The organism is Pseudomonas sp. MEJ108, from assembly GCF_030208985.1.
GTDB classification, from domain to species: Bacteria; Pseudomonadota; Gammaproteobacteria; order Pseudomonadales; family Pseudomonadaceae; genus Aquipseudomonas; species Aquipseudomonas fragariae.
The window spans coordinates 1-228,812 of record NZ_JARVSW010000013.1 but is presented as its reverse complement, the minus strand read 5'-3'; the positions used below and the strand labels follow the sequence as shown (position 1 = coordinate 228,812).

The window sequence follows — 228,812 nt, the reverse complement described above, 5'->3', positions numbered from 1 at the left end:
ATGTCACCCAGGCGAGTGCCGGGTTTGACGATTTCGATGGCCTTGTACAGGCACTCCTGAGTCACCTTCGACAGGCGCTCGGCCCATACCGGAACGGTGCCGACATGGAACATCCTGCTGGTGTCGCCATGGTAGCCGTCCTTGATGACGGTAACGTCGATGTTCAGCGAGTCACCGTCCTTCAGCTTCTTGTCGCTCGGGATACCGTGGCAGACCACCTGGTTGATCGAGGTGCAGATCGATTTGGGAAAGCCCTTGTAGTTCAGCGGGGCCGGGATCGCCTTCTGTTCGTTGACAATATAGTCATGGCAAAGGCGGTCCAGCTCTTCGGTGGTCACACCGGGCTTGACGTGCGGCGCTATCATTTCCAGAACATCGGCGGCCAGGCGACCGGCGATGCGCATCTTCTCGATGTCTTCCGGGGTTTTGAGGGTGATGGTCATACGAATTCTCTCGGCGTGGCAGGCACGCGGTGGGTGCGCAAAGGCGCAATTCTATCAGACCACCGGTGCCGGGTAATCATCGCTTCCTTCTATAGGCCGTCCATGCAACTGCAAAGTCACCGCAAAACAAGCACTTGATGGGAGTTCCGTTCTCTTCCCTTTTATGATATAAAATGCGCCGCTTTCCAAGGTCCGTCCTTGAAGCACAAACCCACACACGTGTCGACACGATGACCTGGGTGCCCTTGGCAGATGCCATTGGTTGGTCATTGGGATACGTGGAGGCCTAACCCGACTTATCAAGGAACTATTTATGTCCCAAGTCAATATGCGCGATATGCTGAAGGCTGGTTGCCACTTCGGCCACCAGACCCGTTACTGGAATCCGAAAATGGGTAAATACATTTTCGGCGCGCGTAACAAGATTCACATCATCAACCTTGAAAAAACCCTGCCTATGTTCAACGAAGCGCTGACTTTCGTTGAGCGCCTGGCTTCGGGCAAAAACAAGATTCTGTTCGTCGGCACCAAGCGTTCCGCTGGCAAGATAGTTGCTGAAGAAGCAGCACGTTGCGGTTCGCCGTACGTCGACCATCGCTGGTTGGGCGGCATGCTGACCAACTTCAAGACCATCCGTCAGTCGATCAAGCGTCTGCGCGAGCTGGAAGTACAGGCTGAAGACGGTACTTTCGCCAAGCTGACCAAGAAAGAAGCCCTGATGCGTACCCGTGATCTGGAAAAACTGGATCGCAGCCTGGGTGGTATCAAGGACATGGGCGGTCTGCCGGACGCTCTGTTCGTTATCGACGTTGATCACGAGCGCATCGCGATCACCGAAGCCAACAAGCTGGGCATCCCGGTTATCGGCGTCGTCGATACCAACAGCAGCCCGGAAGGCGTTGACTACATCATCCCTGGCAACGATGACGCAATCCGCGCCATCCAGCTGTACATGGGTTCGATGGCTGATGCTGTTATCCGTGGTCGTAACAATGTTGCTGGCGGCACCGACGTCTTTGTCGAAGAAGCTCCAGCTGCAGCTGCTGTAGAAGGCTGAGTACAAACGCCTGGCGTTTACTCAGTACGCGAAAAGGGGGCTTAGCCCCCTTTTTGCCACCTAGGAAATGATTTGTCGGTCTGTAGCCATGACCTTGCTGTCATGTGTTGCTGCCACCCTGATTTTTCAAGAATTGCACGCCCGGCCTGTCGGGTGGAATGGTTGAAGACCTATCCAAGAGGATTTTGAAATGGCAGAGATTACTGCAGCGTTGGTCAAAGAACTGCGCGAGCGTACCGGCGAAGGCATGATGGATTGCAAAAAGGCCTTGACCAAGGCTGGCGGCGACATCGAAAAAGCAATCGACGACATGCGTGCTTCCGGCGCCATCAAGGCCGCCAAGAAAGCAGGCAACGTGGCTGCTGAAGGCGCTATCGCCATCAAGGGCGACGGCAAGGCTGCTGTCATCATCGAAGTCAACTCGCAGACCGACTTCCTGGCCCTGCAGGACGACTTCAAGGCTTTCGTTGCTGCAAGCGTCGAAAAAGCCTTCGCTGACAAGCTGACTGATGTCGCTCCGTTGATCGAAGCTCAGGAAGCTGCACGTCTGGTACTGGTCGGCAAGGTTGGCGAAAACGTCAACATCCGTCGCTTGAAGCGTATCGAAGGTGACGTCGTAGGTACTTACCTGCACGGCAACAAGATCGGCGTGGTTGTTACCCTTAAGGGTGGCGACGTCGAACTGGCCAAGGATATCGCCATGCACGTCGCGGCAAGCAACCCCGAGTTCCTGTTCCCTTCGGAAGTTTCTGCCGAAGCGATCGAGCGCGAGAAGAATGTCTTCCTGCAACTGAACGAAGACAAGATCAAAGGCAAGCCAGCTGAAATCGTTGAAAAAATGGTTGGCGGTCGTATCACCAAGTTCCTGGCAGAAGCCAGTCTGGTCGAGCAAGCCTTCGTCAAGAACCCGGAAGTCAAGGTCGGTGATCTGGCCAAGAAAGCCGGCGCTGAAATCGTTTCCTTCACCTACTTCAAAGTAGGCGACGGCATCGAGAAGCCAGTTGATAACTTCGCTGACGAAGTGGCTGCTCAACTGGCTGCCGCCAAGCAGTAAGACGGTTTTTCTACTGTCGCCCCAAAGAGGCTGCCCGCTCACGCGTGCGGCCTCTTTGTCGAAAGGGAAAAGGAAATTTTCCTTGGAGATTGTGCTCACAAGGCTGCATTCTCCCGACGCGCGCAAAGCGTCAAGCTAAAGTAAGCGCAGGCTTGAAATAGCCCGCACAGATTTTTTTCAGAAAACGCCGCAGGAGAGATTCGCAATGGCTCAGCAGGGCAGTGGTTATCAGGCTCGCTATAAACGCATTCTACTCAAGCTTAGCGGTGAGGCCCTCATGGGCTCGGAAGAGTTCGGCATCGACCCGAAGGTGCTGGATCGCATGGCGCTGGAAGTCGGCCAGCTGGTCGGTATCGGCGTTCAGGTCGGTCTGGTGATTGGCGGCGGCAACCTGTTCCGTGGCGCGGCCTTGAGTGCTGCGGGCATGGATCGGGTGACAGGCGATCACATGGGCATGCTGGCCACTGTGATGAACGCCCTGGCAATGCGCGATGCGCTGGAGCGCGCTAATATCACTGCCATCGTGATGTCGGCCATTTCCATGGTGGGTGTGACCGATCATTATGATCGCCGTAAGGCCATGCGCCATCTCAGCGCCAAGGAAGTGGTGATTTTTGCCGCCGGCACCGGTAATCCGTTCTTTACCACCGACTCGGCTGCCTGCCTGCGCGCGATCGAGATCGACGCCGATGTAGTGCTCAAGGCCACCAAGGTGGATGGTGTGTACACCGCAGATCCGTTCAAGGACCCGAATGCCGAGAAGTTCGATCATCTGACCTACGATGAAGTGCTGGATCGCAAGCTGGGTGTGATGGATCTGACCGCAATCTGCCTGTGTCGCGATCACAAGATGCCATTGCGCGTCTTCAACATGAACAAGCCGGGTGCCCTTCTGAATATCGTCCATGGTGGCGCTGAAGGGACCCTGATCGAGGAAGCACAATAATGATCAACGAAATCAAGAAAGATGCTCAGACCCGTATGCAGAAGAGTCTGGAGTCGCTGACCCATGCCTTCACCCGTATCCGTACCGGCAAGGCGCATCCGAGCATCCTGGGTGGTGTGATGGTTCCTTACTACGGCGCCGATACCCCGCTGAGCCAGGTGGCCAACGTGACCGTCAAGGACTCGCGTACCCTTCAGGTCGTGGCGTTCGAGCGCAACATGCTCGCTGCTGTCGACAAGGCCATCCAGAGCTCCGGTCTGGGCTTCAATCCGACCAACCTGGGTGAGTTGCTGCTGATCTCCATGCCGGCGCTGACCGAAGAAACCCGTAAGGGCTTCACCAAGCAGGCGCGCGATGCTGCAGAAGATGCCCGTGTGGCCGTCCGTAACATCCGCCGTGACGCCTTGAGCCAGTTGAAAGACCTGGTCAAGGAGAAGGAAATCAGCGAAGACGAAGAGCGTCGTGCGGCTGACGACGTACAGAAGCTGACTGACAAGTTCGTGGCGGAAATCGAAGTTGCGGTCAAGCAGAAAGAAGCCGATCTGATGGCTGTTTAAGGTTTCGGACGCTTTCATGGAAAAGATAAAACCGGCCGTGCCGTCTTCGGTGCCGCGCCATGTTGCGATTATCATGGATGGTAATAATCGCTGGGCCAAGAAGCGCCTGCTGCCAGGCGTTGCAGGCCATAAGGCCGGCGTCGATGCCGTGCGGGCCGTTATCGAGGTCTGCGCCGAAGCGCGGGTCGAAGTGCTGACACTGTTCGCGTTCTCCAGTGAAAACTGGCAGCGCCCGGCCGAAGAGGTGGGTGCGTTGATGGAGCTGTTTTTTACGGCGCTGCGCCGTGAAACCAAGCGCCTGAACGAAAACGAGATCAGCCTGCGAATTATCGGCGACCGCTCACGCTTTCATCCTGAGCTTCAGGCTGCCATGCGCGAGGCGGAAGTGCGCACCTCCGGCAACAGCCGTTTCGTGCTGCAGATCGCTGCCAACTACGGTGGGCAGTGGGACATCGCGCAGGCTGCCCAGCGGCTGGCGCGTGAGGTTCAGGCCGGGCACTTGCAGCCGGAGGACATTACTCCTCAGTTGTTGCAGACCTGCCTGGCCACCGGCGACCTGCCGTTGCCGGATCTGTGCATCCGCACCGGCGGCGAACACCGCATCAGCAATTTTCTGCTTTGGCAGCTGGCCTACGCCGAGCTGTACTTCTCCGACCTGTTCTGGCCGGACTTCAAACACGATGCCATGCGCGCCGCGCTGGCAGATTTCGCTTCTCGCCAACGTCGCTTCGGTAAAACCAGCGAACAGGTAGAAGCTGGAGCCCGGGCTTAATGCTGAAACAACGGATCATCACGGCACTCATTCTGTTGCCGATCGCCTTGTGCGGGTTTTTCCTGCTGACCGGCATGTACTTCGCCCTGTTCATCGGGGTCGTCGTCGTTCTGGGTGCCTGGGAATGGGCGCGGCTCGCAGGTTTTGCCGCGCAGTCGATGCGTATCGGCTATGCGGCTGTGGTCGCTGTTCTGCTTTTCCTCATGTACCTGCTGCCAGGGCTGGAGCCCTGGGTGCTGGTTGCTGCCGTCATCTGGTGGGGTGTGGCGACCTTTCTGGTCCTTACCTATCCGGACTCCAGCAGTCACTGGGCAAGTGCAGCGTGCAAGCTGGTCATCGGCCTTCTGATTCTGCTGCCTGCATGGCAGGGTCTGGTCCTGATCAAGCAGTGGCCACTGGGTAACTGGTTGATTCTGTCGGTGATGGTGCTGGTCTGGGCCGCCGACATCGGCGCTTATTTTTCCGGCAAGGCTTTTGGCAAGCGCAAGCTGGCGCCCAAGGTGAGCCCTGGCAAGAGCTGGGAGGGCGTATACGGCGGTCTGGTGGTCAGTCTGGGCATCACCGCAGCAGTAGGTTTTTCCCGCGACTGGACGGTTGCGCAGTTCATCGCGGCGCTCTTTGGTGCGGCGGTGATCGTATTCATCTCGGTGATTGGCGACCTGACCGAAAGCATGTTCAAGCGCCAGTCCGGGGTCAAGGACAGCAGCAATCTGCTGCCTGGACACGGCGGGGTACTGGACCGCATCGACAGCCTGACGGCGGCCATTCCGGTATTTGCCGTTCTGCTCTGGGCCGCTGACTGGGGTGTCATGTGAGTGGTCCGCAACAAATCACCATTCTGGGCGCAACCGGTTCCATAGGGCTGAGCACTCTGGATGTGGTCGCCCGTCATCCAGCGCTTTATCAAGTGTTCGCGCTCACCGGTTACAGTCGTCTGGATGAATTGCTGGCCTTGTGCATCAGGCACACACCGCAGTACGCCGTAGTGCCGGATCAGGTGGTCGCTCGCAAGCTGCAGGATGACCTGGCAGCGGCCGGGCTCGATACCCGGGTGCTGGTCGGCGAGGGCGGTCTGTGCGAAGTGGCCGCAGACCCTCGGGTCGATGCAGTCATGGCCGCCATTGTCGGGGCTGCCGGCTTGCGCCCGACGCTGGCTGCGGTAGAGGCAGGCAAGAAGGTATTGCTGGCCAACAAGGAAGCGCTGGTCATGTCCGGCGCCCTGTTCATGCAGGCTGTTCGGCAAAATGGCGCTGTGCTGTTGCCGATCGACAGCGAGCACAATGCGATCTTCCAGTGCCTGCCCGGCGATTTCGCTCGCGGGCTGGGTGCCGTTGGCGTCCGGCGGATCATGTTGACTGCCTCGGGCGGGCCGTTTCGCGAAACGCCGCTGGAGCAGTTGCAGAATGTCACGCCTGAGCAGGCCTGTGCCCATCCGGTCTGGTCGATGGGGCGCAAGATCTCCGTCGATTCGGCAACCATGATGAACAAGGGGCTTGAGCTGATCGAAGCCTGCTGGCTGTTCGATGCGCGGCCGGATCAGGTCGAGGTGGTCATTCACCCGCAAAGCGTGATTCACTCGCTGGTCGATTATGTCGATGGCTCGGTGCTGGCTCAATTGGGCAATCCCGACATGCGTACGCCCATCGCCAATGCATTGGCATGGCCTGCGCGTGTAGACTCTGGCGTTGCGCCACTCGACCTGTTTCGTATCGGCCAGCTTGATTTTCAGGCGCCGGACGAGGAGCGATTCCCCTGTCTGCGGCTGGCCCGACAGGCGGCAGAGGCTGGAGGCAGTGCACCTGCCATGCTCAACGCGGCCAATGAAGTGGCCGTCGCGGCATTCCTCGATGGGCGTATCCGCTACCTGGAAATCGCCGGTATTATCGAAGAGGTTCTGGATCATGAGCCTGTCACCGCGGTCGAAGGGCTCGAAGCGGTGTTCGCCGCCGATGCAAAGGCGCGTTTGCTGGCGGGCCAATGGCTTGAAAGACACGGGCGATAGTGATCTGACAACCCGTCAGGATGTGAGTGAAAGGGTTGATGTGGCGCGTCAACGGCGGGCCTGGAGGCCTGCAATGATTAACACACTGGCCGACCAGTCGGTACCCGGAGAAGGCTGATGAGCGCTTTATACATGATTCTCGGCACCCTGATTGCTCTGGGTGTGCTGGTGACCTTCCACGAATTCGGCCACTTCTGGGTGGCGCGCCGCTGTGGCGTCAAGGTGCTGCGTTTCTCGGTAGGCTTCGGCACGCCTCTGCTGCGCTGGCATGATCGGCAGGGCACCGAGTACGTCGTCGCTGCCATTCCTCTGGGCGGCTATGTGAAGATGCTCGACGAGCGCGAAGGCAATGTTCCGCCCGAACTCGCTGACCAGTCGTTCAACCGCAAGACAGTAGGGCAGCGCATCGCGATCGTGATTGCCGGCCCGACTGCCAATTTCATCCTGGCTATCGCATTTTTCTGGGTGCTGGCGATGATGGGCAGCGAGCAGGTGCGCCCCGTTATCGGCGCAGTCGAGTCCGGAAGCATCGCCCAGCAGGCTGGCCTGACGGCCGGACAGGAAATCGTCGCTGTCGATGGCGAGCCTACTTCGGGTTGGGCCGGGGTCAATCTGCAACTGGTCCGCCGTCTGGGTGAAAGCGGTACCATCGCGTTGAAAGTCAGGGACCAGGGTTCTACGGTCGACACGTCTCGTCAGTTGGTACTGAGTGACTGGCTGAGAGGCGCAGAAGAGCCTGATCCGATCAAGTCGCTGGGTATTCGCCCTTGGCGTCCGGCGCTGTTGCCGGTGCTGGCGGAAATCGATCCGAAAGGTCCGGCGCAGAGCGCAGGGCTCAAAACGGGTGATCGTCTCGTTGCGATGGACGGTCAGCCGCTCGATGAGTGGCAACAGGTTGTCGATCGGGTGCGCGAGCGTCCCGAAGCGAAGATTTCGCTGCGCATCGAGCGCGACGGGGTGCAAATGGACGTGCCGGTGACCCTCGCGGCCAAGGGCGAGGGCAAGGCTGCCGCGGGTTACCTGGGGGCTGGTGTGAAAGCTGTCGATTGGCCACCGGAAATGCTGCGCGAGGTCAGCTACGGGCCTTTCGCGGCGATGGCCGAGGGTGTGAAGCGCACCTGGAACATGAGTGTGCTGACCCTGGACTCGCTGAAGAAAATGTTGTTCGGCGAGCTCTCGGTAAAAAACTTGAGTGGACCGATAACCATTGCTAAAGTGGCGGGCGCTTCGGCCCAGTCGGGCATCGGAGATTTTCTGAACTTCCTCGCTTATCTGAGTATTAGCTTGGGTGTTCTGAATCTGCTGCCCATTCCCGTCCTGGACGGGGGGCATTTGCTGTTTTATCTGATCGAGTGGGCGCGTGGTCGTCCCCTTTCGGAAAAGGTTCAAGGTTGGGGGGCGCAGATCGGTATCAGTCTGGTAGTGGGCGTAATGTTGCTCGCGCTGGTCAACGATCTGGGCCGACTGTAAAGCGTTGCCGAGTTGCGAATCTGCCGCATTTTGCGGCAGTTTGTTTATTGCCAGTTGGAATAAGAAAGGACTTCATGAAACGTCTGCTGCTAACTGCGGTTCTTTCCGCACTGATGATCGCTGAAGTTCACGCCGAGTCCTTCACCATCTCCGATATCCGTGTCAACGGCCTGCAGCGGGTTTCCGCCGGCAGTGTCTTTGGCGCACTGCCGCTGAACGTAGGCGAGCAGGCGGACGATGGTCGTTTGGTCGATGCTACCCGTTCGCTGTTTAAAACCGGTTTCTTTCAAGATATCCAGCTGGGTCGCGACGGCAACGTGCTCGTCATCAACGTCGTCGAGCGCCCTTCGGTTGCGAGTATCGAAATCGAGGGTAACAAGGCCATTTCCACCGAGGACCTGATGAAGGGGCTGAAACAGTCCGGTCTGGCCGAAGGTGAGATTTTCCAGCGTGCCACCCTCGAAGGCGTGCGTAACGAGCTGCAACGTCAATACGTTGCCCAGGGCCGTTACTCTGCCGAGGTTGACGCCGAGGTTGTTCCTCAGCCGCGCAACCGCGTAGGCCTGAAGATCAACATCAATGAAGGCACCGTAGCCTCCATTCAGCACATCAACGTGGTGGGTAACAAGGTCTTCTCCGACGAAGACCTGACCGACCTGTTCGAGCTCAAGACCAGCAACTGGCTGTCGTTCTTCAAGAATGACGACAAGTACGCCCGTGAAAAGCTGTCGGGTGACCTTGAGCGCCTGCGTTCGTACTACCTCGATCGCGGCTATATCAACATGGATATCGCCTCGACCCAGGTGTCGATCACGCCCGACAAGAAGAACGTGTACATCACCGTCAACATCAATGAAGGCGAGAAGTACAGCGTCAAGTCGGTCAAGCTCAGCGGTGACCTGAAGGTCCCTGAAGATCAGGTCAAATCCCTGTTGCTGGTGCAGCCGGGCCAGGTGTTCTCGCGCAAGGTCATGACCACGACGTCCGAACTGATCACCCGCCGTCTGGGTAACGAAGGCTATACCTTCGCCAACGTCAACGGCGTGCCGACACCGAACAACGAAGACCACACGGTCGATATCACCTTCGTCGTCGACCCGGGCAAGCGTGCCTACGTCAACCGTATCAACTACCGCGGCAACACCAAGTCGGAAGACGAAGTGCTGCGTCGCGAAATGCGCCAGATGGAAGGCGGCTGGGCATCGACCTACCTGATCGACCAGTCGAAAACCCGTCTGGACCGTCTTGGCTTCTTCAAGGAAGTCAACGTCGAAACGCCACCTGTTCCTGGCACCGACGATCAGGTCGATGTGAACTACGCCGTTGAAGAGCAGGCGTCCGGTTCGATCACCGCCAGTGTCGGCTTTGCGCAAAGTGCCGGTCTGATCCTTGGTGGTTCGATCAGCCAGAACAACTTCCTGGGTACCGGTAACAAGGTCAGCATCGGCCTGACCCGCAGCGAATACCAGAGCCGTTACAACTTCAGCTACGTCGATCCGTACTACACGCCGGACGGTGTCAGCCTGGGTTACAGCGCGTTCTACCGCACCACCAACTACGATGACCTTGACGTTGATGTTGCAAGCTATGCGGTTGACAGCCTGGGTGCCGGTATCAACCTTGGCTACCCGATCAGCGAGACCTCGCGCCTGACCTACGGTCTGACCGTGCAGCAGGACGAGATCAAGACCGGCAAGTACACCGTTGACGAGATTTTCGACTTCGTCGAGAAGGAAGGCGACAAGTACCTGAACTTCAAGGGCTCGGTTGGCTGGTCTGAATCGACTCTGAACAAGGGTGTTCTGGCGACCCGTGGTCACTCGCAAAGCCTGGTGTTCGAATCCACCTTGCCGGGTAGCGACCTGTCGTTCTTCAAGCTGGATTACCGTGCCCAGTACTTCCACCCGATCACTGATAACTACACTCTGCGCCTGCACACCGAGCTGGGTTATGGCGACGGCTATGGTTCGACCTCGGGTCTGCCGTTCTACGAGAACTACTACGCCGGTGGCTTCAACTCGGTACGTGGCTTCAAGGACAGCACCCTTGGTCCGCGCAGTACGCCAAGTAATGGCTCCAAGCCGGGCACATTGGCGGACCCGGATCAGGATCCACTGCCGTTCGGCGGTAACGCTCTGGTTCAGGGTGGCGTAGAAGTCATGTTCCCGCTGCCATTCGTCAAGGATCAGCGCTCCTTGCGGACGTCTGTTTTCTGGGACGTGGGTAATGTCTTCGATACCAAGTGCGACTCGACCAGAACAAGCGCGTCAGGCAAGAAAGTCGAATGCAACGACATCGACCTTTCCGGCATGGCCAGCTCGGTGGGTATCGGCGTCACCTGGATCACTGCGCTCGGTCCTTTGAGCTTTGCTCTGGCGATGCCGATCAAGAAGCCGGATGACGAAGCAGAAACTCAGGTCTTCCAATTCTCCCTGGGTCAGACCTTCTAAGCGTCTGGTCTTTGATAACGCAACGAATTTTGTAGGAGTTGTATTGTGCGTAAGTTGACTCAACTGGTAATGCTGGCCACCGTACTGGTCGCCAGCCCTGCATTTGCCGACATGAAAATTGCGGTACTGAACTATCAGATGGCCCTGCTGGAATCGGACGCTGCCAAGCGTTACGCAGTGGACGCCGAGAAGAAGTTCGGCCCGCAACTGACCAAGCTGAAAAGCCTGGAAAGCAGCGCCAAGGGTATTCAGGATCGTCTGGTCAGCGGTGGCGACAAGATGGCTCAGCCTGAGCGCGAGCGTCTGGAGCTTGAGTTCAAGCAAAAGGCCCGTGATTTCCAGTTCCAGTCCAAGGAACTGAACGAAGCCAAGGCCGTTGCTGACCGCGAAATGCTCAAGCAGTTGAAGCCGAAGCTGGATCAGGCTGTAGAAGAAGTCATCAAGAAAGGTGGTTTCGACCTGGTCTTCGAGCGCGGTGCGGTGATCGACGTCAAGCCACAGTATGACGTGACTCGCCAGGTCATCGAGCGCATGAACCAGCTGAAGTAACCATGAGCATAACCATCAAGCTCGGCCAGTTGGCCGAGTTCCTTGGTGCCACGTTACGTGGCGACAAGGATATCGAAATCACCGGGCTGGCCACTTTGCAAGAGGCCGGCCCTGGTCAAGTCAGTTTCCTGGCAAATCCCAAGTACCGTAAATTGCTGGTCGATACCCAGGCCACTGCCGTGCTGCTCAAACCTGCAGACGCCGACGGTTACGCCGGTAATGCGCTGGTGGTTCCTGATACTTATCTGGCCTACGCACGCATTTCGCATTTTTTCGATCCCAAGCCTAAAAGTAGCGCAGGCGTTCATCCGACGGCAGTGATTGCCGCAGATGCACTGATTGATCCTGCTGCCAGCATTGGCGCTTTTGCTGTGATCGAGAGCGGTGTGCGCATTGCAGCAGGTGTCACCATCGGTGCTCACTGCTTCATCGGCGCTCGCTGCGAGATCGGTGAAGGCGGCTGGCTGGCCCCGCGGGTAACGCTTTACCACGATGTGCGCATTGGCAAGCGCGTGGTCATCCAGTCGGGTGCTGTGCTGGGTGGCGAAGGCTTTGGCTTTGCCCAGGATAAAGGTATCTACCACAAGGTTGCACAGATCGGTGGCGTCACCCTCGGTGATGACGTCGAGGTTGGCGTCAATACGGCGATCGATCGCGGTGCACTGGCTGACACGCGCATCGGCAATGGCGTGAAACTGGATAACCAGATTCAGATTGCTCACAACGTTCAGATTGGCGACCACACGGCGATGGCTGCGTGTGTCGGCATTTCCGGAAGCACCAAAATCGGCAAGCATTGCATGCTGGCTGGAGGTGTCGGTCTGGTGGGGCATATCGAGATTTGCGATGGCGTTTTCATCACCGGCATGACGATGGTGACGCATTCCATCACCGAGCCGGGTTCGTACTCGTCCGGTACGGCCATGCAGCCGGCCGCCGAGTGGCGCAAGAGTGCAGCTCGTCTGCGCAAGATCGATGATATGGCGCGACGTCTGCAAAAGCTTGAAAAGGCCATAGAGACGGTGACCTGCGCTGATAATCGCTCATCTGATGGCTGATACCTTTTTAATATCAAGCGTGCTCAGTCGATAAACTGCCTCCTTGATGTAGAGGGGTGCTGCGCAGTCGCGACGCACTCCTAATCTTTACTACAGGCTTCCCCTCGAAATGATGGACATCAAAGAAATTCGCGAATACCTGCCTCATCGTTACCCGTTCCTGCTGGTGGATCGCGTGACCGAGCTGGATATCGAGAACAAGAACATTCGCGCCTACAAGAATGTCAGCGTCAATGAGCCTTTTTTCAACGGTCACTTCCCTGAGCATCCCATCATGCCGGGCGTGCTGATCATCGAAGCGATGGCGCAGGCTGCAGGTATCCTCGCGTTCAAGATGCTCGACTCCAAGCCGTCGGACGGCACGCTCTATTATTTCGTCGGTTCGGACAAACTGCGTTTTCGTCAGCCGGTTCTGCCGGGCGACCAACTGGTTCTCGAGGCGAAATTCCTGAGCAGCAAACGTCAGATCTGGAAGTTCGAATGCAAGGCTACCGTTGATGGCAAGGCAGTCTGCTCTGCCGAAATCATCTGTGCGGAACGCAAACTATGAGTTTGATTGACCCTCGCGCAATCATCGATCCGACGGCCGTTCTGGCCGACAATGTTGAGGTCGGCCCCTGGTCGATCATCGGACCCGGTGTGGAAATTGGCGAGGGTACAGTCGTCGGTCCTCACGTTGTCCTCAAGGGGCCAACCAGAATCGGCAAGCACAACCGCATCTACCAGTTTTCATCGGTGGGTGAGGACACGCCTGATCTGAAATACAAGGGCGAGGAAACCCGTCTTGTCATTGGTGATCACAACGTGATCCGCGAAGGCGTGACCATTCACCGCGGGACCGTCCAGGACCGTGCCGAAACCACGCTGGGCGATCACAACCTGATCATGGCCTATGCCCATATCGGGCATGACAGCGTGATCGGCAACCACGTGATTCTGGTCAACAATACTGCCCTGGCAGGCCACGTTCACGTGGATGACTGGGCGATCCTGTCCGGCTTTACCCTGGTCCATCAGTTCTGCCACATCGGTGCGCACAGCTTCTCCGGCATGGGCACTGCGATCGGCAAGGATGTACCTGCGTTCGTCACAGTCTTTGGCAACCCGGCCGAGGCGCGCAGCATGAACTTCGAGGGCATGCGCCGTCGGGGTTTCTCCGAAGAAGCCATTCATGCGCTGCGCAGAGCCTACAAGACGGTTTATCGTCAGGGTCTGACCATCGGCCAGGCGCTGGCCGATCTGGCAGAGCCTGCGGCGCAGTTTCCTGAAGTGGCCGTATTTCTTCAGTCCATTCAGACGTCGACCCGCGGCATCATTCGCTAACCATGACCAGTCCACTCTGTATCGCTCTGGTCGCGGGTGAAGCATCCGGCGATATCCTCGGATCCGGTCTGATGCGTGCCCTCAAGGTGCGCCATCCCGACATCCGCTTCATTGGTGTCGGCGGTCCGTTGATGGAAGCCGAAGGCATGCAGTCCTCCTTCCCGATGGAGCGCCTGTCGGTGATGGGGCTGGTTGAAGTGCTCGGGCGACTGCGCGAGCTGCTGGCCCGGCGCAAGCTGTTGGTCCAGACCCTGATCAATGAAAAGCCGGACGTCTTCATCGGCATTGACGCGCCTGACTTCACGCTCAATATCGAACTTCAGCTACGTCGCGCCGGGATCAAGACTGTGCACTACGTCAGCCCGTCGGTCTGGGCCTGGCGTCAGAAGCGTGTGCTGAAGATTCGTGAAGGCTGTGACCTGATGCTGACCCTGTTGCCATTCGAAGCGCGTTTCTACGAAGAGCAGGGCGTACCGGTGCGTTTTGTCGGTCATCCGCTGGCAGACACAATTCCTCTGGAGTCCGATCGTGCAGGTGCTCGCGCAGGCCTGGGATTGGCGCAGGAGACGCCGGTTGTCGCGCTGATGCCGGGCAGCCGGGGCGGTGAAGTGGGGCGTCTGGGCGGGTTGTTTTTCGACACGGCCGAGCGGCTGCTTGCCCGGCGCCCAGAGCTGCGCTTCGTACTGCCCTGCGCCAGCCCGCAGCGACGGGCTCAGGTGGAGCAATTGCTGCAGGGGCGTGATCTGCCCGTCACGCTGCTCGACGGCCAGTCGCATGTTGCTCTGGCCGCGTGCGATGCGGTACTGATCGCCTCCGGCACCGCGACCCTGGAGGCGCTGCTTTACAAGCGCCCCATGGTAGTTGCCTATCGCCTGGCGCCGCTGACCTTCTGGATACTCAAGCGAATGGTCAAAAGCCCTTACGTGTCGCTGCCGAACCTGCTGGCCCAGCGTCTGCTGGTGCCTGAGCTGCTGCAGGACGACGCTACGCCAGAAGCCCTGGCGCGTACGCTGCTGCCATTGATCGACGACGGTCGCGAGCAGACCGCCGGTTTTGATGCCATTCACCGGATCCTGCGCCGCGATGCGTCCAATCAGGCCGCCGATGCGGTATTGAGCCTGCTCGGACGGTCGCCTTCACTGTGAGGTCGCCCATGATGCAAACAGGTCTGGATTTTACCCTCGTCGAGGACCTGGTGGCGGGTGTTGATGAAGTGGGTCGCGGCCCGCTGTGCGGTGCCGTGGTAACCGCCGCCGTCATTCTCGACCCGACCAGGCCCATTCTCGGTCTCAATGATTCGAAGAAACTGACCGAAGCCAGGCGCGAAAAGCTCTACGTCGAAATTCAGGAGAAAGCCCTGTGCTGGTTCATCGCCAGGGCTGAAGTCGAAGAGATCGACCAGCTGAATATCCTCCACGCCACGATGCTGGCCATGCAGCGCGCCGTCGAAGGGTTGAGTATCACGCCCAGACTGGCGCTTATCGACGGCAACCGCTGCCCGCAGTTGTCGGTGCCCTCGGCGCCGGTGGTAAAGGGTGACTCCAAGGTACCTGCCATCGCTGCCGCCTCGATTCTTGCCAAGGTGAGTCGGGATCGGGAAATGGCAGCGTTCGAACTCATCTATCCGGGTTATGGCATCGGTGGGCACAAGGGTTATCCTACCCCGGTGCATCTGGAAGCACTGGCCCGGCTCGGGCCGACGCCCATTCATCGGCGTTCCTTCGCTCCGGTGCGTGCAGCCCATGAAGCGCGCGCAACGATAATGATGGGTGGCTCGATTTCGCCTTCAGTCGGGTTGCTGCAGGACTGACGTTTCACTCCGGGCCAGCTACAATCCTGCCCTTCGTTTTTTGTATTTTCGCGTTTTATAGGATCACCATGCCGGCTTCTTTCGTTCATCTACGCCTGCACACCGAATATTCGCTGGTTGACGGTCTGGTCCGGGTCAAACCGTTGATCAAGGCGCTGACCGGCATGAACATGCCCGCCGTGGCGGTGACCGACCAGAACAACATGTGCTCGCTGGTCAAGTTCTACAAGGCCGCCCAGGGCTCCGGCATCAAGCCGATCTGCGGTGTCGACCTGTGGCTGGCGGGCAGGGACGAAGATGCCGCGCTCAGCCGCATCAGCCTGCTGGCCATGAATGCCCAGGGCTACCGCAACCTGACCGAGTTGATTTCCCGAGGCTTTATCGAAGGCCAGCGCAACGGTCAGATCGTCATTCAGCGTCAGTGGGTCGCGCAGGCCAGTGAAGGCGTGATTGCGCTTTCTGCGGCCAAGGAAGGCGAGATCGGCATGGCCTTGCTCGGCGGCAATCCGGGGGAGGCCGACGAACTGCTGCGCGAGTGGCTGGAAGTCTTTCCTGACCGCTTCTATATCGAAGTGCAGCGCACCAACCGCGCCAATGACGAAGAACATCTGCACGCTGCGGTGGCCCTGGCCGAGCGTCACGGTGCACCGCTGGTGGCGACCAACGATGTGCGCTTCATCAAACAGGCCGATTTCGAAGCTCACGAAACCCGCGTATGCATCGGTGAAGGGCGTGCGCTGGACGACCCGCGTCGCTCGCACAACTATAGCGATCAGCAATACCTGAAAAGCCCGGAAGAAATGGCCGAGCTGTTCAGCGATCTGCCGGAAGCGCTGGAAAACACCGTCGAGATTGCCAAGCGCTGCAACATCGACGTCAAGCTGGGCACGCACTTCCTGCCCAACTTCCCGATTCCCGATGGCATGACCATCGATGAGTATTTCCGCAAGGTCTCCTTCGACGGCCTCGAAGAGCGTCTTGCAGTCCTGTTGCCCAAGGACACGACCGAAGATTACGAAGCCAAGCGTCAGGTGTATGTCGACCGGCTGAATTTCGAGCTGGATATCATTATCCAGATGGGCTTTCCCGGTTACTTCCTGATCGTGATGGACTTCATCCAGTGGGCCAAGAGCAACGGCGTACCGGTGGGGCCGGGTCGTGGTTCGGGTGCCGGATCGCTGGTTGCCTATGTACAGAAGATCACCGACCTCGACCCGCTGGAATACGACCTGCTGTTCGAACGCTTCCTGAACCCGGAGCGGGTTTCCATGCCTGACTTCGACGTCGACTTCTGCATGGATGGTCGTGACCGGGTGATCGAATATGTGGCCGAGAAGTACGGTCGCAACGCGGTCAGCCAGATCATCACCTTCGGTTCCATGGCCGCCAAGGCGGTGGTGCGTGACGTGGCGCGGGTGCAGGGCAAGTCTTACGGGCTGGCTGATCGTCTGTCGAAGATGATCCCGTTCGAGGTCGGCATGACCCTCGAAAAAGCCTACGAGCAGGAAGAGATTCTTCGCGATTTCCTCAAGGTCGATGAGGAAGCTGCGGAAATCTGGGAGATGGCGCTCAAGCTCGAAGGCATTGTGCGTAACGTCGGCAAGCACGCCGGCGGTGTGGTTATTGCCCCGACCAAGCTGACCGACTTCTCGCCGATCTATTGCGACGAGGCCGGTGACGGTCTGGTGACCCAGTTCGACAAGGACGATGTCGAGGCTGCGGGGCTGGTGAAGTTCGACTTCCTCGGTCTGCGTACCCTGACCATCATCGACTGGGCACTCAAGACCATCAACCGCGACCGCGCCAAGGTCAACGAAGAACCGCTGGACATCGCGTTCATTCCGCTCGATGACATGCCGACCTATCAGTTGCTGCAGCGCGCCGAGACCACGGCGGTGTTCCAGCTCGAGTCGCGCGGCATGAAAGAGCTGATCAAAAAGCTCAAGCCCGACTGTCTGGAAGACCTGATCGCACTGGTGGCACTGTTCCGTCCCGGCCCGTTGCAATCGGGCATGGTCGACGACTTCATCAACCGTAAACACGGTCGCGCCGAGCTGTCCTATCCGCACGTCGATTACCAGTACGAAGGCCTCAAGCCGGTACTGGCACCGACCTACGGCATCATCCTGTATCAGGAACAGGTGATGCAGATCGCCCAGGTCATGGCCGGTTACACCCTTGGCGGTGCGGACATGCTGCGTCGTGCCATGGGTAAGAAAAAGCCCGAGGAAATGGCCAAGCAGCGCGGTGGTTTCATCGATGGCTGCAAGACCAATAACATCGACCCGGACCTGGCCGGTAACATCTTCGACCTGGTGGAAAAGTTCGCCGGTTACGGTTTCAACAAGTCCCACTCCGCGGCCTACGGGCTGGTGTCGTACCAGACTGCCTGGCTGAAGACTCACTACCCGGCGCCGTTCATGGCGGCGGTATTGTCGGCGGATATGCACAACACCGACAAGGTCGTGACCTTGATCGAAGAAGTGCGCACGATGAAGTTGCGCCTCGATGCGCCGGACGTGAACACCTCGGAGTTCAAGTTCACGGTAAGCGACGATGGCCGCATTCTTTATGGCCTTGGTGCGATCAAGGGGGTAGGCGAGGGGCCGGTCGAGGCGATTACCGACGCGCGCCAGAACGGGCCGTTCAAGGACCTGTTCGACTTCTGCGCCCGCGTCGACCTCAAGCGGGTCAACAAGCGAACCCTGGATGGGCTGATTCGCAGCGGTGCGCTGGATCGCCTCGGGCCGTACTTCGAACTGGAGCCCAAGGCCTATCAGGCCAATATCGACCGTAACCGTTCGGTGCTGCTTGCCGCACTGGAAGAAGCCATTCAGGCAGCAGAGCAGACGGCGCGCAGTCGCGACAGTGGTCACTCGGACCTGTTCGGCGGCCTGTTCGTCGAAGCGGATGCCGATGTCTACGCCAACCATCGCAAGACCCGCGAGCTGAGCCTCAAGGATCGTCTGCGTGGCGAGAAGGAAACCCTGGGGCTGTACCTGACCGGGCATCCGATCGATGAATATGAAGGCGAGATCCGCCGGTTCGCCCGGCAACGGATCATCGATCTCAAGCCGGCAAGAGACACTCAGACGGTGGCAGGTCTGATCATTGCCCTGCGCGTCATGAAGAACAAGAAGGGCGACAAGATGGGGTTCATTACCCTGGACGATCGCTCGGCGCGCATCGAGGCGTCGCTGTTTGCCGAAGCGTTCCATTCGGCTCAGTCACTGTTGCAGACCGATGCTATGGTGGTGGTCGAGGGCGAAGTCAGTAATGATGACTTCTCCGGCGGGCTGCGCCTGCGCGCCAAGCGTGTCATGAGTATCGAGGATGCCCGCACCAATCTGGCCGAGAGCCTGCGTGTGACGGTGCGTGCCGAAGCGCTCAAGGGCGACCGGCTGCGCTGGCTGGGCGATCTGTGCAAGCGCCATCGCGGTGCCTGTCCGATCACGGTGGACTACACGGGGCAGGACGCCCGTGCATTGCTGCAATTGGGAGAAGCATGGCGGATTGATCCTGCGGACAGCTTGATTCAAGCTCTGCGTGACCAGTTCGGACGTGAGAACGTCTTTCTCCAGTATCGTTGAACGCCGCAGGCTCGACTTGCGCTCAACCCTGAATTTTAATTTCGACCTGAACGCGCCGGTTCCGAACAGGAACGGCGCAGACGGATCAACCGGCCGGCCTCTTGGCCGTCGACCCAAGACGGATGCCTATGAACCCGAATTTTCTTGATTTCGAACAGCCTATCGCTGACTTGCAGGCCAAAATCGAAGAACTGCGCTTGGTGGGTAACGACAACTCGCTGAACATCGGCGACGAGATCTCCCGGCTGCAAGACAAGAGCAAGACGCTCACCGAAAGCATCTTCGGCAACCTGACCAGCTGGCAGATCGCGCGCATGGCGCGCCATCCGCGTCGTCCCTACACGCTGGACTACATCGAAAACATCTTTACCGAGTTCGATGAGCTGCACGGTGATCGTCATTTCTCCGATGATGCGGCGATCGTCGGCGGTATTGCCCGTCTGGACAACCAGCCAGTCATGGTCATCGGTCATCAGAAAGGTCGTGAAGTGCGCGAGAAGGTTCGTCGCAACTTCGGCATGCCGCGCCCCGAAGGCTATCGCAAGGCCTGCCGTCTGATGGAGATGGCCGAGCGCTTCAAGATGCCGATCCTGACCTTTATCGACACACCGGGCGCCTATCCGGGTATCGACGCGGAGGAGCGCAACCAGAGCGAGGCCATTGCCTGGAACCTGCGCGTGATGGCCCGTCTCAAGACGCCGATCATCGCTACCGTCATCGGTGAAGGCGGTTCCGGTGGTGCGCTGGCAATTGGTGTCTGTGACCAGTTGAACATGCTGCAGTATTCGACCTACGCGGTGATCTCTCCGGAAGGCTGCGCGTCGATTCTGTGGAAGACCGCCGAGAAGGCCCCGGATGCTGCCGAAGCCATGGGCATCACCGCTGATCGCCTGAAAGGCCTGGGTATCGTCGACAAGGTCATCGCCGAACCACTGGGTGGCGCGCATCGTGACCCGGTAGCCGCCGCTGCCTTGATTCGTGAAGAGCTGAGCAGTCAGCTGGCGATGCTCAAGGAGTTCGATAATGACGAGCTGCTGGCCCGCCGTTATGACCGCTTGATGAGCTACGGTCTGTAAGCTGCGTCGCCCCGATTGTTTCCACGTCTTGCGGACTTCTGCCCGAAGGGCGTGGGAGCGGACCTGTTCGCGAAAGGGCGGGTTCGAGCACTGAAGCCGTTAGTGTGCGAACCCGTCAGGCCGGTGAAAACACCCATGACCACCCCCTCACGCACCGGTCATGATCTTTCTGTCAGGCTTCTTCAAGTCCTGGCCCCTTGGCGCAATGCGCCTGTCTGGCATGTCGGTTTCTCCGGCGGCCTCGACTCAACCGTGCTTTTGCATCTTCTGGCTGAACTTGCCAGTCGCGAAACCCTGCCTGCGCTTAACGCCATCCATGTGCACCATGGCCTGCAGCCCGCTGCCGATGCCTGGCCAGAGCATTGTCAGCAGGTCTGCAGGACGCTCGGGGTGGCATTCGAGTCGGTTCGTGTTCAGGTCGAGCCGGGTGCAAGTATCGAGCAGGCGGCCCGGCAGGCGCGATACAGCGCGTTCAGCGAGCGGCTGGGTGAGGGCGAGGTGCTGCTGACGGGGCAGCATCGCGATGATCAGGCCGAGACCCTGTTGTTCCGTCTGCTGCGCGGCGCAGGCGTACGCGGTCTGGCTGCCATGCCCGATCAGCGGGTTCTGGGGCGTGGGCGTCTGGTGAGGCCGCTCCTGGATATGTCGCGAATGCAGTTGGAGGATTGCGCGCATCGGCACGGGCTGAACTGGATCGAAGATCCCAGCAATGACGATCAGCAGTTCTCGCGCAATTTTCTGCGCAGTCAGGTACTGCCGTTGCTGACCTCCCGATGGCCACAGGCAGCGGCCAGTCTGGCGCGAACCGCACGTCACCTTGGCGAAGCGCAGCAATTGCTGGACGAGCTTGCGCTGCAGGATATTGCCCATGCCCAGGCTGCAACGTCGTTCGCTTGGCTTAGCCTGCCGGTATTGAGTCTTGGGCCGATTGCCGCATTGTCAGCAGCCCGGCAGCGCAATGCACTGCGTCACTGGCTTGCGCCGCTGACGCGCCTGCCGGACACCGATCACTGGGCCGGCTGGGAGGCGTTGCGCGATGCAGCGCAGGACGCGGGCCCGCTGTGGCGGCTCGCCGATGGAACCCTGCACAGGGCGCAGGGCTGCCTCTGGTGGGTGCCCGCTGGCTGGGAGCCGCTCGGTCATCAGGCAATGGACTGGTCGGACCCTTGCGCGGCGCTGCACCTGCCCGGCAATGGCCGCGTGGTTCTGCAAGGCGAGGCGCCGTCGGGGTGTCTGCAAGTCCGCTATCGGCAGGGCGGTGAAGTGTTACGCCTGGACGGGCGTGGCAGCCGTGATCTCAAGCGCCTGCTCAACGAGCAGTCAGTACCGGCCTTTCTGCGCGGCAGATTGCCGCTGCTGTACCTCGATAACGTGCTGCTGGCGGTCGCCAACCTGCCAGGGCTGGACGGTTCGCCCAATGAAAACTGGCGTTTGCGCTGGGTTGCGCCGACCGGCGACCAAAGTTTGAGCTGAAAGGCCCTTTCAGGTAGACTACGCTCCCTTCTTGATACAGCTTCTGTCGGCTCTTTTGAAACGACATGAGTTGCCGGTTACCAACCAGTATTTACTGGGTAATTCTTAAAATGTAGCGCACACCACACGGGCTTCGGCCGGTCGGTTTCAACGCAGCAGTTTCGGGAGTGCACCGTGAATTTTGTCGGTAATCGGGGGCTTCGGCCTTCCTTCGCTATCCCCGGCGGCTCTGACCGCTTTAACGCAGACTTCTAGGGTTTTTCATGACGCGCTACATCTTCGTCACGGGCGGTGTTGTTTCTTCATTGGGGAAAGGCATTGCCTCGGCTTCATTGGCGGCCATCCTGGAGGCGCGGGGACTCAAGGTCACCATGCTCAAACTGGATCCCTACATCAACGTGGACCCAGGCACCATGAGCCCGTTCCAGCACGGTGAGGTGTTCGTCACTCACGACGGCGCCGAGACCGACCTGGACCTTGGTCACTATGAGCGGTTCATCCGCACCACCATGACCCAGAACAACAACTTCACCACCGGCCGTGTGTACGAGCACGTCCTGCGCAAAGAGCGCCGTGGTGATTACCTGGGCGCGACCATTCAGGTCATCCCGCACATCACCGATGAAATCAAGCGCCGCATCATCAAGGGTGCAGGCGATGCCGACGTGGCGCTGGTCGAGATCGGCGGCACGGTGGGTGACATCGAGTCCCAGCCGTTCCTTGAAGCCATCCGCCAGTTGCGTTTCGAAGTCGGCGCGCGCCGCGCGATGCTCATGCACCTGACGCTGGTGCCGTACATCGCCACTGCCGGCGAGACCAAGACCAAGCCGACCCAGCATTCGGTCAAGGAATTGCGCTCCATCGGCCTGCAGCCTGATGTGCTGGTCTGCCGTTCCGATCACCCGATCGACGTTTCCTCGCGTCGCAAGATCGCTCAGTTCACCAACGTCGAAGAGCGTGCAGTCATCGCCCTCGAAGACGCGGACACCATCTACAAGATCCCGGGCATTCTGCATTCGCAAGGCCTGGACGATTTTGTGGTCGAGCGCTTCGGCCTGCAATGTGGCGGTGCCGACCTGTCCGAGTGGGACAAGGTTGTCGACGCCAAGCTCAACCCGGAACACGAAGTGACCATCGCGATGGTCGGCAAGTACATGGAACTGCTCGACGCCTACAAGTCGTTGATCGAAGCCATGAGCCACGCCGGTATTACCAATCGCACCAAGGTCAACCTGCGCTACATCGATTCTGAAGACATTGAAAACCAGGGCACCGGCCTGCTGGAAGGCGTGGATGCAATCCTGGTTCCGGGTGGCTTCGGTCTGCGCGGCGTGGAAGGCAAGATCACGGCCGTTCAGTTCGCCCGTGAGAACAAGGTTCCGTACCTGGGCATCTGCCTGGGCATGCAGGTCGCAGTCATCGAGTTCGCCCGTAACGTGCTGGGCTGGAAAGACGCCAACTCCACCGAGTTCGACCGCACCAGCGCACACGCTGTGGTGGGGCTGATCACCGAATGGGAAGACGCCACCGGCGCGGTCGAAACCCGTACCGAAAGCTCCGATCTGGGCGGCACCATGCGTCTGGGTGCGCAAGAGTGCCAGCTTGAAGCCGGTTCGCTGGTTCACGATTGCTACACCAAGGACGTGATTGTCGAACGTCATCGTCATCGTTACGAAGTGAACAACAACCTGTTACCGCAACTGATCGAGGCCGGCCTGAAGATTTCCGGTCGCTCCGGCGACGGCGCGCTGGTTGAAGTGGTCGAAGCACCGGATCATCCATGGTTCGTCGCTTGCCAGTTCCACCCGGAATTCACCTCCACGCCCCGTGACGGTCATCCGCTGTTCAGCGGTTTCGTCAAGGCGGCACTGGCTCAACATCAGAAAAATTCCTGACAGGGACTGCAGACATGGCTCAGAAAATCATCCGCGTAGGTTCGATCGAGGTCGCCAACGACAAGCCAATGGTGCTGTTCGGCGGCATGAACGTACTCGAATCCCGGGATATGGCCATGCAGGTCTGTGAAGAATACGTAAAGGTGACCGAAAAGCTCGGTATCCCTTACGTGTTCAAGGCCAGCTTCGACAAGGCCAACCGCTCTTCGGTGAACTCCTACCGTGGGCCGGGCCTTGAAGAAGGCATGCGTATTTTCGAAGAGATCAAGCGCACCTTCAACGTGCCGCTGATCACCGATGTTCACGAGCCTCATCAGGCTGCCGTGGTGGCGGAAGTCTGCGACGTCATTCAGCTGCCGGCTTTCCTGTCGCGGCAGACCGATCTGGTTGTGGCGATGGCGAAAACCGGCGCGATCATCAACATCAAGAAAGCCCAGTTCCTTGCGCCTCAGGAAATGAAACATATCCTGACCAAGTGCGAAGAGGCCGGTAACGATCAGTTGATTCTCTGTGAGCGGGGTTCCAGCTTCGGTTACAACAACCTGGTCGTGGATATGCTTGGCTTCGGCATCATGAAACAGTTCGAGTACCCGATCCTGTTCGACGTGACCCACGCCCTGCAGATGCCGGGCGGTCGTTCCGATTCTGCCGGCGGCCGCCGCGCTCAGGTGCTGGACCTGGCCAAGGCCGGTATCAGTCAGAATCTGGCCGGTCTGTTCCTTGAAGCCCATCCGGACCCTGACAACGCCAAGTGCGACGGGCCATGTGCCCTGCGTCTGGACAAACTGGAGCCGTTCCTGGCCCAGCTCAAGTCACTGGATGAACTTGTCAAAAGTTTTCCGATCGTAGAGACCGCTTGAGCAGGGTTCTCCGGTAAAGTGCCGTTCCCCGTCATTCGTGACGGGGTTGTCACATTCAGGGCTGCCGGTTTTTGCGCCTGACTGTGAACATCGTTTTCCCGCTGCGTCGTTTTCGTCAATCCTGGAGTGTTTACAACAATGGCAAAAATCGTTGACATCAAAGGTCGTGAAGTTCTTGACTCCCGTGGCAACCCAACCGTTGAAGCAGATGTGCTCCTCGATAACGGCATCATCGGCAGCGCCTGCGCGCCGTCTGGCGCTTCAACCGGCTCGCGCGAAGCGCTGGAGCTGCGTGATGGCGACAAGAGCCGTTACATGGGCAAGGGCGTTCTGAAGGCTGTTGCCAATATCAATGGTCCGATCCGCGACCTGCTGCTGGGCAAGGATCCGGTTGACCAGAAGGCGCTGGATCACGCGATGATCGAGCTGGACGGCACCGAAAACAAGGCAAGCCTGGGCGCGAACGCCATCCTCGCGGTCTCCCTGGCGGCTGCCAAGGCAGCGGCACAGGATCAGGATCTGCCGCTGTACGCGCACATCGCCAACCTCAATGGCACACCGGGCGTGTATTCCATGCCGGTGCCGATGATGAACATCATCAACGGTGGCGAGCATGCCGATAACAACATCGACATCCAGGAATTCATGATCCAGCCTGTCGGCGCCAAGTCCTTCGCTGAAGGCCTGCGCTGGGGCACCGAGATTTTCCATCACCTCAAGGCGGTTCTCAAGGCGCGTGGCCTGAACACCGCAGTGGGCGACGAAGGTGGCTTCGCGCCTAACCTGGCATCCAACAAGGAAGCGCTCGACGCCATCGCCGAGGCGGTCGCCAATGCGGGTTACACGCTGGGCACTGACGTGACTCTGGCGCTGGACTGCGCAGCGAGCGAGTTCTACAAGAACGGCAAGTACAAACTGAGCGAAGAGGGCGAGTACAGCTCTGCCGAGTTTGCCGAATACCTTGCCGAGCTGACTCGCAAGCACCCGATCATTTCCATCGAAGACGGTCTGGACGAGTCCGACTGGGATGGCTGGAAAATTCTCACCGACAAGATCGGCGAGAAAACCCAGCTGGTAGGTGACGACCTGTTCGTGACCAACACCAAGATCCTCAAGGAAGGCATCGACAAGAAGATCGCCAACTCGATCCTGATCAAGTTCAACCAGATCGGCACGCTGACCGAAACCCTGGAAGCCATTCAGATGGCCAAGGCTGCCGGTTATACTGCGATCATCTCTCACCGTTCCGGCGAGACCGAAGATTCGACCATTGCCGACCTGGCGGTGGGCACCTCTGCCGGTCAGATCAAAACCGGTTCGCTGTGCCGCTCCGATCGCGTGTCCAAGTACAACCAATTGCTGCGCATCGAGGAGCAATTGGGCTCCAAGGCTGTGTATCGTGGTCGTGCCGAGTTTCGCGGCTGAGCCATAGATGGTAAAAAGACGCAGAGTGCTGCACGGATTCGGGTTCCCTGACTCGCCTGTGCAGCTCCGATGCTGACGCTCCGCGGTAATCTGGAGTGATTGAGCCTGGCTTATGTCAGGCTCAATGCCCTCAGTCGTTTGTTGTTCACGTTGGCTCTGCTGTCTTTTTTACTGGGTACCTGATATTTCAATGCGCAGTCCTAACTGGTTGTTCCTCGTCCTGCTCCTGTTGCTGGCTGGCTTGCAGTACCGCCTTTGGGTCGGTAACGGAAGCCTTGCGCAAGTGGCCAGCCTGACTCAGCAGATTGCCGACCAGCACGCTGAAAATCAGGTGCTGCTGGAGCGCAACCGCGTGCTTGATGCCGAGGTCATGGAATTGAAAAAAGGTCTGGAAACCGTCGAAGAGCGTGCCCGACATGAATTGGGCATGGTCAAGGATGGCGAAACCCTTTACCAGCTCGCGCAATAATCAAGTTGGTGCGATGAAAGACTTTCTTCCTGCCTTCTGGGCAGTGATACCTGCAGCGGGCATTGGTGCTCGCATGGCAGCCGACCGTCCCAAGCAATACCTGTCACTGGGCGGCCTGACAATTCTGGAACACAGCCTGCTTTGTTTTCTCGATCACCCCCGTCTCAAGGGGTTGGTGATCAGTCTGGCTGTGGACGACCCTTACTGGGCGGCATTGCCCTGCGCGCATGACACTCGCATCCAGCGCGTGGACGGCGGCAGCGAGCGCTCAGGCTCGGTGCTCAACGCGCTTCTGCACCTGCATGCTCAGGGCGCCAGCGACAATGACTGGGTGCTGGTTCATGACGCTGCGCGTCCGAATCTGGCGCGCAGTGATCTGGATAATCTGCTCGGCGAGCTGGCCGATGATCCTGTCGGCGGCCTGCTGGCCGTGCCGGCCCGCGATACGCTCAAGCGTGCCGACAGCAGCGGTCGCGTGCTTGAGACTGTGGATCGCAGCCTGGTCTGGCAAGCGTTCACGCCGCAGATGTTTCGTCTTGGGGCCCTGCATCGCGCCCTGGCGGACAGCCTGGTCTCCAACGTCAGCATCACCGATGAGGCATCGGCCATCGAGTGGGCAGGGCAGTCGCCCCGCCTGATCGAGGGGCGCTCGGATAACATCAAGGTCACTCGCCCCGAGGACCTGGAATGGCTACGTCAGCGCCGCAGCGAGTTCGGGCGCTAGGTTTTCGCTATTGGCGATATTCATCCCGCATCGCCAACCCTTCCTTAAGATAATCCACCAGCTTGCGCACCTTGGGTGACAGGTGCCTTTGCTGCGGATACAGCGCCCACACGGCGGTGTTGGGCGGTTGATGTGCCTCCAGCAACGACACCAGCGTGCCGTCGTTGAGGTGTTTCTGCACGTAGTAATCCGGCAACTGGCATAAGCCGACCCCGTGCAGCGCGGCATCCAGCACGGCCTGGCCGCTGTTACAGCGCCAGTTGCCTTGCACACGTTGGGAAAATTCACGCCCGTTCTGCTGAAGCTGCCAGGTGTCGCTGCCACCGATCAGGCAATTGTGGCGATTCAGTTCCGAAAGGCTGTGCGGCCGGCCGTAACGCTGGATGTAGGACGGCGAAGCGCACAGGTACATCTGCCGTGGCGCGAGGCGGGTTGCGACCAGACGCGAATCCTGCAGCCGACCCAGACGAATCGCCAGGTCCATGCCTTCATGAACCAGATCCAGCGTGTCGTTGCTCAGCTCGATATCGACCCGCAGGTGTGGGTACACATCCATGAAACGCGTGACCAGCGGCGTGATGAAGCGCTCCCCGTACGCCACGGCGCAGGTCATGCGCAACAACCCCTTCGGTTCGCTGGCCAAATCGCCCACGGCGCGCAGTGCTTCTTCACGGCCGTCCTGCAGGCGCTGGCAGTGATGCAGAAAGGTCTGCCCGGCTTCGGTGAGTGCGACCTTGCGTGTACTGCGGTAGAGCAGACGGGTCTGCAGGCGTTCTTCAAGACGCACGATCTGACGGCTGACGTGCGACGAGGAGACCCCGAGCCGCTGAGCCGCCGCCGTGAACTGCCCGCATTCCGCGACAGCAACGAACTCATCCAGACCTTCCCAACGATTGGTGTACATCGATTATCCCTGTACAGCATTAATGTTTTGCTTTTAGCCGCATTACTCGTCAATTGGCACTGTACTACACTGCAATCCTTGTTTTTACCCGTCGGAGAAGATTGATGATCAAGTCGCGCGCTGCTGTCGCTTTTGAAGCCAAAAAGCCATTGGAGATCGTTGAAGTCGATGTGGCCATGCCCAAGGCGGGAGAAGTGCTGCTCAGAGTAGTAGCCTCCGGCGTTTGCCACACCGATGCCTACACATTGTCCGGGGCTGACCCTGAAGGGATTTTTCCGTCGATCCTCGGCCACGAAGGTGGTGCGATTGTCGAAGCGGTGGGTGAGGGCGTGACCTCGGTGGTGGTCGGCGACCACGTGATTCCGCTGTACACCCCGGAATGCCGTCAGTGCAAGTTCTGCCGCTCGGGCAAGACCAACCTGTGCCAGGCGATTCGTGCCACGCAGGGTAAAGGCCTGATGCCGGATGGCACCACGCGCTTTTCCTACAAGGGCGAGCCGATTTTCCATTACATGGGCACCTCGACCTTCTCCGAATACACCGTACTGCCGGAAATCTCGGTGGCCAAAATCGACAAGCAGGCACCGCTGGAAAAAGTCTGCCTGCTGGGATGTGGCGTCACCACCGGTATCGGTGCGGTGCTCAACACCGCCAAGGTCAAGCCTGGTGATACCGTGGCCATCTTCGGTCTGGGCGGTATTGGCCTCTCGGCATTGATCGGTGCGGTCAAAGCCAAGGCGGCTCGAATCATCGCCATCGACATCAACCCGGCCAAGTTCGAGATCGCCAAACAGCTGGGCGCGACTGATTGCGTCAATCCGAAGGATTTCGACCGTCCGATCCAGGAAGTCATCGTCGACATGACCGATGGCGGCGTCGACTTCTCGTTTGAGTGCATCGGTAATGTGCAACTGATGCGTGCAGCGCTGGAATCCTGCCACAAGGGCTGGGGCGAGTCGGTCATCATCGGCGTGGCCGGTGCCGGTCAGGAAATCGCTACCCGTCCGTTCCAGCTGGTGACCGGGCGCGTCTGGCGCGGTTCGGCATTTGGCGGCGTGCGTGGCCGTACCGAATTGCCGAGCTATGTGGACATGGCGCAGACCGGAGAAATCCCGCTCGATACGTTCATCACCCACACCATGGGCCTGGAGGACATCAACAAGGCGTTCGACCTGATGCATGAAGGCAAAAGCATCCGCACCGTCATTCATTTTTAAGGAGCAGCGGCAAGCTGTCAGCTCCAAGCGGCAAGCACGAAGGTCTCTTACATGCTTGTAACTTGCGGCTTGTAGCTTGCAGCTGGAGGACATCACATGCCTTTGGAAAATATTTCCTGTCAAAAGAGTTTCGGCGGCTGGCACAAGCGCTACAAGCACCACTCCCAGGTGCTGGGCTGCGACATGGTGTTTGCCGTCTATCTGCCACCGCAGGCGGAGCAGGGCGGCAAGCTGCCGGTGTTGTACTGGCTGTCCGGCCTGACCTGTACGGATGAAAATTTCATGCAGAAAGCCGCCGCCCATCGACTGGCGGCCGAGTTGGGCATCATCATCGTGGCGCCTGATACCAGTCCGCGTGGTGCCGACGTGGCAGATGACCCTGACGGCGCCTGGGACTTCGGTCAAGGCGCGGGCTTCTACCTCAACGCTACCGAGCAGCCTTATGCACGGCATTACCAAATGCATGATTACGTGGTCAAGGAGCTGCCGGCGCTGATCGAGGGGCATTTTCCGGCGTCACAGGTGCGCAGTATCAGCGGGCACTCGATGGGCGGTCACGGGGCGCTGGTCTGCGCATTGCGTAATCCGGGTCGCTATCGGTCGGTGTCGGCGTTCTCGCCGATCAGTAATCCGATCGATTGCCCATGGGGGCAAAAGGCATTCTCGCGTTATCTGGGCGAAGACCGTTCCCGCTGGCGCGAATGGGATGCCAGCGTGTTGATTGCGCAGGCGTCCGAAAAGCTGCCGACGCTGGTCGATCAGGGCGATCGTGACGATTTTCTGGTCAATCAGCTCAAGCCTGAGGCGCTGGTTCAGGCGGCCAAGGCTGCGGACTATCCGCTGACCCTGCGCATGCAGCCAGGCTACGACCACAGCTATTTCTTCATCGCCAGCTTCATTGAGGACCATCTCAGGCATCACGCTGCAGCCTTGAACAGCTAACGCGCGCCAAAGCAGGTAGAATCACGCCCTGACTTTTTTCAGGGCGTTTTTTTATGCGTATTGGCCATGGCTATGATGTGCACCGTTTCGCTGAAGGCGACTTCATTACCTTGGGCGGCGTGCGGATTGCACACGGGTTCGGCCTGCTGGCCCATTCCGATGGCGATGTCCTGCTGCATGCCTTGAGCGACGCGCTTCTGGGCGCCGCAGCGCTGGGCGATATCGGCAAGCATTTTCCCGACACCGATCCGCAGTTCAAGGGCGCCGACAGCCGCGTGCTGCTGCGTCATGTCCTCACGCTGATCCATGGCAAAGGCTGGAAGGTCGGTAATGTCGACGCCACCATCGTCGCTCAGGCACCAAAAATGGCACCGCATATCGATGCCATGCGGGCATTGATCGCTGAAGATCTTCAGGTTGAGCCGGACCAGGTCAACGTCAAGGCCACAACGACCGAAAAGCTTGGCTTTACCGGGCGTGAAGAAGGCATCGCGGTGCATGCCGTTGCGTTGTTGCTGCGCGCATGAACGAACTTGAACTGCTGGGCCCGCGAGCTTACGGCGAGGCGCTGGGGCGTGCAGTCCTCAAGGCGACTGCCGAAGACTTTCAGGTCGACGAAGTGCTGGACATTCCGCTTTCCGGGGATGGCGAGCACTTGTGGCTATGGGTCGAGAAGCGCGGTCTGAACACGGAAGAGGCGGCACGTCGGCTGGCCAGGGCTGCGGGCGTTCAGCTGCGCACAGTCAGCTACGCCGGGCTCAAGGATCGCCAGGCACTGACCCGCCAGTGGTTCAGCATTCAACTGCCGGGCAAGGCCGATCCTGACCTGTCCGCGGCGCAGGACGACACGCTGCAGATTCTCAAGAGCGGCCGCCACAAACGCAAACTGCAGCGCGGCGCCCATGCGGCCAATGGCTTCACACTGCGTCTGACCCAGCTGGATGCAGACAAGGACGCCTTGAATCAGCGTCTTGAAACCATCGCCCGGCAGGGCATCCCCAATTATTTCGGCGCGCAGCGTTTCGGTTATCAGGGCGGAAATCTTGGCGAGGCACGCGATTACGCCGCCCGCAAGGCGCTGCCTGAGCAACGCGCGGTGCGTTCGCGACTGTTGTCCACGGCGCGCAGTTACCTGTTCAATCGGGTGTTGGCCGCCCGGGTTGCCGATGGCAGCTGGCAGAAGGCTCAGGTCGGTGATTTGCTCGCGTTCACCGACAGCCGCAGCTTTTTTCCGGCCGGGGTGGATGAATGCAGCGATCCTCGTCTGGCGATCCTCGACCTGCACCCCACCGGACCACAGTGGGGTGAAGGCCCTTCGCCAGCTGGCGGTGCGACGGCAGCGCTGGAAAATACCGTTGCCGATGACGAATCTGTGTTGCGTGACTGGCTGGTCAGAGCGGGCATGGAGCACGAACGTCGCATCCTGCGACTGCCCATTGGGCGGCTGACGTGGCATTATCCCGAGTCTGACATTCTGCAACTGGAATTCGTCCTTCCGCCCGGATGCTTTGCTACCGTTTTGGTCCGCGAACTCATCGATCTGGTGCCGGTTGGGCAGACGGACAGCTCATGCGTATTCTGATATCAAATGATGACGGGGTGAATGCGCCCGGTCTTGTCGCGCTCCATGCGGCGTTGGCGGACTACGCCGACTGCGTGGTGATTGCGCCTGATCAGGACAAAAGTGGTGCCAGCAGTTCTCTGACACTCGACCGGCCCCTGCATCCGCACACCCTGGAAAATGGCTTCATCAGTGTCAACGGTACGCCCACCGACTGCGTGCATCTGGGCATTCACGGGCTACTGGAGCGTCAACCGGACATGGTGGTTTCAGGCATCAACCTGGGGGCCAATCTGGGCGACGATGTACTGTATTCCGGAACGGTCGCTGCAGCCCTGGAAGGGCGTTTTCTGCAGCGCCCGTCGTTTGCCTTTTCGTTTCTGTCACGTCAGCCGGATAATCTGGCGACGGCGGCGCATTACGCGCGTTTGCTGGTCGAGGCCCATGAGCAACTCGACCTGCCACCCCGCACGGTATTGAACGTGAATATTCCCAACCTGCCGCTCGAGCATATCCGCGGCATTCAATTGACCCGATTGGGGCATCGTGCCCGCGCTGCAGCACCGATCAGGGTCGTCGACCCGCGTGGCCGTGCAGGCTACTGGATCGCGGCTGCCGGCGATGTCGAGGACGGCGGTGCCGGGACCGACTTTCATGCGGTCGTACAAGGCTACGTATCGATCACGCCGTTGCAACTGGATAGAACCTGTCAGGACGGATTCAGCAGCCTGAACACCTGGCTGGAGGGACTTCGTTGATGTCACGCGAGCAGGATGACTTATTGCGTCGAGGGATCGGAATGACGTCGCAGCGTACCCGCGAGCGTCTGATTCAACGCCTCTGTGAAGAGGGCATTTCCAATCAGCGGGTACTGGACGTCATTCGCAAGACGCCCCGGCATCTGTTTGTCGATGAAGCGCTGGCGCATCGCGCCTACGAAGACACCGCATTGCCCATCGGCCACAACCAGACGATATCCCAGCCCTACATGGTCGCGCGGATGAGCGAGCTGCTGCTGGCAGCAGGGCCGCTGGACAAGGTCATGGAGATCGGTACAGGGTCCGGCTATCAGACCGCTGTGCTCGCCCAGCTGGTAGAGCGAGTGTTTTCGGTCGAGCGCATCAAGGGGCTGCAGGATCGCGCCAAGGAGCGTCTGGTCGAGCTCAATCTGCGCAACGTGGTTTTTCGCTGGGGTGACGGCTGGGAGGGCTGGCCAGCCCTGGCGCCGTATAACGGCATCATCGTCACGGCGGTGGCAACCGATGTACCGCAGGCATTGCTCGATCAACTGGCTCCGGGAGGCCGTCTGGTCATCCCTGTTGGCTCTGGGGAGGTTCAGCAGTTGATGCTGATCATTCGTGAAGAAAACGGTTTTTCCCGGCATGTGCTGGGGGCTGTGCGCTTCGTACCCTTGCTCAACGGGCCCATCGCTTGAAGATTGTCTGCGGTAAACAATGAATTCTGGCGTCAGTCATCGGTCTACAGCGCGCGGCCCGGAATCTTGAATGGCCTGATGGCATCATTTCCACGCAGCTGATTGATACTTAACAGCGTTTTTCAGCGGCTTATCACTGGCTGCCCGTTGCTATTACGACACAATAGGCATCTTTTTTGAATTCAGTCACCAGTAAAGGGAGTGGCGGGTGAGTCTCACAGTCATTCAGCAGCTCAGGTCTTCAAGAAGTTATCAGCGTCTGGTGATTGGCATTGCTCTCAGTGTCCTTTTGGTCGGCTGCTCCAGCTCGCCTTCAGGCGGCGTTCGCGTGGTCGATCGCAACGGCAATGCAGTCGCCCAGCGCCCGACGGTGACCACCGGCCAATATGTGGTCAGGCGCGGTGACACACTTTTTTCCATTGCATTTCGTTACGGCTGGGACTGGAAGGCGCTGGCTGCCCGTAACCAGATCCCGGAGCCGTTTACCATCAAGCCCGGTCAGACAATTCGCTTTGACGGACGCTCCTCTTCAACGCCGAACGTGGTTTCAACGTCCGGCGCGGGGCGTCCGGTGACGTCTACATCGACCAGTACCGGCAGTTCCGGATCCGTCAAAACCACGGTCATGTCCAAACCCGTTGCGGTTGTACCTGTGGTTATACCTCCGTCGGCGACCACCGGGACAGGCCCGGCCGGCAAGTCTCCGACGGGTTGGACCTGGCCTTCGAGTGGCATTTTGATAGGAAAATTTTCCTCAAACGGCAGTTTGAATAAAGGAATTGATATCGCTGGTGATTTGGGACAGCCTGTTTTGGCAGCGTCTGATGGTTCAGTTGTTTACGCCGGAAGTGGATTACGGGGCTACGGCGAATTGATCATCATCAAACACAGCGATACCTACGTCAGTGCCTACGGTCATAACCGCAGGCTTTTGGTACGGGAAGGACAACAGGTCAAGGCAGGGCAGACGATTGCCGAAATGGGGTCAACAGGAACTGACCGGGTGAAACTGCATTTTGAGATTCGCCGCCAAGGGAAACCTGTAGATCCGTTAGGATTCTTGCCACGTCGTTGATAGTTGTCAGCCTGTTCCTGGCGTAGTAGGAACAGGCTCAAGCGTTGCCATGGAACCAGGCGATGCTGGAGCTTGAGGTCGAACTCACCAAAGGACTAAAACAATGGCTCTTGGCAACGAAGCGCCGGAGTTTGACATCGATGATGAAGTGCTCCTTATGGAAGCCGGCATTGTCCTGAAGGAAGCGTCAAACGAGAAGCAGCCAGCCGCTGTCTCGGGACGTACCAAGGTCAAGCATTCAACATCGCTCAAACAACACAAGTACATTGACTACACGCGGGCGCTCGATGCTACCCAGCTGTACCTCAATGAGATCGGTTTTTCTCCTCTATTGTCCCCGGAAGAAGAAGTTCATTTTGCGCGTCTGTCGCAAAGTGGAGATCCGGCCGGGCGCAAACGCATGATTGAAAGCAATCTGCGGCTGGTAGTGAAAATTGCCAGACGCTATGTCAATCGTGGGCTTTCATTGCTTGATCTGATCGAGGAGGGCAACCTGGGGTTGATCCGGGCGGTTGAGAAGTTCGACCCAGAGCGCGGCTTTCGTTTTTCGACCTACGCCACCTGGTGGATTCGTCAGACCATTGAACGCGCGATCATGAATCAGACGCGGACCATCCGGCTGCCGATTCATGTGGTCAAGGAGCTGAACGTTTATCTGCGTGCGGCCAGAGAGCTGACCCAGAAGCTGGATCACGAGCCCTCTCCTGAAGAGATCGCCAACCTGCTGGAAAAACCGGTAGGCGAGGTCAAGCGCATGCTGGGCCTGAACGAGCGTGTTTCGTCGGTGGACGTTTCGCTGGGGCCGGATTCGGACAAGACACTGCTCGATACCTTGACCGACGACCGTCCGACAGACCCCTGCGAGCTGCTGCAGGACGATGATCTTTCACAGAGCATCGATCAATGGCTGTCTGAACTGACCGAGAAGCAGCGCGAGGTTGTGATTCGTCGCTTTGGCTTGCGCGGGCATGAGAGCAGCACACTTGAAGATGTTGGGCTTGAGATTGGTCTGACGCGTGAGCGTGTAAGGCAGATTCAGGTCGAAGGACTCAAGCGTCTGCGCGAGATCCTTGAGAAAAACGGTCTGTCCAGCGAGTCGCTCTTCCAGTAATCCCCCTCCGTAGCCACCATCCAGGGCCGATATAACACTGTGTGTATATCGGCCTTTTTATATGTCTTCCGTCATTCCAATGTTACTGCACGTGCTGCCAGCAGACGCTGTTCTGCCTGGTCGATAACTACGTGCCTGTACTCATAAGTTTCAAAGCCTGTAAGTCATTGCGTACGCTTGCTGTAAGTCATTCAGTTAAGCAGAGTGAGGCTTGTCGCCAACTCGCCGGTTTTTCCACTGCAAGGCTTTGTTTTAGAAGAGGTTCTAATTTTGAAAGGCGATCTTCCAGGAAATATTCTGGAGCGTTTCGGGTGTTGCTCTCCAAGGTTAAATCTCTAATATCGAAGCTGTGCCAACGGACAGGCACAGGCCATCAAGGATGAAGGCCGGGATATCGCGGGACGCGATTCATCAGGACGATGACTAGGGAATACAGGGATCAAGGAAAAATGTGGGCGGGTCATACCGCCCCTTTTTTTATCTGCAGAAAATCGTCTTCAACAAAAAAGGCCCTCTTGAGGGCCTTTTGTCTGTATGGAATCTAGCGTTCCAGATCAGCGATCTTGCCGGTTTTGCCATCCCACTCTGCCGCATCCGGCATAGCGTCTTTCTTTTCGGTGATATTGGGCCAGATTTCAGCAAGCTCGGCATTGAGCTCAATGAAGTTTTCCATGCCGGCAGGAATCTCGTCTTCAGAGTAAATGGCTACGGCAGGGCACTCTGGCTCGCAGAGCGCGCAGTCGATGCACTCGTCCGGGTGAATCACCAGGAAATTCGGGCCTTCGTAAAAGCAGTCCACCGGACAGACTTCTACGCAGTCGGTGTACTTGCACTTGATGCAGTTGTCGGTGACGACGAAGGTCATTTCTAATTTTCTCCTCAGGCGGCTGCGGCAGAGCCCTTCCAGACAGGGGTGCCAGGTTCGGGAGGTTTCCCGGCCCTATGAAAACACGTGCTTGTGGTGGGTGGCCTTGAGGCAGTAAGACTGCGTCGTCTGCTACCTCTCCCTGCTACCTACCGGCGGTTCGCTGCATTTTCACGCGGCTCGAAAAACGCCTCGACCAGGCTAAAAGCCGAGAGCGTCCCAAACCGCGCGGGATTCTAACAGTATGTAACGCTTCGCGTCACAGGCGAGTTTGCAATGTGTATAGCAAATCCAGCGCCTGTCGCGGGGTCATATCGTCGACCTTGACCTTCGACAGCTCGTCGAGCACCGGGTGCGGCAGACTTGCGAACATATCGCTCTGCTGCGGGACAGCGGGCTTGCCGGGTTTGGCGCGCGGCTGCTCGTGCGGCAGGCTGGTGGTTTCCAGACGTTGCAAGTGCTCCTTGGCGCGGCTGATGACCTTGCCCGGCACACCGGCCAGTTGCGCCACGGCCAGGCCATAGCTCTGGCTCGCAGGCCCGGGCAGGACGCGGTGCAGGAACACGATGCGCTCGTTATGCTCGGTGGCATTGAGGTGCACGTTGGTCACCAGCGGTTCGCTTTCCGGCAACACCGTCAGTTCGAAATAGTGCGTGGCGAACAGCGTGTAGGCACGCAGTTGCGCCAGACACTCGGCTGCCGCCCAGGCCAGCGACAGGCCGTCGAAGGTGCTGGTACCGCGCCCGACTTCATCCATCAGCACCAGACTCTTATCGGTGGCGTTGTGCAGGATGTTTGCCGTTTCGCTCATTTCGACCATGAACGTCGAACGTCCGCCCGCCAGGTCGTCGCTGGAGCCGATGCGCGTGAAGATCCGGTCGACCAGCGACAGTTCGCAGCTGGCGGCGGGGACGAAGCTGCCGATATGGGCCAGCAGTACGATCAGCGCCGTCTGACGCATATAGGTCGATTTACCGCCCATGTTCGGGCCGGTGATGACCAGCATGCGCGTGCTGTCGTCCAGCGCCAGGTCGTTGGCCACGAAAGGCGTGCTTAGAACCTGTTCCACCACCGGATGGCGACCCTGCTCGATGCGCATGCACGGTTCGGCGACAAAGCGTGGGCAATTGAGGTCCAGATTCAGCGCGCGTTCCGCAAGGTTGCTCAGCACGTCCAGTTCGGCCAGAGCCGCTGCCGTGTCCTGAAGCGGCGCAAGATGACCGATCAGGTCTTCGAGCAGCGTTTCGTAGAGCATCTTTTCCCGAGCCAGTGCACGGCTCTTGGCCGACAACGCCTTGTCTTCGAACTCCTTGAGTTCGGGCGTGATAAAGCGCTCGGCGCCCTTCAGGGTCTGGCGGCGTATGTAATCAGCCGGCGCCTGCTCGGCCTGCTTGCTTGGCAGCTCGATGAAGTAGCCATGCACGCGGTTATAGCCGACTTTCAGGTTGCCGAGGCCGGTACGGGCTTTTTCGCGGGCTTCCAGATCGATCAGGAACTGACCGGCGTTTTCGCTCAGCGACTGCAGATCATCCAGTTCAGCGTCGTAGCCCGTCTTCAAAACGCCGCCGTCACGGATGACGGCTGGTGGATTGTCGATGATCGCGCGCTGCAGCAGGTCGGCCAGCTCGGGATAGGTACCGGCAGTCTGCGCAAGCTGCTGCAGATGGGGCGCGTCCAGATCGCTCATCGCCTGTTGCAGTTCGGGCAGGGCGCTCAGTGCGTCGCGCAGGCGGGCGAGGTCACGTGGCCGCGCGTTACGCAGGCCGATACGCGCCAGAATCCGCTCGATGTCGCCGATTTCCTTGAGCTGTGGCTGCAGGTTTTCGAAGCGATAGCGTTCCAGAAAACAGGTGATCGATGTCTGCCGTGCCTGAAGGATGGTCAGGTCGCGCAGTGGCCGGTTCAGCCAGCGGGTCAGCAACCGCGTGCCCATTGCGGTCTGGCAGCGGTCCATGACCGATTGCAGGGTGTTGTCACGGCCCCCGGACAGGTTGGTGTCCAGTTCCAGGTTACGGCGGCTGGCGGCATCGAGGATCACGGTATCGTCGAGACGTTCGTGACGCAGGCTGCGTAAATGGGGCAGGGCGGTACGCTGGGTTTCCTTGGCATAACTGAGCAGGCAGCCGGCAGCACCAATGGCCAGCGTGAGGTTTTCGCAACCGAAACCCTTCAGGTCTTGGGTTGCAAACTGCTGACACAGACTTTTATGGGCTGAGTCGCGCTCGAAATCCCAGGGTGCGCGACGTCGAGAACCACGGCGTTTCTCGGCGGGCAGACCTTGTGGCCAGTCATCCGGAATCAACAGCTCGACCGGGTTGATGCGCTCGAGCTCGGCCAGCAGGTTCTCCCAACCCTTGATCTCCAGCACACTGAAGTTGCCGCTGGTGATATCCAGTACCGCCAGGCCGAACAGGCGTTCGTCACCCAGCACGGCGGCGATCAGGTTATCGCGGCGCTCGTCGAGCAAGGCCTCATCGCTGATGGTCCCTGGCGTGATGATCCGCACCACCTGACGATCCACCGGCCCCTTGCTGGTGGCCGGGTCGCCGATTTGCTCGCAGATCACCACCGATTCGCCCAGTTTCACCAGCTTGGCCAGATAACCCTCGGCTGCGTGGTAGGGAATCCCGCACATGGGAATGCTCTGACCTGCCGACTGGCCGCGTGCGGTCAGGGTTATGTCCAGTAGCTTGGCGGCTTTCTTTGCGTCTTCGTAGAAGATCTCGTAGAAATCGCCCATGCGATAAAACATCAGCTGATCCAGGTGCTGGTTTTTGAGTTTCCAGTACTGCTGCATCATCGGAGTGTGTGCGGAGAGGTCGGAAATTGCTTTATTCATCAGTGGCTTAGGCAAGTTCTTGAGAGGAGTGAGGCAACCTTGAGACGCGACGGGTAGCCCTTGTCTGAAGCAAGGGGCGTCTGCCGGGTATGTGCGATGGCGGCAAGGTTATCACGCTCGACCGGGTGGTGCAGTGACAGCGTGGCGCCCGCGTATTGGTGACCGGGCGTTTCCAGACAGCCATGCAGCTCGATTTGCCGTATAGACTTTCATCGCTGCCACTCGATCTCCGGGCGGTAACTTATAAAAAAGGATTTTTATATGAAGAACAAACGAGCAAGGGACTCTGTCAGCGGGCGCTTCATCCCTTTGGAAGAAGCCAGAAAAAGGCCGAGAGAAACCACGGTGGAAACGGTCAAAAAGCCCGGGCGCAGGAAAAATGACAAGTAAAGCAGCATGCTCAGTACCGTTGCGCGGCAGGTGCGCGGCTCCAGGATTCACCTTTACAGGCTTTCCAGCATGAACGATTACACCGTGAGTGAGATAACCGGGCTTGCCGATACGCTTGGCAGGCTTCTCGACGCAATGAACGCGCAAGTGACCACTGCCGAATCCTGTACGGGGGGCGGAATCGCCGAAGCGATCACGCGCATTGCCGGCAGCTCGGCGTGGTTCGAAGCCGGTTACGTGACCTATTCGAATGCCCAGAAGACCCGTCAGTTAGGGGTGCCCGAGGTATTGTTCGAACAGGTCGGGGCGGTCAGCCAGCCGGTCGTCGAAGCCATGGTGCGAGGCGCGCAGCGTGAAAGCGGTGCACGATTCGCCGTCGCGGTCAGCGGTGTCGCAGGCCCCGGCGGCGGTTCGCCGGACAAACCGGTCGGTACTGTGTGGCTGTGCTGGGGCAAGGATGATGCGTCGGTCAGCCGCTGTTACCGGTTCGATGGCGACCGTGATCAGGTTCGTCGACAGACGGTCGAAGCCGCGCTGCACGGGCTGATACAGCTTGCGCGCGGAGAAATGCCAAAACAGGGGTAGGCGCGCGCTCACTGCTGTGGAATAATACTGTCTACTTATACAGGTGTTGTGGCCATCAAGGCCCTAATTGAATTTGATTACGTGAGGACTTCAATGGACGACAACAAGAAGAAAGCCTTGGCTGCGGCCTTGGGTCAGATCGAGCGTCAGTTCGGTAAAGGCGCCGTGATGCGCATGGGCGATCACGATCGCCAGGCGATCCCTGCCATCTCCACCGGTTCGCTGGGTCTGGATATCGCTCTCGGTATTGGCGGACTGCCAAAAGGCCGGATCGTGGAAATCTACGGTCCTGAGTCTTCCGGTAAAACCACACTGACGCTGTCGGTCATCGCCCAGGCCCAGAAAATGGGCGCTACCTGTGCCTTTGTCGACGCCGAACACGCGCTGGATCCGGAGTACGCAGGCAAACTGGGCGTCAATGTCGACGACCTGCTGGTTTCGCAGCCGGACACTGGTGAGCAGGCGCTGGAAATCACCGACATGCTGGTGCGCTCCAATGCCATCGACGTGATCGTGGTCGACTCCGTTGCTGCGCTGGTGCCGAAGGCAGAGATCGAAGGCGAAATGGGTGACATGCACGTGGGTCTGCAGGCGCGTCTGATGTCGCAGGCGCTGCGCAAGATCACCGGCAACATCAAGAACGCCAACTGCCTGGTGATCTTCATCAACCAGATCCGCATGAAGATCGGCGTGATGTTCGGCAGCCCGGAAACCACCACCGGTGGTAACGCGCTGAAGTTTTACGCTTCGGTACGCCTGGACATCCGTCGTACGGGCGCGGTCAAGGAAGGCGATGAGGTTGTCGGCAGCGAAACCCGCGTCAAGGTTGTGAAGAACAAGGTGGCTCCGCCGTTCCGTCAGGCCGAGTTCCAGATTCTTTACGGCAAGGGTATCTACCTGAACGGTGAAATCGTCGATCTGGCCGTTCTGCATGGTTTTGTCGAGAAGTCCGGTGCCTGGTACAGCTACCAGGGCAGCAAGATTGGTCAGGGCAAGGCCAACTCGGCCAAGTTCCTGGCAGATAACCCGGAAATCTGCAAAGCGCTCGAGAAGCAGATCCGCGACAAATTGCTGACCCCTGGCGTCGACACCAAGGCTGTCGGCTCCCGTGAAGCAGTGGCTGCCGATGATATGTCTGAAGCAGATGTCGATATCTGATAGCCATGCCTGCCGTACTCGATACACCTGTCGCCGTCAGGCGCACTGCAATGGACCTGCTCGCACGTCGCGAGCACGGTCGAGTCGAGCTGACGCGTAAACTGCGTCAGCGCGGCGCTCCCCCCGAGCTTATCGATGCCGCCCTTGATCGCCTGGTCGAGGAAGGTCTGCTCTCTGAATCCCGCTACCTTGAAAGCTTCGTGTCTTACCGGGCACGTTCGGGCTACGGTCCTGTTCGTATTCGCGAAGAGCTTGGTCAGCGTGGCTTGCAACGTGCCGACATTGAGCAGGCGCTCAGGGACTGCGGTATTGATTGGCAGGAGAAGCTTTACGAGCTTTGGCAGCGCAAGTTTGCCGGTGCTCTGCCTGTCGATGCGCGCGAGCGAGCCAAACAGGGGCGTTTTTTGAGTTATCGAGGCTATCCGCTGGAAATGATCGGCCGCTTGTTAAGCGGCCGTGGCGGAGATGACTGATATATCGGGGCGTTTACTGTGGCGCCCGTTTCTGAGCTGCGTCCCTGGTCGCTGAAGCGTCTTCCCAGTTTTCCTGTTGGTTGATGTAATCCACCAGTTCACGAAGCCTGCCCTGATTGCGGCCTGTGAAGGTGAACGCCAGTCGTGTCAGGTGACTGAACTGCGCTTCATCGTGTTCTTCGCCCTGATAACTGTGCTGGTGAAAGTTTTCATTGATGCACAAGTCAGCGAACGCTTCCTGCATGTGCTCCAGAGCTTGCTCGCTCAGCGCATGATGCATACGGATCACGAACTTGTTTTTCAGCCAGCGGCTGGAATGGAAGTTGGCGTAAAACCGATTGATCTCTTGCACCGCTTCGTCGGCGCTGTAAACCAGCCTCATCAGCTTCATGTCGGCTGGCAGAATGTAGTGATTGTCCTGCAACTGGTGCTTGATGAAGTCCAGCGCACCTTGCCAGAAACTCCCGCCAGGCGTGTCCAGCAATACCACAGGCACCAACGGGCTTTTGCCGGTTTGTATCAACGTCAGCACTTCCAGGGCTTCGTCCAGAGTTCCGAAGCCGCCTGGGCATAGCACCAGCGCGTCGGCTTCCTTGACGAAGAACAGCTTGCGCGTGAAGAAGAAGTGGAAGGGCAGCAGGTTTTCGCTGCCCTCTACCGTCGGGTTGGCGTGCTGTTCGAAGGGCAGGGTAATGTTGAACCCGAGGCTGTGTTTCAAGCCTGCACCGGCATGGGCTGCCGCCATGATGCCGCCGCCTGCGCCGGTGATGACCATCATGTTGGAGCTGGCCAGTTTTTCTCCCAGCTCTCTGGCCTGGGCGTACAGCGGATGTTCCATTGGTGTACGAGCGGAGCCGAAGACAGTGACTTTGCGGCGGCCCTTGAAGCGCTCTAGCACCCGAAAGGCTTTGTCCAGTTCGCGCAGGGTCTGCAGCGTTATCTTGACGTCCCAGCGGTTACGGTCATCCTGGGCCATGCGCAACACGGTGAGCATCATGTCGCGGTACAGCGGAAGGTTTTTCGTGCCCGGAGCCACCTCATTGATGTGCTCTTCAATCTTGCTGGTCAGGTCGAGACCGTCGCTTTGAAAGTGTCGGGATAGAAGATCGTCAGGTACATACGGCATTCGGGATTTTTCCTCCTGCAGGATCGATGGCCCGGTGGGGCGTGTTGAATCGATGATGTCCCGGTTTGCAGAGAAAGGCTACCCATTCCCTGTTCATTGCCAGGGTGGATTGGTTGCAGGATGTCTTGAGTACTGCTCGAATGACGCGCCTGAAGAACAGGCGCGCGGGGGGAGGCTACATGTCGGGCGTGGCTTATTGCTTGGGCTTTACAGTGCAGTCGGAAGCCTGAAAGGTCTGCGTCGCAACCGGGCGGTTGGTCTTGTACTCGGTGAACTGATACTTGAGTACGGCACCCTTGGTCATCAACTGGCGAAAACCATTGTTGTGGCACACGCTATTGCCCAACTGGTTGCGCATCACGTCCGGGTTGGCGCGCATCTGCTGAGCCTGGCCTTCACGAACGCTCAGGTGGTTGATCAGCTGGTTGCCGCTGACGGTATAGCCCTGATCGAGGATGTCTTCGTTGATCGCTCTCGGCGTGCCGACACTGCTTTCCTTAGCGACTTTTTCCAGCATCTTGCTGAGTTCGAACTCCTGTTTCGACGCCGCCTGGGCGCACAGTGGAGTAACGAGCAAAAGCGTAAGGGTGGGTACGATAAGGCGCAGCATTAAACTCTCCTGATTAAGTCACTGGCCGTTGGACCAGCGACTTCAAAGTGCGTTCCGGGCAGCCCACCGATAGCGCGGGGGTGCTGTGGCGCAGCAGTATAGAGCAGGAGTCTTCCTCGGGCCTAGACTCTGGACGAAAAGAGGCTGCCGTACCGAAAGCGCGTTGAAGTGCCGGGGCTCTGATAAACTGCGCGCACTTTAGTCCTGCCGAGTCTTTGTGGTGTCGATGTATCTCCCCCGCAGGTGTGTCCTGTAATGAGCCATGCCGTGTCCCGCCTGCGCGATGAGCGTCTGGCCCGCAGTACCAGGCCTTTTATTGCCCGAGGCTCGCGCGCGCCGCGCTGCCCGGAATGCCGGGTGATCTCCAGCTATTGTCTGTGCGAATGGCGACCCAGCGTCGCTGCCGATTCAGGCATCTGCCTGCTGATGTATGACACCGAGCCCTTGAAGCCGACCAACACTGGTTGGCTGATCGCCGATGTCATCCAGGACACTCATGCCTTCCTCTGGTCGCGGATAGAGGTCGATGAGCAATTGCTCGCCTTGCTGGACGACCCGCAGTGGCAGCCCTACATCGTCTTTCCCGGAGAATTTGTCGCCGAGGAGCGCGTGGTCAATAGGGTCTCGCGCCTGGATGGCAAGCGCCCGCTGTTCATTCTGCTGGATGCCACCTGGACCGAAGCACGCAAGATGTTTCGCAAGAGCCCGTATCTGGAGCAGTTTCCGGTTTTGAGTCTGGAGCCCGAGCAGATCTCGCGTTACCGTTTGCGTCGATCGAGGCGTGACGATCACTTCTGCACGGCGGAAGTGGCCGCCCTGTGTCTGGAACTGGCCGGTGACGCCAGTGCCAGCGGAGTGCTGGATGCTTATCTGGACGTGTTCAGCGCTCATTACCTGGGCGCCAAGTACCAGAACCCGATTGATCCCGACGACGTGGCGCATACCCACTTGAAGGCGTTCATTTGAAGGCTGTTCATAACCAGGGGCTGCCGAACTGCACGGGTTTGGCTAATTGCCATCTATGTTCCCGGGTATCGACGCTTCGCGCTTGACCGTCATGGCCATGCTGGGCATGCTTGGCGCCGCCTGGAAGCCGATTCATCTGGTCTGGCAGTGCGCCGGGGCCCGCTTCGGGTTTCGCACTGTGCGTTCGCCAGCCTTGCTGGGCGGCCGAGTCTTCGGCCCCTCACTATAAAAACAGGATCATTACATGACCTACGACATCCTGATCGCTGATGATCATCCCCTGTTTCGCAGTGCGCTGCATCAGGCGCTGAGCATTGGCCTGGGGCCTGACGCACGGCTGGTCGAGGCAGAAAGCATTGCCCAGCTTGAGTCGCGCCTGGGGGAGAAGGCTGATTGGGATCTGGTTCTGTTGGACCTGAACATGCCAGGGGCCTACGGCTTCTCCGGGCTGGTCCTGTTGCGTGGCCAGTACCCGCAGATACCGGTGGTGATGGTCTCGGCGCAGGAAGAAGCTTCCATCGTGGTGCGCTCCAGAGAGTTTGGTGCCAGCGGCTTCATTCCCAAATCCAGCTCGCTGGAAGTCATTCAGCAGGCGGTACGCACGGTGCTTGACGGTGACGTCTGGTGGCCGCCGCAGGTCAATGAAGTGATCAGTGTTTCAGACGAAGCAAAGGCTGCCAGCGCAGGCCTTGCCAGCCTGACGCCTCAGCAGTTTCGAGTGCTGACGATGGTCTGTGAAGGCTTGCTGAACAAGCAGATCGCTTCCGAACTCAGCGTGTCCGAAGCGACCATCAAGGCACATGTCACAGCCATTTTCCGCAAGCTTGGCGTACGCACGCGTACCCAGGCAGCATTGTTGTTACAGCAGCTTGAGTCCATTTCGTCCAGCTGACGGCTTTCAGGTTGCGAGTATTCACGCTTTTTTGACCTTTATTGCCTTAGCTTTCCTCATCTTTTTTACACAGCAGCCTCTCTATGTCGCCCTTCAAAGGCCAAACCGGTCTGAAACGTATTCTTAATGCCGCGGGTTATTCACTGGACGGTTTGTGCGCAGCCTTCAAAGGTGAAGCGGCTTTCCGCCAGTTGGTACTGCTCAACGTGGTCCTGGTCCCGCTGTCGTTTTTCCTGCACGTCAGCAAGGGCGAGCATGCCTTACTGGTTGCCGTGTGCCTGCTGGCGCTGATCGTGGAGCTGCTCAATTCGGCCGTAGAGGCGGCCATTGACCGCATCTCGCTGGAGCTGCACCCGCTGTCCAAGAACGCCAAGGACATGGGCAGTGCTGCCCAGTTCATCGCCCTGAGCATGATTGGTCTGGTGTGGGCGATCATTCTGCTGGGCTGACGCTTTGGTACAGATCGTCAATACAGACTGGGCAGCACGATCTCGTCGCTGCGCTGCACCCCGGCGGTGAATGCGCGACACAGTTCGAGAAACTCGCGCATGGCCGAGGTCTGGTATTTCTGTTTGTGCCAGATGAAGTAGAACTGCCTGGCCAGGTCCAGCTCCGGCGTGGCCAGTTCGACCAGATTGCCGCGACGAAAGGCGTCGCGCAGCGCCAGTCTGGAAATGCAGCCAATGCCCAGCCCGGATTCCACTGCGCGTTTGATGGCTTCGGTGTGCTCAAGCTCCAGTCGGACATTCAGCCCGTTACGGTGATGACGCATCGCCTGATCGAACGTCAGGCGTGTGCCTGAGCCCTGTTCCCGAAGTATCCAGGCTTCATGGGTCAGCTCTTCCAGGGTTACCTGGGCGCGCTTGGCCAGCGGATGCTGCGGGGCGCAGAACACCACAAGTTCGTCTTCGACCCAGGATTGCACTTCGATGTCCGGGTGGCTGCAATCGCCTTCGATGAGGCCCAGATCGATCTCGTAGTGCGCAACCTGTTGCACGATATGCGCCGTGTTCTGGACATGTAGCTTGACCTGGCTTTCCGGATGGCGCTGCATGTAGCCGCCGATCAGCAGGGTCGCCAGGTAATTGCCGATCGTCAGCGTCGCCCCGACCGCCAGTGAACCGAAGCCTGATTTACCGTTGAGCAGGTCTTCGATTTCCTTGGCCTGATCGAGCAGCGCGACGGCTTGGGGCAGCAATTGTCTGCCGGTGGCGTTGAGGCTGAGGCGCTTGCCGGCACGGTCAAACAGCTGGCAGCTCGATTGGCGCTCCAGCTCGGTGATGGAGGTGCTGGCAGCCGACTGCGAAAGCGAAAGCAGTACTGCGGCCTTGGAGACGCTTTCCTGCCGGGCGACGGCCACAAATACCTGGAGCTGACGGAGAGTAAATCGCATATCTATATAACCGATAACCTATATCTTGATAATTCATTTAACAGATATTGTGTCTGCCACTAGAATGTTGCGCAATAGCGCAGTGCTTCTGCGCGCACTATTTTTTCAGGAGTCCTCACGTACATGAGCAACATGAACCACGAGCGTGTCCTCAGCGTCCACCACTGGAACGACACCCTCTTCAGTTTCAAGTGCACCCGCGACCCTGGTTTGCGTTTCGAGAACGGTCAGTTCGTGATGATCGGTCTGCAGCAGCCAAACGGTCGTCCGCTCATGCGCGCCTATTCGATTGCCAGCCCGAACTGGGAAGAGCATCTGGAGTTCTTCAGCATCAAGGTGCCTGACGGCCCGCTGACTTCCCAGTTGCAGCACCTCAAGGAAGGCGACGAGATCATCATCAGCAAGAAGCCTACGGGTACGCTGGTGCTGGACGATCTCAAGCCGGGCAAGCATCTTTACCTGCTGAGCACCGGTACCGGCCTTGCGCCGTTCATGAGTGTCATCCAGGATCCCGAAACCTACGAGCGTTTCGAGAAGGTCATCCTCTGCCACGGCGTGCGTTACGTGAACGAAGTCGCCTATCGCGAATTCATCACCGAGCACCTGCCGCAGAATGAATTCTTCGGTGAAGCGCTGCGTGACAAACTCATCTACTACCCGACGGTCACCCGCGAGCCTTTCGAGAACGAAGGTCGTCTGACTGACCTGATGCGCAGTGGCAAGCTGTTCAGCGACATCGGCCTGCCGCCGATCAACCCGCAGGACGACCGTGCCATGTTGTGCGGCAGCCCGAGCATGCTCGACGAGACCAGCGAAGTGCTCAACAGCTTCGGCCTGACCGTTTCGCCGCGTATGCGTGAGCCGGGCGACTATCTGATCGAGCGTGCGTTCGTCGAGAAGTAAGCCGGCTGCACAAGACCCGCCTCTTCCTTGAGTGGATCAGGCGGGTTTTTGTTGTGCGGGATTTGTTGCCTCGATCAGTTCAGATCAGCAGCAGCCTCAGGCGAGCAGCACTTCAAGCACGCAAATCACGCCGGCCTGCGGGTAGTGCCAGCGCACGTCCAGATCCCAGAACTGAGCACCATAGCGACGTTCCGGCGTGGGCAGCTGATAGGCCGGGCGCGGGTCCTGGGCCAGGCACTGCTCGATCAGTTCGACCAGCGGCTCGTTCAGGCGCAACGCGTGTTCACGAGCCTGTTGCAGCGCGGCCTCCTGCCAGCGCACCGGTATCAGGTCTGGCGCAGCACTGGCGATGTGGTTGGTCGCGTCGGCGATTGCGTCGGCGTAGGGCACATAGGGCTTGATGTCCAGCACCGGCGTGCCATCCAGCAGGTCGATGCCGGACAGCCAGAGTCGCCCGGGCTCGACCTTGTCCAGCTTGACCACCGACTGGCCGATGCCATTGGGGCGATGGGTTGCGCGGGTAGCGAACACGCCCATCGACTGGTTGCCACCCAGGCGCGGCGGGCGCACCTTCAGGCGTGGCTTGTCTTCCAGTGTCAGGTGGAACAGAAACAGCAGCCAGACGTGACTGACCTGTTCCAGCCCCTGAACCGCTTCACCCTGATCGAAAGGTGGCACCAGCTCCAGCACGCCGCGTGCCGCCGGTGCCAGCTGTGGCTGGCGCGGGATGGCGAACTTCTCCTTGAAGCAGGAGCGCACGAAGCCGACAGGGGAGACGTTGTAGCTCATCGGGACCGATTCAGCCACGCACGCGCAGGGTCAGGCCCTTGAGGAAATTGCGCAGCAGTTGATCGCCACAGGCGCGGTAGTTGGTGTGTCCGACCTTGCGGAACAGGGCGCTCAGTTCTGGTTTGGAAACCGGGAAGTCGACTGATTTGAGGATGGCGTGCATGTCGTCTTCTTTCAGTTCGAACGCCACGCGCAGTTTTTTCAGGACGATATTGTTGGTGATCGGCAAATCGATCGCCTGTGGCGGACGGCTGTCGTCCTTGCCACGCTTGAAGTAGACCAGGCCATCGAGGAAGTGCGCCATGATTTCATCGCTGCAATCCAGATAGCCTTCTTCTTCCTCTTTTTTCATGAAAGCGATGACATCGCTCTTCGACACTTCAAAACCGGTCAGTGCGGTGATCTCGACAATCTTGCTGTCGCTGATATCGAGCATGTAGCGCACGCTGCGCAGTACATCGTTGTTCATCATGAGGCGTGTTTCCTGATAAGTCGTAGGGCAGCGCATGACGGTGGTCATGCGCGCTGTAATAAGGTGGGTGGCGCGAGGGTCAGAATTTTTCCTTGGCCGTCATGTAGCGCCACTGGCCTTCGGGCAGTTTGCCCATGGACACGCCGCCGATGCGGATGCGGCGGATAGCGACGATCTTCAGGCCGACGGCCTCGCACAGCAGGGCGATGATGCCGGGCTGCGGGTTTTTCATTGCAAAGCGCAGGCGGTTCTCGTTCTGCCAGCTGGCTTTCACGGCTGGAAGCTCCTTGCCTTTGTAGGTCAGGCCGTGGTTCAGCCGATTGAGGCCGTGAGCAACCATCTCGCCCGAGATTTCCACCACGTATTCCTGCTCGATTTTGCTGCGGTCATCGGTGAGCTTGCGCAGGATTTTCCAGTCCTGGCTGAATACCATCAAGCCGCTGGCGTTGGCCTGCAGGCTTGAAATCGCCTCAAGGCGCATGAAATGGCCCTTGAGCGGACGCTTGCTGTAGCTGTGCTCTACGGAGAGCGTACCCGGCGTGATCATCTGCAACGCTTCTTCGGCGCTTGCCGAGGCGGGTTTGTGCAGGATGATCGTCACCGGCTCGGGCGAGTCGGCCTTGGCGTCCGGGCTGAGCTCGATTTTCTGGGTGCTGACCTTGAAGTGCGGTTCTTCGATGACCTCGCCGTCCACAGTGACCCAGCCACCCTCGATAAACAGTTCGGCCTCCCGGCGGGAGCAACCGACCAGCTCGATAAGGCGTTTGGAAAGGCGAATGGGGTCTGTCATGACAAAAAAGCCGTTTGCTAAAATAAAGTCGCCATTGTAACCGCCCGGCGACGGTTAATCGCGGCAACATTGCATTTGCGCTGCAATCGGTGTCAGTTACGACTGATCAGGCGCATTCTGAGCATGGGGTAAGGCTGGCCCAGACCATCGATTTCAGAGCGGCTGACAACCTCGAAACCATGCCTGCGGTAAAACCCCAATGCCTGCGTATTCTGCTCGTTGACGTCCAGCTCGCGGATATTGAACTGCTCGATTGCATGAGTCAGCAACTGCGTGCCCAGCTTCTGGCCGCGATGGTCCGGGTCGATGAACAGAATATCCAGACTGTCCTTGTGCGCACCCGCAAAGCCGGTGATGTTGAGCTGCTCATCCCTTGTACAGAACAGGGTCACACTGCCCAGATACTGCGGCAGCAGCCCCTTGAGCCGGGTGATGTAGGCGTCTGGCAGAAAGTCATGGGTGGCGCGCACCGAGCGTTCCCATACCTCGGTCATTTCCGGGTAATCATGGGTATCCGGTGTGTATAGCTGCATCTCGCGTCCTCCTTTAAGCCGGTCCTGGATAGACAACAGCCAGAGACGAAAAAGCCCTGCCGGTTAAAGGGCAGGGCTTTCGCTTGCGACCAGGGAGAGTACTTAGAGCATTTCGGCCCACAGGTCGTATTCGTCGGCATCGGTCACTCGGCACATGATCTTGTCGCCGGGCTGAACGGTGCTGCCGTCGTCCAGGCCGATGAACACGTTGCCGTCGATTTCCGGGGCGTCGAAGAAGCAGCGGCCCACGGCACCACGATCGTCGACTTCGTCGATCAGCACTTCGATCTCCTTGCCGATTTTCATCTGCAGGCGCGCAGCGCTGATTGCCTGCTGATGAGCCATGAAGCGATCCCAGCGATCCTGCTTGACGTCGTCCGGCACGATGGCCGCGTCCAGCAGATTGGCGGGCGCGCCTTCAACCGGCGAGTACTGGAAGCAGCCAACCCGGTCCAGCTGCGCTTCGGTCAGCCAGTCCAGCAGGTACTGGAAGTCTTCTTCGGTTTCGCCGGGAAAACCGACGATGAAGGTCGAGCGGATGATCAGGTCCGGGCACTGCTCACGCCAGTTCTTGATGCGCGCCAGCGTCTTGTCTTCAAAGGCCGGACGCTTCATCAGCTTGAGGATTTTCGGGCTGGCGTGCTGGAACGGGATGTCCAGGTACGGCAGGATCTTGCCCGCGGCCATCAACGGGATCAGTTCGTCGACGTGCGGGTACGGGTAGACATAGTGCAGGCGCACCCAGACACCCATCGAGCCCAGCGCCTGGCACAGCTCGGTCATGCGGGTTTTGACCGGCTGACCGTCCCAGAAACCGGTGCGGTATTTGACGTCAACGCCATAGGCGCTGGTGTCCTGGGAAATGACCAGCAGTTCCTTTACGCCGGATTTGACCAGGCGCTTGGCTTCGTCCAGTACATCACCCACCGGGCGGCTGACCAGCTTGCCGCGCATCGACGGGATGATGCAGAAGCTGCAACTGTGGTTGCAGCCTTCGGAAATTTTCAGATACGCGTAGTGGCGCGGAGTCAGTTTGACGCCTTGTGGCGGCACCAGGTCGATCAACGGATTGTGATCCTGGCGGGGCGGCACGACATCATGCACCGCGTTGACCACCTGCTCGTACTGCTGCGGGCCGGTCACCGACAGCACGCTCGGATGCACATTGCGAATGACACTCGCATCGACGCCCATGCAGCCGGTCACGATGACCTTGCCGTTTTCCTTGATGGCTTCGCCGATCACTTCCAGCGACTCGGCCTTGGCCGTATCGATGAAGCCACAGGTGTTGACCACCACCACGTCGGCGTCCTCGTAGGTCGCAACGACTTCGTAACCTTCCATGCGCAGCTGGGTCAGGATGCGTTCAGAGTCAACGAGTGCCTTTGGGCAACCCAGTGAAACGAATCCAACCTTGGGGGCGGACGGCGTGGTGACGGTGGACATGGCAAACCTCGGCGTGAAGGGCGCCCGGACGCGAAGCGCAGGCGCTGACTGGGCGCTTGCTGCGCCTCTGATCAAAAAGTGCGCAATTCTAGCGGCGAGTGGGCAGGATGACCAGCGTTTGCATGAGAATTACGACGTACGCGAGACGCAGCCAGGGCCAGCGCTTGACGAGCCGATCGCATCACGACCGGCAGTAACGCCGGCACACGCAGTGTATTGAGGGAAATAGCCGATGTTGCAAAGGGCGGCAGTGACAGTTTGAATGAAGTCCAGGCCCGACTGCGCAGGCCTGGACTGGCTGTCACATGCTCTCAGCGCCGCGGTTCATGCATCGGGCAGCCGTTGTGCTGGCTGCGAAAGCCCGCCGAGTGTTCATAGGCCGGTTTGCGCACGCGCATGACGCCGCCCAATGGACGATGCGCCTCAAGGCCATGCCACGGGCTGAATGCCATGGCTTCGTCGATTTCCTGGACGTTTTGCTCCGACCACGATGACTGGCGGGGCACATCGATTCGAGCCACGGCCACGTAAGGGCTGAGGTCTTCCGGCCAGATCGCCGAGGCGTCCTCGATCGGCATTTTTTCCAGGTCCGTGGCCAACTGGACGCGCACTTCCCAGCTGGCATCGTGTTCAAGAAAGAACGCTTTGACTGCTTCGCGCAGACCGTCCGGGTTGTCTTTCAGGTCCACAGCCTTGTCGGTCAGTGCAATCAATTCGGCGCAGACCGGCACGACACTGAGTTTGGCGTAGTAGGGGCCGTACAGAAACGGTACGACGGTGTAGAACGTCTCGCCCAGGATGTGGGTCATCGGGTGCCCGCCGAGACTTCTCAGTGTGCCACTTTCGCCTCCGGCAGACTCGATCACCGACTCGATGCCACGCAGGACGGCAGACAGCGCGCGTTTCATGCTCGGCGCCTTGTCGGTGGTCTTGGCCAGCAACTTCAGGGTCTTCAAGAACGCTTTGGGGTCCTTGGCAGTAAACGCCTTGGCGTTTTGCATGACAAAGTCCTGGGTGGTTGCCTCTGCGCTGCCGGGCAAGCGCGGGCCTTCGACGCCGACCAGTTTGATGGCCAGGCCTCGAGGCGTTGATACCTTGTCGTCGAGGATGTCGCCCGGGTTGGTCGAGAAGCGCATGACCACCGGGAAGTTGCCGGGCCTGGCGAAGGCACCCTGGGCCAATGGCTCGGGCAGGTCGCCGTACACTTGAATCTGACCGTGGAGCAAGCCGTGAGCCTTGGCATGCACACTGCGAATGGCGTGCCCTGTATCTTGATAAGTGGTCTCGAGGATGGAATGCATGGCTTCGACCAGCTCTTTGCTGGTCTGCGCTTCATCATCCGGAACGACTTCAAATGAGGGCTGGAAGGGTAAAGGCTGGACAGTCAGGTTTTGTGTGGTCATCAGAGCATCTCGGTCAGAGGTAATCAGGGGGCCCGGGCGTCGATGCGGTTCTTGAAGACCCCTGATGCGGCAGGCTTAACTAATGACCGGCCGATATTTTTGTCGTTCCATGAGAAACGCTGCCTCGAAAAACGCCTTCATCAGGCAGTGATCAAGGCGTGGTGGCAGGCCGGGTCGTTGCGACGATCTGCGTTTCACCAAGAATTACGACGAGTGCTGCGTTATGCTTCGCGCCATCGCGCCGAGGCATGTCAATGTCTGGCTGAATCTGAATTGTTACGCCTTGTGATGTTCTCAGTGTTGAACCTCATGTCTGGTTTCCGGGAGTAGTGGATGAGTCAAGCAAACAGTCATGCGGAGGCCGGAGGCGCTGCCAAGCCCATCGGGCTGCTGATCGCCGCGGTAGGGGTGGTTTACGGCGACATCGGCACCAGTCCGCTGTACACCCTCAAGGAGGTGTTTCAGGGTGGTTACGGTGTGGACGTGACCCATGACGCGATTCTCGGCGTGCTGTCGCTGATCTTCTGGTCGCTGATCTGGGTGGTTTCGTTCAAGTACATGGCGTTCGTCCTGCGTGCCGATAACCAGGGTGAGGGCGGCATCATGGCGCTGATGGCCCTGGCGCGGCGCGCTTCGGCCAAGCATCCCCGGCTGCAAATGATGATGGTGGTATTCGGCCTGTTCGGCGCCGCATTGTTCTACGGTGACAGCATGATCACCCCTGCGGTTTCGGTGTTGTCGGCGATGGAAGGGCTGGAGCTGGCGTTCGATGGCCTCGATCACTGGATCGTGCCCATGGCGCTGATTGTGCTGGTGGGGCTGTTTCTGATTCAGCGTCATGGCACCGCGCGTATCGGTGTGCTGTTCGGCCCGGTCATGGTGACCTGGTTTCTGGTGCTCGGTGCGCTGGGGGTCTACGGCATCATGCAGTCGCCGGAAGTGCTGAAAGCGGTCAACCCGGCATGGGGCGTGAATTTCTTCATTATCCATCCGGGCATTGGTGTGGCCATTCTGGGGGCTGTGGTGCTTGCCCTGACCGGTGCCGAGGCGCTGTATGCCGACATGGGTCACTTCGGTCGCAAGCCGATTTCACGCGCGTGGTTCATCCTTGTGCTGCCTGCGCTGCTGCTCAACTATTTCGGTCAGGGTGCGCTGGTGCTGGGCAATCCTGAAACGGTTCGTAACCCGTTCTACCTGCTGGCGCCGGGCTGGGCGCTGCTGCCACTGATCGGCCTGTCGACGATGGCGACCATCATCGCCTCGCAAGCGGTGATCTCCGGCGCCTTCTCGATGACGCTGCAGGCGATCCAGCTGGGCTACATTCCGCGCATGCACATCCAGCACACCTCCAGCGACGCGCAAGGCCAGATCTACATTGGTGCCGTCAACTGGGCGCTGATGGCGGGTGTGATTCTGCTGGTGATCGGCTTCGAATCGTCTGGCGCGCTGGCGTCTGCCTACGGCGTCGCGGTGACCGGGACCATGCTCTGCACCACCATTCTGGTGTCGACGGTCATGCTGATGCTCTGGAAATGGCCGCCATTGCTGGCTGTTCCGTTGCTGATCTGCCTGCTGCTGGTGGACGGTCTGTTCTTCGCGGCCAACGTGCCGAAGATCTTCCAGGGCGGGGCCTTCCCGGTACTGGCGGGCGCGGTGTTGTTTATCCTCATGACCACCTGGAAGCGCGGCAAGCAGTTGCTCGCGGAGCGAATCGACGAGGGCGGCCTGCCATTGCCGATCTTCATCGGCAGCATTCGCGTCCAGCCGCCGCACCGGGTACAGGGCACGGCAGTGTTCCTGACTGCACGTTCGGATGCCGTACCCCATGCGCTGTTGCATAACATGCTGCACAACCAGGTGTTGCACGAGCAAGTGGTGCTGTTGACGGTGGTGTATGAAGACTCGCCGCGTGTGCCGTCCGCTCAGCGCTTCGAAGTCGAATCCTATGGCGAAGGCTTCTATCGGGTGATCCTGCACTTCGGCTTTATCGATGAGCCCGATGTACCGGCTGCGCTGGCCCTGTGTCACTTGCCGGAGCTGGACTTCAGTCCCATGCGCACCACGTACTTCCTCAGCCGCGAGACCGTGATCCCGTCCAAGATGGATGGCATGGCTCGCTGGCGTGAAGCGTTGTTCGCCTTCATGCTCAAGAACGCCAACGGCAACCTGCGCTTCTTCAAGCTGCCATTCAACCGGGTGATCGAGTTGGGTACCCAAGTGGAGATGTAAACGTTGGCCGGGTTGCCCGGCAGCGCAGATAAAAAAATCCCGGCCACCTCACGGTGCCGGGATTTTTTTGTCGCAGACTGTGGCGTTACTGAGCGGCAGTCTTGCCCTGACGCTTGTTGATCGCGTCGATCAGACGTTTGGCCAGTGCCGGATAGTCCTCATCGAAGTGGTGACCGCCTGGCAATTGAACCGCCTCGCCGACGGCGGTGGTGTCAGTGCAACCACTGTCTTTCTTCTCTTCGACGCCGTAAACGCAGAACACCTTGGCGGCTGGCAGCTTGGCCATTTCCTGTCCGGTGGTGGCTTCCTTGCCTGCGTTGCCAAGCCAGCCGTCGACGTGAATCTCGAAGCTGCCAGTGCGCGCGAAGGCCAGCAGAATGATCGCGTCGACCCGATTCTGATCGTCTGCGGCCAGGCGATTGTAGATAGCCGGCATGACGTCAGCACCGAACGAGTAGCCCGCCAGAATGAAGCGCTTGGTGCCCCACTTCTGACGGTAGTGGTTCATCAGGTCGGTGAGGTCGACGGCGGTCTGTTCCGGCGTCTTGTGTTCCCAGTAGTAGCGCAGTACGTCGATGCCCACCACCGGGTAGCCCATCTTGGCCATGTCGCCGGCCACGACCTTGTCCAGGTCGCGCCATCCGCCGTCACCGGACATGAACAGCGTCACGGTGTCGGAAGGCTGGCTGGCCGGAACTTCGACCGTCGGTATGCCCAGTCCGCCACTGTCATTCTCGCCGAGCAACAGATGACGAAGTTCGGTATTGAGCACCTGAGGCAACGGGATGTCGTAGTCGCTGATGCTGGTGTCGGCGTTGCTCTGATCGCGCACGAAGGCTGCGCTCGGATCATCCGGCGCGTCGTTCCAGGCGGCCAGCCAGTGACCGTGCGCAGCCTTCTGCGGCAGCGGCACGTCGCAGATCTGCGGCGGCTTTTCGTCCTCTTCCACAACGGGCGGCGGATTAGACACGTGCTCGAGCGCAAAACCTACCGAAATGGCCTGCGCCTGGTCATCGGTCTGCCCGGCCAGCCAGCGCCAGGCCAGGGTTGCGCCCGGGCCTATGCCACCGACGACCTTTGCCGGGCCGTCGAGCTTCGTCAGAGCGTCCTGAAAGGTCTTCTGTTGCAGAACGCAGTCGTCCTTGGGCAGCACCACCTGAATGATGCGTGCCGACGCATCCTTGCTGATCGCCAGCAATTGCTTGTCGCTCAGCATGTCTTCAGCGGTGACGGCCAGTGCGATACGGGTCTTGATGCTGGTGGCCGGCGTTACGCTGGTCAGCGGCGCGCCCCCGTCAAGGTTCGAGTGTTCCAGTGATGCGGGCGGAGCGGGGCGGGTCCAGACCCAGACCCCCAGCGCTACGATTAAAAGAACAATTACCAGAGCTGCGAGCAAAAGGCGCCAGGAGCGTCGAATCATCAGCGTTTCACCAATCCAGTCAGGCCGCCCGCAATCAGGGCGGCGGTGTCAGCCAGTGCCACGAGCGGATCGAGTCCGGCAGGCACGGCCATATAACGAGGTTCCCAATCGGGCTGGAACTTGTCCTTGAAGCGACGCAGCCCCTGGAAGTTGTACAGCTGTTCGCCACGGCGGAAGATCATCGAACCCAGACGCTGGGTGATGGGTGCGCCACGTCGTGGCTGCAGGCCCGACAAAGGCACCATGCCCAGGCTGAAGCGCGCGTAGCCCTGGGCTTTGTAATGCAGAATCAGGCCGACCATCATGAATTCCATGGTCAGCTTGGGTGCATCCGGGTGGGAGCGCATCAGGTCCAGGCTGGCCAGTTCCGGGCTGGTGGTTTCCAGCAGGTTGGAGAACGCGACCGGCTTGCCCTGGAAGTGCACGATGGCAATGCGGAAGTACTTCAGGTACTCAGTGCTGAAACGGCCCAGCGAAAAGCCTTTTTCGCGGACATTCTTGCCCGTCAGCCAGGCGTCGGAAATCACTTTCAGCTCGTCGATCGGCGCCTGGCCCGGTTCGTAGATCTCCAGCGAAAGACCGTCGCGGCCACCCCGGTTCCAGGTGTAACGCAGGTCTTTCATCTCCTTGCCCTTGGCGTCGATGTCGAAGCGATGCAGGTCGACGCGCGCTTCTTCACCCAGCTTGATGGCGGTGAGACCGATGTCCATGTAGAACGGCAGATTTTCTGCACGTACCTGATAGAACACCGGGCGCGCATGGTGCACGTCGCACAGGTCGCGGAACTGCCAGATCAGCTCGGCACGCTGTTGTGTGGGGCCGATCGGGTCGTAAAGTGCTACCAGACTGCGGCCGCGATGCGAGTACATCAGGAACGCATTGCCGGCCGGATGGAACAGGATCGCCTTGTCGCCGGTGAGCACCAGGCCGCCATCGGGCTGTTTGGAGGCCTTGAGGATCTCGGCCGCCTTGTCCAGATCCGCGGCGTCGGGCAGCTTGATGACCGGTCTGGCAGTACGCAGTAACCAGGTCAGCGAAACCACGACCAGCAGCACGGCGCTGCCGAGCGCCGAACGCAGGCCGCGCGGGGCGTCTGCATCGAGGGTGAACTGCCACCACAACTGGTGACTGTAGGGCACGTCCTGATAGGCGAACAGCAGCAGCCAGATCGAGGCGCCGACCACACAGATGCTGGCAATCAGGTAGACCGGCGAGAACGGCAGCTCCAGCAGGCGGCTTGGACGGTAGAACGAACGGCGGAAGGTCAGCAGCAGGCAGGCGGTCAGCAGCAGCATGCTGGCTTCTTCCCAGTCGAAGCCCTTGAGTATCGACAGCACTGCACCTACCAGCAGCAGGATAGAGGTCAGCATCCAGGCAGCCGACAGCCGGCGACGCAGGCCCTGGGCGAGCAGCAGGCACAGCACGCCCACCAGACTGGCTCCAAAGTGCGACGCATCGATCAGTCGATGCGGGATCATGAAGCCGACGTTTTCCAGACGGGTATCGATTTCAGGGGTGGCACCAGAGAAGAGCAGCACCACCCCCGACAAGAAAACCAGTAGTGCCAGAATCGGTGCCGCCAGTCCTGAGGCGACGCGCATGGCCTGCCTGGTCGGCAGCAGGCGCTGAGCCTCGGTGAACAGCAGGGTAAGGCAGGCCAGCAGCAGCGGCAGGATCACGTAGATCAGGCGGTACAGCAGCAGTGCAGCGGCGAGCGGCGCGGCACCCAGTTCGTTGGCAAAGGCTGCGAGCAGAATCGCCTCGAACACGCCGACGCCACCAGGCACATGGCTGAGCACGCCAGCAGCGAGCGCCAGCAGGTAGATAAGGATGAATGCACCCAGCGGCGGCGCATGCGGCAGCAGCAGGTACAACACCATCGCTGCGGCGGCGACGTCCAGCGCGGTGATCACCAGCTGAATCAGCGTCAGCTTCAAATCCGGCAGGCGCAAGGTGCGACGACCGAGACGAACCAGAATATTGTGCGGGATGTCCTGTTCCGGCAGGCGTCGACGGTAGATTAACACCGCCAGCAGCAGGCTGCCGATCAACACCGCTGTAGCGACTACAGCCAGCACGTCGACGGGAAGCTTGAGGGCCAGTGACGCGCCTGACAGGTTGCTCAGCGTGGCCAGTGCAGCCAGCGGCGGCAGCGCACAGCCCAGTGACAGGCTGGCGAACACGGTCATGCGGGCGATTTCAATTGCGCCTACGCCATGGCGTGAATAAAGCCTGTAGCGCACCGAGCCACCGGACAGCATCGACAGGCCGACCGCATTGCCGATGGCAAATGAGGTGAAGCCGCCGAGAAGCAGCGTCTTGATAGGCAGGTCGACATTGGCGTATCGACTGGCGGACAGTTCATAGCCCATCAGAATGATATAGCCGACGATTGCCGCGAGCAGCGCACCGCCCAGGGCGGGCAGGGGGACTGCGAACAGCGAGTCGTGCAGCGCATACCAGTCCATTTCGACCAGCATGTGGCGGCAGGCTATAAGGGCCAGGCTGAACAACAGCAGCATCACCGCCAGCCCGATGGGCTGTCGGTATTTGCTCAGCAGCTCCCGCCAGTTATGGCGCGGTGGGCTGACGGGTTGCTCTGCATCAATGGTTTCATTGGAATCGGACATGTTGTCGCGCATCAATCACTCCTTGGATCGTGCGCGACAGGATGGAGGTATGCAGCCAAGTTACCAATCCCTACGCAGAAAATATTTCAGGATGTTAGCGCGTCAACGTCTAACGAGCGAATGGCGAATCGAGCCGGGTGATGCTGTTCAGCTACGGTTCAGTCGTGATTCAGCTTAGTAACACCTATCGGCAGCGCACGCAAAAACTGTCGTAAATGCACGCATTACGTTACAGATGTGATGATAGGGTTTCAAAGGGCTTTGGAAATAGTCTTTTTTGTCAGACAGTTAGCCGTTGCCCGCGCTACTTTTTTACCGGAAACAAAAAAGGCCACTCTTTCGAGTAGCCTTTCTTGATGTTTGGTTGCGGGAGCCGGATTTGAACCGACGACCTTCGGGTTATGAGCCCGACGAGCTACCAGACTGCTCCATCCCGCGTCTGTGTGGCGGCATTCTACAGCCGAACGCTGAAGTGTCAACCCTTAATCCGCAAAGCATGCAAATGAATAGCAGATTGTGCACATTGTGCACGCTCTATAGCCAAGGCAGAGGGCCACGGCGGCGTGCAGGTCAGGGCTTGAGAAGAGGGCTTTTCAGGCACGCACAAAAAAGGCCACTCTTTCGAGTAGCCTTTTCTGATGTTTGGTTGCGGGAGCCGGATTTGAACCGACGACCTTCGGGTTATGAGCCCGACGAGCTACCAGACTGCTCCATCCCGCGTCTGTGTGGCGGCATTCTACAGAGAGATGACGAGGTGTCAATGGTTAGTTTTAAAAAAGTGCTTTTTCTTCAAACGCTTAGCGGATCCAAGTGATCGATCTGCACGGCATCGGCGCTTGCATGACGGGGCTTTGCAGCTGTTTCGGTCATGCGTGATGGGCTTTTGACTACTTTTCGTGGCGGCCTTTCGCATCATTGGATGTTACTTGGCGGCACGAATGAGATACTGCCCGGCCATTGATTGCAAAATCCCATCAGGTCATGACGCAGCGCAAAATCATCCACATCGACTGTGACTGCTTTTATGCAGCCATTGAAATGCGTGACGAGCCCGACCTCGCCGGCAAACCGTTGGCGGTAGGCGGCTCTGCGGAGCGGCGCGGGGTGATTGCGACCTGTAATTACGAGGCGCGCGCCTATGGCGTGCGTTCGGCCATGTCGTCCCGGCATGCGCTCAAGCTCTGCCCGGACCTGACCATCGTCAAGCCGCGCATGGATGCCTATAAAGAAGCATCGCGGGAAATCCACACGATCTTTCGCGATTACACCGACCTGATAGAGCCGCTGTCTCTGGATGAGGCCTTTCTGGATGTGTCCGAGGCCGGGCACTTTTCCGGCAGCGCCACGCGCATCGCGCAGGACATCCGTCGTCGGGTCTCGAATCAATTGCACATCACCGTGTCGGCGGGCGTTGCGCCCAACAAGTTTCTCGCCAAGATCGCCAGCGACTGGAAAAAGCCCAACGGGTTGTTCGTCATTACGCCAGATCAGGTCGAGGAATTCGTCGCTTCCCTGCCAGTCACCAAGCTTCATGGCGTAGGCAAAGTCACCGCAGACAAACTCGGCCGGCTGGGTATCGTCGACTGCGCCGACCTGCGAAGCCGCAGCAAGCTCGCGCTGGTCCGGGAGTTCGGCAGCTTCGGTGAGCGCCTCTGGAGTCTGGCGCACGGCATTGATGACCGACCGGTGCAGAATGACAGCCGACGTCAGTCAGTCAGCGTTGAAAATACCTACGACACGGATCTGCCTGATCTGGCGGCCTGCCTGGAAAAGCTGCCCGACCTGCTGGAAACCTTGAGTGGCAGGATGGCCAGAATGGAAGGGCAGTACCGGCCCGGCAAGCCGTTCGTCAAGGTGAAGTTTCATGACTTTACGCAGACGACTCTGGAGCAGTCCGGAGCCGGAAGGGATCTGGGCAGTTATGAACAGTTGCTGGCTCAGGCGTTCGCCCGCGGTGGCAAGCCGGTCAGGTTGCTGGGCATAGGCGTGCGCCTGCACGACCTGCGTGCAGCCCATGAGCAGCTGGAATTGTTCTCTCGACAATGACTGGCCGCGGTTAAACGCCGCGGCCTTTCATGTTGCGGGATTTTTTTACTGGCTCTGGGCAGGAACGGCGACCAGGCGGCCAGCGTCTCTGGCGAGCGATTTGAGAAATTCACCCTGCAGTTGCGGGTCGTTGCGCGTCAGTTCGATCAGGTTCTGTTCCAGCTCGCTGGCTTCTTCTTCCAGCCCCATGTCAGAAAGACGTTTGACGCGATGCACCCACTGGCTGACCTCATCATCTTCAAGGTCGTCGTAGATCAGGGCGTGCGCCTCCAGCAACTTGCCGCGTAGCGAATGGCTGATTGGCAAACTGGCGCTCGTGTGCGCGCTGTCCTGATCGTCTTCGACATTGATATAAATGCGCGTGATGCGGCTCAGGTCCTGTTCGGCAAACGGACTGTCCAGCAGGTTCAGGCGCAGGATGCCGTTGCGGTCAGTGCTCATTTCGTGAGTTTCATTGCCAGCCTTGACCATCACCGGGCGTTCATTCCAGGGCAGGGTGGAGTTCTCGATCCGCTTGTCCTTCTGAACCTCGTCGATGCTCGCCAGATTCTGCTCGGCGCGACCGTGGGACGGGGCGTTCATGAACGGGTTCAGACCTGCCACGCCATAGTGAATCCAGTCCTTGGTCATGCTTTCCGGCAGATTACCCAGCGCAAACACGTTGACCACGTTAGCCCCGACACCTGCGACAACAGCGACTGCGCCGAGCGGGATCTCGTAGACCTCCCGCCACGGTTGGTAAGGCGTATAGCGGTCATAGTGGCGGGTGACTTCAAAGTCGGTGACCTCGAACGATTTGTGCTCGTGAATCCGCACGCGGCGTTGCGGCAACTCCAGTGTCTTGGGTTCGCCGATATCGACTTGCAGGGTGTGTTCGAGCAGTTTGCGTTCGACTCGCTCCTCGTGCTCGCTGCGCTGAGAGAGCTGGTTGGCACAGCCGCCGACGAGAAATGAGCCGCACAGAACGGCGCTGCCGAGGCTTAGGGTGCTTCGTTTGAGCATGGGATCTCTGATGCGGATTGGGCGAGTGAAGAGCGGCGCACCTGCGAGCAGGTGCGCACGTTGACTCAGCGGTTCACTTTGCCCTGGATGAACGACAGCACGTCCGCGACCGCAATGGCTTGAGGTTGCGATTCGGTACGGCTCTTGTATTCCAGATTACCTTCGGCCAGGCCTCGGTCGCTGACCACGATACGGTGCGGGATACCGATCAGTTCCATGTCGGCGAACTTGATGCCCGGGCTGGTCTTCTTGTCGCGGTCGTCGAGCAGTACTTCAAAACCGGCAGCCGTCAGGTCGGCGTAGAGTTTGTCCGTCGCTTCACGAACGGCGTCCGTCTCGTAGCGCAGCGGGACCAGCGCAATCTGGAACGGCGCGAGGGTGTCGTTCCAGATGATGCCGTTTTCGTCGCTGTTCTGTTCGATGGCAGCGGCAACCACTCGGGAAACACCGATGCCGTAGCAACCCATCGCCAGATTGACCGGCTTGCCGTTTTCACCCAGCACCTGGCACTTCATCGCTTCGCTGTACTTGGTGCCCAGCTGGAAGATGTGACCCACTTCGATGCCGCGCTTGATTTCCAGCGTGCCCTTGCCGTCCGGGCTTGGGTCGCCCGCAACCACGTTGCGCAGGTCGGCAACGGTCGGAACCGGCAGATCGCGCTCCCAGTTGACGCCGAAATAGTGTTTGTCGTCGATGTTGGCGCCGACACTGAAGTCGCTCATCAGCTCGACAGAGCGGTCGATGATGCACGGCAGTGGCAGGTTCAATGGGCCCAGTGAGCCCGCGCCTGCGCCGATGGCGTCGCGCAGTTCGGCTTCGGACGCCATGACCAGCGGGTTGGCGACCTGTTCCAGCTGACTGGCCTTGATTTCATTGAGCTCATGATCGCCGCGGATGATCAGGGCGATCAGCTTGCCTTCTTCGGCAGCATGCACCACCAGGGTCTTGACGGTTTTCTCGATTGGCAGACCGAAACCTTCGACCAGTTGGGCGATGGTCTTGGTGTTCGGCGTGTCGATCAGACGCAGCTCTTCGGTCGCGGCAGGGCGCGTCTTCTCGCGAGGAATCGCCTCGGCCTTTTCGATGTTGGCTGCGTAATCGGAGCCGTCGCTGAACACGATATCGTCTTCGCCGGATTCGGCCAGTACGTGGAATTCGTGCGAGCCTGCGCCACCAATCGAGCCGTTATCCGCTTCGACCGGGCGAAACTTCAGGCCCAGTCGGGTAAAGATGTTGCTGTACGCCAGATGCATGCGGTCGTAGGTGACCTGCAGCGATTCTTGATCGGCATGGAACGAGTAGGCGTCTTTCATGACGAACTCGCGTCCACGCATCAGGCCGAAGCGTGGGCGGATCTCGTCACGGAATTTGGTCTGGATCTGGTACAGGTTGATCGGCAGCTGTTTATAGCTGTTGAGCTCATTGCGTGCCAGATCGGTGATGACTTCTTCGTGGGTCGGGCCCAGGCAGAACTCACGGTTGTGGCGGTCGACCAGACGCATCAGCTCCGGGCCATACTGCTCCCAGCGTCCGGATTCCTGCCACAGTTCTGCGGGTTGAATGCCGGGCATCAGAATTTCGAGTGCGCCTGCGGCGTCCATTTCTTCACGAACGATGGCTTCGACCTTGCGCAGTACGCGCAGGCCCATCGGCAGCCAGGTGTAGAGGCCGGAGGCCAGCTTGCGAATCATGCCGGCGCGCAGCATCAGCTGATGGCTGACCACGACCGCATCGGAAGGGGTTTCTTTCTGTGTGGCGAGCAAAAATTGACTGGTGCGCATGGTTGGCCGTTGTCGGTTGCTGAGACAGGAAATGACCTGGCATTGTACGGCGCTGTGCAGGTCGCGTACAGGGCGGGGCTGGCTTGCATGTGGCGTTGGAGTGCTTTCTTGGGGGCATGAAAAAGCCCGGCATGTGCCGGGCTTCTTCTATTAACGAGTGCTGAGCGGTGATTACAGGATCGAGATCGGGTAATCGACGATCAGGCGGAACTCGTTGACGTCGCCATCTGCCTGGGCATCGTTACCACGGTGCCATGCCTGACGCATACGGAAGGACAGGTCTTTGGCCGGGCCAGTCTGTACAACGTATTTGGCTTCAAGGTTGGTTTCGTGGTGCTTGCCGTCAGCTCCATACATGTTGGCATAGGCACTGGACGCGTCTACTTTGGTGCCATCAATGTTGTCACCGTTGAGGTAGCGTGTCATGAAGCTCAGGCCAGGAACGCCGTAAGGCGTCATGTTCAGGTCGTAGCGCACTTGCCACGATTTCTCGCCTGGGCCGTTGAAGTCAGAGTACTGAACGGAGTTGGCCAGGAAAATAGAGTCGCCGCCACGATTGTTGTCGCCTATACCGATATAGTCGAACGGCGTATCGCCGTCGACTTTCTGGTACGCAACGGTAATGGTATGCGCTGCCAGGAACGAATAAGCCGCCGACGCCGAGTAAGTGGTGTTGTTAATCGACCCAGCTTTAGCGCTGCCTTCGTCAAGGGTGCGGTACAGGTTGACGTCGAAAGCCAGTGACTGATCATTCCCCAAAGGCAATGCATAGTTCACGTTACCGTAGTACTGATCCCAGATGTCTTCGAGTTTGGCTGCATAGAAAGCCACGCCCAAACCATCGGTCACTGCGTACTTGCCGCCAACAAAATCTGCACTGCTGGCTTTCAGGCCGTTGAAGCCGTTTGCGTAAGTTGCCCAGATGCTGCCGTCGTGACTCGTGTCATCCTGGCTTGTGCCCGAGTAGAAGTGTCCTGCTTCAAGATCAAGACCTGCAATCTCACTGCTTTGCAGGCTTAGACCGCTAGCGGTTTGAGGTAGCAGGCGTGATCCGCCAACCGCAAATACTGGACTGGTAGGCTGCATGTCGCCGATTTTCAATTCAGTCTTCGATACGCGGAATTTTACAGCGCCGCCCAGCTTGCCCTGCGTAGCCTCGTTATCACCATTGGCGTCAGTGACCAGGTTTCCAGAGCCTGAGTATTTGTCGAGACCCCAAAGCCTGAGGCCTCCATAGCCGAATGCCTCAACGCCTACACCGATGGTGCCTTGAGTGTAGCCGGTACTGAAGTTGGCCCAGATGCCTTGGGTCCAGTCTTTGTCACTGCGACCGCCTGGAGCAGGGTTGTTTTTCTTGTCACGGTTGTAATAGTAATTGCGCAACTTCAGGTCAAGCGTGCTGCCTTCCACAAAGCCCTTGGCATCAGCCTGATCGCTGACGAAAGGTGCGGCTGTTGCCATTTGGGCGCTGGCTGCCGTAACGGCCAGTGCGATTGCGCTCCACTTCATCACTCTCATCGTGATTGCTCCTTTGGTTTTTAGAAGATTTGTCTGCCGTCCCACCTGTTTTTTTATCTGGGCGGCTCTTTCTATTTTTGTCGGCGGAATCTATATCACGCTGACTTGGGTTGCTATAGCTACAGCCTTATCCTTTCAGAATCTTTACGACGCGCAGCCGAGTTAGCCTGTAGTGGCATTCTGCACCTTGTCTGATTGATCAAAGTGCGGTCCGTCACAGCGTCCCTCAGGGTCGCAAGCCTTGTTTCCCTTGATTCTGCCACCCCTGTTTTCCGCCAGGGGTGCCTTGATCATATGGGTGATAAAGCAACAAGCGTGCACAAAGTTTCCGAAAATGAAAAAATTTTGTGAAAAATCAGAATCAGGATCGCATTTTTGCTCTATCTACATGTTTTTGTTAGCCATTTTTATTTTTTAAAAATACCTGTGGCTTTTCCTCGCCAAGGATGAACGCTGCCCTGATTCCCCAAAACGTTACCGGTATCGGCTCACGTTGAGTAGAAAACGAATCCGCTTTGTTGCTGTCGCAACAGCAGTGTGTGATTTTGGTGCAGTCCTTATCGGATTCGCCTAAACCTGGAGCATTGCTCTGGTGGCGGTCATGGTGAGGCAGTGGATGTTTCATTTTCATGTACGTCAGGCAGGCAATTGTAAGGCACTGGTTCAACGTGTGGCTGTTTGCAGCGGGATCTGCCGTCATTCAGTGGCGTCAAATTGGTGCGGCGACCGTTGTGGTGGGTGCATTCTGGTGCATAGGTGAAGCCTCACGCGAAGCCTAGTATCCTGCCTGCCTATCGCAGCACCCTGCCACAGGCAGGGCAGGTGCATTTACCTGGCAGTCAGGAGCTTTTTATCGTGTTCGTTCTGGATTCCCGTCTTCAACAAGACACCCTGCCGATTGGCGACTTTCCGTTGTGCCGGTTACTGCTCTCCAACGACAGTCACTACCCATGGTTCATTCTGGTGCCGCGTCGGGCTGAGATCACTGAAGTCTTTCAGCTGAGCGCTGCAGATCAGGTGCAGTTGTGGCAGGAGACGACTGCACTGTCCAGGGTGCTGAACGAGCTCTTCGATGCGGATAAAATCAACGTTGCCGCCTTGGGGAACGTGGTGAGCCAGCTGCATATGCACGTCATCGTGCGCAAGCGTGACGATGCCGCCTGGCCTGCGCCCGTGTGGGGCAAGCAGGCTGCCATCGCTTATACTGACGAACAGTTCTCGGCAATCCGCCAGCAACTGAAGCCGGTACTGACAAATGATTTCCGATTTGAGGAGGAGCAATCATGAGCCTTGAAGAGCGAGTCATGGAGCTTGAAAGCCGTATGGCCTTTCAGGACGATACGATCCAGGCGCTCAATGACGTGCTGGTAAAGCAGCGGCGCGAGCTTGATCATCTGCAACTGCAGATGGCGGCGATGCTCAAGCGTCAGGAGGAAATGGGCAGTCAGTTCGAGACCTTCGAGGAAGATGCGCCGCCACCTCACTATTGATCGGCTGGCATAAAAAAACCGCGACTTCCGTCAGGAGGTCGCGGTTTTTTGTTGCTTGAAACAATCAGCGGCGGGGCAGGGCTGCAATGACATCTTCGGCCTGCAGGCCTTTGTCGCGGTTCATCACGGAAAATTCGACGCGTTGCCCCTCGACCAGTACGCGATGACCCTCACCGCGAATGGCACGAAAATGCACAAAAATATCGTCGCCGGAATCCCGGGAGATGAAGCCGAAGCCCTTGGAGGTGTTGAACCACTTTACGGTGCCAGTATCACGATTCCCCATGTCGTGGCTTTGCGGCGCGGACGAGGGCGTGTAAGACCTGTAAAAGCTGACGCCCAGGTGCAAGGCGACGGCTGCGATGGCGACAGCCAGGCTCACCAGAATGGCGGGTTGACCTGCGATGCCGGGTAGAGGAACAAGCAAGGTTAGCGTTTGTACGATTACCGCAATGACAAGCAGTGCACTGACCAGATTTTGCAGATTATGACGCGGGCCTCGATTCCAGTAAGGAATGACCGGAGCGAGTATCAGGTTAAGCAGCCCTAGAAAAGCCAAGCAGATCGCGTCAGGATTTTGCAGGTAGAGAGATGCCGCTTCACTACGCAGGCTAGGTATGAAAGAGAGCAACAGGGCTGCTGCTCCCGTTACCAGATGGACGATTTTCAACATTTTAAAAAGCTCACATGCAAGAAGGATTACAAGAAATAGCTGGTAACGTCCGGTACGCTTCTGAACAAGATGAGGCGTGATGCACGAACGCTGGGCCGGCCTATGTGCCAGCGCTGAATGACAACTCGTTGGCGACACGCCGTGTATTTAACAGCAAAGCCTGATCCTACTCAAATCAGCAATCGATAATGGTGCCGGTGCCTGTCCGTCCCTGGCATCACGTTGTCCTTTAGTACCTCTGCACATGCTGAAACAGAGCGCTCTGGCGGATTTTGCTGATTATTCTTCAATTTTCTGCTCCTGGCAGCCCGCTGCGAACACGCAGGAGTCGCCGTGGTATTGGCGTGAGTCGCTGCCAGCAGCCAGCGTCGTACCAACGGAAAGCTGCGCCATTCGGGTTCTCTTGATAGAGTAGCGGTCTTTACTGCTTTTCAATCCTCACCAAAAGGGCATGAAACATGGCAATCGATATCGGTATCAGTGAAGAGGATCGCAAATCGATCGTGGACGGTCTGTCGCATCTGCTGTCGGATACTTATGTGCTTTACCTCAAGACTCACAACTTTCACTGGAATGTCAGCGGGCCGATGTTTCGCACGCTGCATTTGATGTTTGAAGAACAGTATAACGAACTGGCACTGGCGGTTGATTCCATCGCCGAGCGTATTCGTGCTCTGGGCTTTCCGGCGCCGGGTACTTATTCGACGTATGCGCGCCTGTCTTCCATCAAGGAAGAAGAAGGCGTACCAAGCGCTGAAGATATGATCAAAAGTCTGGTGCAGGGTCAAGAGGCAGTTGTCCGTACCGCTCGTAGTATCTTTCCTCTTCTGGACAAGGTAAGTGACGAGCCGACAGCTGATCTGCTGACGCAACGCATGCAGGTGCATGAGAAAACGGCCTGGATGTTGCGCTCGATGCTCGAGTCTAAGTAACGGCCAGGGGCGAGTGGCTTCAAGTGCCACCCGTCCCGCTCCTGAACTGTTGATCCCCCGCCGTATCTGGTACTTCCTGTACCTGCCTTCATTGCGCAATCGCTCCGGCAATTCAAGGCCCTGCAGTCGCGCGTTGTGCTGCAGTTCTCCTCGCTTTTATTGGCGGCTCCTTCAAGGTTAATAACGCTATTCCGCTGTTTCCTGTAGCCATCTCCTACAGTGACAAAGTGTAGGGGCTTCTGGCTATAAAATCGTCAATCATGTTTTATACATCGGGACATTTATTTGTTTTTGAATATTTCTTTTGGTGTTTAAAACTCAATGATTCGAAGGTGACGGTTATGATGTTACGAAGTGCTGAGCGAGAGCTTAAGTTGCTGCATCGGGAGGTGGAAATACGCCATGACCCTTTTGTCGAGGATTTCAATATGACGCTGGCGCAACCACACTCCAAATCCGTTCGGCTTAACGGTCTGGCTACGTGCCTGCGTCTGGAGAACGTGTACTGGAACATTCTTTCAGGTATCGCCAGTTCCAATGAGTGCTCTGTCAATGCGGTACTGTCCTACATTGATCGGGAGGTTCACTTGCGGTACGGGGGCGTAAAGAATTTCAGTGGTTTGATTCGTGTTGTCTGTGTGGCGCATCTTTTGAAGGGCGACTGCCTGGAAAATTCCCACGTCTAGCATAGCTTTATCCTCATTCCTGTGGGCCCGCTCAGGTGTGCCTGCGCTTTCCCCCGCAGCGCGAGTGAACGGCTCGGCTGCGCGGGGTGGTCACGAACTTATCCGGTCGTTAATAGGTTCGTCCGGCTGCACGGTGCCAATTAACTCTATATAATCCTCCGTCTTGCTAGCGGGCGTGACTCTGCGTGGGTCAGGGCTGGCTTTGGCCTTGTGCCGGTGCCTTGTACCTCTGAGCGCAAGCCAGGAGCGAAATCGCCACCGAATTCGAATTACGAGAAGTGAAAACACCATCATGATGCGCAGCCATTATTGCGGCCAACTGAACGAGAGTCTGGAAGGCCAGGAAATTACCCTTTGCGGATGGGTCCACCGTCGTCGTGACCACGGGGGCGTTATCTTCCTCGATATCCGCGACCGTGAAGGCATGGCTCAAGTCGTGTTCGACCCTGATCGGGCCGACAGTTTCGCTGCCGCTGATCGCGTGCGCAGCGAGTACGTGGTCAAGGTCGTGGGCAAGGTTCGTGCTCGTCCGGCAGGTGCCGTGAATGCGAACATGGCGTCAGGCGCCATCGAGGTTCTGGGTTACGAGCTTGAGGTGTTGAATGAGTCCGAAACGCCGCCGTTCCCTCTGAATGAGTATTCCGACGTCGGCGAGGAAACACGCCTGCGTTATCGCTTCATCGACCTGCGCCGTCCGGAAATGGCCGAGAAGCTGCGTCTGCGTTCGCGTATCACTACCAGTATCCGTCGCTATCTGGATGACAACGGCTTCCTCGACGTCGAGACGCCGATCCTGACCCGCGCCACACCAGAAGGCGCTCGCGACTATCTGGTTCCAAGCCGCACACACCCGGGCAGCTTCTTCGCCCTGCCGCAATCGCCTCAGCTGTTCAAGCAACTGCTGATGGTCGCCGGCTTCGATCGCTACTACCAGATCGCCAAGTGCTTCCGCGACGAGGACCTGCGTGCCGACCGTCAGCCGGAATTTACCCAGATCGACATCGAAACCAGCTTCCTCAATGAAGAGGACATCATCGGTCTGACCGAGAGGATGGTTCGTCAGTTGTTCAAGGAAGTCCTGGACCTGGAGTTCGGTGATTTCCCGCACATGACCTTTGAAGAGGCCATGCGCCGCTACGGTTCCGACAAACCGGACCTGCGCAACCCGCTGGAACTGGTGGATGTTGCCGATCAGCTCACCGGCGTGGAATTCAAGGTGTTCAGCGGCCCGGCCAACGACCCCAAGGGGCGCGTTGCCGCACTGCGTGTACCGGGCGCCGCCAGCATGGCGCGCAGCCAGATCGACGACTACACCAAGTTCGTCAGCATCTATGGTGCCAAGGGGCTGGCCTACATCAAGGTCAACGAGCGCGCGAAGGGGCCGGAAGGCTTGCAGTCGCCGATCGTCAAGTTCATCCCGGAAGACAACCTGAACGTCATCCTCGATCGCGTTGGTGCGGTTGATGGCGACATCGTCTTCTTCGGTGCGGACAAGTTCAAGATCGTCAGCGAGGCCCTTGGCGCGCTGCGCATCAAGATCGGTAATGACCTCAAGCTGCACACTTGCGAGTGGGCACCGATGTGGGTCGTTGACTTCCCGATGTTCGAAGAAAACGACGACGGCAGCTTCACCGCCTTGCACCACCCCTTCACGGCACCCAAGTGCACGCCTGAAGAGCTGGAAGCCAACCCGGCGACCGCGCTGTCCCGTGCCTACGACATGGTGCTCAACGGCACCGAACTGGGCGGCGGTTCGATCCGTATCCATCGCAAGGAAATGCAACAGGCGGTCTTCCGTCTGCTGGGCATTGCCGAAGACGAGCAGCAGGAGAAGTTCGGCTTCCTGCTCGATGCCTTGAAATATGGTGCGCCACCGCACGGTGGTCTGGCTTTCGGTCTGGACCGTCTGGTAATGCTGATGACCGGCGCGCAATCGATTCGTGAAGTGATCGCGTTCCCGAAAACCCAGAGCGCGGCTGATGTCATGACCCAGGCGCCTGGCGTTGTCGATGCCAAAGCGTTGCGCGAGCTGCACATCCGTCTGCGCGAGCAGCCAAAGGCCGAGTGATGCCGGGCAGGGCGTATCAATGATGCGCCCTGCATTTACCCCTTATTGAGTGAAGCTTTTTGCCCGTCTGTTCAGGGCGAAAGGTGAAGGTGTTTCAAAAAGAATCTGGAGCGAAAAATGGCAGGTCATTCTAAGTGGGCGAACATCAAGCACCGCAAAGAGCGTCAGGATGCCAAAAAAGGCAAGATTTTCACCAAGTGGATCCGTGAGCTGACCGTTGCTGCGCGTCAGGGCGGTGGTGATCCCGGTTCCAACCCGCGTCTGCGTCTGGCGCTGGACAAGGCGCTTGGTGCGAACATGACCCGTGACACCATTGATCGTGCGGTGGCGCGAGGGGTAGGGGCCTCCGACGGTGATGATGTCGAGGAGCTGGGTTACGAGGGCTACGGTCCGGGCGGCGTGGCGATCATGGTCGAAACCATGACCGACAACCGCAACCGTACCGCGGCGGCTGTGCGCCATGCATTCACCAAATGCGGCGGCAATCTCGGCACCGACGGCTCTGTTGCCTACCTGTTCGATCGCAAGGGGCAGATCTCCTTCGCTGCCGGGGTCGATGAGGATTCGCTGATCGAGGCTGCCATGGAGGCTGATGCTGACGATGTCGTGACCAACGAAGACGGCTCGATCGATGTGTTCACATCGTTCTCCGGGTTTTATGCGGTGCGTAACGCATTGGAGGCTGCGGGTTTCAAGGCTGCAGACGCAGAGATTGTCATGCTGCCGACCACCAGTGCCGTGCTTGATCTGGAAACCGCTGAAAAGGTACTCAAGCTGATTGATATGCTCGAAGACCTGGATGACGTGCAGAACGTGTATTCAAATGCGGAGATCCCGGACGAAGTGATGGAGCAACTGGGCTGATCGCTTGCAGGTAACACCAGGTCGGAAGCCGGGGGAACGAAGCTGTGAGCAACGCACAGCTATCGGCCTCCGGCTTCTGCCTTTATGCTGCACCTATTGTTTTGCGTGACTTCCTCAAGCTGCAGGCGTTATGACTCTTATTCTTGGTATCGATCCCGGTTCGCGAATCACCGGCTATGGCGTGGTACGCGACACCGGGCGCGGCTGTGTCTATGTCGCGTCGGGCTGCATCCGCACCGGCAGCGGCGAGCTGTATGAGCGTTTGCAGATCGTTTATCGCGGTGTGCGGGAAGTCATCAAGACCTACGAACCAGTGACGATGGGCATCGAAAAGGTTTTCATGGCGCGTAACGCCGATTCGGCATTGAAGCTGGGGCAGGCCAGGGGCGCAGCCATCGTGGCGGGTGCCGAAGAGGCGCTGGAAATTGCCGAATACACCGCAACCCAGGTCAAGCAGGCAGTTGCAGGAACCGGCGGCGCCAATAAGGAACAGGTGATGATGATGGTCATGCACCTGCTCAAACTGACCCAGAAGCCGCAAATCGATGCGTCCGATGCCCTTGCCATCGCCCTGTGCCACGCGCATACGCGTTCCAGTCTGATTCCTCACGGCTTGGGCACTGCGCGCAGTCGCGGCGGCCGCTTGCGGCTCTAGAGGCATTATATGTCCGCTTATTTTCTATGATGACGGTGTTCAACTTCTTCGCGCGAGCGACAGGCAACACGAAAGGATCTGAAACGTGATTGGACGTTTACGCGGCTCTCTCGCCGAAAAGCAGCCTCCGCATCTGGTGCTGGATGTCAACGGTGTCGGCTATGAGGTGGAAGTACCGATGACCACCCTGTACCGGCTGCCGCATGTTGGCGAGACGGTGACTTTGCACACCCACCTGGTGGTCCGCGAGGACGCGCACCTTTTGTACGGCTTCTACGAAAAACGCGAGCGCGAACTGTTTCGTGAGCTGATCCGGCTCAATGGCGTCGGCCCCAAACTGGCGCTGGCGCTGATGTCCGGTCTGGAAGTCGATGAGCTGGTACGTTGCGTACAGGCGCAGGACACGTCGGCGCTGACGCGTATCCCCGGTGTGGGCAAGAAGACTGCCGAGCGTCTGCTGGTCGAGCTCAAGGATCGTTTCAAGGCCTGGGAGTCCTTGCCAGGCACCTTTACGCTGGTTTCCAATGGTCCCAATCAGGCTGAGCCTGTGGCATCGGCAGAATCCGATGCGGTCAGCGCACTGATTTCGCTGGGCTACAAACCTCAGGAGGCGAGCAAGGCTGTCTCCGCCATCAAGGAAAAAGATTTGAGCAGTGCGGATCTGATTCGCCGTGCGTTGAAGGGGATGGGTTAAGTGATAGACGCCGACCGTCTGATAACTGCCACTGGTGGCCGTGATCGTGATGAACAGATGGACCGCGCGATTCGGCCACTGAGCCTTGCGGATTACATCGGCCAGCCGACCGTACGCGAGCAGATGGAGTTGTTCATCCAGGCTGCCCGTGGTCGCAGCGAAGCGCTGGATCACACGCTGATCTTCGGTCCGCCCGGCCTGGGCAAGACCACGCTCGCCAACATCATCGCTCAGGAAATGGGCGTGTCGATCAAGAGTACGTCCGGCCCGGTCCTCGAGCGGCCCGGCGATCTGGCGGCGATCCTGACCAACCTTGAACCCAATGACGTACTGTTCATCGACGAGATCCATCGTCTGTCGCCGATCGTCGAGGAAGTGCTGTACCCGGCAATGGAAGACTTCCAGCTCGACATCATGATCGGTGAAGGCCCGGCAGCGCGCTCGATCAAGCTTGATCTGCCGCCGTTCACGCTGGTCGGCGCGACCACTCGAGCCGGCATGCTGACCAATCCGCTGCGCGACCGCTTCGGCATCGTGCAGCGACTCGAGTTTTACAACATCGCCGATCTTTCGACGATTGTCTCGCGCTCGGCAGGCATTCTGGGGTTGGTCATCGAGCCGCAAGGCGCTTTCGAGATCGCCAGGCGCGCCCGTGGCACGCCGCGTATCGCCAACCGCCTGTTGCGTCGGGTGCGGGATTTTGCCGAGGTTCGTGGCAACGGGCAGATCACCCGGCAGACAGCCGACAAGGCCCTCAACCTGCTGGACGTCGACGAGCACGGCTTCGATCATCAGGACCGGCGTTTGCTGCTGACCATGATCGAGAAGTTCGACGGTGGTCCGGTGGGCGTGGACAGCCTGGCGGCGGCCATCAGCGAAGAGCGTCATACGATCGAAGACGTACTCGAGCCCTATTTGATCCAGCAAGGCTATATCATGCGCACACCTCGCGGGCGTGTGGTGACCCGGCATGCGTATCTGCATTTCGGCCTGAATATCCCGTCGAGGATGGGCGAGATACCGGTGCCGGATGATTTTGGCGACGAGCCTGTGGATTTATAGCGATGCTTTGCAATTTATTTGCAGTCTGCGTGGTCACATTGCCAGTCCTGCCGCCGATACCAGTAACTAAGTGGCAAAACGTTGAAAAACAGTTGCCTGACCCGATTGGCAACCTGAGGAGTAAGCTCTAGAGTATGCGCGCGCAAAACGGGGTTCAGTCGTTCGCACATCGCTGTCGCGTTTATTACGAGGACACCGATGCCGGCGGCATCGTCTACTACGTCAATTATCTGAAATTCATGGAGCGGGCTCGTACCGAGCGGCTACGGGAATTGGGCTTTGCCCAATCCGAACTGGCGCAGGAAAACCTTTTATTTGTCGTGCACTCCAGTGAGGCCCGTTATCACCAGCCGGCGCGGCTGGATGACGAGTTGCTCGTCAGTGCAGAAGTAACCGAATTGAATCGCGTCAGCCTGCGCTTTAAACAGCAGATCAGGCGGGCGTCGGATGCAACGCTGCTCTGTGAAGGGCAGTTCCTGGTGGCGTGCGTGCGCGCCGATAGTTTTAAACCCCGGGCCATTCCCGAAGCTCTGCGAGCGGCCTTCGCCGACCAGAGCGGCGCGGGCATACATTCAGAGCAGGAGATAAAGCGTGGAAGCTAACGTCGTCGACCATTCCTCCATGTGGAGTTTGGTCAGCAATGCCAGCATTGTTGTTCAGTTGGTAATGCTGATTCTGGTAGCTGCTTCGGTCACTTCGTGGATCGTGATTTTTCAGCGCAGCAACATGCTGCGCGCAGGTCGACGTGCGCTGGACAGCTTTGAAGAGCGTTTCTGGTCGGGTATCGATCTGTCCAAGCTGTACCGTCAGGCGGGCAGCAACCCCGATCCGGATTCGGGCGTCGAGCAGATCTTCCGTGCCGGTTTCAAGGAGTTCTCGCGTCTGCGTCAGCAGTCCGGCGTCGATCCTGATGCGGTCATGGAAGGTGTGGCGCGCGCCATGCGTGTTGCCATCTCCCGCGAGGAAGAGAAACTCGAAGCCGGTCTGCCGTATCTGGCGACCGTGGGCTCTACCAGTCCTTATGTCGGTCTGTTCGGTACTGTCTGGGGGATCATGAACTCCTTCCGCGGTCTGGCGACTGCACAGCAGGCAACACTGGCTACCGTGGCACCGGGTATTGCCGAAGCATTGATTGCAACGGCCATCGGCCTGTTTGCAGCCATTCCGGCCGTTATTGCCTACAACCGTTTCGCCGCGCGCAGTGAGACCTTGATCAGCCGTTACTACACGTTTGCTGACGAGTTCCAGGCCATCCTGCACCGTAAAGTGCACACCAGCGAAGAGTGAGCAGGTAATTCCCCATGGCTTTAATCGCTCGAGATCGTCGCAGAAAACGCAAGCCGGTCGCCGAAATGAACGTAGTGCCCTACATCGACGTGATGCTGGTGTTGCTCGTGATTTTCATGGTGACGGCTCCCATGATCAACCAGGGCGTGAAAGTCGACTTGCCCAAGGTCTCCAGCGAGGCTTTGCCGCAAGACAACAACAATCAGGTCCTGACCATTTCGATCAAGGCTGACAAGACCTATTACTGGAACCTTGGCAGCGAAGTCGATACCGACAAGCAGATGGACAAGGCAATGACCCTGCCACAGCTGACTGCCGCAGTGACCAAGATCGTCGCTGCCGGTCGTGACGCAGGCAAGCAGACGCAGGTTTTCATTCGTGGTGACAAGACCGTCGATTACGGCTCGGTCATGGGCACGATGGGCGGGCTGCAGAAGGCTGGGGTCGGGAATGTTGGCTTGATTACCGAGGCACCCTGATGCAGCCGATTCGAGAGCCGTCCGCCTCGGAAAGCTACTTCTGGCCCAGTGTCTGGGCCGTGGCATTGCATATTCTGATTTTCGGCATGCTGTTCGTCAGCTTTGCCATGACTCCGGATCTGCCCGAAGCCAAGCCTATCGTTCAGGCAACGCTCTATCAGCTCAAGTCCAAGAGCCAGGCCACTACCCAGACCAACCAGAAGATTGCCGGTGAGGCGAAGAAAACCGCTGCGCGACAAACAGAAGTCGAACAGCTGGAGCAGAAAAAGATCGAGCAGCAAAAACAGGAAGCTGTAAAAGCTGCGGAACAAAAGAAAGAAGAGTCTGCTCAAAAAGCCGAAGAGCAGAAAGCAGCCGACGAAGCCAAAAAGGCCGAACAGAAAGCAGAAGAGGCCAAAAAGGCTGACGATGCCAAGAAAGCCGATGAAGCCAAGAAGGTTGCCGACGCCAAAAAGCTTGAAGAGAAGCAGCTGGCTGATATAGCCAAGAAGAAGGCCGAAGACGAGGCGAAGAAAAAAGCCGAAGAAGACGCCAAGAAAGCTGCTGCCGAGGAAGCCAAGAAACAGGCTGCTGATGAGGCCAAGAAAAAGGCCGCAGAAGACGCCAAGAAAAAGGCTGCCGAGGACGCGAAGAAAAAAGCCGCTGCCGATTCCGCCAAGAAGGCGCAGGAAGCAGCCCGTAAATCCGCTGAAGACAAGAAGGCGCAGGCACTGGCCGATTTGCTGTCCGATAAACCGGAGCGGCAACAGGCTTTGGCTGACGAGCGGGGCGATGAAACGGCTGGCAGTTTCGATGACCTGATTCGTGTAAGGGCTTCGGAAGGCTGGAGTCGTCCACCATCGGCACGTAACAACATGTCGGTAACGTTGCAGATCGGGATGTTGCCGGACGGTACGATTGCTTCTGTATCGATTGCCAAATCCAGTGGTGACGGACCGTTTGACAGCTCTGCGGTTGCTGCGGTGAAGAACATTGGACGTTTGACAGAAATGCAGGGTCTGAAGCCGGCTGACTTCGCGCCCTATCGTTCATTCAAGATGACATTCACACCTGGAGATCTAGCCTTGTGATCAACCTTTTTCGAGGACTGCTGGTCGTTCTCTGTTTCGCATCCGCAATGGTGTCGGCAGAAGAAAAGAACATTCTGGTCACCAGCGGCAGTGACCGCGCAGCGCCAATCGCTGTTGTGCCTTTCGGATGGCAGGGCGGTAGCGTTCTGCCTGAAGACATGGCCGAAATCATAAGCAACGATCTGCGCAACTCCGGTTACTACGCGCCGATCCCGAAGCAGAACATGATCAGCTTGCCGACCCAGGCCAGCGAAGTCATCTTCCGTGACTGGAAAGCGCTGGGTGCCCAGTACGTCATGGTCGGCAACATCACGCCTGCCGGCGGACGTCTGCAGATCCAGTACGCGCTGTTCAACGTGGCCACCGAGCAGCAGGTGCTGACCGGTAACGTGTCGGGTACCAATGATCAGTTGCGCGACATGGCGCACTACATTGCCGACCAGTCGTTCGAGAAGCTCACCGGTATCAAGGGTGCGTTTTCCACTCGTATGCTTTACGTGACGGCCGAACGCTTCTCGGAAAACAACACGCGTTACACCTTGCAGCGTTCGGATTACGACGGTGCTCGTGCAGTAACCCTGTTGCAATCCCGTGAGCCAATCCTGTCGCCGCGTTTTGCGCCGGACGGCAAACGTATTGCCTATGTCTCGTTCGAACAGAAGCGTCCACGCATCTTCGTTCAGCACATCGACACCGGTCGTCGCGAACAGATTACCAACTTCGAAGGCCTGAACGGCGCGCCTGCCTGGTCGCCGGATGGCAGCAAGCTGGCATTCGTACTGTCCAAGGACGGCAACCCGGAGATCTATGTAATCAATCTGGCGTCGCGTCAATTGAGCCGCGTGACCAACGATTCTTCGATTGATACTGAACCTTTCTTCGGCAAGGACGGGTCTACGCTATACTTCACGTCGGACCGTGGCGGCAAGCCACAGATCTACAAGACCAATATCAATGGCGGCGGTGCCGAACGCGTGACGTTCGTGGGTAACTACAACGCCAACCCGAAATTGTCAGCCGATGAAAAGACGCTGGTAATGATTCACCGGCAGGACGGCTTCACTAATTTCAAGGTGGCAGTGCAGGATTTGGCCCGCGGTAGCGTAAAAATCCTCACAGATAGCAACCTTGATGAGTCGCCTACTGTTGCGCCCAACGGCACCATGGTAATCTACGCCACCCGCCAGCAGGGCCGGGGAGTCTTGATGCTCGTGTCCATTAACGGACGCGTAAGGCTCCCGCTTCCTACCGCTCAAGGCGAAGTCAGAGAACCTTCCTGGTCCCCTTACCTGAACTGACGCGGCGCTACACGATTTGCTTAACACACTGGGGTTCATTAGGAGTTTCAAGATGGAAATGCTGAAGTTTGGTAAATTTGCTGCGCTGGCTCTGGCCATGGCTGTAGCTGTAGGTTGCTCGTCCAAAGGCGGCGACAATGCCGGTGCAGGCGGTGCTGCTGTTGATCCTAACGCTGGTTACGGCGCCAACTCGGGTGCTGTTGACGGCTCCCTGAGCGAAGAAGCTGCTCTGCGCGCAATCACCACCTTCTACTTCGAATACGACAGTTCGGACCTGAAGCCAGAAGCAATGCGCTCCCTGGACGTGCACGCCAAAGACCTGAAAGCTAACGGCGCTCGCGTTGTTCTGGAAGGCAACACCGACGAACGTGGTACTCGTGAGTACAACATGGCACTGGGCGAGCGTCGTGCGAAAGCCGTTCAGCGCTACCTGGTACTGCAAGGTGTTTCCCCAGCCCAGCTGGAACTGGTTTCCTACGGCGAAGAGCGTCCAGTTGCTACCGGCAACGACGAGCAGTCCTGGGCTCAGAACCGTCGCGTCGAACTGCGTAAGTAATTTGACATGCGAACGTGCCGACGTGCTCTAACCGTTTTGGCCCTTGCCCTTCCGCTTTCAGCGTTGGGTGCGGCACCTGTGGTCGATAACAATTCTGGCTCTGGCAGCAGCAGTTATCCGCCAGCGGGTTATGGCACGTCCGGCGCCTATGCCGGGGGAGGGGTTACGGCCCCTGCCTCGGCACAAGGTCAGCTGTTCATGCAGCTGCAGCAAATGCAGGACGAAATCGCGCGTTTGCGTGGTGTTGTCGAGGTCCAGCAAAATGACATCCAGCGCATGAAGCAGGAAGCACTGGAGCGTTATCAGGAACTCGATCAACGTATAGCCAGTGGCTCAGCCGCTCCGGCTACCAATAATTCCCAACCTGCTGGTGGCGCTATCGACGCCGGCGGGACGCCTTCGGCCCCCGCGGCTCAGCAGGCATCGGCAGCAGGCACCGAGCCTCCTGATCCGGCGAAGGAAAAGCTTTATTACGAAGCCGCCTTCGATTTGATCAAGGCAAAGGATTTCGACAAGGCCAGCCAGGCCTTCACCGCTTTCCTGCGCAAATACCCAAACAGTTCGTATGCGGGCAATGCCCAATACTGGCTGGGTGAAGTCAATCTGGCCAAAGGCGACCTTCAGGGCGCCGGTCAGGCGTTCGCCAAAGTCAGTCAACAGTATCCGAAGCATGCCAAGGTGCCTGATTCGCTGTACAAGCTGGCTGATGTCGAACGCCGTCTGGGTCATACCGACAAGGTGAAAGGCATATTGCAGCAGGTCGTTGCCCAGTATCCTGGCACTTCAGCTGCACAATTGGCGCAGCGAGATCTGCAGCGCCTTTGATGTGTTGACCCGCTGATCAAGAAAGCCGCGCTAGTCGCGGCTTTTTTCGTTAGAATCTCGCACCCGAAATTCCGGTACACCTTACGCTTTTCTGGATTCCGCGATTGCCGAGTCCCTTGAAGTGCCTGACGGAGGCGGACGGCCTGTTTAGCTGTTACGCCCGTGGCTGATATGCAAGACACATTACGCATCACCGAAATCTTTCACTCGCTGCAGGGTGAAACCCGTACGGCAGGCCTGCCCACCGTATTTGTCCGCCTTACCGGCTGCCCGTTGCGCTGCCAGTACTGCGACAGTGCCTACGCGTTCAGCGGCGGCACCATTCAGACGCTGGACGACATCCTTGGACAAGTGGCTTCCTATCGCCCTCGTTATGTCTGCGTCACCGGTGGCGAACCGCTCGCCCAGCCCAATGCCATTGCGTTGCTGAAGCGTCTTTGCGACGCGGGCTATGAAGTATCGCTGGAGACCAGTGGTGCTTTGGACATCTCGGCGGTGGATCCTCGTGTCAGTCGCGTCGTAGACCTCAAGACCCCGGGGTCAAAAGAAGTCTCGCGTAACCGCTACGAGAACATGGAGCTGCTGACGGCGAACGATCAGGTCAAATTCGTGATCTGCTCGCGTGAGGATTATGACTGGGCGGTTTCCAAGCTGATCCAGTACGGTCTTGATCGTCGTGCGGGCGAAGTTCTGTTCTCGGCCAGTCACCACGAGCTCAAGGGCCGTGATCTGGCGGATTGGATCGTGGCTGACAACCTGCCGGTACGCCTGCAGATGCAGTTGCATAAAATTCTTTGGGATGACGAGCCGGGGCGCTGATATGAGTGAATTGACCAAGACTGAAAAAAGAGCCGTGATCCTCCTGTCTGGTGGCCTGGACTCTGCGACCGTCGTAGCCATGGCCCGCGCCGAGGGTTACGTCTGTTACACGATGAGCTTCGATTACGGCCAGCGTCATCGCGCCGAGCTGGATGCCGCTGCGCGGGTTGCCGGTGATCTCGGTGCCGTGGAGCACAAGGTCATTGGCCTGGACCTCAACGGTATTGGTGGCTCGGCATTGACCGACAGCTCCATTGCCGTGCCTGAGTCGCCTTCTGAAGGCATTCCGGTCACCTACGTACCGGCACGCAACACCGTCTTCCTGTCGCTCGCTCTGGGCTGGGCAGAGGTCCTTGGCGCGAGGGATATCTTCATTGGCGTCAATGCCGTGGATTACTCGGGTTATCCGGATTGCCGTCCCGAGTTTGTCGAGTCATTCGAGCGCATGGCCAATCTGGCGACCAAGGCCGGTGTGGAAGGGCAGGGCTTCACGATCAGGGCGCCGCTGCAGAATCTGAGCAAGTCGGACATCGTCAAGGCAGGCACTGCGCTGGGGGTCGATTACTCGCTGACGGTTTCCTGCTACCAGGCTGACGACCAGGGCCGTGCCTGTGGCAAATGCGACAGCTGCCGCTTGCGCGCCGAGGGCTTTACCGCTGCCGGTATCGCAGACCCGACTCGCTATTTTTAAAGTTTTTCAAAAAAGGTGTTGAATTACTCATAAAAATCAGTAATATACGCGCCACACAACAGAGGGTCGTTAGCTCAGTTGGTAGAGCAGTTGGCTTTTAACCAATTGGTCGTAGGTTCGAATCCCACACGACCCACCATTTCGAAAATCTGGAAGGCCCATGAAAATGCGGATTTCCAGGTTTTTTTTTGCGTTGCGGATTGTCATGGTTGAATAGCGGTTCTGGGCTTCCGTCATGGGGCTGATGCGACGATCTGTAAGGCAGCTGGCAAATCTTTCGAAGCTGAGGCAGTAAGCACCGATTGAGCTTGATGTGCACCCGGACAAGCAGCCGTCTGAACTCCCGATGGGTTTTTTCGGTTTCGCCCCTAACCCCGATTATTCTCTGGCTCGGATCTACGTTCTCATACCTCAAGCAGAGCAATGCGTTAAGTATTATGCCCGTGTAGTAGGAGGTTACCCCACTAACGACGTGCGCTTGATGACCAGGGCGGCGAACGAGGTAGTGAATCGTTTGTTTCGACCGGAGTTCAAGTACAGCAAGGCAGAGGTACTGTTGCTGGATCTGCGACAGCCTGGCGAGTTTACGGATGACATGTTCGCAGCTTCGCAACTGGCGTCTGCGGAGAGGATGATGGGAGGCCTGGACGAGATCAATACACGCTGGGGCAGAGGGGCTTTACGAACAGGGAGTGTTCCTTTCAATCCGGAATGGGCTATGCGCCGCGAGCTGATGAGTGAGAGTTATACAATCAGGCTCGATCAGTTGTGGGAGGTGAAAAGTCTGTAAGAGCTCTGTAAGGATCAAGGCGCGGATGCACTTGGGTTACTAGAGTTACCACGCCTACTTCGTCAAATTCTTCGAATCGAGATTTAGATAGAGCAGTTTTTTGTAGACGCAAAGTGATACGTTTGCAGTCATTCGCTAGTGAAATTTTAGTATTTCTGATTGTCATCTAATAGCTCCATTGAACTGACATCGTACATCCATCACTAAGCCAGCTGTCTAATTGATATCACCAGTTCGCTTCGGTGGTGAGAAGGAAAAGCTGTCTTCATATAATAAAGCTTGACTCGTCGCTTTTGAGAGGATAATTTTTATTCAAGTCTGATGTTGGATCCGAACGATGCAGATTTTTAGCTCTGACGATTAGGCCGTTTCGCGATAGCATGATTGATGCCGTTGTATTTTAATGTATGCTAAAGCCATGTTGACTGCCTTTTTCTGTTGGGGCATATACTTCTTTTGCAGGCGGAAAGTTGGCAGTGCTGTGGGTCTTTAAACCCTCCGACGTAGGCTTTCGCTCAGCTCGGCTGATCGTACCGCGAACTCGGCGGCAAAGGTATTAGTATTATTTATGGAAATAGGTGCATTGCTGATTGCGATGCGAGCTCGGCAGTTGGCGGGGCGGGGCGCCAGCCTTAGAAAGCCTCATTCCCCACAGCCTTATATAGAGATTGGACGCTCGGTATATGATTATGTTGCTCCGCTTTAAGGCGGCTCATCTTTGATGTCTGCAGGGGCGTTAAGGAATTCGGTCAGGTCGAAAAAAGTCGGTATACGCAAGCCAATGCATGGTCGACCAGCGGTCGTTAATGCTTACTAATCTTAGCGGACTAATAGGGTTTGAAGGGATTGGTTTAGGAATTTTGGATGTTGACGACTGCTGTGCACAGCTGCCGTTTCAGCTTTAGTTTAAAAAAACGTAACCGGGCAGCACGTCAGGTTGAAGAGGATAGCGTCACGTTATGGATGACCATTTTAATTCACCCAGTATTGATATTTTGTACGACTACGGTCCCTTTCTGAAAAAATGTGAGATGACGGGAGGCATAGGCAGCTATTCATCCGGAACGCCCACCCCTCGGGTAGCGATAGTCGGTGCCGGCATCAGTGGGCTGGTCGCTGCAACTGAATTATTACGTGCGGGAGTCAAGGACGTTGTTTTATATGAGTCGCGTGATCGAATCGGGGGGCGGGTATGGTCTCAAGTGTTCGATCAGACTCGTCCACGTTACATTGCAGAAATGGGTGCGATGCGCTTTCCTCCCAGCGCAACTGGCCTTTTCCACTACCTGAAAAAGTTTGGTATTTCAACGTCGACCACCTTTCCGGATCCAGGTGTGGTGGACACGGAGCTGCATTACCGTGGTAAACGCTATTACTGGCCAGCGGGCAAAAAGCCGCCCGCATTATTCAGGCGAGTTTATGAGGGGTGGCAGTCTTTATTGCGCGATGGTTACCTCCTTGAAGGCGGTTCTTTAGTTGCCCCGCTGGACATTGCCTCCATGCTCAAGTCGGGTTGTTTGGAAGAGGCAGCGATCGCATGGCAAGGATGGCTCAATGTATTCCGAGATTGTTCATTCTACAACGCGATTGTCTGTATTTTTACCGGCCCCCACCCGCCAGGCGGTGACCAATGGGCTCGCCCTGAAGACTTTGAGCTGTTCGGCTCGCTTGGCATAGGCTCGGGTGGTTTTCTGCCAGTCTTTCAGGCTGGCTTCACGGAAATACTCCGGATGGTCATCAATGGATACCAAAGTGATCAGCGACTGATTCCGGACGGGATATCCAGTCTGGCCAAGAGACTCGCTGATCAGGCATTTGACGGCAAAACGTTAAGGGAGCGCATTTGTTTTAGTCGGGTAGGCCGCATTTCCAGAGACTCTGAAAAAATCATCATCCAGACAACAGCAGGAGAACAGGGCTTATTTGATCGAGTGATTGTCACTAGCAGTAATCGAGCCATGCAAATGATTCATTGCCTCACGGACAGCGAGCGCTTCCTGAGTCGTGACGTCGCTCGTGCTGTCCGCGAAACCCACCTGACCGGATCATCGAAGCTTTTCATTCTCACCCGTACCAAATTCTGGATAAAAAACAAACTTCCGACCACCATCCAGTCGGACGGCTTGGTGCGCGGCGTCTATTGTCTGGATTATCAGCCCGATGAACCTGATGGTCACGGAGTTGTTCTGCTCAGTTACACGTGGGAAGACGACGCTCAAAAAATGCTGGCGATGTCTGACAAAAAGACACGTTGTCAGGTACTGGTTAATGACCTCGCTGCGATGCATCCGACGTTCGCCAGTTATCTCCTGCCTGTTGAGGGGGATTATGAGCGGTATGTATTGCACCATGACTGGCTCACCGATCCCCATTCTGCGGGCGCTTTCAAACTCAATTACCCCGGCGAGGATGTTTACTCGCATCGATTGTTCTTTCAACCGATGACAGCGAACAGTCCCGATAAAGACACGGGGCTCTATCTGGCTGGCTGCAGTTGCTCTTTTGCCGGAGGGTGGATCGAAGGTGCTGTCCAGACAGCATTGAACAGTGCCTGTGCCGTGCTGCGCAGCACCGGAGGGCAGGTGTCAGAAGGCAACCCGCTTGACTGTATTAACGCCTCCTATCGCTATTAGCAGTCCTGAGAGAAGCGCTTATACAGGGAGAAGAGTATGCGCGAAATGATCACACTTGAATCGCTGTGCCGGGCATTGGCCGATGAACAGATTGCGGCTGAAGAGCTGCGCGGGCGGGCGCTCGACACTGAGGCCCGCTTGACCCTTTTGAACTGTTTCATACGCGAGGGTGATGCGGTCAGCCAGTTTGGCGAGGCTGATCAAGCAAGGAAGGGTACTTCACTCTGGGGCGTGCCAGTTTCCTTCAAGGATAATATCTGTGTTCGCGGTCTGCCGTTGACGGCCGGGACGCGAGGGATGTCCGGTTTCATAGCTGATCAGGATGCTGCGATTGTCAGTCAACTCAAAGCCCTCGGGGCTGTGGTTGCTGGCAAGAACAATATGCACGAACTTAGTTTCGGGGTGACATCCATCAATCCTCATTGGGGAGCCGTGGGAAACCCCGTTGCCCCCGGGTATTGTGCCGGGGGCAGTAGTGGTGGAAGTGCCGCCGCAGTGGCAAGTGGAATCGTTCCGCTGTCGGTGGGGACCGATACGGGGGGCTCGATAAGAATACCGGCGGCTTTTTGCGGCATTACGGGCTTCAGACCCACTACTGGACGCTGGTCAACGGCAGGCATTATCCCTGTTTCTCATACAAAGGATTGCGTTGGGTTACTGACACGAACAGCAGGCGACGCCGAATTTGTGTATGGGCTGTTGTCAGGCAAGCAGCAGTCTTTTCCTCTGAGCAGGACGGGTCCCTGTCGAATCGGCCTACCGGTCTCCATGTGGTCTGATCTGGATGGCGAGGTGGAGAGGGCATGCGTTAATGCACTCAGCCTGCTGCGCAAGACAGGGTTCGAGTTTGTTGAAATTGATGATGCCGATATTGTGGAACTGAACCAGACACTCACGTTCACCGTTCCGCTTTACGAATTCTTTGCCGACTTTGCTCAGTCATTGCTCTCCTTGGGCTGGAAGCACGGTATCCATCATATTTTTGCGCAGGTTGATGATGCCAACGTAAAAGGCATCATCAATCACCATCTTGGAGAGGGCGCTATAAAACCGGCTCACTATTTGAGTTCACTGCAAAATGGCGAGCTGTTGAAAAGAAAAATGGATGAGCTATTTGCTCGTCATCATATCAAGCTCCTGGGGTATCCCACGGTACCTTGCCGGGTACCTCATCTGGATCATGCTGACCGACCAGAGTTTTTCAGTCAGGCCATTCGCAATACCGACCTGGCCAGCAACGCGATGCTCCCCTCTATAACGATTCCCGTCGGGCCGGAAGGGCGGTTGCCGGTCGGCTTGAGCTTTGACGCGCCCAGAGCGCGAGATGCTTTTTTACTGAGCAACGTGAGTCTTATAGAGAAAGTATTAAAGGGTTGAGGTTTCAGTTGCCGACGCTTGTTGACGGGGTGTCGCGGTGTCGGCGTTTATCTACGCAAACCGACGTCAGGAGTTTCGATGAGCGTTTCCGAAAGACGCGTCTCTAGGTTGTTTGATCCAGGTAGTTTCAAGGAGGACCTCGAGGGCCAGAACACCCATTTCATCTGCGGGGCAGGAACGATCCACTCAATCAAGACCTATGTTGCGATGAGTCGCGGTCGTGACTGCGAGTTTCAAAGCAGTCGGCAATGGAGTACGGCTCAGCAAATTATAAAAACGGTAGGTTTGGCACGAGCTGCTGAAGCCCCGCTTATCTATATTCAAGATAAAATCGGGGGTAATAATGATACTGAAGGCTTTGATACAGCCAGAGTTTTTTCTTCAGATATGTCAAGTTTGCTTCTTTCCCCGTCCGGGATGGGCAGCGTCAGCGCATCGCTGGCAGAGTTGGCAAAACTCAATTTGCTGATGTCCGTGATTTTAGGGCCGACATCAGGGCCTTTGGCGTTACCTGTGATGCTCGCCGATCTGGTGCTGATGACTCGTCGAGGAGCTCTGTGTATGGGACGACCTGACATGGTCAAGGCGATGCTCGCTCAACAGACCGATCTTTATTCCCTCGGCGGGTCCGATATCCACAGTACCGCGTCTGGGTCCGTGCACTTGGTTTTTGACGACGAGGCTGATCTGTTCGCCGATCTGAGAAAACTGCTCTTATATCTGATTGCTGGAAAAAGCTCGACGTACGGTGAGTTTTCAACCCCACTTGAAGTGGATTTCAACCGCCTGCTGCCCCCGTCTCATAATATTCCTTTTGATGTGCAGCATCTGGTACGTTCATTTGTCGATAGCGACAGCCTGATCGAAATCGGTGCCTCTCATGCGCCTGAGGTTTTAGTCGGGCTGGCCAGCCTGCAAGGGCAGGTTTTTGCCGTGGTTGCCAACAACTCCGCGCATGGCGGCGGCGTCATCTACAAAAGGACCGCCCGTAAAATGATTCATGTCATTGACCTGGCTGGGAAAATGAGCTTGCCCATTTTGTTTATCGCAGATATTCCTGGGATCATGATTGGGGAAGAGGCTGAACGCGATGGGATTTTTGCCGCTGTGGCAGATTTATTCAGAGCACATACCCGATGCAAGGTAAAAAAATTATTGTTGGTTGCTCGGAAGGCGTACACCGGTGGTGTTTATGCCATGAGCGGGCCAGGCTTTGAACCTGTCGCCGTGCTGGCCTATCCTGACGCCAATATAGGCGTTTTCAGTACCCTTACCATGGAAAAGATCATCAAGTCCTCAAGCATGACCGATGCGCAGAGAGCTGTGGTGTCCGCATTGGATGAGGAAATCAGATCGCCGCTACTGCTCAAAGACAAGGGCTTGATTACCGATGTCATCAGTGTGCGAGATACACGGGAAGCAGTGTTCAAGTATCTGTTTCATTAGGAGTGTTCAGCTCCGTACCTGACGGCGTCCCAGTGGTGGACACCAGCAATTACAGCCCTGGGTTGCGTGCCCCTTCGCAATTGCAGAACTTGATGAGGGAATGACAGAAAACGTCTGGGTTGCCAAACAGATTGGACGGCCTGCGATCAAGGGCTTCAACACCGTGCTGGCTTATACCTTGGCAGAGCCAGGCTTTCCGAAGGGTTGCCCAGGACGCTTGGCAGCAGCTGTGGCAGGTAACGATCAAGGCAACGGCCTTCCTCATCTACCATGTATTCATCGGCGACCTATTTCGCCAAGAACGATTGTCCTGCAGTCCATAGCTGAACCTCGACACTCCAGAACGGTTTGGGTACGAAGTTTGAGATATCCCGGTCGCCGTCAACCACCAGCCGAAGGGGCGGTGCTTGAACGCTTCCGACGGAGAGCACACCGGTATACTCGGACTGTCGGCCCAGCAAGGTGAAAAGCCGCGAAAAAGTTCATGCCGGTGAGCCGGTCCGCTCTGGAGCGAGCGCGGAGAGATACAACGGGTAGGTTTCAGAGCCTTGTTTGACGCTGTTGAGTGCCTGGCGGATGGATGCTTCATTGAGCGCAGACAGCCATAACCTTTGAATCGGTCCCCGGTACCCGCAATACTCGATCAGTTCGCGCGCGATCATCTCCCGCGGTCAGCGTCCGTCGCAATCACGAGCTCGGTGGCCTGCTTGAGTAGTTGCTTGACGATCTTGAACTGATCGGCTGTTTTCGGCTTGACGAGCACTTTCCATTCCGCAGGCAGGATTGTAAGTATGTCCAAGCTCCAGTTTTTCAGGCGCTCTCCATAGGCATCGGGAGGAGCTGTTTTCAGTAGGTGTCCGCCCCCCCCCAGCTCACGGCCACACCATTGCCTTTGATGCAGCCGTCACCTCGTGTTTTGGCTCCGAGCACGGCGGCGATGTCTTTACCTCTCGCACAGATACAAGCGCATAAGTAGCGCCCGTTCATCAATATGCTACCTCCGACGGATTCTGGTACAAGGCTCGGACACGTTTCGCGGCGGCCGGCGCTGCATCTGAGATGAGATTCGTAGCATGTAGATGGATGCCGAGATGGAGCGCTGGCAGCACCTATTGTCCGAGCCGGTACATGAGCGCTTGCGGCATGAATCTATGGCCTCGGATCAATCGCCTGCTATCAAGGTGAAATGGGACGCGTATTGCGGTCTATGCCGGGAGGATTGATCTCGCTTGAGGAAGGCGGGCGCTGACCCACGGCGGCGCGCTGTTCCGGCATCTGGCTGCGGTAAGATTGGCCGTGTAGTGGTTTGTCAATATCAATAACCCGTGTACCCGCCGGGCTTATCAGATCGCCCTGCAGGACTTCTGCAGTTTCGTCGGCTCGGCCTAGGCGTTTCGCGCCGTGGCGCGCTCAGTTGGATTTCTGATTCGTCCGATATCAAACTCATTGCCCGCGCTTTGGTGTCGTATGCGCTGATCGTCTTGCCATAGCCAACGGCAAGCGTGCCTAACGACAACAGCGTCCATTAGGTCTTTTTAAAATCGGTGCGTCAGAGAGGACAAATAATGCAAGTGCTCTGTTCGATAATAAAGTTAATTATTCGCTGCCTCTCTGTGTAACTCATTATTATGAGTTGTGGATTTGGGGTTGCCAGGCGTGCGCCGAGACGAATTTTAGTCGTCCGTTCGTCGACATGCGTCAAAAAAATTATAGAAAATGAAAAGAGTGACGACATAGTGGCTTATAGCCATGGAGCGGCCTTTTATCTTTAGTTCGAGACCCTCGGTTATGAACAGGCTTATCCTGCCTCGGCACCTCTTTGTCCAGAAAACACATACAGTTCGAGTATTTACTCAAGTACTTCAATGGCCCTCCGGATGACGCCGCAGTGAGTTCAGATCTGTGACGTGACCTTTTACCGAGCGTGTCGAGGGTTTCAGCAGATTCACATTATCAATTCATCCTGATGCGTATCGGACTCTATGTTCCGCTACCTGTCCGGCGGACTTTTATTTTCAAAAAATCAATGAGTAAAGATATATGTCCAGCGCAACATCTGGTGTGTTAAGTAATATGACGGTTCGGGCGAAGCTACTGGTGGGTTTCGGACTGTTGATTTTAATGATTTTGTTAATGGCTTATACGGGAAAGGATGCCACCGATACGTTGAAGCGTCGGGCTGAACTGTCTGGGGATATTGCTCAATTCAGCTCGATCGCCCGAGACATGCGTATCGAGCGTTTGGTTTATTTTTTAAAAGCGGATGATGCACAGGCTTCAAAGTGGTTGGAGGCACTCGAGCGGACGGAGCGTCAGCTGGTGAGCATCTCGCCCCGTTTCAAAACAGCCAATAACATCGCGCTGCTCAAAGAAGCCCAAACGACGATGCAGCTTTACCGTGGGTTCTATACTCGATCAGTCGAGGCTACTCGAGAGCGTGAGCAACTGCGGACCCTTGCCGGCGCTTCGGGCGAAACGATTAACGGTTTGTTGCTGAAGATCGCAGAAGCCGCCAACGACGAGAGCGGGAATGCCGCGGATCGTCAGAAACTCCCTGCACTGTTTATCTCTGTCCAGAAGATGCGAACCGCGTTTCGCTCTTATACGGCATCCCCGAGTAAAAGCGGGGAAGACACTGTCCGTCAGGCAATAGCGCAGGTGGTGGCCAGTATCGACACGCTCAAAGATACCAGTTTGCCCCGTGCTGACGTTCAAGCGTTGGCGGCAGGAATGGCCACCTATAGCGGGCAACTGGAAACATTAGTTGCCGCTCAGGCCAAAGTTGATGAGGCTCAAGGCGGTATCACAACGTCGATCGCCACCATTCTTGGCATTACGGACAAGATGACGGCTATCCAGAATGAGTTTCGTGCCTCCGATGCAGAGAAAGCACAGGAGAAGATTTTGCTCTGGCTGGGCCTTTCTGCTCTCTTGGGTGTTCTTGCGGCCTGGTTGATTACTCGATCAATTGTTCATCCACTCAAAGAGACTGTTGAAATCGTTGAAGTCGTTGCAGAAGGGGATTTTACGTACAAAACGCAAGTGACTCGAAATGATGAGTTGGGCGCGTTGCAGGGCAGCATGCTGCGCATGACGTCCGGGCTCCGAAGCTTGATTGGGGAAATGAAAGAGGGAATCGTGCAGGTGGCAAGCGCGGCAGAGCAGCTTTCAGCAGTAACCGAGCAGACCAGTGCGGGCGTGAACGCGCAGAAGCTGGAGACTGAGCAGATTGCCACTGCGATGCAGCAGATGACAGCCACTACTCATGAGGTATCTCGTAATGCAGCCCAAGCCGTAAATACTGCGCAAATCGCCAGTCAGTTGGCCCAGAAAGGTGGGCAAGTCGTTGACAGGACTCGTTCCCAGATAGAGACCCTGGCGCGTGAGATGAACATGACCAGAACAGCGATGGCGGCGCTTAGAGGGAATACTCAGAGCATCGGTGGCGTGCTGGATGTGATAAAAACGGTGGCTGATCAGACAAACCTTCTGGCGTTGAACGCGGCCATTGAAGCTGCGCGTGCCGGGGAGGCAGGACGTGGTTTCGCTGTCGTCGCGGACGAGGTAAGAGGCCTGGCCGTGCGCACCCGCACGTCGACAGACGAGATCGCGCTGCTTATAAACGAACTGCAAACCAGTACCGATCATATGGGCCAGGTTCTAGAGCAAAATCTGGCACTGACGGACAGCAGTGTCGAACTGTCTACGCAAGCCAGCGAAGTGCTGCAGAGTATTACCGCATCTGTTGATGAGATTGAGGTGATGAACGAACAGATCGCCGTTGCTACTGAGCAGCAAAGTAACGTCGGTGAAGAAATAGGCAGGGGCGTCACGAATGTCAGGGACATTTCAGACCAAACAGCCGCCGCCAGTGAAGAGACAGCGACATCGAGTGTTGAATTGGCCAGAGTCAGCGCCAGACTGCAGGAGATGACCAACCGGTTTAAAGTCTAGCCTGAAGGTCTGGCCCAATGCGTTTGTGGCTTGGGTCAGGCCTCAACAAGACCAGATCGAGTTCATACCGCGTTGCGGCACTCAGCCGCCATGCATGGGCTGCCGGTACGGCTGAAAAGAGCGGCCGCACAAGAGAATTGGCTATCTACAAAGACGAGTACCTATCGAGTCATCCGGGCGACGGGGGGGGGAGGTGGGACTGATCTGAAGCAAGCGTTCAAAGCGTCGGAAAACTTATTGAATGTTGCTCCCAAGGGGTGATCTATAGGGGCGGCGTTTTTGAATATTGCGAGGCTGTAGCAATTGTCGTGGTGGGTGGTCCCGGCGCCGCCATTCCGGGCGTCGATTCGGTTCAGCCCCACACCAAAAGATTCAGGAAAAGTAGACATGGAAAAAGAGGCTTTTTTGCAACTGCTGGCTGCCGAAGGGTTCGGCACCGTTGTTGAAGTCGAGCGCGAAGCGTTTGGTACGCTGGACTCGCATGCCCACAACTTCGAGGCGATGGCGCTGGTTCTGCACGGCAGCCTGGTCATCCATAAATCTGATGGCGATTTCACCTACAACTCAGGAGATATTTTTCACCTGGAATGTAACCAACCCCATTCGGAAGTGTTTGGTGAACATGGCGTACGGTACCTGGTGGGAAGAAAGTGACGAAGCTGGCATTTCAGCCTGGATTCATGTGATGTCAGACGTACAGGAAAGACCATGTTCGAACATCTTGACCTCAACGCGCTGATCGCCGCCTACGGCTATTGGGTCATTTTCCTGGGCTGTTTGCTGGAAGGCGAAACAGTGTTGATCCTTGGTGGTATGGCTGCGCACCAAGGTGCTCTGCAATTGCTGCAAGTGATCGGCTTGGCCACGTTGGGCGGTATGCTCGGCGATCAGTTGCTATTCTGGACCGGACGTTATTCCGGGGAGCGCCTGCTGCCCAGACTCAAACGTCACCAATCTGCCATCAAGCGGGTCGAGGGTCTTATCCAGCGTTACCCCACGACCTCCGTATTCGCTGTTCGCTTCCTCTACGGCATGCGCCTGGTGGGGCCTATGGTGATAGGTGCAAGTGGCCTGTCACCCTGGCGTTTCGCCCTGATCAATGTGCTGAGTGCGGCAGTCTGGGCAACCCTGTTCGTCTGCGCCGGCTATTGGGCGGGGGAAGCGTTACAGCATCTACTCGGCGACCTGAAGCCCTATCGTCTGCCGATCTTCCTCGCGGTGGTAGCACTGGTGATTCTTGCTGCGTTGGTGCGGTATGTGCACCGCCGATCCAGGGCAACGGATCGTTGAGACGGTGGCGTCGGCATGCAAGGCTGTAGCGCGCCTTGCCGACGTCGAGGTCGACAGCCAGTACCGGGCTTTCCGTGCCCTCGGCAAGCGGTCTTCAAGAACGCTTCTCATCGCTGCCTGCTGAGCCAGAAACAGCTGTTAAATCAGTTTTTTGGCGCTAGAATCGGCGCGCCTTAAGAAGTCTGGCCGGTGTCCACCGGATATCAGCCATAAGCCTTTGTACAGATGGCGCAGCCTCTGTCAGGCTTTTTTTATTGCCTGTATTTCGGGTGTAAACTTGCCTTTCGCGCACTGGCGCTTTCAGGTCCCGTGAACATGACACAGATCTCCGAACGTTTCCTGGTGCAGGCGCATCTCGATGCCAAACAGCCCAGGACGTTGAGCCCGGCAGAGCAGGCGCGTTACCGTGCCGACATTGCTGCTGAACTCAAGAAGCAGGACGCCGTGCTGGTTGCTCACTATTACTGTGATCCGGTTATCCAGGCGCTGGCCGAGGAGACCGGTGGCTGCGTGGCCGACTCCCTGGAAATGGCGCGCTTCAGCAATAACCACGCGGCCAGCACTGTATTGGTGGCGGGTGTGCGTTTCATGGGCGAAACCGCGAAGATCCTCAACCCGGAAAAACGCGTGTTCATGCCGACGCTTGAAGCCACCTGCTCGCTTGACGTGGGGTGCCCGGTCGACGAGTTTTCCGCCTTTTGCGACCAGCACCCGGAACGTACCGTGGTGGTGTATGCCAACACCTCGGCAGCCGTCAAAGCCCGCGCGGACTGGGTGGTGACCTCAGGCTGTGCGCTGGAAATCGTTGAGAGCCTGATGGACAACGGTGAGAAAATCATCTGGGCGCCAGACAAGCACCTGGGTCGCTACATCCAGCGTGAAACCGGTGCCGACATGCTGTTGTGGGACGGTGCCTGCATCGTTCACGAAGAGTTCAAGTCCAAGCAGCTCGAAGACATGAAAGCCCTGTACCCCGAGGCGGCGATTCTGGTTCACCCGGAGTCGCCGGAAGCGGTCATCGAGCTGGCTGACGTGGTCGGCTCGACCAGTCAGATGATTGCCGCAGCGCAACGCCTGCCCAACAAGACGTTCATCGTTGCCACTGACCGGGGCATCTTCTACAAGATGCAGCAGCTGTGCCCGGACAAGATCTTCATCGAGGCGCCTACGGCCGGCAACGGCGCGGCGTGCCGGAGTTGTGCACATTGCCCATGGATGGCGATGAATACGCTTGAACGCACCTTGCAGTGCCTGCGTGAGGGCAGTAACGAGATATTCGTCGACCCGGCGCTGATCCCCCATGCTGTACGCCCCTTGCAGCGCATGCTGGACTTCACTCAGGCAGCGCGTTTGCGACAGGCCGGCAACGCCTGACAGCGGTCATGAAAAAGCCCGACTGAAGCGTCGGGCTTTTCATTGTTGTACGTGTCAAGCCGTCTTGCGACGCCGGACGATCAGTTCATCATGTCCTTGACCATCCGCTCCTGCTCGATCAGATCCTTTTGCCGCGCATCGATACGTGACGCCAGCTGAAAATTATTGGCCGCACGGCGTTTGGCGAAGTCCAGCTGCTGGATCGCCTGACGGAAATCACCGACCAGCGCAAAATACTCGGCGCGCGCCTGATGCAGGCCGATCGTGTTGCCGTTCAGGCCACGGGTTTCCGCCACGACGTACCAGATGTCCGGATCATCCGGGCGGGTCTTGAGCAGTGCTTCAAGGCTTTTCTCGGCTTCGGCCGTGCGGTTCTGCTTGAGCAGCACGTCGATACGCACGTCATTGAGCGGATAATTGCCGGGGTACAGCGTCAGCATGCGATCGACACGCTGCTGCGCATCGGCCAGGCGGTTATTGGTGATGTCCAGGTCGATCTGCGTCAGGTTGTAGGTAATGTCATTCGGCGCTTTTTCGAGCAATGGCTTGAGGGTTTCCCTGGCCTCGTTCAGTTGTCCGCCCTTGATCTGCGCGATGGCCAGGCCATAGCGCGCCGGATCGGATTTCGGGTTTTCAACCAGTTGCGCACGGAAGCGTTTGGCGGCAATGCCTGGGGTTTCTTCGTAGATCAGCGCCACGCGGGCGCGCATCAGTTGGTACAGCAGACTGTCTTCCTTGCCGCCCGGTTTGGCCTGCTCGGCACGGTTGCGTGTGTCGGCGATCCGCGACTCGCTGACCGGGTGAGTCAGCAGAAACTCCGGAGGCCTGGCGTCGAATCGATACTGGCGCATGAGGCGCTCGAACATGGTCGGCATGTTGCGCGGGTCATAACCGGCCTTCTCCAGGTTGAGAATGCCGATGCGGTCGGCCTCCTGCTCGTTCTGGCGCGAAAAGCGCCGTTGTTCCTGGATCGCGGCAGCCTGTGAGCCGGCGATGGTGGCGATACCCGCGTCACCGGCGCCTGCGGCTGCCATGACGATACCCGCCAGCATCGCGGCCATGACCGGCACCTGCATGCGTTGCTGGGCCTCGATGCCCCTGGCGAAGTGGCGTTGTGACAAGTGAGCCAGTTCGTGAGCCAGTACCGAGGCATACTCACCCTCGGTCTGAGCGTTGAGAAACAACCCGCCGTTGACGCCGATGATGCCGCCGGGTGCGGCAAAGGCGTTGAGCTGCGGGCTGTTGATCAGGATGAATTCAAGCCGCCGGTCCTGAACCTGACTGGTCTCGGCAAGGCTGTAGACCGAAGTCTCGACGTAGTCCTTGAGTTGCGGGTCCGACAGCTGCGCCACCTGGCCGCGCAGCAACCCCAGCCACGCACGGCCCAGACGGTGCTCCTGTTCGGGGGAGACAATCGAGGAGCTGGCGTCACCAAGCGAGGGGAGGTCATCCGCCATGCCGTGTGTAGCGAACAGGCAAGCGAGGGTGAGCAGTGTAGGACGCAAAAAATTCATGCATGAAGCTCTGGTCAGAAGAACCTGTACTGTAGCTGGCTCAATGGCGTGCTGACCAGAGTGAGGTATTCTTGCCGCCTTGTTCGTCCTGCCTTTTCGGACCTGCTTTGTAATTCGATGTGTCCGCCTGGAGATAAACGATGTCTGACGCTGTAGTGCGCCCCGAGGCCTGTGACGCCGAACTGGATGCCAGTGGTCTCAACTGTCCGCTGCCCCTGCTGAAAGCCAAGATGGAGCTCAACCGCCTGGCCAGCGGCGCGGTGCTTAAAGTAATTGCCACCGATGCCGGTTCGCAGCGCGATTTTCGAACCTTTGCCAGGCTCGCCGGGCACGAGTTGCTGCATGAAGAGGTCGATGCCGGCATTTATCGTTACTGGCTGCGCAAGGCCTGACCCACTGCCGCGTTTTTTCCGAAAAGGATGTTTGATGTTCAATGTGCTTCGCAATTGGGTGCAACGCTACTTCTCTGACGAGGAGGCGGTGGTCCTGGCGGTTTTGCTGTTTCTGGCGTTCACCCTTGTCCTGACGCTGGGCGGCATGCTGGCGCCGGTCCTCGCCGGTCTGGTGCTGGCGTTTCTGATGCACGGGCTGGTCAGTGCCCTGGAGCGCCTGCGCATGCCCGAAATGGCCGCCGTCGGTCTGGTGTTCACCCTGTTTATCGGCGTATTGCTGGTGTTCCTGCTGGTATTGGTGCCACTGCTCTGGCACCAGTTGATCACTTTGTTCAACGAAGCCCCGGGTATGCTCGCCAAATGGCAATCCGTGCTGCTATTGCTGCCCGAGCGTTATCCGCATTTGGTGTCCGACGAGCAGGTGCTGCTGGCCATCGAGGTCGCCCGGGGTGAAGTGGGCAAGATCGGTCAACTGGCGCTGACGTTCTCGATCTCCAGCCTGCCGCTGCTGGTCAACCTGATGATCTATCTGGTGCTGGTGCCGATTCTGGTGTTCTTCTTCCTCAAGGATCGGCACATGATCGGCCGCTGGGCGCGCGGCTATCTGCCCCGTGAGCGCGCTTTGATCAACCGGGTGGCGGATGAGATGAAGCGCCAGATTGCCAACTATATTCGTGGCAAGGTCATCGAGATTTTTATCTGTGGTGGCGTGACCTACATTGCTTTCGCCGCGCTCGGGCTCAATTACGCAGCGTTGCTGGCAATGCTGGTAGGCATATCAGTGGTCGTGCCCTATGTCGGCGCGGTAGTGGTCACCGTGCCGGTGGCGTTGATCGGTCTGTTCCAGTGGGGCTGGGGTGACCAGTTCATCTACCTGATGATCGCTCACGGCATCATTCAGGCGCTGGATGGCAACGTGCTGGTGCCGCTGCTGTTTTCCGAGGCCGTCAATCTGCACCCGGTGGCAATCATCTGCGCCGTGCTGCTGTTCGGCGGGTTATGGGGGTTCTGGGGGATCTTCTTTGCGATTCCGCTGGCCACGCTGTTCAAGGCCGTGCTCGACGCCTGGCCGCGCAATGAGCCGACGGTAGCCCCGTTGCTTTGACGCGATAGCCGCGACAGCAGGGCTGAATCGCTGCGGCACCTTGCGCGCCGCAGCGGGGCACGCGGATCAGCCTTTGTTCAGGGCTTCGGCCTGCGCCAATACTTCAGCCACATGGCCCGGCACTTTCACGCCGCGCCATTCCTGACGCAGTACGCCTTCCTTGTCGATCAGGAAGGTGCTGCGGTCCACGCCCAGGTATTCCTTGCCATAGAGCTTCTTGAGCTTGATGACGTCGAACAGCTGGCAGACGGCTTCGTCCTTGTCCGAAATCAGCTCGAACGGGAAAGACTGCTTGGCCTTGAAGTTTTCATGGGTCTTCAGGCTGTCGCGGGAAACACCGAGCACAACCGTGTTGGCTGCCTGAAACTGCGCGATATGGTCACGAAAGTCCTGACCCTGCGTGGTGCAGCCGGGCGTGTTGTCTTTCGGGTAAAAATAAATCACCACCTGCTGGCCCTTGAGCGCAGACAGCTCGACAGTCTGTCCGCTGGTAGCGGGTGCCTGAAAATCGGGAACCGGATGATCTACTGTGACAGTCATGAGGACTCCTTACATGGGGGCTTGTGGGCGCCAGGGTTCGATCAGTGCGTCCAGATTCAACGCGTCGGCGAAATCGAGGAATTGATCGCGCAGCCAGCTGATCTGCGTCCCGGCAGGCAGTGTCACCGTGAACGTGGCGTTGAGCATGGTGCCGCCGGTCTGCGGAGCCTGATAGGTGTCGCAGATCAGGTTCTCCAGCTCGACGTTGTGGTCGATGAAGAACTGGCACAGCTCATTGATGATGTCCGGGCGGTACGCCGAGCTGACGTAGGCCACGTAGGGCAGGGCCTCAGGACGGTTCTCAAGAGAGGCGCTGCGCACGACGCTGGTCGTGAACGCATGCTTCTTGGAGAGGCTCGACAGACCGGTTTCAAGGCGCGCCAGAGCGTCCCAGCTGCCCGACACCTGAAGAATCAGCGCACTGCACTCGCCGTGGCGGGTGAGGCGCGAGGTGACGACCGAGCAGCGGTTTTCATGGCTGGCGCGGCACAGGACGTTGGTCAGCTCCATGGGGTTTGCGCCAAGGGCACTGATGACAAGGAATTGTTCGCGAACTGTGGGGGTGGACGACATGCAGCATTCCTAGACGATGAGCGGTCGGTACTTTTTCGGACTTGCGGGGCTGTTTCGACAATCGATGGCGCAAGATTACTTGCCGGGTCCCTCGGCGCCTGGCTCGCATGGATATACCATGACTGGGCTGGAGTGCGCTGGGGCGGGGCTTCTGGCGACAAATTCGACCGATTGAGCGAGGTGCGCAGGTGACCAGTACCGATCAAAGGACGAAGGGTAGCGAAAACCATCGCTCAGGGGAATGCTCAGAGCGCGGTACTTCGCTTGTACAAGGCTGATAGCGCCAGTACCATTACGGCTCTCTTTTTCCGGCAGGAGCGGTTGCATGATTGCGGGCAGTATGGTGGCACTGGTCACACCAATGGATGCACAAGGTCGTCTGGACTGGGACAGCCTGAGCAAACTGGTTGACTTCCACTTGCAAGAGGGCACCCACGCCATTGTTGCCGTAGGCACCACCGGTGAATCGGCGACGCTGGATGTGAACGAACACATCGAAGTCATCCGCCGGGTGGTCACTCAGGTTGCAGGTCGCATTCCGGTCATCGCCGGTACAGGCGCCAATTCGACGCGTGAAGCTGTCGAACTGACCACCAACGCCAAAAATGCGGGTGCCGACGCGTGCCTGCTGGTGACGCCTTACTACAACAAGCCGACTCAGGAAGGCCTGTTCCAGCATTTCAGCCACATCGCCAATGCCGTCGACATCCCGCAGATCCTCTACAACGTGCCGGGCCGTACGGCCTGCGACATGCTGCCAGAGACCGTTGCGCGTCTGTCGACGGTGAAAAACATCGTTGGTATCAAGGAAGCCACCGGCAACCTGCAACGCGCCAAGGACATCCTGGCCAGCGTCAGCAGCGATTTTCTGGTGTACTCCGGCGACGACGCTACAGCAGTCGAATTGATGCTGCTGGGCGGCAAGGGCAATATTTCCGTGACCGCCAACGTTGCACCGCGCGCCATGAGCGATCTGTGCGCAGCGGCCATGCGTGGCGATGCGCAAACGGCCCGGGCGATTCACGAAAAGCTCATGCCGCTCAACAACACCCTGTTCATCGAATCCAACCCTATCCCCGTGAAGTGGGCCTTGCATGAAATGGGTCTGATGCCAGACGGTATCCGTCTGCCGCTTACCTGGCTCAGCGAAGCCTGTCATGAACCGCTGCGTCAGGCCATGCGCCAGTCCGGCGTCCTGGTTTAATTGAGGAAGTATCACGCAATGAAGCGATTGGCCGGACTTTCCGCACTTGCTCTTATTATCTCCAGCACCAGCGGTTGCGGTTGGCTCTGGGGCGAAGATGGTTACTTCCGTGATCGCGGCAGCGATTACCTCCAGGCGACCCAGACCCCACCCATGCAGTTGCCCGCCGATGTCAGCGGCGTCAAGCGTCTGGATCCTTTGCTGCCGATCCCGCGTAACGTGGCTGACAGCACTCAGAAAGACGGCGAGTACACCGTGCCGCGTCCTCAGCCGCTGGGCACGACTTCCGAGTCGAGCGACTTCAGCCTGCAGAAGAGTGGTGATGCGCACTGGATCCTGGCGCAGCGTCAGCCCGCCGAAGTCTGGCCGGTGGCTCATCAGTATTTCGAAGACAACGGTTTCCGTATCGCTGAAGAGCGTCCGCAGACCGGCGAATTCAGCTCCTCGTGGCAGCGCCTCGATGAGCTGTCCGCTTCGGTGGCCAAGCGCCTGAGCGCTGCTGGTGTCTCGGCCGACTCGGAAACCCGTGTACGGGTTCGCATCGAGCCGGGCGTGCAGCGCAATACCAGTGAAGTCTACGTGGTCAGCGTCGAGCGTCCTGCCGGCAGCACTGCCGACGTGGCCTTCCCGACGCGTACCACCAACCTGGGCCTTGATGCAGCACTGACCGACGATCTGCTGGCCAGCATGGGCCGCAACGCCGAGAAGGGCGGTTCTATTTCCCTGCTGGCGGCACGTGACTACGACACCCCGAGCCGTGTTGCCTTGAGCGAAGACGGCAGCGGCAACCCGGTCTTGAACCTCGGTGCCGATCTGGACCGCGCATGGTCGAGCGTTGGCCGTGCGCTGGATCAGGGCGACTGGCGTGTCGAGGACATCAACCGCAGCCTGGGTCTGTACTACATCAACCTGGCTGAAAAGGCCAAGACGCCTGAAAACGAGCCTGGTTTCTTCGGCCGCATGTTTGGCAGCAAGTCGACCAAGGAAGAGATCGATGCCCGTGCCGAGCGCTATCAGGTCCGCCTGAGCAAGGTCGGTGACAACGTTCAAGTGACCGTCGAGAAGAACATCAACACCGTTGCACCTGCGGATATCGCACGTCGGGTGTTGAGCGTTATTCAAGACAACCTGGGTTAAGTGCGTTTCGCGGTTCTCGGCAGCGGCAGTCGTGGCAACGGCACGCTGGTCGCAAGCAACGATACGTACGTACTGGTCGATTGCGGTTTCTCCCTGCGGGAAACCGAGCGGCGCCTGGCTCGTCTGGGCGTCTCGGCAAGCCAGCTGAGCGCCATACTGGTGACCCACGAACATGCCGATCATGTGCATGGCGTGGGTTTGCTGTCGCGGCGCTACAATGTGCCGGTCTACCTCAGCAGCGGGACGTTGCGCGGAATGCGCAAGCCGGTGGAAATTGCCGGCCTGCTGGCAGGCGGGGAGAGTCTGCAGATCGGCGCACTGGACATCGACGTGGTGTCGGTCGCCCACGATGCGCTTGAACCGACGCAGTTCGTCTTCAGTGACGGCAAGCGCCGCTTCGGCCTGTTGACCGACCTTGGCTCTTACTGCTCCAACGTATTACAGCGTTATCAAGGCCTGGATGCCTTGATGATCGAGGCCAATCACTGTCGCGACATGCTTGCCCGAGGCCAGTATCCGGTCTTTCTCAAGCAGCGCGTGGGCTGTGAAACCGGTCATTTGAACAACCATCAGGCCGCCAATCTGGTGAGCGAACTGGGATGGCAGGACCTTCAGCACCTGGTGCTGGCGCATCTCAGCAGCAAGAACAACCTGCCGCATCTGGCCCGGCAATGTTTCGTCGATACCCTCGGGTGCGACCCGGACTGGCTGCAACTGGCCGATCAAGATTCAGGGCTCGACTGGCGACATATCGCCTAGCCCAACTACTTAGCAAGCGGAGCCCATCATGGAAAAACGTGAAGAACTCTACCGCGGCAAAGCCAAATCGGTTTACAAGACCGACGACGCTGACCGCTTGATCCTGCTGTTCCGCAACGACACCTCGGCGTTCGACGGCAAGCGCATCGAACAGCTCGACCGTAAAGGCATGGTGAACAACAAGTTCAACGCCTTCATCATGCAAAAGCTCGAAGAAGCGGGTATTCCGACCCAGTTCGACAAGCTGCTGGGCGACAACGAGTGCCTGGTCAAGAAGCTCGACATGATCCCGGTCGAATGCGTTGTGCGTAACTACGCGGCTGGCAGCCTGGTCAAGCGTCTGGGCATCGAAGAGGGCACCAGGCTCAACCCTTACACCTTCGAACTGTTCCTCAAGGACGACGCCAAGGGCGACCCGTTCATCAACGAATCCCACGTTGTGGCGTTCGGCTGGGGCACCGCCGAGCAACTGGCTCGCATGAAAGAGCTGTCGATCAAGGTCAATGACGTGCTGACCAAGCTGTTCGACGACGCCGGCCTGCTGCTGGTCGACTTCAAACTCGAATTCGGCGTATTCCACGGTGAAATCGTCCTCGGCGACGAATTCAGCCCGGACGGCTGCCGCCTCTGGGACAAGGACACCCGCAAGAAAATGGACAAGGACCGCTTCCGCCAGGGTCTGGGCGACGTCATCGAAGCCTACGAAGAAGTCGCAAACCGTCTGGGCGTGCCGCTGTAAGCGGAAAAAAACACGCAAGCGCTTGATAGCACGAAAAAAAACAGCAGAAGGGCTTCGCCTTCTGCGTTGATGCTGTTATGATGCGCGCCGTTGGAGAGATGCCAGAGTGGCCGAATGGGACGGATTCGAAATCCGTTGTACCTTCACCGGTACCTAGGGTTCGAATCCCTATCTCTCCGCCATTATTTATCCAAAAAGCCCCGCAATGCGGGGCTTTTTGGTTTCCGGGATTTGATGATCCTCAGCCCGCCCCTCACTTCTATCCTGAAAGTCGGCTTTCACCATGAACCCAGCCGAGACACCGCTCGAACGCGGCGTCCCGGCCAGTAGGTCAAGCGCGGTAGGGCGCGTAGTCGATGTAGCCGTGCGCATCGCCACCGTAGTAGGTGTCACGGTCCGGGGTCGTCAGGGGCCAGCCGTTTTTCAGGCGGGCGACCAGGTCGGGGTTGCCGATGAAGGGCTGGCCAAACGCAGCCAGGTCGATCAGGTTTTCTTCCAGCAGCGCATCAGCGCGTTCACGGGTCATGTCGCCGGCGAGGATCAGCGCGGTGTTGCCGAGTTCGGCCTTGCAGTGCTTGAGCAGTTTGCGCAGTGCCTGTTCTTGCGCGGCCGAGCTTTCGCCGGCCATGAAGAAGTGCGTCTGGTCCATGACGTGTACATAGGCGATGCCGCGTTCGCGCATGCCTGCACACAGCGCCGAGTAGGTTTCGTCGATCTCCGGGTAGAGCGGCATGTCGAACAACTGGCCATAGGGCGAGATGCGAATACCGACGCGGTCGGCACTGATTCTGGCGCAGGCAGCATCGACCACTTCGAAGACGAAGCGCAGCCGATCTTGCAGGTTGCTTGCGCCGTATTGATCGGTGCGGTCGTTGACCTGCGGGTTGAGGAACTGCTCCAGCAGGTATCCATTGGCGCCGTGAATTTCCACGCCGTCGAAACCGGCGTCGATCGCATTCTGCGCGGCCTGGGCGAAATCCTCGACGACTCGCGCCACTTCTTCGGTGGTGAGCGGGCGCGGCACGGAGGTGGGCACGAAGCCGGGTTCGCCGTCTTCTCCATAGGCGAATGCGACTGCGCCCTGTGCTTGTCTGGTGGTGGCGCTGACCGGTGCTTGGCCGTCGATCTGGATCGAGGTGTGAGACACACGGCCGACATGCCAGAGCTGCGCGAACATGCGACCGCCGACGCTGTGGACCGAGTCGGTCACCAGCTTCCAACCCTGGATCTGCTCCGGGGTATAGATGCCTGGATTGAACAGGTAGCCCTGGCCTTCGCGTGAGATCGGCGTGCCTTCCGACACGATCAGGCCGGCGGTGGCGCGCTGGGTGTAGTGCAGCGCGATCTGTTCGGTGGCGATATCCTCCGGAGCACGCGAGCGGGTCATTGGCGCCATGACGACGCGGTTGCTGAGGGGCGTGTTGCCGAGTTTGAATTCATTGAACAGAGTCAAGGCAGTCTCTCCTGTGGAGGGGGAATCAAAAGGACAATGACGGCAGCAGCCTTTGGGACGGCGGCTGTCAGGGGATTACTGGCGACGTGTCAGCGGTAGCGCAATGAGCACTCCGAAGCCCATTAGCCATTCGCCAATTTGCCCAGCAGGGATGTTGCGACCGCCATCATCAGGACTGATAGTCCGAGCGTGAGGTGTTGTCCGGGGCCAGTTCAGCGCTGTATGAGGCTTCAATCCGAACAGGTTTTGACATAGTCTATTGGAGAAATGGCGTTTGATTTTTGCTGGTTTCTATCAAGTGAGTGGAATGGAATTCAATAATCGGAGTGTCTATGTTTTCGTCTGAGCGCCTCAAGGGTATCGATGTGTTCGTCATCGTCGCCGACATGGGCAGCTTCACGGCCGCAGCTGAACGGTTGAACCTGACCAACTCGGCGATCAGCAAGAGCATTGCGCGATTGGAAGGGCGTCTGCGCACCCGGTTGTTCCAGCGCACTACGCGTCGGCTGTCGCTCACCGAGGCAGGGGAAACCTTCTACCGTACCTGCACAACGGTCCTTTCGGATCTGGAGGAAGTCGAGATTGCGCTGACTTCGACCCAGACCGAGCCACAGGGCAAGGTGCGTATTGATTTGCCAGCTTCGTACGGGCGTTTACATGTCTTGCCGTTGATTCTTGATTTCATGAAGCAGCACCCCAGGCTGCAGCCCCATGTGTCTTTTTCCGATCGCTACGTCGACCCGGTGCACGAGGGCATCGATATCGTCGTCAGGATCGGTGGTTCAGATGCCTGGCCAGCCGCCATCGCTCACCAGTTTTTTGGAACGCAGAAGCTGATTTTTTGCGCGTCGCCCGAGTATGTGAACCAACATGGCGAGCCCAAAACGGTGTCAGACCTCGATGCTCACCAGTGCATCGGCTATGGGCAAAATGACGGTATGGCGATCCCCTGGTATTTCAAGGGTCGCCAACCAGGGGATATGGAGCGCAGGATCATGCATCCGCACATTGCCGTGGGAGACGGAGAGGGTGAGGTGATGGCGGTATTGGCGGGGCTTGGCATCGCTCAGCTACCGACCTGGCTGGTCCAGGGGCATCTGAACAGCGGCAGGCTGGTGGAGGTGCTGCCGGATCTTGCTACCGAAGGCCTTCCGATGAATCTTGTCTGGCTTCGGAGTCGCGAGGCGCTGCCAAAAGTCAGCGCTTTGGTCGCCTACCTGGGAGCCAATCTCACGCCTGCCGGGCGAGTTGAGCGGGCTTGAATAATCATTGAATCGGGGATGATCGCAAAGCCGCTGACAACACAGAAGCGCGAAGCCGTCCCTGTCTCCTCAGCCTGACGTGATCGAAAACTCGGGGAGGATGTGCTCCTGAAGTTCATCGATCAGCTCCAGAGAGGGGCGCCGCGTGGGCTTGAGGTTCAATGCGACATGATTGATCCCTGCTTCGCGTTGCCGCGAGAAGAAGTCTTTCAGCGCCTTTCGACCGCCCCGCAGCATCCGCCCCGTTTGTAGCGGCGCGTCAGGATTGGTGTCGAGATCGAACATCGCGCCATAGCCGAAAGGGACGAATCCCCTGGAAGCGGTTGCCTCACGCCAATGCGGTACAGCCTCCGGCATGCGCAGCGCGTCGCCATGCCAGATCCAGGCATCTACATTGGCTGCAAGCCACTCCAGGCTCTGTCCAGCACGACCGATGGCAATGATAGGGACGCGTTGGGCTGCGGGTTTGGGGACCAGATCGATATCGCCCCGCAACTGGCCGAAATGCTGTGTCTTCAGGCGCGGAAACGACTCTGAAATCAGCGTTTTGATCAGCGTTAGCGCTTCCTGATAGCGTTCCGCCCGGCTGGCAAAGTCGACCCCGAAAGCCGGGTACTCTGTTGCCCGGTCACCCGAAGCCATGCCAGCGAGAAAGCGGCCTCCCAGGAGTTGGTCCGCCGTAGCGATCTGCTTGGCGGTGATAACCGGCTCTCGCAACGGGCTGACGATGCCTGCAGTGCCGATGGCGATTCTATGAGTGAGCGCTGCCAGCCAGCCCGCGTATACCAGCGGATCAAGGACCTGGCCGGTATCGCCAAATGACGGATCGTAAAACGGCACATCGCGCAGCCACAGCGCCGCAGCATCGCTCTGATCGAGGCGCTGCACGATCTCGGCCTGGTCCTCCAGGCTGGGAAAAGGGCCGTCAGGATAGCCCCGCGCGGGCGAGATGAATCCGATGGTCAACTGATCAGGCTGGAATGTACCGCTGAACGCCGTATGGTTCTCCAGGCTGAGCGATTGATTGTTCTGAGTCATCGTTTTACTCCGTTTCGGAAATCGATCATTCGATTCTATAGATGACCTTTAGGCGGATCTCCGATCTTTTGGATCAGTCATTGTGAAAAAAAATCATCAATATGCTGTCTGCAACAGTTGAGCGAACGACTGGCTGCCCATGCAGATTACAAGCACTGACATCGTCCTCCTGCGAAATTACGTGGTTTTCATACCTACCCTTTGGCCATTCGCAAACTAATCCTGCCTCCCGGTTTCGCTTTCGCCCGATCTGATCTATACCTTGGGTTCAACGTTTTGTGAGGCGAGGAGCTATCAGATGTCGGACGTAGATCAGGTACAAAAGTCGCAACCTTCTCCCAGCCAGAGCCACGATGACGTGATTGCTCAGTTCAAGTGGCAGGGCAAGCAGATCGACTGGTTGCTGCAATGGCTGGTCAAGTTTGTTGCCAACACCAAGGTTGAGATGGGCGTGACGCTGTCGGTGGGCGGGAATCTGGTTTCCGGGCATCTGATTTCTCACGATGCGTATTTCGAGCAGTTGGCCGACGATATCTCGGCACCGTTCAGCTCGTTCGCCAACGGTACCGACGCGACCATGAAAGAGATGATCCTGTCCTTCAAGCCCGGTGAGTCGTCTGAAGACACCCCGGCCTTCCATTTCCTTCACTTGAAGGACTGCCGCACCTATTCCACCGATGGCAACCCGATTTGTGACGCCGGTGTGCTGTGGCGGGGCCGGATCTCGGCAGTCGACGGTTTCACCATCGGGCTTATCGCTGAAAAGCCTGGCGCAGCCTGATCCCATGAAGCCCCGACGTCCGTCGGGGCTTTTTCAACCCGAGACCATGATGCCTTCCAGCGTGCCGACTGCACCGGCTGGTCATGGGATGCTGCGCCTGCAATAGCGTCACTTAGCCACTCTTTGCGCGACAAAATGTCGCAAGCCGCTGTCAGGCGAGTAATATGTCTGCCCTGACCTTATCCGCCGAATGGTTTTCGGCATGGCCTGATAGAGAACTGGCGACAAGAAAAAACAACAAGAACTGAGCCAGGCTGCCCGCCCCGGTCGACGTAAAGAATTAATGAGTAGACGAAAAAGGCGATTAGAGAAAATGACCAAAACTTCGCGACCTTTGTACATTTCCTATGCAGGACCCTCACTGCTGGAAATGCCCCTGCTGAACAAAGGCAGTGCCTTCACCCCGCAAGAGCGGGTCGAATTCAATCTGATCGGTCTCCTGCCGCAGAACGTAGAGACGATCGAAGAGCAAGTCACCCGGGTCTACAGCCAGTACAAACAGTGTGCGAGCGACCTGGACAAGCATATCTACCTGCGTTCGATCCAGGACAACAACGAAACCCTGTTTTTCCGTCTGCTCGACTCCCACCTGGACGAGATGCTGCCGATCATCTACACGCCGACGGTGGGGCAGGCCTGTCAGGAATTCTCCAAGATCTACCGCACGCATCGCGGCCTGTTCATTTCCTACCCCGAGCGTGACCGCATCGATGACATTTTGCGCAGCGCGACCAAGGACCGGATCAAGATCATTGTCGTGACCGACAGCGAGCGAATTCTCGGCCTGGGCGATCAGGGCATCGGCGGCATGGGCATTCCGATCGGCAAACTGTCGTTGTACACCGCTTGCGGCGGGATCAGCCCGGCCTACACGCTGCCGATCGTGCTGGATGTCGGCACCAACAACCGTGAGCTGCTGGACGACCCGATGTACATGGGCTGGCGTCACGAGCGGGTATCGGGCAAGGAATACGAAGACTTCATCGCGCTGTTCATCGACGCGGTGCAGCGTCGCTGGCCGGACGTGCTGTTGCAGTTTGAAGATTTCGCCCAGTCCAACGCCATGCCGCTGCTCGAAAAGTATCGCGACGAACTGTGCTGCTTCAACGATGACATCCAGGGCACCGCTTCGGTTGCCGTGGGTACGTTGCTGGCGGCCTGCAAGGCCAAGAATGAAACCCTCGGCCAGCAGAAGGTGGTGTTTGTCGGAGCCGGTTCGGCAGGCTGCGGGATCGCCGAGCACATCATCGCAGCGATGCGCATCGAAGGCCTGAGCGAAAGCGAAGCGCGCAAACGTATCTTCATGGTTGATCGTTTCGGCCTGTTGACCGAAGGCATGGACAACCTGCTCGACTTCCAGAAACGACTGGCGCAAAAGACCGCCGACGTGTCTGGCTGGACTGCCGGATCAGAAGCCTTCCCGCAGTTGCTCGACGTGGTCACCCACGCCGGTGCCACAGTAATGATCGGCGTATCCGGGCAGCGCGGTCTGTTCACCGAGCAGGTGATTCGCGAACTGCACAAGCATTGTGCCAAACCCCTGGTCATGCCGCTGTCCAATCCGACGTCCAAAGTGGAAGCCACGCCGGAAGAAATCCTGCGCTGGACTGACGGCAATGCGCTGGTGGCCACCGGCAGTCCGTTTGCGCCAGTGGAAATCAACGGTCGCACGGTGCATATCGCCCAGTGCAACAACTCCTACATCTTTCCGGGCATCGGCCTCGGCGTGGTGGCCTGCAAGGCATCGCGCATCACTGACCGGATGCTCATGGCGGCGTCCAATGCGCTGGCCGAGTGCTCGCCGATGGTGACAGGGAAGGGCGATGCGGTGTTGCCGCCGCTCAAGGAAATCCAGCAGGTCAGCCGCAAGATCGCGTTGGCTGTGGCCAGGGAAGCGCAAGCCGAAGGGCTGGCGCTGGAAACTACCGAAGAGGCACTGCTTGAGGCCATCGAGCGTAATTTCTGGTTGCCGGGCTACCGGGCCTACCGCCGTCGCTCGGTCTGATCAGGCGCGGTTGAAAGGATGACGTCTCCGCAAGCTTGCTTGCGGAGACACGCTGCTCTGCAAATGCTGTAATGCTGCAACGAATTTCTTTACAGTGAAATAAGCTTCATTCAACCCAATCCTCTCACCATTTTCACATAAAATTGATGATGCGCTGCCTACAGTGCGCGCCATCGGGGAGTTCACTGGCTCCTGAATGCCCGATGCATATTCATTCGATAAGCAGACCACGATGCCGACACCCAGAACTGTTCGTCCAGAAGTTGTAACCCTACTTGCCAGTGCGTTTCTGTTACTGGGTTTCAATATCAATCTCTGGCAGCATCTTTTCTCGATTACCAGCGCCGATAGTAAAGGGTTGGCCATGCGCTTTGCGTTTGGCTTGATGATTTTCTGCGTGTTCAATATCGTGCTGACGCTGTTGGCATTCCGTCGTGTGTTTAAACCGGTGTTGATCAGTCTGTTTATGATCAGCGCGGGGGTGGTTTATTTCATGACCGAATACGGGGTCATGATCGACGCTGGCATGTTTCGAAACTTCGCCGAAACCAACGTTACGGAAGTGCAGGGGCTGCTGTCTTTAAAACTGGCCTTGTATATCCTTCTGCTCGGCGTAGTGCCCTCGCTGATACTCTGGAAACTGCCGATCAGCTACCGTCGCTGGCACCTTGAACTGTTCAGCAAACTGCTGGTGACGGTTGCGTGCTGCGTGGCAATCGGCGGCGTTGCACTGGCCAATTACCAGGGGCTGTCGTCATTGTTTCGCAATCACCATGAGTTGCGCCTGATGGTGGTGCCAAGCAATTACATTGGTGCGTCGCTGGGCTACCTGAGTGAGCAGGTGCTCTCTGCAAGGCGCCCGTTCGTCAAGATCGGCGAGGACGCCAAACGTTCTGCGGATTGGGCCACGCATGCTCGCAAATCGTTGACCGTGCTGGTGGTCGGCGAAAGTGCCCGGGCCGAGAACTTCGGGATCCTTGGCTATGGTCGTAACACCACGCCCAACCTCAACAAGGAAAGCGGGCTGGTGGCGTTTACCGATGTGTATTCCTGCGGCACCGAAACCGCCGTGTCGGTGCCCTGCATGTTTTCCAACATGGGGCGCAAGAATTACAACGCTACCCAGGCGCGCAATCAGGAAGGCTTGCTGGATGTACTGAAACGCGCGGGCATAGACGTGATATGGCGTGACAATCAGGCCGGCTGCAAAGGCACCTGTGATCGAGTGACCTTCCAGGACGTGAGCAATCTCAAGGACCCGCTGTTGTGCAACAACCATGAATGCCGGGACGAGATACTCTTGCAAAACCTGCAGACCTTTATCGACAGTCTCGACAAGGACACGGTGCTTGTTCTGCACCAGATGGGCAGCCACGGGCCTGAATACTACAAACGTTACCCAAAAGAGTTTGAAAATTTTACCCCGGTGTGTGAAAGCAATGCGCTGAACAATTGCAGCCGGGACAGCATCGTCAATGCGTACGACAATACGTTGCTTTACACCGACCATGTACTGTCCACGCTGATTGATCTTTTACGCGCCAATCAAAACAAGGTCGATACCGCCATGGTCTACCTGTCGGACCATGGCGAGTCGCTGGGCGAGTACAACCTGTTCCTGCACGGCACGCCTTATGTGCTGGCGCCCGATCAGCAAAAGCATGTGCCGATGATGGTCTGGTTGTCCGATACCTATCAGAAGTCCTTTGCCGTCACGCCGGAGTGCCTGGCCAAACAGCGTAACGCACCGTTGAGTCAGGACAATCTTTTCCATTCCATGCTCGGCCTGCTGAAAGTCGATACCAAGGTTTATGACCCCAGCCTCGATATGTTTGCCGGGTGCCGCAGCGAGTTGGCGGCCACCGACAAGTAACCACGTGCGCGGCGTTCCGGGTATTGATCGTCCTCTCACGTTATGGGGACGATCATCGGCAGCGCGTTTGCCCGGCAGTCGCTGTTCCCGTCCGTCATTTGCATGAAGATGGGCCAGACCCGGACGACAGACGCGCGATAATCTCCCATGACGATATATACTGCGCGCCATTGTTGAAGGGAGAGCCATGTGGCCATCGATATTCACTGGATTCGCGACGACGACAGCCTCGCCCGGCATTGCGCACAATGGCAGTCACTGCCTTTCGTGGCGCTCGACACCGAGTTCATGCGGGTCGACACTTTTTATCCGATCGCCGCGCTGCTGCAGATCGGCGACGGGCAGAGCGCCTGGCTGATTGATCCGTTGCTGATCAACGACTGGCGGCCGCTGTCTGCGTTGCTCGAAAACCCCGACGTCATCAAAGTGGTGCATGCGTGCAGCGAAGACCTCGAGGTGTTGCTGCGCCTGACCGGCAGCCTGCCGGTTCCGCTGTTCGATACCCAGTTGGCAGCCGCCTACCTGAACCTCGGTTTTTCCATGGGCTACTCGCGCCTGGTGCAGGAGGTCCTCGACATCGACCTGCCCAAGGGCGAAACCCGTTCCGACTGGCTGCAACGCCCGTTGTCGGAAACGCAGGTCAGCTACGCTGCCGAAGACGCCGTGCACCTGGCCGAGTTGTTCACCATCCTGCGCCCGCGCTTGTCCGACGACAAATACGCCTGGCTGCTGGATGACGGCGCCGAACTGGTCGCCAACCTGCGCCGTGAGGTGGACCCGTACGAGGTGTATCGCGACGCCAAGCTGGCCTGGAAGCTGTCCCGCGCCCAGCTGGCGGTGCTGCGCGAGTTGTGTGCCTGGCGTGAGCGTGAGGCGCGCGCCCGTAATCTGCCGCGCAACCGTATCGTGCGTGAGCACTCGCTCTGGCCATTGGCCAAGACCCAGCCGGACAACCTCGGCGCGCTGGCGCGGATCGAGGACATGCACCCGCGTACGGTCCGTCATGACGGCGAGTTTCTGCTCGAGCTGATCAAGACCGCGAGCGTGTTGCCTCCCGAAGAGTGGCCACCTGCGTTGCCCGAGCCACTGCCCATTGATGCGGCCGGGTCGATCAAGCGTCTGCGCGCAATCGGCCAGCAATACGCCGAGCAACTGGACATGGCGCCGGAGCTGATGCTGCGCAAGAAGACCCTCGAAGCCCTGCTCAAGAGCGGCTACCCCGACGGTCCTTACCAATTGCCCGACTCGCTGCGTGGCTGGCGTCGCGAGTTGATGGGTCAGGCGCTGCTGGACAGCCTGGCCACCCCCGGAGAACCGTCTTGAAGCGCATCTGCTCGATTTATCGCAGCCCGAAAAGAAACGAGATGTACCTTTACGTTTTGAAAAGCGACGTCCTCAAGCGTGTGCCGCCAGAGCTGCTGGTGGCCTTCGGCAAGCCGGTTCATGCGTTCGATCTGGTGCTGAGCCCCGAGCGGGCGCTGTCGCGCGAAGATATCAATGTGGTGCTGGAGAACCTCGACAGCCAGGGCTATCACTTGCAGATGCCGCCGGCTGAAGACGATTACATCGAGCACTTGCCCGAAGAGCTGCTGCGCCGCAACGATCCCATGTAATCGTTGCTCACGTTGTAAAGCGGCCCACATCGACGTGGGTTGCCTGTCCTGTTTTTAAGGTTTTTGAAACATGCGCGTTCTGATTGCCGAGCACGATTACCACGTTTACACCCAATTGTTGCGCAAGGCTGCGCCTGATCTGGAAGTTTTCAGCACTGGCGATTCTGCCGAATTGTCGCGCATGGCCAGCGACTGCCCGGTCTGGCTGGGGCAGCCGGACCTGATGGCCAACCTGTTGCGGCAGGGGCACACGCCGCAATGGCTGCAATCCACCTGGGCGGGCATCACACCGCTGCTGGCTGACAGCCTGTCGCGCGACTATCGCCTGACCCGTGCAGTCGGGATTTTCGGTCAGGTCATGGCCGAATTCGTTTTGACCTACATGCTTGGCCATGAGCGCGAGGTGCTGGCGCGCCTGATGAGCCAGGTCGAGCGCAAGTGGGACAACCGCACCGGGCAGAGCCTGTCGGGCCGCAAGGCATTGATCGTCGGTGCCGGTGATATCGGTCAGCGCGTTGCCGAGTTCCTCCTGCCGTTCGGCGTGCAGGTGTACGGTGTGGCTTCCAGTGCGCGCACTCAGGAGCCGTTCATCGAAGTGACGGCGCTGTCAGACATGACGCGTCTGCTCGGCGAGATGGATTACGTCATCAACCTGCTGCCCAACACGCCCGAGACGCACGACCTGTACAACGCGAAGCTGTTCGCCAGCTTCAAGCCCACGGCGCTGTTTATCAACGTCGGACGCGGGGTGGCGGTCGTCGACGCAGATCTGGTCGAGGCGTTGAAGGAAGGGCATCTGGCTGGCGCGGTGATTGACGTCTGCCGTCAGGAGCCTTTGCCGCAGCGGCATCCGTTCTGGACTGCCTACGGTCTGCTGTTGACCGGTCACAGCTCGGCGCCTACCTCACCTGTGGCCATGACCGAGCTTTTCGTGCATAACCTGAACGCTTTTCAGGCCGGAGAAACGCTGCGCGGCGAGGTCGATTTTTCGCGAGGTTACTGACGCCCTTGCCAGCGAGCCGACGTTTCAGGCGTCGGCTCGCAGGCATCGATTACTGCACCAGTGGTTACAGCGAAAAATCACCTTCGGCGGCCAGTTCTGCCAGCGGCTTGCGCGGGCTTGGCACTTCGCGGCCTTGCAGGTAGTCCGGCAAGGTCGATTTGTCACCCAGCTTGCCAATTGCGATGGCCGCGTGCACTGCGTAGCCCTCGGGAATATTCAGTTCCTTGCGGGTCAGATCCTGATCGAAACCGGCCATGCCGTGGGTGTGCCAGCCGCTCAGGCTGGCCTGCAGTGCCAGGTAACCCCATGCCGAACCCGTGTCGAAGGTGTGCCACAGGGCCGGGCTCTCTTCGCTTGCGCCGGGGGCGACGAAGGTGGTCTTGGAAATGACGATCACCAAGGCCGCTGCGTGTTGCGCCCAACTGCGATTGAACTCGTTCAGCAAGCCCAGGTAACGCTCCCAGTTCGGCGTATCGCGACGTGCATAGAGAAAGCGCCAAGGCTGCGAGTTATACGCCGAGGGCGCCCAGCGTGCGGCTTCGAAAAAGCTCAGCAGGGTTTCCTGGTCGATGCTTTGGCCGTTGAAGGCGCGTGGCGACCAGCGTTCGGTGAATTGCGGGTCGATCGGGTGATCGGCGATGCGAGGGTTCGTGCTCATGAGAGTCCTTGATAGCGAAGGTTGAAAACGAGCGTGGCTTGATGGGCCGTGGTCGGCAGGCATCGCTTGAACGCACTGAAAACCCGTTAACGCTACTGTTTTGCCCTGTCGCTGACAAGTCCCGGCTACCGGCAGTCGCAAGTGCTTGGCCCGCACCCCGTGTACCTCTAGACTGGCGGCCTTTTCATTATCGATACCGTTGTCCGAACCATGGCCGCTAAAGTTGAACCCTTCTGGATGCGCAAGACCCTTGACCAGCTCGATACCCAAGAGTGGGAGTCTTTGTGCGATGGCTGTGGCCTGTGCTGCCTGCAGAAGCTTGAGGATGAGGAAGACAACGCGGTTTATTACACGCGAATTGCCTGCAAGCTGCTGGATCTGAAAACCTGCCAGTGTTCCGATTACGCAAACCGTCGTGCCTCGGTGCCCGATTGCATTCAGTTAACGCCCGGTCAGACAGATGAGTTCAAATGGCTGCCACCGACCTGTGGCTATCGCCTGGTCAGCGAGGGCAAGGATCTGCCGCTCTGGCACCATCTAGTGTGTGGTGATCGCACGGCCGTGCATCACGAGCGTATCTCCCAGTCAGGTCGCATGCTCAGCGAGAACAATGTGGCCGAAGACGACTGGGAGGATTACCTGATTTTTCGCGCAGGTTGAACGCTTAAATGACCGGTTTTGGCTCGGTCAGCGCTTCCACGCCTTTGGCAGCCGCCGTCTTCACGGCATGTTCAGCGTCGTCCTTGAGGGTGTTCAGTTGCGCACCGGCACGTTCGATGGTCGAGCGTGCGCTCTGCAGATCGCTGCGGCCTTTTTCCATCAGGCTCTTGGCCGAGCAGTGACCACTGATGCCGCGTGCCAGCGCCGCGCCGCCGATGGCCAGTTGGATCAGGCCCAGAAAGCCGCCACGACGGACGCCTTTACCCATCAGCAGTACGCCGCCAGCCAGCGAGCCGATACGCTCCCAGCCCTGGACATTCTGCTCGGGTTTGCGTTGAAGCAGTTCAGGTGTGTCGATGCGTTCGATGATCGGGGTGTCGCGCATGATGGCTCTCCATGAGGTAGTAGGTCGGAGTTGGCAAATTGGAAGCAGTTGCTTGATTCACAGAAACTGACTGCCCATGCGCGACACAGGTTCAATGCTTTTCCGTCAGCGGTCGCTGGCCGGATCAATTTTCTCGCGACCGAACTGCGGACCCGAACGGGTATTGATACCTTTGGCCATGCGGTCATAGAGAACAACGTTGACGGTCGCCGCCAGATTCATGCAGCCCTCGGTCGGGATATAGACCACGTCTTCGCACCAGTCGCGAATCTCCTGATCCAGCGAGCCATCTTCCGGGCCGAAGATATACAGCGCGCGATCAGGGTGCGTGTATTCGGGCAATGCGCGGGCGCCGTCGACCAGTTCGACAGCCACCGGAATGCAACCCAGCGGCAGAATGCTTTTGAGGTCTTCGATGCCGATCAGCGGGATGTCCTGATGGATTTTCTTGGTGTCGGTGATGAAGTCCCGCGCGCGTTCATAGCGTTTACCGGTATAGAACACCGACGCCACGCCGTAACAGCCGGCCGCACGCATGACGGAGCCGACGTTTTCCGGGGACTTGGGGTTGTAAAGACCGATGCAGGCGTACCGTTTGTTGGCCACGGGGAGGGTGCTCTGAAGAAAACCGGGGATTATACGGCAGCCTCGGAGCAATACCATTGACTGTGTTCAGAACCACATGCGCACGCCGACCACCAGTCGCGCGTCCTGGGTGTCTTCGTCGTCCTCGCGCGCGTAATCGGCCGTCTTGCCGTAGGAGCGGTCCCAGCTCACCCCGACATAAGGGGCGAATTGCGGGGTGATCTCGTAGCGCAGTCTGAGGCCGAACTCGCTGGTCGACAGGCCCGAACCATTGCCGCGTTGCGGGTCGTTCTTGCCGTAGAAGTTCAGCTCCGCGGTGGGCTGCAGCACCAGATTGTTGGTCAGTTGGAGGTCGTAGTCGGCCTCCAGGCGAGCGGCGGTCTGTCCGGCTTCGCCGATGAACGCGGTGGCCTCGATATCCAGATCCGAAATGGCTTGGCCCTGCAGGCCGAAGGCGGCCCAGGTTTGCGGCGCGCCCGGTTTGAAATCCTGACGTGCTCCGGCGACCACGTCCCACCAAGGGCTGATCGAGTGGCCCCACAACGCCTGGATTTCCGCTTCTTCGGTCTTGCCGTTGGTTCGCTCACCTTCGGAGCGCAGCAGCAGGCGGTCGATATCACCGCCAATCCAGCCGGACAGGTCCCAGGCCAGAGCGCTGCCGTCGTTGGCGTCCTGCCATTCCAGCTTGTCGGCCAGAAAGTAACTGTTGATGGCGCTGTCATGAACCTGATGGCCCGCGTGGATGGTGTACACCGCAGCCCGGTCCGCATCAGTGATCGGCGGGATCGGGGTTCGGCTCTGGTTGGGCGCAGCCTGTGTCGAGGGCGTGTCCTCGCTGTCGCCGGCGTCCATATGCATCGCATGGCTGTCGTGGTCCATGCCCTCCATTCCGGCGGCCAAGGTCGAGGCCCACGGCGTGGCGGTCAGCCCGGCGGCCAGCAACAGCATCGGCAGGCGGGGCGAATTCAGCGTTCTGCTCAACATCAAGGTCCTCATTCTTCCACCCGCACTTCGCGGAACATGCCCATTTCCATGTGGTACAGCATGTGACAGTGATAAGCCCAACGGCCCAGCGCATCGGCGGTCACGCGATAGCTGCGGCGTGATCCCGGTGGCATGTCGATGGTGTGTTTGCGCACCATGAACTGTCCATTCTCGTCTTCGAGGTCGCTCCACATGCCATGCAGATGGATGGGGTGGGTCATCATCGTGTCGTTGACCAGCACGACACGCACCCGCTCACCGTATTTGAGCATCAGCGGTTTGGCGTCCGAGAACTTCACACCGTCGAATGACCAGGCGTATTTTTCCATGTGCCCGGTCAGGTGCAGCTCGATCGTGCGACTGGGCTCACGGCCGTCCGGGTCTTCGAAGGTGCTGCGCAGGTCAGCGTAGGTCAGGACTCTGCGGCCATTGTCCCTGAGGCCGATGCCCGGATCGTCGAGCTTGGGCGAGGTGCTCATGGCTTGCATGTCGACCAGCGGGTTGTTGTTTTCGCTCTCGGGGTGCGATTGCGGAGTCGGCGTTTTCTGGGCCGGCGTCTGCGCGTGGTCCATTCCGGGCATCGCGTCGTGGCCCATCTTGCTGTGGTCCATGCCTGACATGTCGTGCGTTGCCGGGGCTGCGGCGTGGTTCATGCTGCCATGCTCCATGCCCGCCATGCCCATATCATCCATGCTCAACAGCGGGCGTGGATCGAGGGGTGGAACGGCAGCCTGCAGGCCGGGCCTGCTGGCCAGGGTGCCACGGGCATAACCGGTGCGGTCCATCGACTGGGCGAACAGCGTATAGGCACCTTCCGCCGGTTCGACAATCACGTCGAAGGTTTCCGCTACTGCGATGCGCAACTCATCGACGGTCACCGGCTTGACGTGCAGGCCGTCGCTGGCCACTACGGTCATCTTCAGGCCCGGAATACGCACGTCGAAGTACGTCATCGCCGAGCCGTTGATCAGCCGCAGTCGGATCCGCTCGCCAGGTTTGAACAGCCCGGTCCAGTTCATGTTCGGTGCCTGACCGTTCATCAGGTAGGTGTAGGTCGCACCGCTGACATCCGCGAGATCGGTCGGGTCCATCCTCATCTGCGCCCACATCCAGCGATCCCTGGTGGTCTCGCTCCAGCCTTTTTCACCCACGTCGTTGATGAAGTCGCCGACGGTGCGCTGGTTATTGTTGTAGTAATCGGACTGTTTCTTGAGCGTTTTCATCAGCTGGACCGGCTCTTCGTCGGTCCAGTCGCTGAGCATGATCACGTGTTCGCGGTCGTATTCGAACGGCTCCGGCTCTTTCGGGTCGATCACCAGTGGCCCGTAGACCCCCGACTGTTCCTGGAAGCCGGAGTGGCTGTGATACCAGTAGGTGCCATGCTGCCTGACCTTGAAGCGGTAGACATACAGGCCATCCGGCGCAATACCGTCAAAGCTCAACCCCGGCACGCCGTCCATGTTGGCCGGCAGGATGATGCCGTGCCAATGGATGGATGTGGCTTCGTCGAGCCGGTTTTTGACCCTCAGGGTCACGGTGTCGCCTTCGCGCCAGCGCAGCAGCGGGCCGGGAATACCGCCATTGATGGTCTGCGCGGTCTTGGCATTGCCGGTGATGTTGACCTGGGTTTCGCCGATATACAGATCGAACTCGGTGCCGGACAACCCGTTGGGCTGGCCCGGATTGGCCACCGCCCACGCCGGACTGCGCCACAACCCGAGGCCGCCGAGCAGGCCACTGGCGGCCAGCCCTTTCACAAAGGTTCGTCTTGAGGTTCGGGTGGGCATGGCGAGATATCCGGTCGGTCGGGTGGCCGCAGGCCAGGGGAAGTGCGGGTAGGGCAGGGGAGCGTGGCTGGTCGAAAGCGCCGAGGTTACTCGTCCTTTTTCATCAGCCCGGCCAGTGCAGCGAACGGGTTGTGAGTGGCCTTGGCGGTTTTCGGACTGCCCAGGGAGCCATCGGCGAAGTACTGCTGATCGGTGTAGCGCGAGTGCTCGTTATCGTGGCAATACAGGCACAGCAGCTCCCAGTTGGAGCCGTCCTGCGGGTTGTTGTCATGGTTGTGGTCGCGGTGGTGTACGGTCAGTTCGCTGAGGCGTTTGCCTGCGAACTCGCGCGCGCAGCGGCCGCAAACATGCGGGTACATGCGCAGCGCCTTGTCGCGGTAGCCCATCTCGCGGTCGCGCTGGGCGTCGGCCAGGATGCGGTCCAGCTTGGCAGTATGGGAAGGAGGATTGGCCGTGCTCATGGTGTCACCTGTGCGTGTGCGCATTGAAAGCGGAATGTCGACAAGTTTAGCGCCAGATGGGCAAACTCACACCTGTTGGGAGAGTAATTGACCATCGACCATGCGCAGGCGCTTGGACAACGAGATGGCCAGGGCGCGAATGATCTTGGCGGCGATTTTCGGTGCGTCCTCGAGCATCTTGTCCAGCGAATCACGGCCCAGGTTCAATAGCTGGCAACTGGTGGCTGCGATACAACTGGCCGAGCGGCGCTCGCCATCGAGCACCGCCATTTCTCCGAAGGCGCGGCCGTGGCGCAGAACGGCGATTTCCACCTGTTGACCGTCTGCGGCAAGCTTCTGCACAGACACGGTGCCCTGATGGATGATGCACATGAAGGTTCCGGCGTCGCCCTCGGCAAAGATGGTCTCGCCTTTATCGATATCGGTAATGCTGAAATAGCCGGCTACGGTAAAGAAATCGCCCGGCAGCAGGGTGTCGAACAGGCCGCAATCGAGCAGCATGTCGCGTATGGCGTTATTCAGGTTGGACAGTGGTTCTGACATGTTAGGTCTGGTAATCCTGACAAAGGGGCAGCTCCGCTGCCCCCGATCCTAGTAAGACAGGTGTTTCACACCAAGTTCATTCAGCGATCTGCAATACCTTGAAGATAAACGCGTACTCCAGCGCCACGTCACGCAAGCCCTGATAGCGACCACTCATGCCACCGTGCCCGGCGCCCAGTTCGGTCTTGAGCAGCAATGGATTATCGTCGGTCTTGGTGGCGCGCAATTTAGCCACCCATTTGGCGGCTTCCCAATACTGCACACGGCTGTCGTTGTAACCGGCGATGACCAGCATGGCCGGATAGGCCTGAGCCGTGACGTTTTCGTAGGGCGCGTAGGCCTTGATACGCGCGTAGACCTCCGGCTCCTGCGGGTTGCCCCATTCGTCGTATTCGGTGACGGTCAGCGGCAGGTCCGGGTCGAGCATGGTGTTCAGTACATCGACGAACGGCACTTCGGCAATCGCTGCCTTGAACAGCTCGGGCCGTTGGTTGAGCACCGCACCGATCAGCAGGCCACCGGCGCTGCCACCGCTGATCACCAGTTGTCCGGCGCTGGTCAGGCCCTGGGCGACAAGGTGTTCGGCGCAGGCAATGAAATCGCCGAAGGTGTTCTGTTTGTGTTCCTGCTTGCCGTTGCGATACCAGGCCTCGCCCAGCTCGCCGCCGCCGCGTACATGGGCGATGGCGAACGCCACGCCACGGTCGAGCAGGCTCAGGCGCGCGTGGGAAAACCACGGGTCGAGGCTCTCGCCATAGGCGCCGTAGCCGTACAGGTACAGCGGGGTGGCCTGTCCGGCCAGTTCGCGCTTGACCACCAGGCTGATCGGCACCTGGGTGCCATCGCTGGCCGTGGCCCACAAACGCTGGCTGACGTAGGCATCGGCGTCGAAGGTGCCCAGTACCGGGGTTTCCTTGAGCACCACTTGCTCTCCGCTGGCCAGGGTCAGTTGACGGACCTGGGCCGGACGGTTCAGCGACTGGTAGCGCAGGCGGATTTTGTCGCTGTCGAATTCCAGCGTGTCCTGCACATACAGGCTGTAGGCGGCGTCAGGTAGCTGCACGCGATAGGTCGGCAGCGCTTGCGGACGTACTTCGATGATCGGCAGGCCGCCCTCGCGCAGGCTCAGGCTGATGCCTTTGGCGTTGAGGCTGACGCCTTCGAGCATGACCTTGTCGTCGTGCGCGACCAGCGTCTGCCAGTCCTCGCGCACCGGTACGCCACTGTCCTGTTGCGCAGCCTGATACAGCGCGAAGTTGATGCCGCTCTGATTGCTGCGGATGAACCAGGTCCAGACGCCATCGAGCAGCCCGTGGTCCGGGTAATATTCGTGACCTTCGCTGCGCGGTGCGAGGCAGGTGAAGGCCTGTTGCGGATGATCGGCGTCCAGCACCCAGGCTTCGCTGGTGGTTTTGCTGTTGAGCAGAATGATCAGTTGGCGCTCTGAGCTGCTGCGGAAGCAGTGCAGGAAGAAGCGGCCGTCCGGCTCGTCGAACACCTGCTCGGCCGATGCCGTGCCCAGGGTATGGCGATGCAGCTTGCCCGGGCGATGGGTTTCGTCCAGCTCGCCGAAAAACAGGGTCTGGCTGTCGTTGGCCCAGGTCATGCTGCCGTCGCAGTTTTCAAAGGGCAGGCTGCTGATCTGACCGGTGCTCAGTTCCTTGACGTAAAGCGCGTACACCTCGTCGCCACTGGTGTCCAGGCTATAGGCCAGACGCTGGTGGTCGGGACTGATGCTGAACGCGCCCAGCGAGAAAAAGCCGCCATCGGCCATCTCGTTAGGGTCGAGCAACAATTCCTCAGCGCTTTCGTCCACTGTGTTGCTGTCGTCGGCCGGGCGCGGGCAGCGGTAGTGCCGGGCGTATTCATCGCCTTGTGTGGTGCGGGTGTAATAAAGGTACGGCCCCCAGGGGGAGGGCAGCGACAGGTCGGTTTCGAGGATGCGGCCCTTGATTTCCTCGAACAGGCTTTCGCGCAACCCGGTCTGTTCTGCCAGTTGCTGCTCCTGCCAGGCGTTTTCGGCCTTGAGGTAGTCGAGCACTTCGTCGGTGTCGCGGTTTTGCAGCCAGGCGTAGGGGTCGGAACCGTCGGCCTTGCGAGCGATCGGGGCGCTGGAGGTTGCATTCGGGAAGGACATGCTGGGCTCTCTGTTAAGGCATCAATCAGGAAAATATCGGTACACGCTGAACCGAATACTGAAGCGAGGCAAGCCGCGTCAGGCAAAAGCCGTTATCATAAGCGCCTCTTTACCTGGCTTACCACGGACGTCATGACCGAAAACGACTATCTGATCGCCTGGAGCGTCTACGCCTTCGCCGCGTTGGGTTGCCTGCTGGTATGGTTTCTGATGACCCGCTGGATGTGGCGGTACCTCAAGGAGCCGTTGCTGGTGGCGGTCGCGGTGCTGCTGTTTACGCCGACCATGGTCGACCCTGCCAAGGACGCGATGGCGCCAGCCGTGGCGATCACTGCGCTCGACCTGATGTTCAAGGTCGGCAGCAATATCTGGACCGCCGTGTCGGACCTGGCCATGTATGGCATGTTCGCCTTCGCCGCGTACCTGCTGTTTGTGCTGATCCGCTGGCCGATCGAACGTAGCCGCAAGGCACGTCAACCGCAGCCGGTTGCTCAACCCGTCGAAACAGACCCCGCTGACGAGCCGTTTGCCGAGGATGACTCGTACGCCCGCAGATCCGCTGCGCCCATTCCTCCGGCCAGAGGCACGCGGGTCGAGCCGCGGTTGTAGATCCCGCTTCGTTGGCAAGCGCTGTTCACTGCGGCGCATGACCCGCTGCAAAACGTCTTGAAGCGAGAACCTGAGCATGTGTGAACTACTGGGCATGAGCGCCAACGTCCCGACCGACATTGTCTTCAGCTTTACCGGGCTGATGCAGCGTGGCGGCCGCACCGGTCCGCATCGCGATGGCTGGGGCATTGCCTTCTACGAGGGCCGTGGCCTGCGTCTGTTTCAGGACCCGGCAGCCAGCAGCGAATCGGAAGTCGCACAGCTGGTGCAGCGTTATCCCATCAAGAGCGAAGTCGTGATTGGCCATATTCGGCAGGCCAACGTCGGCAAGGTCTGCCTGTCCAACACCCATCCTTTCGTCCGTGAACTCTGGGGCCGTAACTGGTGCTTTGCCCATAACGGTCAGCTGGCGGATTTCACCCCGGGCGTTACCTTTTATCGGCCGGTGGGCGATACCGACAGCGAAGCGGCATTCTGCGACCTGCTCAATCGCGTCCGCGAAGCCTTTCCCGAGCCCGTCGACGTCGAGAAATTGCTGCCTACGCTGATCCAGGCGTGTGCCGAATATCGCAGCAAAGGCGTGTTCAACTGCCTGTTGAGCGACGGTGACTGGCTGTTTTGCTTTTGCAGTACCAAACTGGTTCAGATCACCCGCCGTGCTCCGTTCGGTCCGGCGAGGTTGAAAGATGTCGACGTGATTGTCGATTTTCAGGCTGAAACCACACCGCACGACGTGGTCACGGTCATTGCGACCGAGCCCTTGACCGAGAACGAAAACTGGAACCGCTATGAGCCGGGCCAGTGGAGCCTGTGGCGCAAGGGCGAGTGCGTGGTGCAAGGCTCGGTCGACACCGTCACCGAGACTGCCAGGCCGTAATACACCAGCACATCGGCTTACTGGATAAAAAAGAAGAGGGATATTGATGCTGCGAAGTTATCTGCGATTGGTCCTGTTCACCATGGGCCTGCTGTTCGGGGTCCAGATTCCCGGTTTCATCAGTGACTACAGCAAGCGTGTCGAAGCGCATCTGATCGAGGCGCAGCAAGCCGTAAAGGGCTATACCGCCACTGCGCAGCAGTTCTTCAAGGGCGATATCCAGGCGCTGATCCAGCACTATCGCAGCAGTGAGGACCCGGTTTTTCGCAGCGATGCGGACACCATCGATACCCTGATGAACCGCACGCATATCCTTGAGCGTCAGTGGCTCGGGCTCCAGGGGCCGTGGTATTCCAAAGCCATCTTCGTGGCAACCTCTTCCGATCCGGATATCAGTCGCGAAACCTTCAATGGTTATACGTGGCAAGTTCTGCTGGCCCCCGAAGTCATCGCCTGGGGCATCATCAGTGCGTTGCTGCTGGCGCTGGTCATCGAGAGCTTCGTGCTGTTGCTTGGCTGGGTTTTCAACGGCGGACGGCGCAAGCCGCAGCTGGAACGTGACTGGAATTGACTGTGGGGCGGGGCATAGCGAAACATCGGCGCGCAGCTCATATGACTGCCCGTGTTTCATTATGTAGATAGGCGAGTACCGTTTCAGGTGCGTTCCACATCAGCACGTCGATGATTGAAAGGTTTTCGACGAAATTCAGAGGTCCCGTGGAATAACTGAATGAAGCGGGCTCGAGAAACCTCAGTTCTATGCCTCGTTCCTGCCATTCGCCGGGTATGAAAATTTCGCGTCCACCTGTGGCGTTGATGTACTGGCGCGCCCCCAGCACGGTGCTTATTTCCAGCGCCCATTGGCCTGCATGTTCAATGGGCGGCAGATCCAGGTTCATCGCCGCACAGCTTTCCCAGTCAAAGCTCATGCCTAAATACTCGCAGACCACTTTCAGCGCGCGTGTATTGAGTTCACACAGGTGGGTGGCAGGTGTGCCGAATGTCTGCTCGACCACCTGCAAGGTTTCCCGGAAGTACGGCGCCTGGCTTCGATAGTGTTCAAGCTGATTCTTGATTCGTCGGTGGGCACAGGCAAGGTCGATGATGGTCGCGTCCTTGATCAGTGCGCCCTCGCTGACACAGACCGGAACATTGATGTATTGCCAGTCGCCTTTGCTGCCCAGTACCCGATTGCGGTTCATCCAGCTTTTGCGTTTGTATTTGACGATGTCAAAGACCAGCCCGCGCTGGACCGCCGCAATGAGCTGGAAGTAACCGATGTAGGGGAAAAAGTAAGGCTGCATGATCCCGAGCGTTTCGTTCATAAGTAACCCGCGACGTCGCGACGGCTGCTCAGGCAAAACGATGGAGTAACTGCAAAACGACCTACTCAATCAGCACTTTTCCGTCTGATTAGTTGTGTGGAGCAGTCAGCGTAGTTCAGGGGGGCAAAATGATCATGCTGCTGGTCGCGCTGTACCGGTCGGTCGATGACCGGCTTATACAGCATTGGCAGCAGCCTTATTTCATTTCGCCAGGTAGCGCATGCCTTCTTCCAGACCGCTGAGGGTCAGCGGATACATCTGACCTTCAATCAAATCACGCACGATATGCGTCGAGGTGGTGTAGTCCCAGGCATCTTTCGGGTAGGGATTGATCCAGATGATCTTCTTGAATTTGGCCATGAAGCGCTGCATCCATACATAGCCCGCCTCTTCATTCCAGTGTTCGACGCTGCCGCCGGGCTGGGTGATTTCATAGGGCGCCATCGAGGCGTCGCCGATGAAAATCACTTTGTAGTCCTCGCCATACTTGTGCAGCAGGTCCTGGGTAGCGGTCCGCTCCGAGCTTCTGCGCAGGTTGTTCTTCCACACCGATTCATAGATGAAGTTATGGAAGTAGAAATACTCCATATGCTTGAATTCGGTCTTGCATGCGGAGAACAGTTCTTCACAGACCTTGACGTGCGAATCCATCGAGCCGCCGATGTCGAACAGCAGTAATAACTTGATGGTGTTGCGCCGCTCCGGACGCATCTGAATGTTCAGCAGGCCGGCATCGCGTGCGGTGTGATCGATAGTGCTGTCGATGTCCAGTTCATCCGCAGCGCCCTGACGAGCGAACTTGCGCAGGCGACGCAGGGCCACCTTGATATTGCGCGTCCCCAGCTCAACCTGATCATCCAGATTCTTGTACTCGCGCTGGTCCCAGACTTTGACGGCCTTGCCTTTGCGCTCGCCTGCATCGCCGACACGAATGCCTTCCGGGTTGTAACCACCCGAACCGAACGGGCTGGTGCCACCGGTGCCGATCCATTTGTTGCCACCGGCATGGCGTTCCTTCTGTTCTTCCAGACGTTTCTTGAACTCCTCGATCAGTTTGTCGAGGCCGCCCAGCGACTGGATCTGCGCGCGTTCCTCGTCCGTCAGCGAGCGCTCGAACTCTTTGCGCAGCCAGTCTTCCGGGATCAGCGCCTGCAAATGCTCGTCGAGGTTTTCCAGGCCGTTGAAATACGCACCGAAGGCGCGGTCGAACTTGTCGAAATGGCGCTCGTCCTTGACCAGAATCGTGCGCGCCAAGAAGTAGAACTCATCGATGTCGGCGAACACGACCCGCTGTTTCAGCGCATTGATCAGGTCCAGCAGTTCACGCAGAGACACCGGCACTTTGGCCGCGCGCATTTCGTTGAACAGGTTGAGCAGCATGGCTGTCGCCCTTTTACATGGCAGGTTGGATAGACACGATCATCGGTTGCCGCGACGGCTCATGAACGCCAGACGCTCAAGCAGATGCACGTCCTGCTCGTTCTTGACCAGCGCGCCGGCCAGTGGCGGAATGGCCTTGGTCGGGTCGCGTTCGCGCAGCACGGCTTCACCGATGTTGTCGGCCATCAGCAGCTTCAGCCAGTCGACCAGTTCGGAAGTGGAGGGCTTCTTCTTCAGCCCCGGCACTTTGCGCACATCGAAGAATACGTCCAGCGCTTCGCTCACCAGGTCTTTCTTGATGTCCGGGTAATGCACATCGACGATGCGTTGCAGCGTGGCCCGATCCGGAAAGGCGATGTAGTGAAAGAAGCAGCGACGCAGAAAGGCGTCCGGCAACTCCTTCTCGTTGTTGGAGGTAATGATGATGATCGGTCGCTTTTTGGCCTTGATGGTTTCATCGATCTCGTAAACGTAGAACTCCATCTTGTCGAGTTCCTGCAACAGGTCGTTGGGGAACTCGATATCGGCCTTGTCGATTTCGTCGATCAGCAGAATCACACGCTCCTCGGACTCGAAGGCTTCCCAGAGCTTGCCCTTTTTCAGGTAATTGCGTACGTCGTGGACCTTGTCGACGCCCAGTTGCGAGTCGCGCAGACGACTCACCGCATCGTACTCGTACAGGCCCTGATGGGCCTTGGTCGTGGACTTGATATGCCAGGTAATCAGTTTCGCGCCGAAGGACTCGGCCAGTTGCTCGGCGAGCATGGTCTTGCCGGTGCCGGGCTCGCCCTTGACCAGCAATGGACGCTCCAGCGTGATGGCCGCGTTGACCGCCAGCTTGAGATCGTCAGTGGCAACGTAGGCCGGCGTACCTTCGAACTTCATTGATCCATCCTTTTTCGCATGGGCGCGCATATCCGGTCGGCACGCACGCCGTAAGAGGGGCAAGCAATGCCCTGACTATAACGTGGCGGCCCGATGGCTGTGAACGAAGACGCCTCATTCAGTTCTTGAATGGCGCGTCACGCCGTGACCGGGTCTAAATTGTAACGCTGCTTTTGGTATGGCTAATTTGGCGATACCATACGCGTCATGTCGACTAAATACAGGTTCAGGGATAAATACAGGATTCAGCTGAGAGAAAAAGACCACCTGCCGCCGCATGTTCACCTGACTGGTGGTGGGCTGGACGTGCTGATTTGCCTTGAGCTTGTAGAGCCCATGCGCGGAACCGCACCGGCTGTTGTGTTAAGGGAAGCTCTTGAATGGATACGAACTCACCGTAACGAACTGATGGAGGAATGGAAACGATGGCATCCATGAAACGCCCACGGCTCAAGGAGGTTCATGCCCAGTCCGGATATCGACTGGCCTTGACGTTCATCGACGATCAGCAATTCGTGCTCGACATGAGCGCGGATGTGCAGACTTTTCCTGGGTTACGGCCTTTGATCGCTGCCGATGCCTTTGCCCAGGCCCAGGTGGGCGATGATGGCTGGACGGTTGAATGGCCGGAGCCGGATATCCAGATCGGTGCCGATACCTTGTACCTTGACGCTCAGGCTCAAGCGGCCACCGATGAAAACACGCGTATTTTCATCGGGTGGCGGGCCCGCACGGGTTTGCCCCTGGCTCAGGCCGCAAAAGCATTGGGTGTGAGCCCGCGCAGCATCACCCGCTACAGCAACTCCCGCGAGCCTACACCACGCACTCTGGCGCTGGCTTGCCTGGGCTGGGATGCATTGCAGCAACAGGCACAGGCCGCCGAAGGGCGGGGTGTATACGGCACAGACAAAAAAACACGCTAGGAACCCTTGCTGCTCTCATAGCGCGCATTGAATGCCTGCACGAACGCATTGCGCAGGATCTGCAGAAACGCCTGGAAGCCGCTGATGTCCTGCTGATGGACACTGCCGCTGAGGTCGACGCGTGTGGCGAACTGGTTTTCCCGCTGGTTTTTCAATACGGTTTCGCTGGTGCCGACCAGCGCTTCCCAGATCGAACGGAAAACACCCTTGTCCTTGTTTTCGACATCCTGCTGCCAGTTGAATACGTCCACATTGCGCAACAGCGGCTTTATGTAGCCCTTGAGCTGGCCTTTGTCGGCCTGCGCTTCAATCACCACGTCGCCATCGCCGGCGTTGAAATCGAACTTGCCGTAGGCCGACGAGAAGTCGTTGAGTTTCTTGAGCTGGATGCCGGTGGCGCGCAGTTTGAAGTCGAAGTCTTCAAAGTTGCTGAACGGGTCGAATCTGGCTGTGCTCTCCAGATCGGCGTGGCCCAGCAGGCGCGCCTTGCCCTTGAACTCGGCATCGCGATTGCCTTCCACGTCGACCACGTTAGTCAGGTTATAGATGCTGGCATTGACCTGATCCGCCTCGATTTTTACCTTGGGCGTGGAGTTGAAGTTATTGAACGTGATGCGCCCGTCGTCGATGCGCAATTCGTTGAGGGTGATAGGCAGCAACTTGTTCATCTGGGTACGCCAGTCGGTGCCTTGACCGGTCTGCGAGTCCTGCTTGCTGCCGCCGTCCACAAAGTTGATCTGCGGGCCAGTGAACAGGGCTTTCGCGACCACTGCATGGTCATACCAGAGAGAGTGCCAGCTGACTGCCAGTTCGATCATCGGCGCGTCGAAGAAGGGCACCGGAACCTTGCCATCGGTCTTGACGATCTTCAGCCCCTTGATCCGGTACGCCCCTCGCCACAGTGCCAGGTCCACATCGGTGATCTCGCCGCGGTAGTCACCCATGTCGGCCAGTTTGTCGTTCAGATAGTCACGCACCAGATACGGCAGGGCGATATTGACAGCGATCAGCAGGACTACCAGAGCGGCCAGGGTCCATAGCGGCCAGCTGTAGCGACGTTTCATGACATGAGTCTCCTGTTTCAATGAAGGATTGACTGCTCGCGCCGTCATCCGTTCGGTCAGACTGGACGCCCCACAGTTGGCGGCATAGGCTTTGGGTCTTTAACCGATGTGCACAAGGACACCCTCATGAGCCGTATCTACGCTGATAACGCCCATTCCATCGGTAATACGCCGTTGGTGCAGATCAACCGTATCGCGCCGCGCGGTGTCACCATTCTGGCCAAGATCGAAGGGCGTAATCCGGGCTATTCCGTCAAGTGCCGTATCGGCGCCAACATGATCTGGGACGCCGAAAGCAGCGGCAGGCTCAAGCCGGGCATGACCATCGTCGAGCCAACCTCGGGCAACACCGGCATCGGTCTGGCCTTCGTTGCCGCTGCCCGTGGCTACAAACTGATGCTCACCATGCCCGCTTCCATGAGCATAGAACGTCGCAAGGTACTCAAGGCACTGGGCGCAGAACTGGTGCTGACCGAAGCGGCCAAGGGCATGAAAGGCGCGATTGCCAAGGCCGAAGAACTGCTGGCAGGCAACCCCGAGAAATATTTCATGCCGGCGCAATTCGAAAACCCGGCCAACCCGGCCATCCATGAAAAAACCACTGGCCCGGAAATCTGGGCAGACACCGACGGTGCCATCGACGTCCTGGTGGCAGGCGTAGGAACTGGCGGGACTATCACCGGTATCTCCCGGTATATCAAGCACACCGAAGGCAAACCGATCCTGTCGGTCGCGGTCGAGCCGGACGGTTCGCCGATCATCACCCAGGCGATGGCCGGTGAAACGATCACGCCCAGCCCGCACAAGATTCAGGGCATCGGCGCCGGCTTCATCCCGAAAAACCTCGACCTGTCGATTGTCGACCGGGTGGAGCGTGTCACCGATGAAGAGTCCAAGGCCATGGCGCGGCGTCTGATGCAGGAGGAGGGCATTCTCTGCGGTATCTCCTGCGGCGCGGCAATGGCGGCTGCCGTCCGTCTGGCTGAAAAGCCGGAGATGCAGGGCAAGACGATCGTGGTGGTGCTGCCGGACTCCGGCGAACGTTACCTGTCGAGCATGCTGTTCAGCGATCTGTTTACCGATCAGGAGCTTTCCCAGTAACACATCTTCGCAAGCGCGCACTTCATGCGGGCAACGCAAGGGTTTATGATGGCCAGCTTACGACTCGCCGGACGATCAGCGCTGTCCGCCCGGCGCTCCAGTCATTATTCAGAATCATGCATCAGCACTGCCCGCGTGACGTTTGGCGTTATCTGCCCGCTTCAAGGAGAGCTTCATGACCCTTTCATTTGTTGCCAAGGCATCGATCCTGATGCTGTTTCTGGGCAGCACGCTGTACGTTCATTTGCGCGGTCGGGCCCGATTGCCTCTGTTGCGGCAGTTCGTCAACCATTCTGCATTGTTCGCACCGTACAACGCACTGATGTACCTGTTTTCCCGCGTGCCGTCCGAGCCGTATCTGGACCGCAGCAAATTCCCTGAACTGGACGTCCTCAAGGACAACTGGGAAACCATTCGCGACGAAGCCATGCACCTGTTCGACGAAGGCTATATTCGTGCGGCGGAGAAAAACAACGACGCCGGTTTTGGCTCGTTCTTCAAGAAGGGCTGGAAGCGCTTTTACCTGAAGTGGTACGACAAGGCCTTGCCGTCTGCCGAGGCGCTGTGCCCGAAAACAGTCGAACTGGTCAACAGCATTCCCAACGTCAAGGGCGCGATGTTCGCGCTGTTGCCGGGTGGCAGTCACCTCAATCCGCACCGCGATCCGTTTGCCGGCTCGCTGCGCTATCACCTGGGCCTGTCCACGCCCAACTCCGATGACTGCCGGATCTTCGTCGATGGCAAGGAGTACGCCTGGCGTGACGGTCAGGACGTCATGTTCGATGAGACCTACGTTCACTGGGTCAAGAACGAGACCGACCAGACTCGTGTGATTCTGTTCTGTGACATCGAGCGTCCGCTGACCAACCGCTTCATGACCCGTATTAACCGCAGCGTCAGCGCGTTTCTGGGCCGCGCCACCGCTCCGCAGAACCTTGACGACGAGCGCGTCGGCGGAATCAACCAGGCGTATGCATTCAGCAAGCGTTTCAGCGATGGCTTCAGTGGCAAGGTCAAGCAGTTCAAGCGCGCCAACCCCAAGGCTTACCGCGTACTGCGCCCGGTTCTGGCAGTGGCGGTACTGACGCTGCTGGGCTACTGGTTGTTTGGTTAAACGACAGTCTTTCCTGTTATTCCGCTCTGATCCGGTTGTTCGTGGCCTCTGCGAACAACCGGCATTCCGTTACCCGTCCAGACTCACATGCCGGCTCAACAGCGCGCGCAGCACTGCAGGCTTGACCGGCTTGGGCAGATAATCGAGTCCCGCCGCATGCACCTGAGCGATCAACTCTGCCCGCCCATCGGCACTGATAAGCACGCCCGGCACCGGTTGACCCAGTCGGGTGCGTAGCCAGACCATGAGTTCAGTACCGGTTTCGCCTTCATCCAGGTGGTAATCCACCAAGGCAATCTGCGGTCGAACGCCATTGTTCAACAGCGCTTCGCATTCCTGGCGATTGCGCGCGGTCCAGACCTGACAGCCCCAGCGTGACAGCAGACTGTGCATACCGATCAGGATGCTGTCTTCGTTGTCGACACACAGCACCTGTGTGCCGTTCAGCGCGGGGCGGCTGACATCGGGCAGCGTAGCGGGGAGTGCCGCCTGGGGCGCGGCCAGCGGTACCCGGACGCTGAACACGCTGCCTTTGCCGGTCCATGAGCGCACCTGCAAAGGATGCTCGAGAATGCGGCACAAACCATCGGCAATCGCCAACCCCAGACCCAGCCCCTTGGCCGCGTGAGTCTTGTGGCTGTCGAGGCGTTTGAATTCTTCGAAGATCACCTTGCGCTTGTCCTCGGGAATGCCCGGCCCCCGGTCCCAGACTTCCAGACTCAGGCTCTCACCGTAGCGCCTGACACCCAGCAGAATGGGGCCTTTGGCATAGCGGAACGCGTTGGTCAAAAAGTTCTGCAGCACCCGGCGCAACAGCTTGATATCGCTGTCGACGCGCAGTGAACTGCCCCTCACACGAAAACTCAGGCCCTGCTCCTGAGCCAGCGCCTTGAATTCGGCACCGAGGGTGTCAAACAGCGCGCTGAGCGGAAACGGCTGGCGGTCCGGGGTGATCTTGCCGTTTTCGATGCGGGAAATATCCAGCAGGTCGCTGATCAGGTCTTCGGCAGAGCGCAGCGAGCTGTCCAGGTGCCGAACCAGTTGCTGAGCGTCGCTGGAAATCCCTTCCTGCTGATGTGACAGCGCAGCGGAGAACAGCCGTGCAGCGTTCAACGGCTGCATCAGGTCGTGGCTCACCGCGGCCAGGAAACGGGTTTTCGATTCGTTGGCGGCTTCAGCGGTACCCTTGGCTTCGGTCAGCGCCTGGTTGAGCTGGGACAATTCGTGGGTACGTGCGGCTACCCGCTGCTCAAGGCTTTCATTGACGCCTTTGAGGGCGTGTTCGGCAGCGCGGAACTCGGTGATGTCGGTGAAACTCATGACGAACCCGCCGCCCGGCATCGGGTTGCCAATCAGTTCGATCACCTGGCCATTGGGAAACAACCGCTCCGAGGTATGAGCGCGGCCCTGGCGCATCCAGTGCAGACGGCGCGCAACGTGAACTTCTGCCTCGCCCGGTCCGCAGAGCCCGCGTTCGGCGTTGTAGCGGATGATGTCGGCAATCGGCCGGCCAACGCCGATCAGGCCTTCGGGGTAATTGAACAGCTCAAGGTAGCGACGATTCCAGGCCACCAGCCGCAGGGACTGGTCAACCACGCTGATGCCCTGGGTAATGTTTTCGATGGCACCCTGCAGCAGCGCGCGGTTGAACTGCAGGACTTCGGAGGCTTCGTCGGCGATGCGTACAACGTCTTCCAGCTGCATGTCGCGACCTTCGATAGCGGCCTTGACCACCGCGCGGGTCGAGGAGGTGCCGAGCACGCCGGCCAGCAGTCGCTCGGTATGCGCGATCCACTCACCGTCGGCATTCAGGCTGGGGTTGAAACCCTTGCCCTGCCTTTGGGCGAAACGGATGAAACTCTGCCGCGCGCGGTCTTCACCGACGAAGCGTGCCGACAGGCTGAGCAGGTCCTCGATCTGCACCGCAAGCAGCGGGCGGCTGAAGTCGCGCCCCTGGGTTTCCTGACCGATGAAACGACCCGCCTGCCAGTGCTCGGCCACTCGCGTGCGCGACAACATCGACACCCAGGCGAACAGCGTGCAGTTGCCGGCCATCGACAGCACCACGCCCTGGGTCATCGGCGAGATAGGCAGGTCGAACGGGTTGCTGTGCAGCCAGGAAAGCAGCGGGAAAGTGCTCAGCGACCAGCCCATGCCATGCGCCGCCACTGGCAGCACGAGGGTGTAGAACCAGATGAAGATACCGGCCGCCAGCCCTGCGAAGACGCCACGCCGATTGGCCTGCTTCCAGTACAGCGCACCGAACATGGCGGGAGCCAGCTGGGTGATCGCGGCAAACGCGATCTGGCCGATGGTCGCCAGACTCGCCGTCGACCCGAGCATCCGGTAGCTGACATAGGCCAGCAGGAGAATCATCACGATGCTGATGCGTCTGACAGAAAGCATCCAGTGACGAAACGCTTCGAACGGCCGCTCGGTGTTTTTGCGTCTTAACAGCCACGGCAGCAGCATGTCGTTGGAAATCATCGTCGACAGCGCCACGCAGGCGACGATCACCATGCCGGTTGCCGCCGATGCTCCGCCGATGAAGGCCAGCAACGCGAGTGACGGGTGAGCGTGCGCCAGCGGCAGGCTGATCACGAACGAGTCGGGCAGCATGGAGCCGGGCAGGAGCATTTGTCCGGCCAGTGCAATCGGCACCACGAACAGCGCGGCCAGCGCCAGATAGGCCGGGAACACCCATTTGGCGAGATTCAGGTCCTGAGGCTCGATGTTCTCGACCACCGTCACGTGGAACTGGCGGGGCAGGCAGACAATCGCCATCATCGCCACGCCGGTCTGCACGAACATCGACGGCCAGTTGATCGTGTCTTTCCAGTATTCCTCAAGGCGTGGCGCGAGTTTGGCCTGATTGAACAGGTCGTCGAATCCGTCATACAGGCCGAACGTGACGAACACGCCGACTGCCATGAACGCAAACAGCTTGACCAGCGCCTCGAAGGCAATGGCCAGCACCATGCCGCGATGGTGTTCGGTGACATCCAGATTGCGTGCGCCGAAGACGATGGTGAACAGCGCGAGAATCAGCGACACCACCAGCGCAGTGTCCTGAGCGCGGGTGCCGGTGGAATCGGCCACGGCACCGATCAGGATATTCACCCCCAGCACGATGCCTTTGAGCTGCAACGCGATGTACGGCAGCATGCCGATCAGGCAGATCAGCGCCACCATCACCGCCAGGGACTGGGACTTGCCATAGCGCGCCGCGATGAAGTCGGCGATCGAGGTGATGTTTTCCTGCTTGCTGATCAGCACCATTTTTTGCAGCACCCAGGGTGCCAGCACCATCAGCACGATGGGCCCCAGATAAATCGGCAGAAACGACCATAACTGCTCGGCGGCCTGGCCCACTGCGCCGAAAAACGTCCAGCTGGTGCAGTACACCGCCAGCGACAGGCTGTAGACCCAGGCACGCATGGTCGGGCGCAGGGATGCGCTGTAGCGGTCGCCGTAGAAGGCGATGGCGAACATGATGGCCATATAGGTAAGGGCAACGGCCGCAATCAGCCCGCTGGACAGCGACATATCAAATTCCACACCGTATCGATAACGCGCAGTCTCGCACGATGGCCGCACTTCGTCTTTGTCGACCAAGGTCGAGCGTGGCGCGGTGTCGCAGCTGCCCCGACAAAGCCCGAAGTGATAAAAAAAGCGACACAGGTTTTGTAAAAGAAAATGTCCTATCGACATTCGGCGGCGTTACGTCTTCAATGTGCCTCGGATTGGCCGCTGCGTCAGTTCTCCCCAGCCTCTCAGGACCACGGACGATGAGCCAACAGTCACAATTCAGCCTGCTCGGGAAACGCCGTTTCCTGCCGTTTTTCATCACGCAGTCCCTCGGGGCATTCAATGACAACATCTTCAAGCAGTCATTGATCCTTGCCATTCTTTACAAGCTCAGCATCGATGGGGATCGCTCGATCTACGTCAATCTGTGCGCATTGCTGTTCATCCTGCCGTTCTTTCTGTTCTCGGCGCTGGCCGGGCAGTTCGGCGAGAAATACCCCAAGGACAAGTTGATCCGCATCATCAAGTTCGGCGAGATCGTCATCATGGTGGTCGGCGCCGCAGGCTTTCTGCTCAATCATCTGGAGTTGATGCTGGCCGCGCTGTTCGCCATGGGCACGCACTCGGCGCTGTTCGGGCCGGTCAAGTATTCGATCCTGCCCCAGCACCTGCGCGAGAGCGAACTGGTCGGCGGCAATGCGCTGGTCGAGATGGGCACCTTTCTGGCGATCCTGGCCGGCACCATCAGCGCGGGTGTGATGATGTCTTCTTCGCAATACGCCTGGGTGGTGGCGGCTGCCATCGTGCTGGTCGCCTGCCTGGGGTTCCTGGCCAGCTTCGGTATTCCGCGCGCCGAGGCTGCCTCGCCGGAGATGAAGCTCAACTGGAACATCTTCACCCAGTCGTGGGCGACCTTGCGTATGGGTCTTGGGCAAACGCCCGCGGTTTCGCGCTCGATTGTCGGCAACTCGTGGTTCTGGTTCGTGGGCGCTATCTACCTGACGCAGATCCCGGCCTATGCCAAGGAATGGATGTACGGCGACGAAACGGTCGTTACGCTGATTCTGGCCGTATTTTCCATCGGCATCGCGCTCGGCTCGTTGCTCTGTGAGCGCTTGTCCGGGCATAAGGTCGAGATCGGGCTGGTGCCGTTCGGCTCGATGGGCCTGACAATTTTTGGCCTGCTGCTGTGGTGGCATTCGGGCGGTTTCCCGCAGAACGTGCAGGCCAACGACTGGCTGGCAGTGCTGTCCTCCGGGCAGGGCTGGCTGGTGCTGTTCGACATTCTGGGTATCGGCGTATTCGGTGGCTTTTATATCGTGCCGCTGTACGCCTTGATCCAGTCGCGCACGCCGCTGAAAGAGCGCTCGCGCGTCATTGCCGCCAACAACATTCTCAACGCGCTGTTCATGGTGGTCTCGGCGATTGTCTCGATCCTGCTGCTGAGCGTTGCCAAGCTGTCGATTCCGCAGCTGTTTCTGGCCGTGTCGGTGATGAACATCGCGGTCAATATCTACATCTTCAAGATCGTCCCCGAGTTCACCATGCGCTTCATGATCTGGCTGCTTGGCCATTCCATGTACCGCGTCGAACACCGCAATCTGGACCGGATTCCGGACGAAGGCGCGGCGCTGCTGGTCTGCAACCATGTGTCCTTTGTCGATGCATTGCTGATTGCCGGTGCGGTGCGGCGCCCGATCCGCTTTGTCATGTACTACAAGATCTACCAGCTGCCTGTGCTTAACTTCATCTTTCGCACCGCCGGGACCATCCCCATTGCCGGGCGTAACGAAGACATGGACATCTACGAAACATCGTTCAAGCGCATCGCCCAATACCTCGCGGAAGGCGAACTGGTGTGCATCTTCCCGGAAGGCAAACTGACCACCGACGGCGAAATCAACGGCTTCAAGAACGGCATGAGCCGCATCATCCAGGAAACCCCGGTACCGGTCATTCCACTGGCACTGCAAGGCCTGTGGGGCAGCTTCTTCAGCCGCGACCCGAGCAAGACCCTGTTTCGCCGCCTGTGGTCTCGCGTCGTGCTGGTGGCCGGTTCGCCCATCGCAGCGGACGTGGCAACCCCCGTGGACGTACGTGAAGAAGTGAAAGCGCTGAGAGGAAAAGTGCAGTAGCGCCGGCGCTCCGTACGACTGACGTGCCAATCACTCCGCATTGGCACGATAGTCATCAGTTCCCGAGCCGTGTATTTAGCCAAATTGCTCTGAAGCGCTTTTCAACCACGATGGCACAGGCGACGCAGAGTGCGACGTTAGTGACGGCTGAGTCCTGGCGCTGATCCGGGGGTAGCCTGGCAGGACGCCAGGCAAGCCGCACCGTGCCATGGATGGCGCGTTGCGGCGACCCCCGGATCAGTGACAGGGCGAAGGAACCCGACGAAGTCGGGCCGGAAACGGAGCCAGGGGGTTTGCTTACTTTGGCCCCATCAAAGTAAGTCGCCGAGGGGCGAAAAGGTGACCTGAGCCGAACCCCGATCCACCTGACACCGCAGAACCGCCGTGTGACGCAGAGCGTCACGAACTGCATTCCCACGCGGAGCATGGGAACGATAGTCAACCGTCCAACTTTTTGGGGGCAGTTCACTGGAGCGTGAGGAACGATAGTCAACTGGCATCAACGGACGGACGTATTCTCTTCCTCCGGCATCTTCCTGAAATACGTCGACAGCAACGCCCCGGAAATATTGTGCCAGACACTGAACAGCGCACTTGGCACCGCCGCCAGCGGCGAAAAATGTGCACTGGCCAGCGCAGCGCCCAGCCCCGAGTTCTGCATACCGACCTCCAGCGCCAGCGACTTGCGTTGCGCCAATGGCAGCTTGAAAACCTTGCCAGTGAAATAACCCAGCAGAAAACCGAACGTGTTATGCAGAATCACCACCGCCATGATCAGCAGGCCGGATTCAGCGATTTTCGCCTGACTGGCGGCGACCACCGCGCAGACGATCATCACAATACTGACCACCGACACCAGCGGCAGCACATCGACCGCATAGCTGACCCGCGCGCCCAACAGACGCTGGGCAATCACGCCCAACACAATCGGCAGCATGACCAGTTGCAGGATCGACCAGAACATATCCAGAAAGGACACCGGCAGCCACGCCGACGCCAGGAACCAGATCAAGGTCGGGGTCAGCAGCGGGGCGAGCAGGGTAGTGACCGCAGCGATTGCCACCGCCAGCGCCAGATCACCCTTTGCCAGCCAGGCCATGACGTTGGATGAAGTGCCGCTCGGACAGCAGCCGACCAGAATCACACCCACGGCGATCTCCGGCGGCAGTTGAAACACCTGGCACAGCAACCAGGCCACACCGGGCATGATCACAAAGTGCGCGATCACACCCAGCGCCACTCGCCACGGGTTACGCGCCACTTCAGAGAAGTCTTCGAGTTTCAGGGTCAGGCCCATGCCGAACATGACCAGCCCCAGCAGCGGCATGATCCAGCTCTTAAGGCCAATGAATGCCTGCGGAAACAGAAATGCCAGAATGGCGAACAGCAAAACCCAGTAGGCAAACGTGTTGCCGACAAAACGACTCAAGGCTGCCAACGCACGCATGGCCTGTTCCTTATTGTTGAATAACCGGGGTGAAATGAATGCGCCGTCTGACGAGACGGCGCGGTGTTTCGAGCGGCAGTGCTGCAAGAGCGGGTATCAGATGCCCTGCGGAATCTCTTCGCCGCCCAATGCCTCGAACAGCTCCGGCAGGAACTCGCCGAAGGTCAGCATCATCAGCGTGAAGCTGGCGTCCAGTTGTCCCAACGCTTCGTCGCCACCGTCCTGTTCGGCCTGATCCTGCAGCAGGTCCTCGAACTTCAGACGCTTGACCACCAGTTTATCGTCCAGCACGAACGACAGCTTGTCCTGCCAGGCCAGCGACAGTTGGGTCACGACCTTGCCTGTGCTCAGGTGCAGCTGGATTTCGTCGCCGGTCAGGTCCTGACGCTTGCAGCGCACGATGCCGCCATCTTCATGGGTGTCGCGCAGCTCGCACTCGTCCAGCACGAAGAAGTTGTCGGCCGCTTTCTGGGTCTTGACCCAGTCGGTCATGGTCGCACTCGGTGAAACCTTGACCGTCAGCGGACGTACCGGCAGCGAGCCGATGACTTCGCGCAGGGTCGACAACAGGTCCTCGGCGCGTTTCGGGCTGGAGGCATTGACCAGGATCAGGCCCTGTTTCGGCGCGATGGCGGCGAAAGTGGCGGAGCGACGGATAAACGCACGCGGCAGGAACGCCTGGATGATTTCATCCTTGAGCTGATCGCGTTCCTTCTTGTAGACCTTGCGCATCTGCTCGGCTTCGATCTCGTCGACCTTTTCCTTGAGCGCGTCACGCACGACGCTGCCCGGCAGAATGCGTTCTTCCTTGCGTGCTGCGATCAGCATGAAGTCCTGGCTGATGTGTACCAATGGAGCGTCTTCGCCCTTGCCGAAAGGAGCGACGAAACCATAGGTGGCTACCTCCTGGCTGGCGCAGGCGCGCGCCGGTTTGGTCGCCAGTGCTGTCTCCAGCGCTTCGGCATCAAAAGGCACGTCCTGGGTCAGGCGATAGACAAGCAGGTTTTTGAACCACATGAGGTGAATCTCTCTTTCTATACAAAGGCGGGCATTATTCGCTCCTCAGCCGCTGGGGCCAACCCTGTACAGAGCGTTTGTAAGCCTTTGGAAGGATTATAAAAATTATTTAAAAAAGTGCTTGCCAGAGTACAGGTCGCTCCGTAGAATGCGCGCCACACCGAGAGTGAAGGGTGATTAGCTCAGCTGGGAGAGCAGCTGCCTTACAAGCAGCGGGTCGGCGGTTCGATCCCGTCATCACCCACCAAACTCGCTTTTAGTGTTACGCGCAGCGGTAGTTCAGTCGGTTAGAATACCGGCCTGTCACGCCGGGGGTCGCGGGTTCGAGTCCCGTCCGCTGCGCCATATTCCGCTTCAAGGCCCTTGAACTCCTTGAAGCAAACAGAAAGCCCGCCCAGTGCGGGCTTTCTGCTTTCTGTCGTTTGGAAATTCCAACCCCCTCGTGCAATGCCCCCGCGGCAGTTCTATTGAAGTTCTGTAAGAATTATTCTTCGCGAATGTAAGTAATGTCCTTAATTAGTGAAGTTTAAACCAGGCTTGTTAGTTAGCCTTGGTGAGCGCTTGATTTATCCTCTTTGCTGGTATTAGCTGAATGGGTTGATGGGGTATCCAGACATTAAACGTTTTTTGATGATCCCAGATAATTAATCCAGACCGACCGCCGAATCGAGGCGGTCTGATACGATAATGAGCAAAGGAATGACTATGAAAAATCGTTTTAAACTGTTTGTAGGCACTACGGCCTTGATCCTCTCTGCGAGCGCGCTGGCCAAGCCAGTACTGCACACGGCGACCATCGACCAGCACGGCAATATCGTTGCTCAGTCGTCGCCCTGGATCAAGTCTGTAAGTTACAGCAGCCAGAAAGACTACTTCGCGACGTATAAAGTGCTCTTCAAGGAAGGGCAGTTTAAAAAGTCTCCAGGGTTCTGCTCGGTGTCTTCCATTGATACCAGTGATCATGAGCGGCTGTTCTACGGGCACGCCAAGTTGGGCGGCGCTGCGACAACAGAACAGGTCAATGTATTGGGACTTATGGTCGGTAAGCGGGGGGCTTCGGGTGACTCCTCAATGAGTTTCCAGTTGGCCTGCAGTAATTGATTCAATGAACCCCGCCTGGTGCGGGGTTTTTTACGGCGGTCTGATCTGGAGGCGCACCTTCCGGCTTTCCATCCAGCGCATTTGCGCAGATCATTCCTCCACCTCCCAACAAGAAAGGACGTGTCATGAGCCTGCCTCTTCAGGGCATCAAGGTGGTGGAACTGGGTCAGCTCATTGCCGGGCCGTTCGCGACGAAGATTCTCGCCGAGTTCGGTGCCGAGGTCATCAAGGTCGAGCCGCCATTGACCGGTGATCCCCTGCGCAAATGGCGTTTGCTGCATAACGGCACGTCCGTCTGGTGGGCGGTGCAGTCCCGCAACAAACAGTCGGTAACCCTCGATCTGCGCCAGCCTCAGGCGCAGGAGATGGCACGGCGCCTGATCCGCGATGCCGATGTACTGGTCGAGAACTTCCGCCCCGGCACACTTGAAGGCTGGGGGTTGAGCTGGGAAGCGCTGCACGCCCTCAATCCGAAACTGATCATGCTGCGTGTCTCCGGCTACGGGCAGACCGGGCCGTATCGCGACCGGCCGGGTTTTGGCGTGATCGGTGAGGCCATGGGCGGTTTGCGTCATCTGTCGGGTGAGGCAGGGCGCACGCCAGTGCGTGTCGGCGTATCGATTGGCGATTCGCTGTCTGCGCTGCACGGTGTGATCGGCATTCTGCTGGCGCTTCGTCATCGCGAGCAGAATGACGGCGACGGGCAGCAGATAGATGTCGCGTTGTACGAGTCAGTGTTCAACATGATGGAAAGCCTGATTCCCGAGTATTCGGTATTCGATACTGTCCGCGAGCCGGCTGGCAGCAGCCTGCCAGGCATCGCGCCGAGCAATGCCTACCGCTGCAATGACGGCAAGTACGCGTTGATCGCGGGCAATGGCGACAGTATCTTCCGGCGCCTGATGGAAAAGATCGGCCGCGCGGACCTGGCCAGCGACCCCGAGCTTGAGCACAACGACGGGCGGGTCAGGCACGTGGCGCGCATCGATGCGGCCATCTCGACCTGGACCGCCGAACGCTCGATGGACGAAGTTCTTGCAGCGCTCAACGAGGCCCGTATTCCGGCAGGCAAGATCTACGACGCAGCCGATATCGCCAGTGACCCGCATTATCGGGCGCGGGACATGCTATTGCAGGGCACGCTGGATGACGGAACGCCCGTCACCCTCCCGGGTATTGTGCCTAAACTTCAAGACACGCCGGGGCAGGTACGATCGTCTGCGCCAACACTCGGTCAACACACCGATGCTGTGCTTGAAGCGCATGGCATCGACGCTGCCACCCGTGCCGAGTGGCGTCGGCTTGGCATTATCTGATCCGAAACCTGACCATTGTCGTAAACAGAACTCTATTCCAAACGGAGCTGATCCCGTGATTGATCATCTGGACCATCTGGTACTGACCACTGCCGATATCGACGCCTGCAAGGATTTTTACGTACGCGTTCTGGGCATGACCCCTGAACGCTTTCGTCAGGGGCGTCTGGCATTTCGCTTCGGCAATCAGAAAATCAACGTCCATGAACGCGGCAAGGAGTTCGAGCCCAAGGCTCACTTGCCGGTGCCAGGTGCGCTGGATCTGTGTTTCATCGCCACCATCCCGCTGGAGCAGGTGATTGTGCACCTGCAGGAGCAGGACTGGCCGATCGTCGAAGGTCCGGTCGAGCGCACCGGTGCTACCGGGCCGATCTGGTCGGTGTATGTGCGTGATCCGGATCTTAACCTGATCGAAATTTCCGAGCCGGCGGCTGATGCGTCGATGTAATCGCGCTCGATGAGGGCGGTTGCATCATTGCATCAGCAGCCCTTCGCAGGCGCTCCGTCCTTCGGCACGAATGCGCCTTTTTCGCCTGGCTTGGTGATGATGTACGCACGTCGCCACGGCTGATCGTCGATCAGTTTCCAGCGATGGCCGGGGCCGGTGGTGTCCTGCGCCAGCAATACTTCCCCAGGGTGCAGGATAAAGTTCTCGCCGCCGGTGGTGGAAAATTCCAGCGTGCCGGACAGGGTGATCACGTACTGCTCTTCGGGGGCCGGATGCCAGTCAAAGGTCGAGTGCGCCGGGGTTTCCTTGAAGTGCAGGGCGCTGACATCGGTCATGGCTTTTTGATCGATTGAACCCTCGATGACGTGTGACAGATTGTCGGGGCCTGTGCACAGGCGGTAGGCCTTGATGCCCTCAGTGACAACCAACGGCGGCTTCTTGGCGGCATAGGCTGCGCTGACCGGTAACATGGCTGCGGCGGCGATTACGGCCAGGCTTGCCAACTGGCGAGCCGTCGAGCGCGTTGAGCGAAAACGAGTGGTCGGTTGCATAAAAATGTTCCTGAGCACGACAAACTGCGTGAGCCCTGGTCGCCAGTCGCGATGGTCGATGCAGGGTCTGGGCCGATTCGCCCACGCCGTGGATCGAAGCACATCCCGGGATGCTTAAAAATTATCTTTAATTTCATGTTGTTCGGCGCCGGCAGGCGTACGTAACGTCATATTCATCTATGTCACTTGCCGTCTCGGGTTTCCTTACGCTCATGACTCAATCAGTCAGGCTTCCAAGGAGCCCCGCATGCACCCCAGAAAAAGGCGCTACAAACGATCCATCGATCACCACCCCGGCATGCCGGCGCTCAGCGCGCCGTTCGATCATCCTGATGATGCGGCGCGTTATGCCCACGAGCGGATCGGCAATCGGCGTGATCGCGAATACGGTGGTTTCATTCTGGTTCGCAAGGATGGTAAATACATCGCGACCGAACCCATGAACGGCAGCGAGTTCAGCTTCGATCCCAATGAAGTCTTCCCGCGCAATGACCAGGAAGGTTACGTGCTCTACCCGCAAGGGCATGACGACTATGCGGTCTACCATTCTCATCCGTCACTGCAGGCCGGGCTGGACGAGTGGCCGGAGAGTGAAAAGGTCACTTACCCGAACAGTTTTTCAGTCGGCGACATTTATGCGGTGATCGATGATCAGGAGGTGTGTGCGGCGACGTATCTATCCGGGCCTGACGGCTCCCTGATCAAGTACACGCTGTCGCGCTCTGCCGCCGAAGACACATTGTTTGCGCGCGTCTCCGGCCCGCGCAGCATGCCGCACCTGTGTGAACTCAGCCAGATCCACAAGGCGCTGCAGAACCTGAGCATGATGCCCAGTGATGTGGTCCGCCTGCTGGCCGGTGCCGGGGATCTGCACGTGATAGTGCCCAGCCGCCTGTGGGGGCAGGCAGGCAAAGTGCCGGCCGACTGGCAGCCTTACCCGGACGATGCTGCCGCTCGTACACCTCCCGCCAAATCGCCTGCAAGCTGCGAAGCGCAATGGCCACCCCGACCTCTGAGTCTCAGCGCGCCGTTCAACAGTGCCGATGAGGCTGCACGTTACGCACATGGCCGTATCGGCAGTCGTATTCATTCGCAGATCATCGGTTTTCTTCTGTTCAATCCGGTCGCGCGAGCCTATCGGATTGCCGAGCCGATTCTCGATGACGGCATGCCGGTGTATGCACCGTGTTCGGCATTTCATCCCGATGCCTATTACCGGCCTGCATTACCTGACGGCTACCGTGTGGACGGCATGTATTTCTGCTCAGCCAATCTGGCCGTCGAGGGCGGACGTGACGTCATCAACGATTTCTTCGAGCCGGATGACCTGCATCGGATGTTCAGTTACCGGCACAAACCGGCACAACGCCGTAAAGGCTTGCCGATTCGCTATGGTTTCGAGATGTCGGCGGTTTATTTCTCGGCAGCCGACGGCGCGCTGCTCTGTTACACCCCAAGCCAGTCCGCCGAGGAGTTTCAACTGTTGCAAAGCGTATCGCGAGTGTACTCCGGGGCCGAGTCCGTTCAAGCGCAACTCGCTGCCGGTAACCTCAGCGTGCAGGATTTCGCCCTTCAAGTGGCGCGGGCCGGGCTTCTGCGCGTGCTGCAGACCAGTGAGCGCTGGCCTGATGCCGGTGTGATCAGTCCCGTGGCCTGAGCCCTGTGCAGCGAGCCAGCGCCTTGCCTTCGCGAATCACAAACTGAACTGCAACTGAACAATGCAGTACAGAACCGGGAAAACCTTTGGATACCTGAACTTATCGGCGTTTTCTCCCTCTCATGCCGGTAGCCATTGATCGCGGCGGCCTGATAAGCTCGCGGCTTTACTCGTTTGCCCTTTTGGCGCATGAACAAGGAATTAGCATGAAACAGCATCGGTTGGCAGCGGCGATTGCCCTGGTCGGTCTGGTACTCGCAGGTTGTGACAAGCAAGCCAGCACCGTAGAGCTGAAAACCCCAGCACAAAAAGCGTCTTATGGCATCGGTCTGAACATGGGCAAAAGCCTGGCTCAGGAAGGTATGGATGATCTGGATTCCAAGGCTGTAGCCCTGGGTATCGAAGATGCTGTTGGCAAGAAAGATCAGAAACTCAAGGACGAAGAGCTGGTTGAAGCCTTCTCCGCGCTGCAAAAGCGTTCCGAAGAGCGTCTGGCGAAGATGAGCGAAGAGGCTTCTGCCGCTGGCAAGAAATTCCTCGAAGAGAACGGTAAGAAGGACGGCGTGGTCACCACCGCTTCCGGCCTGCAGTATCAGATCATCAAGAAAGCCGATGGCGCTCAGCCCAAGCCTACCGATGTTGTGACTGTTCACTACGAAGGCAAGCTGATCGACGGCAAGGTCTTCGACAGTTCCGTTGAGCGCGGCAGCCCGATCGACCTGCCGGTTGGCGGTGTGATTCCGGGTTGGGTCGAAGGTCTGCAACTGATGCACGTCGGCGAGAAGATCAAACTCTTCATCCCGAGTGATCTGGCTTACGGCGCACAGAGCCCGAGCCCGGCGATCCCGGCCAACTCGGTACTGGTGTTCGATCTTGAACTGCTGGGTATCAAGGACCCTGCAGCGGCACCGACTCCTGATGCTGATGCCGACGAAGAAGAGGCAGCTCCTGCCGCTTCGGCTCCGGCCAAGAAGTAACGCACCACCTGGCTACAGAAAACGCCCTGTCTCGACAGGGCGTTTTTGTGTCCGGCTTATTTCCCGAACGCTTGGTCATTCGGGCAGTCCCACTATCATGGATGTATGCAAAGGCATTGTCCGACAGTCCGGCAAGATCAAGGTACTCGTTTAGTAGAGGGTGTCGGGTTCACACGTTTGTAGTTTTTTTGTGAGTAAAAAACGCCCGATTTGACTACGGCCCCCCGAAAACGGGGGGTTGAGGCTGGAAAGAAGCCGCTGTTCACAAGGTTATCCACAATTATTGTGGATAACCTTGTGGCACTGGCCGGGCAGGTTCGGCGAATCTGCTTTTATCGAACGACATTTTGCTGAACGGGAGTGGGTATGAAAGCACCGTGGAATTTTATCCGTTATCTGCCCGGAGCCCGGCGTTTGCTGGCCGCTGGACGGTTGCCAGGACTGTTGTTCGCTGTCGCGCGCAAGGGCAACAGTGAAGGTAATCGTCTGGGCAAACTCAAGGAAGACCTGCGTTTGCTGCAGGCCTTGTGCCTGGCTTACTGGCGGGGCGAATACCGCGCCATCAGCCCCAAAGCGATCCTGTCCATTGTCGCCGGTCTGATGTACTTCCTCAGCCCGCTGGACGCGATCCCCGACTGGATACCCGGCCTCGGCATGCTCGATGACATCGCCGTGCTGGCGTGGGTTACCAAGCACCTGAGCAATGAGCTGGACGCTTTTCGTGAATGGCGCGCGCAGCAATCGCCCGAGAAACTCATCGTGGTCGAGCAACTGCCGAAGACTCAGGCCCTGCTGGAGCAAGAGCGGGGTAAGGTGTAAGTATCACGGATTGAACACAAGCCCTGGCGTTCCGCTGTTAAGATGCCTGCCTATGGATCAAGCCTGATCAGTATGCGGTCGTGTAGTACAAGGTGACTCTATGGATCTTCAAGTGATATCCCGTGACGGGGAGCCGGAATACGCCGTGCTGCCCTGGGCGCAGTATCAAGCACTGCTCAAGGCCGCCGGCCTGGCCGGCAAGCCTTCCGAGCCGGCTGCCTCGACTGGCGGCACCACCGCCAGTGAGCTTCCCGGGTTCGATGAATTGCGTGCACTGCGCGAGGCCAAAGGCCTTGAAGCGACGAGTCTGGCGCGTACCGTCGGGATCAGCCCGTCCTATCTGGAACTGATCGAGAACGGTACTCGGCAGCCGGACGGCGCCATCAAACGCAGCCTGGCGTGGGAGCTTGGAGTGCCGGGCTGGCGAGGTGAGTCGTGAGCGTGCGCATCAGTCGTCAGCATTGGGATGGACTGCTCAATGAGCTCGATCTGGCCCGTCGCCAACGGCACCTGCTGACCTATCGCGCTCTGGTGGAACGCCTGCAACTGCCCAGCCCGGCCATGCAGACCCTTACGGCCGCCCTTGAGCACCTCGCCGCCATGGATGCCCGCGCTGAACAGCCCTTGCGCAGTTCGCTGGTCATCAGCCAGGGCGCCAGCCGCCTGCCGCGTCCCGGTTTTTTCGAGTGCGCCGAACGCCTTGGCCGTTTCTCCGGACCTTCGGACGGCGTCGCGGCAGCGTCATGGCACGCCTCGGAAGTGGTTCGGGTGTTTGAATACAGTTATCCGCAAGTGCAAGCGCAGTAGGGGTATGGCGCCGGCGCTCACGCCTGCATCAACAAATCCAGTCGCGTCGAATCGATGACGTGAATGCTGGCGCCGGCGACATCCTTGGCGAAGTGCTTGGCCTGTGAAGCGAGGTCGGCCAATTGGCTGGCATCGACCAGCGTGCAGCTTGCTTCATGCAAGTGCACCACGCCAATCGACAGTGACAACAGGGGGAATTCCTGGCGTTGGCCCTGACGGTTGAGGGCGATGAAACAACCGGCTTCCAGGTGTTCTGCGCGGTAGAAACGCCGGCATTGATTCTGAAAATCATCCAGCAGGGTTTTCAGGCGTCGTTCCCAGTCATCAAAGCCCAGCACCATCAGAAAATCATCCCCGCCGATGTGCCCGACAAAGTCCCTGGCTGGATCGATGCGGTCGTTCAGGCATTGCGCCAGACACAGCAGCACCTCGTCGCCACGCGCATAACCGTAGATGTCGTTGAAGGGCTTGAAGCTGTCGATGTCCACGTAGCAGATCATCGACGCACGGCCTTGCTGCAGCAGTCGAGTCAGGCATTGCTGAATCGGAACGTTGCCGGGCAGCAGGGTCAGCGGGTTGGCGTAACGTGCCTGCTGGATCTTCATTTCGGTAATCAGCTTGAGCACGTCGATCACTCGTCCGAGGCCCAGATAGGAACCGTTCGAGGTGATGATGAAATCCTCCTCGATGCGCTGCCGGGCACGGCTGGTCAACAGCCGGCTGACCTGTTGCAGCGACTGGCTGACTTCCACGGCGAGAAAGTCACTGCTCATCAGACGGCTGATCGGTTTGCGGGCAAACAGCTCGGTGCCGAAGGGCTTGAGCAGGGCCTCGGACAACGAATGCCGGTGGACGATGCCGCACGGTCGGGCGTCGTCATCCAGCACCGCCAGAGAATTGAGGTTGGCCTGCCTGCGAAACGCTTCCAGCACTTCAGCCGTGGGTGTCGACTGGCTGACCGATGGCTGCGGATTGAGCAGGGCAGACAGGTCGGCCGCTTCTTCGTTGAGCGGCGCCACTGCGGTTTCTGTCCTGGGCAGCATGGCGCGGGTGTCGCGCGGCGGGCGCTCCTGAGGTCGGGCCAGCAGATAGCCTTGAACCAGGTTCACGCCCATGTCTTTCAGCGTTGCCAGCTCTTCGGGCAATTCGATGCCTTCGGCAATCACCGTCGCTCTGGAGGCCTTGGCCATCTGCAGCATGGAGCCGACGAATTCGCGCTTCACCGCATCCTGGTGAATGCCGTCGATGAAGTGCCGATCGATTTTCACGTAGTCCGGGCGCAGCTCCGACCAGAGTCGCAAGCTCGAATAACCGGCGCCAAGATCGTCCAGCGCGATGGAAAAGCCCATGTCGCGGTAGTGGTGCAACGCTTTGTACAGCAGGTCGAAATCGTCGGTGGGCATCTGCTCGGTCAACTCGATGACCACGTCCTTGGGCGCGATGTGGTAGCGACGCAGCATCTCCAGAGTCCGCCCCGGTGGATGCGAGGTTTCGAGCAGCGATTCGGGGGAGACGTTGAGAAACAGCTTGCCCGGCAACTTCTGCTGACTGAAACGTCGGCAGGCGCTGTCCCGACAACTCAACTCCAGCTCGCTCAGACGACCGGCCTGGCGGGCGATGGCGAACAGGTTCAGAGGCGAGTGCAGGGCGCTGTTGGACGGGCCGCGGGTCAAGGCTTCATAGCCCAGGATCCGGTGCTCCGACAGCGAGACGATGGGTTGGAACAAACTGTGCAAATCACCACGAGCCAGAATGGAACTCAGTGCGCTCAGCTGCTCTGTTATGGTCATGGTCGTCTCGAAGAGAATGAAAAAGGGCTGAGCGCTTTCGCGTTCAGCCCCGTATTTCACGACAGCTTCATGACTGTTTGATGACGTTGAAGCTAAATGGCCATCAATGAACCTGCGTTACTTCTTCGCGACAGCGGCACTCAGACCCAGGTAGTCGATGAGAATGCGCCCGGTCTCTGCCAGATAGGCATCGTCCTCGGGTTTGGTTTTCTCGTCTTCCACCGGCAGCGCGTCTTCGTCTTCCTTCTTCAGCTCTTTGAGCGGCTCTTCACCCTTGGCCTTGCGGCGGGTGTTTTCCAGCGCAAGTTGCTTGCTTTCGATAGACGCATGCTCGGCACGACGGTCGGCTTCATTGAGGCTGACGGTCTTCTCGTTCATCAGCTTCTTGGCCAGCGCCAGGCGATCCTCGATGAACACGAACTCGGCGTCTTTTGCCGAACGTGCCTCATGACGCGCCTGCAGTTGGGCCAGGAACGGCCTGAACGGGTCGATCGCCGGCTTGATCGCCGGTTTGATGCTGTCCCACGGCATGGCCTCGGGCAGCGCGCTCTCGCCGATTTCCTTGGTGTCGATCAGCGACGGGTAAGTGATGTCCGGTACCACGCCCTGATGCTGGGTGCTCTGACCGGAAACCCGGTAGAACTTGGCCAGGGTCAGTTTCAGTTCGCCGTGATTGAGCGGCTGAATGGTCTGCACGGTGCCTTTACCGAAGGTCTGACCACCGATCACCAGCGCGCGGTGATAATCCTGCATCGCCCCGGCGAAAATCTCCGACGCCGACGCAGACAGACGGTTAACCAGCAGTGCCATCGGGCCTTTGTAGAACGCGCCCTTGGCTTCGTCTTCCAGCACGTCGACCTTGCCGTCGGCATTGCGCACCAGCACGGTCGGGCCTTTGTCGATGAACAGGCTGGTCAGCTCGGTGGCTTCCTGCAATGAACCGCCACCATTGTTGCGCAGATCCAGTACCACACCGTCGACCTTCTCGGCCTGCAATTCGGTGAGCAGTTTCTTCACGTCACGGGTGGTGCTCTTGTATTCCGGATCGCCGGCACGGTAGGCCTTGAAGTCCAGATAGAAGGCCGGAATGTCGATGACCCCGAGCTTGTAGTCCTTGCCATCCTGCTTGAGGTGCAGGATCGACTTCTTGGCCGCCTGCTCTTCAAGTTTCACCGCTTCACGGGTGATGGCGACGATCTTGGTGGTCTGGTCGTTCGGCGCATTGCTGGCCGGGATGATCTCCAGGCGTACCACCGAGCCTTTCGGACCGCGGATCAGCTTGACCACTTCATCCAGACGCCAGCCGATCACGTCGACCATTTCCTTGTCGCCCTGAGCGACGGCCACGATCTTGTCGGCCGGGGCAACCTGCTTGGTCTTGGCCGCCGGACCTGCCGGCACCAGACGCACGATCTTCACGTTGTCATTATCGCTCTGCAACACGGCGCCGATGCCTTCCAGCGACAGGCTCATATTGATGTCGAAGTTCTCCGCGCTGTCAGGTGACAGGTAGTTGGTGTGCGGATCGTAGGACATGGCGAACGTGTTGATGTAGGCCTGGAAGATATCTTCGGCGCGAGTCTGATTCAGACGCGCCTGCTGATTCTTGTAGCGCTTGGTCAGGGTTTCCTGAATCTTTGCCGGGTCCTTGCCTGCAATCTTCAACCGCAGGACTTCATCCTTGATGCGCTTGCGCCACAGTTCGTCGAGCTCGGCGGTATCCTTGGGCCATGCGGCGTCCTTGCGGTCGACCAGCAGGGTTTCCTTGGTATTGAAGTCGAGCTTGTCGACACCCTTGCCCAACTCGCCCAGCGCGAAGTTCAGACGCGCGTTGACGCGGTCCAGATAGCGCTTGTAGATGATGAAGCCGGCGTTCAGGTCGCCACTCTTCAGGAAGTCGTCGAACTGGAACTGCCATTTGTCGAACTCGGCAATGTCGCTGGCCATGAAATAGCTGCGCGAGGGGTCCAGTTGCTTGATGTAGCTCTGGTAAATAATCGCTGAACGCTTGTCGTCCAGGGGCGGCTTGCTGTAGTGATGTCGTTTGAGCAGCTCAACCACGTTGAGACTGGCAATCACTTCGTCGCGGTCCGGCTGAAGATTATCCCAGCTGTTGGCGGCAAAGGTACTGGCTGACATCGGCAAAACGCTAAGGCCGACAAACAGTGCGAGGGCAGTGCTGGGGAATAGTTGCTTCATGCTGATTCGACGCGAGGACAATTGATAACGCATATTAGGCCGTCTTTGAGGTCGCCGGTTCCTTTGGACCCGGCCGCATAATGCAAAAGCCCGGGCAAAACAGCCACGGGCTCAGTCTGGACTCACTATGGAGGCACCGTGAAAGCATTGCAAGGCGTTGAAGGACATGTGGAATGGGTCGAGGAGCCGAGTCCGGCCCTCGATGTGGGGCAGGTACGTATCAAAGTGGCTGCGGCAGGTTTGAATCGTGCCGATCTGTTACAGCGCGAGGGCAAGTATCCGCCGCCGCCCGGAGTCACTCAGACGCTGGGTCTGGAGTGCTCCGGCGTGATCGCCGAAGTCGGTCCGGGTTCGTCCTGGGTGGTTGGAGACCGCGTCTGCGCGCTGTTGGCGGGCGGGGCGATGGCCGAAGAAGTGGTGGTCGATGGGCGACACGTGCTGCCGGTGCCGGAAGGGCTGTCGCTGCATGAGGCGGCAGCCATTCCCGAGGTCTATGCCACGGCGTGGCTGAACCTGTTCGAGCTCGCCGGGCTCAAGCCAGGCGAGAAGGTTTTGTTGCACGCTGGAGCAAGTGGGGTTGGTTCAGCCGGGATTCAGCTTTGCAAGGCGTTTGGTAACCCGGTCTGGGTCAGCGTCGGCTCGGCCGAACGGCTGGCCTATTGCGTCGAACTGGGTGCTCAGGGCGGCGTGGTGCGCAGCGAAAGTCTTGAAGGCCTGAACGATTTTGCACCGTTCAACGTCATCCTCGACCCGGTGGGGGCGAGCTATGCCGAGCTCAATGTAAAACTGCTGGCCCTTGACGGCCGCTGGGTGCTGATCGGCGTCATGAGCGGCCGCGAGGCGAAAGTGGATCTGGCTCATGTGCTGGGCAAGCGTATCCGGTTGATGGGCTCGACCTTGCGCAGCCGCGACGACACGTTCAAGGCCGACCTGCTCAGTGACCTGGGACAGCACGTCTGGCCGCTGTTCACTGAAGGCCGCCTCAAGCCGCAACTGGCGAAATCCTTTGCGATCAAGGATGCCGAAGCGGCGTTCGAAGAGCTGGCGACCAATACGGTGTCCGGCAAGATCGTGCTGGTGATCGACGAAAGCCTGGTCTGACCCGGCGGCGCCTCTGGACTCAGCTCCAGTCGTGCACCGGCCAGCCTGCTTTCTGCGCGTGTTCCAGTAACACGGCATCGGGGTTGACCACGTTAGGGTGGTCAACCTTGAGCAGCAGCGGCAGGTCATTGCGCGAATCAGAATAGAAACTCGCACCCTCGAGATTTTCCCCCTCGGCATCCAGCCACTCCATCAGGCGCGTGATCTTGCCTTCCCGATAGGTCAGCACGCCGACAGTGGCCCCGCTGTAGACGCCATGCTGCACGTCCAGCTCGATACCCAGCACTTCGTCGATGCCAAGGCGTTCGGCGATCGGCTTGACCAGGTGCACGCCCGAAGCCGAGATCACCAGAATCCGGTCACCCTTGGCGCGGTGCTTTGCAATGCACGTGCAGGCGTCGCTGTAGATGATCGGTTCGATGACGTCCTCGACCCACGGGCCGACCAGATGCTCGATTTCTTCGGGGGTACGGCCAGCCATGGGCTCCAGGCTGAAGGCCATGTAGTCTTCCATCGCGAGCTTGCCCTCGCTGTAGGCGGCCATCAGTTCGTCGTTGCGTTGCATGAACGACGTCGAGTCAACCCAGCCCAGGCGACCCATCTGCTCGCTCCAGAGCGTGGCGCAGTCACCACCGATCAGGGTCTCGTCCAGGTCGAAAATTGCCAGGGGCATGTGTGCTTATCCTCAGTGTTGGTTACGTTAGCTTCAAGCTTCAAGCTTCAAGCTTCAAGCGAAAGCTCGGCGGTTGCGTCAGTCAAGCGCGCACAGCGCCGACGGTTCGATGTTCAGTGTTACACGCCTTCCGTCCGGGTGCAGGTCGTCGGCGCTGCGGTTCAGTACGTCGACCACCAGCTTCACGCCACGGGCCTGTACCCGGTAACGGATGACGTTGCCGAGCAGACTGTGACTGCGTATTTCGCCTTCCAGTTCGCCGGTCAGGCTCAATTGGATCGATTCAGGGCGGATCGCCACACGGCTGTTGATCGGGCGCTGCATCAGGCGCGTGGCGTCGTCGGCTTCCAGCAGGTTGTAGTTGCCGATGAAGCCTGCGGCGAATACGTCCACAGGCGCGGTGTAGAGGGTTTCGGCATCGCCGCTCTGCACGATCCGGCCCTGGTTCATCAGGAAGATACGGTCTGACATGGTCAGTGCTTCTTCCTGGTCGTGGGTCACGAAAATGGTGGTCAGGCCCAGCTCGCGCTGAATGGCACGGATCTGTTCGCGCAGGTTCTTGCGAATCCGCGCATCCAGCGCCGACAGCGGCTCATCGAGCAACAGCAGACGCGGGCGAGTGACCAGCGAACGCGCCAGCGCCACGCGCTGGCATTGCCCGCCGGACAACTGATGCGGGTAACGCGTGGCAAAATCGTGCAGCTCGACCATGCGCAGAATCTCGGCGACGCGCCGTGTACTCTCGTCAGCACTGACTTTCTGAATGCGCAGCCCGAAGGCGACGTTTTGCTCGACGGTCATGTTGGGAAACAGCGCGTAACTCTGGAACACCATGCCGATGTTGCGCTTTTGCGGGGTGAGCGGCACCAGATCGCTGCCATCGAGCAGAATGCGCCCGCTGTTGACCGGGGTCAGCCCGGCGATGCAGCGCAATAACGTGGATTTGCCGCAGCCCGACGGGCCCAGCAAGGTAACGAATTCACCCTTCGCAATGCTGCAGTTGATGTCGCTGAACACTGACGTGCTGGCGTAGCTTTTCTGCAGGTTTTCAATGCTGACAAAACTCATCTCAGTCTTTGTCCTTGTTCAGTCGATTGGCGGCCCAGGTCAGCACCAGCACGAAGAGGAAATAGGAAATCACCAGCGCGCTGTTGAAGTGACCGCTGCTGTTGCGCATGTTGTTGAGGTACACCTGCAGGGTTTCATAGCGCGTGCCGACCAGCAGGTTGGCGAATACGAATTCGCCGAACAGGAACGAGAACGACAGCAGCAGGGCAATCATCAGGCCCTTGCGCAGGTTGGGCAGCACCACCATGAACGCCGCCTGCCAGGTGCTGGCACCGAGCAACCGGGCGGCGTCCATCAGGTCTGTCAGGTTGATGGCCTGCAGGTTGTTGGTAATGGCGCGGTACATGAAGGGCAGGGCGACGGTGAAGTAACAGCCGATCAGAATCCACGGTGTGCCGACCATCGCCATGGGGCCTGAGCCATACAGCTGCAGCAGGCCGACCGAGGAAACTACGGGCGGCACGGCAAACGGCAGCAGGATGAGGATGTTCATCAGCCCGTCGAGGCGCGGAAAGTAGTAATGCACGACGAACAGCAGGGGCAGAATCAACACCACCGAAAGGATCAGTGCGCCGACGCAGACCAGCAGTGACTGGCCGAACGCCGTCAGAAAGCGTGGGTCGCTCCACAGCGCCACGTACCATTTGAAGGTCAGGCCGCTGGGCAGAATGGTCGCCGACCAGCTGGTCGCGATCGAGTACAGGAAGGTGCCGGCCAGCGGCAGCAACAGGATCAGGAACAGCAGGCAGACCACCGTCTTGTGATAAATGCTCGCAGGCCCTCGTTCAACGCGTGACATGGTAGCTCCTTCTCAACAGCCACTGATGGACCACCGTGACCAGGGTCATGAGACCGACCAGAATCATCGCCAGCGCGCTGGCCATGTTCGGGTCCAGCGTGATATCGCCCGCGACCATCGCCGCGATACGGATGGGCAATACGTTGAAATTGCCGGTGGTCAGCGCGTAGACCGTGGCATACGCGCCGAGCGCATTGGCCAGCAGAATGACGAAGGTGCCGAGCAGTGCCGGGGTCAGCACCGGCAGGCCGATGTAGCGCCAGAACTGATAGCTGCTGGCCCCCAGCAGCGCTGCCGACTCGTTCCAGTCTTCGCGCACTGCATCGAATGCGGGGTAGAGCAGCAGCACGCCGAGGGGGATCTGGAAGTAGGTATAAAGGATGATCAGTCCGGTCTTGGAATACAGGTTGAAGTCATCGATGATCCCGGTCTGCTTGAGGATCAGGGTCAGCGCGCCGTTGAACCCCAGCAGGATGATGAACGCGAACGCCAGTGGAACGCCGGCGAAATTGCTGGTCATGTTGGCGAACGAGTTGACGAAATCGCGCAGCCGCGAATCCACCTTGCGCAGTGAATAGGCACCCAGAACGGAGATGATGATGCCGAACAGGCTCGACCAGAAGCTGATCTCCAGGCTGTACTGAATGGCCTGCCGATAGAACTTCGAGCTGAACGCCCGGGTGAAGTTTTCCCAGCCCCAGCCGGCATCGCTTTGCAGGCTGTGGATCGCGACCCACAACAGCGGTGCGATCTGAAACACGATGAAAAATACGGCGAAGGGCAGCAGGCACAACAGCCCCAGCCACTTGCCTCGCGAAAAGGTCGTCAATTGAGGATCTCCCGGCAGACCGCTTTGTCGTGGGGCACGCCCAGCAGTTCGCAGACGGTGCCGCACAGATCGGTCTGGCGCGGCGCTGCGTCGACATTCAGGCTGAAGGCATCGCCGATAACGAACAGCGGTACTTCACGCTCTTCCGGCAACAGCCCGTTGTGCGAGCGGTCGTTGTTCATGCCGTGGTCGGCGGTTACCAGCACCTGATACCCCGCATCCAGCCAGCGTTGCAGATAGTCAGCCAGAATGATGTCGGCGCTGCGGGCGCTGTTGCGGTACTGCGCAGTGTCGAGGCCGTGCTTGTGCCCGGCGTCGTCGATGTTCATGGGGTGGATCAGCAGAAAGTTCGGGGCGTGGCTGAGGCGCAGACTTTCGGCGTCGGCGAACAGGTGCGAATCAGGGTAGTGGTCGGCCCAGTAGAACAGCCCGTGCTGGATCGGCAGGTCCGCTGCCTCGGTGTGGCGGTCGCGTGCCGGGTCGAACGGCGTGCGGTTGTACAGCTCGCTGACCCAGTGATAGGCCGCCGCTGCCGTGCTCAGTCCGGCGTCGCGAGCATAGTGAAAGATGCTGCGCTGATTCGACAGGCGTGAGACGTTGTTATGCACGATGCCGCTGTCGATGGGCGCGACACCGGTCAGTATGCACTCGTAAAGGGGGCGGGAGAGGGCGGGCAGTTCGCATTCGATCTTGTAGAGCGCGGCCCTCCCTGCATCATGCCAGGCTTGCAGGTGCCCCATCGCATGGCGTGCGACTTCGTAATTGAGGCCGTCCAGCACGATCAGGATGACGTTGTGTTTCATGGGCAACTCGCTTTGAAAGAACGGGCGAGACTGGCTCGCCCGGTGTACACGACTTCATCCCTGAGCCGCAGGAGAGGATCAGTTCATCTCGATGATGACCTGCTCGTTCCACATCTGCGGCAGCGCTTTGGAGGTTTTCTCCCAGGCGTCTGCGTTCTTGATCGGCTTGGCGTTTTTGTACTGGTCTTGCGGCAGCAACTTGGCTTGAACATCTTCAGGCAGTTTGATGTGCTCTACGCGAATCGGGCGCGCATTGCCTTCTGCCAGCCTGATCTGACCCGCGTCGCTGAAGGTGTACTCACGCGCCAGCTTGGCGGCGTTCGGGTGTTTGGCATACTTGTTGATGATGGTGGTGTAGCCGGAAATCACCGAGCCGTCCGACGGGATCAGCACGACGTAATCATCGGGTTTGGTCATCTTGGCTTTGTAGCTCAGGCCATTGAAGTCCCAGACCACACCGACTTCGATTTCGCCTTTCTCGATGGTCTGAATGGTCGGGTTGGCCAGCGACAGACGCTTCTGTTTGGCCAGATCGGTGAACAGTGCCAGGCCCGGCGCGATGTTGCTTTCGTCACCTTTCATGGCGATGGCCGCTGCCAGTACACCGTTGGCAGCCTGAGCCGCAGTGCTCACATCGCCGATGGAAACCTTGTATTTGCCGGTTTTCAGGTCAGCCCAGCTTTTCGGGATTTCAGAGCCGTGCAGCAGGTTTTTGTTGACGATGAAGGCAATGGTGCCCGTATAGGCCAGCGCCCAATGGCCGTCTGTGTCCTTGGCCCAGGTCGGGATCTGCTCCCAGGTGGTTGGCTTGTAAGGCTGGGTGACGCCTTTTGCTGCGGCGATAGGGCCGAATGCTGCGCCTACGTCGCCAATGTCACCGCTGGCGTTGTCTTTCTCCGCTTCGAACTTGGCGATCTCCTGGGCCGAACTCATGTCGGTGTCCATGTGCTTGAGGCCGTATTTGGCTTCCAGGTCTTTCCAGATGCCGCCCCAGTTTGCCCAGTCATCCGGCATGCCGAGGCTGTTGACTGCGCCTTCAGCCTTGGCCGCAGCCTCCAGCGTTTTAAGATCCGTGTCCGCAGCCATGACCAGCGAACTCATTGCCATGGCTGAACCGAGGAGTGATGCCAACAAAAGATGTTTCATTCGGAGCTCCTAGTGCACTTCTTGCAAGAAGTGTTCGTTGCGGATTGTTTGGTCTAGATCAGCAATACCTGAGCCAAGTTAGGCTTTTTGCATGACATTTTCGTGTCGTGTCGCGTAGACAAAAGCGTTTTTCAAGGGCCCTGGCAGTGCCTGGCGCTAAGCGTAGACCATCGCAACGTGCGCGCTGAGCAGGGGGTTCGGGGCTGTTTTCAGCACAGTTGGCATGCAACGTGATTTGTCCTGTAACAGGACAGTCATGTACCCGGCCTAGGCTCACCGCAAGGGAGTCAACGGCGTTGACCGCACTGATGTATGCCTCGTAACAGGGCTGGTCTAGTCCAGACGGATACCGGAATGCGCGAAGATGTACCACGGGCGGTAACCACGATTTGCCATGCGCTGCAGGAGCAGATCGAACACGGCTTGTTGCCGCATGGCAGCAAGTTGCCTGCAGAGCGCAAGCTCAGTGAGGTATTCGCCACCACACGCATCACCTTGCGGGAAGCGCTTTTGCAACTCGAGTCGCAGGGGCTGATTTACCGCGAAGAGCGGCGTGGCTGGTTCATCTCGCCGCCGCGGCTGGCCTATGACCTGATCAGGCGCAGCCATTTCCACGCAATGGTCTGTGCCCAGGGAAGGGTGCCTCACACCCAGCTTCTTTCTGCACGCCTGCAACCTGCTTCAGCGATGATCTGTGAAATGCTGGAACTGCCGGCGCTGTCGAGCGTGATCCAGATCTGTCGCGCGCGGCGAATCGATCAGCGCCTGGTGCTGTATGTCGAGCACTACCTGAGGCCGGAGTTGTTCCCCGGCATTCTCGAACACGATCTGAACGAATCGCTGACCGCACTCTACGCCCGCTGCTACGACATTCACTGCGGCCGGGTGCGCTTCGACATGGTTCCCACGTCTTTGCACAGCGAAGCATCCGCAGCACTGAAGGTTTCACTGGGTAGTCCGGGCCTGCGCATTGCACGAGTCAATTACGACCGCAAAGACCGGTTGATCGATTGCGATCTCGAATACTGGCGTCATGATGCTATTCATGTGCGCGCTGAGGTGCATGGCGACTGAACGCCTGTATTTAAAACCTGCTTGCCAGGCACGGTCTGCACCGTCGTTAGTTGCCTGTTTTCTATAAGTAAATGCTCATTTCAGTGATCGGAAACTTGCGAGGTGCAGGGCCTGTTTAATAGGCGCTGTATAACGCATGCGTTTAACTAACAAAAAAAATCAATGAAGATAACGCTGTTGTCTCTTGGGGCGTGGGCGTAGATTAGTTGGTTTTTGTCATCAGGATTTTCAGAGTAATTATTCTAATCTTTCATGAAGAATTTACAAAAAAGTTAGTATTAATTAATGTTTTTTAGTGGGGTGTGGTAGGTTTTTTAGTGCGGAAGGATGTGCGCTGTTAGTGGCTGTTTTGTGCACCATCGTTCCACATTGGATTAAGGCTGACATGGCGGTTGTCCTGTAAAGCAATGCTTGATAAGTGCAGCTGCTTTTATTTAAAGGATCTATGAGGATGCTGTAATGAATCTCGACAAGGCGTTGGTGCTGCGTACCTGTGCAAATAACATGGCCGATCATTGCGGCCTTATATGGCCCGCTTCCGGGACGGTTGAATCCAAATACTGGCAGTCAACCAGGCGTCACGAGAATGGTCTGGTGGGTTTACTGTGGGGCGCTGGAACCAGCGCTTTTCTAAGCGTGCATGCCGATGCGCGATGGATTGTCTGTGAAGTCGCCGTTGCAGACATCATCAGTCTGGATGAGCCGGGAATGGTCAAGTTTCCGCGCGCTGAGGTGGTTCATGTCGGCGACAGGATCAGCGCGTCACACTTCATTTCGGCGCGTCAGGCCGACCCTGCATCAACGCCCCCGCCCACGTCAATGACCACGGCCACGCCCCCGCCCACGCCCACGCCTGCGGCAGCACATGTCACATTACCTGTGGCGGCAAGTGTCACGTTACCGGTGGCCGAACAGGCCAGTCATGAAGTGTTCGATGTGGCGTTGGTCATCGCAGCGGCCCCCTCAGTAAATACCCTGCCGGTAACGACGCCGCAGAATTTGCAGACCGCCACTTACGGCAGCACGTTGAGTGGCGACAACCACAGTCGGCTCATTGCCGGTTATGGCAGTAACGAGACCGCTGGCAACCACAGTGATCTGATTGCCGGTTATGGAAGTACAGGAACCGCCGGTTCCGACAGCTCGCTGGTCGCAGGCTATGGAAGCACCCAGACTGCCGGAGGGGACAGCGCGCTGACGGCGGGTTACGGCAGCACCCAGACCGCCCGCGAAGGCAGCAACCTGACGGCAGGGTATGGCAGTACCGGAACAGCTGGCTCGGATAGTTCGTTGATCGCCGGTTACGGCAGTACTCAGACTTCCGGAGAAGACAGCTCGCTCACAGCGGGTTACGGCAGCACGCAAACGGCTCAGGAAGGCAGCAACCTGACGGCCGGGTACGGCAGCACCGGCACGGCGGGCTCCGATAGCTCGCTGATCGCCGGTTATGGCAGTACACAGACCTCTGGAGGTGACAGCTCGCTGACGGCGGGTTACGGCAGCACGCAGACGGCCCAGGAAGGCAGTAATCTGACGGCCGGGTACGGCAGCACCGGCACGGCGGGCTCGGATAGTTCGTTGATCGCCGGTTACGGCAGTACTCAGACTTCCGGAGAAGACAGCTCGCTCACGGCGGGTTACGGCAGCACGCAAACGGCTCAGGAAGGCAGCAACCTTACCGCTGGGTACGGCAGCACCGGCACGGCGGGCTCGGATAGCTCGTTGATCGCCGGTTACGGCAGTACCCAGACTTCGGGCGGCGACAGTTCGCTGACCGCGGGCTACGGCAGTACGCAGACGGCTCAGGAAGGCAGCAACCTGACCTCCGGGTACGGCAGCACTGGTACCGCAGGTGCCGACAGCTCGCTGATCGCCGGTTATGGCAGCACGCAAACCTCGGGCAGTGACAGCGCCCTGACCGCCGGCTACGGCAGCACGCAAACGGCTCAGGAAGGCAGCAATCTCACTGCTGGGTATGGCAGCACCGGCACGGCAGGTTCCGACAGCTCGCTGATCGCCGGTTACGGCAGCACGCAAACCTCGGGCAGCGACAGTTCGCTCACGGCGGGTTACGGCAGTACGCAGACGGCCCAGGAGGGCAGCAATCTGACGGCGGGGTACGGCAGCACGGGTACAGCAGGTGTCGACAGCTCTCTGATCGCGGGATACGGCAGCACGCAGACCTCGGGAAGTGACAGTGCGCTGACAGCAGGTTACGGCAGTACGCAGACGGCCCAGGAAGGCAGCAATCTGACGGCGGGGTACGGCAGCACTGGCACGGCAGGTGCCGACAGTTCGCTGATCGCCGGATACGGCAGCACGCAGACCTCGGGAAGTGACAGTGCGCTGACAGCAGGTTACGGCAGTACGCAGACGGCCCAGGAAGGCAGCAACCTGACTGCGGGTTATGGCAGCACTGGTACGGCAGGTGCCGACAGCTCGTTGATCGCCGGATACGGCAGCACGCAGACCTCAGGCAGTGAAAGTTCGCTCACCGCGGGTTACGGCAGTACCCAGACGGCCCGTGAAGGCAGCACGCTGACAGCCGGGTATGGCAGTACGGGAACAGCTGGCGCTGACAGTTCGCTGATCGCCGGTTACGGCAGCACGCAAACCTCGGGCAGTGAAAGCTCGCTCACGGCAGGTTATGGCAGTACCCAGACCGCACAGCAGGGCAGCGTACTTACATCCGGCTATGGCAGTACGCAAACGGCGGGGGCTGCCAGTAACCTGACCACCGGTTATGGAAGTACCGGCACTGCGGGTCATGAAAGCTTCATCATCGCCGGTTACGGGAGTACACAGACAGCGGGCCACAAAAGTATCCTGACCGCGGGCTATGGGAGTACTCAGACTGCCAGGGACGGTAGCGACCTGATTGCGGGCTATGGCAGTACAGGAACCTCAGGCTCAAGCAGTTCGCTGATCGCAGGTTATGGCAGCACCCAGACCGCGAGTTACAAAAGCATGCTGACCGCCGGTTATGGCAGTACTCAGACGGCCAGAGAACACAGTGACCTTGTCGCAGGCTATGGCAGCACGTCAACGGCAGGTTCAAACAGTTCGCTGATCGCCGGATACGGCAGCACCCAGACGGCGGGCTTCAAAAGCATACTGACCGCCGGTTATGGCAGTACCCAGACGGCACAGGAGCGCAGTGATCTGGTCGCCGGCTATGGCAGCACGTCGACTGCGGGCTACTCCAGTTCCTTGATCGCCGGCTATGGCAGCACGCAGACGGCAGGCTACGGGAGCACGTTGACGACCGGTTATGGCAGTACGCAGACCGCGCAGGAAAACAGCTCGCTCACCACTGGTTACGGAAGTACCTCCACTGCGGGCTATTCCAGCTCGCTGATCGCGGGTTACGGCAGTACGCAGACGGCAGGCTACGAGAGCACGTTGACCGCCGGTTACGGCAGTACGCAAACCGCACAGGAGCGCAGTGACCTGGTGACAGGTTATGGAAGTACTTCCACTGCCGGCTATGCGAGTTCGTTGATTGCAGGTTATGGCAGCACGCAGACGGCAGGCTACGAGAGCACCTTGACCGCCGGTTACGGCAGCACGCAAACCGCACAGGAAAACAGCTCGCTCACCACAGGCTATGGGAGCACTTCCACCGCCGGCTTTGCCAGCTCGCTGATCGCCGGTTACGGCAGTACGCAAACAGCCGGCTACAAAAGTACCCTCACGGCCGGCTACGGCAGTACTCAGACCGCAGAGTACGGAAGTTCACTCACTGCGGGCTATGGCAGCACTGCGACGGCCGGGCAGGACAGCTCGTTGATCGCCGGTTATGGCAGCTCCCTGACCAGCGGAATCAGAAGTTTTCTGACGGCAGGCTATGGCAGTACGCTGATCGCCGGACTTCGCAGTGTTTTGATCGCCGGTTATGGCAGTAGCCTTACATCGGGCATTCGCAGCACATTGACTGCGGGTTATGGCAGTAACCAGATTGCAAGTTACGGCAGCTCGTTGATTGCAGGCCATGAAAGCATTCAGGTCGCCGGAAATAAAAGCATGCTGATCGCCGGCAAGGGCAGCTCGCAGACCGCAGGTTTTCGCAGCACGCTGATTGCCGGTGCGGGCAGCGTACAACTGGCGGGTGATCGCAGCCGTTTGATTGCCGGTGCAGACAGTAATCAGACCGCGGGTGACCGCAGCAAACTACTGGCCGGTAATAACAGTTATCTGACCGCCGGCGATAGAAGCAAACTCACCGGCGGGCATGACTGCACCCTGATGGCGGGCGATCAAAGCAGATTGACCGCTGGAAAGAACAGTATCTTGACGGCCGGCGCGCGGAGCAAACTTATTGGCAGTGAAGGCTCGACGCTCTCGGCTGGAGAAGACTCCACGCTGATTTTCAGGCTCTGGGACGGGAAGAGGTACAGGCAACTGGTTGCCAAAACGGGTGAGAACGGTGTTGAAGCCGATATACCGTATTACGTGAACGAAGATGACGATATTGTCGATAAACCCGACGAGGAAGATGACTGGATAGAGGTAGAGTAGCCAGCGATATTCAAGCACTCCACTACTGAATCATCGACAGGGTGTGTCGATGGAGTTCGGGACATGAAGTCCCTTTATAAACGAATGATCTTTTGTTGCGTAAGATATGGCTCAGGATCATGCAGGCAAAAGCAGCTTTTTTATCGTTGTGATTAGAGAGGTTTTATTTTTTTCAATGGCGTTTACCGGGGTCAATACTGACACGCGAGAGCAGCAGGCCGCTCCCGCGTTACCGATGATCGCCTCAGTCGTTATGGCAGCTCGTGGCTGGCATAGAACGCGCTCAATACCTTGACCAGATGCGCCAGGTCATGGCTGCCGGCCAGTTCGCGGATCGAGTGCATGGCGAACGTTGGCAAGCCGATATCTACCGTGCGGATGCCCAGATGGCTGGCAGTGATCGGTCCGATGGTCGAGCCGCAACCCATGTCGCTGCGTACCACAAAGCTCTGCACCGGGACTTCTTCGGCCATGCACAGATGGCGGAAGAAACCGGCGGTTTCGCTGTTGGTGGCGTAACGCTGGTTGCTGTTGACCTTGATCACCGGCCCGGCGTTGAGCTTGGGGCCGTGATTGGCGTCGTGCTTGTCAGCGTAGTTGGGATGAATGCCGTGGGCGTTGTCGGCTGAGATCAGCAGCGACTTCTGAATCGTGCGCACGTAGTCTTCGCTGCTTGGCAACAGGCGCTGGACGATCTGCTCAAGCATCGCGCCGTCTGCGCCACAGGCAGAAGACGAGCCAACCTCTTCGTGATCGGTGCACACCAGCAGGGCGGTTTCGTCGCTCTCGGTGTTGAGCAGTGCCTGCATCCCGGCGAAACACGACAACAGGTTGTCCAGGCGTGCGCCTGCCAGGAAATCCCCGTTGAGGCCGACCACAGCGGCGCCCTGGGTGTCGTAGAAGCTCAGCTCGTAATCGAGCACCACATCGGCATTGAGCCCGTGTTCGCGGGCCAGTTGGTCGGTCAGCAGCGCACGGAAGTCCGCGCGCTCGTCACCGGCTACCTGCGCCAGGATGGGCGGCAGTTCGTTTTGCGCGTTGATCGCCCAGCCTTCGTTGGCAGTGCGGTTCAGGTGAATGGCCAGATTGGGAATCACGGCGATCGGCAGCTTGAAGTCGATCAGTTGGCTTTCGACCTTGCCGTCGCGGCGGAAAGTGACGCGGCCGGCCAGCGACAGATCCCGATCAAACCAGGGGGCCAGCAAGGCGCCGCCGTAGACTTCGACGCCCAGTTGCCAAAAACCCTGGCGTTGCAGTTCCGGTTGCGGCTTGACCCGCAGGCACGGGCTGTCGGTGTGCGCACCGACCATGCGGATGCCGCCACTGAGTGGCGACTGACGGCCCATGCGGAAAGCGACAATGGAGGAGTCGTTACGGGTGACGAAGTAACGACCTCCGGTTTCTACTGCCCACGTATCACGTTCGTCCAGCCGCTGAAAACCTGCGGCTTCAAAGTGTTGCACGAGGGTGGCAGTGGCGTGGAATGGGGTAGGAGAAGCCTTCAGGAAATCAATAAGGCCTTTGTTCAACTCTGCGCGCATAAATAGCTCCAGACAACAATGGCGCGAGTTTACCGTATTGGATGATTTGCTGCCTTCGGTTGCGCTCATCGCGCAGCTCTCGTGCCGATGCGCTGTGTGACGCAGAGCGTCACGAACTGCATGCCGACGCGGAGCGTCGGCACGATAATCAAAACCGCAGTCATTGCCGCAAAAGCGCTTCTCAACCACGATGTCACTGACGACGCAGAGTGCGACGTTAGTGACGGCTGAGTCCTGGCGCTGATCCGGGGGTAGCCTGGCATGACGCCAGGCTAGCCGCACCGCGCCATGGATGGCGCGTTGCGGCGACCCCCGGATCAGTGTCAGGGCGAAGGAACCCGACGAAGTCGGGCCGGAAACAGGAGCGGGGACTTTGCTCACTTTGGTCCCTCAAAGTGAGTCGCCGAGGGGCGAAAAGGTGACCTGAGCGGAACCCCAATCCACCTGACATCACAGAACCGCTGTGTGACGCGGAGCGTCACGAACGGCATTACCACGCGGAGCGTGGGAACGATAGTCAATCGATGACACCCCAGAGTCGCAGTATGTCGCTCACCGCCCAACTCAGATCAGAACGGCGCAGCACACTCGAAGGTCAGTCGCTCGCCAGTCCCGGGATGCGTGAAGCTCAGCATGCTGGCATGCAGACACAGACGTGGATAGGCCGCCAGCGCTTCCGGATGCGCGTACAGCCCATCACCCAACAGCGGATGCCCGATCGACAGCATGTGCACACGCAACTGATGCGAGCGGCCAGTGATCGGCGTGAGCTCGACGCGACAATAAGTGTCATGCCGCTCGACAACCTTCCAGAACGTCAGCGCGTGTTTGCCACCCTCGTGGTCCACCACATGCCGGGGCTTGGTAGGCGGGTCGTAGCGCAACGGCAGATCGATGCTGCCGCTGTCCAGGGACGGTTGGCCCCAGCACAGCGCGGTGTAGGCTTTCTCGGTTTCGCGGTCATGAAACTGACGCGACAGTTCGCGATGCGTATCGGCATCGCGGGCCAGCAGAATGATGCCCGAGGTTTCCCAGTCCAGACGATGGACGATACGCGCTTCGGGGTAACCGTTTTCCTGCAGGCGGGTAATCAGGCAATCCTTGTTGTCGTCGGCACGGCCGGGAACGGAAAGCAGCAGGGTAGGCTTATCGATCACCAGAACGGCGGCGTCCTGATGAATGATGCGGATGTTCGACAACGGCATGCAACGGCCTCGAAACGCTAGAAACGCCGACGGCGGCAAGGGCGCAGCTTCCGGAGAAGTGCGCCGATACCGCCGCGAGCGACTGCCTGATCAGCGATCGGGCAGGGTGATATTGAGTTCCAGAATAGAACAGCTGCCCTGGCTTTCCAGAGCGACCTGTACCTGATCAGACTCGATATTGACGTATTTACGGATCACTTCCACCAGCTCTTTCTGCAGCGCAGGAAGGTAGTCCGGGGTACTGCGTTGGCCGCGTTCGTGAGCAACGATGATCTGTAGACGCTCTTTCGCTACCGAGGCCGTGCTTCCTTTTTTGCGGTCACGAAAGAAGTCAAAAATATTCATTAATTACCCCCGAACAGGCGTTCAAAGAATCCTTTCTTATGCACATCCAGAAACCGGTGCTCAAGTGTTTTGCCCAGCAGGCGGTCGACCGCATCGCTGTAGGCCTGACCCGCGTCGCTCTGGTCATCGAGAATGACCGGCACGCCCTGGTTGGAAGCTTTCAGTACAGCCTGGGATTCGGGAATCACGCCGAGCAGGGTAACGGCAAGGATTTCCTTGACGTCTTCCACGCCGAGCATTTCGCCCTTGCTGACGCGCTCAGGGTTGTAGCGGGTCAGCAGCAAGTGTTCCTTGATCGGGTCTTCGCCGCGTTCGGCGCGACGCGATTTGCTGGCCAGCAGGCCCAGCATGCGGTCGGAGTCACGCACCGACGAGACTTCAGGGTTGGTCACGACGATGGCTTCGTCGGCGAAGTACATGGCCAGGTGAGCACCGGTTTCGATGCCGGCCGGCGAATCGCAGACGATGTATTCGAAGGATTCCTTCAGCTCCATGAGGACTTTTTCAACGCCCTCCTTGGTCAGTGCTTCCTTGTCGCGGGTCTGGCTGGCGGCCAGCACGAACAGGCCTTCGATCTTCTTGTCCTTGATCAGCGCCTGTTGCAGGTTGGCTTCACCATTGACCACGTTGACGAAGTCATACACGACACGACGTTCGCAACCCATGATCAGGTCGAGGTTACGCAGACCGACGTCGAAGTCGACGATGACTGTCTTGTGGCCGCGCAGTGCGAGGCCGGTACCGATGGCGGCGCTGGTGGTGGTCTTGCCCACACCACCCTTGCCGGATGTAACAACGAGAATCTTGGCCAAGGTGTATCACCCCTAGAGGAAAAGGACATTGAGTCCCTGAAAGGCATCTCCTGGCGCCGCGCACGCCGAAGCATTCTGGAAGCCCTGGGGTCTGATTCCGGAAAGCTAGCACTAAGCTATTACTTTCGACTCATATACCCGCTGAAAAGCAGTGCTTTTCAGAACTTCCTGCCGCCTTCACGACAATTTCGCGACGAATCAGAGATGCTTTGAAAATTGCGGCAGTATCCGTTAAAGACGAATGATGTTCAACACATCACCTGACAAGCTGATCTGGACCGGCGAACCCCATAACGGGTCCCTGCGCAAGTCCTCGGACACCTTGTATTGTCCGGCAATCGAAATCAGCTCGGCGCTCAACTGCTGACAGAAGATGCGTGCCTTGGTATCGCCCTTTATTCCCGCCAGTGCCCTGCCACGCATCGGGCCGTAGACATGGATGTTTCCATCGGCGAGAAGTTCCGCACCAGGACTGACCGGCGCGACTACCACCAGGTCGCCGCCCTGAGCGTAGATCTGCTGCCCGCCGCGTACCGGAGCGGTTATCACGCGGGTCGGCTTGATCAGTGGCTCGGGTGGTTTTTCCGGTATTTTTTTCGGTGCTTCGGCCTCGACCGGGTCGATCACGCGTTCACGTGCGCCGGACGGCGGCAGGACCGGGAGGTCGACGGCAATCGCCGCAGCAATGTCTTCGATGCGGTTGGCGCGGATCGCCAGGGTGCGCAGGCCATGCTGGCGACAGATGCGCACCAGACCCGGGAGATCCACCGGCCCCTCGTTCGGTGCGAGTTTGTCCAGAGCCAGGATCAACGGCGTATTGCTGAAGAAGTTGGGGGCTTGTGCCACCTTGGCGGCCAACTGCCTGTCGAGCGCTTCAAGGTTGGTTCGGGCCAGCTCCATCACGGTGATGGCGAGCATGCTGCCCTTGAGCTGAAATACAGGTTCCGGGTTTTGCGATTCAATCTGGCTCATGGTTGATATACACAACAGCTTGTCGCTAAAAGTGCCGAGACTTATAGCGAGAACGCCCGCGAGCCGCAAGCGGCCAGAACCGTTGTAGAATGCGCGGCCTTTGTTCTGACGGAAGCCCAAATGGATCGCCCGCGTCTTAAAGCCAGTTTCCTTCACCCCCGTTTCTGGCCGCTATGGCTGGGGCTGGGGCTCTTGTGGCTGATTGTTCAATTGCCATTTTGTGTTCTGCTGGTCATCGGTCGGGCACTGGGCGCCATCATGTACCGTGTGGCCACTGATCGAAAAAAAATCGCGTCGCGCAATCTGGAGCTGTGCTTCCCGCATTTGTCCGCGGCCGAGCGCAAGCGTCTGCTCAAGGAAAACTTCGCCTCCACCGGGATTGCCTTTTTCGAGATGGCGATGAGCTGGTGGTGGTCGAAAAAACGTCTGGCCAGGCTTGCCCACGTCGAAGGGCTCGAGCATTTGCAGAATGCCCAGGAAAAAGGCGAGGGCGTGATTCTGATGGCGCTGCATTTCACCACGCTGGAAATCGGCGCGGCGCTTTTGGGCCAGCAGCACACCATCGACGGCATGTATCGCGAACACAAGAGCCCGTTGTTCGACTTCGTCCAGCGTCGCGGGCGCGAGCGCCATAACCTGGATTCGCTGGCTGTCGAGCGAGACGACGTGCGCGGCATGCTCAAGTTACTGCGTGCCGGCCGGGCGATCTGGTATGCGCCGGATCAGGACTATGGCGCCAAGCAGAGTATTTTTGTGCCGCTGTTCGGCATTCAGGCCGCGACGGTGACCGCCACCAGCAAGTTCGCCCGTCTGGGCCGTGCGCAGGTTGTGCCCTTCACTCAGCGGCGTCTGGCAGACGGCAGTGGTTACCGGCTGGTGATCCATCCGCCGCTGGATAACTTTCCGGGGGAAAGCGACGAAGCCGATTGCCTGCGCATCAACCAATGGGTGGAAAAGGCCGTCACTGAATGCCCGGAACAATATCTTTGGGCCCATCGACGCTTCAAAAGTCGACCGCCAGGTGAACCGAAGCTATACAACAAGCATAAATAAAACGCGTCTTCGATCACCGAGGTCAGTTGTAGATGCCAGATCCTGCTGTTGCGATCAATGCTGTGAGGAGTCCGGTCGAACCGGTAACCGGGCTCATTCTTTCAGGTGGTGGTGCACGTGCCGCCTATCAGGTCGGGGTGCTTGCAGGCATTGCCGACCTGTTGCCTGCCGGGGCGCCCAACCCTTTTCCGGTCATTGTCGGCACGTCGGCAGGGGCGATCAATGCAGTGAAACTGGCCAGCGGTGCGCTGCACTTTCGCATTGCCATTCACCAATTGACCGAGTTCTGGCAGTCATTTCGCAGTCATCAGGTTTTACGCAGCGACTGGTCGGGTGTGATCCACCAGGCCAGCCGGTTTTTTGGCCGCAGCCTGATGGGCTTCGGACGAAACATTCCCGTTGCCTTGCTCAACAGCTCACCGCTGCGTGAACTGCTCAACGAGCGGCTGGACCTTTCCGGGATCGAAGCGGCGATCAATGCTCACCACCTGCGCGCGGTGGCGGTGACAGCCTTTGGCTACGAGTCGGGGCAAGCGGTCACGTTTTATCAAGGGCGGGGCACCATCGAGCCGTGGTTACGTCATCGGCGTATCGGTCGTCCGACGCAACTCACCGTGGATCACCTGCTTGCCAGCTCGGCTATCCCGTTGCTGTTCGCTCCAGTGATGCTCGATAAGGAATACTTTGGTGACGGAGCCGTGCGTCAATCTGCACCGATCAGCCCGGCGCTGCATCTAGGGGCCAATCGGGTGCTGGTCGTGGGTGTCAGCGGCAATCCGCGCGGGCTTAAAAGCGAACGACCCGCACCACGTCCACCGAACGGCATGCAGCCGAGTCTGGCGCAGATCAGCGGGCACATGCTCAACAGCACCTTTATTGATAACCTGGAAAGCGATATCGAATTGCTTGAACGACTGAACACGGCCAGCGCGTTGCTGCCCGATGAGCAGATCAGGCAGCCGGGCATGGAGCCGGTGGAAGTGCTGGTGATTTCGCCGAGCCGTCCGCTGGATGAAATCGCGGCCCGCCACCGCCGTGAACTGCCCCCCGCACTGCGCACGTTCCTGCGTGGGCCGGGCGCGACCAGGAGCAGCGGTGCCAGTGTGCTGAGCTATCTGCTGTTCGAGTCAGGTTATTGCAGCGAATTGATCGAGCTGGGGCGTCACGATGCGATTGCTCAGGGTGCCGAACTGAAGCGCTTTTTGCGTCTGACCTGACGTCGCCACGGCAGGAGCGAGCCCTGCCGTGGAGCGCGCTGTTATCTCACTCGGCGTACCTGCAACTGACCGCACGGCGGACCGCTCAGTTGCTCCCCGGTTTCGAGGCTGAACACCGAAAAGTGCAGGGGACAGGTGATGGACCGGCGTTTCTCGTTGACCACTCCATGCTCCAGCCATCCTTCACGATGCGGGCAACTGCTCGGTATCAGGTATTGCTCCTGGCCAATGTGTACGGTGAACGTGTCGGGACGACGAAACTCAGCAGGCTCGTTCAAGGCTGACCTCCTTGTTGAAATGCTTGAGCCGACGGGCTTTTTCTACCGCCAGGTCGAACGCCAGGTTGGTGATCTCGCGTCCCATGCAGATGCCGCGCCAGGCTTTTACCGGATCCAGATCCCCGCTGACGTCCATGGCCTTGAGCAGGCGCTGGCCCTCGATGGCGTGGAAAACGTCGATATGAACGTGTTCTGAATAGTAGGTATGAGCCTTGATCTGCAAGCGCTCGCAAAGCTGCGTGTAGCACTCGAAAAAGAACGGCACCACGGTCTCGAAGTAGGTGATGACGCCGGCAAACCATGACGCATCGTCCGCCCGCATCGCCAGCCAGCAGAACATATTGGGAAAGGTGAAACCGGCGCTGGAGTTGGCGTCTACGTAAAACTGCAGGTCCAGCGGCATTTCCAGTTCGCGCAACAGGTCCTGATAGAGCGTGGTATGCGAGCGTTTGAGGTTCCCCGAGCCGAACTCGTCGATCATCATGCGCAGCATGGGCATCTGTGCGGGAAGGCTGAGCCTGGGCATCAGGTGATAGAACACCTGTGCTTCGGTCAGGCCATCCAGTGCAAACTCCTGAACCAGAATCCGGAATTCGTCGAGGGTCATGTCGTTGGCGACATACTGTGCGCTGGGCGGTACTTCGCTGCTCTCCTGTTCGACCAGCTCGGCCAGCATTCTGCGCAGACCGGCAAGGTCATCAGGCGCATCTGCCGTCATGCTGCGTTCGATGGCATCCTCGATCCAGTGTTGCTCGAACGCCAGAATCGCCTGTGGCATGGGCACCCGCTTTTCGATAAGCGCACGGTTGGCCAGAAACAGTTGCTTGTGCAGGTCTTCCATCAGGCAGCCTCCTCGGTGACGACACGCTCGCTGTTGATCACGCCCCTGGCTTTGAGCTCGCGCTTGATATGCGCGTACCAGTCCGGGGCATTGAGCAGATAACGCTGGTTAAGCGTGGCGACTTCCTGGCTGAGTGCCGGCTGCTGCCGGGCAGCCGCTGTCCGGCACAGCAGCGGTTCCAGATTGGCCAGGGAAACCACATTGCCGTCGGACTCCAGGTCTCCGGCCAGCTGCATTTCCCAGCCGATGAAGTAGTCGACGCCCTCCTGTCGAATGGCATCTACCTGAGCCTGCGGGCGCGACAGCGAGGGCGAGTCCTTCAGGCCAATGACTCTGGGTAACTGCGCGATGGCCTTGAGGGTGGCGAAGGACTTTTCGTTGCCCGACAGGGCGGCCTCGTTGTACATGAAGATATCCATGTGCGTCGCGTCATGAATGGTCTGGTAATGCTCGATGATCGCCTGCTGGCTGATACCGGGCGTCAAGGGTGAGGTAAACATCACTGCTTGAGCACCGGCATCCTGAGCCAGGAGGGCAAAGTCCAGCACCTCCTGCGTCGAATGGCGTTCGATCCCGGCGATGACGCTGCGCTCGCCCGCGTGCCTGAGGGTCAGCGTCAGCATCTGCAGCCATTGCTGACGCGACAGCCGCCAGCCCTCTCCGGAGGTCAGGCATGGAATGTAGCCATCGACATGGGGCGCGAGGCTACCCAAAAGGCGTTCGAGGCTGGCTTCGCAGACTTGCTCCTGCGCGTTCAGAGGCGTTATCAGGGGGACCAGAATGCTTTTACCAGACATGTTGAAAGTCCTCGTTGCTGATCACCATGGCGCAGGACTGGTCATAGAGACGCTGGAGCATCTTCGGGAACGTCTGCCGTCGAATGGTGTTTTCGAATGGTTGAAGGAAAGGCTGCAGCACTTGCAGGCGCAGCAACTCCGGATCGTGGGTATAAAACGGGATTTCCTGCTCCAGCACTTGAGCAGCCAGCAGTTTCTTGTCGGCCGGCAGACCTCTGAACAGCGTTTCACCTGCTGCGCGCTGGAGCACCTGTTCGCTATAGCCCTCACGCTGTATTGCCATGTCGGTGTGCAAGACATCCATGAACGGGTAATAGGCGTCCTGCAGGGCACGGCCTTTCTTCCAGATGATGGCGTCGCAAATGCCTATCTGGGCGAAATTCATCTGCACGCTGCTCTCGTAGAACCGGGAGAAGAACTCCAGGGATTTGTCACGCACGCCGGGATCGGCATGGTGCATGCCCATGAAAACCGTGGCATCGATCATCGGCAGGTCGAAGTCAGACATGGAGGTTCTCCAGTGCCTGCGCAATTGCCTGAACGGCGGCCTCGAATTCGTCCGGCTTGCGTGCCAGTGCCAGGCGTATGTAGCGCTGGCCTTTTTCCGGCTGGCTCCAGTAGAAATACTTGCCCGGCAGTACGTAGACGTCCGATTGCAGCAGATAAGCCTGCAAGTCATCGGCGTTCACGCCGGCGGGTAGAATCTCGAACCAGGCCACGCTGGTATCGATCATCGGTTGCACATACTTCAAGACCTTGCCCTCAAGGCAGGCACGCGCCTTGCTGCGGTTGAGGTCCAGCACCGAGCGCACGGAGTCGAAGTCATCGTCGTTGCTGTCCTCGATGTAGCGGGTCACGACGTTGAGGATGAACGGTGAGACATTCAGCAGGACGCTGGTGACAATGCTGTAGATATCGGCGTTGATGTCGCGGCTGGCCATGAGCGTGGCGCATTTGGTGTCCTGCAGGGGCCAGGTCTTGCCCGTATCTTCCATGACCAGGTATTGAGTGCCGATGTCGTCGAGAATCGCGTAGGCATCCACGCGCTGCTTGCCGGCGGCTTTGAAGAACGAGGCGAAACAGAAATCGAGGATCAGCAGCTTGTTGTAATCCCGGCAGTAGCGGGCCACTTCGACAAACATGTCCGGCCCCTCGGCAAACAGGCTGGAACCTGTCGGGTTGTTGGGATCGACCAGAAAGATTGCGTCCAGTCCGATGGCGGCCTTCTGCAACGTTGCGTACACCTCGGTCGATGACTTGAACAGGCTTTCATCCAGTGCCGACATGGGCACTTCCATGTGTTTCAACAGGTCATGCAGGTTGTCGAAACAGGGCTCGATCAGCCCGACGCTCATGTTCTTTTTGCGCAAGTAGGTCGCAGTGATATGCATGGCGATGGACGCGGCGTAGACGAGATAGATTTCGTCGTGGCGTTTCAACGCATGATGCTGGCCGTGGAAGGTGAAGAAGGCCTGAATGAACGTCTGTTCACTCTGATACTGCGTCTGGTTCTGTGCCCGATACCACAGCTCGGGCAGGCTGGCGACGATCATGCGCTGGGTCTCGCTCTGATCCTGGTGCGTGTGGGCATCGGCCAGATTGAAGCGGGTCTTGAGGGCAGAAATTTCGTGTTGGGTAATATCGTCCAGAACAGGAACTGCGTTCAAGGTGTCGATACCGGCATACAGACTATTCATACCATTATCCCTGTGGCGTCATTATTGTTTGGGAAGCCGCCGTCCTGGATATCCAGAACGCCGGAGCAGATTTCCTTATTTTCGGCGCCAATAACACTGTACCTAAGTGCAAACAGCAGGGCGTTAGTGTTTCAGCGTGTTGACCTGTTCTTAAGTACAGTAGATTTGCCTATTTAAATAAGTAATGCTTCACGCTGGTGACGCCGGGTGGGTTTTAGAATGTCGAGCGGGTTTGAATTTCAGGTAGCCAGTTACAGTAAAGTGCCCGTCACGTTGCTGGAAACGCTGTATGCCCTGCGCAAGAAGATCTTTTCGGATCGGCTTGAATGGAAGGTTCGCGTCAGTCAGGCGTTCGAGTTCGATGACTATGACAGTGCCGCTGCGACTTACCTGATAGGCAGCTGGAACGAGGTTCCGCTGGCCGGGCTCAGGCTGATCAACACCTGTGATCCGTACATGCTGGATGGACCGTTTCGCAGTTTTTTCGACTATCCGGCGCCCAGAAATGCTGGCATGGCGGAGTCGAGCCGGTTCTTTGTCGACACGGAACGTGCCCGGTCGCTGGGTATTCTGCACGCGCCACTGACCGAAATGCTGCTGTTCTCGATGCACAATCACGCTGCCTCGGCTGGTCTGGAGTCCATCATCACGGTGGTCAGCAAGGCGATGGCGCGGATCGTGCGCAAGTCCGGGTGGGAGCACCGTGTTCTGGCAACGGGGGAGGCTTCACCAGGCGAGACGGTATTGTTGCTGGATATGCCTGTGAACGCCGACAACCATCAACGGCTGCTCGGCAGCATTGCTCTCAGGCAGCCCGTCACGGATGACCTGTTGCGCTGGCCAATACCGCTCGATGCATCAGCATCCTTGCAGCGAGCACGCATGGACAGCGCAGCCTGAGTCAGACCATGCCCATATTAATGGCTTTGTACACGGCCTGTTTGGCAGTGCGCACTTCGAGTTTGCTGGAAACGTTGGACATGTGAAATTTCACGGTGCGTTCCGAAATGGAAAATATCTCGGCGATTTCGCTGTAGGCCTTGCCCATGGCTACCCATTTCAGCACGCCTATTTCGCGGCTGGACAATTTGCATCGGGTGGGCTGCGGGAAGAGTTCGTGGGGCGCCTGTGTCTTGGTCAAACGGTCATGAAAGCGGATGAGGCTCATCTGGATATCAGCGGCCTTGTCGCGGATTCGCTGATCGAAGTCAGTCTGTTGCCTGGCATTGCAAAGACTCAGAGCGGCAAAAAGCCCGCTTGCATCGTGCAGGGTGAAAGTGGCCCCGGAGGACAGCTGGTATTTGGCCGAGCGCTTCAGGAAGTCATCGGTCTCGACGCCCTGAATGGCATGCCGGGCCTCTCTCCAGAAAAATGGCGTAATGCTATGCCAGGCATGTTTGATGATGGGATCGATAAGGTGATAGTTGGAGGCAATATACGATTTCAGCCAGGAATCAGGATAGTTGGACAGGATGACCGGTTTGACAGTGCGTGTCTTTGGGCTGGAAAAGTAGGCATAGGTGAAATCGCCAATACGATGCAGATCGTTTTCGAAGTCTTCAATCAATTGACGCAGCGGAGCAGGGGCTGCGTTGATCTTGAGGGGCGGGCAGTCAAGTTGGGTGTGCACGGTACGAACCTCCATGTAATACCTTGTCTATTGTTTGTTTGCGGCCTGGCCGTCTTCATTATCCTCATTTGTATTTTCCGCAGTACATGAAAACATGGACTGCGTGTGTCTTTTGTCTTTGAACAAGGGCTTGGCCGTTGAAAATAATACGCTCATCGACCTGCCGAGTTGCGAGCGCACGCATGTTCGGGGACTGGCCATCGCGCTGCGATGAGGCGTGTCAGTGATTTTTATTGCGATTGCAATCATATTCTTGGTTCCATCAAGGTGCAAGGATGCTTGTCCGACAGCAAGGAGTAGTGATGAACAGCGCAAACAGTCATTCGTTGGCACCCCAGACCCGGTTCGCGGCGTTGGCCTGCATGGACAAGATTCAGGCGGTCACGGGGCTTGCGCTGCGTGGGTGTTGTTCACCCCTGTTCGCGATGGCCGATATCGTCGAGCGTCTGACCAGAGATCCTTCCACCTCGCGGCGGATATCGGTGGTACGGGCCAGCAAACACATGTCACGCGGACAGGAAGGCATGCTCTCCAGCGCCTGGCCGTTGAGATTTGCTGCGCAGGCTGGCGCGGTGGAGTTGCCGCTGATTTACATGATCAGCAGCGAAACCTCCGCCGAGTTGAGCGCGCTCGCGTCGGAGTCGTTCCAGCGGGGCATCTTCTGCAACGATATCGAGACGCTGCCGTCACGCTGGCCCAAGGGTGCCCATCCCTGGTTACCGCTTTGGCTGCTGTCGAACCGCAAATGCCAGCCGTTTGACCCTGCGGATGCTGCCGAAGCGCGGGCGATCACACTGCACGCCCTGCACAGTCTGTATGTCGAAGGCCGGAGCGGCTTCTATTACATGGCCTTGCACGACGAGTCCAATGAGGAAGTCAGTGAACTGAGCGATGCTCAGGCTGTGGCGGCCGTACAGGGCATGTACCGGATTGGCGACGCCGTTTGCGGTCATGAAGGCCGTCGCGTACGCCTTCTGGGGGCGGGTCTGGCGCTGCGCTCGGTACGCCAGGCTGCCCGCCTGCTCCGTGAACACTGGGACGTCGATTGCGAAATCTGGAGCTGCCCCAGCTATACCCGAGTGGCCCGCGATGCCGCAGCCGCACGACGCTGGAATCGTTTCCATTCTGCACAACCCGCACGATCCTGGCACCTGCGCGATTGCCTGGGCGAGGGGCAGGACGCGGTGGTAGCCGTCACCGGCTACCCGCAGGCCGTGGTTGAACAGCTGCGTGAGCATGTCCCGGGGCGGTTCGTCGGGCTGGGTGCCGATTCCGCGGCCCCGCAGGGTACGCCTGCAACCCGTCCGGAGTGGATCGTCGTACAGGCCCTGACTGCGCTTGCGGAAGGCGGGCAACTGGGCTACGAGCCGCTGAAACTCGCCTTGCGACGCTATCAGCTGGTCTGATGTCAGCCTTTTCCACCGCTTTGCCGGGCGGCCAGTGCGGCACGCTCCAGCGCGTCGGCGAACACGCGGCGCTGCTGGTCGTCGAATTGCGTCAGAAACAGCTCGTCGACTGCCGTTTCGTAAACCTGCCACATCTGTTTGCGCAGGGTCCGGCCCTTGTCGGTGATCGCTGCCACGGCGCCTCGTCCATCGCTGTCGGACCTGTGGCGCGCCACCAGCCCTTCGCTTTCAAGCCGGTCGACCAGGCGAGTCAGGTTGTAGCGTTCAATGGCCATGACGTCGGCCAGCTCATGCATGCGGCGCATGCCTTGCGGGCCGCTTTCAATGCCCCAGAGCGCGTCATACCACGCATAGGCAGGCAGCCCGGCCGCCGCCAGACGTCGTTCGATTTCGCGAATCAGACAGCGGTGTGCCCTGACGAATCTGAACCACGTATCCGGTTCGGCTGACGACATGATTCACCTTTGTCTGAAATTCTTGAGGGTTGCAATAGTAACCGAGCGCGGGATAAATTCCGGTATTTGATTGCAATTGCAATCAGATTTTTCAAGGCAGACGCCTGTCCGGCGTCCACTGCCGCATCACAGTAGGAGACGACGATGGCACAGCAACCCCGGTTTCTTGACGAGGATCCGCAAGAAACCCGCGAATGGCTCGAATCGATTGAGTCGGTACTCAACACTGAAGGGCGCCCGCGCGCGCACTATCTGATCGATCAGTTGCTGGACTTCGACGTCGCCCAACATGGCGATTTCTACGGTCGGGTCACCACGCCTTACGTCAACACCATTCCCAGTGACCGCCAGCAGCCTTATCCGGGCGACCTTCAGGTTGAAAAACGTATCAACGCGTTCATCCGCTGGAACGCCCTGGTGATGGTGCTGCGTGCCGGCAAGCATTCCGGCGTGGGCGGCCATATCGCTTCCTACGCATCTGCTGCCGTGCTTTACGACGTCGGGTTCGACCACTTCTTCCGGGGGCGTACCGAGCAGTTTGCCGGTGACCTCGTCTATATTCAGGGTCATTCTTCGCCGGGCATTTACGGCAGGGCGTATCTGGAAGGTCGTCTGAGCGAAGAGCAACTGGACAACTTCCGTCGCGAAACCGATCGTGACGGCATTTCTTCCTATCCGCACCCGCGCCTGATGCCGGACTTCTGGCAGTTCCCCACCGTCTCCATGGGGCTGGGGCCCATCACTGCGGCGTATCAGGCACGCTTCATGCGCTACCTGGAGAATCGCGGACTCAAGGAGCATCAAGGACGCAAGGTCTGGGCGTTCCTGGGCGATGGCGAGATGGATCAGCCTGAGTCACAGGCAGCCATCGCTCTGGCCGGGCGCGAGAAACTCGACAACATCATTTTCGTCGTCAACTGCAACCTGCAACGCCTTGACGGGCCGGTACGCGGCAACAGCAAGGTCATTCAGGAGTTCGAAAGTCTGTATCGCGCCGCAGGCTGGAACGTGATCAAGGTCATCTGGGGCGGCGGTTGGGATGCGCTGCTCGAGAAGGACAAGAGCGGGCTGCTGCGTCAGCGCATGATGGAATGCGTGGATGGCGAGTACCAGAACTACAAATCCCAGAATGGCGCCTACGTTCGCGAGCATTTCTTCGGCAAGTACCCGGAGCTGCTGGAACTGGTCAGCGACATGAGCGATGACGACATCTGGAAGCTCTCGCGTGGCGGCCACGATCCGGAAAAAGTCTACAACGCCTATGCTGCCGCGATGCGCCACAAGGGTGGGCCGACCGTGATCCTGGCCAAGACCGTCAAAGGTTTCGGCATGGGCGAGGCGGGTGAGGGGCAGAACATCAACCACCAGTTGAAGAAGCTTGGGGCAGAGGCGATCAAGGCCTTCCGCGACCGCTTCTCGCTGGACATCACCGATGACCAGCTGGGCGACATGCCGTACCTGAAACCGGCCGAGGGCAGTACTGAAGCGCTGTACCTCAAGGCCCGCCGGGCTCAACTGGGCGGTTACATTCCGGCCCGTTTCAGTGACGCTGCCACCCTGCAGATTCCGCCGCTCTCGGTGCTGGATACCCAGCTCAAGAACACCGGCGATCGCGGCATATCCACGACCATGGCCTTCGTGCGCATCCTCTCGACGCTGCTCAAGGATCCGAACATCGGCAAACTGATCGTGCCGATCGTGCCGGATGAGTCACGAACCTTCGGTATGGAAAATCTGTTCCGTCAGATCGGTATTCATTCCCACGTCGGTCAGTTGTACACGCCGCAGGATGCAGGGCAACTGAGCTACTACAAGGAAAGCACCGACGGGCAGATCATGCAGGAAGGTCTGAATGAGTCAGGTGCGATTTCTTCCTGGATCGCGGCCAGTACTTCCTACGCCAACCACGGTGTGATGACCGTGCCGTTCTATATCTTCTACTCGATGTTCGGCTTCCAGCGTGTAGGCGATCTTGCCTGGGCAGCGGGCGACGCCAGGGCGCGGGGTTTTCTGCTGGGCGCCACGTCAGGCCGAACCACGCTGATGGGCGAGGGGCTGCAGCATGACGACGGGCACAGCCATGTCATGTCGTCGACGATACCGTGCTGCGTGTCTTACGACCCGACGTTTGCCTTCGAGCTGGCGGTGATCATTCAGGACGGCATGCGTCGTATGTTTGCCGAAAATGAGGATATCTATTACTACATCACCTTGCTCAACGAGAACTACCCGCACCCGGATCTGCCCGAAGGCGCAGAAGCCGGCATTCTCAAGGGGATGTACCCGTTGCAGGCCAGTGCATCGATCAATACCGGCAAGCACGTGCAGTTGATGGGCTGCGGGTCGATCCTGCTGGAAGTCATCGCGGCCGCCAGACTGCTCGAAGACGACTTTGGCGTGAGCAGCGAAATCTGGAGTGTCACCAGCCTGACCGAACTGCGTCGTGAAGGTCAGGATGCCGAACGCTGGAACCTGCTGAATCCCGAGCAGGAGCCGCGTCTGAGCTACGTGGAAAGCTGTCTGGCAGACAGGGAAGGGCCGGTGATTGTGGCGACCGATTACATGAAAATCTTCGCCGACCAGATCCGTCCCTTTGTACCCATGCGCCGTTTCGTGGCACTGGGCACTGACGGTTTTGGCCAGTCCGATACGCGCGAGTCGCTGCGCCACTTCTTCGAAGTGGACCGTTACTTCGTGGCGGTGGCTGCACTCAAGGCGCTGGCCGATGACGGCAAGGTCGAGCGCAAGGTGGTGGCGCAGGCCATAGAACGTTACAAGATCGACCCAGGCAAGCAGAACCCTGTGCTGGTCTGAGTCGCGCTCGTATCTGCTCTGACACCAGCAAAGCGGTCCGCCTTGCTGGTGAAGGGGCCGCTACAGACGAAGGGAAGTCTGACGGTCCGAACCGGGTTCACGCCGTCAGACGATCTTCCCGGAAGTCACGAATCGCCTGCTCGATCTCTTCCTTGGTGTTCATCACGAAAGGGCCGTATTGCACGATCGGCTCACGCAAGGGCTTGCCTGCAATCAGTAACAGCCGTGCACCCGCGGTGCTGCTGATCTGTACGGCACCGCTGTCGGACAGCCTTGCCATATGGCGTTTGCCGATCGGCTGGGCGCTGCCTTCCAGCTCGACACTGCCTTCATAGACGTACAGCAACACAAGGTGCCCGTCGGGTACGTGCGGGCTGATACGACTGCCGGCAGGCATATCAAAGTCAAAGTACAGAGGCTCGGTATCCGGGCGCTGTACTGCCCCGGCCTGTTGAACCTGACCATCGTCGAAATGCCCTGCCAATACCACCACCTGCACACCGGCCTGAGTGGTGATACTCGGAACGTTTTCCGGCTGGATGTCCTGATAGCTGGCGTCGCTCAGCTTGTTCTTGCCCGGTAGGTTCAGCCAGAGCTGAAAGCCGCGCATGGTGCCTTCTTCCTGTTCGGGCATTTCGCTGTGAATGATCCCGCGTGCTGCGGTCATCCACTGCACACCGCCGCTCTGCAGAAGGCCGACATTGCCCATATGGTCTTCATGACGCATACGGCCTTCAAGCATATAGGTCACCGTTTCGAAGCCACGGTGCGGGTGAGGTGGAAAGCCGGCGATGTAGTCATCCGGCTTGTCCGATCCGAACTCGTCCAGCATCAGAAACGGGTCGAACTGCTCCACACCACGCCCGCCGAAGACGCGCGTCAGTTTGACGCCCGCGCCATCGGACGCTGGCTGACCCGTTTGAATGGACAGGACTTTACGAAATTGAGTCATGGGAGAGGGAGCACTCCTTATCAGATGATACGAAGTGTCATGGTATGCCTGTCTATTCGATAAATTGATTCGAATGCCGGGACTTAATGATCGTATTGATCGATGTGTTGCGCGGTGTGGCGTATTGGCGCGGGGTGACAGGCAACCTGCCCGGAATGACCTCCGGAGCAGGCTTGAAGCCAAAGGATGCTCAGTGCTTGCTGCCCTGCGTCGACATGCTCAGCAGCTGTTTCTCCTGATTCCAGTCAAACGGTTCTTCGTTCTGCTCGGCGTCGTAGCGGCGCTCTTCCAGCGCCTGATACAGCTCGATTTCATCATCCGGCATGAAATGCAGGCAGTCACCGGCGAAGAACCACAGCAGGTCGCGCGGCACCAAGTGCGCGATTTGCGGGTAGCGCTGGATGACCTGGCAGAGGATGTCCTGACCCAGGTACTGGCTTTCGATGGGGTCCTGCGGCAGCAGCTCGACCAGTTCGTCGAAACGCTCCATGAACAGCGCGTGGCTTTCTTCCGGAACCTGCTCGGCCTCGCCCAGCGCGACCAGAATGCTGCGCAGGTGTGCCAGCAGGCCAAGTTGGTGATCGAGAGTGGCGTCGGCCATTGGGTAATCCTCAAATGCAAAAACAGGCGCGAGAGTATAAAGCTCTACGCGCCTGCTGTGTGGTGCGACCTGACTATCAGCGAATCTTGCCGGCTGCCAGGGTCAGTTCTTCCTTGTCGAAATCATCCACATCGATCACCTTGCGGCGGGCTGCCTCGGCGGTACGCAGGGTCTGCGCTTCGTCGGCCTGCAACACACCGAGGCGCAGCGCGGCGTCGATGACCGGCTCGCCAGCGTCCGGCTTGACCTGACCACTCTTGAGGGCCACTTGCAGCTTCTTGTGCAGCGGATACGCAGCGCTGAGCAGGTCGATGGCCTGTTGCAGCGCGCCGACCGGATCGTCTGCTGATTGCGGGCGATAGCAGCCTGCCAGCAACTCTTCCAGCGTCGGATCGCCCTTGGCGCGGCCCAGTACCTGAGCAACTTCGGCATCCAGTCTGTCCGAAGGCCCCTTGTGTCGGCGACCGAACGGGAACACTACGGCACGCAGCACCCCGCCCAGTATCCGGTTGGGGAAGTTGCTGAGGATCTCGTCCATTGCCCGTTCCGAATGCCCGAGGCTTTCTTCCATGGCCCAGCAGAACAACGGGCTCATGTGGTCCGGCGAACCCAGGTCGTGATAACGCTTGAGCGCTGCCGAGGCCAGGTACATATGGCTGAGCACGTCGCCCAGACGGGCCGACAGGCGTTCGCGGCGTTTCAGCTCGCCGCCGAGCAGCATCATGCTCAAGTCGGCGAGCATCGCGAACGCTGCTGCCTGGCGGTTGAGCGCTCGGAAGTAACCCTGGCTCAAGCCGTTACCCGGCGCTCTTTCGAAATGACCGAAGCCCAGGTTGAGGATGAAGGTGCTGGCGGCATTGCTCACCGCAAAGCCGATGTGTTTGAGCAGCAGGCTGTCAAACTCGATCAGCGCCTGCTGTTTGTCCTCACGCCCGGCCAGGGCCATTTCCTTGAGTACGAACGGATGGCAGCGAATCGCGCCCTGGCCGAAGATCATCAGATTGCGCGAGAGGATGTTGGCGCCCTCGACAGTGATGAAGATCGGCGCACCTTGCCAGTTGCGACCCAGGTAATTGTTCGGGCCCATGATGATGCCCTTGCCGCCATGCACGTCCATGGCGTGACCGATACACTCGCGGCCGCGCTCGGTCAGGTGATATTTGAGGATCGCAGAGAGCACTGAAGGCTTCTCGCCCAGGTCGACCGCATTGGCCGTCAGCATGCGCGCACTGTCCATCAGCCAGGCATTGCCGCCGATGCGCGCCAGTGCTTCCTGGATGCCTTCGAATGCCGAGAGAGGCACATTGAATTGCTCACGCACCTTCGCGTACTGGCCGGTGACCAGGCTGGTGTACTTGGCAGCGCCGGTGCCGACGGCCGGCAGCGAGATCGAACGACCCACCGACAGGCAGTTCATCAGCATCATCCAGCCCTTGCCCAGCATCGGCTGACCGCCGATCAGGTAGCTCAGCGGGACGAACACGTCCTTGCCGGAGTTGGGGCCGTTCATGAACGCTGCTCCCAGAGGCAGGTGACGGCGGCCGATCTCCACGCCGGGCGTATCGGTCGGAATCAGCGCCAGGCTGATGCCCAGATCTTCTTTTTCGCCGAGCAGGTGCTCAGGATCGTGGGCCTTGAAGGCCAGGCCGAGCAGGGTGGCGACCGGGCCGAGGGTGATGTAGCGTTTTTCCCAGGTCAGGCGCAGGCCGATGACTTCTTCACCCTGCCACTGACCTTTGCAGATGATCCCGGTGTCGGTCATCGCGCCAGCATCGGAACCGGCCAGCGGACCGGTCAGCGCGAAGCAGGGAATGTCTTCGCCGCGTGCCAGACGTGGCAAGTAGTGATTGCGTTGCTCGTCGGTGCCGTAATGCAGCAGCAATTCGGCCGGGCCGAGGGAGTTGGGCACCATCACTGTGGACGCCAGGTCGCCGCTGCGGGTGGCCAGCTTCATGGCCACCTGAGAGTGGGCGTAGGCCGAGAAGCCCTTGCCACCGAATTCCTTGGGGATGATCAGCGCGAAGAAGCCGTGCGCTTTCATGTGCGCCCAGGCTTCGGGCGGCAGGTCCATGGCCTGGCCGATTTCCCAGTCGCTGACCATTGCGCAGAGTTCTTCGGTCGGCCCGTCGATAAAGGCCTGTTCCTCTTCGGTCAGCTGGACTTTCGGGTAGGCCAGCAGCTTGTCCCAGTCCGGACGACCGCTGAACAGCTCGCCATCCCACCAGACCGTGCCGGCATCGATCGCATCGCGCTCGGTCTGCGACATCGGCGGCAGGACTTTTTGAAACCAGCTGAACATCGGCGCAGTGAAATGCTTACGGCGCAGATCGGGCAGCATTACCGGTACGAACACTGCCAGCCAGAGCAACCAGAACACCGTCAGCAGCCATCCTGGCGCGTGACTGAAAATACCCATGGCCAGCAGGTAGACAGCTACCACGCCAAGCGCCGGGAGCGGGGCGGTTCGCCGATGAGCCAGCCAGGCAATGCCGACGACCAGCACAACAATCCACAACAACAGCATAAGTATTCCTCCGTGATGACCGCCGCTGTGGCAGCGATCAAACTGGTCGCCAGGCAGTGGTGAGGCGACATCGATAGTGACCCCTGGTTGACGAGGAAGTTGCCGCCGCTTAGGGGTAGACTGTGAGCCTTTATTTATCAGCGACTGCGAGGGGAACGCAATGCTCAAGATCTGGGGACGGAAGAATTCCAGCAATGTGCGCAAGGCACTCTGGATTGCCGAGGAAGTGGGCGTACCCTACGAGACGCAGGACGCTGGTGGTGCATTCGGCCTGGTCAACGAAGCGGCCTATCGCGCGAAAAACCCTAACGGCCGGATTCCGATGATTGAAGACGGCGACTTCGTGATGTGGGAGTCCAACGCCATCGTGCGCTATCTGGCCGCCCGGCATGCCCCCGATTCTGATTTATACCCCGCAGACCTGCAGGCCCGCGCCAATGCAGACAAGTGGATGGACTGGACCACCTCGACCATCGCCGCGCCGTTCAGCCCGGTGTTCTGGGGCGTGGTGCGCACGCCGGCCGAGAAACAGGACTGGCCGGCCATCAAGCAAGGCATCAAGACGCTGCACAGCCTGCTGCTGGTGGCCGACGAGGCGCTGTCGCGACAGCCCTATCTGTCTGGCGATGCTTTCGGCATGGGCGATATTCCCCTGGGATGCTTCGCCTACGGCTGGTTTGAAATGCCGATTGAACGTCCGCCGCTGCCTCACCTCCAAGCCTGGTATGAGCGTCTCAAGACGCGCCCGGCTTATCGCAAGGCGGTCATGACCCCGTTGACCTGAGCATGTGATGTGAACAGGCGAAAGGGCTGATCGGGCGCATGTCCGGCGCTCGATATTTACTATTAACAGATGTGTCTGTACTTGAACGACGCAGCCGAGCACCATTGCGCGGCTGGGTCGTCACGGCAGGCGGCTGGTGACAGTCATCTTCAATTCCTTTTTCTGATGAGTACCTTTCCCGATATGTCTTCCGCTCTGTCCATTCGGCAGTTAACCAAAACCTACGGCAACGGTTTCCAGGCCTTGAATGGCATCGATCTGGACGTCGCCGAAGGTGATTTCTTCGCCTTGCTGGGCCCCAATGGCGCTGGCAAATCCACCACCATCGGCATCATCTCGACGCTGGTCAACAAGACCAGTGGCACGGTGAACATCTTTGGCCACGACCTGGATCGCGAGCCCGCTGCGCTCAAGCGGTGCATCGGTGTTGTGCCGCAGGAGTTCAACTTCAACCAGTTCGAGAAGACCCTCGACATCGTCGTCACTCAGGCGGGCTACTACGGCATCCCGGCGAAAATCGCCAAGGAACGCGCCGAGCAGTACCTGACGCAGCTGGGGCTGTGGGAAAAGCGCGATGTGCCGTCGCGTTCACTGTCCGGCGGCATGAAGCGGCGCCTGATGATCGCCCGTGCGCTGATTCACGAGCCGCGCCTGCTGATCCTCGACGAACCCACCGCAGGTGTGGACATCGAGTTGCGCCGTTCGATGTGGACCTTTCTCACCGAGCTGAACAGCAAAGGCATCACCATCATCCTCACCACGCACTACCTGGAAGAAGCCGAACAGCTGTGCCGCAACATCGGCATCATCGACCACGGGGTGATCGTGCAGAACACCGGCATGAAGCAGCTGCTCAGCACGTTGACCGTCGAGACGTTCGTGCTCGATCTCAAGGCCTCCTGGCAGAGCGCGCCACAATTGCCCGGTTTCCCTTGCCGCCTGCTCGATAGCCACACCCTGGAAGTGCAGGTCGACAAGAACGTCGGCATCACGGCACTGTTCAGTCAGCTCGCCTTCCAGAACATCGAAGTCTTGAGCCTGCGTAATAAATCCAATCGCCTTGAGGAGTTGTTTGTGTCCCTGGTGGAAAAAAACCTCGCGAAGGTGGCGGTATGACCGTACCCAACGGCGAGTTGCGCCCCAATCTGATCGCCCTGAAAACCATCGTCTACCGTGAAGTACACCGCTTCATGCGGATCTGGCCGCAGACCCTGCTGCCGCCAGCCATCACCATGGTCCTGTACTTCGTGATTTTCGGTAATCTCATCGGTCGCCAGATCGGCGACATGGGTGGCTTTACCTACATGCAGTACATCGTGCCGGGGCTGATCATGATGTCGGTGATCACCAACTCCTACGGCAACGTGGTCTCGAGCTTCTTTGGTGCCAAGTTTCAGCACTCCATCGAAGAACTGATGGTGTCGCCGGTCTCGCCGCACACCATTCTGGTCGGTTACACCCTGGGCGGTGTATTGCGTGGTCTGATGGTCGGTTTCATCGTCACCATGCTGTCGATGTTTTTCACCGACCTGCAAGTACATCACTTGGGCGTGACCATTATCGTGGTGGTGTTGACCGCGACAATTTTCTCGCTGCTGGGCTTCATCAACGCAGTGTTTGCGCGCAACTTCGATGATATCTCGATCATCCCGACCTTCGTCCTGACCCCGCTGACTTATCTGGGCGGCGTGTTCTACTCGATCAACCTGTTGCCACCGTTCTGGCAGACCGTGTCGCTGGCCAACCCGGTCCTGCACATGGTCAATGCCTTCCGCTACGGCATTCTGGGCGTCTCCGACATCAAGATCAGCATCGCCCTGGCGTTCATGATCGTGGCGACCTTCGTGCTGTATATCGGCTGCGCCAAGTTGCTGGTGAGCGGTCGCGGTATGCGTCAGTAACACATTGGCTTCGACCCGCCAGGCTGGCGGGTCGAGCGCTGGCCGGGACCGGCCGTTCAGATTCTGCAACACACCACCCCTTCCGACATTTCCCCTGTGCGCTGATTCTTGAGGCTTTCCGCTGCAAGGAACCGTCATGCGCACAGGGATGATCGCGCTCGCGCTCGGGCTGCTTGCCCTGCGTTTTCTACCGGCCCTGCCGCCGGCCTGGCTTCTGCTGCTGATGCCGATACTGGCGTTGATGTTGCTGCCGTTCCGTACCTATCCGCTGGCGTTCTTTCTGCTCGGTTTCACCTGGGCCTGCGTTTCGGCGCAGTGGGCATTGAGTGACCGCTTGGCGCAGCGTCTCGATGGTCAGACGCTGTGGGTGCAGGGCAAGGTGGTCGGTTTGCCGAGTGTCGCCGAAGGTGTGGTGCGCTTTGAACTGGAAGATGCCTGGTCACGACGTGCCAGGCTGCCGGCGCGAATCCGCGTGGCGTGGTACGGCGGCCAGCCCGTAAACAGCGGCGAGCGCTGGCGCATGGCGGTCAAACTCAAGCGGCCGGCCGGGCTGGTCAATCCGGATGCTTTCGACTATGAAGCCTGGCTACTGGCGCAGCGCATCGGTGCGACCGGCACGGTGGTGGATGGTCAGCTGTTGGCACCTGCGCGTGCCGCCTGGCGCGATGCCATTCGTCAGCGTCTTCTGACGGTCGATGCGCAGGGCCGGGAGGGCGGTCTGGCTGCGCTGGTGCTGGGCGATGGCTCAGGGCTGTCGAGCACCGACTGGCAGGTGTTGCAGGATACTGGCACTGTGCATCTGCTGGTCATTTCCGGCCAGCACATCGGTTTGCTGGCCGGGGTGATCTACGCGCTGGTCGCAGGCCTGGCGCGCTGGGGGCTGTGGCCACGCTTTTTGCCCTGGCTGCCGTCGGCGTGTGCACTGGCGTTCAGTGCTGCACTGGGCTACGGACTGCTGGCCGGTTTCGAGGTGCCGGTCCGGCGAGCCTGTGTGATGGTCGCGATGGTGCTGCTGTGGCGCTTGCGTTTTCGTCACCTGGGCGTGGTCTGGCCTTTGTTGCTGTCCTTCAACGCGGTGCTGATCTTCGAGCCGCTGGTGACGCTGCAGCCGGGTTTCTGGCTGTCCTTCGCGGCGGTCGGCATTCTGATCCTGATTTTCAGCGGGCGTCTTGGCGCCTGGAGCTGGTGGCAAAGCTGGACACGGGCGCAATGGCTGATCGCCGTTGGCTTGTTGCCGATCCTGCTGGCGCTGAACCTGCCGATCAGCCTCAGCGGCCCGTTTGCCAACCTGCTTGCGGTGCCTTGGGTCAGCGTGATTGTCCTGCCGCCGGCATTGCTCGGAACGCTGTTGCTGCCAGTCCCCGTGGTCGGGGAAGGTCTGCTCTGGCTGGCGGGCGGGGCGCTGCAGGGGCTGTTCGTATTCCTCGGCGCGGTGGCCGCCGCATTGCCGGCCTGGTTGCCCAGTGCCGTGCCGGTCTGGGCATGGTGGTTGAGTCTGCTCGGAGCCTTGCTCCTGTTGCTGCCCAAGGGCGTGCCCCTGCGTCCGCTGGGCTGGCCGTTGCTGTTGCTGTGCGTTTTTCCGCCGCTCGAATCAGTGCCTGAAGGTCAGGTCGATGTGTTGCAACTGGATGTGGGGCAGGGCCTGGCGATTCTCCTGCGCACCCGCAATCACACACTCCTGTATGACGCAGGTCCACGTTTCGGTGAGTTCGATATCGGTCAGCGCGTGGTCGTGCCCGCCATGCGCAAGGCGGGTGTCCGCCATCTTGACCTGATGTTGATCAGCCATTCCGACGCAGACCATGCCGGAGGTGCAGCAGCGGTTCATCAGGCCTTTCCGGTGGCCCGCGTGCTAGGCGGTGAGCTGGCCCGCCTCGCGCCGCAACTCGACGCCCGACTGTGCGAGAGCGGTGCACGCTGGGAGTGGGATGGCGTGGTGTTTTCCACGTGGCGCTGGGAGCAGGGGCCTGACGGCAATCCGGCCTCCTGCATCCTCAGCGTCGACGCCAGGGGCGAGCGTCTGCTGCTGGCGGGCGATATCGACGTGCACGCCGAGCGTGCGGCGATCGACAGCGGGTTCGACCTTCGTGCCCACTGGTTGCAGTCGCCGCATCACGGCAGCCGTACCTCGTCGTCCAAAGCATTTCTGCGCGCCGTGGCACCGGTTGGCGTGCTGATTTCCCGTGGTCGCAACAACGCGTTCGGTCACCCGCATCCGTTGGTCATGGCGCGCTATCGAGGCCTGGGCATCGCCAGTTACGACAGTGCCGAGCTGGGCGCGGTCCGTCTGCAACTGGGGACATTCGGAACGCCACAGGCCGAGCGCGCGCAACGGCGCTTCTGGCGTGATTGAGTGAATGGATATCGATCTCGGCGTTCGGCACTTGGCGACCCTATGGTAGAGTGGCGCCAATTTTTCGAGGGAGTGATCACTGTGTGGGAACTGGTCAAATCTGGCGGCTGGATGATGCTGCCGATTATTCTGAGCTCCATCGCCGCCGCCGGCATCATCATCGAGCGCCTGTGGACGTTGCGTGCCAGCCGTATCACGCCACCGCACCTGCTCGGGCAGGTCTGGCAGTGGATTCAGGAACAGAAGCTGGACAGCGAAAAGCTCAAGCAGCTGCGCGCTGACTCGCCGCTGGGCGAAATCCTTGCCGCAGGGCTGGCCAATTCCAGGCATGGTCGCGAGATCATGAAGGAATGCATCGAAGAAGCCGCTGCCCGGGTCATTCATGAACTGGAGCGCTACCTCAGCGCACTGGGCTCGATCGCTGCCATGGCGCCGTTGCTTGGTTTGCTCGGCACGGTGCTGGGCATGATCGATATCTTCGGCTCGTTCAACAGCTCCGGGGCCACCGCCAATGCCGGTGTGCTGGCAGGTGGTATTTCCAAGGCGCTGATCTGTACCGCGTCGGGTCTTATCGTAGCGATCCCGGCGATTTTCTTTCATCGCTTTCTGCAGAGCCGCGTCGATGAGCTGGTAGTCGGCATGGAACAACAGGCCATTCGTCTGGTTGAAGTGGTGCAGGGCGACCGCGATGTCGATCTGATCGACGCCAAGATCGATCTCAAGTCGCTGGCCAGAGCGGGCGGGGGCAAGAAGAAGTGAAATTTCGCCGTCGCAGACCCCGGGAAAACATCGACATCAATCTGGTCTCTCTGATTGATGTGGTGTTCATCCTGCTGCTGTTCTTCATTGTGACGACCACCTTTACCCGTGAAACCCAGTTGCGGGTGGATCTGCCCCAGGCCGTAACCGGAACGCCGGACGTGGATGCCAGCGCCAAACAGCTGGACATTGCCATCAACGCCGACGGGATTTTCTCGCTGAACAATCAGTTGTTGCCAAAAAACGACCTGGCGACGCTGATCGAGGCGCTGCAGCGCGAGTCGGGGGGCGATACCAGCCTGCCGCTGTCGATCAGCGCCGACGGCAAGACCCCGCACCAGTCGGTCATCACGGCCATGGATGCGGCGGGCAAGCTGGGCTTCAGTCATCTGCGCATGACCACTGTCGAGGCCACACCGGCTAACTGATGGCATTCACTGACCGTTTGCTCGACGCCTGGTACAAGGGCCACCCTGCGCTGGCGCTGTTGCGCCCGCTCGAAGGTCTTTACCGGCGTGTCGTAGAGCGCAAACGGGCGCGGTTTCTGGCGGGCGAAGGTGATATCTATCGAGCGCCGGTGCCGGTCATTGTGGTGGGTAATATCACCGTCGGTGGCACGGGCAAGACGCCGTTGATTCTCTGGATGATCGAGCATTGCCGCCGTCGCGGTTTGCGTGTCGGTGTGGTCAGCCGTGGCTACGGCGCCAAGCCGCCAAGCCTGCCGTGGCGTGTCCTGCCTGAACAAAGTGCCAGCGAGGCGGGGGACGAGCCGTTGCTCATCGTGCAGCGCTGCGGTGTGCCGCTGATGATCGATCCGGATCGCAGTCGCGCCGTACAAGCCTTGCTCGCTGCCGAATCGCTGGATGTGATTCTTTCCGACGACGGCTTGCAGCATTACCGGTTGGCCCGCGACCTGGAACTGGTGCTGATCGATGCCGCCCGTGGTCTGGGCAATCGCCGCTGTCTGCCTGCCGGGCCGTTGCGCGAACCGGCCGAGCGGCTGAACAGTGTCGACGCCTTGCTTTATAACGGTGCCACGGCTGACAGGGACGACGGCTATGCCTTCAGGCTCAAGCCTTCGGCACTGATCAATCTGCGCAGTGGCGAACGTCAGCCAGTGGATTATTTCCCGGCCGGGCAGGCGCTGCATGCGGTCGCCGGAATCGGCAATCCCCGACGTTTCTTCAATACCCTCGAAGGATTACACTGGCGACCGGTGCCTCACGCGTTCGCCGACCATGCTGTCTACAGTGCCGAAGCGCTGACATTTGCACCCGCGCTGCCCTTGGTCATGACCGAGAAGGATGCGGTGAAGTGTCGTGCCTTTGCCGCTGATGACTGGTGGTATCTGGCAGTGGATGCAGTACCTTCCGATGCCTTTGTCGGTTGGTTCGACCAGCAACTGCTACGTCTTTCTCCATGATTGCTTCAGGATCTCCTATGGACACCAAACTACTCGATATCCTCGCTTGCCCTGTCTGCAAGGGACCATTGAAGCTTAGCGCCGACAAGACCGAGCTGATCAGCAAGGGCGCAGGCCTTGCCTATCCGGTGCGCGACGGCATCCCGGTGATGCTCGAAAGCGAAGCTCGCACCCTGAGCACCGACGAGCGGCTGGAAAAATGACCGCAGCGTTTACCGTTGTCATTCCTGCGCGCTACGGCTCCAGCCGCTTTCCGGGCAAGCCGCTGAAAACCATTGCTGGCAAACCCATGGTTCAATTGGTCTGGGAGCAGGCCTGCAAGAGCAGCGCCGAACGCGTGGTGATTGCCACCGACGATGCGCGCATTGTCGAAGCCTGTCAGGCTTTTGGTGCCCAAGTGCTGCTGACGCGCGACGATCACAACTCCGGCACCGATCGTCTGGCCGAGGTGGCCGCGCAATTGGGCCTGGCGGCTGACGCGATTGTCGTCAATGTGCAGGGCGACGAGCCGATGATCCCGCCTGCGGTGATCGATCAGGTGGCGTCCAATCTGGCCGCCCATCCCGAAGCCGGCATGTCCACGCTGGCCGAGCCTATCGACGACGTGGCCGCGTTGTTCAACCCCAATATCGTCAAGGTGGCTACGGACATCAACGGCCTGGCGCTGACGTTCAGCCGGGCTCCCTTGCCGTGGGCGCGCGATGCGCTTGCAGCAAATCGCGACCAGCTGCCTGCCGGCGTGCCTTATCGTCGGCACATCGGGATCTACGCTTATCGTGCGGGTTTCCTGCATGACTTCGTCAGTTGGGGCCCGTGCTGGCTGGAAAACACCGAAAGCCTGGAACAATTGCGGGCGCTGTGGAATGGCGTGCGAATTCACGTTGCCGACGCGCTTGAAGCGCCACCCGGTGGCGTCGATACCCCCGAAGACCTGGAGCGCGTAAGGCGCTTGCTGGAGGGTTGATGCGCTTCGTCCAGTGTTCCGGGAAGGCGAGGGCATGAGCTTGCAGGTGCAATCAGCGATTTCCCTCAAGCCGTTCAATACGTTCGGTGTGGATGTTCAGGCCCGGTTGTTTGCCGAAGCGCACAGCGATGATGATGTTCGCGAGGCGCTGGCCTACTCGGCCAGGCATGACGTGCCGCTGCTGGTGATTGGAGGTGGCAGCAACCTGCTGCTCAGCGCTGACGTGCAGTCATTGGTGGTGCGCATGGCCAGCCGCGGCATTCGCATCGTGCACGAGGACTGTCTCGAGTCGATTGTCGAGGCAGAAGCTGGCGAGCCCTGGCATCCGTTCGTGCAGTCCTGTCTGGAGCTGGGGCTGGCGGGGCTGGAAAACCTCAGTCTGATCCCAGGCACCGTTGGCGCGGCACCCATGCAGAACATCGGTGCTTATGGCGTCGAGATCAAGGATGTCTTCCATAGCCTGACTGCGCTGGATCGTGAAACCGGCGAATTGCGCGAGTTTTCTCTGCAGGACTGTGCGTTCGGCTACCGCGACAGCGTGTTCAAGCATCAGGTCGCGCGCTGGTTGATCCTGCGTGTGCGTTTCAAGCTCAGTCGCGTAGCTCGCCTGCACCTCGAATATGGCCCGGTTCGTCAGCGTCTCGACGAGCAGGGTATCGATCGGCCGACGCCGTTCGATGTCAGCCGTGCGATCTGCGCCATTCGCAGTGAAAAGCTGCCTGACCCAGCAATGCTGGGCAATGCCGGCAGTTTCTTCAAAAACCCGATTATCACTGCCGAACTGTACGCAACGATCAAACAGCAGCACCCAGGCGTCGTCGGCTACCCGCAGGACGATGGTCGAGTGAAGCTGGCGGCCGGGTGGCTGATCGAGCAGGCAGGCTGGAAGGGCTATCGCGATGGTGACGCCGGCGTGCACAAGCTCCAGTCGCTGGTGCTGGTCAACTATGGGCAGGCCAGTGGCTTGCAGCTACTAAGTCTGGCGCGCCGTATACAGACCGACATCGCTGAACGTTTTGGTGTCGAGCTGGAAATGGAGCCGAACCTCTACTGATAGCCTGGGGATGGTCTCTTGTGAGAGGGAGCTCGCTCGCGAAGAGATCAGATCAAGCGCCGCGTATTGAAGATGAGCGTGGTGCAAGCCTCAATCAACGGACATGAAAAAGCCCCGCCTGTTTGCACAGGCGGGGCTTTTTCATGGGCCGGGGTTAGACGAGGGGTTTAGGCTCGTTTTCTTTCTCGGCTTCATGTTGCGGTTTAACTGCTGGTTGCTCAGTTGCCGCTTCTTCGGTTTTTTCCTCGGCTGCCGGTGAAGGCTGGGCCGATTCTGCTTCAGCGGCAGCAGGCGCCGCCTCGACGACTGGAGCGCTGGCAGCAGCGGCTTCCTGTTGACGACGTGCTTCTTCTTCACGCTTGCGGCGACGAACTTCACGAGGATCGTTCGGTGCGCGGCCCGTGCTGCTGACCACTGGTGCAGGCGCTGCTTCTACCGCCGCAGGTGCCTGCTCTTGTGGGGCCGGAGCCTGTTCTTCAACGACCGGCTGAGGCGCGACGTAAGGAGCAGGTTCTTCTTTCAGCGCTACCGGCTCGACGACAGCAGCAGGTGCAGGCGTTGGCAGTTCGGATGATTCAGTGGCTGGCACTTCCTCATGAGCCGCTGCTTCGACCGGCGCCTGTGGTGCTGGCTCTGGCGTCGGCTTGAACGGCACTACGCGTTCTGCGTGAGGTGCTTCGAACAGTTCGGACTGTGCAGCAATCGCAGGTGCTTCGACCGCTGCCGGCTGAACTTCAACCTCTGGAGCAGGCTGCGCTACAGGAGCATCGTCTGCCACAGGGGCTTCAACGGCCGGTGCTTCGACAGTCGGCTCGGCAACGGTCTGTGCTTTTTCGGCAACCGGTGCTTCGGTGGCTGGCGTTTCAGCTACTGACGTTTCAGTCACAGGCGCTTCGGCAGCAGTTTCCTGATGCACAGGCTCGGCGTCCGCAGTGGCTGCGTTGCTGTTGGCACGTTCGGCCTGCTGATGCGCGTCGGCTTCGGCAGGCGCGCTGATCACGCTGCTGGCAGCGGAAGCTGCGGCGGTGAAGCCCAGACCCGCCGACAGATCGGTGGCGCTGCCTTCTTCTTCGTTGCCGTTCTCTTCGGAGCCTTCGATCACGTTGCCATTGGCATCGCGCTGACGCTCGCGACGATTGCTGCGACGACGCTGGCCACGCGAGCGGCGGCGAGGGCGGTCGCCTTCGCTACCGTCGTTGCCTTCCTGGTTCTCGTCGTTGGTCTGCTCTTCGTTGAGCAGCACTTCCTCTTCTTCGCTCACGGCAGCCGCGGCCTGTTCGGCGCGTGGTTGACGTTCTTCACGAGGTGCGCGCGGCTGGCGCTCTTCACGGGGTGCGCGTTCAGGACGCTCCTCACGAGCTAGGCTCACCGCAGGGGCGGCATCCAGAGGCTCGCGCAGTTCGCGAACCGGGCGATCTTCGCGCGCTTCACGTGGCTTGCGCTCGCGGGTGGTACGGGCTGGACGCTCTTCGCGCGGTGTCGACTCCTCGCGGGCTTCACGCGGTTCGCGAACGGTGCGCTCTTCACGAGGTGCACGTTCCTCACGCGGCGCACGCTCTTCGCGAGGTGCGCGCTCTGCACGTTCTTCGCGGGGGGCGCGTTCTTCACGAGGCTTGCGCTCTTCGTCGCGGCGATTGTTGCGGCCACGGCTCTGCTGGCGGCCGTTGCGGCGTTCTTCGTTGCGGGCTGGACGCTGTTCTGCAACAGGTTTCTCGACCACGACCGGAGCAACAGGCTCTTCCTTGGTCGCGAACAGGCTGACCAGGGATTTCACCAGACCCTTGAACAGGCTTGGCTCGTGAGCGGCGGGTGCCGGTGCAGGCGTTGGTGCAGGGGCTGCGGCTTCTACCGGGACCGGAGCATTGGCACGAGCCGGGGCAGTCTTGACGGCTGCTTCCTGACGAACCAGGGTGCGGGTTGCGGCGGCCAGCGGGGCAATTTCTTCCACTTCGGCAGCGGCAGCAGCGATTTCGTAGCTGGTCTGGCTGCTGTGCGCTTCAGGGCTGTCATCACGCAGACGCTGAACTTCGAAGTGCGGCGTTTCCAGCTGATCGTTCGGCAGAATGATGATGCGGGCACGGGTGCGCAGTTCGATCTTGGTGATCGAGTTGCGTTTTTCGTTGAGCAGGAAGGCCGCGACCGGGATCGGCACCTGAGCGCGCACTTCGGCAGTGCGGTCTTTCAGGGCTTCTTCTTCGATCAGGCGCAGGATGGCCAGCGACAGCGATTCAACATCACGGATGATGCCGGTGCCGTTGCAGCGAGGGCAGACGATGCCGCTGCTTTCGCCCAGCGATGGACGCAGGCGCTGACGGGACATTTCCAGCAGGCCGAAGCGCGAAATACGACCGATCTGCACGCGGGCACGGTCGGCTTCCAGGCTTTCGCGGACTTTCTCTTCCACGGCGCGCTGGTTCTTGGCCGGCGTCATGTCGATGAAGTCGATGACGATCAGGCCGCCGATGTCACGCAGACGCAGTTGACGGGCGATTTCCTCAGCCGCTTCAAGGTTGGTCTGCAGGGCAGTTTCTTCGATGTCGCTGCCTTTGGTGGCGCGCGCCGAGTTGATGTCGATGGACACCAGGGCTTCGGTCGGATCGATGACGATGGAGCCGCCGGAAGGCAGTTCGACAACGCGCTGGAAGGCGGTTTCGATCTGGCTTTCGATCTGGAAGCGGTTGAACAGCGGGACGCTGTCTTCGTAAAGCTTGATCTTGCTGGCGTACTGCGGCATCACCTGACGGATGAAGGTCAGTGCTTCTTCCTGGGCTTCGATGCTGTCGATCAGGACTTCACCGATATCCTGACGCAGGTAGTCGCGGATAGCGCGGATGATGACGTTGCTTTCCTGGTAGATAAGGAAAGGGGCGGAGCGATCGAGGGACGCTTCCTTGATGGCGGTCCACAGTTGCAGCAGGTAATCGAGGTCCCACTGCATTTCTTCGCTGCTGCGGCCCAGGCCTGCAGTACGAACGATCAGACCCATGTCGGCTGGCGCGATCAGGCCATTGAGGGCTTCACGCAGTTCGTTGCGCTCTTCACCTTCGATACGACGCGAGATGCCGCCGGCACGAGGGTTGTTGGGCATCAGAACCAGGTAGCGGCCGGCAAGGCTGATGAAGGTGGTCAGGGCTGCGCCCTTGTTGCCACGTTCTTCTTTCTCGACCTGAACGATGACTTCCTGGCCTTCGCTCAGGACGTCCTTGATGTTGACGCGGCCTTCAGGGGCTTTCTTGAAGTACTCGCGGGAGATTTCCTTGAGGGGCAGAAAGCCGTGGCGCTCAGAGCCGAAATCGACAAAGGCAGCCTCAAGGCTGGGTTCGATGCGAGTGATTCGGCCTTTATAGATGTTGGCCTTCTTCTGCTCGCGTGCACCTGACTCGATGTCCAGGTCGTAGAGGCGCTGGCCGTCTACCAGTGCAACACGCAACTCTTCGGGTTGAGTTGCGTTAATCAGCATTCTTTTCATGTAGTACCGTCGGTTTCCGGGCTGCCGGAAACGGCGTTCGGCACACACGACTTCTCACGGTCGGTGTCAGGGCACGTCAGGAGTGGTTGGACACTCCAGTGTCTAGCGAGGTCCTCGCCCAGAGGGGGCGGAGGGTCGCGACGACGTTTCCTGCTTGCTGTGGTGGCATAAGACACCCCTTTCAGCAAAAGCTTTGTCAGGAGGAGGAATCGACCATCGGTAGCGGACGAGATGAAGCGTCTAGAACAAGCCTTGTGCTACACAGTCCGATGGTTGTGCGTCTCCACCCTACACGTATCCCTGATAATTCGGGTGCTGCCGCGCGCAGAATCCGCAGCGGGTTGGCATTTACCGCGACCTTCGATAGGGAAGGTCGCGCATCATGGCTTGAGGCGTTGTTCCCGAAGCATTCGCTCGTAGCGTCTGAAAGCGACTGCACTTTGTGAACTGGCCATGAACTGTCCGCACTGGCCGCGAGCTGTCTGCTCTGCTGTCAGGCGTGTTTCCGGCCTCATGTCACCTGCGCTTGTTACGTTTTCAGCGTGCTCCGTTGTCACCGAACACCGCGTAGGACGGCCTCCCGTCCTTGTGAATTGCGTTGGTCAGGGCCGGTTGTCAACCGTTGGTCCGCTGTCCGGCCGCTTTTGGCGGCGTTCGCGACTATAGCAGCAATCATTAAGTGCTTCAAATCCATAAAAAATTGTTATCATTTGCGGCATGACGAATATTGCCCCTCCAACCCCCGGCGTCCAGCTGGTTGAGGTTGCCCCGGAACTTGCCGGTCAACGCATCGATAACTTTTTGATCACTTATCTCAAGGGTGTGCCCAAAACCTTGATTTACCGCATTTTGCGCAAAGGCGAAGTGCGTGTGAACAAGGGGCGGATCAAGCCGGAGTACAAGTTGCAGGCAGGCGATATCGTGCGCATTCCTCCTGTGCGCGTGCCTGAGCGCGACGAGCCCGTGCCGGTTGCGCAGGCGCTGCTGCAGCGTCTCGAAGCGGCGATCGTCTATGAAGACAAGGCGCTTATCGTGCTCAACAAGCCTGCAGGTATTGCCGTGCATGGCGGCAGCGGCCTGAGCTTCGGCGTGATCGAAGCGTTCCGCCAGTTGCGCCCGGATGCCAAGGAGCTCGAGCTGGTGCACCGCCTCGATCGCGATACATCCGGTCTGCTGATGATCGCCAAGAAACGCAGCATGCTGCGGCATCTGCACGAAGCCCTGCGCGGCGACGGCGTCGACAAGCGCTACATGGCGCTGGTCCGCGGTAACTGGGCAACGGCGCTGAAGCAGGTGCGTGCGCCATTGATGAAAAGCAACCTGCGCTCCGGCGAGCGCATGGTCGAAGTGAATGAAGAGGGCAAGGAAGCCCTGACGATTTTCAAGGTGCTGCGTCGTTTCGGCGACTTTGCCACCATGGTCGAAGCCAAGCCGGTCACCGGGCGGACTCACCAGATCCGTGTGCACACCTTGCATGCGGGGCATGCCATAGCAGGTGACACCAAGTACGGTGACGAGAATTTCAGTCGCGAAATTCGCGATCTGGGCGGCAAGCGTCTGTTTCTGCATGCCTACATGCTGACGGTGCCGATGCCCGATGGCAGCAAACTTAATGTGCAGGCGCCTGTCGATGACATGTGGGCCAAAACAGTGGAGCGTCTGAGTGCGCCGTGATTACGATCTGTTGATTTTCGACTGGGACGGCACACTGGCCGACTCGGTCGGGCGCATCATCCTGTCGATGCGCACGGCGGCCATCGAGACCGATCTTGAAGTGCGCGACGATACGGCGATCAAGGGGATTATCGGTCTGGGGCTGCCCGAGGCGATTCGAACCCTGTATCCGCAGATCAGTGGCAATCAGTTGATCGAATTTCGGCAGCACTACGCGGACAGTTACATGGCAATGGATAGCGTGCCGTCGCCGCTGTTCGAGGGTGTGGTGGAGTCGATGCAGGCGTTTCGCGAGGACGGCTATCGTCTGGCGGTCGCTACCGGCAAGGCGCGTCGCGGGCTCGATCGGGTGCTGAAGGCCAATGGCTGGCTGGATTACTTCGATGCTACCCGCGCGGCCGACGAGACCGCCAGCAAGCCTGATCCGCTGATGTTGAACGAGATCATGGCGCACTGCGGGGTTACGCCGCAGCGTTCGCTGATGATCGGCGATGCTTCGTTCGATCTGCTGATGGCTCGCAACGCGGGTATGGATTCGGTTGCGGTGGGTTATGGCGCTCAGCCGCTGGAGTCGCTGCGCCAGTTCGAGCCGCGGCTGGCTATCGAGCATTTTTCCGAGCTGCGCACCTGGTTGAACGGGCGCAGCGTCTAGTTTTCGGGTTGGAGTGATTGGAACATGTCTGACGAATGGAAGGCACCCGTTTCGCAAAGCGCGGACGAGGGCATCAATGGCAGGGAAGAGGCTAAAAGCTGGAAGCTTCTTGAAAAGACGCTGCTGGCCAGTGTTCAGGAACAGCGCCGCGCGCGTCGCTGGGGGATCTTTTTCAAGCTGCTGACGTTCGCGTTCCTGTTTGTTGCAGTGATCGTTCCGATGCTGGATTTCGAGGGCGGCACTTCGCGCCGTTCCAGTCACACTGCGCTGATCGATGTGCAGGGCGTGATTGCCGACAAGGAGGCGGCCAGTGCCGAGAACATCGTCACTGCGCTGCAGAAGGCCTTCGAGGATGAAAAGACCAAGGGTGTGATTCTGCGTATCAACAGCCCGGGCGGCAGTCCTGTGCAGTCGGGCTATGTCTACGACGAAATCCGTCGCCTGCGCGCGGCGAAGCCGGACATCAAGGTGTATGCGGTCATTACCGATCTCGGTGCTTCGGGCGCTTATTACATCGCCAGCGCCGCTGACCAGATCTATGCCGATAAGGCCAGTCTGGTGGGGTCGATCGGTGTGACGGCAGCAGGTTTCGGCTTTGTCGGAGCCATGGACAAGCTCGGCGTTGATCGTCGTACCTATACCTCCGGCGAGCACAAGGCGTTCCTTGACCCGTTCCAGCCACAGAAGGCTGACGAAACGCAGTTCTGGCAGGGTGTGCTGGACACGACTCATCGCCAGTTCATTGCCAGTGTCAAACAGGGTCGTGGCGACCGCTTGAAGGACAAGGACCACCCAGAGCTGTTCTCCGGGCTGATCTGGACCGGCGAGCAGGCTGTTGCGCTCGGTCTGGTGGATGGGTTGGGCAGTGCGAGCTATGTCGCGCGGGATGTGATCAAGGAGAAGGACATCGTCGAGTACACCGTCGAAGAGTCGCCTTTCGATCGCTTTTCGAAAAAGCTGGGCACCAGCATCGCCGAGCGAATTGCCATGCTGGTCGGTTTCAACGGCCCAAGCCTGCGTTGATGGCTTGATGCAGATATAAAGAACCCGGCCACTGGCCGGGTTCTTTGTCTGAGTGTCAGGGTACGCTGACGCCTTCCTTTATTAGCATGTCCACCAGACGTATCAGGGGGAGACCGATCAGGCTGGTCGCGTCGCTGCCTTCGGTGCTGCGAAACAGGCTGACGCCAAGGCCTTCTGCCTTGAAGCTGCCCGCGCAGTCATAGGGCTGTTCGGCATGCAGGTAGCGTTCGATGCTGGCCCGGTCGAGTTCGCGCATGTGCACTGTAAAAGGCACGCAGTCGACCTGGCACTCGCCGGTCGAGCTGTTGAACAGGGCCAGGCCGGTCAGGAAGGTCACGCTTTTGCCGCTCGCCGCCGTCAGCTGTTCCAGTGCGCGTTCGAAGCTGTGCGGCTTGCCCAGGACCTGTTCGTCAAGGACGGCGACCTGGTCGGAGCCGATGATCAGGTGGTGAGGATGCTCCGCAGCGAGTGCTTCGGCTTTCTCCCGGGCAAGGCGCTGTACGAGGTCGAATGCGGCCTCGTCCGGTCGCCGGCTTTCATCGATATCCGGAGACCTGCAGGTGAATGGCAGGCGCAGGCGGGCGAGCAGTTCGCGGCGGTATGAGGAGCTGGAAGCGAGGAGCAGGGATGGCATGCGGTTCTCCGTAGGCTGAGCGTTGATTCTAAAGAGTGGTCGGAGTGACGAACAGGCCTGAATTTCCTTTGACATGCCCGGGGGGCATCCCTAGAATGCTGCGCCTATGTTGAATGACCCGATTCCATCTCACGTTGACCCGCGCAAATTGTCCGATCGCGGCACTACCCTTCAGGGTGAAGTGCTGCTGGGCGATCTGAAGAGACTCTGCGACCCGCTTGCCGACACTGTCGGTACGGTGCAGGCGAAATTCGTTTTTGAGCGTGACGAACGCCGTTCTGTGGTTATCCACAGTTCGATAGACGTCCCGGTCAAGATGGTTTGCCAGCGTTGTCTTGAGCTGGTGACCCTGCCGATCCACAGCGAATGCAGTTACGTTGTGGTGAAGGAGGGTGCGAATACCCAGTCGTTACCGAAAGGTTATGACGTGCTGGAACTGGGCGAAGATCCTTTGGATCTGCTGGCATTGATCGAGGAGGAGCTATTGCTCGCCTTGCCCATTGTGCCTGCTCATCATCCTGAAGAATGCCAGCAACCGGCGGGTCTCGATGAGCCCGAACCGAGCGTGGACGAGGTAACGCGGTCCAACCCGTTCAGTGTATTGGCGCAGTTAAAGCGTGACCCAAACGTTTAGGAGTTAATCAATTATGGCTGTTCAGCAGAACAAAAAATCCCGCTCTGCCCGTGACATGCGTCGTTCGCACGACGCTCTTGAGGCAAGCACTCTGTCGGTAGAAAAGACCACTGGTGAAATTCACCTGCGTCACCACGTATCGCCAGAAGGCGTATACCGTGGTCGTAAAGTGATCGACAAGGGCGCTGACGAGTAATTTCTTGTCCGCTCCGATCATCGCGATCGACGCAATGGGCGGGGACTTCGGTCCCCGCAACATTGTTCAGGCAAGCCTCGCGTGCCTGACAGCTACTCCCTCGCTTCACCTGGCCCTTGTCGGCCAAGCCTCCCTTATTGAAGAACTCGTCTCTGCTCATGAAGCCGTGGATCGTTCGCGCCTGCGTGTCATTCATGCCAGTGAAGCGATTGCGATGGACGAGCGTCCGTCTCAGGCGTTGCGTGGCAAGCCTGACTCCTCCATGCGCGTTGCTCTCGAGCTGGTGGCCAGCGGTCAGGCCCAGGCATGTGTCAGTGCCGGCAATACCGGTGCGCTGATGGCGCTTTCCCGGTTTGTGCTCAAGACCTTGCCAGGGATCGACCGCCCGGCAATGATCGCAGCCATTCCCACTCGCTCGGGTCATTGCCAGTTGCTGGACCTGGGGGCGAACGTCGATTGCAGCGCCGAGGCGCTCTATCAGTTTGCAGTGATGGGCTCGGTGCTTGCCGAGATCCTTGGTGTCGCAACGCCCAGAGTGGCCTTGCTCAATGTGGGCACTGAAGACATCAAGGGCAATCAGCAGGTCAAGCGTGCTGCCGGTCTTTTACAGGCTGCCTCGGGGCTTAACTACATTGGCTATGTCGAAGGCGACGGGTTGTACAGGGGAGAGGCTGACGTGGTGGTGTGTGATGGTTTCGTCGGCAACGTGTTGCTCAAGTCGAGTGAGGGGCTGGCGACCATGATTGCGGCCAGAATCGAGACGCTGTTCCAGCGCAATCTGCTCAGCAGAGCGGTCGGCGCGCTGGCGTTGCCCTTGTTGAGGCGTTTGCAGACCGACCTGGCGCCCGCCCGTCATAATGGTGCGAGCCTGCTCGGATTGCAGGGGGTCGTGGTGAAAAGCCACGGTTCTGCAAGTGTTTCAGGTTTTCAGAGTGCGATTCAGCGAGCGGTCGTCGAATCCCGTGAAAACCTGCCACAGCGTTTGAAGGGGCGGCTTGAAACGATGTTTCAGGACGGCCGAACCTGAAAATGTGACGCATCAGACTGGTCAGTCATCCAACCGATCAGTCATGTAAATTAGAATTCCCGCGTTCGGCCTGTCCGGACGCCCATTTTGGCGACAATAATTCAGAGGCTTGTCAAATGTCTGCATCCCTCGCATTCGTCTTTCCGGGTCAAGGATCGCAATCGCTCGGTATGCTCGCCGATCAAGGCGCGCAACATCCGCTGATCCTCGACACTTTCGAGCAGGCTTCCGAAGCCCTCGGCTATGACCTGTGGGCATTGACTCAGAACGGTCCTGCCGAGCTGCTCAACCAGACCGACAAGACCCAGCCGGCCATTCTGACCGCATCCGTTGCCTTGTGGCATGTGTGGCTGGCCGAGGGCGGTGCGGTTCCTGCGTTCGTCGCCGGTCACAGTCTGGGTGAATACAGCGCACTGGTAGCCGCGCAAAGCCTGAGCCTGGCCGACGCCGTAAAGCTTGTCGAGCGTCGCGGTCAGTTGATGCAGGAAGCGGTGCCAGCGGGTCAGGGCGGCATGGCCGCCATTCTGGGTCTGGATGACGCCGACGTTATCGCAGCCTGCGCCGAAGCGGCACAGGGTGAGGTCGTCAGTGCCGTGAATTTCAACTCGCCGGGCCAGGTGGTGATTGCCGGTTCCGCCGAGGCCGTCAAGCGTGCCATGGAGCTGTGCAAGGCCCGTGGCGCCAAGCGCGCTTTGCCATTGCCGGTCAGCGTGCCATCGCACTGCGAACTGATGCGCCCGGCCGCCGAGCGTTTCGCCGAGGCCGTTGAAGCCATCGAATGGCAAGCGCCGAAAATTGCGCTGGTACAGAACGTCAGCGCCAGTGCCGTCAGTGATCTGGCGACGCTCAAGCGTGATTTGCTGGAGCAGTTGTACAAGCCGGTGCGTTGGGTCGAGTCCATTCAATGCCTGGCGAGCCGCGGTGCGACCCAGCTCGTGGAATGCGGTCCGGGCAAAGTGCTGGCCGGTCTGAACAAACGTTGCGCCGACGGCGTGATGACCTACAACCTTGATACCCCGGACGCCTTTGCCGCCGCGCGCGCGGCACTGGCCTGATTAGGAGAAGCCTGCATGAGCCTTCAAGGTAAAGTGGCACTGGTAACCGGTGCAAGTCGCGGCATTGGCCAAGCCATTGCTCTGGAATTGGGACGCAACGGTGCTGTTGTCGTGGGTACCGCGACGTCAGAGTCCGGCGCCGAGCGCATCAGTGCGACGTTCAAGGAAAACGGCATCGAAGGCTTTGGCCTGATGCTGGATGTCTGCGATGCCGAGTCTGTGAATTCGGTTCTGTCCACCATTCAGGAGCGCGTCGGCGCACCGTTGATTCTGGTCAATAACGCCGGTATCACCCGTGATAACCTGATGATGCGCATGAAAGATGACGAATGGTATGACGTCGTCAACACCAATCTGAACAGCCTTTTCCGTCTTTCCAAGGGCGTTTTGCGTGGTATGACCAAGGCGCGTTGGGGGCGTATTATCAGCATTGGTTCGGTTGTGGGTGCCATGGGCAGCGCCGGTCAAGTAAACTATGCTTCCGCGAAGGCCGGTCTGGAAGGCTTCAGTCGGGCTCTGGCCCGTGAAGTGGGCTCGCGGGCGGTCACCGTGAATTCGGTGGCACCGGGTTTTATCGATACCGACATGACGCGTGAGCTGCCTGAGGCTCAGCGTGAGTCACTGATTACCCAGATACCCCTGGGCCGTTTGGGGCAAGCCGAAGAGATTGCGCACGTAGTCGCTTTTCTTGCGTCCGAAGGCGCAGGCTACGTTACCGGGGCCACAATCCCTGTTAACGGCGGCATGTACATGAGCTAATGTGACGACCTGTTTCAAAAAAATGTCATACGAGCTGTCTAAAATCCGTTATAAAGCTGCAATCTATGAATGGGCAAAGGTACGGTTGGGCATAAAAGGGGAGAGCGTTAAGCTTGAAATTCGCAAAACCTCTTCTATACACTTACCCACTGGCCAGATGCCTGAACATTTCCACTAGGAGTTAAAACTAGGTATGAGCACCACATCCATCGAAGAGCGCGTCAAGAAAATCGTTGCAGAGCAACTTGGCGTCAAACAAGAAGAGGTTGTCAACACTGCTTCTTTCGTTGAGGACCTGGGCGCTGACTCCCTGGACACCGTCGAGCTGGTAATGGCTCTGGAAGAGGAATTCGAGACCGAAATCCCTGACGAAGAAGCGGAAAAGATCACTACCGTTCAAGCAGCAATCGACTACGTCACTAGCCATCAGGCTTAAGATTTGTAATCGCTGACTGCTGTCACGGGAAAACCGCACTGCTTTAACCGGCGTGCGGTTTTTTCTTTAAAAAACGCTGTGATTGTTCCGTAAACAAGAGAGAAGGAGAGTCCTGTGTCGCGTAGACGCGTCGTGGTCACCGGGATGGGCATGCTTTCGCCACTGGGCAATGACGTGCCCAGCAGTTGGCAAGGCATTCTGGCGGGCCGCAGTGGCATTGGCCTTATCGAGCACACGGACTTGTCAGCCTTCACCACCCGCTTCGGCGGCTCGGTCAAGGGTTTCAACGTCGAAGAATACCTCGCGCCCAAAGAAGCGCGCCGCCTCGATCTCTTTATTCAGTATGGCCTTGCGGCCAGCTTTCAGGCCGTGCGTAATGCAGGCCTCGAAGTCACTGATGCAAACCGTGAGCGCATCGGCGTTGCCATGGGGTCGGGCATCGGTGGTCTGACCAATATCGAAAACAGCAGTCGTCTGCTGCACGAGCAGGGTCCTGGACGGATTTCGCCGTTCTTCGTTCCTGGCTCGATCATCAATATGATTTCCGGTTTCCTGTCGATCCACCTGGGCGCACAGGGACCCAATTACTCCATCGCGACGGCTTGCACGACTGCAACCCACTGCATCGGCATGGCGGCTCGCAACATCGCCTATGACGAAGCGGACGTGATGATCGCCGGTGGCGCTGAAATGGCCGCCTGTGGACTCGGTCTGGGCGGCTTCGGTGCAGCGCGTGCGCTGTCGACCCGCAACGATGACCCGACCCGCGCCAGTCGCCCCTGGGACAAGGGCCGTGATGGCTTTGTCCTGTCCGACGGTGCCGGTGCCATGGTGCTCGAAGAGCTTGAGCACGCCAAGGCGCGTGGCGCGACCATTTATGCAGAGCTGGTCGGGTTCGGCATGAGCGGCGACGCTTATCACATGACTTCGCCACCTGATGACGGCGCCGGTGCTGCACGCTGCATCGTCAATGCGTTGCGTGATGCCAAGGTCAATCCCGATCAGGTGCAGTACATCAACGCACACGGTACGTCGACGCCTGCAGGCGATCTGGCCGAAGCTTCTGCGATCAAGTCGGTATTCGGTGATCACGCCTACAAGCTGGCAGTCAGTTCGACCAAGTCGATGACCGGCCACCTGCTGGGCGCCGCCGGTGCTGTCGAAGCGATCTTCAGCGTCCTGGCAATGGTTGATCAGGTGGCTCCGCCGACCATCAACCTGGATGAGCCAAGCGAAGGCTGCGATCTGGACTTCGTGCCTCACGAAGCGCGCCGCATGCCGATCGACGTCGTTCTGTCGAACTCCTTCGGCTTTGGTGGCACCAACGGCTCGCTGGTATTCCGTCGGTTCGCCGAGTAATGCCCGACTGGGTCGATGGCTGCCCCGCAGACGCCTTGTCCCTCAAGGACCGAGGGCTGGCCTACGGCGATGGACTGTTTGAAACCATCGTCGTCAAGGCCGGGCAGCCATTGCTTCTGGAGCGTCATCTGCAGCGTCTCGAAAGCGGCTGCGCGCGCTTGTCGATCGCAACCGATCACGCGCTGATCCGTGCTGAAATGACCCGCTTCGCTGCAGAGCTTGGTGATGGGGTCATGAAGCTCATCCTGACCCGTGGCGACAGCCAGCGCGGCTACGCTCCTGCCCCCAATGCCCAATCGCGTCGAATCCTGCAGGGCGGCCCTGCGCCAGCCTATCCCGGTGCGCATGCCGAGCAGGGCGTGCGCCTGTTTGCCTGCCAGACGCGACTGGCGGAACAGCCGCTTCTGGCCGGCCTCAAGCACCTCAATCGTCTGGAGCAGGTACTGGCCCGCTCCGAGTGGCGTGACAGCGAGCACGCCGAGGGCTTGATGCGTGACACGTCAGGACGACTGATAGAGGGTGTCTACAGCAACCTGTTTCTGGTCAGTCAGGGCCGTCTGCTGACTGCTGATCTCAGTCGCTGCGGGGTCGCAGGTGCGATGCGTGCAGAGCTGCTGGATCAGGCACCAAAGCTGGGAGTGGCTGTCGATATCCGTGACCTGCACATGTCTGACCTTGAATCGGCAGACGAAGTGTTTCTATGCAACAGCGTGTACGGCGTCTGGCCGGTTTGCAGCTTTGCAGCGTTGAACTGGCCGGTCGGGCCGCTCACCCGTAAACTGCAAGGTATTGCTCGCACCCTTCTGGATATCTGATTTTGATCCGAAAAATATTGGTGTTGCTGGAAACAGCGGTTGTCCTGGCAGGTTTGCTGTTCGGCTTTGCTTTCTGGCAGCAGTACCAGGCGCTGAACCAACCGCTCGAGGTGGCTCAGGAACAACTGCTGGACGTTCCGGCCGGTTCGACGCCGACCGGCGTACTCAATCGATTGCAGGCCGATGGCGTAATCAAGGACGCTTTCTGGCTGCGTCTCTACTGGCGTTTCAACCTGTCCGGACAGGCCCTGCACAGCGGTGAATACCGCATGGTGCCGGGGATGAACGTCAAAGGCCTGTTCGACGTCTGGAAGCGCAAGGAAGTCGTGCAATACAGCCTGACGCTGGTCGAAGGCTGGAATTTCCGCCAGGTGCGTGCTGCGCTGGCCAAACAGACCAAGCTCGATCAAACGCTGGCAGGTCTGTCCGACAGTGAGCTGATGGCGAAAATAGGCCATCCCGATGTGTTCCCTGAAGGCCGTTTCTTTCCGGACACCTATCGCTACGTGCGCGGCATGACCGATGCCGAATTGCTCAAGCAGGCTTATAGCCGTCTGGAAGAAGTACTCGACGAGGAATGGAATGCGCGGTCGCCAGAGGCGCCCTATTCAAACCCTTACCAGGCGCTGATCATGGCGTCGCTGGTCGAGAAGGAGACTGGCGTACCTCAGGAGCGCGGCCAGATAGCCGGCGTGTTCGTGCGTCGCCTGAAGCTGGGCATGCAGTTGCAGACCGACCCGACCGTGATCTACGGCATGGGCGAGCGCTACAACGGCAAGTTGACGCGCGCCAACCTCAAGGAAGCCACGCCCTACAACACCTACGTGATCGCTGGCCTGCCGCCGACGCCCATTTCGCTGGTAGGGCGTGAAGCGATTCATGCTGCTCTTAACCCGGTGGACGGCAGCAGTCTGTATTTCGTGGCCAAGGGCGATGGCAGCCATGTGTTCTCGGACGATCTGGATGCCCATAACGCGGCCGTGCGTGATTATCAGCTCAAGCGCCGTGCGGATTATCGCTCCAGCCCGGCACCTGCCGCACCTGCCACACCGGCACCCGTAACTGACTCGCCCCCTTCGGAAAGCGTGCCTGCGGATACTCCGGATGCGCCGCAGTCCGAGCCGAATGCACAATGATGACGATTAAGGATGACCTGTGACTGGCTTGTTTATCACTCTTGAAGGCCCGGAAGGTGCAGGCAAAAGTACCAACCGTGACTACCTGGCGGCGCAATTGCGTGCGCAGGGTGTTCAGGTACTGCTGACCCGCGAGCCGGGTGGTACTCCGCTGGCCGAGCGTATTCGCGAGCTGTTGCTGGCGCCCAGCGACGAGGCCATGAGCGCCGACACCGAGCTGCTGCTGGTGTTTGCGGCGCGTGCACAGCATTTGGCCGAAGTCATTCGTCCAGCGCTGGCGCGTGGCGAGGTGGTGCTCTGTGATCGGTTTACCGATGCCACCTACGCCTATCAGGGCGGCGGCCGCGGCCTGTCCCATCAGCGTATTGCAGCGCTGGAACAGTTCGTTCAAGGCGACCTGCGCCCTGACCTGACGCTGGTCTTCGACCTGCCGGTGGAGATCGGTCTGTCACGCGCCGCTGCACGCGGTCGGCTGGATCGCTTCGAGCAGGAAGGCAGAGCTTTCTTCGACGCTGTGCGCAGCACCTATCTGGAACGGGCCAGGGCCGAGCCTGCGCGCTATCGCCTGGTAGACGCCGCACAGACTCTGGCCGACGTTCAGGCTTGCCTCGACACCTTGCTGCCTCAGTTGCTGGAGCTGCAACGTGGCTGAAGCCTACCCCTGGCAGGCTTCGCTCTGGCAGCAGATGGCCGGTCGCGCCCAGCACGCTCACGCCTATCTGCTGCACGGGCCGGCGGGTATCGGCAAGCGCGCTCTGGCTGAACGACTGATGGCCAGCCTGTTGTGCAAGACCCCTGAAGGGCTTGATGCCTGTGGACACTGCAAGTCCTGTCTGCTGCTGGCGGCTGGCAGCCACCCTGACAACTACGTGCTCGAGCCGGAAGAGGCGGACAAGCCGATCAAGGTCGATCAGGTGCGTGATCTGGTCAGTTTTGTGGTGCAGACCGCTCAGATGGGCGGGCGCAAGGTGGTGCTCGTCGAGCCTGTGGAAGCGATGAATACCAACGCGGCCAATGCGTTGCTGAAAAGTCTGGAAGAGCCTTCAGGCAATACCGTTCTGTTGCTGGTCAGTCATCAACCGAGCCGCTTGCTGCCAACGGTCAAGAGCCGTTGTGTGCAGCAGGCGTGCCCGTTGCCCGGCGAACAGATGAGCCTCGACTGGCTGAGCGGCGCATTGCCCGATTGCACGCAGGACGAACGCTTCGAGTTGCTGACGCTGGCCGCCGGATCGCCGCTGGCTGCGGTGGCGCTGCACACGCAGGGCGTTCGCGAACAGCGCGCGCTGGTGGTCGACGGCGTCAAGAAGCTGCTCAAGCAACAACAGTCGGCTACCCAGCTGGCCGAGGGCTGGAAGGATATTCCGCTGTTATTGCTGTTCGACTGGTTCTGTGACTGGTCGCACCTGATCCTGCGCTATCAGATGACCCAGGACGAGGAAGGCCTTGGCCTGGGTGACATGCGCAAGGTCATTCAATACCTGGCGCAAAAATCTTCTTGCGCCAAAGTGCTGGAAATTCAGGACTGGATTCTGGCGCAGCGCCAGAAAGTCATGTCCAAGGCCAACCTCAATCGGGTTTTGCTGCTTGAAGCGTTGTTGGTGCAGTGGGCAGGCCTGCCGGGACAGGCGTAGACTCTGCGTTATCCGGAACCGTTGAGGTGTTGTCATGAGTCTGCCGCCGAGCACAGGTCCACGTAATGGCATTCTGTCCCTGACCATCAAGGACAAATCCGTTCTCTACGCTGCTTATATGCCGTTCATCAGAAACGGCGGGCTGTTCATTCCGACCAGCAAAAGCTACAAGCTGGGCGATGAAGTGTTCATGCTGCTCAATCTGATGGACGAACCGGAGAAGGTTCCGGTTGCCGGCCGCGTGGCCTGGATCACGCCAAAAGGCGCACAGGGCAATCGCACCGCTGGCGTTGGCGTGCAGTTCAATGACGGCGACAACACCGCCCGCAATCTGATCGAAACTCACCTGGTCGGCGCTCTCAAGTCCGATCGTCCAACCCATACGATGTAGTTGTGTTTTAAGCCATGCTTGTAGATTCCCATTGTCACCTCGATCGCCTTGACCTTGCCCAGCACGACGGCTCTCTGGATGCCGCACTCGACGCCGCCCGCGGCAGAGGGGTCGGGCATTTTCTCTGCATCGGTGTCAGCGCCGACAATGCGGGGGCGGTCAAGGCACTCGCCGAACGCTACGCGGATGTCGATTGCTCGGTGGGCATTCATCCGCTGGACGTGAAGCCTGGCGAAATGCCGCCCCTGGACTGGTTGCTCAAGGAGCTCGATCACCCACGGGTGGTGGCCATTGGCGAGACCGGTCTGGATTACCACTACGAACCTGAAGCGGCCGAGATTCAACAAGCATCTTTCCGGGTTCACCTCGAGGCGGCCAGAATCACTGAAAAACCGGTGGTCATCCACACTCGGGGCGCACGTGCCGATACGCTCAGCCTGCTGCGTGAGGCTGCCTTGCCCCACGCCGGTGTCCTGCACTGTTTCACCGAGGACTGGGAGATGGCCAAGGCCGCGCTGGACTTGGGGTACTACATTTCGCTGTCCGGCATCGTGACGTTTCGTAATGCCGATGCCCTGCGCGACGTTGCAAGGCAGGTGCCCGCCGATCGTCTGCTGGTCGAGACCGATTCCCCGTACCTCGCGCCGATCCCTTACCGGGGCAAGCCGAACCTGCCCCAGTACGTACGTGAGGTTGCCGAGTTTCTGGCAATGCTGCGAGGCGAGTCCTACGAGCACTTTGCCGAGCAGACCACCGCCAACTTTGCCCGCCTGTTTCCGCTGGCGCACGTTCAGCGCTGACGGATGCTCAAATCCGCGGGCAGACAAATCGCAGGCAAAAAAAACCCGGATTCTGGGGGGTGAAGCCGGGTCAAGACCATTAGGAGTAAAACAAAGGCGCGCGAGTCCTTTGGCACCTCTACTGCCGAGTCATTTGGGGAATGATGACGCGTCAGCAGCTTAAGTATTGTTCAGGACGGCGTAGCGTCCAGTGTCTTTTGATCGTTTTTTAAACAGTTTTGGAATACTAAAGCCCTCCTTGAGTGCTCGATGAACACTTTGTATCGGGCGAAATGCGGGGGCGCTGCAGTCATGGAGTGGTGGGGTGGAGTTTTCCAACGGTTTTCTGCTGAGTCTGTCCTTGTGTCTGGACATTGGTCTGGCCAACATCGCCATGATCACGCTGTCCATGCAGCGCGGTTTTTCCAGGGGGCTATGGCTGGGGCTGGGAACCTGCGTCGGTGATCTGGCCTACGCAATCCTGGCGATGCTCGGCATGGCCGTGCTGCTGCAATATGAAGCCGTGCGCTACGTGCTGTGGATTGGCGGCACAGCAGTGCTGGCCTGGTTCTGCTTCAGGATGATCATGAGTGCCACTACCGTCAGCACCGGTCTCGACAGTCAGAAGGTTGAATCGGAAAAATCCAGCCTGGCGCTGTTCCTGCGCGGGATCTTTCTGGCGATGTCCTCGCCCAGCGCCATCCTCTGGTTCGCCGCAGTCGGCGGGGCGCTGATTGCCCGGCAAGGCTCTGATCTTGTCAGCGCTTCGACCTTTCTCGCCGGGTTCGTCGCTGCGGGCGTGGTCTGGTCGATCTCGCTGTGTGCGCTGGCTCATCAGGGTGGGCGATTCATGGGCGAACGAATGTTGCGCTGGTCATACATTGCCTCGGCGCTGATCTTTGCCTACTTCACGTTGTATGTGGTGATCACGGGTTATCTGGAGTTTGTCGTTGCCTCTCCAGCGTTGCCAGCGCACTAGGTTGCCACCGCACTGGAACGGTATCGGGCGCCCGGGCTGACCGGTGCGAATCGTTCATGCAGGTCGACAAGTATGGATGAACCGTGCAATTTAGCGCCGATTGGGCATAATACCCGGCTTCGATTTCGATCCTGACAGACCTCTCTATGCAGAAAGAACCTCGTAAGGTCCGTGAATTTCGCCGCCGTGAGCAGGAAATTCTCGACACCGCGCTAAAGCTGTTTCTCGAGCAAGGCGAAGACAGCGTCACTGTCGAGATGATCGCGGACGCCGTCGGCATTGGCAAAGGCACCATCTACAAGCACTTCAAGTCCAAGGCGGAAATCTACCTGCGCCTGATGCTCGACTACGAGCGGGACCTGAACGAGCTGCTGCATTCGGCCGATGTCGACAAGGACAAGGAATCGCTCTCGCGCGCCTACTTTGAATTCCGTATGCGTGACCCGCAGCGCTATCGCCTGTTCGACCGTCTGGAAGAGAAGGTGGTCAAGGGCAATCAGGTGCCTGAGCTGGTCGAAGAGCTGCACAAGATCCGCGCCTCCAACTTCGAACACCTGACGCTGCTGATCAAAGGCCGCATCAGCGAAGGCAAGCTCGAAGATGTCCCGCCTTACTACCATTACTGCGCTGCCTGGGCGCTGGTACATGGCGCCGTTGCGCTGTATCACTCGCCGTTCTGGAGCAACGTGCTGGAAGACCAGGAAGGCTTCTTCCACTTTCTCATGGACATCGGCGTACGCATGGGCAACAAGCGCAAGCGCGACGGCGACGTCAGCGCCGAACCCACGCCAGATCCCGCCGCCGAATAACGCGCCGCCCCGGTCTTGAGCATCAGCTTAAAGGCTTTGGCGTCGGCTGCGCCAGAGATGGCGCGGAAGCTGCATCCGACGACCATTCGCCGGTTTTCCGTCACCGGTATTTGGGAGGGGATAATGCGTAGCCTGGTTATGCTGCTCGCGCTTCTGGCGTTGAGTGGCTGCATGAAAGTCAGTGACATGGGCGAAGGTGTTCGCGAGCAATTCAGCGATGCAGGTCTGCTCGACCATAGCGAAACCCGTCGTACTGCCAACTGGCGCGTGCAGCCTGACTCGTTCATTTACATCGCTCAGGGCGCCTTCGTACCGCCGGGCAACGCCTATCCGCGGCCTAACGTGGTGGCTGAAGAAGCCTTCAAGGGCTTTATCGAGTACTTCCCGATGGTCCGTCGTGCCCGCGGCCCGCTCGGGCTGGATGAAGCCATGGTCGAGGCGCGTGCTGCGGGCGCGCATTATTTGCTCTATGCACGTTTCGCCAAGGCTGACGACCGCATCGGCAATGGCGATCAATGGGCCGATCAGGAAGCGGTGGACCGTCTGGGTGTCGACAGCGGTGTCATTCAGCTGATGCTGATCGAGACCGGGACCCGTTACCTCATCGACAGCGCACGTATTCGCAGCCGTGGCGGATTGCTGACGCTTTACGACAAAAGCCCCGAGGATTTGCTGGGGCCGCCGCTTGAGGACTACGCTCGTACCTTATTGGGTGTCGAACGCTAGGGCTCGTATCAGGAGAATGGAGTGACCGATTCAAACAAGGCGGGTGATCTGTTCGCACAGATCCCCAAAACCAAAGGGTTGCCGCCTGTTCATTTGTGGAATCCGGACTTCTGCGGCGATATCGACATGCGTATCGCCCGCGACGGTACCTGGTATTACCTGGGCACGCCGATCGGCCGCAAGCCGATGGTCCGGCTGTTCTCGACCATTATGCGCCGCGATGGCGATGACTATTTCCTGATCACGCCCGTCGAGAAGGTCGGCATCACCGTTGATGACGCGCCTTTTGTCGCCGTCAGCCTTGAGGTGCTGGGGGAGGGCGAGGGCCAGGTGTTGCGCTTTCTGACCAATGTAGAGGATCAGAGCGAAGCGGGACCGGAACACCCTTTGCGGGTTGTCACCGACCCTGATACCCAGGAACCGGCGCCGTATATTCACGTGCGGAGCAATCTGGAAGCGCTGATTCACCGCAATGTTTTCTATCAGTTGGTCGAGCTGGCCGTTTCCCGCGATATGGACGGACAGCGCTGGCTGGGCGTCTGGAGCCATGGCGTGTTCTTCCCGATAGGGCTCGAGCCTTGAAATACACACCTGATTGCCGGCTTGAATTGCCTGTCGGCAATGCGGCGGTTAAAGTGCCGCTCCCTGATTTTCCTGAGGTTTTTGCATGAGCCAGTCCTTTGATATCGCCGTAGTCGGCGCAACCGGTACTGTCGGCGAAACCGTTGTGCAGGTTCTGGAGGAGCGCAATTTTCCGGTGGGCAATCTGTACCTGTTGGCCAGCATCGAATCCGCAGGCCACTCGGTGCCGTTTCGAGGCAAGAATGTGCGCGTACGCGAAGTCGACGAGTTCGACTTCAGTAAGGTGCGCATGGCGTTTTTCGCTGCGGGACCTGCGGTCAGTCGCAGTCACGCCGAAAAGGCGGTAGCAGCGGGGTGCACGGTCATCGACCTGTCGGGGACATTTACCTCAACCCAGGCGCCGAATGTGGTGCCGGAAATAAATGCTACGCTTTTGCACAGCCGTGGCGTCGCTCCCTGTCTGGTTGCCAGCCCCAGTGCTTCTGCCACTGCGGTTGCCCTGGCTCTGGCGCCGTTGCGCGGCCTGATCGATATCCAGTCGGTGACGGTAACGGCGTGTCTGGCGGTATCGGCACTGGGGCGTGAAGGCGTCAGCGAGCTGGCACGTCAGACCACCGAGCTGTTGAATGTCCGTCCGCTGGAAACCCGGTTTTTTGATCGCCAGATGGCGTTCAACCTGCTGGCTCAAGTGGGTACTCCAGATGTGTCGGGGCACCTGCCGCTGGAAAGGCGTCTGGTCGAAGAATTGCGCGAACTGCTGGCGCTGCCATCGCTCAAAGTGTCTGCGACCTGCATTCAGGTACCGGTGTTCTTTGGTGACAGCTTCACTGTAGCGCTGCGCACGGCCGGAGCGGTCGACGTGGCGGCGGTCAATGCTGCACTCGAGTCTGCAGACGGGGTCGAACTGGTCGATGCGGGTGATTACCCTACGCCGGTGGGCGATGCGGTGGGCCAGGACGTGGTTTATGTGGGACGCGTCAGGACGGGAACCGACGATTCCGAGCAGCTCAATCTGTGGCTGACCTCGGATAATGTGCGCAAAGGCGCTGCGCTCAACGCTGTGCAGGTTGGCGAATTGTTGATAAAAGACTATGTGTAAAAGATACTTGGCAACAATTTGAATAATTGTTTTAGCGGCGATACGCCTTACACCCAAATGCAGGACTACCTCCCCGGATCTCGGGGAATCTTTAAACAAGGGATGGGCTATGGTTCAGGTTCGTAAACTGGTATTAGCAATCGCTGCGGCATCAGCGCTGTCATCGGGTATGGCGCAGGCGCTGGGGCTCGGGGAATTGTCGGTCAAGTCGACCCTGAATCAGCCATTGGTAGCGGAAATCGAGTTGACCGAGGCTCAGGGGCTCAACGCAACGCAAGTTGTGCCCAGCCTGGCCACCACGGCCGACTTCGCGCAGGCGGGGGTGACCCGTCAGGCATTTCTCAACGATCTCACCTTTACCCCGGTTATCAATGCCAGCGGTAAAAGTGTCCTGCGCATTACATCCAGCAAGCCGGTGCGCGAGCCTTATGTGAAGTTTCTGGTTCAGGTGCTCTGGCCCAATGGCCGGTTGCTGCGTGAATACAGCCTTCTGCTCGATCCGCCGAAATTCTCTCCCGAGGCAGCCGCTGCGGCCGCTGCCCCGGCCCCCGCTGCCGCGCCCGCCGCGCCTGCGCAACTGGCAACGGTAGCCCCTTCGGCAGAAGCGCCGGCAGCCGAGGCACCAGCACCGGCACCGGCTGCCAATCCAGCCGCAGTGCCGCCGCCAGCCGCCGACAAGCAGTCGCAGTACGTCACCGCCAATAACGACACCTTGTGGGAAATCGCTGCCAAGGTGCGTACGGGCGGGACTGTCCAGCAAACCATGCTGGCGATTCAGGCGTTGAACCCGGATGCGTTCATTGGTGGCAACATCAACCGTCTGAAAAAGGGGCAGGTGCTGCGTCTTCCAACGCCGCAACAGACCACCGCGCTGCCGCAATCACAGGCAGTGGCAGAAGTTTCCCGCCAATACAGCGCCTGGCGTGAAGGTCGCCGTCTGCCGGCCGGTACCCGTCAGGTCGATGCTACCCGTCGTGACCGTGCGGGTGCGGCGCCTTCCAAAGTTGATACCTCCGACAACCTCAGCCTGGTTTCGGCAAGCGGCAAGCCTGCGGCGAAAGGTGCGGCGGGCGACGGTGACCTTGGCAACAAGCTGGCCGTGGCTCAGGAAGCGCTGGATACCACACGTCGCGACAATGCCGAGCTGAAAAGCCGCATGAACGACCTGCAAAGCCAGCTCGACAAGTTGCAGCGTCTGGTCGAGTTGAAAAACGGTCAGTTGGCCAAGATGCAGGCCGCTGGCGCAGCAGTGCCGCCTCCTGCCGCCACTCCTGATGCCGCGACGCCTGCCAATGCGGCAGTGCCTGCCTCGCTGGTCGACGCTAACGGTGCGCCGGTCAAACCGGCTGGCGAGATCGCGCCTGAAGATGCGCTGCCTGCCGGTGCTGCCGAAGTTGCGACGCCGGCGCCAGAGCAGCCGCTGGCGGTGGAGCCGGTTGCTGCAGCAGACGAGGACGAGGATGCGCTGCAGAAAATCATCAACAACCCTGTGCTGCTTGGCCTGATCGGCGGTGCGGTGTTGCTGATTCTGGCCTTGCTGCTGTTGTTCCTGGCGCGTCGTCGCGCGGCGAAGGCCGAGGCCGAGAAGCACAAGCGCATGGCGCGTGCGCTGGCCGAGGAGTCTGATTTCGTCTCTGACATGGACATGAATGCACCGCCCGCCAGCTTCGACGGGCTTGATGTGCCGCCGCCCAACGTGCGTATGGGCGGCGCCGCAGCCGCCGCTGCCGGTCGTGAACGTCCTGCCGATCCGCTGGTTCAGGCCGAGATCCATATCGCTTACGGGCGTATGAATCAGGCGATCGAGTTGCTGGAAGAAGCCGTCAACGAAGACCCCAAGCGCGACGATATCCGTCTGAAACTGATGGAAATCTACGCCGAGCAGGGTAACAACAAAGCCTATGCCGCCCACGAACGTAAACTGGTGGCCGCGGGAAAGCTTGAAGCTGAGGTCGAGCAGCGGGAAGAACTTAACTCGACCATGAAGCCGGTGGCACCTGTTGCTGCGCCGCTGGCTTCTGAAGCCTCATCGGCTGCTCCTGCCGTCGCTGCAGCCGCCGCGGCGGCTACAACAGCCGCACTGGTTGCAGAGCTTGATGCCAAATATCTCGAAGAACTGCTGGCCGATGATGCGGCAGAGCAGGATGCCGAGCCTGAGCCCGAGCCCGAAATTGTTGCTACACCTGAACCTGAGCCGGCAGTAGTCGCGCCGCTGGCCGCAGAGCCTGTTGGAGAGGCAGACCCGTTCGATAACGATTTTGACTTGAGCCTGGACGAGTTCGAAGAACCGTCTGTGCCTGAAGTCTCTACTGTGAATGACATCGATGACCTGATGCTCGACGAGCCCAAGGTATCGGCGTTAGCCGATGACGAAGAGCTGAGCTTCGAGTCGGTCATGCAGCAGCAGGAAGAGGCCCGTGCAGCGACAACGCCGCAAGACCTTGCCGACTTCGACCTCGATCTGTCCGAGGAAGACCCGGCCCTCAAGAGCGAAGATGATTTCCTGCTCGGTCTTGGCGAGGATCCACTGGATTTGGGTGAAACCTCGCCTGTACCGCCGGTCAGTGATGACCTGGAGCTTCCAGAGGATTTCGACCTGTCGCTGGCGGACGAGATTGAAACCGATCAGGCAAGTCAGGCGTTCGCGACTGAAATCGATGACGTCAATGCCGAGCTTGAGCGTCTTTCGCAGAATCTTGAGCATCCGCCGCTCGATGAGCCGAGATTCACCGCCGAGGATGCGGCAGCGCTGGATGACGAGCCGGACTTCGACTTCATGGCCGGTACTGACGAAGCGGCGACCAAACTCGATCTGGCGCGTGCCTACATCGACATGGGCGATGCGGACGGCGCTCGGGATATTCTTGATGAGGTCGTCACCGAGGGCGATGACGGTCAGAAAAGCGAAGCGCGGGAGATGCTTTCGCGGCTGGCCTGATTCAACCCCCGGCAACCTGCACACGGCCGCTTATGCGGCCGTTTGCATTTCAGATGTCCCGCTTGAGTAGCGTGTTTTTTTTGCGGCCGTATAATGGCCGACTTTTCGCGAACCGACAGGCTGTACCACTTTGGCGAATATAGATAACCCGGCCGCCGAGATGGCGGCCGAGGGCTTTTCCCGAATCGCGCTGGGCGTTGAATACAAGGGCTCGCGCTATTGCGGCTGGCAGCGTCAGGCTTCCGGCGTGCTGACCGTGCAGGAAACCCTTGAAGACGCGTTGTCAAAAGTGGCCGCGTCACCGGTTTCACTGATGTGTGCCGGTCGCACGGACGCGGGCGTGCATGCCTGCGGTCAGGTGGTGCATTTCGACACCCAGGCCGAGCGCAGCATGAAGGCCTGGGTCATGGGCGCCAATATCAATCTACCCCATGATGTCAGTGTCACCTGGGCCAGAGTCATGCCCGCCACCTTTCATGCGCGCTTCAAGGCCATTGCCCGGCGTTATCGTTACGTGATCTACAACGATCAGATCCGTCCGGCGCACCTGAACCAGGAAATTACCTGGAACCACCGCCCGCTGGGTGTCGAGCGCATGGCGCAGGCTGCCGAATATCTGGTGGGTACTCACGATTTCAGCGCCTTTCGCGCCGGTCAGTGTCAGGCCAAGTCGCCGGTCAAGCAGTTGCACCATCTGCGCGTGACCCGTCACGGCAAGATGATCGTCATCGATGTGCGCGCCAATGCCTTTCTTCATCATATGGTGCGCAATATCGCCGGTGTACTGATGACCATCGGTACCGGAGAGCGACCGATCGAGTGGGCGCGGGAGGTGCTGGAAAGCCGGATTCGGCGCACCGGTGGTGTCACGGCCCATCCTTACGGGTTGTATCTGGTCGGGGTTGAGTACCGTGATGAATTCCCGCTGCCCGAGCGCTATATCGGCCCCCATTTTCTTACGGGCTTTGCGGAATTGGACGGCTGACGATCCGGGCAGCATTTGCTAACATCCGGGACTTTCCGAAAAACCGGAGGTTACTCACGACATGTCAGCCGTTCGCAGCAAGATCTGCGGGATTACCCGCATAGAGGATGCACTGGCTGCCGCCGAGGCAGGTGCCGACGCGATCGGCCTGGTGTTCTACCCGAAAAGCCCGCGTGCGGTGACGGTATTGCAGGCGCGTGCCATTATTGCCGCGCTGCCGCCGTTCATCACCACGGTGGGCCTGTTCGTCAATGCCAGTCGCTGCGAACTCAACGAGACACTGGATGCGGTTGCGCTGGACATGCTGCAGTTTCATGGCGATGAGACACCCGAGGAATGCGATGGGTATCATCGCCCGTACGTCAAGGCGCTGCGGGTCAAGGCCGGTGATGACATTGCCGGGGTCTGCCGGACCTATCGCAATGCACGCGGCGTGCTGCTCGATACCTACGTCGAAGGGGTGCCCGGCGGTACCGGAGAAACCTTCGATTGGGCATTGATTCCGGACGACCTGGACAAGCCGGTCATTCTGGCGGGCGGGCTGACGTCGGCCAATGTGGCGCAGGCCATCGCTCAGGTCCGGCCCTATGCCGTGGATGTCAGCGGCGGCGTTGAAAAGAGCAAGGGCATCAAGGATCGGGAGAAGATCCTGGCGTTCATGAGTGCGGTGCACGGCACCTGATGTGACGGCTATTGATCGGCCGCCGTCCATAAGCCTGTCCGCGCCACGAGACACGCGGGTCGAATCGAGTAAGCGGTGGTGCCACTGTGCAACGCCGTCGTTGTGAAAAATCGGGGTGAGGGGGGTGCAGGTCCGGCCGTGAGTCGATCGCTATCCTTTCATCGTCGTCCATATACGAATTTATCTGAGGGCATGCGACTGGCGTTTGATTTGTCAGTCGTTCGAGCCGCACCGGTACTGGAGATATAAAGCATGAGCAACTGGTTGGTAGACAAACTGATCCCATCGATCATGCGTTCCGAGGTCAAGAAGAGCTCGGTTCCCGAAGGCCTCTGGCACAAATGCCCGTCCTGTGAGGCGGTGCTGTATCGCCCTGAGCTGGAAAAGACCCTGGACGTCTGCCCCAAGTGCAACCACCACATGCGTATCGGCGCACGTGCACGCCTGAATATTTTTCTGGATGTCGAAGGGCGCGAAGAGCTGGGTGTCGATCTTGAGCCGGTCGACCGTCTGAAATTCCGTGACGGCAAGAAGTACAAGGATCGCCTGACCGCTGCGCAGAAGCAGACCGGTGAAAAGGACGCGCTGATTTCCATGAGTGGCACCTTGCTGGGCATGCCGGTGGTGGCTTCGGCATTCGAATTCTCGTTCATGGGCGGTTCGATGGGTGCCATTGTCGGCGAGCGTTTCGTACGTGCCGCCAACTACGCGCTGGAAAATCGCTGCCCGTTCGTCTGCTTCGCCGCTTCCGGCGGTGCGCGGATGCAGGAAGCGCTGATCTCGCTGATGCAGATGGCCAAGACGTCCGCCGTTCTGGCGCGCCTTCGCGAAGAAGGGCTGCCGTTCATCTCGGTGCTGACCGATCCGGTCTACGGTGGCGTTTCCGCCAGCCTGGCCATGCTGGGTGACGTCATCGTCGCCGAGCCCAAGGCGCTGATTGGTTTCGCCGGTCCGCGGGTCATCGAGCAAACCGTTCGCGAGAAGCTGCCTGAAGGCTTCCAGCGCAGCGAATTCCTGCTGGATCACGGCGCTATCGACATGATCGTCTCGCGCAGCGAGCTTCGTCCGCGCCTGGGTAACCTGCTGGCACAGATGATGAACCTGCCGACCCCTCGTTTTGTCGCCCCCGTTATCGAGCCAATCGTCGTCCCGCCGGCCCCTGCGACGATATGACTTCTACGTCCCTGAGCGACTGGCTCGCTTACCTGGAGCAACTGCATCCGTCTGCCATCGACATGGGGCTGGACCGGTCTCGACAGGTGGCGCTGCGGCTGGGGCTTACCCGCCCGGCGCGCCGGGTGATCACGGTGACGGGCACCAACGGCAAGGGTTCAACCTGCGCCTTTGTCGCCGCCTTGTTGCAGGCTCAGGGTCTGAAGGTCGGTGTCTACAGTTCCCCGCATCTGATTCGCTATAACGAGCGGGTAAAGGTGCAGGGCGTCGAGGCAACCGACCTGGAATTATGCGATGCCTTCGCTGCGGTCGAAGCGGCACGCGGCGACGTCACGCTGACTTATTTCGAAATGGGCACGCTGGCGGCATTCTGGCTGTTCGAGCAGGCCCGGCTCGATGCGGTCGTTCTGGAAGTCGGTCTGGGCGGTCGCCTGGATGCGGTCAATCTCGTCGATGCGGATATGGCGCTGGTCACCAGTATCGGGGTCGATCATGCCGAGTACCTGGGCGACACCCGTGAGTCGGTCGCCTTCGAGAAAGCCGGGATCTTTCGCGCCGGTTGTCCTGCGCTGTGCGGTGATCCGGCGCCACCCGAGCCGCTGCTGGCCAAAGCCCGCGAGCTGGGCTGTCCGTTGTTGTTGCGTGGCCGGGATTTCGATCTTTCCGTAGGCGATGACAGCTGGGACTGGCGCGGTGTCGCTCACGGCGAACAGATCGAGCTGCGCGGTCTGCCGCTGCTCGACCTGCCCATGCAGAATGCAGCGCTGGCGCTTCAGGCCTTCGCCCTGCTGGGGTATCCATTGCAACCGGATGCGACAGGCAAGGTACTTGCCGAGACCCGGCTCGCCGGTCGTCTCGATCGCAGGGTCGTCAAGTGGCACGGCAAGTCGCTCAACCTGCTGCTGGATGTAGGCCATAACCCCCACGCGGCACAGTTTTTGGGGCAGCGCCTGGCGCGGCAGCCGGTTGGCGGCAAGCGCCGTGCGGTGTTTGGCCTGCTCAGCGACAAGGATCTCGACGGTGTGGTCGCGCACCTGGCGCCGGTCATTGAAGAGTGGGCCGTTGCGCCGCTTCCGACCTCGCGCAGCCGGCCGGCAGAGGAGTTGCAGACGGCCTTGCAGAACCTTGGGGCCCGCGTGACGTCCTATCAGAGTATCGCGTTGGCGCTGGAAGCTCAGTGCGCGCATGCCACGCCCGATGACGAGATTCTGCTGTTCGGTTCATTTTACTGTGTTGCCGAGGCCCTTGAATGGTTGGCCCGGTACACCGATGAGGACGCTGCAAATGGCTTTGCTGGATAACGTATTCAAGCAGCGAATGGTGGGAGCACTGGTGCTGATCGCCGTGGCGGTCATTTTCCTGCCCATGCTTTTCACGCGTGAAGATGAAACACGTCAGGTGCAGGTCGAGGCCCCAGCCGCGCCCCAGGCGCCCGCGGCTTCGCAGGTGCGGGTCGATCCGGTGCCTGTTCCGGAGCCTCAGGTTCTGCCTCAGGAGCCTGTGCCGGGTGACGATGACATGAGCAGCAGCCAGCCGCCTTCCATGCCGATCGCGCCTGCGCCGACCGCCCAGACCGCACCTGCCGCTCCGGCCTCCAAAGCAGCTGCCAAACCGGCACCTGCACCTGCACCTGCACCTGCACCTGCACCTGCACCTGCACCGGCGACAGCGGCTGCACCTGCGGCCCCCGCGGCCCCCGCCAAACCTGCGGCACCTGCTGGCGTCGACGCCAACGGCCTGTCGATCAGCTGGTCGGTGCAGTTGGCGAGCATGTCCAATCGTGCCAATGCCGACAATCTGCAAAAAACGCTGCGCACCCAGGGCTACAATGCCTACATTCGCACCGCTGATGGTGTGAACCGGGTGTTTGTCGGCCCGCTCATCGAGCGCGCCGAGGCCGATCGTCTGCGTGATCAGCTCGACAAGCAGCAAAAGCTCAAGGGTATTGTGGTGCGCTTTCAGCCCGAGCGCGGTTGACCGTTCGGCACCTGGTGCCCCTGGCACAAAGGAAAATGCCTCGCGCCGGTAATCGCTGCTTACCGGCAGGCGGGCGCTCTGCTAAAATGCGCCGCCTTATCCGTCTGCAGGCTGCAACGTGCCATTTACTCCGGTTGACTGGGCAATTCTCGGAATTGTCGCCATCTCCGCCCTGATCAGTCTGAAGCGCGGCTTCGTAAAAGAAGCACTGTCGTTGACGACGTGGATCATTGCAGGTGTTGTGGCCTGGATGTTTGGCGCAGGGCTGTCGCAGTATCTGGTCAATTACATAGAAACACCTTCGGCCCGCGTGATCGCGAGCTGTACCATTCTTTTTGTCGCCACCCTGCTGGTAGGCGCCATGGTCAATTTTCTGATAGGCGAGCTGATTCGCGTCACCGGGCTTTCCGGGACCGATCGTTTTCTCGGCATGGTCTTCGGCGCAGCGCGCGGAGGCCTGCTTGTCGTTGTGGCGGTAGGGCTGTTGAGCCTGGGGCCGGTGCAACAGGATCAATGGTGGCAGCAGTCCAGGCTGGTGCCGCAATTTCTCATGGTCGCTGACTGGTCGAAAAACCTGATTCTCGGGATGTCCAGCAAGTGGCTCGCCAGCGGCATCAGCGTACCCGCTGACATGCCGTTCAAGGAACAGATCCTGCCGTCTACAATGCCGCAGGATGTGCTCGGTAAATCCAGTTCCACTAAGTAGGGGTTGTGTCGCATGTGTGGCATCGTCGGTATCGTCGGCAAGTCGAACGTCAATCAGGCGCTGTATGACGCGCTTACCGTCCTCCAGCACCGCGGCCAGGACGCTGCCGGTATCGTAACCAGCCATGATGGCCGGTTATTCCTGCGCAAGGACAACGGATTGGTGCGCGATGTGTTTCATCAACGTCATATGCAGCGTCTGGTCGGGCATATGGGCATCGGTCATGTGCGTTACCCCACCGCGGGCAGCTCGACGTCGGCCGAGGCTCAGCCGTTCTACGTCAACTCGCCTTACGGCATCACGCTGGCGCACAACGGCAACCTCACCAACGTCGAGCAGTTGGCCAAGGAAATTTACGAGTCCGACCTGCGCCATGTGAACACCAATTCCGATTCGGAAGTGCTGCTCAACGTGTTCGCCCATGAACTGGCCGTGCGTGGCAAGTTGCAGCCAACCGAAGAGGATATCTTCGCGGCCGTGACCGACGTGCACAATCGCTGCCGCGGTGGTTATGCGGTCGTGGCCATGATCACCGGCTACGGTATCGTCGGCTTCCGTGACCCGGACGCCATTCGTCCTATCGTGTTCGGCCAGCGTCACACCGACGAAGGTGTCGAGTACATGATCGCCTCGGAAAGCGTATCGCTGGACGTGCTGGGCTTTACCCTGATTCGCGACCTTGCACCGGGCGAAGCGGTCTACATCACCGAAGACGGCAAGCTGCACACCCGTCAATGCGCGGCCAACCCCAAGTACGCACCGTGCATCTTCGAGCACGTCTATCTGGCGCGCCCGGATTCGATCATCGACGGCATCTCGGTCTACAAGGCGCGCCTGCGCATGGGCGAGAAGCTGGCCGACAAGATCCTGCGCGAGCGTCCGGATCACGATATCGACGTGGTCATCCCGATTCCGGACACCAGCCGTACTGCGGCGCTGGAGCTGGCCAACCATCTGGGCGTCAAGTTCCGCGAAGGCTTCGTCAAGAACCGTTACATCGGCCGGACCTTCATCATGCCGGGCCAGGCTGCGCGCAAGAAATCCGTACGCCAGAAGCTCAACGCCATCGAGCTGGAGTTCCGCGGCAAGAACGTGATGCTGGTGGATGACTCCATCGTACGCGGCACGACCTGCAAGCAGATCATCCAGATGGCCCGCGAAGCCGGTGCCAAGAATGTCTACTTCTGTTCTGCAGCCCCGGCTGTGCGCTACCCCAACGTCTACGGCATCGACATGCCGAGTGCTCACGAGCTGATTGCCCACAACCGCACCACGCAGGACGTGGCCGACCTCATCGGTGCCGACTGGCTGGTCTATCAGGATCTGAATGACCTGATCGAAGCGGTCAGCGGCAGCAAGAAAATCAAGATCGACAACTTCGATTGCTCGGTTTTCGACGGCAAGTACGTGACCGGCGACATCGACGAGCATTATTTGAACCGGATCGAGAGCGCGCGTAATGACGCCTCCAAGATCAAGACTCAGGCAGTGAGCGCGATCATCGATCTGTACAACAACTAATTGGGCAAGGAGTGGGCGGCATGACTCAGGAATGGGATGCAGGTCGGCTGGACAGCGACCTTGAAGGCGTAGGTTTCGATACCCTAGCCGTACGTGCCGGGCATCACCGCACACCGGAAGGAGAGCATGGCGAGCCCATGTTCTTCACCTCCAGTTACGTATTTCGCACCGCCGCCGACGCGGCTGCGCGTTTCTCCGGTGAGGTGCCGGGCAACGTCTACTCGCGTTACACCAACCCGACGGTGCGTTCGTTCGAAGAGCGCATTGCCGCACTGGAAGGTGCCGAGCAGGCCGTCGCTACGGCGACCGGCATGGCGGCAACCCTGGCCGTGGTGATGAGCCTGTGCAGCGCCGGTGATCATGTGCTGGTGTCACGCAGCGTTTTCGGCTCGACCATCAGCCTGTTCGACAAGTACTTCAAGCGCTTTGGTGTCGAGGTGGATTACGTTCCTCTCGCAGAGCTGAGCGGCTGGGACGCGGCGATCAAGCCCAACACCAAAATGCTCTTCGTCGAATCGCCGTCCAATCCCCTGGCTGAACTGGTCGACATCGCGGCGCTGGCCGAGATCGCCCACGCCAAGGGCGCGATGCTGATCGTCGACAACTGTTTCTGCACGCCGGCCTTGCAGCAGCCGCTGTTGCTGGGCGCTGATATTGTCGTGCATTCGGCCACCAAGTTCATCGATGGCCAGGGCCGTTGCATGGGCGGTGTGGTTGCCGGGCGCAGCGAGCATATGAAAGAAGTGGTCGGCTTCCTGCGTACTGCCGGGCCAACCCTCAGCCCGTTCAACGCGTGGATCTTCCTCAAGGGCCTCGAAACCCTGAACCTGCGGATGCGCGCTCACTGTGCCAATGCCCAGGCGCTGGCCGAGTGGCTCGAGCAGCAGGACGGCATCGAAAAAGTCCATTACGCCGGACTGAAGAGTCACCCGCAGCACGAGCTGGCCCAGCGTCAGCAAAAGGGTTTCGGCGCGGTGGTGAGCTTCGAGGTCAAGGGCGGCAAGGACGGCGCATGGCGTTTTATCGATGCCACGCGACTGATTTCGATCACGGCCAACCTGGGTGACAGCAAAACCACGATCACTCACCCGAGCACCACCTCCCATGGTCGTCTGGCACCTCAGGAGCGTGAAGCCGCAGGTATTCGCGACAGCCTGATTCGGGTTGCAGTGGGGCTGGAAGACGTGGCTGACCTGCAGGCTGACCTGGCTCGTGGTCTGGCGGCGTTGTGAGTAGCGAGGCCAGCAATCCGGCCAGTGGCAAGCCGGGCGAGGAGTGGGCGTTGAAATTTGCCAGCGTCCACAACGGTCGTGTCGCTCTGGTGACCGGTGCCGCTCGCGGTATCGGGCTCGGCATTGCAGCGTGGCTGATTGCCGAAGGCTGGCAAGTGGTGCTGACCGATCTGGATCGTGCGCGTGGCTCGAAAGTGGCTGGTGCGCTGGGTGAAAATGCCCTGTTCATTGCCATGGACGTTGCCAGTGAAGAGCAGGTCGCAGCGGGCGTGGCCGAGGTGCTTCGGCAGTTCGGTCGTCTCGATGCGCTGGTGTGCAACGCTGCGATCGCCGACCCGCATAACACGACGCTGGAAAGCCTTGAGCTGTCGCACTGGAGCCGTGTGCTGGCAGTCAACCTCGGCGGTCCGATGCTGCTGGCCAAGCATTGTGCGCCATACCTGCGTGCGCATTGCGGCAGCATCGTCAACCTGACCTCCACACGCTCTCGCCAGTCGGAGGCCGATACCGAAGCTTATGCAGCCAGCAAGGGCGGTCTTATGGCGCTGACACATGCGCTGGCGATCAGCCTGGGGCCGGAGATTCGTGTCAACGCTGTCAGCCCTGGCTGGATCGACGCGCGTGACCCCTCGTTGCGCAGAGCCGAGCCGTTGTCCGAGACCGATCATGCCCAGCACCCGGCCGGCAGGGTAGGGACGGTGGAGGATGTTGCGGCGATGGTTGCCTGGCTGTTGTCCAGAAACGCCGGTTTCGTGACCGGGCAGGAGTTCGTGGTCGACGGCGGCATGACGCGCAAGATGGTGTACGCCGAGTAGTTTGTGCGGGCGAGCTTCGATTGAGCTATTGCTTGTGCTTTTGGTGTGTGGTGAGGGTTTTGTGGTTGAGGCGGTTTTTAAAAAAACTTCAATCAGGCTATTGACTTAGGTTCGTTAGGTGCGTAAATTTCGCGGCCTCAACGAAGCAAAGGGTGATTAGCTCAGCTGGGAGAGCAGCTGCCTTACAAGCAGCGGGTCGGCGGTTCGATCCCGTCATCACCCACCATCGTTGAGTTTGAAAGCTGAAGTACGAGGGCTTTCAAAAGTGATTTTACAAAGCTTATACGGACGCAAGTCCACAATGCGCAGCGGTAGTTCAGTCGGTTAGAATACCGGCCTGTCACGCCGGGGGTCGCGGGTTCGAGTCCCGTCCGCTGCGCCATATTTGTAAAGATCGGGTTCGCCGGGTCTGCGATTGAAAAGCCCAAGGGTCTTTCAGTCACGTGTACAGGAAGCAGCCTACCCAAGGTTTGTTTCAAACAGGTTTACAGCGATACGCAGCGGTAGTTCAGTCGGTTAGAATACCGGCCTGTCACGCCGGGGGTCGCGGGTTCGAGTCCCGTCCGCTGCGCCATACACCGCTTCAAGGCCCTTGAACTCCTTGAAGCAAACAAGAAAGCGGCCCTAGGGTCGCTTTTTTGTTGTCTGCGTTTTGTGTGTCTGCGAGCCGGGGTTCGTGCGCCTGGGCATGGGTTGTAGCCAAATCCTTTTGAACTGTACGTTGATCCAGCGTCGACCTTGTTGCAGACTTACCGCCATTTACCAGTTCGCAGTCTTGCTGGCAGTCTTTTCCTTCCTCAGGATTTTCGATGTTTAAGCTACTGAACGTTCGTACCGCCTTCTGGATTTCTGCCGTGTTGATGGCAGCCGGCTGTTCATCGCCCAAGCAGGCGGTTTACGATCATGAACACTTCGACGACGCCGGAACCTTCTCCCGAAGCTATCCTGCGACCGACATGGCTTACTGCGAGGCAGGGCGGCGTGCCTTGCTGAGTCAGGGCTATATCATTACCAGCAGCGACCCGAAGATGATTGCTGGCCGCAAGAGCTTCCAGCAGACCGGCGATACGCATATCGAGATCAGCTTCAATCTGGTGTGTGCCGCCGATGCGAAGGATGGCAATTCCACCATGTTTGCCAACGCCCTGCAGGACCGTTACGCGCTGAAGAAAACCAACAACTCGGCCAGCCTCGGTGTAGGCGTGCTGGGCTCCGTGTCGATGCCGATAGGCTCGACTGACGACTCGATGGTCAAGGTCGCCAGCGAGACCGTCTCGTCAGCGAAGTTCTACGAGCGCTTTTTCGGTCTGGTGGAAAACTTCCTGCCGCCTGAAGTGAAAAAGGCTGCGCATATTGTCGAGAAGCCCAAGGCCGACCTGGGTGTGCCTGACACCGCTCCCGCAGCCCCGGCGGCTCCCGCCAAGGCTGCCGCGCCTGCGAAGCTGGCGCCTGCGTCGTCAGAAAACGCGCCGAAGGCCGAGCATGCTGCCGAACCGGTTACGCCTGCTGCAAGCGAACCTGTGCCTGCGCCGTCTGAACCGGCTTCGTTCAAGACAGAAACGGTCGAAACACCGGCCGCAGAACCTGCAGAAAGTACCACTCCCACGCCAGTCGAGCCCGCCCCGGCGCAGTAAAGTTTGGTGCGGAGCGTCGGTAACGAAGCCTGTCTTGCCCACGCTCCGCGTCCTGCCCTTGTGACGCAGAGCGTCACGAACTGCATTCCCACGCTGGAGCGTGAGGAACGATAG

At 59.0% G+C, this 228,812-nt stretch carries 210 protein-coding genes, 9 tRNA genes and 5 pseudogenes (1 of these 224 running past the window's edge); 155 read left to right on the top strand and 69 right to left on the bottom strand.

The genetic code is table 11. The features are described 5' to 3' along the window. Positions 1-443, bottom strand: partial view of a type I methionyl aminopeptidase gene (gene map / locus QRN50_RS07385; RefSeq protein WP_003391089.1) — the 5' portion only. 340 nt of this gene lie to the left of the window's left edge; only the first 443 of its 783 coding nucleotides appear in the window; it begins with the start codon at positions 441-443; its stop codon lies beyond the left edge, outside the window. Between the two features lie 313 nt (positions 444-756). Here map and rpsB point away from each other — a divergent pair, with 313 nt between their 5' ends. The 23 genes from rpsB to ispD all read left to right on the top strand — a co-directional run bounded on the left by rpsB (position 757) and on the right by ispD (position 27,003). After that, positions 757-1,500 carry a 30S ribosomal protein S2 gene (rpsB, locus tag QRN50_RS07380; RefSeq protein ID WP_003314293.1) on the top strand — a complete coding sequence of 248 codons (744 nt, stop codon included), beginning with the start codon at positions 757-759 and terminating at the stop codon, positions 1,498-1,500. A 190-nt stretch (positions 1,501-1,690) separates the two neighbouring features. Beyond that, positions 1,691-2,554, top strand: coding sequence for a translation elongation factor Ts (tsf, locus tag QRN50_RS07375; protein WP_096126438.1), 864 nt, complete (start codon positions 1,691-1,693; stop codon positions 2,552-2,554). Positions 2,555-2,759: 205 nt separating this feature from the next. Continuing rightward, entirely contained in the window at positions 2,760-3,500 is a 741-nt protein-coding gene (gene pyrH / locus QRN50_RS07370; RefSeq protein ID WP_003339591.1) for a UMP kinase, read from the top strand. Continuing rightward, positions 3,500-4,057, top strand: a complete 558-nt coding sequence (frr, locus tag QRN50_RS07365) for a ribosome recycling factor (protein ID WP_004657953.1) — start codon at positions 3,500-3,502, stop codon at positions 4,055-4,057. The genes pyrH and frr overlap by 1 nt, the downstream gene beginning before the upstream one ends. A gap of 16 nt (positions 4,058-4,073) precedes the next feature. After that, complete coding sequence (gene uppS / locus QRN50_RS07360) at positions 4,074-4,829, top strand: polyprenyl diphosphate synthase (RefSeq protein WP_003314296.1); 756 nt, start codon at positions 4,074-4,076, stop codon at positions 4,827-4,829. Next, entirely contained in the window at positions 4,829-5,644 is an 816-nt protein-coding gene (locus tag QRN50_RS07355) for a phosphatidate cytidylyltransferase (protein ID WP_003415535.1), read from the top strand. The genes uppS and QRN50_RS07355 overlap by 1 nt, the downstream gene beginning before the upstream one ends. Further along, complete coding sequence (gene ispC / locus QRN50_RS07350) at positions 5,641-6,831, top strand: 1-deoxy-D-xylulose-5-phosphate reductoisomerase (RefSeq protein ID WP_004406255.1); 1,191 nt, start codon at positions 5,641-5,643, stop codon at positions 6,829-6,831. The genes QRN50_RS07355 and ispC overlap by 4 nt, the downstream gene beginning before the upstream one ends. A gap of 117 nt (positions 6,832-6,948) precedes the next feature. Further along, a complete protein-coding gene (rseP, locus tag QRN50_RS07345) occupies positions 6,949-8,301 on the top strand; it encodes a sigma E protease regulator RseP (protein ID WP_004406254.1) in 1,353 nt (450 codons plus the stop codon). A gap of 74 nt (positions 8,302-8,375) precedes the next feature. After that, complete coding sequence (bamA, locus tag QRN50_RS07340; RefSeq protein WP_011266976.1) at positions 8,376-10,751, top strand: outer membrane protein assembly factor BamA; 2,376 nt, start codon at positions 8,376-8,378, stop codon at positions 10,749-10,751. 45 nt (positions 10,752-10,796) lie between these two features. After that, on the top strand, positions 10,797-11,300 hold the full coding sequence (locus tag QRN50_RS07335) for an OmpH/Skp family outer membrane protein (protein WP_003314303.1): 504 nt from the start codon (positions 10,797-10,799) through the stop codon (positions 11,298-11,300). Positions 11,301-11,302: 2 nt separating this feature from the next. After that, positions 11,303-12,358 carry a UDP-3-O-(3-hydroxymyristoyl)glucosamine N-acyltransferase gene (gene lpxD / locus QRN50_RS07330; RefSeq protein WP_011266978.1) on the top strand — a complete coding sequence of 352 codons (1,056 nt, stop codon included), beginning with the start codon at positions 11,303-11,305 and terminating at the stop codon, positions 12,356-12,358. A 109-nt stretch (positions 12,359-12,467) separates the two neighbouring features. Then, on the top strand, positions 12,468-12,908 hold the full coding sequence (gene fabZ, locus QRN50_RS07325) for a 3-hydroxyacyl-ACP dehydratase FabZ (RefSeq protein ID WP_002554719.1): 441 nt from the start codon (positions 12,468-12,470) through the stop codon (positions 12,906-12,908). After that, positions 12,905-13,681 (top strand): acyl-ACP--UDP-N-acetylglucosamine O-acyltransferase, encoded by a 777-nt coding sequence (gene lpxA / locus QRN50_RS07320; protein ID WP_003314305.1) that lies wholly within the window; start codon positions 12,905-12,907, stop codon positions 13,679-13,681. The genes fabZ and lpxA overlap by 4 nt, the downstream gene beginning before the upstream one ends. A gap of 2 nt (positions 13,682-13,683) precedes the next feature. Beyond that, entirely contained in the window at positions 13,684-14,826 is a 1,143-nt protein-coding gene (lpxB, locus tag QRN50_RS07315) for a lipid-A-disaccharide synthase (RefSeq protein WP_024651769.1), read from the top strand. Between the two features lie 11 nt (positions 14,827-14,837). Next, positions 14,838-15,491 (top strand): ribonuclease HII, encoded by a 654-nt coding sequence (rnhB, locus tag QRN50_RS07310; RefSeq protein ID WP_024639907.1) that lies wholly within the window; start codon positions 14,838-14,840, stop codon positions 15,489-15,491. 68 nt (positions 15,492-15,559) lie between these two features. Continuing rightward, entirely contained in the window at positions 15,560-19,081 is a 3,522-nt protein-coding gene (dnaE, locus tag QRN50_RS07305; RefSeq protein ID WP_011266980.1) for a DNA polymerase III subunit alpha, read from the top strand. Positions 19,082-19,209: 128 nt separating this feature from the next. Then, positions 19,210-20,157 carry an acetyl-CoA carboxylase carboxyl transferase subunit alpha gene (accA, locus tag QRN50_RS07300; protein WP_003364825.1) on the top strand — a complete coding sequence of 316 codons (948 nt, stop codon included), beginning with the start codon at positions 19,210-19,212 and terminating at the stop codon, positions 20,155-20,157. Positions 20,158-20,292: 135 nt separating this feature from the next. Beyond that, positions 20,293-21,630 (top strand): tRNA lysidine(34) synthetase TilS, encoded by a 1,338-nt coding sequence (gene tilS, locus QRN50_RS07295; RefSeq protein WP_096126437.1) that lies wholly within the window; start codon positions 20,293-20,295, stop codon positions 21,628-21,630. 263 nt (positions 21,631-21,893) lie between these two features. Beyond that, on the top strand, positions 21,894-23,525 hold the full coding sequence (gene pyrG / locus QRN50_RS07290) for a CTP synthase (protein ID WP_003364819.1): 1,632 nt from the start codon (positions 21,894-21,896) through the stop codon (positions 23,523-23,525). Positions 23,526-23,539: 14 nt separating this feature from the next. After that, entirely contained in the window at positions 23,540-24,385 is an 846-nt protein-coding gene (gene kdsA, locus QRN50_RS07285; RefSeq protein WP_004406226.1) for a 3-deoxy-8-phosphooctulonate synthase, read from the top strand. 138 nt (positions 24,386-24,523) lie between these two features. Beyond that, positions 24,524-25,810 (top strand): phosphopyruvate hydratase, encoded by a 1,287-nt coding sequence (gene eno / locus QRN50_RS07280; RefSeq protein ID WP_003339565.1) that lies wholly within the window; start codon positions 24,524-24,526, stop codon positions 25,808-25,810. 190 nt (positions 25,811-26,000) lie between these two features. Next, entirely contained in the window at positions 26,001-26,279 is a 279-nt protein-coding gene (gene ftsB / locus QRN50_RS07275) for a cell division protein FtsB (protein WP_003314315.1), read from the top strand. Between the two features lie 13 nt (positions 26,280-26,292). Then, positions 26,293-27,003: a 2-C-methyl-D-erythritol 4-phosphate cytidylyltransferase gene (gene ispD / locus QRN50_RS07270; RefSeq protein ID WP_004406223.1), complete on the top strand. Its 711-nt coding sequence runs from the start codon at positions 26,293-26,295 to the stop codon at positions 27,001-27,003. A 7-nt stretch (positions 27,004-27,010) separates the two neighbouring features. On the opposite strand, the gene QRN50_RS07265 is transcribed toward ispD, so the two are convergent. Continuing rightward, positions 27,011-27,907 (bottom strand): LysR family transcriptional regulator, encoded by an 897-nt coding sequence (locus QRN50_RS07265; protein ID WP_004406220.1) that lies wholly within the window; start codon positions 27,905-27,907, stop codon positions 27,011-27,013. Between the two features lie 104 nt (positions 27,908-28,011). On the opposite strand from QRN50_RS07265, the gene QRN50_RS07260 reads away from it, so the two are divergent. From QRN50_RS07260 to rpoS, 8 genes are all read left to right on the top strand, one after another. Continuing rightward, the gene (locus tag QRN50_RS07260; protein WP_003314319.1) at positions 28,012-29,124 is read left to right on the top strand and encodes an S-(hydroxymethyl)glutathione dehydrogenase/class III alcohol dehydrogenase; all 1,113 of its coding nucleotides are present in this window, start codon (positions 28,012-28,014) and stop codon (positions 29,122-29,124) included. A gap of 96 nt (positions 29,125-29,220) precedes the next feature. Further along, complete coding sequence (gene fghA / locus QRN50_RS07255) at positions 29,221-30,066, top strand: S-formylglutathione hydrolase (RefSeq protein WP_004406217.1); 846 nt, start codon at positions 29,221-29,223, stop codon at positions 30,064-30,066. Between the two features lie 53 nt (positions 30,067-30,119). Then, entirely contained in the window at positions 30,120-30,593 is a 474-nt protein-coding gene (ispF, locus tag QRN50_RS07250; protein WP_011266985.1) for a 2-C-methyl-D-erythritol 2,4-cyclodiphosphate synthase, read from the top strand. After that, positions 30,590-31,648: a tRNA pseudouridine(13) synthase TruD gene (truD, locus tag QRN50_RS07245; RefSeq protein ID WP_011266986.1), complete on the top strand. Its 1,059-nt coding sequence runs from the start codon at positions 30,590-30,592 to the stop codon at positions 31,646-31,648. The genes ispF and truD overlap by 4 nt, the downstream gene beginning before the upstream one ends. Next, positions 31,636-32,385, top strand: coding sequence for a 5'/3'-nucleotidase SurE (gene surE / locus QRN50_RS07240; RefSeq protein WP_004406214.1), 750 nt, complete (start codon positions 31,636-31,638; stop codon positions 32,383-32,385). Before truD ends, surE begins: the two co-directional genes overlap by 13 nt. 41 nt (positions 32,386-32,426) lie before the next feature. Then, a complete protein-coding gene (locus QRN50_RS07235) occupies positions 32,427-33,062 on the top strand; it encodes a protein-L-isoaspartate(D-aspartate) O-methyltransferase (RefSeq protein WP_004406213.1) in 636 nt (211 codons plus the stop codon). 208 nt (positions 33,063-33,270) lie between these two features. After that, positions 33,271-34,137: a peptidoglycan DD-metalloendopeptidase family protein gene (locus QRN50_RS07230; protein WP_004406211.1), complete on the top strand. Its 867-nt coding sequence runs from the start codon at positions 33,271-33,273 to the stop codon at positions 34,135-34,137. 103 nt (positions 34,138-34,240) lie between these two features. Next, the gene (rpoS, locus tag QRN50_RS07225) at positions 34,241-35,248 is read left to right on the top strand and encodes an RNA polymerase sigma factor RpoS (RefSeq protein WP_003314325.1); all 1,008 of its coding nucleotides are present in this window, start codon (positions 34,241-34,243) and stop codon (positions 35,246-35,248) included. Positions 35,249-35,789: 541 nt separating this feature from the next. On the opposite strand, the gene fdxA is transcribed toward rpoS, so the two are convergent. Together fdxA and mutS are read right to left on the bottom strand one after the other, a co-directional pair. Beyond that, entirely contained in the window at positions 35,790-36,113 is a 324-nt protein-coding gene (gene fdxA, locus QRN50_RS07220) for a ferredoxin FdxA (protein WP_003314327.1), read from the bottom strand. A gap of 259 nt (positions 36,114-36,372) precedes the next feature. Beyond that, positions 36,373-38,940 carry a DNA mismatch repair protein MutS gene (mutS, locus tag QRN50_RS07215; protein WP_162885225.1) on the bottom strand — a complete coding sequence of 856 codons (2,568 nt, stop codon included), beginning with the start codon at positions 38,938-38,940 and terminating at the stop codon, positions 36,373-36,375. A 486-nt stretch (positions 38,941-39,426) separates the two neighbouring features. Between mutS and QRN50_RS07210 the strand changes: the two genes are divergently transcribed. The 3 genes from QRN50_RS07210 to recX all read left to right on the top strand — a co-directional run bounded on the left by QRN50_RS07210 (position 39,427) and on the right by recX (position 41,558). Then, positions 39,427-39,927 (top strand): CinA family protein, encoded by a 501-nt coding sequence (locus tag QRN50_RS07210; RefSeq protein ID WP_024659888.1) that lies wholly within the window; start codon positions 39,427-39,429, stop codon positions 39,925-39,927. Positions 39,928-40,020: 93 nt separating this feature from the next. After that, positions 40,021-41,085: a recombinase RecA gene (gene recA / locus QRN50_RS07205; RefSeq protein ID WP_002554688.1), complete on the top strand. Its 1,065-nt coding sequence runs from the start codon at positions 40,021-40,023 to the stop codon at positions 41,083-41,085. 5 nt (positions 41,086-41,090) lie between these two features. Next, positions 41,091-41,558, top strand: a complete 468-nt coding sequence (gene recX / locus QRN50_RS07200) for a recombination regulator RecX (protein WP_004406202.1) — start codon at positions 41,091-41,093, stop codon at positions 41,556-41,558. 13 nt (positions 41,559-41,571) lie between these two features. Here the strand turns inward: recX and QRN50_RS07195 are convergent, their stop codons facing one another. Further along, a complete protein-coding gene (locus QRN50_RS07195) occupies positions 41,572-42,684 on the bottom strand; it encodes an LOG family protein (RefSeq protein ID WP_011266989.1) in 1,113 nt (370 codons plus the stop codon). A 193-nt stretch (positions 42,685-42,877) separates the two neighbouring features. Continuing rightward, positions 42,878-43,294, bottom strand: coding sequence for a quorum-sensing-regulated virulence factor family protein (locus tag QRN50_RS07190; RefSeq protein ID WP_004406195.1), 417 nt, complete (start codon positions 43,292-43,294; stop codon positions 42,878-42,880). A 255-nt stretch (positions 43,295-43,549) separates the two neighbouring features. Between QRN50_RS07190 and QRN50_RS07185 the strand changes: the two genes are divergently transcribed. The 4 genes from QRN50_RS07185 to QRN50_RS07170 all read left to right on the top strand — a co-directional run bounded on the left by QRN50_RS07185 (position 43,550) and on the right by QRN50_RS07170 (position 45,601). Further along, positions 43,550-44,260, top strand: coding sequence for a tRNA-uridine aminocarboxypropyltransferase (locus tag QRN50_RS07185; RefSeq protein WP_096126436.1), 711 nt, complete (start codon positions 43,550-43,552; stop codon positions 44,258-44,260). Between the two features lie 46 nt (positions 44,261-44,306). Then, positions 44,307-44,489, top strand: coding sequence for a hypothetical protein (locus tag QRN50_RS07180; protein ID WP_096104203.1), 183 nt, complete (start codon positions 44,307-44,309; stop codon positions 44,487-44,489). A 15-nt stretch (positions 44,490-44,504) separates the two neighbouring features. Next, positions 44,505-45,152 carry a response regulator transcription factor ErdR gene (gene erdR / locus QRN50_RS07175; protein ID WP_003319664.1) on the top strand — a complete coding sequence of 216 codons (648 nt, stop codon included), beginning with the start codon at positions 44,505-44,507 and terminating at the stop codon, positions 45,150-45,152. Between the two features lie 83 nt (positions 45,153-45,235). Continuing rightward, the gene (locus tag QRN50_RS07170) at positions 45,236-45,601 is read left to right on the top strand and encodes a diacylglycerol kinase (RefSeq protein ID WP_096126435.1); all 366 of its coding nucleotides are present in this window, start codon (positions 45,236-45,238) and stop codon (positions 45,599-45,601) included. 17 nt (positions 45,602-45,618) lie between these two features. On the opposite strand, the gene QRN50_RS07165 is transcribed toward QRN50_RS07170, so the two are convergent. Next, complete coding sequence (locus QRN50_RS07165; protein ID WP_003339525.1) at positions 45,619-46,545, bottom strand: LysR family transcriptional regulator; 927 nt, start codon at positions 46,543-46,545, stop codon at positions 45,619-45,621. Between the two features lie 123 nt (positions 46,546-46,668). Here QRN50_RS07165 and fpr point away from each other — a divergent pair, with 123 nt between their 5' ends. Next, complete coding sequence (gene fpr, locus QRN50_RS07160) at positions 46,669-47,448, top strand: ferredoxin-NADP reductase (protein ID WP_002554680.1); 780 nt, start codon at positions 46,669-46,671, stop codon at positions 47,446-47,448. A gap of 96 nt (positions 47,449-47,544) precedes the next feature. Here the strand turns inward: fpr and tsaA are convergent, their stop codons facing one another. The 6 genes from tsaA to QRN50_RS07130 all read right to left on the bottom strand — a co-directional run bounded on the left by tsaA (position 47,545) and on the right by QRN50_RS07130 (position 52,881). After that, entirely contained in the window at positions 47,545-48,237 is a 693-nt protein-coding gene (gene tsaA, locus QRN50_RS07155) for a tRNA (N6-threonylcarbamoyladenosine(37)-N6)-methyltransferase TrmO (RefSeq protein WP_024643240.1), read from the bottom strand. A 10-nt stretch (positions 48,238-48,247) separates the two neighbouring features. Continuing rightward, on the bottom strand, positions 48,248-48,709 hold the full coding sequence (locus QRN50_RS07150) for a YehS family protein (RefSeq protein ID WP_003409371.1): 462 nt from the start codon (positions 48,707-48,709) through the stop codon (positions 48,248-48,250). 79 nt (positions 48,710-48,788) lie between these two features. Beyond that, the gene (locus QRN50_RS07145; RefSeq protein WP_003339519.1) at positions 48,789-49,499 is read right to left on the bottom strand and encodes an rRNA pseudouridine synthase; all 711 of its coding nucleotides are present in this window, start codon (positions 49,497-49,499) and stop codon (positions 48,789-48,791) included. A gap of 92 nt (positions 49,500-49,591) precedes the next feature. Continuing rightward, the gene (locus tag QRN50_RS07140; RefSeq protein ID WP_004406183.1) at positions 49,592-50,032 is read right to left on the bottom strand and encodes a GNAT family N-acetyltransferase; all 441 of its coding nucleotides are present in this window, start codon (positions 50,030-50,032) and stop codon (positions 49,592-49,594) included. A gap of 102 nt (positions 50,033-50,134) precedes the next feature. Beyond that, on the bottom strand, positions 50,135-51,478 hold the full coding sequence (gene rimO / locus QRN50_RS07135; RefSeq protein WP_058398526.1) for a 30S ribosomal protein S12 methylthiotransferase RimO: 1,344 nt from the start codon (positions 51,476-51,478) through the stop codon (positions 50,135-50,137). 311 nt (positions 51,479-51,789) lie between these two features. Next, the gene (locus QRN50_RS07130) at positions 51,790-52,881 is read right to left on the bottom strand and encodes a catalase family protein (RefSeq protein ID WP_024641887.1); all 1,092 of its coding nucleotides are present in this window, start codon (positions 52,879-52,881) and stop codon (positions 51,790-51,792) included. A 333-nt stretch (positions 52,882-53,214) separates the two neighbouring features. Between QRN50_RS07130 and QRN50_RS07125 the strand changes: the two genes are divergently transcribed. After that, positions 53,215-55,110 (top strand): potassium transporter Kup, encoded by a 1,896-nt coding sequence (locus QRN50_RS07125; RefSeq protein ID WP_004406174.1) that lies wholly within the window; start codon positions 53,215-53,217, stop codon positions 55,108-55,110. An 85-nt stretch (positions 55,111-55,195) separates the two neighbouring features. Here the strand turns inward: QRN50_RS07125 and QRN50_RS07120 are convergent, their stop codons facing one another. From QRN50_RS07120 to QRN50_RS07105, 4 genes and pseudogenes are all read right to left on the bottom strand, one after another. After that, positions 55,196-56,530, bottom strand: coding sequence for a virulence factor family protein (locus QRN50_RS07120; protein ID WP_004406171.1), 1,335 nt, complete (start codon positions 56,528-56,530; stop codon positions 55,196-55,198). Then, positions 56,530-59,147: pseudogene (mprF, locus tag QRN50_RS07115) on the bottom strand (bifunctional lysylphosphatidylglycerol flippase/synthetase MprF). The gene QRN50_RS07120 and the pseudogene mprF overlap by 1 nt, the downstream one beginning before the upstream one ends. A 374-nt stretch (positions 59,148-59,521) precedes the next feature. Then, positions 59,522-59,598, bottom strand: a tRNA-Met gene (locus tag QRN50_RS07110). Positions 59,599-59,803: 205 nt separating this feature from the next. Then, positions 59,804-59,880: transfer RNA gene (locus QRN50_RS07105), tRNA-Met, on the bottom strand. Positions 59,881-60,141: 261 nt separating this feature from the next. Between QRN50_RS07105 and dinB the strand changes: the two genes are divergently transcribed. Continuing rightward, on the top strand, positions 60,142-61,206 hold the full coding sequence (gene dinB, locus QRN50_RS07100; RefSeq protein ID WP_004406165.1) for a DNA polymerase IV: 1,065 nt from the start codon (positions 60,142-60,144) through the stop codon (positions 61,204-61,206). A 45-nt stretch (positions 61,207-61,251) separates the two neighbouring features. Here dinB and QRN50_RS07095 read toward each other — a convergent pair whose 3' ends face one another. The 3 genes from QRN50_RS07095 to QRN50_RS07085 all read right to left on the bottom strand — a co-directional run bounded on the left by QRN50_RS07095 (position 61,252) and on the right by QRN50_RS07085 (position 65,507). Continuing rightward, on the bottom strand, positions 61,252-62,208 hold the full coding sequence (locus QRN50_RS07095; protein WP_003390980.1) for a lipoprotein: 957 nt from the start codon (positions 62,206-62,208) through the stop codon (positions 61,252-61,254). A 65-nt stretch (positions 62,209-62,273) separates the two neighbouring features. Further along, the gene (locus QRN50_RS07090; RefSeq protein ID WP_057457345.1) at positions 62,274-63,989 is read right to left on the bottom strand and encodes a proline--tRNA ligase; all 1,716 of its coding nucleotides are present in this window, start codon (positions 63,987-63,989) and stop codon (positions 62,274-62,276) included. Positions 63,990-64,160: 171 nt separating this feature from the next. Continuing rightward, on the bottom strand, positions 64,161-65,507 hold the full coding sequence (locus tag QRN50_RS07085) for an OprD family porin (protein WP_024639923.1): 1,347 nt from the start codon (positions 65,505-65,507) through the stop codon (positions 64,161-64,163). A gap of 855 nt (positions 65,508-66,362) precedes the next feature. On the opposite strand from QRN50_RS07085, the gene QRN50_RS07080 reads away from it, so the two are divergent. Together QRN50_RS07080 and QRN50_RS07075 are read left to right on the top strand one after the other, a co-directional pair. Further along, positions 66,363-66,794 carry an HIT domain-containing protein gene (locus tag QRN50_RS07080; RefSeq protein ID WP_004406157.1) on the top strand — a complete coding sequence of 144 codons (432 nt, stop codon included), beginning with the start codon at positions 66,363-66,365 and terminating at the stop codon, positions 66,792-66,794. Further along, positions 66,791-66,997, top strand: a complete 207-nt coding sequence (locus QRN50_RS07075) for a SlyX family protein (RefSeq protein WP_003364741.1) — start codon at positions 66,791-66,793, stop codon at positions 66,995-66,997. The genes QRN50_RS07080 and QRN50_RS07075 overlap by 4 nt, the downstream gene beginning before the upstream one ends. 64 nt (positions 66,998-67,061) lie before the next feature. Here QRN50_RS07075 and QRN50_RS07070 read toward each other — a convergent pair whose 3' ends face one another. After that, on the bottom strand, positions 67,062-67,670 hold the full coding sequence (locus QRN50_RS07070) for a cold-shock protein (RefSeq protein ID WP_004406145.1): 609 nt from the start codon (positions 67,668-67,670) through the stop codon (positions 67,062-67,064). Between the two features lie 458 nt (positions 67,671-68,128). Between QRN50_RS07070 and QRN50_RS07065 the strand changes: the two genes are divergently transcribed. The 17 genes from QRN50_RS07065 (at position 68,129) to QRN50_RS06985 (ending at position 81,795) form a co-directional block, all read left to right on the top strand. Continuing rightward, on the top strand, positions 68,129-68,602 hold the full coding sequence (locus QRN50_RS07065) for a Dps family protein (protein WP_003314356.1): 474 nt from the start codon (positions 68,129-68,131) through the stop codon (positions 68,600-68,602). Between the two features lie 341 nt (positions 68,603-68,943). Beyond that, on the top strand, positions 68,944-69,288 hold the full coding sequence (locus tag QRN50_RS07060) for a ribbon-helix-helix domain-containing protein (protein ID WP_004406139.1): 345 nt from the start codon (positions 68,944-68,946) through the stop codon (positions 69,286-69,288). Positions 69,289-69,580: 292 nt separating this feature from the next. Further along, positions 69,581-71,356 (top strand): aspartate--tRNA ligase, encoded by a 1,776-nt coding sequence (aspS, locus tag QRN50_RS07055; RefSeq protein ID WP_096127284.1) that lies wholly within the window; start codon positions 69,581-69,583, stop codon positions 71,354-71,356. A 117-nt stretch (positions 71,357-71,473) separates the two neighbouring features. Next, entirely contained in the window at positions 71,474-72,220 is a 747-nt protein-coding gene (locus tag QRN50_RS07050; protein WP_003339485.1) for a YebC/PmpR family DNA-binding transcriptional regulator, read from the top strand. Positions 72,221-72,350: 130 nt separating this feature from the next. Then, a complete protein-coding gene (gene ruvC, locus QRN50_RS07045) occupies positions 72,351-72,875 on the top strand; it encodes a crossover junction endodeoxyribonuclease RuvC (RefSeq protein WP_096127283.1) in 525 nt (174 codons plus the stop codon). 85 nt (positions 72,876-72,960) lie between these two features. Further along, positions 72,961-73,569, top strand: a complete 609-nt coding sequence (ruvA, locus tag QRN50_RS07040) for a Holliday junction branch migration protein RuvA (protein WP_003364731.1) — start codon at positions 72,961-72,963, stop codon at positions 73,567-73,569. Beyond that, positions 73,570-74,631 (top strand): Holliday junction branch migration DNA helicase RuvB, encoded by a 1,062-nt coding sequence (ruvB, locus tag QRN50_RS07035; protein ID WP_003409396.1) that lies wholly within the window; start codon positions 73,570-73,572, stop codon positions 74,629-74,631. Between the two features lie 134 nt (positions 74,632-74,765). Next, positions 74,766-75,233 (top strand): tol-pal system-associated acyl-CoA thioesterase, encoded by a 468-nt coding sequence (gene ybgC / locus QRN50_RS07030; protein ID WP_004406122.1) that lies wholly within the window; start codon positions 74,766-74,768, stop codon positions 75,231-75,233. Next, entirely contained in the window at positions 75,223-75,918 is a 696-nt protein-coding gene (gene tolQ, locus QRN50_RS07025; RefSeq protein ID WP_002554655.1) for a protein TolQ, read from the top strand. Before ybgC ends, tolQ begins: the two co-directional genes overlap by 11 nt. Before the next feature lie 14 nt (positions 75,919-75,932). Then, positions 75,933-76,397, top strand: a complete 465-nt coding sequence (gene tolR, locus QRN50_RS07020; protein ID WP_002554654.1) for a protein TolR — start codon at positions 75,933-75,935, stop codon at positions 76,395-76,397. Then, complete coding sequence (tolA, locus tag QRN50_RS07015; RefSeq protein WP_004406115.1) at positions 76,397-77,467, top strand: cell envelope integrity protein TolA; 1,071 nt, start codon at positions 76,397-76,399, stop codon at positions 77,465-77,467. The genes tolR and tolA overlap by 1 nt, the downstream gene beginning before the upstream one ends. Positions 77,468-77,514: 47 nt before the next feature. Further along, the gene (gene tolB / locus QRN50_RS07010) at positions 77,515-78,765 is read left to right on the top strand and encodes a Tol-Pal system beta propeller repeat protein TolB (protein ID WP_218961292.1); all 1,251 of its coding nucleotides are present in this window, start codon (positions 77,515-77,517) and stop codon (positions 78,763-78,765) included. Positions 78,766-78,817: 52 nt separating this feature from the next. Then, positions 78,818-79,321, top strand: a complete 504-nt coding sequence (gene pal, locus QRN50_RS07005) for a peptidoglycan-associated lipoprotein Pal (RefSeq protein WP_003314369.1) — start codon at positions 78,818-78,820, stop codon at positions 79,319-79,321. Between the two features lie 6 nt (positions 79,322-79,327). Continuing rightward, complete coding sequence (gene ybgF, locus QRN50_RS07000; RefSeq protein WP_096127282.1) at positions 79,328-80,146, top strand: tol-pal system protein YbgF; 819 nt, start codon at positions 79,328-79,330, stop codon at positions 80,144-80,146. 171 nt (positions 80,147-80,317) lie between these two features. Beyond that, complete coding sequence (gene queE / locus QRN50_RS06995; RefSeq protein WP_011267001.1) at positions 80,318-80,965, top strand: 7-carboxy-7-deazaguanine synthase QueE; 648 nt, start codon at positions 80,318-80,320, stop codon at positions 80,963-80,965. A 1-nt stretch (position 80,966) separates the two neighbouring features. Then, positions 80,967-81,656: a 7-cyano-7-deazaguanine synthase QueC gene (queC, locus tag QRN50_RS06990; RefSeq protein ID WP_096127281.1), complete on the top strand. Its 690-nt coding sequence runs from the start codon at positions 80,967-80,969 to the stop codon at positions 81,654-81,656. A gap of 63 nt (positions 81,657-81,719) precedes the next feature. Then, positions 81,720-81,795: transfer RNA gene (locus tag QRN50_RS06985), tRNA-Lys, on the top strand. Positions 81,796-81,993: 198 nt separating this feature from the next. Here the strand turns inward: QRN50_RS06985 and QRN50_RS06980 are convergent. Then, positions 81,994-82,113, bottom strand: a pseudogene (locus tag QRN50_RS06980) (site-specific integrase); the annotation flags it as partial. Between QRN50_RS06980 and QRN50_RS06975 the strand changes: the two are divergent. The 4 genes and pseudogenes from QRN50_RS06975 to QRN50_RS06960 form a co-directional block, all read left to right on the top strand. Further along, positions 82,114-82,446 (top strand): annotated as a pseudogene (locus tag QRN50_RS06975) (DUF4113 domain-containing protein); the annotation flags it as partial. A 959-nt stretch (positions 82,447-83,405) separates the two neighbouring features. After that, positions 83,406-85,079 carry a tryptophan 2-monooxygenase gene (gene iaaM, locus QRN50_RS06970; RefSeq protein WP_024639925.1) on the top strand — a complete coding sequence of 558 codons (1,674 nt, stop codon included), beginning with the start codon at positions 83,406-83,408 and terminating at the stop codon, positions 85,077-85,079. A 36-nt stretch (positions 85,080-85,115) separates the two neighbouring features. Next, complete coding sequence (locus QRN50_RS06965; protein WP_096127280.1) at positions 85,116-86,456, top strand: amidase family protein; 1,341 nt, start codon at positions 85,116-85,118, stop codon at positions 86,454-86,456. 78 nt (positions 86,457-86,534) lie between these two features. Beyond that, a complete protein-coding gene (locus tag QRN50_RS06960; RefSeq protein WP_096127279.1) occupies positions 86,535-87,902 on the top strand; it encodes a carboxyl transferase domain-containing protein in 1,368 nt (455 codons plus the stop codon). Between the two features lie 290 nt (positions 87,903-88,192). Here QRN50_RS06960 and QRN50_RS06955 read toward each other — a convergent pair. Beyond that, positions 88,193-88,872, bottom strand: a pseudogene (locus QRN50_RS06955) (DNA topoisomerase); the annotation flags it as partial. 1,070 nt (positions 88,873-89,942) lie between these two features. On the opposite strand from QRN50_RS06955, the pseudogene QRN50_RS25815 reads away from it, so the two are divergent. From QRN50_RS25815 to nadA, 5 genes and pseudogenes are all read left to right on the top strand, one after another. Next, positions 89,943-90,998 (top strand): annotated as a pseudogene (locus QRN50_RS25815) (methyl-accepting chemotaxis protein); the annotation flags it as partial. Then, on the top strand, positions 90,984-91,856 hold the full coding sequence (locus QRN50_RS25810; RefSeq protein WP_428844687.1) for a methyl-accepting chemotaxis protein: 873 nt from the start codon (positions 90,984-90,986) through the stop codon (positions 91,854-91,856). The pseudogene QRN50_RS25815 and the gene QRN50_RS25810, both read left to right, overlap by 15 nt. Positions 91,857-92,243: 387 nt before the next feature. Beyond that, positions 92,244-92,510: a cupin domain-containing protein gene (locus tag QRN50_RS06945; protein WP_011267084.1), complete on the top strand. Its 267-nt coding sequence runs from the start codon at positions 92,244-92,246 to the stop codon at positions 92,508-92,510. A 54-nt stretch (positions 92,511-92,564) separates the two neighbouring features. Continuing rightward, a complete protein-coding gene (locus tag QRN50_RS06940) occupies positions 92,565-93,146 on the top strand; it encodes a DedA family protein (protein WP_011267085.1) in 582 nt (193 codons plus the stop codon). A gap of 315 nt (positions 93,147-93,461) precedes the next feature. Continuing rightward, positions 93,462-94,520 (top strand): quinolinate synthase NadA, encoded by a 1,059-nt coding sequence (gene nadA / locus QRN50_RS06935; RefSeq protein ID WP_011267086.1) that lies wholly within the window; start codon positions 93,462-93,464, stop codon positions 94,518-94,520. Positions 94,521-94,600: 80 nt separating this feature from the next. Here the strand turns inward: nadA and QRN50_RS06930 are convergent, their stop codons facing one another. Beyond that, entirely contained in the window at positions 94,601-96,034 is a 1,434-nt protein-coding gene (locus QRN50_RS06930; protein ID WP_003409438.1) for a M48 family metalloprotease, read from the bottom strand. 140 nt (positions 96,035-96,174) lie between these two features. Here QRN50_RS06930 and QRN50_RS06925 point away from each other — a divergent pair, with 140 nt between their 5' ends. Both QRN50_RS06925 and QRN50_RS06920 read left to right on the top strand, forming a co-directional pair. Beyond that, positions 96,175-96,426 carry a sulfurtransferase TusA family protein gene (locus QRN50_RS06925; RefSeq protein ID WP_003317380.1) on the top strand — a complete coding sequence of 84 codons (252 nt, stop codon included), beginning with the start codon at positions 96,175-96,177 and terminating at the stop codon, positions 96,424-96,426. Positions 96,427-96,460: 34 nt separating this feature from the next. After that, entirely contained in the window at positions 96,461-97,531 is a 1,071-nt protein-coding gene (locus tag QRN50_RS06920; RefSeq protein WP_011267087.1) for an AI-2E family transporter, read from the top strand. Positions 97,532-97,597: 66 nt separating this feature from the next. On the opposite strand, the gene QRN50_RS06915 is transcribed toward QRN50_RS06920, so the two are convergent. Together QRN50_RS06915 and QRN50_RS06910 are read right to left on the bottom strand one after the other, a co-directional pair. Then, positions 97,598-98,071 carry a peroxiredoxin gene (locus tag QRN50_RS06915; RefSeq protein WP_003317382.1) on the bottom strand — a complete coding sequence of 158 codons (474 nt, stop codon included), beginning with the start codon at positions 98,069-98,071 and terminating at the stop codon, positions 97,598-97,600. Between the two features lie 9 nt (positions 98,072-98,080). After that, entirely contained in the window at positions 98,081-98,644 is a 564-nt protein-coding gene (locus QRN50_RS06910; RefSeq protein ID WP_096127278.1) for a glycine cleavage system transcriptional repressor, read from the bottom strand. A gap of 325 nt (positions 98,645-98,969) precedes the next feature. On the opposite strand from QRN50_RS06910, the gene dapA reads away from it, so the two are divergent. From dapA to QRN50_RS06885, 5 genes are all read left to right on the top strand, one after another. Beyond that, positions 98,970-99,848: a 4-hydroxy-tetrahydrodipicolinate synthase gene (gene dapA / locus QRN50_RS06905; RefSeq protein ID WP_003317384.1), complete on the top strand. Its 879-nt coding sequence runs from the start codon at positions 98,970-98,972 to the stop codon at positions 99,846-99,848. Between the two features lie 18 nt (positions 99,849-99,866). Then, positions 99,867-100,985, top strand: coding sequence for an NlpB/DapX family lipoprotein (gene bamC, locus QRN50_RS06900; RefSeq protein ID WP_004406091.1), 1,119 nt, complete (start codon positions 99,867-99,869; stop codon positions 100,983-100,985). Continuing rightward, the gene (locus QRN50_RS06895) at positions 100,986-101,744 is read left to right on the top strand and encodes an MBL fold metallo-hydrolase (RefSeq protein WP_004406084.1); all 759 of its coding nucleotides are present in this window, start codon (positions 100,986-100,988) and stop codon (positions 101,742-101,744) included. A gap of 28 nt (positions 101,745-101,772) precedes the next feature. After that, positions 101,773-102,483, top strand: coding sequence for a phosphoribosylaminoimidazolesuccinocarboxamide synthase (gene purC / locus QRN50_RS06890; RefSeq protein WP_011267089.1), 711 nt, complete (start codon positions 101,773-101,775; stop codon positions 102,481-102,483). Positions 102,484-102,575: 92 nt separating this feature from the next. Then, positions 102,576-102,665: transfer RNA gene (locus tag QRN50_RS06885), tRNA-Ser, on the top strand. Positions 102,666-102,814: 149 nt separating this feature from the next. Here QRN50_RS06885 and QRN50_RS06880 read toward each other — a convergent pair. Then, a complete protein-coding gene (locus QRN50_RS06880; protein ID WP_096127277.1) occupies positions 102,815-103,936 on the bottom strand; it encodes an alkene reductase in 1,122 nt (373 codons plus the stop codon). A 332-nt stretch (positions 103,937-104,268) separates the two neighbouring features. On the opposite strand from QRN50_RS06880, the gene QRN50_RS06875 reads away from it, so the two are divergent. After that, positions 104,269-105,198, top strand: coding sequence for a LysR family transcriptional regulator (locus tag QRN50_RS06875; RefSeq protein WP_060406064.1), 930 nt, complete (start codon positions 104,269-104,271; stop codon positions 105,196-105,198). A 69-nt stretch (positions 105,199-105,267) separates the two neighbouring features. Here the strand turns inward: QRN50_RS06875 and QRN50_RS06870 are convergent, their stop codons facing one another. Beyond that, entirely contained in the window at positions 105,268-106,236 is a 969-nt protein-coding gene (locus QRN50_RS06870; RefSeq protein WP_011267096.1) for an LLM class oxidoreductase, read from the bottom strand. Between the two features lie 298 nt (positions 106,237-106,534). Between QRN50_RS06870 and gvpU the strand changes: the two genes are divergently transcribed. From gvpU to QRN50_RS06840, 6 genes are all read left to right on the top strand, one after another. Beyond that, positions 106,535-107,017 (top strand): gas vesicle accessory protein GvpU, encoded by a 483-nt coding sequence (gvpU, locus tag QRN50_RS06865; RefSeq protein WP_003407212.1) that lies wholly within the window; start codon positions 106,535-106,537, stop codon positions 107,015-107,017. Positions 107,018-107,330: 313 nt separating this feature from the next. Continuing rightward, positions 107,331-109,022, top strand: a complete 1,692-nt coding sequence (locus QRN50_RS06860) for an NAD-dependent malic enzyme (RefSeq protein ID WP_003409449.1) — start codon at positions 107,331-107,333, stop codon at positions 109,020-109,022. A gap of 232 nt (positions 109,023-109,254) precedes the next feature. Further along, on the top strand, positions 109,255-110,895 hold the full coding sequence (locus QRN50_RS06855; RefSeq protein WP_192873911.1) for a phosphoethanolamine transferase: 1,641 nt from the start codon (positions 109,255-109,257) through the stop codon (positions 110,893-110,895). A gap of 189 nt (positions 110,896-111,084) precedes the next feature. Beyond that, a complete protein-coding gene (rnd, locus tag QRN50_RS06850) occupies positions 111,085-112,218 on the top strand; it encodes a ribonuclease D (RefSeq protein WP_003407217.1) in 1,134 nt (377 codons plus the stop codon). Then, on the top strand, positions 112,215-112,508 hold the full coding sequence (locus tag QRN50_RS06845; RefSeq protein WP_003407219.1) for a YcgL domain-containing protein: 294 nt from the start codon (positions 112,215-112,217) through the stop codon (positions 112,506-112,508). Before rnd ends, QRN50_RS06845 begins: the two co-directional genes overlap by 4 nt. Positions 112,509-112,578: 70 nt before the next feature. Continuing rightward, on the top strand, positions 112,579-113,511 hold the full coding sequence (locus QRN50_RS06840) for a D-2-hydroxyacid dehydrogenase (protein ID WP_057456858.1): 933 nt from the start codon (positions 112,579-112,581) through the stop codon (positions 113,509-113,511). 64 nt (positions 113,512-113,575) lie between these two features. On the opposite strand, the gene QRN50_RS06835 is transcribed toward QRN50_RS06840, so the two are convergent. Then, entirely contained in the window at positions 113,576-114,169 is a 594-nt protein-coding gene (locus QRN50_RS06835; protein WP_003407226.1) for a nitroreductase family protein, read from the bottom strand. Between the two features lie 210 nt (positions 114,170-114,379). On the opposite strand from QRN50_RS06835, the gene QRN50_RS06830 reads away from it, so the two are divergent. Continuing rightward, positions 114,380-114,829: a YcgN family cysteine cluster protein gene (locus tag QRN50_RS06830; protein ID WP_060408978.1), complete on the top strand. Its 450-nt coding sequence runs from the start codon at positions 114,380-114,382 to the stop codon at positions 114,827-114,829. A 4-nt stretch (positions 114,830-114,833) separates the two neighbouring features. Here the strand turns inward: QRN50_RS06830 and QRN50_RS06825 are convergent, their stop codons facing one another. From QRN50_RS06825 to QRN50_RS06795, 7 genes are all read right to left on the bottom strand, one after another. Then, positions 114,834-115,214, bottom strand: coding sequence for a YgaP family membrane protein (locus QRN50_RS06825; RefSeq protein WP_032656448.1), 381 nt, complete (start codon positions 115,212-115,214; stop codon positions 114,834-114,836). 105 nt (positions 115,215-115,319) lie between these two features. Beyond that, positions 115,320-115,820 carry an RNA methyltransferase gene (locus tag QRN50_RS06820; protein ID WP_003317406.1) on the bottom strand — a complete coding sequence of 167 codons (501 nt, stop codon included), beginning with the start codon at positions 115,818-115,820 and terminating at the stop codon, positions 115,320-115,322. A 66-nt stretch (positions 115,821-115,886) separates the two neighbouring features. Then, entirely contained in the window at positions 115,887-116,783 is an 897-nt protein-coding gene (locus tag QRN50_RS06815; RefSeq protein ID WP_162833977.1) for a copper resistance protein B, read from the bottom strand. A gap of 8 nt (positions 116,784-116,791) precedes the next feature. Beyond that, positions 116,792-118,570 (bottom strand): copper resistance system multicopper oxidase, encoded by a 1,779-nt coding sequence (locus QRN50_RS06810; protein WP_054092084.1) that lies wholly within the window; start codon positions 118,568-118,570, stop codon positions 116,792-116,794. Positions 118,571-118,656: 86 nt separating this feature from the next. After that, positions 118,657-119,031, bottom strand: coding sequence for a YajD family HNH nuclease (locus QRN50_RS06805; RefSeq protein ID WP_003317410.1), 375 nt, complete (start codon positions 119,029-119,031; stop codon positions 118,657-118,659). 66 nt (positions 119,032-119,097) lie between these two features. Continuing rightward, entirely contained in the window at positions 119,098-119,574 is a 477-nt protein-coding gene (locus QRN50_RS06800; RefSeq protein WP_003407239.1) for a cyclic nucleotide-binding domain-containing protein, read from the bottom strand. Between the two features lie 76 nt (positions 119,575-119,650). Next, on the bottom strand, positions 119,651-121,711 hold the full coding sequence (locus tag QRN50_RS06795) for a S9 family peptidase (protein ID WP_057456855.1): 2,061 nt from the start codon (positions 121,709-121,711) through the stop codon (positions 119,651-119,653). A gap of 132 nt (positions 121,712-121,843) precedes the next feature. Here QRN50_RS06795 and QRN50_RS06790 point away from each other — a divergent pair, with 132 nt between their 5' ends. The 3 genes from QRN50_RS06790 (at position 121,844) to QRN50_RS06780 (ending at position 123,768) form a co-directional block, all read left to right on the top strand. After that, complete coding sequence (locus tag QRN50_RS06790; RefSeq protein ID WP_024641149.1) at positions 121,844-122,320, top strand: hypothetical protein; 477 nt, start codon at positions 121,844-121,846, stop codon at positions 122,318-122,320. A 76-nt stretch (positions 122,321-122,396) separates the two neighbouring features. Beyond that, positions 122,397-123,197, top strand: a complete 801-nt coding sequence (locus tag QRN50_RS06785; RefSeq protein ID WP_024641148.1) for a class II glutamine amidotransferase — start codon at positions 122,397-122,399, stop codon at positions 123,195-123,197. Positions 123,198-123,243: 46 nt separating this feature from the next. Further along, a complete protein-coding gene (locus QRN50_RS06780) occupies positions 123,244-123,768 on the top strand; it encodes a DUF2937 family protein (protein ID WP_096127274.1) in 525 nt (174 codons plus the stop codon). Between the two features lie 37 nt (positions 123,769-123,805). On the opposite strand, the gene QRN50_RS06775 is transcribed toward QRN50_RS06780, so the two are convergent. The 3 genes from QRN50_RS06775 to QRN50_RS06765 form a co-directional block, all read right to left on the bottom strand. Beyond that, positions 123,806-124,522, bottom strand: a complete 717-nt coding sequence (locus QRN50_RS06775; RefSeq protein WP_057456854.1) for a WbqC family protein — start codon at positions 124,520-124,522, stop codon at positions 123,806-123,808. A gap of 201 nt (positions 124,523-124,723) precedes the next feature. Next, positions 124,724-125,902 carry a vWA domain-containing protein gene (locus tag QRN50_RS06770; protein WP_011267108.1) on the bottom strand — a complete coding sequence of 393 codons (1,179 nt, stop codon included), beginning with the start codon at positions 125,900-125,902 and terminating at the stop codon, positions 124,724-124,726. Between the two features lie 39 nt (positions 125,903-125,941). After that, positions 125,942-126,787, bottom strand: a complete 846-nt coding sequence (locus QRN50_RS06765) for an AAA family ATPase (RefSeq protein ID WP_003407249.1) — start codon at positions 126,785-126,787, stop codon at positions 125,942-125,944. 207 nt (positions 126,788-126,994) lie between these two features. Here QRN50_RS06765 and QRN50_RS06760 point away from each other — a divergent pair, with 207 nt between their 5' ends. Beyond that, positions 126,995-127,225 (top strand): DUF4160 domain-containing protein, encoded by a 231-nt coding sequence (locus QRN50_RS06760; RefSeq protein ID WP_074952281.1) that lies wholly within the window; start codon positions 126,995-126,997, stop codon positions 127,223-127,225. Continuing rightward, a complete protein-coding gene (locus QRN50_RS06755) occupies positions 127,222-127,710 on the top strand; it encodes a DUF2442 domain-containing protein (protein WP_024639948.1) in 489 nt (162 codons plus the stop codon). The genes QRN50_RS06760 and QRN50_RS06755 overlap by 4 nt, the downstream gene beginning before the upstream one ends. On the opposite strand, the gene QRN50_RS06750 is transcribed toward QRN50_RS06755, so the two are convergent. Continuing rightward, a complete protein-coding gene (locus QRN50_RS06750; RefSeq protein WP_003407252.1) occupies positions 127,707-128,774 on the bottom strand; it encodes a DUF748 domain-containing protein in 1,068 nt (355 codons plus the stop codon). The two genes, QRN50_RS06755 and QRN50_RS06750, sit on opposite strands and share 4 nt — an antisense overlap. A gap of 126 nt (positions 128,775-128,900) precedes the next feature. On the opposite strand from QRN50_RS06750, the gene cysK reads away from it, so the two are divergent. Beyond that, on the top strand, positions 128,901-129,875 hold the full coding sequence (cysK, locus tag QRN50_RS06745) for a cysteine synthase A (RefSeq protein WP_024639950.1): 975 nt from the start codon (positions 128,901-128,903) through the stop codon (positions 129,873-129,875). 175 nt (positions 129,876-130,050) lie between these two features. Beyond that, complete coding sequence (locus QRN50_RS06740; RefSeq protein ID WP_003407254.1) at positions 130,051-130,989, top strand: aspartyl/asparaginyl beta-hydroxylase domain-containing protein; 939 nt, start codon at positions 130,051-130,053, stop codon at positions 130,987-130,989. A gap of 69 nt (positions 130,990-131,058) precedes the next feature. On the opposite strand, the gene QRN50_RS06735 is transcribed toward QRN50_RS06740, so the two are convergent. Next, a complete protein-coding gene (locus QRN50_RS06735) occupies positions 131,059-134,535 on the bottom strand; it encodes a hybrid sensor histidine kinase/response regulator (protein WP_096127273.1) in 3,477 nt (1,158 codons plus the stop codon). Between the two features lie 242 nt (positions 134,536-134,777). On the opposite strand from QRN50_RS06735, the gene QRN50_RS06730 reads away from it, so the two are divergent. Then, positions 134,778-136,652, top strand: a complete 1,875-nt coding sequence (locus tag QRN50_RS06730; protein ID WP_058398546.1) for an MFS transporter — start codon at positions 134,778-134,780, stop codon at positions 136,650-136,652. 499 nt (positions 136,653-137,151) lie between these two features. On the opposite strand, the gene QRN50_RS06725 is transcribed toward QRN50_RS06730, so the two are convergent. Together QRN50_RS06725 and rdgC are read right to left on the bottom strand one after the other, a co-directional pair. Further along, positions 137,152-138,099 carry a bile acid:sodium symporter family protein gene (locus QRN50_RS06725; RefSeq protein WP_096127104.1) on the bottom strand — a complete coding sequence of 316 codons (948 nt, stop codon included), beginning with the start codon at positions 138,097-138,099 and terminating at the stop codon, positions 137,152-137,154. A 96-nt stretch (positions 138,100-138,195) separates the two neighbouring features. Beyond that, positions 138,196-139,116 (bottom strand): recombination-associated protein RdgC, encoded by a 921-nt coding sequence (rdgC, locus tag QRN50_RS06720; protein WP_003317427.1) that lies wholly within the window; start codon positions 139,114-139,116, stop codon positions 138,196-138,198. A 171-nt stretch (positions 139,117-139,287) separates the two neighbouring features. On the opposite strand from rdgC, the gene QRN50_RS06715 reads away from it, so the two are divergent. The 5 genes from QRN50_RS06715 to QRN50_RS06695 all read left to right on the top strand — a co-directional run bounded on the left by QRN50_RS06715 (position 139,288) and on the right by QRN50_RS06695 (position 141,981). Continuing rightward, positions 139,288-139,363: transfer RNA gene (locus QRN50_RS06715), tRNA-Val, on the top strand. Positions 139,364-139,384: 21 nt separating this feature from the next. Next, positions 139,385-139,461: transfer RNA gene (locus QRN50_RS06710), tRNA-Asp, on the top strand. A 360-nt stretch (positions 139,462-139,821) separates the two neighbouring features. Then, positions 139,822-140,217 carry a hypothetical protein gene (locus QRN50_RS06705; protein ID WP_011267113.1) on the top strand — a complete coding sequence of 132 codons (396 nt, stop codon included), beginning with the start codon at positions 139,822-139,824 and terminating at the stop codon, positions 140,215-140,217. A 125-nt stretch (positions 140,218-140,342) separates the two neighbouring features. Further along, positions 140,343-141,533 carry a CaiB/BaiF CoA transferase family protein gene (locus QRN50_RS06700; RefSeq protein ID WP_060406076.1) on the top strand — a complete coding sequence of 397 codons (1,191 nt, stop codon included), beginning with the start codon at positions 140,343-140,345 and terminating at the stop codon, positions 141,531-141,533. Between the two features lie 55 nt (positions 141,534-141,588). Then, positions 141,589-141,981, top strand: a complete 393-nt coding sequence (locus tag QRN50_RS06695; protein ID WP_003346527.1) for a VOC family protein — start codon at positions 141,589-141,591, stop codon at positions 141,979-141,981. Positions 141,982-142,013: 32 nt separating this feature from the next. Here the strand turns inward: QRN50_RS06695 and QRN50_RS06690 are convergent, their stop codons facing one another. Beyond that, a complete protein-coding gene (locus tag QRN50_RS06690) occupies positions 142,014-142,532 on the bottom strand; it encodes a cupin domain-containing protein (protein WP_004408551.1) in 519 nt (172 codons plus the stop codon). Positions 142,533-142,779: 247 nt separating this feature from the next. On the opposite strand from QRN50_RS06690, the gene QRN50_RS06685 reads away from it, so the two are divergent. The 5 genes from QRN50_RS06685 (at position 142,780) to QRN50_RS06665 (ending at position 146,792) form a co-directional block, all read left to right on the top strand. After that, entirely contained in the window at positions 142,780-144,189 is a 1,410-nt protein-coding gene (locus tag QRN50_RS06685; RefSeq protein ID WP_057457603.1) for a DUF4329 domain-containing protein, read from the top strand. Between the two features lie 206 nt (positions 144,190-144,395). Further along, positions 144,396-145,166, top strand: coding sequence for a BamJ family beta-barrel-assembly machinery protein (bamJ, locus tag QRN50_RS06680; protein WP_096126929.1), 771 nt, complete (start codon positions 144,396-144,398; stop codon positions 145,164-145,166). 366 nt (positions 145,167-145,532) lie between these two features. Then, positions 145,533-145,985: a YkvA family protein gene (locus tag QRN50_RS06675; RefSeq protein ID WP_004408555.1), complete on the top strand. Its 453-nt coding sequence runs from the start codon at positions 145,533-145,535 to the stop codon at positions 145,983-145,985. 100 nt (positions 145,986-146,085) lie between these two features. After that, positions 146,086-146,424, top strand: a complete 339-nt coding sequence (locus QRN50_RS06670; protein WP_024643196.1) for a helix-turn-helix domain-containing protein — start codon at positions 146,086-146,088, stop codon at positions 146,422-146,424. After that, the gene (locus QRN50_RS06665; protein WP_024639956.1) at positions 146,421-146,792 is read left to right on the top strand and encodes a hypothetical protein; all 372 of its coding nucleotides are present in this window, start codon (positions 146,421-146,423) and stop codon (positions 146,790-146,792) included. Before QRN50_RS06670 ends, QRN50_RS06665 begins: the two co-directional genes overlap by 4 nt. 17 nt (positions 146,793-146,809) lie before the next feature. Here QRN50_RS06665 and QRN50_RS06660 read toward each other — a convergent pair whose 3' ends face one another. Then, positions 146,810-148,582, bottom strand: coding sequence for a GGDEF domain-containing protein (locus QRN50_RS06660; RefSeq protein ID WP_096126930.1), 1,773 nt, complete (start codon positions 148,580-148,582; stop codon positions 146,810-146,812). A 117-nt stretch (positions 148,583-148,699) separates the two neighbouring features. Next, entirely contained in the window at positions 148,700-150,781 is a 2,082-nt protein-coding gene (locus tag QRN50_RS06655) for a carboxy terminal-processing peptidase (protein WP_173427833.1), read from the bottom strand. Between the two features lie 138 nt (positions 150,782-150,919). Here QRN50_RS06655 and QRN50_RS06650 point away from each other — a divergent pair, with 138 nt between their 5' ends. After that, positions 150,920-151,882, top strand: coding sequence for an NAD(P)H-quinone oxidoreductase (locus tag QRN50_RS06650; protein ID WP_024643193.1), 963 nt, complete (start codon positions 150,920-150,922; stop codon positions 151,880-151,882). Between the two features lie 19 nt (positions 151,883-151,901). Here QRN50_RS06650 and QRN50_RS06645 read toward each other — a convergent pair whose 3' ends face one another. From QRN50_RS06645 to QRN50_RS06620, 6 genes are all read right to left on the bottom strand, one after another. Then, on the bottom strand, positions 151,902-152,555 hold the full coding sequence (locus tag QRN50_RS06645) for an HAD family hydrolase (protein ID WP_024643192.1): 654 nt from the start codon (positions 152,553-152,555) through the stop codon (positions 151,902-151,904). A gap of 78 nt (positions 152,556-152,633) precedes the next feature. Further along, complete coding sequence (locus QRN50_RS06640) at positions 152,634-153,623, bottom strand: ABC transporter ATP-binding protein (protein WP_011267122.1); 990 nt, start codon at positions 153,621-153,623, stop codon at positions 152,634-152,636. A gap of 1 nt (position 153,624) precedes the next feature. Continuing rightward, positions 153,625-154,422 (bottom strand): ABC transporter permease, encoded by a 798-nt coding sequence (locus QRN50_RS06635; protein ID WP_004408565.1) that lies wholly within the window; start codon positions 154,420-154,422, stop codon positions 153,625-153,627. Beyond that, complete coding sequence (locus QRN50_RS06630) at positions 154,409-155,251, bottom strand: ABC transporter permease (protein ID WP_003421288.1); 843 nt, start codon at positions 155,249-155,251, stop codon at positions 154,409-154,411. The genes QRN50_RS06635 and QRN50_RS06630 overlap by 14 nt, the downstream gene beginning before the upstream one ends. Then, positions 155,248-156,054: an alkaline phosphatase family protein gene (locus QRN50_RS06625; protein ID WP_096126928.1), complete on the bottom strand. Its 807-nt coding sequence runs from the start codon at positions 156,052-156,054 to the stop codon at positions 155,248-155,250. The genes QRN50_RS06630 and QRN50_RS06625 overlap by 4 nt, the downstream gene beginning before the upstream one ends. Positions 156,055-156,132: 78 nt before the next feature. Further along, positions 156,133-157,200, bottom strand: a complete 1,068-nt coding sequence (locus QRN50_RS06620) for an ABC transporter substrate-binding protein (protein ID WP_004408569.1) — start codon at positions 157,198-157,200, stop codon at positions 156,133-156,135. Positions 157,201-157,554: 354 nt separating this feature from the next. Here QRN50_RS06620 and QRN50_RS06615 point away from each other — a divergent pair, with 354 nt between their 5' ends. Both QRN50_RS06615 and QRN50_RS06610 read left to right on the top strand, forming a co-directional pair. Then, positions 157,555-158,274 carry a UTRA domain-containing protein gene (locus tag QRN50_RS06615; protein WP_024639961.1) on the top strand — a complete coding sequence of 240 codons (720 nt, stop codon included), beginning with the start codon at positions 157,555-157,557 and terminating at the stop codon, positions 158,272-158,274. 459 nt (positions 158,275-158,733) lie between these two features. Further along, on the top strand, positions 158,734-162,792 hold the full coding sequence (locus QRN50_RS06610; protein ID WP_103378024.1) for a beta strand repeat-containing protein: 4,059 nt from the start codon (positions 158,734-158,736) through the stop codon (positions 162,790-162,792). Between the two features lie 251 nt (positions 162,793-163,043). Here QRN50_RS06610 and QRN50_RS06605 read toward each other — a convergent pair whose 3' ends face one another. The 5 genes from QRN50_RS06605 to minC form a co-directional block, all read right to left on the bottom strand. Then, positions 163,044-164,333, bottom strand: a complete 1,290-nt coding sequence (locus QRN50_RS06605) for a M18 family aminopeptidase (protein ID WP_011267127.1) — start codon at positions 164,331-164,333, stop codon at positions 163,044-163,046. Positions 164,334-164,902: 569 nt separating this feature from the next. Further along, positions 164,903-165,538, bottom strand: a complete 636-nt coding sequence (locus QRN50_RS06600) for an RluA family pseudouridine synthase (protein ID WP_024642759.1) — start codon at positions 165,536-165,538, stop codon at positions 164,903-164,905. A 90-nt stretch (positions 165,539-165,628) separates the two neighbouring features. After that, a complete protein-coding gene (minE, locus tag QRN50_RS06595) occupies positions 165,629-165,883 on the bottom strand; it encodes a cell division topological specificity factor MinE (protein ID WP_003317453.1) in 255 nt (84 codons plus the stop codon). Next, the gene (gene minD, locus QRN50_RS06590; protein ID WP_003317454.1) at positions 165,883-166,695 is read right to left on the bottom strand and encodes a septum site-determining protein MinD; all 813 of its coding nucleotides are present in this window, start codon (positions 166,693-166,695) and stop codon (positions 165,883-165,885) included. The genes minE and minD overlap by 1 nt, the downstream gene beginning before the upstream one ends. Positions 166,696-166,926: 231 nt before the next feature. Beyond that, complete coding sequence (gene minC / locus QRN50_RS06585) at positions 166,927-167,667, bottom strand: septum site-determining protein MinC (RefSeq protein WP_003368369.1); 741 nt, start codon at positions 167,665-167,667, stop codon at positions 166,927-166,929. Between the two features lie 120 nt (positions 167,668-167,787). Between minC and QRN50_RS06580 the strand changes: the two genes are divergently transcribed. Together QRN50_RS06580 and QRN50_RS06575 are read left to right on the top strand one after the other, a co-directional pair. Next, complete coding sequence (locus QRN50_RS06580) at positions 167,788-168,720, top strand: lipid A biosynthesis lauroyl acyltransferase (protein ID WP_011267129.1); 933 nt, start codon at positions 167,788-167,790, stop codon at positions 168,718-168,720. Positions 168,721-168,752: 32 nt separating this feature from the next. Then, positions 168,753-169,937, top strand: a complete 1,185-nt coding sequence (locus tag QRN50_RS06575) for a patatin-like phospholipase family protein (protein ID WP_004408362.1) — start codon at positions 168,753-168,755, stop codon at positions 169,935-169,937. 41 nt (positions 169,938-169,978) lie between these two features. On the opposite strand, the gene QRN50_RS06570 is transcribed toward QRN50_RS06575, so the two are convergent. Genes QRN50_RS06570 through QRN50_RS06550 form a run of 5 tightly spaced genes read right to left on the bottom strand, consistent with a single transcriptional unit; the run spans position 169,979 to position 173,550 of the window. Then, on the bottom strand, positions 169,979-170,215 hold the full coding sequence (locus QRN50_RS06570) for a Rieske (2Fe-2S) protein (protein WP_004408361.1): 237 nt from the start codon (positions 170,213-170,215) through the stop codon (positions 169,979-169,981). Beyond that, positions 170,199-171,056, bottom strand: coding sequence for an iron-containing redox enzyme family protein (locus tag QRN50_RS06565; protein ID WP_011267130.1), 858 nt, complete (start codon positions 171,054-171,056; stop codon positions 170,199-170,201). The genes QRN50_RS06570 and QRN50_RS06565 overlap by 17 nt, the downstream gene beginning before the upstream one ends. Continuing rightward, positions 171,056-171,853 (bottom strand): dihydrodipicolinate synthase family protein, encoded by a 798-nt coding sequence (locus QRN50_RS06560; protein ID WP_024651338.1) that lies wholly within the window; start codon positions 171,851-171,853, stop codon positions 171,056-171,058. Before QRN50_RS06560 ends, QRN50_RS06565 begins: the two co-directional genes overlap by 1 nt. Then, entirely contained in the window at positions 171,843-172,361 is a 519-nt protein-coding gene (locus QRN50_RS06555) for a DUF6190 family protein (protein ID WP_011267132.1), read from the bottom strand. Before QRN50_RS06555 ends, QRN50_RS06560 begins: the two co-directional genes overlap by 11 nt. Beyond that, a complete protein-coding gene (locus QRN50_RS06550) occupies positions 172,354-173,550 on the bottom strand; it encodes an aminotransferase class I/II-fold pyridoxal phosphate-dependent enzyme (RefSeq protein ID WP_011267133.1) in 1,197 nt (398 codons plus the stop codon). Before QRN50_RS06550 ends, QRN50_RS06555 begins: the two co-directional genes overlap by 8 nt. A gap of 219 nt (positions 173,551-173,769) precedes the next feature. Here QRN50_RS06550 and QRN50_RS06545 point away from each other — a divergent pair, with 219 nt between their 5' ends. Then, positions 173,770-174,450, top strand: a complete 681-nt coding sequence (locus QRN50_RS06545) for an acyl-homoserine-lactone synthase (RefSeq protein WP_060400750.1) — start codon at positions 173,770-173,772, stop codon at positions 174,448-174,450. Position 174,451: 1 nt separating this feature from the next. Here the strand turns inward: QRN50_RS06545 and QRN50_RS06540 are convergent, their stop codons facing one another. Beyond that, on the bottom strand, positions 174,452-175,195 hold the full coding sequence (locus tag QRN50_RS06540; RefSeq protein WP_011267135.1) for a helix-turn-helix transcriptional regulator: 744 nt from the start codon (positions 175,193-175,195) through the stop codon (positions 174,452-174,454). 287 nt (positions 175,196-175,482) lie between these two features. On the opposite strand from QRN50_RS06540, the gene QRN50_RS06535 reads away from it, so the two are divergent. Then, entirely contained in the window at positions 175,483-176,586 is a 1,104-nt protein-coding gene (locus tag QRN50_RS06535; protein WP_024651336.1) for a transketolase-like TK C-terminal-containing protein, read from the top strand. A gap of 2 nt (positions 176,587-176,588) precedes the next feature. Here the strand turns inward: QRN50_RS06535 and QRN50_RS06530 are convergent, their stop codons facing one another. Beyond that, a complete protein-coding gene (locus QRN50_RS06530) occupies positions 176,589-177,041 on the bottom strand; it encodes a MarR family winged helix-turn-helix transcriptional regulator (RefSeq protein ID WP_004408348.1) in 453 nt (150 codons plus the stop codon). A 144-nt stretch (positions 177,042-177,185) separates the two neighbouring features. Here QRN50_RS06530 and aceE point away from each other — a divergent pair, with 144 nt between their 5' ends. Further along, positions 177,186-179,855, top strand: a complete 2,670-nt coding sequence (gene aceE, locus QRN50_RS06525) for a pyruvate dehydrogenase (acetyl-transferring), homodimeric type (RefSeq protein WP_003415662.1) — start codon at positions 177,186-177,188, stop codon at positions 179,853-179,855. Between the two features lie 97 nt (positions 179,856-179,952). Here the strand turns inward: aceE and QRN50_RS06520 are convergent, their stop codons facing one another. The 3 genes from QRN50_RS06520 to QRN50_RS06510 all read right to left on the bottom strand — a co-directional run bounded on the left by QRN50_RS06520 (position 179,953) and on the right by QRN50_RS06510 (position 183,932). Beyond that, the gene (locus QRN50_RS06520; RefSeq protein ID WP_024642752.1) at positions 179,953-180,807 is read right to left on the bottom strand and encodes a pirin family protein; all 855 of its coding nucleotides are present in this window, start codon (positions 180,805-180,807) and stop codon (positions 179,953-179,955) included. 190 nt (positions 180,808-180,997) lie between these two features. Continuing rightward, entirely contained in the window at positions 180,998-181,408 is a 411-nt protein-coding gene (locus QRN50_RS06515; RefSeq protein ID WP_004408346.1) for a PA2817 family protein, read from the bottom strand. 76 nt (positions 181,409-181,484) lie between these two features. Further along, a complete protein-coding gene (locus QRN50_RS06510; RefSeq protein WP_096126676.1) occupies positions 181,485-183,932 on the bottom strand; it encodes an acyl-CoA dehydrogenase in 2,448 nt (815 codons plus the stop codon). A 160-nt stretch (positions 183,933-184,092) separates the two neighbouring features. Between QRN50_RS06510 and QRN50_RS06505 the strand changes: the two genes are divergently transcribed. The 10 genes from QRN50_RS06505 (at position 184,093) to murB (ending at position 193,170) form a co-directional block, all read left to right on the top strand. Next, on the top strand, positions 184,093-184,716 hold the full coding sequence (locus tag QRN50_RS06505) for a glutathione S-transferase (protein WP_058822894.1): 624 nt from the start codon (positions 184,093-184,095) through the stop codon (positions 184,714-184,716). A gap of 183 nt (positions 184,717-184,899) precedes the next feature. After that, a complete protein-coding gene (locus QRN50_RS06500) occupies positions 184,900-185,832 on the top strand; it encodes an ABC transporter ATP-binding protein (protein ID WP_011267141.1) in 933 nt (310 codons plus the stop codon). Beyond that, positions 185,829-186,617 carry an ABC transporter permease gene (locus QRN50_RS06495; protein ID WP_054091477.1) on the top strand — a complete coding sequence of 263 codons (789 nt, stop codon included), beginning with the start codon at positions 185,829-185,831 and terminating at the stop codon, positions 186,615-186,617. Before QRN50_RS06500 ends, QRN50_RS06495 begins: the two co-directional genes overlap by 4 nt. 136 nt (positions 186,618-186,753) lie before the next feature. Beyond that, on the top strand, positions 186,754-188,970 hold the full coding sequence (locus tag QRN50_RS06490; RefSeq protein WP_024651332.1) for a DNA internalization-related competence protein ComEC/Rec2: 2,217 nt from the start codon (positions 186,754-186,756) through the stop codon (positions 188,968-188,970). A gap of 42 nt (positions 188,971-189,012) precedes the next feature. After that, positions 189,013-189,729: a flagellar polar localization protein PocA gene (gene pocA / locus QRN50_RS06485; RefSeq protein ID WP_011267143.1), complete on the top strand. Its 717-nt coding sequence runs from the start codon at positions 189,013-189,015 to the stop codon at positions 189,727-189,729. Continuing rightward, the gene (gene pocB / locus QRN50_RS06480) at positions 189,726-190,157 is read left to right on the top strand and encodes a flagellar polar localization protein PocB (RefSeq protein WP_003317468.1); all 432 of its coding nucleotides are present in this window, start codon (positions 189,726-189,728) and stop codon (positions 190,155-190,157) included. The genes pocA and pocB overlap by 4 nt, the downstream gene beginning before the upstream one ends. Further along, the gene (gene lpxK / locus QRN50_RS06475; protein WP_054091479.1) at positions 190,157-191,152 is read left to right on the top strand and encodes a tetraacyldisaccharide 4'-kinase; all 996 of its coding nucleotides are present in this window, start codon (positions 190,157-190,159) and stop codon (positions 191,150-191,152) included. The genes pocB and lpxK overlap by 1 nt, the downstream gene beginning before the upstream one ends. A gap of 17 nt (positions 191,153-191,169) precedes the next feature. Further along, positions 191,170-191,355, top strand: coding sequence for a Trm112 family protein (locus QRN50_RS06470; RefSeq protein WP_002552679.1), 186 nt, complete (start codon positions 191,170-191,172; stop codon positions 191,353-191,355). Next, entirely contained in the window at positions 191,352-192,116 is a 765-nt protein-coding gene (gene kdsB / locus QRN50_RS06465; protein WP_024639315.1) for a 3-deoxy-manno-octulosonate cytidylyltransferase, read from the top strand. The genes QRN50_RS06470 and kdsB overlap by 4 nt, the downstream gene beginning before the upstream one ends. 34 nt (positions 192,117-192,150) lie before the next feature. After that, the gene (gene murB / locus QRN50_RS06460; protein WP_024642747.1) at positions 192,151-193,170 is read left to right on the top strand and encodes a UDP-N-acetylmuramate dehydrogenase; all 1,020 of its coding nucleotides are present in this window, start codon (positions 192,151-192,153) and stop codon (positions 193,168-193,170) included. 154 nt (positions 193,171-193,324) lie between these two features. Here murB and rne read toward each other — a convergent pair whose 3' ends face one another. Continuing rightward, complete coding sequence (rne, locus tag QRN50_RS06455; RefSeq protein WP_431191735.1) at positions 193,325-196,639, bottom strand: ribonuclease E; 3,315 nt, start codon at positions 196,637-196,639, stop codon at positions 193,325-193,327. 717 nt (positions 196,640-197,356) lie between these two features. Between rne and rluC the strand changes: the two genes are divergently transcribed. Genes rluC through sppA form a run of 3 tightly spaced genes read left to right on the top strand, consistent with a single transcriptional unit; the run spans position 197,357 to position 199,988 of the window. Next, the gene (gene rluC, locus QRN50_RS06450; RefSeq protein ID WP_003317474.1) at positions 197,357-198,313 is read left to right on the top strand and encodes a 23S rRNA pseudouridine(955/2504/2580) synthase RluC; all 957 of its coding nucleotides are present in this window, start codon (positions 197,357-197,359) and stop codon (positions 198,311-198,313) included. Then, positions 198,303-198,965 carry an HAD-IA family hydrolase gene (locus QRN50_RS06445; RefSeq protein ID WP_096126674.1) on the top strand — a complete coding sequence of 221 codons (663 nt, stop codon included), beginning with the start codon at positions 198,303-198,305 and terminating at the stop codon, positions 198,963-198,965. Before rluC ends, QRN50_RS06445 begins: the two co-directional genes overlap by 11 nt. A 24-nt stretch (positions 198,966-198,989) precedes the next feature. Continuing rightward, positions 198,990-199,988, top strand: coding sequence for a signal peptide peptidase SppA (gene sppA, locus QRN50_RS06440; RefSeq protein WP_011267147.1), 999 nt, complete (start codon positions 198,990-198,992; stop codon positions 199,986-199,988). A 55-nt stretch (positions 199,989-200,043) separates the two neighbouring features. On the opposite strand, the gene QRN50_RS06435 is transcribed toward sppA, so the two are convergent. Beyond that, a complete protein-coding gene (locus tag QRN50_RS06435) occupies positions 200,044-200,622 on the bottom strand; it encodes a Maf family protein (RefSeq protein ID WP_024639320.1) in 579 nt (192 codons plus the stop codon). 106 nt (positions 200,623-200,728) lie between these two features. Here QRN50_RS06435 and QRN50_RS06430 point away from each other — a divergent pair, with 106 nt between their 5' ends. The 32 genes from QRN50_RS06430 to QRN50_RS06275 all read left to right on the top strand — a co-directional run bounded on the left by QRN50_RS06430 (position 200,729) and on the right by QRN50_RS06275 (position 228,698). Further along, positions 200,729-201,256, top strand: coding sequence for a YceD family protein (locus QRN50_RS06430; RefSeq protein WP_003390869.1), 528 nt, complete (start codon positions 200,729-200,731; stop codon positions 201,254-201,256). Positions 201,257-201,269: 13 nt separating this feature from the next. Beyond that, complete coding sequence (gene rpmF, locus QRN50_RS06425; protein ID WP_002552688.1) at positions 201,270-201,452, top strand: 50S ribosomal protein L32; 183 nt, start codon at positions 201,270-201,272, stop codon at positions 201,450-201,452. A 4-nt stretch (positions 201,453-201,456) separates the two neighbouring features. Continuing rightward, positions 201,457-202,479, top strand: coding sequence for a phosphate acyltransferase PlsX (plsX, locus tag QRN50_RS06420; RefSeq protein WP_024643102.1), 1,023 nt, complete (start codon positions 201,457-201,459; stop codon positions 202,477-202,479). A gap of 116 nt (positions 202,480-202,595) precedes the next feature. Beyond that, on the top strand, positions 202,596-203,534 hold the full coding sequence (fabD, locus tag QRN50_RS06415) for an ACP S-malonyltransferase (RefSeq protein WP_096126673.1): 939 nt from the start codon (positions 202,596-202,598) through the stop codon (positions 203,532-203,534). Positions 203,535-203,549: 15 nt separating this feature from the next. Next, entirely contained in the window at positions 203,550-204,293 is a 744-nt protein-coding gene (gene fabG / locus QRN50_RS06410; RefSeq protein ID WP_096126672.1) for a 3-oxoacyl-ACP reductase FabG, read from the top strand. 193 nt (positions 204,294-204,486) lie between these two features. Further along, the gene (gene acpP, locus QRN50_RS06405; RefSeq protein ID WP_004408315.1) at positions 204,487-204,729 is read left to right on the top strand and encodes an acyl carrier protein; all 243 of its coding nucleotides are present in this window, start codon (positions 204,487-204,489) and stop codon (positions 204,727-204,729) included. Between the two features lie 114 nt (positions 204,730-204,843). Continuing rightward, positions 204,844-206,088 carry a beta-ketoacyl-ACP synthase II gene (gene fabF / locus QRN50_RS06400; protein ID WP_003390862.1) on the top strand — a complete coding sequence of 415 codons (1,245 nt, stop codon included), beginning with the start codon at positions 204,844-204,846 and terminating at the stop codon, positions 206,086-206,088. Then, positions 206,088-206,903 (top strand): aminodeoxychorismate lyase, encoded by an 816-nt coding sequence (pabC, locus tag QRN50_RS06395; RefSeq protein WP_032656551.1) that lies wholly within the window; start codon positions 206,088-206,090, stop codon positions 206,901-206,903. Before fabF ends, pabC begins: the two co-directional genes overlap by 1 nt. A gap of 2 nt (positions 206,904-206,905) precedes the next feature. After that, positions 206,906-208,039 carry an endolytic transglycosylase MltG gene (gene mltG / locus QRN50_RS06390; RefSeq protein WP_192873861.1) on the top strand — a complete coding sequence of 378 codons (1,134 nt, stop codon included), beginning with the start codon at positions 206,906-206,908 and terminating at the stop codon, positions 208,037-208,039. Positions 208,040-208,058: 19 nt separating this feature from the next. Further along, positions 208,059-208,691: a dTMP kinase gene (gene tmk, locus QRN50_RS06385; RefSeq protein WP_024639326.1), complete on the top strand. Its 633-nt coding sequence runs from the start codon at positions 208,059-208,061 to the stop codon at positions 208,689-208,691. Then, positions 208,684-209,670, top strand: coding sequence for a DNA polymerase III subunit delta' (locus QRN50_RS06380; protein ID WP_024643099.1), 987 nt, complete (start codon positions 208,684-208,686; stop codon positions 209,668-209,670). The genes tmk and QRN50_RS06380 overlap by 8 nt, the downstream gene beginning before the upstream one ends. Before the next feature lie 34 nt (positions 209,671-209,704). Continuing rightward, positions 209,705-210,061: a PilZ domain-containing protein gene (locus QRN50_RS06375; RefSeq protein ID WP_003409617.1), complete on the top strand. Its 357-nt coding sequence runs from the start codon at positions 209,705-209,707 to the stop codon at positions 210,059-210,061. A gap of 14 nt (positions 210,062-210,075) precedes the next feature. Beyond that, the gene (locus tag QRN50_RS06370; protein ID WP_004408301.1) at positions 210,076-210,861 is read left to right on the top strand and encodes a TatD family hydrolase; all 786 of its coding nucleotides are present in this window, start codon (positions 210,076-210,078) and stop codon (positions 210,859-210,861) included. A gap of 304 nt (positions 210,862-211,165) precedes the next feature. Further along, a complete protein-coding gene (locus QRN50_RS06365) occupies positions 211,166-211,819 on the top strand; it encodes a LysE family translocator (protein WP_024643097.1) in 654 nt (217 codons plus the stop codon). A gap of 146 nt (positions 211,820-211,965) precedes the next feature. Next, entirely contained in the window at positions 211,966-212,628 is a 663-nt protein-coding gene (locus tag QRN50_RS06360; protein WP_003368424.1) for a TetR/AcrR family transcriptional regulator, read from the top strand. A 123-nt stretch (positions 212,629-212,751) separates the two neighbouring features. Continuing rightward, entirely contained in the window at positions 212,752-213,354 is a 603-nt protein-coding gene (locus QRN50_RS06355) for a DUF4823 domain-containing protein (protein WP_003318496.1), read from the top strand. 21 nt (positions 213,355-213,375) lie between these two features. After that, positions 213,376-213,936: a DUF1285 domain-containing protein gene (locus QRN50_RS06350; protein ID WP_004408288.1), complete on the top strand. Its 561-nt coding sequence runs from the start codon at positions 213,376-213,378 to the stop codon at positions 213,934-213,936. Positions 213,937-214,021: 85 nt separating this feature from the next. Then, complete coding sequence (locus QRN50_RS06345) at positions 214,022-215,035, top strand: aspartate-semialdehyde dehydrogenase (protein ID WP_096126671.1); 1,014 nt, start codon at positions 214,022-214,024, stop codon at positions 215,033-215,035. A 109-nt stretch (positions 215,036-215,144) separates the two neighbouring features. Then, the gene (locus QRN50_RS06340; RefSeq protein WP_096126670.1) at positions 215,145-217,973 is read left to right on the top strand and encodes a FimV/HubP family polar landmark protein; all 2,829 of its coding nucleotides are present in this window, start codon (positions 215,145-215,147) and stop codon (positions 217,971-217,973) included. Positions 217,974-218,133: 160 nt separating this feature from the next. After that, on the top strand, positions 218,134-218,958 hold the full coding sequence (truA, locus tag QRN50_RS06335) for a tRNA pseudouridine(38-40) synthase TruA (RefSeq protein ID WP_060400741.1): 825 nt from the start codon (positions 218,134-218,136) through the stop codon (positions 218,956-218,958). 61 nt (positions 218,959-219,019) lie between these two features. Continuing rightward, positions 219,020-219,640, top strand: coding sequence for a phosphoribosylanthranilate isomerase (locus QRN50_RS06330; RefSeq protein ID WP_004408280.1), 621 nt, complete (start codon positions 219,020-219,022; stop codon positions 219,638-219,640). Positions 219,641-219,892: 252 nt separating this feature from the next. Continuing rightward, positions 219,893-220,813: an acetyl-CoA carboxylase, carboxyltransferase subunit beta gene (gene accD, locus QRN50_RS06325; RefSeq protein ID WP_057457419.1), complete on the top strand. Its 921-nt coding sequence runs from the start codon at positions 219,893-219,895 to the stop codon at positions 220,811-220,813. Continuing rightward, positions 220,810-222,114 carry a bifunctional tetrahydrofolate synthase/dihydrofolate synthase gene (folC, locus tag QRN50_RS06320; protein WP_096126669.1) on the top strand — a complete coding sequence of 435 codons (1,305 nt, stop codon included), beginning with the start codon at positions 220,810-220,812 and terminating at the stop codon, positions 222,112-222,114. Before accD ends, folC begins: the two co-directional genes overlap by 4 nt. Then, entirely contained in the window at positions 222,098-222,790 is a 693-nt protein-coding gene (locus tag QRN50_RS06315; RefSeq protein WP_096126668.1) for an SPOR domain-containing protein, read from the top strand. The genes folC and QRN50_RS06315 overlap by 17 nt, the downstream gene beginning before the upstream one ends. A 118-nt stretch (positions 222,791-222,908) precedes the next feature. After that, positions 222,909-223,496, top strand: coding sequence for a CvpA family protein (locus QRN50_RS06310; protein WP_003318487.1), 588 nt, complete (start codon positions 222,909-222,911; stop codon positions 223,494-223,496). A gap of 12 nt (positions 223,497-223,508) precedes the next feature. Beyond that, entirely contained in the window at positions 223,509-225,017 is a 1,509-nt protein-coding gene (purF, locus tag QRN50_RS06305) for an amidophosphoribosyltransferase (RefSeq protein ID WP_003347797.1), read from the top strand. A 20-nt stretch (positions 225,018-225,037) separates the two neighbouring features. Then, complete coding sequence (locus QRN50_RS06300; protein WP_024651322.1) at positions 225,038-226,249, top strand: O-succinylhomoserine sulfhydrylase; 1,212 nt, start codon at positions 225,038-225,040, stop codon at positions 226,247-226,249. Between the two features lie 50 nt (positions 226,250-226,299). Continuing rightward, positions 226,300-227,064, top strand: coding sequence for an SDR family oxidoreductase (locus QRN50_RS06295; protein WP_192873862.1), 765 nt, complete (start codon positions 226,300-226,302; stop codon positions 227,062-227,064). A 150-nt stretch (positions 227,065-227,214) separates the two neighbouring features. Next, a tRNA-Val gene (locus QRN50_RS06290) sits at positions 227,215-227,290 on the top strand. Positions 227,291-227,369: 79 nt separating this feature from the next. Next, a tRNA-Asp gene (locus tag QRN50_RS06285) sits at positions 227,370-227,446 on the top strand. A gap of 115 nt (positions 227,447-227,561) precedes the next feature. Further along, positions 227,562-227,638, top strand: a tRNA-Asp gene (locus tag QRN50_RS06280). Between the two features lie 235 nt (positions 227,639-227,873). Further along, complete coding sequence (locus QRN50_RS06275; protein WP_054092366.1) at positions 227,874-228,698, top strand: DUF2242 domain-containing protein; 825 nt, start codon at positions 227,874-227,876, stop codon at positions 228,696-228,698. Positions 228,699-228,812: the final 114 nt, after the last annotated feature.

Bases quoted from the DNA above. Each gene is read 5' to 3' on its own strand.
- QRN50_RS06655 (WP_173427833.1), bottom strand. From the start codon at position 150,781: ATGAAGCAACTATTCCCCAGCACTGCCCTCGCACTGTTTGTCGGCCTT.
- bamJ (WP_096126929.1), top strand. From the start codon at position 144,396: ATGAAACAGCATCGGTTGGCAGCGGCGATTGCCCTGGTCGGTCTGGTA.
- QRN50_RS06755 (WP_024639948.1), top strand. From the start codon at position 127,222: ATGAAACGCCCACGGCTCAAGGAGGTTCATGCCCAGTCCGGATATCGA.
- QRN50_RS07060 (WP_004406139.1), top strand. From the start codon at position 68,944: ATGATGTTACGAAGTGCTGAGCGAGAGCTTAAGTTGCTGCATCGGGAG.
- QRN50_RS06830 (WP_060408978.1), top strand. From the start codon at position 114,380: ATGGCCGCTAAAGTTGAACCCTTCTGGATGCGCAAGACCCTTGACCAG.
- QRN50_RS06780 (WP_096127274.1), top strand. From the start codon at position 123,244: ATGCTGCGAAGTTATCTGCGATTGGTCCTGTTCACCATGGGCCTGCTG.
- QRN50_RS06730 (WP_058398546.1), top strand. From the start codon at position 134,778: ATGAGCCAACAGTCACAATTCAGCCTGCTCGGGAAACGCCGTTTCCTG.
- surE (WP_004406214.1), top strand. From the start codon at position 31,636: ATGCGTATTCTGATATCAAATGATGACGGGGTGAATGCGCCCGGTCTT.
- QRN50_RS06535 (WP_024651336.1), top strand. From the start codon at position 175,483: ATGAACAGCGCAAACAGTCATTCGTTGGCACCCCAGACCCGGTTCGCG.
- pabC (WP_032656551.1), top strand. From the start codon at position 206,088: ATGCCCGACTGGGTCGATGGCTGCCCCGCAGACGCCTTGTCCCTCAAG.
- QRN50_RS07260 (WP_003314319.1), top strand. From the start codon at position 28,012: ATGATCAAGTCGCGCGCTGCTGTCGCTTTTGAAGCCAAAAAGCCATTG.
- QRN50_RS06705 (WP_011267113.1), top strand. From the start codon at position 139,822: ATGAAAAATCGTTTTAAACTGTTTGTAGGCACTACGGCCTTGATCCTC.
- QRN50_RS07125 (WP_004406174.1), top strand. From the start codon at position 53,215: ATGAGTCAAGCAAACAGTCATGCGGAGGCCGGAGGCGCTGCCAAGCCC.
- QRN50_RS06945 (WP_011267084.1), top strand. From the start codon at position 92,244: ATGGAAAAAGAGGCTTTTTTGCAACTGCTGGCTGCCGAAGGGTTCGGC.
- QRN50_RS06675 (WP_004408555.1), top strand. From the start codon at position 145,533: ATGAAAGCACCGTGGAATTTTATCCGTTATCTGCCCGGAGCCCGGCGT.
- QRN50_RS06605 (WP_011267127.1), bottom strand. From the start codon at position 164,333: ATGCGCGCAGAGTTGAACAAAGGCCTTATTGATTTCCTGAAGGCTTCT.
- QRN50_RS06530 (WP_004408348.1), bottom strand. From the start codon at position 177,041: ATGTCGTCAGCCGAACCGGATACGTGGTTCAGATTCGTCAGGGCACAC.
- recX (WP_004406202.1), top strand. From the start codon at position 41,091: ATGCCTGCCGTACTCGATACACCTGTCGCCGTCAGGCGCACTGCAATG.
- QRN50_RS06520 (WP_024642752.1), bottom strand. From the start codon at position 180,807: ATGACTCAATTTCGTAAAGTCCTGTCCATTCAAACGGGTCAGCCAGCG.
- QRN50_RS06875 (WP_060406064.1), top strand. From the start codon at position 104,269: ATGTTTTCGTCTGAGCGCCTCAAGGGTATCGATGTGTTCGTCATCGTC.
- aspS (WP_096127284.1), top strand. From the start codon at position 69,581: ATGATGCGCAGCCATTATTGCGGCCAACTGAACGAGAGTCTGGAAGGC.
- sppA (WP_011267147.1), top strand. From the start codon at position 198,990: ATGTCTGACGAATGGAAGGCACCCGTTTCGCAAAGCGCGGACGAGGGC.
- QRN50_RS06840 (WP_057456858.1), top strand. From the start codon at position 112,579: ATGCGCGTTCTGATTGCCGAGCACGATTACCACGTTTACACCCAATTG.
- fabG (WP_096126672.1), top strand. From the start codon at position 203,550: ATGAGCCTTCAAGGTAAAGTGGCACTGGTAACCGGTGCAAGTCGCGGC.
- QRN50_RS06815 (WP_162833977.1), bottom strand. From the start codon at position 116,783: ATGTTGAGCAGAACGCTGAATTCGCCCCGCCTGCCGATGCTGTTGCTG.
- QRN50_RS06370 (WP_004408301.1), top strand. From the start codon at position 210,076: ATGCTTGTAGATTCCCATTGTCACCTCGATCGCCTTGACCTTGCCCAG.
- rpmF (WP_002552688.1), top strand. From the start codon at position 201,270: ATGGCTGTTCAGCAGAACAAAAAATCCCGCTCTGCCCGTGACATGCGT.
- QRN50_RS07120 (WP_004406171.1), bottom strand. From the start codon at position 56,530: ATGATTCGACGCTCCTGGCGCCTTTTGCTCGCAGCTCTGGTAATTGTT.
- QRN50_RS07065 (WP_003314356.1), top strand. From the start codon at position 68,129: ATGGCAATCGATATCGGTATCAGTGAAGAGGATCGCAAATCGATCGTG.
- queC (WP_096127281.1), top strand. From the start codon at position 80,967: ATGAGTGAATTGACCAAGACTGAAAAAAGAGCCGTGATCCTCCTGTCT.
- fabZ (WP_002554719.1), top strand. From the start codon at position 12,468: ATGATGGACATCAAAGAAATTCGCGAATACCTGCCTCATCGTTACCCG.
- queE (WP_011267001.1), top strand. From the start codon at position 80,318: ATGCAAGACACATTACGCATCACCGAAATCTTTCACTCGCTGCAGGGT.
- tolA (WP_004406115.1), top strand. From the start codon at position 76,397: ATGCAGCCGATTCGAGAGCCGTCCGCCTCGGAAAGCTACTTCTGGCCC.
- QRN50_RS06550 (WP_011267133.1), bottom strand. From the start codon at position 173,550: ATGAATAGTCTGTATGCCGGTATCGACACCTTGAACGCAGTTCCTGTT.
- QRN50_RS06670 (WP_024643196.1), top strand. From the start codon at position 146,086: ATGGATCTTCAAGTGATATCCCGTGACGGGGAGCCGGAATACGCCGTG.
- QRN50_RS06615 (WP_024639961.1), top strand. From the start codon at position 157,555: ATGCGCGAAGATGTACCACGGGCGGTAACCACGATTTGCCATGCGCTG.
- dnaE (WP_011266980.1), top strand. From the start codon at position 15,560: ATGCCGGCTTCTTTCGTTCATCTACGCCTGCACACCGAATATTCGCTG.
- iaaM (WP_024639925.1), top strand. From the start codon at position 83,406: ATGGATGACCATTTTAATTCACCCAGTATTGATATTTTGTACGACTAC.
- erdR (WP_003319664.1), top strand. From the start codon at position 44,505: ATGACCTACGACATCCTGATCGCTGATGATCATCCCCTGTTTCGCAGT.
- tsaA (WP_024643240.1), bottom strand. From the start codon at position 48,237: ATGAGCTACAACGTCTCCCCTGTCGGCTTCGTGCGCTCCTGCTTCAAG.
- rpsB (WP_003314293.1), top strand. From the start codon at position 757: ATGTCCCAAGTCAATATGCGCGATATGCTGAAGGCTGGTTGCCACTTC.
- QRN50_RS06940 (WP_011267085.1), top strand. From the start codon at position 92,565: ATGTTCGAACATCTTGACCTCAACGCGCTGATCGCCGCCTACGGCTAT.
- QRN50_RS06375 (WP_003409617.1), top strand. From the start codon at position 209,705: ATGAGTCTGCCGCCGAGCACAGGTCCACGTAATGGCATTCTGTCCCTG.
- QRN50_RS06510 (WP_096126676.1), bottom strand. From the start codon at position 183,932: ATGCTGTTGTTGTGGATTGTTGTGCTGGTCGTCGGCATTGCCTGGCTG.
- QRN50_RS06920 (WP_011267087.1), top strand. From the start codon at position 96,461: ATGTTCAATGTGCTTCGCAATTGGGTGCAACGCTACTTCTCTGACGAG.
- QRN50_RS06770 (WP_011267108.1), bottom strand. From the start codon at position 125,902: ATGCTGCTCAACCTGTTCAACGAAATGCGCGCGGCCAAAGTGCCGGTG.
- rseP (WP_004406254.1), top strand. From the start codon at position 6,949: ATGAGCGCTTTATACATGATTCTCGGCACCCTGATTGCTCTGGGTGTG.
- QRN50_RS06495 (WP_054091477.1), top strand. From the start codon at position 185,829: ATGACCGTACCCAACGGCGAGTTGCGCCCCAATCTGATCGCCCTGAAA.
- fabD (WP_096126673.1), top strand. From the start codon at position 202,596: ATGTCTGCATCCCTCGCATTCGTCTTTCCGGGTCAAGGATCGCAATCG.
- QRN50_RS06505 (WP_058822894.1), top strand. From the start codon at position 184,093: ATGCTCAAGATCTGGGGACGGAAGAATTCCAGCAATGTGCGCAAGGCA.
- aceE (WP_003415662.1), top strand. From the start codon at position 177,186: ATGGCACAGCAACCCCGGTTTCTTGACGAGGATCCGCAAGAAACCCGC.
- QRN50_RS06700 (WP_060406076.1), top strand. From the start codon at position 140,343: ATGAGCCTGCCTCTTCAGGGCATCAAGGTGGTGGAACTGGGTCAGCTC.
- rnhB (WP_024639907.1), top strand. From the start codon at position 14,838: ATGCAAACAGGTCTGGATTTTACCCTCGTCGAGGACCTGGTGGCGGGT.
- QRN50_RS06540 (WP_011267135.1), bottom strand. From the start codon at position 175,195: ATGGAGGTTCGTACCGTGCACACCCAACTTGACTGCCCGCCCCTCAAG.
- QRN50_RS06360 (WP_003368424.1), top strand. From the start codon at position 211,966: ATGCAGAAAGAACCTCGTAAGGTCCGTGAATTTCGCCGCCGTGAGCAG.
- QRN50_RS07355 (WP_003415535.1), top strand. From the start codon at position 4,829: ATGCTGAAACAACGGATCATCACGGCACTCATTCTGTTGCCGATCGCC.
- QRN50_RS06555 (WP_011267132.1), bottom strand. From the start codon at position 172,361: ATGTCTGACTTCGACCTGCCGATGATCGATGCCACGGTTTTCATGGGC.
- QRN50_RS06560 (WP_024651338.1), bottom strand. From the start codon at position 171,853: ATGTCTGGTAAAAGCATTCTGGTCCCCCTGATAACGCCTCTGAACGCG.
- dapA (WP_003317384.1), top strand. From the start codon at position 98,970: ATGATTGCGGGCAGTATGGTGGCACTGGTCACACCAATGGATGCACAA.
- eno (WP_003339565.1), top strand. From the start codon at position 24,524: ATGGCAAAAATCGTTGACATCAAAGGTCGTGAAGTTCTTGACTCCCGT.
- QRN50_RS06600 (WP_024642759.1), bottom strand. From the start codon at position 165,538: ATGCCGTTGTCGAACATCCGCATCATTCATCAGGACGCCGCCGTTCTG.
- QRN50_RS06690 (WP_004408551.1), bottom strand. From the start codon at position 142,532: ATGCAACCGACCACTCGTTTTCGCTCAACGCGCTCGACGGCTCGCCAG.
- QRN50_RS06640 (WP_011267122.1), bottom strand. From the start codon at position 153,623: ATGAGTTTTGTCAGCATTGAAAACCTGCAGAAAAGCTACGCCAGCACG.
- rimO (WP_058398526.1), bottom strand. From the start codon at position 51,478: ATGTCCACCGTCACCACGCCGTCCGCCCCCAAGGTTGGATTCGTTTCA.
- bamC (WP_004406091.1), top strand. From the start codon at position 99,867: ATGAAGCGATTGGCCGGACTTTCCGCACTTGCTCTTATTATCTCCAGC.
- ispD (WP_004406223.1), top strand. From the start codon at position 26,293: ATGAAAGACTTTCTTCCTGCCTTCTGGGCAGTGATACCTGCAGCGGGC.
- uppS (WP_003314296.1), top strand. From the start codon at position 4,074: ATGGAAAAGATAAAACCGGCCGTGCCGTCTTCGGTGCCGCGCCATGTT.
- QRN50_RS07140 (WP_004406183.1), bottom strand. From the start codon at position 50,032: ATGCAGCTATACACACCGGATACCCATGATTACCCGGAAATGACCGAG.
- QRN50_RS06345 (WP_096126671.1), top strand. From the start codon at position 214,022: ATGAGCCAGTCCTTTGATATCGCCGTAGTCGGCGCAACCGGTACTGTC.
- ruvC (WP_096127283.1), top strand. From the start codon at position 72,351: ATGACTCTTATTCTTGGTATCGATCCCGGTTCGCGAATCACCGGCTAT.
- cysK (WP_024639950.1), top strand. From the start codon at position 128,901: ATGAGCCGTATCTACGCTGATAACGCCCATTCCATCGGTAATACGCCG.
- recA (WP_002554688.1), top strand. From the start codon at position 40,021: ATGGACGACAACAAGAAGAAAGCCTTGGCTGCGGCCTTGGGTCAGATC.
- QRN50_RS07075 (WP_003364741.1), top strand. From the start codon at position 66,791: ATGAGCCTTGAAGAGCGAGTCATGGAGCTTGAAAGCCGTATGGCCTTT.
- pyrH (WP_003339591.1), top strand. From the start codon at position 2,760: ATGGCTCAGCAGGGCAGTGGTTATCAGGCTCGCTATAAACGCATTCTA.
- rne (WP_431191735.1), bottom strand. From the start codon at position 196,639: ATGAAAAGAATGCTGATTAACGCAACTCAACCCGAAGAGTTGCGTGTT.
- QRN50_RS06275 (WP_054092366.1), top strand. From the start codon at position 227,874: ATGTTTAAGCTACTGAACGTTCGTACCGCCTTCTGGATTTCTGCCGTG.
- ybgC (WP_004406122.1), top strand. From the start codon at position 74,766: ATGCGCGCGCAAAACGGGGTTCAGTCGTTCGCACATCGCTGTCGCGTT.
- dinB (WP_004406165.1), top strand. From the start codon at position 60,142: ATGACGCAGCGCAAAATCATCCACATCGACTGTGACTGCTTTTATGCA.
- truD (WP_011266986.1), top strand. From the start codon at position 30,590: ATGAACGAACTTGAACTGCTGGGCCCGCGAGCTTACGGCGAGGCGCTG.
- tilS (WP_096126437.1), top strand. From the start codon at position 20,293: ATGACCACCCCCTCACGCACCGGTCATGATCTTTCTGTCAGGCTTCTT.
- nadA (WP_011267086.1), top strand. From the start codon at position 93,462: ATGACACAGATCTCCGAACGTTTCCTGGTGCAGGCGCATCTCGATGCC.
- QRN50_RS06740 (WP_003407254.1), top strand. From the start codon at position 130,051: ATGACCCTTTCATTTGTTGCCAAGGCATCGATCCTGATGCTGTTTCTG.
- QRN50_RS06915 (WP_003317382.1), bottom strand. From the start codon at position 98,071: ATGACTGTCACAGTAGATCATCCGGTTCCCGATTTTCAGGCACCCGCT.
- QRN50_RS06620 (WP_004408569.1), bottom strand. From the start codon at position 157,200: ATGAAACATCTTTTGTTGGCATCACTCCTCGGTTCAGCCATGGCAATG.
- QRN50_RS07095 (WP_003390980.1), bottom strand. From the start codon at position 62,208: ATGCTCAAACGAAGCACCCTAAGCCTCGGCAGCGCCGTTCTGTGCGGC.
- QRN50_RS06960 (WP_096127279.1), top strand. From the start codon at position 86,535: ATGAGCGTTTCCGAAAGACGCGTCTCTAGGTTGTTTGATCCAGGTAGT.
- tolB (WP_218961292.1), top strand. From the start codon at position 77,515: ATGGTGTCGGCAGAAGAAAAGAACATTCTGGTCACCAGCGGCAGTGAC.
- accD (WP_057457419.1), top strand. From the start codon at position 219,893: ATGAGCAACTGGTTGGTAGACAAACTGATCCCATCGATCATGCGTTCC.
- acpP (WP_004408315.1), top strand. From the start codon at position 204,487: ATGAGCACCACATCCATCGAAGAGCGCGTCAAGAAAATCGTTGCAGAG.
- QRN50_RS07090 (WP_057457345.1), bottom strand. From the start codon at position 63,989: ATGCGCACCAGTCAATTTTTGCTCGCCACACAGAAAGAAACCCCTTCC.
- tolR (WP_002554654.1), top strand. From the start codon at position 75,933: ATGGCTTTAATCGCTCGAGATCGTCGCAGAAAACGCAAGCCGGTCGCC.
- ybgF (WP_096127282.1), top strand. From the start codon at position 79,328: ATGCGAACGTGCCGACGTGCTCTAACCGTTTTGGCCCTTGCCCTTCCG.
- QRN50_RS06825 (WP_032656448.1), bottom strand. From the start codon at position 115,214: ATGCGCGACACCCCGATCATCGAACGCATCGACACACCTGAACTGCTT.
- QRN50_RS06795 (WP_057456855.1), bottom strand. From the start codon at position 121,711: ATGTCCTTCCCGAATGCAACCTCCAGCGCCCCGATCGCTCGCAAGGCC.
- kdsB (WP_024639315.1), top strand. From the start codon at position 191,352: ATGACCGCAGCGTTTACCGTTGTCATTCCTGCGCGCTACGGCTCCAGC.
- QRN50_RS07150 (WP_003409371.1), bottom strand. From the start codon at position 48,709: ATGATGAACAACGATGTACTGCGCAGCGTGCGCTACATGCTCGATATC.
- ftsB (WP_003314315.1), top strand. From the start codon at position 26,001: ATGCGCAGTCCTAACTGGTTGTTCCTCGTCCTGCTCCTGTTGCTGGCT.
- QRN50_RS07170 (WP_096126435.1), top strand. From the start codon at position 45,236: ATGTCGCCCTTCAAAGGCCAAACCGGTCTGAAACGTATTCTTAATGCC.
- QRN50_RS06660 (WP_096126930.1), bottom strand. From the start codon at position 148,582: ATGACCATAACAGAGCAGCTGAGCGCACTGAGTTCCATTCTGGCTCGT.
- QRN50_RS06430 (WP_003390869.1), top strand. From the start codon at position 200,729: ATGTTGAATGACCCGATTCCATCTCACGTTGACCCGCGCAAATTGTCC.
- purF (WP_003347797.1), top strand. From the start codon at position 223,509: ATGTGTGGCATCGTCGGTATCGTCGGCAAGTCGAACGTCAATCAGGCG.
- ispF (WP_011266985.1), top strand. From the start codon at position 30,120: ATGCGTATTGGCCATGGCTATGATGTGCACCGTTTCGCTGAAGGCGAC.
- lpxA (WP_003314305.1), top strand. From the start codon at position 12,905: ATGAGTTTGATTGACCCTCGCGCAATCATCGATCCGACGGCCGTTCTG.
- QRN50_RS06930 (WP_003409438.1), bottom strand. From the start codon at position 96,034: ATGAATTTTTTGCGTCCTACACTGCTCACCCTCGCTTGCCTGTTCGCT.
- QRN50_RS06855 (WP_192873911.1), top strand. From the start codon at position 109,255: ATGCCGACACCCAGAACTGTTCGTCCAGAAGTTGTAACCCTACTTGCC.
- QRN50_RS06790 (WP_024641149.1), top strand. From the start codon at position 121,844: ATGACCGAAAACGACTATCTGATCGCCTGGAGCGTCTACGCCTTCGCC.
- bamA (WP_011266976.1), top strand. From the start codon at position 8,376: ATGAAACGTCTGCTGCTAACTGCGGTTCTTTCCGCACTGATGATCGCT.
- pyrG (WP_003364819.1), top strand. From the start codon at position 21,894: ATGACGCGCTACATCTTCGTCACGGGCGGTGTTGTTTCTTCATTGGGG.
- gvpU (WP_003407212.1), top strand. From the start codon at position 106,535: ATGTCGGACGTAGATCAGGTACAAAAGTCGCAACCTTCTCCCAGCCAG.
- QRN50_RS07265 (WP_004406220.1), bottom strand. From the start codon at position 27,907: ATGTACACCAATCGTTGGGAAGGTCTGGATGAGTTCGTTGCTGTCGCG.
- QRN50_RS07185 (WP_096126436.1), top strand. From the start codon at position 43,550: ATGAGCCATGCCGTGTCCCGCCTGCGCGATGAGCGTCTGGCCCGCAGT.
- QRN50_RS06835 (WP_003407226.1), bottom strand. From the start codon at position 114,169: ATGAGCACGAACCCTCGCATCGCCGATCACCCGATCGACCCGCAATTC.
- pal (WP_003314369.1), top strand. From the start codon at position 78,818: ATGGAAATGCTGAAGTTTGGTAAATTTGCTGCGCTGGCTCTGGCCATG.
- QRN50_RS06735 (WP_096127273.1), bottom strand. From the start codon at position 134,535: ATGTCGCTGTCCAGCGGGCTGATTGCGGCCGTTGCCCTTACCTATATG.
- QRN50_RS06580 (WP_011267129.1), top strand. From the start codon at position 167,788: ATGGATCGCCCGCGTCTTAAAGCCAGTTTCCTTCACCCCCGTTTCTGG.
- fpr (WP_002554680.1), top strand. From the start codon at position 46,669: ATGAGCAACATGAACCACGAGCGTGTCCTCAGCGTCCACCACTGGAAC.
- QRN50_RS07235 (WP_004406213.1), top strand. From the start codon at position 32,427: ATGACGTCGCAGCGTACCCGCGAGCGTCTGATTCAACGCCTCTGTGAA.
- QRN50_RS06515 (WP_004408346.1), bottom strand. From the start codon at position 181,408: ATGGCCGACGCCACTCTCGATCACCAACTTGGCCTGCTGGCACACCTG.
- QRN50_RS06635 (WP_004408565.1), bottom strand. From the start codon at position 154,422: ATGTCACGCGTTGAACGAGGGCCTGCGAGCATTTATCACAAGACGGTG.
- lpxB (WP_024651769.1), top strand. From the start codon at position 13,684: ATGACCAGTCCACTCTGTATCGCTCTGGTCGCGGGTGAAGCATCCGGC.
- QRN50_RS06575 (WP_004408362.1), top strand. From the start codon at position 168,753: ATGCCAGATCCTGCTGTTGCGATCAATGCTGTGAGGAGTCCGGTCGAA.
- rdgC (WP_003317427.1), bottom strand. From the start codon at position 139,116: ATGTGGTTCAAAAACCTGCTTGTCTATCGCCTGACCCAGGACGTGCCT.
- QRN50_RS06435 (WP_024639320.1), bottom strand. From the start codon at position 200,622: ATGCCATCCCTGCTCCTCGCTTCCAGCTCCTCATACCGCCGCGAACTG.
- QRN50_RS06470 (WP_002552679.1), top strand. From the start codon at position 191,170: ATGGACACCAAACTACTCGATATCCTCGCTTGCCCTGTCTGCAAGGGA.
- QRN50_RS06765 (WP_003407249.1), bottom strand. From the start codon at position 126,787: ATGAAGTTCGAAGGTACGCCGGCCTACGTTGCCACTGACGATCTCAAG.
- QRN50_RS07050 (WP_003339485.1), top strand. From the start codon at position 71,474: ATGGCAGGTCATTCTAAGTGGGCGAACATCAAGCACCGCAAAGAGCGT.
- QRN50_RS06870 (WP_011267096.1), bottom strand. From the start codon at position 106,236: ATGACTCAGAACAATCAATCGCTCAGCCTGGAGAACCATACGGCGTTC.
- pocA (WP_011267143.1), top strand. From the start codon at position 189,013: ATGGTAGAGTGGCGCCAATTTTTCGAGGGAGTGATCACTGTGTGGGAA.
- QRN50_RS06645 (WP_024643192.1), bottom strand. From the start codon at position 152,555: ATGCCCCTGGCAATTTTCGACCTGGACGAGACCCTGATCGGTGGTGAC.
- QRN50_RS07195 (WP_011266989.1), bottom strand. From the start codon at position 42,684: ATGCCGTATGTACCTGACGATCTTCTATCCCGACACTTTCAAAGCGAC.
- QRN50_RS06500 (WP_011267141.1), top strand. From the start codon at position 184,900: ATGTCTTCCGCTCTGTCCATTCGGCAGTTAACCAAAACCTACGGCAAC.
- QRN50_RS06330 (WP_004408280.1), top strand. From the start codon at position 219,020: ATGTCAGCCGTTCGCAGCAAGATCTGCGGGATTACCCGCATAGAGGAT.
- fdxA (WP_003314327.1), bottom strand. From the start codon at position 36,113: ATGACCTTCGTCGTCACCGACAACTGCATCAAGTGCAAGTACACCGAC.
- QRN50_RS25810 (WP_428844687.1), top strand. From the start codon at position 90,984: ATGCTGCGCATGACGTCCGGGCTCCGAAGCTTGATTGGGGAAATGAAA.
- QRN50_RS07190 (WP_004406195.1), bottom strand. From the start codon at position 43,294: ATGCTGCGCCTTATCGTACCCACCCTTACGCTTTTGCTCGTTACTCCA.
- lpxK (WP_054091479.1), top strand. From the start codon at position 190,157: ATGGCATTCACTGACCGTTTGCTCGACGCCTGGTACAAGGGCCACCCT.
- QRN50_RS06565 (WP_011267130.1), bottom strand. From the start codon at position 171,056: ATGGAAGACCTGCACAAGCAACTGTTTCTGGCCAACCGTGCGCTTATC.
- minC (WP_003368369.1), bottom strand. From the start codon at position 167,667: ATGAGCCAGATTGAATCGCAAAACCCGGAACCTGTATTTCAGCTCAAG.
- QRN50_RS06355 (WP_003318496.1), top strand. From the start codon at position 212,752: ATGCGTAGCCTGGTTATGCTGCTCGCGCTTCTGGCGTTGAGTGGCTGC.
- QRN50_RS06300 (WP_024651322.1), top strand. From the start codon at position 225,038: ATGACTCAGGAATGGGATGCAGGTCGGCTGGACAGCGACCTTGAAGGC.
- QRN50_RS06760 (WP_074952281.1), top strand. From the start codon at position 126,995: ATGTCGACTAAATACAGGTTCAGGGATAAATACAGGATTCAGCTGAGA.
- QRN50_RS06800 (WP_003407239.1), bottom strand. From the start codon at position 119,574: ATGTCAGAACCACTGTCCAACCTGAATAACGCCATACGCGACATGCTG.
- QRN50_RS06775 (WP_057456854.1), bottom strand. From the start codon at position 124,522: ATGAACGAAACGCTCGGGATCATGCAGCCTTACTTTTTCCCCTACATC.
- QRN50_RS06490 (WP_024651332.1), top strand. From the start codon at position 186,754: ATGCGCACAGGGATGATCGCGCTCGCGCTCGGGCTGCTTGCCCTGCGT.
- QRN50_RS06925 (WP_003317380.1), top strand. From the start codon at position 96,175: ATGTCTGACGCTGTAGTGCGCCCCGAGGCCTGTGACGCCGAACTGGAT.
- QRN50_RS07165 (WP_003339525.1), bottom strand. From the start codon at position 46,545: ATGCGATTTACTCTCCGTCAGCTCCAGGTATTTGTGGCCGTCGCCCGG.
- tsf (WP_096126438.1), top strand. From the start codon at position 1,691: ATGGCAGAGATTACTGCAGCGTTGGTCAAAGAACTGCGCGAGCGTACC.
- QRN50_RS06860 (WP_003409449.1), top strand. From the start codon at position 107,331: ATGACCAAAACTTCGCGACCTTTGTACATTTCCTATGCAGGACCCTCA.
- QRN50_RS07085 (WP_024639923.1), bottom strand. From the start codon at position 65,507: ATGAGAGTGATGAAGTGGAGCGCAATCGCACTGGCCGTTACGGCAGCC.
- QRN50_RS07145 (WP_003339519.1), bottom strand. From the start codon at position 49,499: ATGACAGACCCCATTCGCCTTTCCAAACGCCTTATCGAGCTGGTCGGT.
- QRN50_RS06910 (WP_096127278.1), bottom strand. From the start codon at position 98,644: ATGTCGTCCACCCCCACAGTTCGCGAACAATTCCTTGTCATCAGTGCC.
- lpxD (WP_011266978.1), top strand. From the start codon at position 11,303: ATGAGCATAACCATCAAGCTCGGCCAGTTGGCCGAGTTCCTTGGTGCC.
- rluC (WP_003317474.1), top strand. From the start codon at position 197,357: ATGACGAATATTGCCCCTCCAACCCCCGGCGTCCAGCTGGTTGAGGTT.
- QRN50_RS06785 (WP_024641148.1), top strand. From the start codon at position 122,397: ATGTGTGAACTACTGGGCATGAGCGCCAACGTCCCGACCGACATTGTC.
- folC (WP_096126669.1), top strand. From the start codon at position 220,810: ATGACTTCTACGTCCCTGAGCGACTGGCTCGCTTACCTGGAGCAACTG.
- QRN50_RS06810 (WP_054092084.1), bottom strand. From the start codon at position 118,570: ATGCCCACCCGAACCTCAAGACGAACCTTTGTGAAAGGGCTGGCCGCC.
- truA (WP_060400741.1), top strand. From the start codon at position 218,134: ATGGCGGCCGAGGGCTTTTCCCGAATCGCGCTGGGCGTTGAATACAAG.
- QRN50_RS06340 (WP_096126670.1), top strand. From the start codon at position 215,145: ATGGTTCAGGTTCGTAAACTGGTATTAGCAATCGCTGCGGCATCAGCG.
- QRN50_RS07070 (WP_004406145.1), bottom strand. From the start codon at position 67,670: ATGTTGAAAATCGTCCATCTGGTAACGGGAGCAGCAGCCCTGTTGCTC.
- frr (WP_004657953.1), top strand. From the start codon at position 3,500: ATGATCAACGAAATCAAGAAAGATGCTCAGACCCGTATGCAGAAGAGT.
- QRN50_RS06685 (WP_057457603.1), top strand. From the start codon at position 142,780: ATGCACCCCAGAAAAAGGCGCTACAAACGATCCATCGATCACCACCCC.
- QRN50_RS06965 (WP_096127280.1), top strand. From the start codon at position 85,116: ATGCGCGAAATGATCACACTTGAATCGCTGTGCCGGGCATTGGCCGAT.
- QRN50_RS06725 (WP_096127104.1), bottom strand. From the start codon at position 138,099: ATGCGTGCGTTGGCAGCCTTGAGTCGTTTTGTCGGCAACACGTTTGCC.
- QRN50_RS06625 (WP_096126928.1), bottom strand. From the start codon at position 156,054: ATGAAACACAACGTCATCCTGATCGTGCTGGACGGCCTCAATTACGAA.
- accA (WP_003364825.1), top strand. From the start codon at position 19,210: ATGAACCCGAATTTTCTTGATTTCGAACAGCCTATCGCTGACTTGCAG.
- purC (WP_011267089.1), top strand. From the start codon at position 101,773: ATGGAAAAACGTGAAGAACTCTACCGCGGCAAAGCCAAATCGGTTTAC.
- QRN50_RS06315 (WP_096126668.1), top strand. From the start codon at position 222,098: ATGGCTTTGCTGGATAACGTATTCAAGCAGCGAATGGTGGGAGCACTG.
- QRN50_RS06545 (WP_060400750.1), top strand. From the start codon at position 173,770: ATGTCGAGCGGGTTTGAATTTCAGGTAGCCAGTTACAGTAAAGTGCCC.
- kdsA (WP_004406226.1), top strand. From the start codon at position 23,540: ATGGCTCAGAAAATCATCCGCGTAGGTTCGATCGAGGTCGCCAACGAC.
- QRN50_RS06610 (WP_103378024.1), top strand. From the start codon at position 158,734: ATGAATCTCGACAAGGCGTTGGTGCTGCGTACCTGTGCAAATAACATG.
- QRN50_RS06805 (WP_003317410.1), bottom strand. From the start codon at position 119,031: ATGAGCACGGCCAATCCTCCTTCCCATACTGCCAAGCTGGACCGCATC.
- minE (WP_003317453.1), bottom strand. From the start codon at position 165,883: ATGAATATTTTTGACTTCTTTCGTGACCGCAAAAAAGGAAGCACGGCC.
- fghA (WP_004406217.1), top strand. From the start codon at position 29,221: ATGCCTTTGGAAAATATTTCCTGTCAAAAGAGTTTCGGCGGCTGGCAC.
- murB (WP_024642747.1), top strand. From the start codon at position 192,151: ATGAGCTTGCAGGTGCAATCAGCGATTTCCCTCAAGCCGTTCAATACG.
- rpoS (WP_003314325.1), top strand. From the start codon at position 34,241: ATGGCTCTTGGCAACGAAGCGCCGGAGTTTGACATCGATGATGAAGTG.
- QRN50_RS06750 (WP_003407252.1), bottom strand. From the start codon at position 128,774: ATGAAACGTCGCTACAGCTGGCCGCTATGGACCCTGGCCGCTCTGGTA.
- QRN50_RS07130 (WP_024641887.1), bottom strand. From the start codon at position 52,881: ATGACCACACAAAACCTGACTGTCCAGCCTTTACCCTTCCAGCCCTCA.